Annotated in this window: 263 protein-coding genes, 9 tRNA genes and 25 pseudogenes (1 of these 297 only partly in view); 120 read left to right on the top strand and 177 right to left on the bottom strand. The window is 36.8% G+C overall.

The features are described 5' to 3' along the window. Window positions 1–20: 20 nt before the first annotated feature. Entirely contained in the window at window positions 21–200 is a 180-nt protein-coding gene (locus CVPH_RS10050) for a hypothetical protein (RefSeq protein ID WP_225879775.1), read from the bottom strand. A 9-nt stretch (window positions 201–209) separates the two neighbouring features. Further along, window positions 210–461, bottom strand: a complete 252-nt coding sequence (locus tag CVPH_RS02885; protein ID WP_201341993.1) for a chaperone NapD — start codon at window positions 459–461, stop codon at window positions 210–212. A 312-nt stretch (window positions 462–773) separates the two neighbouring features. Between CVPH_RS02885 and pnp the strand changes: the two genes are divergently transcribed. The 3 genes from pnp (at window position 774) to CVPH_RS02870 (ending at window position 4003) form a co-directional block, all read left to right on the top strand. Further along, window positions 774–2867, top strand: coding sequence for a polyribonucleotide nucleotidyltransferase (gene pnp, locus CVPH_RS02880; RefSeq protein ID WP_201341992.1), 2094 nt, complete (start codon window positions 774–776; stop codon window positions 2865–2867). 64 nt (window positions 2868–2931) lie between these two features. Next, a complete protein-coding gene (locus CVPH_RS02875; RefSeq protein WP_201341991.1) occupies window positions 2932–3810 on the top strand; it encodes a DMT family transporter in 879 nt (292 codons plus the stop codon). Between the two features lie 58 nt (window positions 3811–3868). Further along, window positions 3869–4003 carry a BRCT domain-containing protein gene (locus tag CVPH_RS02870; protein ID WP_201341990.1) on the top strand — a complete coding sequence of 45 codons (135 nt, stop codon included), beginning with the start codon at window positions 3869–3871 and terminating at the stop codon, window positions 4001–4003. 3 nt (window positions 4004–4006) lie between these two features. Here the strand turns inward: CVPH_RS02870 and CVPH_RS11165 are convergent, their stop codons facing one another. Both CVPH_RS11165 and CVPH_RS02860 read right to left on the bottom strand, forming a co-directional pair. After that, window positions 4007–4291: a TSUP family transporter gene (locus tag CVPH_RS11165; RefSeq protein WP_201341989.1), complete on the bottom strand. Its 285-nt coding sequence runs from the start codon at window positions 4289–4291 to the stop codon at window positions 4007–4009. A gap of 148 nt (window positions 4292–4439) precedes the next feature. Then, window positions 4440–4658: a sulfite exporter TauE/SafE family protein gene (locus CVPH_RS02860; RefSeq protein WP_201341988.1), complete on the bottom strand. Its 219-nt coding sequence runs from the start codon at window positions 4656–4658 to the stop codon at window positions 4440–4442. 47 nt (window positions 4659–4705) lie between these two features. On the opposite strand from CVPH_RS02860, the pseudogene CVPH_RS10690 reads away from it, so the two are divergent. Both CVPH_RS10690 and CVPH_RS02855 read left to right on the top strand, forming a co-directional pair. Further along, a pseudogene (locus CVPH_RS10690) lies at window positions 4706–4825 on the top strand (helix-turn-helix domain-containing protein); the annotation flags it as partial. Next, on the top strand, window positions 4805–5326 hold the full coding sequence (locus tag CVPH_RS02855) for a LysR substrate-binding domain-containing protein (protein ID WP_281064687.1): 522 nt from the start codon (window positions 4805–4807) through the stop codon (window positions 5324–5326). The pseudogene CVPH_RS10690 and the gene CVPH_RS02855, both read left to right, overlap by 21 nt. A 205-nt stretch (window positions 5327–5531) precedes the next feature. Here the strand turns inward: CVPH_RS02855 and CVPH_RS02850 are convergent, their stop codons facing one another. The 3 genes from CVPH_RS02850 to CVPH_RS02840 form a co-directional block, all read right to left on the bottom strand. Then, the gene (locus CVPH_RS02850) at window positions 5532–5915 is read right to left on the bottom strand and encodes a HopJ type III effector protein (protein WP_225879853.1); all 384 of its coding nucleotides are present in this window, start codon (window positions 5913–5915) and stop codon (window positions 5532–5534) included. Continuing rightward, on the bottom strand, window positions 5912–8563 hold the full coding sequence (aceE, locus tag CVPH_RS02845; RefSeq protein WP_201341985.1) for a pyruvate dehydrogenase (acetyl-transferring), homodimeric type: 2652 nt from the start codon (window positions 8561–8563) through the stop codon (window positions 5912–5914). Before aceE ends, CVPH_RS02850 begins: the two co-directional genes overlap by 4 nt. 93 nt (window positions 8564–8656) lie before the next feature. Then, on the bottom strand, window positions 8657–9034 hold the full coding sequence (locus tag CVPH_RS02840; RefSeq protein ID WP_201341984.1) for a SoxR reducing system RseC family protein: 378 nt from the start codon (window positions 9032–9034) through the stop codon (window positions 8657–8659). 58 nt (window positions 9035–9092) lie between these two features. Between CVPH_RS02840 and CVPH_RS02835 the strand changes: the two genes are divergently transcribed. The 3 genes and pseudogenes from CVPH_RS02835 to CVPH_RS10045 form a co-directional block, all read left to right on the top strand. Further along, window positions 9093–10469, top strand: coding sequence for a phosphomannomutase/phosphoglucomutase (locus tag CVPH_RS02835; protein ID WP_201341983.1), 1377 nt, complete (start codon window positions 9093–9095; stop codon window positions 10467–10469). A 44-nt stretch (window positions 10470–10513) separates the two neighbouring features. Beyond that, window positions 10514–10767, top strand: a pseudogene (locus tag CVPH_RS02830) (type II toxin-antitoxin system prevent-host-death family antitoxin). Window positions 10768–10876: 109 nt separating this feature from the next. Next, window positions 10877–11032: pseudogene (locus CVPH_RS10045) on the top strand (type II toxin-antitoxin system RelE/ParE family toxin); the annotation flags it as partial. 235 nt (window positions 11033–11267) lie between these two features. On the opposite strand, the gene mgtE reads toward CVPH_RS10045, so the two are convergent. Together mgtE and hpf are read right to left on the bottom strand one after the other, a co-directional pair. Beyond that, window positions 11268–12620, bottom strand: a complete 1353-nt coding sequence (gene mgtE, locus CVPH_RS02820) for a magnesium transporter (protein ID WP_201341982.1) — start codon at window positions 12618–12620, stop codon at window positions 11268–11270. 57 nt (window positions 12621–12677) lie between these two features. Beyond that, window positions 12678–12974: a ribosome hibernation-promoting factor, HPF/YfiA family gene (gene hpf / locus CVPH_RS02815; protein WP_201341981.1), complete on the bottom strand. Its 297-nt coding sequence runs from the start codon at window positions 12972–12974 to the stop codon at window positions 12678–12680. 159 nt (window positions 12975–13133) lie between these two features. Here hpf and CVPH_RS02810 point away from each other — a divergent pair, with 159 nt between their 5' ends. From CVPH_RS02810 to argF, 3 genes are all read left to right on the top strand, one after another. Then, a complete protein-coding gene (locus CVPH_RS02810) occupies window positions 13134–13337 on the top strand; it encodes a hypothetical protein (protein WP_201341980.1) in 204 nt (67 codons plus the stop codon). A 62-nt stretch (window positions 13338–13399) separates the two neighbouring features. Next, on the top strand, window positions 13400–14557 hold the full coding sequence (locus CVPH_RS02805) for an aspartate aminotransferase family protein (protein WP_201341979.1): 1158 nt from the start codon (window positions 13400–13402) through the stop codon (window positions 14555–14557). Between the two features lie 13 nt (window positions 14558–14570). Then, window positions 14571–15470 carry an ornithine carbamoyltransferase gene (argF, locus tag CVPH_RS02800; protein WP_201341978.1) on the top strand — a complete coding sequence of 300 codons (900 nt, stop codon included), beginning with the start codon at window positions 14571–14573 and terminating at the stop codon, window positions 15468–15470. On the opposite strand, the pseudogene CVPH_RS02795 reads toward argF, so the two are convergent. From CVPH_RS02795 to CVPH_RS02715, 17 genes and pseudogenes are all read right to left on the bottom strand, one after another. Beyond that, window positions 15467–16020, bottom strand: a pseudogene (locus CVPH_RS02795) (epoxyqueuosine reductase QueH). The gene argF and the pseudogene CVPH_RS02795 sit on opposite strands and share 4 nt — an antisense overlap. A gap of 12 nt (window positions 16021–16032) precedes the next feature. After that, window positions 16033–16452 carry a uracil-DNA glycosylase family protein gene (locus CVPH_RS02790; RefSeq protein ID WP_201341977.1) on the bottom strand — a complete coding sequence of 140 codons (420 nt, stop codon included), beginning with the start codon at window positions 16450–16452 and terminating at the stop codon, window positions 16033–16035. Then, window positions 16449–17981 (bottom strand): 2-isopropylmalate synthase, encoded by a 1533-nt coding sequence (locus CVPH_RS02785; protein ID WP_201341976.1) that lies wholly within the window; start codon window positions 17979–17981, stop codon window positions 16449–16451. Before CVPH_RS02785 ends, CVPH_RS02790 begins: the two co-directional genes overlap by 4 nt. Window positions 17982–18158: 177 nt before the next feature. Beyond that, window positions 18159–18905: a CDP-diacylglycerol--serine O-phosphatidyltransferase gene (gene pssA, locus CVPH_RS02780; RefSeq protein WP_201341975.1), complete on the bottom strand. Its 747-nt coding sequence runs from the start codon at window positions 18903–18905 to the stop codon at window positions 18159–18161. Between the two features lie 53 nt (window positions 18906–18958). Beyond that, a complete protein-coding gene (gene ilvC / locus CVPH_RS02775) occupies window positions 18959–19963 on the bottom strand; it encodes a ketol-acid reductoisomerase (protein ID WP_201341974.1) in 1005 nt (334 codons plus the stop codon). A 41-nt stretch (window positions 19964–20004) separates the two neighbouring features. Then, complete coding sequence (gene ilvN, locus CVPH_RS02770; RefSeq protein ID WP_201341973.1) at window positions 20005–20487, bottom strand: acetolactate synthase small subunit; 483 nt, start codon at window positions 20485–20487, stop codon at window positions 20005–20007. Continuing rightward, window positions 20484–22217 carry a biosynthetic-type acetolactate synthase large subunit gene (gene ilvB / locus CVPH_RS02765; RefSeq protein ID WP_201341972.1) on the bottom strand — a complete coding sequence of 578 codons (1734 nt, stop codon included), beginning with the start codon at window positions 22215–22217 and terminating at the stop codon, window positions 20484–20486. Before ilvB ends, ilvN begins: the two co-directional genes overlap by 4 nt. 65 nt (window positions 22218–22282) lie before the next feature. Next, window positions 22283–23194 (bottom strand): UDP-3-O-acyl-N-acetylglucosamine deacetylase, encoded by a 912-nt coding sequence (lpxC, locus tag CVPH_RS02760; protein WP_201341971.1) that lies wholly within the window; start codon window positions 23192–23194, stop codon window positions 22283–22285. A 5-nt stretch (window positions 23195–23199) separates the two neighbouring features. Next, complete coding sequence (gene ftsA, locus CVPH_RS02755) at window positions 23200–24420, bottom strand: cell division protein FtsA (protein WP_201341970.1); 1221 nt, start codon at window positions 24418–24420, stop codon at window positions 23200–23202. Beyond that, window positions 24410–25369 carry a tRNA dihydrouridine(20/20a) synthase DusA gene (gene dusA / locus CVPH_RS02750; protein WP_201342407.1) on the bottom strand — a complete coding sequence of 320 codons (960 nt, stop codon included), beginning with the start codon at window positions 25367–25369 and terminating at the stop codon, window positions 24410–24412. Before dusA ends, ftsA begins: the two co-directional genes overlap by 11 nt. Window positions 25370–25679: 310 nt before the next feature. Continuing rightward, a pseudogene (locus tag CVPH_RS10040) lies at window positions 25680–26456 on the bottom strand (McrC family protein). 145 nt (window positions 26457–26601) lie between these two features. Beyond that, entirely contained in the window at window positions 26602–26781 is a 180-nt protein-coding gene (locus CVPH_RS10950; protein WP_342590456.1) for a hypothetical protein, read from the bottom strand. A gap of 79 nt (window positions 26782–26860) precedes the next feature. After that, entirely contained in the window at window positions 26861–27319 is a 459-nt protein-coding gene (locus tag CVPH_RS02735) for a CinA family protein (RefSeq protein ID WP_201341968.1), read from the bottom strand. After that, window positions 27316–29853 (bottom strand): aminopeptidase N, encoded by a 2538-nt coding sequence (gene pepN, locus CVPH_RS02730; protein WP_201341967.1) that lies wholly within the window; start codon window positions 29851–29853, stop codon window positions 27316–27318. The genes CVPH_RS02735 and pepN overlap by 4 nt, the downstream gene beginning before the upstream one ends. Further along, on the bottom strand, window positions 29850–30575 hold the full coding sequence (locus CVPH_RS02725) for a phosphatase PAP2 family protein (protein WP_201341966.1): 726 nt from the start codon (window positions 30573–30575) through the stop codon (window positions 29850–29852). The genes pepN and CVPH_RS02725 overlap by 4 nt, the downstream gene beginning before the upstream one ends. Next, the gene (locus CVPH_RS02720) at window positions 30572–31372 is read right to left on the bottom strand and encodes an undecaprenyl-diphosphate phosphatase (RefSeq protein WP_201341965.1); all 801 of its coding nucleotides are present in this window, start codon (window positions 31370–31372) and stop codon (window positions 30572–30574) included. Before CVPH_RS02720 ends, CVPH_RS02725 begins: the two co-directional genes overlap by 4 nt. Window positions 31373–31556: 184 nt before the next feature. Continuing rightward, window positions 31557–32678, bottom strand: coding sequence for a class I SAM-dependent methyltransferase (locus CVPH_RS02715; protein ID WP_225879773.1), 1122 nt, complete (start codon window positions 32676–32678; stop codon window positions 31557–31559). Between CVPH_RS02715 and CVPH_RS02710 the strand changes: the two genes are divergently transcribed. The 3 genes from CVPH_RS02710 to aroE all read left to right on the top strand — a co-directional run bounded on the left by CVPH_RS02710 (window position 32666) and on the right by aroE (window position 36352). Beyond that, window positions 32666–33385 carry a pteridine reductase gene (locus tag CVPH_RS02710; protein WP_201341963.1) on the top strand — a complete coding sequence of 240 codons (720 nt, stop codon included), beginning with the start codon at window positions 32666–32668 and terminating at the stop codon, window positions 33383–33385. The genes CVPH_RS02715 and CVPH_RS02710 overlap by 13 nt on opposite strands. A 334-nt stretch (window positions 33386–33719) precedes the next feature. After that, window positions 33720–35546 carry an Rne/Rng family ribonuclease gene (locus tag CVPH_RS02705; protein ID WP_225879772.1) on the top strand — a complete coding sequence of 609 codons (1827 nt, stop codon included), beginning with the start codon at window positions 33720–33722 and terminating at the stop codon, window positions 35544–35546. Between the two features lie 2 nt (window positions 35547–35548). Continuing rightward, complete coding sequence (aroE, locus tag CVPH_RS02700) at window positions 35549–36352, top strand: shikimate dehydrogenase (RefSeq protein ID WP_201341962.1); 804 nt, start codon at window positions 35549–35551, stop codon at window positions 36350–36352. Here aroE and pdxH read toward each other — a convergent pair. Further along, window positions 36341–36979 carry a pyridoxamine 5'-phosphate oxidase gene (pdxH, locus tag CVPH_RS02695; protein ID WP_201341961.1) on the bottom strand — a complete coding sequence of 213 codons (639 nt, stop codon included), beginning with the start codon at window positions 36977–36979 and terminating at the stop codon, window positions 36341–36343. The genes aroE and pdxH overlap by 12 nt on opposite strands. Further along, entirely contained in the window at window positions 36979–38172 is a 1194-nt protein-coding gene (ubiM, locus tag CVPH_RS02690) for a 5-demethoxyubiquinol-8 5-hydroxylase UbiM (protein ID WP_201341960.1), read from the bottom strand. Before ubiM ends, pdxH begins: the two co-directional genes overlap by 1 nt. A gap of 51 nt (window positions 38173–38223) precedes the next feature. On the opposite strand from ubiM, the gene CVPH_RS02685 reads away from it, so the two are divergent. Further along, window positions 38224–38640: a methyltransferase family protein gene (locus CVPH_RS02685; protein ID WP_201341959.1), complete on the top strand. Its 417-nt coding sequence runs from the start codon at window positions 38224–38226 to the stop codon at window positions 38638–38640. Window positions 38641–38893: 253 nt separating this feature from the next. Here the strand turns inward: CVPH_RS02685 and CVPH_RS02680 are convergent, their stop codons facing one another. The 3 genes from CVPH_RS02680 to pyrF all read right to left on the bottom strand — a co-directional run bounded on the left by CVPH_RS02680 (window position 38894) and on the right by pyrF (window position 40535). Then, window positions 38894–39493, bottom strand: a complete 600-nt coding sequence (locus CVPH_RS02680; protein ID WP_201341958.1) for a tetratricopeptide repeat protein — start codon at window positions 39491–39493, stop codon at window positions 38894–38896. Window positions 39494–39743: 250 nt separating this feature from the next. After that, window positions 39744–39820: transfer RNA gene (locus CVPH_RS02675), tRNA-Val, on the bottom strand. 19 nt (window positions 39821–39839) lie between these two features. After that, window positions 39840–40535, bottom strand: a complete 696-nt coding sequence (pyrF, locus tag CVPH_RS02670) for an orotidine-5'-phosphate decarboxylase (protein WP_201341957.1) — start codon at window positions 40533–40535, stop codon at window positions 39840–39842. 171 nt (window positions 40536–40706) lie between these two features. On the opposite strand from pyrF, the gene CVPH_RS02665 reads away from it, so the two are divergent. From CVPH_RS02665 to CVPH_RS10030, 6 genes and pseudogenes are all read left to right on the top strand, one after another. Beyond that, window positions 40707–40780 (top strand) — tRNA-Arg (locus CVPH_RS02665). A 36-nt stretch (window positions 40781–40816) separates the two neighbouring features. Next, the gene (locus CVPH_RS02660) at window positions 40817–40975 is read left to right on the top strand and encodes a hypothetical protein (RefSeq protein ID WP_201341956.1); all 159 of its coding nucleotides are present in this window, start codon (window positions 40817–40819) and stop codon (window positions 40973–40975) included. A 48-nt stretch (window positions 40976–41023) separates the two neighbouring features. After that, entirely contained in the window at window positions 41024–41416 is a 393-nt protein-coding gene (locus CVPH_RS02655) for a GFA family protein (RefSeq protein WP_201341955.1), read from the top strand. After that, on the top strand, window positions 41417–42514 hold the full coding sequence (aroC, locus tag CVPH_RS02650) for a chorismate synthase (RefSeq protein WP_201341954.1): 1098 nt from the start codon (window positions 41417–41419) through the stop codon (window positions 42512–42514). A gap of 32 nt (window positions 42515–42546) precedes the next feature. Further along, a pseudogene (locus CVPH_RS02645) lies at window positions 42547–43927 on the top strand (SulP family inorganic anion transporter). Window positions 43928–44218: 291 nt separating this feature from the next. Then, on the top strand, window positions 44219–44473 hold the full coding sequence (locus CVPH_RS10030; RefSeq protein WP_225879771.1) for an Hsp20/alpha crystallin family protein: 255 nt from the start codon (window positions 44219–44221) through the stop codon (window positions 44471–44473). On the opposite strand, the gene queE is transcribed toward CVPH_RS10030, so the two are convergent. Together queE and uvrB are read right to left on the bottom strand one after the other, a co-directional pair. Next, complete coding sequence (gene queE / locus CVPH_RS02635; protein ID WP_201341953.1) at window positions 44474–45115, bottom strand: 7-carboxy-7-deazaguanine synthase QueE; 642 nt, start codon at window positions 45113–45115, stop codon at window positions 44474–44476. Next, on the bottom strand, window positions 45112–47106 hold the full coding sequence (gene uvrB, locus CVPH_RS02630; protein ID WP_201342406.1) for an excinuclease ABC subunit UvrB: 1995 nt from the start codon (window positions 47104–47106) through the stop codon (window positions 45112–45114). Before uvrB ends, queE begins: the two co-directional genes overlap by 4 nt. Before the next feature lie 72 nt (window positions 47107–47178). Here uvrB and CVPH_RS02625 point away from each other — a divergent pair, with 72 nt between their 5' ends. Beyond that, window positions 47179–48354 carry a pyridoxal phosphate-dependent aminotransferase gene (locus CVPH_RS02625; RefSeq protein WP_201341952.1) on the top strand — a complete coding sequence of 392 codons (1176 nt, stop codon included), beginning with the start codon at window positions 47179–47181 and terminating at the stop codon, window positions 48352–48354. A gap of 722 nt (window positions 48355–49076) precedes the next feature. Here CVPH_RS02625 and CVPH_RS02620 read toward each other — a convergent pair. The 16 genes and pseudogenes from CVPH_RS02620 to CVPH_RS02550 form a co-directional block, all read right to left on the bottom strand. Beyond that, the gene (locus tag CVPH_RS02620; RefSeq protein WP_201341951.1) at window positions 49077–49823 is read right to left on the bottom strand and encodes a tyrosine-type recombinase/integrase; all 747 of its coding nucleotides are present in this window, start codon (window positions 49821–49823) and stop codon (window positions 49077–49079) included. Next, entirely contained in the window at window positions 49783–50094 is a 312-nt protein-coding gene (locus CVPH_RS11160; protein ID WP_201341950.1) for a site-specific integrase, read from the bottom strand. Before CVPH_RS11160 ends, CVPH_RS02620 begins: the two co-directional genes overlap by 41 nt. A gap of 444 nt (window positions 50095–50538) precedes the next feature. Continuing rightward, a pseudogene (locus CVPH_RS10685) lies at window positions 50539–50670 on the bottom strand (DNA cytosine methyltransferase); the annotation flags it as partial. Between the two features lie 12 nt (window positions 50671–50682). Next, window positions 50683–50997, bottom strand: coding sequence for a hypothetical protein (locus CVPH_RS10680; protein WP_281064664.1), 315 nt, complete (start codon window positions 50995–50997; stop codon window positions 50683–50685). Continuing rightward, complete coding sequence (locus CVPH_RS11155) at window positions 50969–51274, bottom strand: hypothetical protein (RefSeq protein WP_201341949.1); 306 nt, start codon at window positions 51272–51274, stop codon at window positions 50969–50971. The genes CVPH_RS10680 and CVPH_RS11155 overlap by 29 nt, the downstream gene beginning before the upstream one ends. A 135-nt stretch (window positions 51275–51409) precedes the next feature. Beyond that, a pseudogene (locus tag CVPH_RS11150) lies at window positions 51410–51568 on the bottom strand (DNA cytosine methyltransferase); the annotation flags it as partial. Between the two features lie 215 nt (window positions 51569–51783). Beyond that, the gene (locus tag CVPH_RS02595) at window positions 51784–52176 is read right to left on the bottom strand and encodes a hypothetical protein (RefSeq protein WP_201341948.1); all 393 of its coding nucleotides are present in this window, start codon (window positions 52174–52176) and stop codon (window positions 51784–51786) included. 83 nt (window positions 52177–52259) lie between these two features. Then, entirely contained in the window at window positions 52260–52718 is a 459-nt protein-coding gene (locus CVPH_RS02590; RefSeq protein ID WP_225879770.1) for a hypothetical protein, read from the bottom strand. A gap of 65 nt (window positions 52719–52783) precedes the next feature. Further along, complete coding sequence (locus CVPH_RS02585) at window positions 52784–53206, bottom strand: hypothetical protein (RefSeq protein WP_201341946.1); 423 nt, start codon at window positions 53204–53206, stop codon at window positions 52784–52786. Continuing rightward, the gene (locus CVPH_RS02580; RefSeq protein ID WP_201341945.1) at window positions 53172–53312 is read right to left on the bottom strand and encodes a hypothetical protein; all 141 of its coding nucleotides are present in this window, start codon (window positions 53310–53312) and stop codon (window positions 53172–53174) included. The genes CVPH_RS02585 and CVPH_RS02580 overlap by 35 nt, the downstream gene beginning before the upstream one ends. 197 nt (window positions 53313–53509) lie before the next feature. Continuing rightward, window positions 53510–53692 (bottom strand): hypothetical protein, encoded by a 183-nt coding sequence (locus tag CVPH_RS02575; RefSeq protein WP_201341944.1) that lies wholly within the window; start codon window positions 53690–53692, stop codon window positions 53510–53512. Next, the gene (locus tag CVPH_RS02570; RefSeq protein WP_201341943.1) at window positions 53656–54165 is read right to left on the bottom strand and encodes a CHC2 zinc finger domain-containing protein; all 510 of its coding nucleotides are present in this window, start codon (window positions 54163–54165) and stop codon (window positions 53656–53658) included. Before CVPH_RS02570 ends, CVPH_RS02575 begins: the two co-directional genes overlap by 37 nt. A gap of 119 nt (window positions 54166–54284) precedes the next feature. Further along, window positions 54285–54449 (bottom strand): hypothetical protein, encoded by a 165-nt coding sequence (locus CVPH_RS02565; RefSeq protein WP_201341942.1) that lies wholly within the window; start codon window positions 54447–54449, stop codon window positions 54285–54287. 200 nt (window positions 54450–54649) lie between these two features. Then, window positions 54650–54790, bottom strand: coding sequence for a hypothetical protein (locus CVPH_RS02560; protein WP_201341941.1), 141 nt, complete (start codon window positions 54788–54790; stop codon window positions 54650–54652). After that, complete coding sequence (locus tag CVPH_RS02555; RefSeq protein WP_201341940.1) at window positions 54783–54938, bottom strand: hypothetical protein; 156 nt, start codon at window positions 54936–54938, stop codon at window positions 54783–54785. The genes CVPH_RS02560 and CVPH_RS02555 overlap by 8 nt, the downstream gene beginning before the upstream one ends. Window positions 54939–55094: 156 nt before the next feature. Next, complete coding sequence (locus CVPH_RS02550; protein WP_201341939.1) at window positions 55095–55361, bottom strand: hypothetical protein; 267 nt, start codon at window positions 55359–55361, stop codon at window positions 55095–55097. Between the two features lie 89 nt (window positions 55362–55450). Here CVPH_RS02550 and CVPH_RS02545 point away from each other — a divergent pair, with 89 nt between their 5' ends. The 4 genes from CVPH_RS02545 (at window position 55451) to CVPH_RS02525 (ending at window position 56675) form a co-directional block, all read left to right on the top strand. Next, window positions 55451–55591 (top strand): recombinase family protein, encoded by a 141-nt coding sequence (locus CVPH_RS02545; protein WP_201341938.1) that lies wholly within the window; start codon window positions 55451–55453, stop codon window positions 55589–55591. 72 nt (window positions 55592–55663) lie between these two features. After that, window positions 55664–55906, top strand: coding sequence for a hypothetical protein (locus tag CVPH_RS02535; RefSeq protein WP_225879769.1), 243 nt, complete (start codon window positions 55664–55666; stop codon window positions 55904–55906). A gap of 94 nt (window positions 55907–56000) precedes the next feature. Beyond that, entirely contained in the window at window positions 56001–56300 is a 300-nt protein-coding gene (locus tag CVPH_RS02530; RefSeq protein WP_245396178.1) for a recombinase family protein, read from the top strand. 36 nt (window positions 56301–56336) lie between these two features. After that, entirely contained in the window at window positions 56337–56675 is a 339-nt protein-coding gene (locus CVPH_RS02525; protein WP_201341935.1) for a hypothetical protein, read from the top strand. Between the two features lie 63 nt (window positions 56676–56738). Here the strand turns inward: CVPH_RS02525 and CVPH_RS02520 are convergent. From CVPH_RS02520 to CVPH_RS02485, 8 genes are all read right to left on the bottom strand, one after another. Further along, window positions 56739–56814, bottom strand: a tRNA-Asn gene (locus tag CVPH_RS02520). Window positions 56815–57440: 626 nt separating this feature from the next. After that, the gene (locus tag CVPH_RS10015) at window positions 57441–57605 is read right to left on the bottom strand and encodes a hypothetical protein (RefSeq protein ID WP_225879768.1); all 165 of its coding nucleotides are present in this window, start codon (window positions 57603–57605) and stop codon (window positions 57441–57443) included. 263 nt (window positions 57606–57868) lie between these two features. Further along, window positions 57869–58393, bottom strand: a complete 525-nt coding sequence (locus CVPH_RS02510) for a hypothetical protein (protein ID WP_201341515.1) — start codon at window positions 58391–58393, stop codon at window positions 57869–57871. Between the two features lie 339 nt (window positions 58394–58732). After that, window positions 58733–59260, bottom strand: coding sequence for a hypothetical protein (locus tag CVPH_RS02505; protein ID WP_201341934.1), 528 nt, complete (start codon window positions 59258–59260; stop codon window positions 58733–58735). A 110-nt stretch (window positions 59261–59370) separates the two neighbouring features. Then, window positions 59371–60621 (bottom strand): NADP-dependent isocitrate dehydrogenase, encoded by a 1251-nt coding sequence (gene icd / locus CVPH_RS02500; protein WP_201341933.1) that lies wholly within the window; start codon window positions 60619–60621, stop codon window positions 59371–59373. A gap of 134 nt (window positions 60622–60755) precedes the next feature. Then, the gene (locus CVPH_RS02495; RefSeq protein ID WP_201341932.1) at window positions 60756–61043 is read right to left on the bottom strand and encodes a hypothetical protein; all 288 of its coding nucleotides are present in this window, start codon (window positions 61041–61043) and stop codon (window positions 60756–60758) included. Between the two features lie 67 nt (window positions 61044–61110). Then, window positions 61111–61353, bottom strand: a complete 243-nt coding sequence (locus tag CVPH_RS02490) for a hypothetical protein (protein ID WP_201341931.1) — start codon at window positions 61351–61353, stop codon at window positions 61111–61113. Window positions 61354–62087: 734 nt separating this feature from the next. Next, window positions 62088–62477 (bottom strand): alpha/beta fold hydrolase, encoded by a 390-nt coding sequence (locus CVPH_RS02485; protein ID WP_201341930.1) that lies wholly within the window; start codon window positions 62475–62477, stop codon window positions 62088–62090. A 480-nt stretch (window positions 62478–62957) separates the two neighbouring features. Between CVPH_RS02485 and CVPH_RS02480 the strand changes: the two genes are divergently transcribed. Then, window positions 62958–63116, top strand: coding sequence for a hypothetical protein (locus CVPH_RS02480; RefSeq protein ID WP_201341929.1), 159 nt, complete (start codon window positions 62958–62960; stop codon window positions 63114–63116). On the opposite strand, the gene ilvA is transcribed toward CVPH_RS02480, so the two are convergent. Together ilvA and CVPH_RS02470 are read right to left on the bottom strand one after the other, a co-directional pair. Further along, entirely contained in the window at window positions 63111–64604 is a 1494-nt protein-coding gene (gene ilvA / locus CVPH_RS02475; RefSeq protein WP_201341928.1) for a threonine ammonia-lyase, biosynthetic, read from the bottom strand. The two genes, CVPH_RS02480 and ilvA, sit on opposite strands and share 6 nt — an antisense overlap. After that, window positions 64588–65349: an HAD-IA family hydrolase gene (locus CVPH_RS02470; protein WP_201341927.1), complete on the bottom strand. Its 762-nt coding sequence runs from the start codon at window positions 65347–65349 to the stop codon at window positions 64588–64590. The genes ilvA and CVPH_RS02470 overlap by 17 nt, the downstream gene beginning before the upstream one ends. 90 nt (window positions 65350–65439) lie before the next feature. Here CVPH_RS02470 and dksA point away from each other — a divergent pair, with 90 nt between their 5' ends. Next, on the top strand, window positions 65440–65850 hold the full coding sequence (gene dksA, locus CVPH_RS02465; protein WP_201341926.1) for an RNA polymerase-binding protein DksA: 411 nt from the start codon (window positions 65440–65442) through the stop codon (window positions 65848–65850). A gap of 37 nt (window positions 65851–65887) precedes the next feature. Here dksA and thiL read toward each other — a convergent pair whose 3' ends face one another. The 16 genes and pseudogenes from thiL to cgtA form a co-directional block, all read right to left on the bottom strand. Next, window positions 65888–66817, bottom strand: coding sequence for a thiamine-phosphate kinase (gene thiL / locus CVPH_RS02460; protein ID WP_201341925.1), 930 nt, complete (start codon window positions 66815–66817; stop codon window positions 65888–65890). Continuing rightward, window positions 66817–67326, bottom strand: a complete 510-nt coding sequence (locus CVPH_RS02455) for a hypothetical protein (RefSeq protein WP_201341924.1) — start codon at window positions 67324–67326, stop codon at window positions 66817–66819. The genes thiL and CVPH_RS02455 overlap by 1 nt, the downstream gene beginning before the upstream one ends. A 47-nt stretch (window positions 67327–67373) precedes the next feature. Beyond that, entirely contained in the window at window positions 67374–67952 is a 579-nt protein-coding gene (locus CVPH_RS02450) for an NfuA family Fe-S biogenesis protein (RefSeq protein WP_201341923.1), read from the bottom strand. Between the two features lie 2 nt (window positions 67953–67954). Then, window positions 67955–68791: a pantoate--beta-alanine ligase gene (gene panC, locus CVPH_RS02445; RefSeq protein WP_201341922.1), complete on the bottom strand. Its 837-nt coding sequence runs from the start codon at window positions 68789–68791 to the stop codon at window positions 67955–67957. After that, the gene (gene panB, locus CVPH_RS02440) at window positions 68791–69573 is read right to left on the bottom strand and encodes a 3-methyl-2-oxobutanoate hydroxymethyltransferase (RefSeq protein ID WP_201341921.1); all 783 of its coding nucleotides are present in this window, start codon (window positions 69571–69573) and stop codon (window positions 68791–68793) included. Before panB ends, panC begins: the two co-directional genes overlap by 1 nt. Then, window positions 69570–70043, bottom strand: coding sequence for a 2-amino-4-hydroxy-6-hydroxymethyldihydropteridine diphosphokinase (folK, locus tag CVPH_RS02435; RefSeq protein ID WP_201341920.1), 474 nt, complete (start codon window positions 70041–70043; stop codon window positions 69570–69572). The genes panB and folK overlap by 4 nt, the downstream gene beginning before the upstream one ends. Window positions 70044–70179: 136 nt before the next feature. Continuing rightward, window positions 70180–70455 (bottom strand): hypothetical protein, encoded by a 276-nt coding sequence (locus CVPH_RS02430; RefSeq protein WP_201341919.1) that lies wholly within the window; start codon window positions 70453–70455, stop codon window positions 70180–70182. Between the two features lie 61 nt (window positions 70456–70516). Further along, window positions 70517–70939, bottom strand: a pseudogene (locus CVPH_RS02425) (PDDEXK-like endonuclease domain-containing protein); the annotation flags it as partial. 247 nt (window positions 70940–71186) lie between these two features. Beyond that, window positions 71187–71540, bottom strand: a complete 354-nt coding sequence (locus CVPH_RS11145; RefSeq protein WP_201342404.1) for an AAA domain-containing protein — start codon at window positions 71538–71540, stop codon at window positions 71187–71189. A gap of 122 nt (window positions 71541–71662) precedes the next feature. Further along, complete coding sequence (locus tag CVPH_RS02415; protein ID WP_201341918.1) at window positions 71663–72289, bottom strand: hypothetical protein; 627 nt, start codon at window positions 72287–72289, stop codon at window positions 71663–71665. Beyond that, the gene (locus CVPH_RS02410; RefSeq protein WP_201341917.1) at window positions 72252–73178 is read right to left on the bottom strand and encodes a hypothetical protein; all 927 of its coding nucleotides are present in this window, start codon (window positions 73176–73178) and stop codon (window positions 72252–72254) included. Before CVPH_RS02410 ends, CVPH_RS02415 begins: the two co-directional genes overlap by 38 nt. Window positions 73179–73373: 195 nt before the next feature. Further along, entirely contained in the window at window positions 73374–73541 is a 168-nt protein-coding gene (locus tag CVPH_RS02405; RefSeq protein ID WP_245396177.1) for a DEAD/DEAH box helicase family protein, read from the bottom strand. A 281-nt stretch (window positions 73542–73822) separates the two neighbouring features. Beyond that, the gene (locus tag CVPH_RS02400; RefSeq protein ID WP_201341916.1) at window positions 73823–74164 is read right to left on the bottom strand and encodes a hypothetical protein; all 342 of its coding nucleotides are present in this window, start codon (window positions 74162–74164) and stop codon (window positions 73823–73825) included. A gap of 111 nt (window positions 74165–74275) precedes the next feature. Further along, window positions 74276–74650, bottom strand: coding sequence for a hypothetical protein (locus tag CVPH_RS02395; protein WP_201341915.1), 375 nt, complete (start codon window positions 74648–74650; stop codon window positions 74276–74278). Window positions 74651–75158: 508 nt separating this feature from the next. After that, a complete protein-coding gene (proB, locus tag CVPH_RS02390) occupies window positions 75159–75929 on the bottom strand; it encodes a glutamate 5-kinase (RefSeq protein ID WP_201341914.1) in 771 nt (256 codons plus the stop codon). Further along, complete coding sequence (cgtA, locus tag CVPH_RS02385) at window positions 75922–76929, bottom strand: Obg family GTPase CgtA (RefSeq protein ID WP_201341913.1); 1008 nt, start codon at window positions 76927–76929, stop codon at window positions 75922–75924. Before cgtA ends, proB begins: the two co-directional genes overlap by 8 nt. A gap of 53 nt (window positions 76930–76982) precedes the next feature. Here cgtA and waaA point away from each other — a divergent pair, with 53 nt between their 5' ends. Then, window positions 76983–78239: a lipid IV(A) 3-deoxy-D-manno-octulosonic acid transferase gene (gene waaA, locus CVPH_RS02380; RefSeq protein WP_201341912.1), complete on the top strand. Its 1257-nt coding sequence runs from the start codon at window positions 76983–76985 to the stop codon at window positions 78237–78239. Window positions 78240–78518: 279 nt separating this feature from the next. Here waaA and thiC read toward each other — a convergent pair whose 3' ends face one another. Continuing rightward, the gene (gene thiC / locus CVPH_RS02375; protein ID WP_281064663.1) at window positions 78519–80387 is read right to left on the bottom strand and encodes a phosphomethylpyrimidine synthase ThiC; all 1869 of its coding nucleotides are present in this window, start codon (window positions 80385–80387) and stop codon (window positions 78519–78521) included. Window positions 80388–80428: 41 nt separating this feature from the next. On the opposite strand from thiC, the gene hemB reads away from it, so the two are divergent. From hemB to CVPH_RS02360, 3 genes are all read left to right on the top strand, one after another. Beyond that, window positions 80429–81415: a porphobilinogen synthase gene (hemB, locus tag CVPH_RS02370; RefSeq protein WP_201341910.1), complete on the top strand. Its 987-nt coding sequence runs from the start codon at window positions 80429–80431 to the stop codon at window positions 81413–81415. A gap of 35 nt (window positions 81416–81450) precedes the next feature. Further along, window positions 81451–81738, top strand: a complete 288-nt coding sequence (locus tag CVPH_RS02365; RefSeq protein WP_201341909.1) for a hypothetical protein — start codon at window positions 81451–81453, stop codon at window positions 81736–81738. A 231-nt stretch (window positions 81739–81969) separates the two neighbouring features. Further along, window positions 81970–82107, top strand: coding sequence for a hypothetical protein (locus tag CVPH_RS02360; protein WP_201341908.1), 138 nt, complete (start codon window positions 81970–81972; stop codon window positions 82105–82107). A 120-nt stretch (window positions 82108–82227) separates the two neighbouring features. On the opposite strand, the gene acs is transcribed toward CVPH_RS02360, so the two are convergent. From acs to rpoZ, 12 genes and pseudogenes are all read right to left on the bottom strand, one after another. Further along, window positions 82228–84141: an acetate--CoA ligase gene (gene acs, locus CVPH_RS02355; protein WP_201341907.1), complete on the bottom strand. Its 1914-nt coding sequence runs from the start codon at window positions 84139–84141 to the stop codon at window positions 82228–82230. Window positions 84142–84206: 65 nt separating this feature from the next. After that, window positions 84207–84905 carry an exonuclease domain-containing protein gene (locus tag CVPH_RS02350; protein ID WP_201341906.1) on the bottom strand — a complete coding sequence of 233 codons (699 nt, stop codon included), beginning with the start codon at window positions 84903–84905 and terminating at the stop codon, window positions 84207–84209. Next, window positions 84902–85335 (bottom strand): annotated as a pseudogene (locus CVPH_RS02345) (putative nucleotidyltransferase substrate binding domain-containing protein). The gene CVPH_RS02350 and the pseudogene CVPH_RS02345 overlap by 4 nt, the downstream one beginning before the upstream one ends. A 147-nt stretch (window positions 85336–85482) precedes the next feature. Then, window positions 85483–85542 carry a hypothetical protein gene (locus tag CVPH_RS11140; protein ID WP_425353138.1) on the bottom strand — a complete coding sequence of 20 codons (60 nt, stop codon included), beginning with the start codon at window positions 85540–85542 and terminating at the stop codon, window positions 85483–85485. Further along, window positions 85542–85859, bottom strand: coding sequence for a DUF294 nucleotidyltransferase-like domain-containing protein (locus tag CVPH_RS02335; RefSeq protein ID WP_201341904.1), 318 nt, complete (start codon window positions 85857–85859; stop codon window positions 85542–85544). The genes CVPH_RS11140 and CVPH_RS02335 overlap by 1 nt, the downstream gene beginning before the upstream one ends. Window positions 85860–85871: 12 nt before the next feature. Further along, window positions 85872–86411, bottom strand: coding sequence for a CBS domain-containing protein (locus CVPH_RS02330; RefSeq protein ID WP_225879767.1), 540 nt, complete (start codon window positions 86409–86411; stop codon window positions 85872–85874). Window positions 86412–86441: 30 nt separating this feature from the next. Beyond that, a complete protein-coding gene (locus CVPH_RS02325) occupies window positions 86442–86732 on the bottom strand; it encodes a hypothetical protein (protein ID WP_201341902.1) in 291 nt (96 codons plus the stop codon). A gap of 2 nt (window positions 86733–86734) precedes the next feature. Continuing rightward, window positions 86735–86983 carry a hypothetical protein gene (locus CVPH_RS02320; protein WP_201341901.1) on the bottom strand — a complete coding sequence of 83 codons (249 nt, stop codon included), beginning with the start codon at window positions 86981–86983 and terminating at the stop codon, window positions 86735–86737. Next, complete coding sequence (locus CVPH_RS02315) at window positions 86983–87210, bottom strand: hypothetical protein (protein ID WP_201341900.1); 228 nt, start codon at window positions 87208–87210, stop codon at window positions 86983–86985. Before CVPH_RS02315 ends, CVPH_RS02320 begins: the two co-directional genes overlap by 1 nt. Before the next feature lie 90 nt (window positions 87211–87300). Next, a pseudogene (locus CVPH_RS02310) lies at window positions 87301–89014 on the bottom strand (sodium:solute symporter family protein). A 72-nt stretch (window positions 89015–89086) separates the two neighbouring features. Then, window positions 89087–89346, bottom strand: a pseudogene (locus CVPH_RS11135) (DUF4212 domain-containing protein). A gap of 161 nt (window positions 89347–89507) precedes the next feature. Then, window positions 89508–89840 (bottom strand): DNA-directed RNA polymerase subunit omega, encoded by a 333-nt coding sequence (gene rpoZ / locus CVPH_RS02300; protein WP_201341899.1) that lies wholly within the window; start codon window positions 89838–89840, stop codon window positions 89508–89510. Window positions 89841–89910: 70 nt separating this feature from the next. Here rpoZ and dnaQ point away from each other — a divergent pair, with 70 nt between their 5' ends. From dnaQ to CVPH_RS02275, 8 genes and pseudogenes are all read left to right on the top strand, one after another. Then, window positions 89911–90582, top strand: coding sequence for a DNA polymerase III subunit epsilon (gene dnaQ / locus CVPH_RS02295; protein ID WP_201341898.1), 672 nt, complete (start codon window positions 89911–89913; stop codon window positions 90580–90582). Window positions 90583–90602: 20 nt separating this feature from the next. Continuing rightward, a complete protein-coding gene (locus CVPH_RS11130) occupies window positions 90603–90830 on the top strand; it encodes a UbiD family decarboxylase domain-containing protein (protein ID WP_281064662.1) in 228 nt (75 codons plus the stop codon). A gap of 121 nt (window positions 90831–90951) precedes the next feature. Next, entirely contained in the window at window positions 90952–91077 is a 126-nt protein-coding gene (locus CVPH_RS11125; protein WP_281064661.1) for a UbiD family decarboxylase domain-containing protein, read from the top strand. Between the two features lie 49 nt (window positions 91078–91126). Beyond that, a pseudogene (locus CVPH_RS11120) lies at window positions 91127–91675 on the top strand (UbiD family decarboxylase domain-containing protein). Between the two features lie 51 nt (window positions 91676–91726). Then, window positions 91727–91876, top strand: a pseudogene (locus CVPH_RS11115) (UbiD family decarboxylase); the annotation flags it as partial. A 243-nt stretch (window positions 91877–92119) separates the two neighbouring features. Further along, window positions 92120–92196: transfer RNA gene (locus CVPH_RS02285), tRNA-Pro, on the top strand. A 52-nt stretch (window positions 92197–92248) separates the two neighbouring features. Continuing rightward, window positions 92249–92325, top strand: a tRNA-Arg gene (locus CVPH_RS02280). A 35-nt stretch (window positions 92326–92360) separates the two neighbouring features. After that, window positions 92361–92436: transfer RNA gene (locus CVPH_RS02275), tRNA-His, on the top strand. 108 nt (window positions 92437–92544) lie between these two features. Here the strand turns inward: CVPH_RS02275 and CVPH_RS10660 are convergent. Together CVPH_RS10660 and CVPH_RS11110 are read right to left on the bottom strand one after the other, a co-directional pair. Further along, on the bottom strand, window positions 92545–92892 hold the full coding sequence (locus CVPH_RS10660; protein WP_281064660.1) for an Hsp33 family molecular chaperone HslO: 348 nt from the start codon (window positions 92890–92892) through the stop codon (window positions 92545–92547). Continuing rightward, a pseudogene (locus CVPH_RS11110) lies at window positions 92846–93220 on the bottom strand (Hsp33 family molecular chaperone HslO). The gene CVPH_RS10660 and the pseudogene CVPH_RS11110 overlap by 47 nt, the downstream one beginning before the upstream one ends. A gap of 187 nt (window positions 93221–93407) precedes the next feature. Between CVPH_RS11110 and CVPH_RS02255 the strand changes: the two are divergent. The 11 genes from CVPH_RS02255 to purL all read left to right on the top strand — a co-directional run bounded on the left by CVPH_RS02255 (window position 93408) and on the right by purL (window position 104676). Next, window positions 93408–93638 carry a hypothetical protein gene (locus CVPH_RS02255; RefSeq protein ID WP_201341895.1) on the top strand — a complete coding sequence of 77 codons (231 nt, stop codon included), beginning with the start codon at window positions 93408–93410 and terminating at the stop codon, window positions 93636–93638. After that, entirely contained in the window at window positions 93586–93879 is a 294-nt protein-coding gene (locus tag CVPH_RS02250; RefSeq protein ID WP_201341894.1) for a pseudouridine synthase, read from the top strand. The genes CVPH_RS02255 and CVPH_RS02250 overlap by 53 nt, the downstream gene beginning before the upstream one ends. Beyond that, the gene (locus CVPH_RS11105; RefSeq protein WP_425353125.1) at window positions 93869–94093 is read left to right on the top strand and encodes an RluA family pseudouridine synthase; all 225 of its coding nucleotides are present in this window, start codon (window positions 93869–93871) and stop codon (window positions 94091–94093) included. The genes CVPH_RS02250 and CVPH_RS11105 overlap by 11 nt, the downstream gene beginning before the upstream one ends. A 53-nt stretch (window positions 94094–94146) precedes the next feature. After that, on the top strand, window positions 94147–94755 hold the full coding sequence (locus CVPH_RS02245; protein WP_201341893.1) for a LemA family protein: 609 nt from the start codon (window positions 94147–94149) through the stop codon (window positions 94753–94755). A 150-nt stretch (window positions 94756–94905) separates the two neighbouring features. Continuing rightward, on the top strand, window positions 94906–95922 hold the full coding sequence (locus CVPH_RS02240) for a M48 family metalloprotease (protein ID WP_201341892.1): 1017 nt from the start codon (window positions 94906–94908) through the stop codon (window positions 95920–95922). Beyond that, window positions 95922–96698, top strand: coding sequence for a type I methionyl aminopeptidase (gene map / locus CVPH_RS02235; protein WP_201341891.1), 777 nt, complete (start codon window positions 95922–95924; stop codon window positions 96696–96698). Before CVPH_RS02240 ends, map begins: the two co-directional genes overlap by 1 nt. A gap of 57 nt (window positions 96699–96755) precedes the next feature. Further along, window positions 96756–97367 carry a DUF502 domain-containing protein gene (locus CVPH_RS02230; RefSeq protein ID WP_201341890.1) on the top strand — a complete coding sequence of 204 codons (612 nt, stop codon included), beginning with the start codon at window positions 96756–96758 and terminating at the stop codon, window positions 97365–97367. Further along, window positions 97364–99115 (top strand): aspartate--tRNA ligase, encoded by a 1752-nt coding sequence (gene aspS / locus CVPH_RS02225; protein WP_201341889.1) that lies wholly within the window; start codon window positions 97364–97366, stop codon window positions 99113–99115. Before CVPH_RS02230 ends, aspS begins: the two co-directional genes overlap by 4 nt. 6 nt (window positions 99116–99121) lie before the next feature. Continuing rightward, window positions 99122–100072: a quinolinate synthase NadA gene (nadA, locus tag CVPH_RS02220; RefSeq protein ID WP_201341888.1), complete on the top strand. Its 951-nt coding sequence runs from the start codon at window positions 99122–99124 to the stop codon at window positions 100070–100072. A 36-nt stretch (window positions 100073–100108) separates the two neighbouring features. Beyond that, window positions 100109–100846 carry a YebC/PmpR family DNA-binding transcriptional regulator gene (locus CVPH_RS02215; RefSeq protein ID WP_201341887.1) on the top strand — a complete coding sequence of 246 codons (738 nt, stop codon included), beginning with the start codon at window positions 100109–100111 and terminating at the stop codon, window positions 100844–100846. Beyond that, window positions 100846–104676 carry a phosphoribosylformylglycinamidine synthase gene (gene purL / locus CVPH_RS02210; RefSeq protein WP_201342401.1) on the top strand — a complete coding sequence of 1277 codons (3831 nt, stop codon included), beginning with the start codon at window positions 100846–100848 and terminating at the stop codon, window positions 104674–104676. The genes CVPH_RS02215 and purL overlap by 1 nt, the downstream gene beginning before the upstream one ends. A 52-nt stretch (window positions 104677–104728) precedes the next feature. On the opposite strand, the gene CVPH_RS02205 is transcribed toward purL, so the two are convergent. Beyond that, window positions 104729–104965 carry a hypothetical protein gene (locus CVPH_RS02205; RefSeq protein WP_201341886.1) on the bottom strand — a complete coding sequence of 79 codons (237 nt, stop codon included), beginning with the start codon at window positions 104963–104965 and terminating at the stop codon, window positions 104729–104731. 173 nt (window positions 104966–105138) lie between these two features. Between CVPH_RS02205 and CVPH_RS02200 the strand changes: the two genes are divergently transcribed. Together CVPH_RS02200 and CVPH_RS02195 are read left to right on the top strand one after the other, a co-directional pair. Further along, a complete protein-coding gene (locus CVPH_RS02200) occupies window positions 105139–105441 on the top strand; it encodes a YgjP-like metallopeptidase domain-containing protein (protein WP_201341885.1) in 303 nt (100 codons plus the stop codon). Between the two features lie 132 nt (window positions 105442–105573). Beyond that, window positions 105574–105762, top strand: coding sequence for a M48 metallopeptidase family protein (locus CVPH_RS02195; RefSeq protein WP_201341884.1), 189 nt, complete (start codon window positions 105574–105576; stop codon window positions 105760–105762). Between the two features lie 301 nt (window positions 105763–106063). On the opposite strand, the gene CVPH_RS02190 is transcribed toward CVPH_RS02195, so the two are convergent. The 4 genes from CVPH_RS02190 to CVPH_RS02175 form a co-directional block, all read right to left on the bottom strand. After that, window positions 106064–106375, bottom strand: a complete 312-nt coding sequence (locus CVPH_RS02190; RefSeq protein WP_201341230.1) for a HEPN domain-containing protein — start codon at window positions 106373–106375, stop codon at window positions 106064–106066. Next, complete coding sequence (locus CVPH_RS02185) at window positions 106344–106589, bottom strand: nucleotidyltransferase domain-containing protein (protein ID WP_201341229.1); 246 nt, start codon at window positions 106587–106589, stop codon at window positions 106344–106346. Before CVPH_RS02185 ends, CVPH_RS02190 begins: the two co-directional genes overlap by 32 nt. A gap of 334 nt (window positions 106590–106923) precedes the next feature. After that, window positions 106924–107253, bottom strand: coding sequence for a Grx4 family monothiol glutaredoxin (grxD, locus tag CVPH_RS02180; RefSeq protein WP_201341883.1), 330 nt, complete (start codon window positions 107251–107253; stop codon window positions 106924–106926). 69 nt (window positions 107254–107322) lie between these two features. Beyond that, on the bottom strand, window positions 107323–107910 hold the full coding sequence (locus CVPH_RS02175; RefSeq protein WP_201341882.1) for a class I SAM-dependent methyltransferase: 588 nt from the start codon (window positions 107908–107910) through the stop codon (window positions 107323–107325). A gap of 59 nt (window positions 107911–107969) precedes the next feature. Between CVPH_RS02175 and trhP the strand changes: the two genes are divergently transcribed. The 3 genes from trhP (at window position 107970) to CVPH_RS02160 (ending at window position 111680) form a co-directional block, all read left to right on the top strand. Next, complete coding sequence (gene trhP, locus CVPH_RS02170; protein ID WP_201341881.1) at window positions 107970–109325, top strand: prephenate-dependent tRNA uridine(34) hydroxylase TrhP; 1356 nt, start codon at window positions 107970–107972, stop codon at window positions 109323–109325. Between the two features lie 61 nt (window positions 109326–109386). Then, window positions 109387–111189 (top strand): 1-deoxy-D-xylulose-5-phosphate synthase, encoded by a 1803-nt coding sequence (gene dxs, locus CVPH_RS02165; RefSeq protein ID WP_201341880.1) that lies wholly within the window; start codon window positions 109387–109389, stop codon window positions 111187–111189. Beyond that, entirely contained in the window at window positions 111186–111680 is a 495-nt protein-coding gene (locus CVPH_RS02160; protein ID WP_201341879.1) for a DUF2062 domain-containing protein, read from the top strand. Before dxs ends, CVPH_RS02160 begins: the two co-directional genes overlap by 4 nt. Here CVPH_RS02160 and ispG read toward each other — a convergent pair. From ispG to smpB, 6 genes are all read right to left on the bottom strand, one after another. Continuing rightward, window positions 111667–112743 carry a flavodoxin-dependent (E)-4-hydroxy-3-methylbut-2-enyl-diphosphate synthase gene (ispG, locus tag CVPH_RS02155; protein WP_201341878.1) on the bottom strand — a complete coding sequence of 359 codons (1077 nt, stop codon included), beginning with the start codon at window positions 112741–112743 and terminating at the stop codon, window positions 111667–111669. The genes CVPH_RS02160 and ispG overlap by 14 nt on opposite strands. Continuing rightward, entirely contained in the window at window positions 112740–113048 is a 309-nt protein-coding gene (locus CVPH_RS02150; protein ID WP_201341877.1) for a hypothetical protein, read from the bottom strand. Before CVPH_RS02150 ends, ispG begins: the two co-directional genes overlap by 4 nt. Next, a complete protein-coding gene (gene rlmN, locus CVPH_RS02145; RefSeq protein ID WP_201341876.1) occupies window positions 113032–114102 on the bottom strand; it encodes a dual-specificity RNA methyltransferase RlmN in 1071 nt (356 codons plus the stop codon). The genes CVPH_RS02150 and rlmN overlap by 17 nt, the downstream gene beginning before the upstream one ends. A 46-nt stretch (window positions 114103–114148) precedes the next feature. Then, window positions 114149–114586, bottom strand: coding sequence for a nucleoside-diphosphate kinase (ndk, locus tag CVPH_RS02140; protein WP_201342400.1), 438 nt, complete (start codon window positions 114584–114586; stop codon window positions 114149–114151). 90 nt (window positions 114587–114676) lie between these two features. Further along, window positions 114677–114970, bottom strand: coding sequence for an HU family DNA-binding protein (locus tag CVPH_RS02135; RefSeq protein ID WP_225879850.1), 294 nt, complete (start codon window positions 114968–114970; stop codon window positions 114677–114679). Between the two features lie 190 nt (window positions 114971–115160). Further along, a complete protein-coding gene (gene smpB, locus CVPH_RS02130) occupies window positions 115161–115640 on the bottom strand; it encodes an SsrA-binding protein SmpB (protein ID WP_201341874.1) in 480 nt (159 codons plus the stop codon). Window positions 115641–115656: 16 nt separating this feature from the next. Here smpB and CVPH_RS02125 point away from each other — a divergent pair, with 16 nt between their 5' ends. From CVPH_RS02125 to CVPH_RS02115, 3 genes and pseudogenes are all read left to right on the top strand, one after another. Then, window positions 115657–116088 carry a type II toxin-antitoxin system RatA family toxin gene (locus CVPH_RS02125; RefSeq protein ID WP_201341873.1) on the top strand — a complete coding sequence of 144 codons (432 nt, stop codon included), beginning with the start codon at window positions 115657–115659 and terminating at the stop codon, window positions 116086–116088. Window positions 116089–116135: 47 nt separating this feature from the next. After that, window positions 116136–116420: a pseudouridine synthase gene (locus CVPH_RS10935; protein ID WP_342590451.1), complete on the top strand. Its 285-nt coding sequence runs from the start codon at window positions 116136–116138 to the stop codon at window positions 116418–116420. 173 nt (window positions 116421–116593) lie between these two features. Then, window positions 116594–117013: pseudogene (locus CVPH_RS02115) on the top strand (DUF455 family protein). 204 nt (window positions 117014–117217) lie between these two features. On the opposite strand, the pseudogene CVPH_RS02110 reads toward CVPH_RS02115, so the two are convergent. From CVPH_RS02110 to CVPH_RS02080, 7 genes and pseudogenes are all read right to left on the bottom strand, one after another. Further along, a pseudogene (locus CVPH_RS02110) lies at window positions 117218–117799 on the bottom strand (DUF3530 family protein); the annotation flags it as partial. 21 nt (window positions 117800–117820) lie between these two features. After that, the gene (locus CVPH_RS02105; protein ID WP_201341871.1) at window positions 117821–118093 is read right to left on the bottom strand and encodes a hypothetical protein; all 273 of its coding nucleotides are present in this window, start codon (window positions 118091–118093) and stop codon (window positions 117821–117823) included. Between the two features lie 220 nt (window positions 118094–118313). Then, complete coding sequence (locus tag CVPH_RS11100) at window positions 118314–118460, bottom strand: SEL1-like repeat protein (protein WP_201341870.1); 147 nt, start codon at window positions 118458–118460, stop codon at window positions 118314–118316. A gap of 157 nt (window positions 118461–118617) precedes the next feature. Next, window positions 118618–118944, bottom strand: coding sequence for a rhodanese-like domain-containing protein (locus CVPH_RS02095; RefSeq protein WP_201341869.1), 327 nt, complete (start codon window positions 118942–118944; stop codon window positions 118618–118620). Beyond that, entirely contained in the window at window positions 118892–119149 is a 258-nt protein-coding gene (locus tag CVPH_RS02090; RefSeq protein WP_201341868.1) for a hypothetical protein, read from the bottom strand. The genes CVPH_RS02095 and CVPH_RS02090 overlap by 53 nt, the downstream gene beginning before the upstream one ends. A gap of 550 nt (window positions 119150–119699) precedes the next feature. Continuing rightward, window positions 119700–120140, bottom strand: a complete 441-nt coding sequence (gene rnhA, locus CVPH_RS02085) for a ribonuclease HI (RefSeq protein WP_201341867.1) — start codon at window positions 120138–120140, stop codon at window positions 119700–119702. Further along, window positions 120133–121905 (bottom strand): N-acetylglutaminylglutamine amidotransferase, encoded by a 1773-nt coding sequence (locus tag CVPH_RS02080; protein WP_201341866.1) that lies wholly within the window; start codon window positions 121903–121905, stop codon window positions 120133–120135. Before CVPH_RS02080 ends, rnhA begins: the two co-directional genes overlap by 8 nt. Before the next feature lie 54 nt (window positions 121906–121959). Between CVPH_RS02080 and leuC the strand changes: the two genes are divergently transcribed. From leuC to ruvA, 3 genes are read left to right on the top strand one after another with little or no spacing between them, the layout of a single operon-like run. Beyond that, complete coding sequence (leuC, locus tag CVPH_RS02075; RefSeq protein ID WP_201341865.1) at window positions 121960–123360, top strand: 3-isopropylmalate dehydratase large subunit; 1401 nt, start codon at window positions 121960–121962, stop codon at window positions 123358–123360. After that, the gene (gene leuD, locus CVPH_RS02070) at window positions 123360–123974 is read left to right on the top strand and encodes a 3-isopropylmalate dehydratase small subunit (protein ID WP_201341864.1); all 615 of its coding nucleotides are present in this window, start codon (window positions 123360–123362) and stop codon (window positions 123972–123974) included. Before leuC ends, leuD begins: the two co-directional genes overlap by 1 nt. Further along, on the top strand, window positions 123971–124561 hold the full coding sequence (gene ruvA, locus CVPH_RS02065) for a Holliday junction branch migration protein RuvA (protein ID WP_201341863.1): 591 nt from the start codon (window positions 123971–123973) through the stop codon (window positions 124559–124561). The genes leuD and ruvA overlap by 4 nt, the downstream gene beginning before the upstream one ends. A gap of 2 nt (window positions 124562–124563) precedes the next feature. Here the strand turns inward: ruvA and CVPH_RS02060 are convergent. The 8 genes and pseudogenes from CVPH_RS02060 to CVPH_RS02025 all read right to left on the bottom strand — a co-directional run. Next, window positions 124564–124848: pseudogene (locus CVPH_RS02060) on the bottom strand (M4 family metallopeptidase); the annotation flags it as partial. 203 nt (window positions 124849–125051) lie between these two features. Continuing rightward, on the bottom strand, window positions 125052–125312 hold the full coding sequence (locus CVPH_RS02055; protein WP_201341862.1) for a M4 family metallopeptidase: 261 nt from the start codon (window positions 125310–125312) through the stop codon (window positions 125052–125054). Beyond that, on the bottom strand, window positions 125305–125565 hold the full coding sequence (locus CVPH_RS02050; protein WP_245396175.1) for a hypothetical protein: 261 nt from the start codon (window positions 125563–125565) through the stop codon (window positions 125305–125307). Before CVPH_RS02050 ends, CVPH_RS02055 begins: the two co-directional genes overlap by 8 nt. 46 nt (window positions 125566–125611) lie before the next feature. Next, on the bottom strand, window positions 125612–125797 hold the full coding sequence (locus CVPH_RS02045) for a hypothetical protein (protein ID WP_201341861.1): 186 nt from the start codon (window positions 125795–125797) through the stop codon (window positions 125612–125614). Between the two features lie 57 nt (window positions 125798–125854). Then, a complete protein-coding gene (locus tag CVPH_RS02040) occupies window positions 125855–125998 on the bottom strand; it encodes a hypothetical protein (RefSeq protein WP_201341860.1) in 144 nt (47 codons plus the stop codon). A 151-nt stretch (window positions 125999–126149) separates the two neighbouring features. After that, complete coding sequence (locus CVPH_RS02035; RefSeq protein WP_201341859.1) at window positions 126150–126326, bottom strand: hypothetical protein; 177 nt, start codon at window positions 126324–126326, stop codon at window positions 126150–126152. Between the two features lie 129 nt (window positions 126327–126455). After that, complete coding sequence (locus CVPH_RS02030; RefSeq protein ID WP_201341858.1) at window positions 126456–126755, bottom strand: hypothetical protein; 300 nt, start codon at window positions 126753–126755, stop codon at window positions 126456–126458. 26 nt (window positions 126756–126781) lie between these two features. Continuing rightward, a complete protein-coding gene (locus tag CVPH_RS02025; protein ID WP_201341857.1) occupies window positions 126782–127003 on the bottom strand; it encodes a hypothetical protein in 222 nt (73 codons plus the stop codon). A 78-nt stretch (window positions 127004–127081) separates the two neighbouring features. Here CVPH_RS02025 and CVPH_RS02020 point away from each other — a divergent pair, with 78 nt between their 5' ends. Then, window positions 127082–129355 carry a DUF255 domain-containing protein gene (locus CVPH_RS02020; protein WP_225879766.1) on the top strand — a complete coding sequence of 758 codons (2274 nt, stop codon included), beginning with the start codon at window positions 127082–127084 and terminating at the stop codon, window positions 129353–129355. A 390-nt stretch (window positions 129356–129745) separates the two neighbouring features. Here the strand turns inward: CVPH_RS02020 and CVPH_RS10005 are convergent, their stop codons facing one another. Continuing rightward, window positions 129746–130012, bottom strand: coding sequence for a hypothetical protein (locus CVPH_RS10005; RefSeq protein WP_225879765.1), 267 nt, complete (start codon window positions 130010–130012; stop codon window positions 129746–129748). Window positions 130013–130086: 74 nt separating this feature from the next. On the opposite strand from CVPH_RS10005, the gene CVPH_RS02015 reads away from it, so the two are divergent. Further along, window positions 130087–130344, top strand: a complete 258-nt coding sequence (locus tag CVPH_RS02015) for a helix-turn-helix domain-containing protein (protein ID WP_201341855.1) — start codon at window positions 130087–130089, stop codon at window positions 130342–130344. A gap of 27 nt (window positions 130345–130371) precedes the next feature. Here CVPH_RS02015 and CVPH_RS02010 read toward each other — a convergent pair whose 3' ends face one another. Both CVPH_RS02010 and typA read right to left on the bottom strand, forming a co-directional pair. Next, window positions 130372–133443 carry an efflux RND transporter permease subunit gene (locus CVPH_RS02010; RefSeq protein WP_201341854.1) on the bottom strand — a complete coding sequence of 1024 codons (3072 nt, stop codon included), beginning with the start codon at window positions 133441–133443 and terminating at the stop codon, window positions 130372–130374. A gap of 214 nt (window positions 133444–133657) precedes the next feature. Next, entirely contained in the window at window positions 133658–135475 is a 1818-nt protein-coding gene (typA, locus tag CVPH_RS02005; protein WP_201341853.1) for a translational GTPase TypA, read from the bottom strand. Between the two features lie 70 nt (window positions 135476–135545). Between typA and rlmE the strand changes: the two genes are divergently transcribed. The 3 genes from rlmE to dinG are packed head-to-tail and all read left to right on the top strand — an operon-like array spanning window position 135546 to window position 139262. Continuing rightward, window positions 135546–136169, top strand: coding sequence for a 23S rRNA (uridine(2552)-2'-O)-methyltransferase RlmE (gene rlmE, locus CVPH_RS02000; protein ID WP_201341852.1), 624 nt, complete (start codon window positions 135546–135548; stop codon window positions 136167–136169). Between the two features lie 59 nt (window positions 136170–136228). Continuing rightward, window positions 136229–137200, top strand: coding sequence for a polyprenyl synthetase family protein (locus CVPH_RS01995; RefSeq protein WP_201341851.1), 972 nt, complete (start codon window positions 136229–136231; stop codon window positions 137198–137200). A gap of 4 nt (window positions 137201–137204) precedes the next feature. After that, the gene (gene dinG / locus CVPH_RS01990) at window positions 137205–139262 is read left to right on the top strand and encodes an ATP-dependent DNA helicase DinG (protein WP_201341850.1); all 2058 of its coding nucleotides are present in this window, start codon (window positions 137205–137207) and stop codon (window positions 139260–139262) included. 14 nt (window positions 139263–139276) lie between these two features. On the opposite strand, the gene CVPH_RS01985 is transcribed toward dinG, so the two are convergent. Genes CVPH_RS01985 through CVPH_RS01970 form a run of 4 tightly spaced genes read right to left on the bottom strand, consistent with a single transcriptional unit; the run spans window position 139277 to window position 144868 of the window. Then, window positions 139277–140725 carry a TrkH family potassium uptake protein gene (locus CVPH_RS01985; protein WP_201341849.1) on the bottom strand — a complete coding sequence of 483 codons (1449 nt, stop codon included), beginning with the start codon at window positions 140723–140725 and terminating at the stop codon, window positions 139277–139279. Between the two features lie 12 nt (window positions 140726–140737). Further along, window positions 140738–142111 carry a Trk system potassium transporter TrkA gene (gene trkA / locus CVPH_RS01980; RefSeq protein WP_201341848.1) on the bottom strand — a complete coding sequence of 458 codons (1374 nt, stop codon included), beginning with the start codon at window positions 142109–142111 and terminating at the stop codon, window positions 140738–140740. Window positions 142112–142117: 6 nt separating this feature from the next. Then, the gene (locus tag CVPH_RS01975; RefSeq protein WP_201341847.1) at window positions 142118–142693 is read right to left on the bottom strand and encodes a response regulator; all 576 of its coding nucleotides are present in this window, start codon (window positions 142691–142693) and stop codon (window positions 142118–142120) included. A 12-nt stretch (window positions 142694–142705) separates the two neighbouring features. Continuing rightward, complete coding sequence (locus tag CVPH_RS01970) at window positions 142706–144868, bottom strand: sensor histidine kinase (RefSeq protein ID WP_201341846.1); 2163 nt, start codon at window positions 144866–144868, stop codon at window positions 142706–142708. Window positions 144869–145929: 1061 nt separating this feature from the next. Here CVPH_RS01970 and CVPH_RS01965 point away from each other — a divergent pair. The 10 genes from CVPH_RS01965 (at window position 145930) to CVPH_RS01920 (ending at window position 155523) form a co-directional block, all read left to right on the top strand. Continuing rightward, window positions 145930–146151 carry a hypothetical protein gene (locus tag CVPH_RS01965; protein ID WP_201340797.1) on the top strand — a complete coding sequence of 74 codons (222 nt, stop codon included), beginning with the start codon at window positions 145930–145932 and terminating at the stop codon, window positions 146149–146151. Between the two features lie 107 nt (window positions 146152–146258). Next, window positions 146259–146396, top strand: a complete 138-nt coding sequence (locus CVPH_RS01960) for a hypothetical protein (protein WP_201340796.1) — start codon at window positions 146259–146261, stop codon at window positions 146394–146396. Window positions 146397–147074: 678 nt separating this feature from the next. Beyond that, entirely contained in the window at window positions 147075–147926 is an 852-nt protein-coding gene (locus CVPH_RS01955; protein ID WP_201342397.1) for a ribonuclease D, read from the top strand. A 265-nt stretch (window positions 147927–148191) separates the two neighbouring features. Further along, window positions 148192–148722, top strand: coding sequence for an inorganic diphosphatase (gene ppa / locus CVPH_RS01950; RefSeq protein ID WP_201341845.1), 531 nt, complete (start codon window positions 148192–148194; stop codon window positions 148720–148722). Then, complete coding sequence (rsmD, locus tag CVPH_RS01945; protein ID WP_225879764.1) at window positions 148673–149281, top strand: 16S rRNA (guanine(966)-N(2))-methyltransferase RsmD; 609 nt, start codon at window positions 148673–148675, stop codon at window positions 149279–149281. The genes ppa and rsmD overlap by 50 nt, the downstream gene beginning before the upstream one ends. Window positions 149282–149304: 23 nt before the next feature. Beyond that, on the top strand, window positions 149305–149781 hold the full coding sequence (gene coaD, locus CVPH_RS01940; RefSeq protein WP_201341843.1) for a pantetheine-phosphate adenylyltransferase: 477 nt from the start codon (window positions 149305–149307) through the stop codon (window positions 149779–149781). Between the two features lie 76 nt (window positions 149782–149857). Continuing rightward, window positions 149858–151765, top strand: coding sequence for a molecular chaperone DnaK (gene dnaK / locus CVPH_RS01935; protein ID WP_201341842.1), 1908 nt, complete (start codon window positions 149858–149860; stop codon window positions 151763–151765). A gap of 76 nt (window positions 151766–151841) precedes the next feature. Beyond that, window positions 151842–152942, top strand: coding sequence for a molecular chaperone DnaJ (gene dnaJ, locus CVPH_RS01930; RefSeq protein ID WP_201341841.1), 1101 nt, complete (start codon window positions 151842–151844; stop codon window positions 152940–152942). 17 nt (window positions 152943–152959) lie between these two features. Further along, window positions 152960–154240 carry a phosphopyruvate hydratase gene (eno, locus tag CVPH_RS01925; protein ID WP_201341840.1) on the top strand — a complete coding sequence of 427 codons (1281 nt, stop codon included), beginning with the start codon at window positions 152960–152962 and terminating at the stop codon, window positions 154238–154240. Between the two features lie 35 nt (window positions 154241–154275). Next, complete coding sequence (locus tag CVPH_RS01920) at window positions 154276–155523, top strand: HlyC/CorC family transporter (RefSeq protein ID WP_201341839.1); 1248 nt, start codon at window positions 154276–154278, stop codon at window positions 155521–155523. Here CVPH_RS01920 and asd read toward each other — a convergent pair. After that, the gene (gene asd, locus CVPH_RS01915) at window positions 155515–156330 is read right to left on the bottom strand and encodes an archaetidylserine decarboxylase (protein WP_201341838.1); all 816 of its coding nucleotides are present in this window, start codon (window positions 156328–156330) and stop codon (window positions 155515–155517) included. The two genes, CVPH_RS01920 and asd, sit on opposite strands and share 9 nt — an antisense overlap. Before the next feature lie 5 nt (window positions 156331–156335). Then, window positions 156336–158018, bottom strand: coding sequence for a proline--tRNA ligase (locus CVPH_RS01910; protein ID WP_201341837.1), 1683 nt, complete (start codon window positions 158016–158018; stop codon window positions 156336–156338). 34 nt (window positions 158019–158052) lie between these two features. Here CVPH_RS01910 and CVPH_RS01905 point away from each other — a divergent pair, with 34 nt between their 5' ends. Next, the gene (locus CVPH_RS01905) at window positions 158053–158682 is read left to right on the top strand and encodes a site-2 protease family protein (RefSeq protein ID WP_201341836.1); all 630 of its coding nucleotides are present in this window, start codon (window positions 158053–158055) and stop codon (window positions 158680–158682) included. On the opposite strand, the gene CVPH_RS01900 is transcribed toward CVPH_RS01905, so the two are convergent. The 16 genes from CVPH_RS01900 to CVPH_RS01825 all read right to left on the bottom strand — a co-directional run bounded on the left by CVPH_RS01900 (window position 158679) and on the right by CVPH_RS01825 (window position 175968). Beyond that, the gene (locus CVPH_RS01900; protein ID WP_201341835.1) at window positions 158679–160052 is read right to left on the bottom strand and encodes a protein adenylyltransferase SelO; all 1374 of its coding nucleotides are present in this window, start codon (window positions 160050–160052) and stop codon (window positions 158679–158681) included. The genes CVPH_RS01905 and CVPH_RS01900 overlap by 4 nt on opposite strands. A 4-nt stretch (window positions 160053–160056) precedes the next feature. After that, window positions 160057–161487: an Asp-tRNA(Asn)/Glu-tRNA(Gln) amidotransferase subunit GatB gene (gatB, locus tag CVPH_RS01895; RefSeq protein ID WP_201341834.1), complete on the bottom strand. Its 1431-nt coding sequence runs from the start codon at window positions 161485–161487 to the stop codon at window positions 160057–160059. A 1-nt stretch (window position 161488) separates the two neighbouring features. Continuing rightward, on the bottom strand, window positions 161489–162931 hold the full coding sequence (gatA, locus tag CVPH_RS01890) for an Asp-tRNA(Asn)/Glu-tRNA(Gln) amidotransferase subunit GatA (protein WP_201341833.1): 1443 nt from the start codon (window positions 162929–162931) through the stop codon (window positions 161489–161491). A gap of 1 nt (window position 162932) precedes the next feature. Further along, the gene (gatC, locus tag CVPH_RS01885; RefSeq protein WP_201341832.1) at window positions 162933–163220 is read right to left on the bottom strand and encodes an Asp-tRNA(Asn)/Glu-tRNA(Gln) amidotransferase subunit GatC; all 288 of its coding nucleotides are present in this window, start codon (window positions 163218–163220) and stop codon (window positions 162933–162935) included. A 2-nt stretch (window positions 163221–163222) separates the two neighbouring features. Then, a complete protein-coding gene (locus tag CVPH_RS01880) occupies window positions 163223–163819 on the bottom strand; it encodes a hypothetical protein (RefSeq protein WP_201341831.1) in 597 nt (198 codons plus the stop codon). 6 nt (window positions 163820–163825) lie between these two features. Next, window positions 163826–164911 carry a 3-dehydroquinate synthase gene (aroB, locus tag CVPH_RS01875; protein WP_201341830.1) on the bottom strand — a complete coding sequence of 362 codons (1086 nt, stop codon included), beginning with the start codon at window positions 164909–164911 and terminating at the stop codon, window positions 163826–163828. Continuing rightward, window positions 164912–167704 carry an isoleucine--tRNA ligase gene (gene ileS, locus CVPH_RS01870; RefSeq protein ID WP_201341829.1) on the bottom strand — a complete coding sequence of 931 codons (2793 nt, stop codon included), beginning with the start codon at window positions 167702–167704 and terminating at the stop codon, window positions 164912–164914. A 505-nt stretch (window positions 167705–168209) separates the two neighbouring features. Then, window positions 168210–168938 carry a pseudouridine synthase gene (locus CVPH_RS01865; protein WP_201341828.1) on the bottom strand — a complete coding sequence of 243 codons (729 nt, stop codon included), beginning with the start codon at window positions 168936–168938 and terminating at the stop codon, window positions 168210–168212. After that, the gene (locus CVPH_RS01860; protein WP_201341827.1) at window positions 168931–169347 is read right to left on the bottom strand and encodes a DUF4760 domain-containing protein; all 417 of its coding nucleotides are present in this window, start codon (window positions 169345–169347) and stop codon (window positions 168931–168933) included. The genes CVPH_RS01865 and CVPH_RS01860 overlap by 8 nt, the downstream gene beginning before the upstream one ends. A gap of 148 nt (window positions 169348–169495) precedes the next feature. After that, window positions 169496–170695: a tryptophan--tRNA ligase gene (locus CVPH_RS01855; RefSeq protein WP_201341826.1), complete on the bottom strand. Its 1200-nt coding sequence runs from the start codon at window positions 170693–170695 to the stop codon at window positions 169496–169498. A 30-nt stretch (window positions 170696–170725) separates the two neighbouring features. Continuing rightward, window positions 170726–171430 carry a type III pantothenate kinase gene (locus CVPH_RS01850; protein ID WP_201341825.1) on the bottom strand — a complete coding sequence of 235 codons (705 nt, stop codon included), beginning with the start codon at window positions 171428–171430 and terminating at the stop codon, window positions 170726–170728. After that, a complete protein-coding gene (nhaD, locus tag CVPH_RS01845; protein ID WP_201341824.1) occupies window positions 171417–172754 on the bottom strand; it encodes a sodium:proton antiporter NhaD in 1338 nt (445 codons plus the stop codon). Before nhaD ends, CVPH_RS01850 begins: the two co-directional genes overlap by 14 nt. Before the next feature lie 21 nt (window positions 172755–172775). Beyond that, window positions 172776–173438, bottom strand: a complete 663-nt coding sequence (gene ygfZ, locus CVPH_RS01840) for a CAF17-like 4Fe-4S cluster assembly/insertion protein YgfZ (RefSeq protein ID WP_225879762.1) — start codon at window positions 173436–173438, stop codon at window positions 172776–172778. Between the two features lie 177 nt (window positions 173439–173615). Then, the gene (locus CVPH_RS01835) at window positions 173616–174677 is read right to left on the bottom strand and encodes a hypothetical protein (RefSeq protein ID WP_201341823.1); all 1062 of its coding nucleotides are present in this window, start codon (window positions 174675–174677) and stop codon (window positions 173616–173618) included. Between the two features lie 392 nt (window positions 174678–175069). After that, window positions 175070–175300, bottom strand: a complete 231-nt coding sequence (locus tag CVPH_RS01830; protein WP_201341822.1) for a hypothetical protein — start codon at window positions 175298–175300, stop codon at window positions 175070–175072. Window positions 175301–175380: 80 nt separating this feature from the next. Continuing rightward, a complete protein-coding gene (locus CVPH_RS01825; protein ID WP_201341821.1) occupies window positions 175381–175968 on the bottom strand; it encodes a urate hydroxylase PuuD in 588 nt (195 codons plus the stop codon). Window positions 175969–176047: 79 nt separating this feature from the next. Here CVPH_RS01825 and mutM point away from each other — a divergent pair, with 79 nt between their 5' ends. The 3 genes from mutM to CVPH_RS11095 all read left to right on the top strand — a co-directional run bounded on the left by mutM (window position 176048) and on the right by CVPH_RS11095 (window position 177546). Next, complete coding sequence (mutM, locus tag CVPH_RS01820; RefSeq protein ID WP_201341820.1) at window positions 176048–176857, top strand: bifunctional DNA-formamidopyrimidine glycosylase/DNA-(apurinic or apyrimidinic site) lyase; 810 nt, start codon at window positions 176048–176050, stop codon at window positions 176855–176857. Next, on the top strand, window positions 176845–177255 hold the full coding sequence (locus tag CVPH_RS01815) for a S24 family peptidase (RefSeq protein ID WP_201341819.1): 411 nt from the start codon (window positions 176845–176847) through the stop codon (window positions 177253–177255). The genes mutM and CVPH_RS01815 overlap by 13 nt, the downstream gene beginning before the upstream one ends. Window positions 177256–177405: 150 nt before the next feature. After that, a complete protein-coding gene (locus CVPH_RS11095) occupies window positions 177406–177546 on the top strand; it encodes a hypothetical protein (protein WP_425353124.1) in 141 nt (46 codons plus the stop codon). Here CVPH_RS11095 and CVPH_RS09995 read toward each other — a convergent pair. The 6 genes and pseudogenes from CVPH_RS09995 to CVPH_RS01780 form a co-directional block, all read right to left on the bottom strand. Continuing rightward, window positions 177542–177864 (bottom strand): annotated as a pseudogene (locus CVPH_RS09995) (laccase domain-containing protein); the annotation flags it as partial. The gene CVPH_RS11095 and the pseudogene CVPH_RS09995 sit on opposite strands and share 5 nt — an antisense overlap. 157 nt (window positions 177865–178021) lie before the next feature. Further along, complete coding sequence (locus CVPH_RS01800) at window positions 178022–178165, bottom strand: hypothetical protein (protein WP_201341817.1); 144 nt, start codon at window positions 178163–178165, stop codon at window positions 178022–178024. Further along, complete coding sequence (gene rluD / locus CVPH_RS01795; RefSeq protein ID WP_201342394.1) at window positions 178155–179099, bottom strand: 23S rRNA pseudouridine(1911/1915/1917) synthase RluD; 945 nt, start codon at window positions 179097–179099, stop codon at window positions 178155–178157. The genes CVPH_RS01800 and rluD overlap by 11 nt, the downstream gene beginning before the upstream one ends. A gap of 31 nt (window positions 179100–179130) precedes the next feature. Then, window positions 179131–179208 (bottom strand) — tRNA-Glu (locus tag CVPH_RS01790). 63 nt (window positions 179209–179271) lie between these two features. Beyond that, window positions 179272–179346 (bottom strand) — tRNA-Glu (locus CVPH_RS01785). A gap of 20 nt (window positions 179347–179366) precedes the next feature. After that, window positions 179367–179442, bottom strand: a tRNA-Ala gene (locus CVPH_RS01780). Between the two features lie 92 nt (window positions 179443–179534). On the opposite strand from CVPH_RS01780, the gene CVPH_RS01775 reads away from it, so the two are divergent. The 7 genes from CVPH_RS01775 (at window position 179535) to CVPH_RS01745 (ending at window position 183338) form a co-directional block, all read left to right on the top strand. Beyond that, a complete protein-coding gene (locus CVPH_RS01775; protein WP_201341816.1) occupies window positions 179535–180257 on the top strand; it encodes an MBL fold metallo-hydrolase in 723 nt (240 codons plus the stop codon). Between the two features lie 36 nt (window positions 180258–180293). After that, on the top strand, window positions 180294–180893 hold the full coding sequence (gene nadD / locus CVPH_RS01770) for a nicotinate (nicotinamide) nucleotide adenylyltransferase (protein WP_225879761.1): 600 nt from the start codon (window positions 180294–180296) through the stop codon (window positions 180891–180893). After that, complete coding sequence (gene rsfS, locus CVPH_RS01765; protein ID WP_201341815.1) at window positions 180890–181222, top strand: ribosome silencing factor; 333 nt, start codon at window positions 180890–180892, stop codon at window positions 181220–181222. Before nadD ends, rsfS begins: the two co-directional genes overlap by 4 nt. A gap of 1 nt (window position 181223) precedes the next feature. Next, a complete protein-coding gene (locus tag CVPH_RS10650) occupies window positions 181224–181541 on the top strand; it encodes a 23S rRNA (pseudouridine(1915)-N(3))-methyltransferase RlmH (protein ID WP_281064659.1) in 318 nt (105 codons plus the stop codon). Next, window positions 181534–181692: a 23S rRNA (pseudouridine(1915)-N(3))-methyltransferase RlmH gene (locus tag CVPH_RS10645; protein ID WP_281064685.1), complete on the top strand. Its 159-nt coding sequence runs from the start codon at window positions 181534–181536 to the stop codon at window positions 181690–181692. Before CVPH_RS10650 ends, CVPH_RS10645 begins: the two co-directional genes overlap by 8 nt. Window positions 181693–181714: 22 nt before the next feature. Next, complete coding sequence (locus tag CVPH_RS01755) at window positions 181715–182374, top strand: glutathione S-transferase family protein (protein WP_201341814.1); 660 nt, start codon at window positions 181715–181717, stop codon at window positions 182372–182374. Window positions 182375–182762: 388 nt separating this feature from the next. Beyond that, the gene (locus CVPH_RS01745; protein ID WP_201341813.1) at window positions 182763–183338 is read left to right on the top strand and encodes a TlpA family protein disulfide reductase; all 576 of its coding nucleotides are present in this window, start codon (window positions 182763–182765) and stop codon (window positions 183336–183338) included. Here CVPH_RS01745 and CVPH_RS01740 read toward each other — a convergent pair. Then, a complete protein-coding gene (locus CVPH_RS01740; RefSeq protein ID WP_201341812.1) occupies window positions 183330–184277 on the bottom strand; it encodes a KamA family radical SAM protein in 948 nt (315 codons plus the stop codon). The two genes, CVPH_RS01745 and CVPH_RS01740, sit on opposite strands and share 9 nt — an antisense overlap. 214 nt (window positions 184278–184491) lie before the next feature. After that, window positions 184492–184677: an Alvin_2107 family globule sulfur oxidation protein gene (locus CVPH_RS01735; RefSeq protein WP_201341811.1), complete on the bottom strand. Its 186-nt coding sequence runs from the start codon at window positions 184675–184677 to the stop codon at window positions 184492–184494. A gap of 197 nt (window positions 184678–184874) precedes the next feature. On the opposite strand from CVPH_RS01735, the gene CVPH_RS09990 reads away from it, so the two are divergent. From CVPH_RS09990 to CVPH_RS10440, 3 genes are read left to right on the top strand one after another with little or no spacing between them, the layout of a single operon-like run. Next, window positions 184875–185036 carry a UvrD-helicase domain-containing protein gene (locus CVPH_RS09990; RefSeq protein ID WP_281064658.1) on the top strand — a complete coding sequence of 54 codons (162 nt, stop codon included), beginning with the start codon at window positions 184875–184877 and terminating at the stop codon, window positions 185034–185036. A gap of 5 nt (window positions 185037–185041) precedes the next feature. After that, entirely contained in the window at window positions 185042–186097 is a 1056-nt protein-coding gene (locus CVPH_RS01730; protein ID WP_245396174.1) for a 3'-5' exonuclease, read from the top strand. Then, window positions 186094–186630 (top strand): 3'-5' exonuclease, encoded by a 537-nt coding sequence (locus CVPH_RS10440; protein WP_245396173.1) that lies wholly within the window; start codon window positions 186094–186096, stop codon window positions 186628–186630. Before CVPH_RS01730 ends, CVPH_RS10440 begins: the two co-directional genes overlap by 4 nt. Window positions 186631–186701: 71 nt before the next feature. On the opposite strand, the gene CVPH_RS01725 is transcribed toward CVPH_RS10440, so the two are convergent. Both CVPH_RS01725 and CVPH_RS01720 read right to left on the bottom strand, forming a co-directional pair. Then, window positions 186702–187070, bottom strand: a complete 369-nt coding sequence (locus tag CVPH_RS01725) for a helix-turn-helix domain-containing protein (protein ID WP_201341810.1) — start codon at window positions 187068–187070, stop codon at window positions 186702–186704. 7 nt (window positions 187071–187077) lie between these two features. Continuing rightward, window positions 187078–187248, bottom strand: a complete 171-nt coding sequence (locus CVPH_RS01720) for a hypothetical protein (RefSeq protein WP_342590449.1) — start codon at window positions 187246–187248, stop codon at window positions 187078–187080. Window positions 187249–187844: 596 nt separating this feature from the next. Here CVPH_RS01720 and CVPH_RS01715 point away from each other — a divergent pair. Then, window positions 187845–189241 (top strand): annotated as a pseudogene (locus CVPH_RS01715) (aldehyde dehydrogenase family protein). A gap of 118 nt (window positions 189242–189359) precedes the next feature. On the opposite strand, the gene CVPH_RS01710 reads toward CVPH_RS01715, so the two are convergent. From CVPH_RS01710 to CVPH_RS01660, 13 genes and pseudogenes are all read right to left on the bottom strand, one after another. Further along, window positions 189360–189641 (bottom strand): hypothetical protein, encoded by a 282-nt coding sequence (locus CVPH_RS01710; RefSeq protein ID WP_201341809.1) that lies wholly within the window; start codon window positions 189639–189641, stop codon window positions 189360–189362. Next, window positions 189638–190621, bottom strand: coding sequence for a beta-N-acetylhexosaminidase (nagZ, locus tag CVPH_RS01705; protein ID WP_201341808.1), 984 nt, complete (start codon window positions 190619–190621; stop codon window positions 189638–189640). The genes CVPH_RS01710 and nagZ overlap by 4 nt, the downstream gene beginning before the upstream one ends. Beyond that, a complete protein-coding gene (locus CVPH_RS01700) occupies window positions 190618–191919 on the bottom strand; it encodes an AmpG family muropeptide MFS transporter (protein ID WP_201341807.1) in 1302 nt (433 codons plus the stop codon). Before CVPH_RS01700 ends, nagZ begins: the two co-directional genes overlap by 4 nt. Further along, the gene (locus CVPH_RS01695; RefSeq protein ID WP_201341806.1) at window positions 191920–192333 is read right to left on the bottom strand and encodes a rhodanese-like domain-containing protein; all 414 of its coding nucleotides are present in this window, start codon (window positions 192331–192333) and stop codon (window positions 191920–191922) included. Continuing rightward, on the bottom strand, window positions 192330–192437 hold the full coding sequence (locus CVPH_RS09985; protein ID WP_225879848.1) for a L,D-transpeptidase family protein: 108 nt from the start codon (window positions 192435–192437) through the stop codon (window positions 192330–192332). Before CVPH_RS09985 ends, CVPH_RS01695 begins: the two co-directional genes overlap by 4 nt. Continuing rightward, window positions 192437–192763, bottom strand: a complete 327-nt coding sequence (locus tag CVPH_RS01690) for a L,D-transpeptidase (protein ID WP_225879760.1) — start codon at window positions 192761–192763, stop codon at window positions 192437–192439. Before CVPH_RS01690 ends, CVPH_RS09985 begins: the two co-directional genes overlap by 1 nt. A gap of 26 nt (window positions 192764–192789) precedes the next feature. Beyond that, complete coding sequence (gene rlmD / locus CVPH_RS01685) at window positions 192790–194106, bottom strand: 23S rRNA (uracil(1939)-C(5))-methyltransferase RlmD (protein WP_201341805.1); 1317 nt, start codon at window positions 194104–194106, stop codon at window positions 192790–192792. Between the two features lie 70 nt (window positions 194107–194176). Next, a pseudogene (gene glcF, locus CVPH_RS11090) lies at window positions 194177–195259 on the bottom strand (glycolate oxidase subunit GlcF). A 45-nt stretch (window positions 195260–195304) separates the two neighbouring features. Beyond that, complete coding sequence (locus tag CVPH_RS09965; protein WP_225879756.1) at window positions 195305–195475, bottom strand: hypothetical protein; 171 nt, start codon at window positions 195473–195475, stop codon at window positions 195305–195307. Between the two features lie 14 nt (window positions 195476–195489). Beyond that, window positions 195490–195711 carry a hypothetical protein gene (locus CVPH_RS09960; protein WP_225879755.1) on the bottom strand — a complete coding sequence of 74 codons (222 nt, stop codon included), beginning with the start codon at window positions 195709–195711 and terminating at the stop codon, window positions 195490–195492. Further along, a pseudogene (locus CVPH_RS01670) lies at window positions 195711–196843 on the bottom strand (FAD-linked oxidase C-terminal domain-containing protein). The gene CVPH_RS09960 and the pseudogene CVPH_RS01670 overlap by 1 nt, the downstream one beginning before the upstream one ends. After that, window positions 196843–197136 carry a type II toxin-antitoxin system RelE/ParE family toxin gene (locus CVPH_RS01665; protein ID WP_201341804.1) on the bottom strand — a complete coding sequence of 98 codons (294 nt, stop codon included), beginning with the start codon at window positions 197134–197136 and terminating at the stop codon, window positions 196843–196845. The pseudogene CVPH_RS01670 and the gene CVPH_RS01665 overlap by 1 nt, the downstream one beginning before the upstream one ends. Beyond that, window positions 197133–197345: an addiction module protein gene (locus CVPH_RS01660; RefSeq protein ID WP_201341803.1), complete on the bottom strand. Its 213-nt coding sequence runs from the start codon at window positions 197343–197345 to the stop codon at window positions 197133–197135. The genes CVPH_RS01665 and CVPH_RS01660 overlap by 4 nt, the downstream gene beginning before the upstream one ends. 344 nt (window positions 197346–197689) lie before the next feature. Between CVPH_RS01660 and CVPH_RS01655 the strand changes: the two genes are divergently transcribed. The 3 genes and pseudogenes from CVPH_RS01655 to CVPH_RS01645 all read left to right on the top strand — a co-directional run. Continuing rightward, the gene (locus CVPH_RS01655; RefSeq protein WP_342590481.1) at window positions 197690–198736 is read left to right on the top strand and encodes a pyridoxal-phosphate-dependent aminotransferase family protein; all 1047 of its coding nucleotides are present in this window, start codon (window positions 197690–197692) and stop codon (window positions 198734–198736) included. Between the two features lie 220 nt (window positions 198737–198956). Further along, entirely contained in the window at window positions 198957–199196 is a 240-nt protein-coding gene (locus CVPH_RS01650; protein WP_201341802.1) for a nucleotidyltransferase domain-containing protein, read from the top strand. 14 nt (window positions 199197–199210) lie between these two features. Next, a pseudogene (locus CVPH_RS01645) lies at window positions 199211–199528 on the top strand (HEPN domain-containing protein); the annotation flags it as partial. Between the two features lie 50 nt (window positions 199529–199578). Here the strand turns inward: CVPH_RS01645 and CVPH_RS01640 are convergent. Then, window positions 199579–199812, bottom strand: coding sequence for a YfhL family 4Fe-4S dicluster ferredoxin (locus CVPH_RS01640; protein WP_201340194.1), 234 nt, complete (start codon window positions 199810–199812; stop codon window positions 199579–199581). A 117-nt stretch (window positions 199813–199929) separates the two neighbouring features. Here CVPH_RS01640 and CVPH_RS09955 point away from each other — a divergent pair, with 117 nt between their 5' ends. The 5 genes from CVPH_RS09955 to CVPH_RS01620 are packed head-to-tail and all read left to right on the top strand — an operon-like array spanning window position 199930 to window position 204037. Next, entirely contained in the window at window positions 199930–200244 is a 315-nt protein-coding gene (locus CVPH_RS09955; protein ID WP_281064657.1) for a peptidylprolyl isomerase, read from the top strand. Then, entirely contained in the window at window positions 200207–200929 is a 723-nt protein-coding gene (locus CVPH_RS10640) for a peptidylprolyl isomerase (RefSeq protein WP_281064656.1), read from the top strand. The genes CVPH_RS09955 and CVPH_RS10640 overlap by 38 nt, the downstream gene beginning before the upstream one ends. Before the next feature lie 5 nt (window positions 200930–200934). After that, complete coding sequence (gene mraY / locus CVPH_RS01630) at window positions 200935–202020, top strand: phospho-N-acetylmuramoyl-pentapeptide-transferase (RefSeq protein WP_201341801.1); 1086 nt, start codon at window positions 200935–200937, stop codon at window positions 202018–202020. Between the two features lie 2 nt (window positions 202021–202022). Beyond that, the gene (locus CVPH_RS01625) at window positions 202023–202469 is read left to right on the top strand and encodes a deoxycytidylate deaminase (protein ID WP_201341800.1); all 447 of its coding nucleotides are present in this window, start codon (window positions 202023–202025) and stop codon (window positions 202467–202469) included. Beyond that, entirely contained in the window at window positions 202469–204037 is a 1569-nt protein-coding gene (locus tag CVPH_RS01620) for a peptide chain release factor 3 (RefSeq protein ID WP_201341799.1), read from the top strand. Before CVPH_RS01625 ends, CVPH_RS01620 begins: the two co-directional genes overlap by 1 nt. 149 nt (window positions 204038–204186) lie before the next feature. On the opposite strand, the gene CVPH_RS09945 is transcribed toward CVPH_RS01620, so the two are convergent. From CVPH_RS09945 to parC, 7 genes are all read right to left on the bottom strand, one after another. Next, window positions 204187–204483 (bottom strand): hypothetical protein, encoded by a 297-nt coding sequence (locus CVPH_RS09945; RefSeq protein WP_225879754.1) that lies wholly within the window; start codon window positions 204481–204483, stop codon window positions 204187–204189. Further along, window positions 204464–204607 carry a hypothetical protein gene (locus CVPH_RS09940; RefSeq protein WP_225879753.1) on the bottom strand — a complete coding sequence of 48 codons (144 nt, stop codon included), beginning with the start codon at window positions 204605–204607 and terminating at the stop codon, window positions 204464–204466. The genes CVPH_RS09945 and CVPH_RS09940 overlap by 20 nt, the downstream gene beginning before the upstream one ends. A gap of 123 nt (window positions 204608–204730) precedes the next feature. Beyond that, on the bottom strand, window positions 204731–207313 hold the full coding sequence (gene gyrA / locus CVPH_RS01610; protein WP_201341798.1) for a DNA gyrase subunit A: 2583 nt from the start codon (window positions 207311–207313) through the stop codon (window positions 204731–204733). Between the two features lie 130 nt (window positions 207314–207443). Continuing rightward, window positions 207444–208511, bottom strand: a complete 1068-nt coding sequence (locus CVPH_RS01605; RefSeq protein ID WP_201341797.1) for a 3-deoxy-7-phosphoheptulonate synthase — start codon at window positions 208509–208511, stop codon at window positions 207444–207446. After that, the gene (gene folE2 / locus CVPH_RS01600; protein ID WP_201341796.1) at window positions 208505–209299 is read right to left on the bottom strand and encodes a GTP cyclohydrolase FolE2; all 795 of its coding nucleotides are present in this window, start codon (window positions 209297–209299) and stop codon (window positions 208505–208507) included. Before folE2 ends, CVPH_RS01605 begins: the two co-directional genes overlap by 7 nt. Then, window positions 209296–209673 (bottom strand): 6-carboxytetrahydropterin synthase QueD, encoded by a 378-nt coding sequence (gene queD / locus CVPH_RS01595; RefSeq protein WP_201341795.1) that lies wholly within the window; start codon window positions 209671–209673, stop codon window positions 209296–209298. Before queD ends, folE2 begins: the two co-directional genes overlap by 4 nt. 101 nt (window positions 209674–209774) lie before the next feature. After that, on the bottom strand, window positions 209775–212012 hold the full coding sequence (gene parC / locus CVPH_RS01590; protein ID WP_201341794.1) for a DNA topoisomerase IV subunit A: 2238 nt from the start codon (window positions 212010–212012) through the stop codon (window positions 209775–209777). Window positions 212013–212215: 203 nt separating this feature from the next. Here parC and CVPH_RS11085 point away from each other — a divergent pair, with 203 nt between their 5' ends. The 12 genes and pseudogenes from CVPH_RS11085 to CVPH_RS01550 all read left to right on the top strand — a co-directional run bounded on the left by CVPH_RS11085 (window position 212216) and on the right by CVPH_RS01550 (window position 219004). After that, window positions 212216–212500, top strand: coding sequence for a type 2 periplasmic-binding domain-containing protein (locus CVPH_RS11085; RefSeq protein ID WP_425353123.1), 285 nt, complete (start codon window positions 212216–212218; stop codon window positions 212498–212500). Then, window positions 212469–212714: a type 2 periplasmic-binding domain-containing protein gene (locus CVPH_RS11080; RefSeq protein WP_425353122.1), complete on the top strand. Its 246-nt coding sequence runs from the start codon at window positions 212469–212471 to the stop codon at window positions 212712–212714. The genes CVPH_RS11085 and CVPH_RS11080 overlap by 32 nt, the downstream gene beginning before the upstream one ends. Next, window positions 212704–213126, top strand: a pseudogene (gene dctP / locus CVPH_RS11075) (TRAP transporter substrate-binding protein DctP). Before CVPH_RS11080 ends, dctP begins: the two are co-directional and overlap by 11 nt. A gap of 111 nt (window positions 213127–213237) precedes the next feature. Beyond that, window positions 213238–213687, top strand: coding sequence for a TRAP transporter small permease (locus CVPH_RS01580; protein WP_201341793.1), 450 nt, complete (start codon window positions 213238–213240; stop codon window positions 213685–213687). Window positions 213688–213776: 89 nt separating this feature from the next. Next, complete coding sequence (locus CVPH_RS10635) at window positions 213777–214154, top strand: TRAP transporter large permease subunit (RefSeq protein ID WP_281064655.1); 378 nt, start codon at window positions 213777–213779, stop codon at window positions 214152–214154. A 56-nt stretch (window positions 214155–214210) separates the two neighbouring features. Next, window positions 214211–214735 (top strand): annotated as a pseudogene (locus tag CVPH_RS10630) (TRAP transporter large permease subunit). A gap of 28 nt (window positions 214736–214763) precedes the next feature. After that, the gene (locus CVPH_RS10625) at window positions 214764–214958 is read left to right on the top strand and encodes a TRAP transporter large permease subunit (RefSeq protein WP_281064654.1); all 195 of its coding nucleotides are present in this window, start codon (window positions 214764–214766) and stop codon (window positions 214956–214958) included. Between the two features lie 364 nt (window positions 214959–215322). Further along, entirely contained in the window at window positions 215323–215478 is a 156-nt protein-coding gene (locus tag CVPH_RS01570) for a hypothetical protein (protein ID WP_201341792.1), read from the top strand. Continuing rightward, on the top strand, window positions 215478–215930 hold the full coding sequence (mraZ, locus tag CVPH_RS01565) for a division/cell wall cluster transcriptional repressor MraZ (RefSeq protein ID WP_201341791.1): 453 nt from the start codon (window positions 215478–215480) through the stop codon (window positions 215928–215930). Before CVPH_RS01570 ends, mraZ begins: the two co-directional genes overlap by 1 nt. After that, window positions 215927–216850 (top strand): 16S rRNA (cytosine(1402)-N(4))-methyltransferase RsmH, encoded by a 924-nt coding sequence (gene rsmH, locus CVPH_RS01560; RefSeq protein ID WP_201341790.1) that lies wholly within the window; start codon window positions 215927–215929, stop codon window positions 216848–216850. The genes mraZ and rsmH overlap by 4 nt, the downstream gene beginning before the upstream one ends. A 1-nt stretch (window position 216851) precedes the next feature. Continuing rightward, a complete protein-coding gene (locus CVPH_RS01555; RefSeq protein WP_201341789.1) occupies window positions 216852–217124 on the top strand; it encodes a cell division protein FtsL in 273 nt (90 codons plus the stop codon). Next, complete coding sequence (locus tag CVPH_RS01550) at window positions 217121–219004, top strand: peptidoglycan D,D-transpeptidase FtsI family protein (RefSeq protein WP_201341788.1); 1884 nt, start codon at window positions 217121–217123, stop codon at window positions 219002–219004. The genes CVPH_RS01555 and CVPH_RS01550 overlap by 4 nt, the downstream gene beginning before the upstream one ends. Here the strand turns inward: CVPH_RS01550 and dnaG are convergent. Further along, window positions 219001–220785: a DNA primase gene (dnaG, locus tag CVPH_RS01545; protein ID WP_201341787.1), complete on the bottom strand. Its 1785-nt coding sequence runs from the start codon at window positions 220783–220785 to the stop codon at window positions 219001–219003. The genes CVPH_RS01550 and dnaG overlap by 4 nt on opposite strands. A 41-nt stretch (window positions 220786–220826) precedes the next feature. Here dnaG and CVPH_RS01540 point away from each other — a divergent pair, with 41 nt between their 5' ends. The 3 genes from CVPH_RS01540 (at window position 220827) to prfB (ending at window position 223211) form a co-directional block, all read left to right on the top strand. Then, a complete protein-coding gene (locus tag CVPH_RS01540) occupies window positions 220827–221723 on the top strand; it encodes an LpxL/LpxP family acyltransferase (RefSeq protein WP_201341786.1) in 897 nt (298 codons plus the stop codon). A gap of 73 nt (window positions 221724–221796) precedes the next feature. After that, the gene (gene rpsO, locus CVPH_RS01535; protein WP_201341785.1) at window positions 221797–222057 is read left to right on the top strand and encodes a 30S ribosomal protein S15; all 261 of its coding nucleotides are present in this window, start codon (window positions 221797–221799) and stop codon (window positions 222055–222057) included. 59 nt (window positions 222058–222116) lie between these two features. Continuing rightward, window positions 222117–223211, top strand: a complete 1095-nt coding sequence (prfB, locus tag CVPH_RS01530; RefSeq protein WP_201341784.1) for a peptide chain release factor 2 — start codon at window positions 222117–222119, stop codon at window positions 223209–223211. Between the two features lie 82 nt (window positions 223212–223293). On the opposite strand, the gene CVPH_RS10620 is transcribed toward prfB, so the two are convergent. After that, entirely contained in the window at window positions 223294–223395 is a 102-nt protein-coding gene (locus tag CVPH_RS10620) for a winged helix-turn-helix transcriptional regulator (protein ID WP_281064684.1), read from the bottom strand. A gap of 152 nt (window positions 223396–223547) precedes the next feature. On the opposite strand from CVPH_RS10620, the gene CVPH_RS01520 reads away from it, so the two are divergent. Continuing rightward, window positions 223548–223724 (top strand): hypothetical protein, encoded by a 177-nt coding sequence (locus CVPH_RS01520; protein WP_201341783.1) that lies wholly within the window; start codon window positions 223548–223550, stop codon window positions 223722–223724. Between the two features lie 171 nt (window positions 223725–223895). Further along, window positions 223896–224096, top strand: coding sequence for a hypothetical protein (locus tag CVPH_RS01515; RefSeq protein ID WP_225879752.1), 201 nt, complete (start codon window positions 223896–223898; stop codon window positions 224094–224096). 7 nt (window positions 224097–224103) lie between these two features. On the opposite strand, the gene CVPH_RS09935 is transcribed toward CVPH_RS01515, so the two are convergent. Genes CVPH_RS09935 through CVPH_RS09925 form a run of 3 tightly spaced genes read right to left on the bottom strand, consistent with a single transcriptional unit; the run spans window position 224104 to window position 224907 of the window. Then, the gene (locus CVPH_RS09935; RefSeq protein WP_225879751.1) at window positions 224104–224289 is read right to left on the bottom strand and encodes a type 2 periplasmic-binding domain-containing protein; all 186 of its coding nucleotides are present in this window, start codon (window positions 224287–224289) and stop codon (window positions 224104–224106) included. Window positions 224290–224321: 32 nt separating this feature from the next. Then, window positions 224322–224600: a type 2 periplasmic-binding domain-containing protein gene (locus tag CVPH_RS09930; RefSeq protein ID WP_225879750.1), complete on the bottom strand. Its 279-nt coding sequence runs from the start codon at window positions 224598–224600 to the stop codon at window positions 224322–224324. After that, window positions 224581–224907, bottom strand: coding sequence for a LysR family transcriptional regulator (locus CVPH_RS09925; RefSeq protein ID WP_225879749.1), 327 nt, complete (start codon window positions 224905–224907; stop codon window positions 224581–224583). Before CVPH_RS09925 ends, CVPH_RS09930 begins: the two co-directional genes overlap by 20 nt. 113 nt (window positions 224908–225020) lie before the next feature. On the opposite strand from CVPH_RS09925, the gene CVPH_RS01505 reads away from it, so the two are divergent. The 3 genes in view from CVPH_RS01505 to gorA are tightly spaced (at most 58 nt apart) and all read left to right on the top strand, a layout consistent with a single transcriptional unit that may run on beyond the window. Further along, entirely contained in the window at window positions 225021–225233 is a 213-nt protein-coding gene (locus CVPH_RS01505; RefSeq protein ID WP_201341781.1) for a catalase-related domain-containing protein, read from the top strand. A gap of 36 nt (window positions 225234–225269) precedes the next feature. Then, on the top strand, window positions 225270–225551 hold the full coding sequence (locus CVPH_RS01500) for a ferritin family protein (protein WP_201341780.1): 282 nt from the start codon (window positions 225270–225272) through the stop codon (window positions 225549–225551). 58 nt (window positions 225552–225609) lie between these two features. Continuing rightward, window positions 225610–225912: the 5' end (the start) of a glutathione-disulfide reductase gene (gene gorA, locus CVPH_RS01495; protein ID WP_201341779.1), read on the top strand. Its footprint extends 1029 nt past the window's final position; 303 of the gene's 1332 nt are visible here — the first part of the coding sequence; it begins with the start codon at window positions 225610–225612; its stop codon lies off the right edge, out of view.

Raw genomic sequence — 225912 nt, 5'->3', positions numbered from 1 at the left:
CGTGGGATAAGGGCAGTCATTCACGCATAAACCACAGCGAATACAAACTGTATTAATTCACCCTCAGCCAAAGCACCCGATAGACGTATGGCCGTTGCCGGCAGAGAATAAGAATAGCTAATCAAGCCTATCGCAATGAGTGCAATACTGGTTGCCGCACGAGCTGAATTTAATAAAAACTGCCTTCGTGAAAAGGTCATTACTAATGCCTAAAGTGGCTCTGAATGCTGATAAACCAACGCAGTCGAAACCACGCCAGAAAGAGTATTGAAACTTTCAATGATGCTGATAATTTTCGTTTTCGTGTCTTGTTCAATTGTTACCACAAAACGATTATCCTCAGACAAACCATGAACTTCAACACCAGTTATGGCATTAAGCGTATTTTCTACCTGCTTTGTTTGATTTTTAAGCACTTGCACCAACACCCCGCAAATATCAATATTGTCTTTTTCTTTCATTTACGCCATCTTTATGAGAGAATTCAGGATTTGATTATATAATAAATAATTCAATTCAAAAATAACATAAGTTGTTTTAAAAAACAATCAAAAACACTAGTAAATAAAATAGCACAATATTAAATTGTGCCGCATTTTGTCGTGGGTATAATAACCTCGTTTTATGGTTTAACCTGAGTTTAAGTTTTATCTAAGATGTGTTCACTATAGGCAAAAGCAAGGTTGCTTATTTCAGTACTTAGAATATATTTCAAATAAAGCTTATTGGGTTCAAGCCATAAACTTCTTTTTAACTTTTCTTTGGAGGTTTTCATGGATATGAATATCAAAATAAAAAGCTTTGTCATGGGCAAACACACAATCACATTAGAAACAGGTCGTATTGCCAGACAAGCACATGGTGCAGTATTGGCAAGCATGGATGACACACAAGTATTGGTAACCGTTGTTGGTTCTAAAGAAATGCGCCCTGGGCAAGATTTTTTTCCGCTGTCTGTTGATTATATTGAAAAAACTTACGCAACTGGAAAAATTCCTGGTGGCTTCTTAAAACGTGAAACCAGGCCTAGCGAGAAAGAAACGCTAACTTCTAGACTGATTGACCGCCCGATTCGTCCTCTGTTTCCAAATGGTTTCATGAATGAAATACAAGTGCTTATTACAGTTATTTCTGCAAACTCCGAGGTTGACCCAGATATTATTTCAATATTAGGCGTGTCTGCTGCATTAAGCATTTCAGGCGTGCCATTTAGTGGGCCAATTGGTGGTGCTCGTGTTGGTTATTCTAAGGGTGAATACATCCTTAATCCAACTTACACTGAACTGGCTGATTCAGATTTGGACATGGTGGTTGCAGGTACTGATGAGGCGGTACTAATGGTTGAATCAGAAGCCAACGAGCTTTCTGAAGAGATTATGCTAGGTGCAGTTATGTATGCACATGAACAATACCAAGTTGCTATTACCAATATTGCTGAGTTCGTTGCACAAGTTGGTGTGCAAAAATGGGACTGGGAAGCGCCTATAACTAACGAGGTTTTATTAAGTGACATCAAATCACAATTTGGCGAACAGATTAATGAAGCTTACCAAATTAAGGAAAAACTTGACCGTTATGCCAAAGTTGGTGAAATCAAAGCAGCTGCAATTGAAGCGTTGGCAAATGAAGATGAGAATGGAAATTCTATTAAGGAGGTTGGCCAATACTTTAAGAAAGTTGAGAAATCAACTGTACGTGAACGCATCTTAAATAACGATCCACGTATCGATGGTCGTGATAATGAAACCGTTCGCGAGTTAAAAATCGAAACAGGCGTTTTAGAAAATACACATGGTTCTGCTTTGTTTACTCGTGGTGAAACGCAAGCTTTAGTGGTAACTACACTAGGGTCTAAACGTGAAGCCCAGTTGATTGAAAAATTAGAATCTTCTGAACGTCAAAATGATTACTTCTTATTTCATTACAACTTTCCACCATACTGCGTGGGTGAAACTGGTCGTGTAGGCACCACCAAACGTCGTGAAATTGGCCATGGCCGTTTAGCACGCCGTGGTATTGCTGCTTGCTTACCTTCAATTGAAGAGTTTCCATACACAGTTCGTGTGGTATCAGAAATTACTGAATCTAATGGCTCTAGCTCTATGGCCAGTGTTTGTGGTTCGTCATTATCATTAATGGATGCAGGTGTGCCAATCAAAGCGCCAGTTGCTGGTATTGCTATGGGTTTGGTCAAAGAAGGTGATAGATTTACCGTATTGACTGATATTTTAGGCGACGAGGATCACTTAGGTGATATGGACTTTAAAGTAGCAGGCACATCACGTGGTGTCAATGCATTACAAATGGACATTAAAATCCAAGGCATCACTCGCGAAATTATGGAAATTGCTTTAAAGCAAGCCAAAGAAGCAAGATTGAACATTTTAGGACAAATGAATCAAGTTATTTGCAAACCTAACATGTCAAGCAAAAATGCACTTAAAATGGCCGTTATTAAAATTCAAACTGATAAGATTCGTGATTTAATCGGCAAAGGCGGGGAAACCATTAAAGGTATTATTTCAACTTCTGGCGCTAGTGTTGATGTAGATGACAATGGCAATGTTAATATTTTTGCCAATGACCAAAAAGCTTTTGATACAGCCATGCAAATGGTGAAAGATGTGACTGCTACACCTGAGATAGGTAAAGTTTACACAGGAAAAGTTGTTAAAATTGTTGAGTTTGGCGCTTTTATTAACATTATGCCTAATCAAGATGGCTTGCTACATATCTCTGAAATTGCCCATGAGCGTGTTGAGAAAGTAGAAAATCATCTTAAAGAAGGTGATGAAATTGACGTTAAAGTCTTAGATTTAGACAGAGGTCGTATTAAATTATCTCGTAAAGCGTTATTAGAAAAGTAACTTAAAAACCAATTGGTTGTATAAACCACCCATTGGGTGCTTTTTTTATGGTCAGCTTATTATCATGCAAATAATTTTAGTTTTTTTATCAGTGGTTATCATCTGGTCAACCACACCACTTGCGATTGTTTGGTCAACATTGGGATCAAGCTTTAATTTTAGTGTCGCCTTAAGAATGTTGATCGGATTGGCAATTTGCTTGTTATTACTACGCATCAAAAAACAAAAACTCACCCTAACTCGCTTAGCAATTCGCCACTATCTACACGCTGGAGCTGGTATATTTATTACCATGAGTTTGGTTTATTATGCGTCACAAAACATCTCATCTGGCATTATTTCAATAATATTTGGCTTAACGCCTGTTATCACAGGCGTATTTGCATTTGTTTTGCTTAAAGATCAATTTTTGAGCGTTAGTAAAATAATTGGCTTATTAATTGGCTTGTTTGGGCTTGTGTTTATTTTTAGTCATTCATTATTAAACGCCTCAAGCCTGCTCATTCCAGGGTTACTAGCAGTGACTTTAGCCATGGCTTTTCAAGCATTTATTTCAGTAAAACTTAAACATATCAATGCGCACATATCAGCACTTGAAACAACAACTGGCGCACTCATAATAAGCACGCCTTTATTCATACTCAGTTGGCTCTTAACTGGAGGCGATATCCCAGAAATAACATCCAAAGCTGGCTTTTCTATTGTTTATTTAGCACTGTTCGGCTCAGTTATCGGCTTTATGTCCTATTATTATCTAATCAGGCATACTACTATTCAAATAGTAGGTATTGTGCCACTTATTACGCCTGTGTTTGCGCTGTTACTTGGATCAACACTTAACCATGAAACCTTAACTAATGCGCAATTAAGCGGTATCATTTTCGTATTGGCTGGTCTTGGTATTTATGAATATGGCGGGAAGGTGTTTTGGATAAAAAAATAATTGAGTTAGAAGAAAAACTAGCCCACTTCGAACACGCCATTGAAAGGCGTTAAACAATGTGGTATTTCGCCGAACTCAAAAAATTGATGAATTGGAAGAAATGCTTAAACATTTATCCATAAAAATTAGACAATCTAACAACACTCATGAAAGTCATCATATAACAACCGATAGCCAGCCACCGCATTATTAACACCTACCAAATATATTTAACACCAAGTGAGATAAACAAAATAGCAATTGAGCTTAATATCAGTGGTTTGATGATTTTATCTCCGCTCTTAAGGGTCATATGGCTACCGATATAATTACCAATGATGCTTACCAAAACCATTGGCACACCTATCAAAAATGCCATTTTTACAGCCATAAAAAACACCACAAACGCACCTATATTAGATGCTAAATTAAAAATTTTCGAAGCAGCTGATGATGCCACTAGTGGCATGTGAATTAAAAAATGCAAAGCCAAAATTAGCATACTACCCGTTCCCGGGCCAAAAAACCATCGTAAAAACCAACAGTAAAGCAAACCAACGGCAACATTATCATAATGTCTTTTTGATTAGGTTGATACGTAATGTTGTTGTCTTTTTTAGGCATAAAAGAAAAAATTAGCCCAATGGGAATTAAGAAAAAAATGATTTTTCCAACCGCGCAGCCTCATCAATCGCTAAAATCACTCTACCGCCAATATAAGCCCCTAATAAAGCTGTAGGTATGCCATACCCAACTACTTCCCAAACAATTTTAGAATTTTTAAAATAATTATAAATAGCCGATAATGTACCCAATATAGATACCAACTTTTCTTTAGCATAAGATATACTTATTTTAAATAAAGTCAAAAAATACCTCTACTCAACACTTTTAATATTGCCGCCAAACATCTAAGTTTTCTAAGGCTGCACAGGAGCTTTCAATCGCCCAAGCAGCGGTGAGTCAGAAAATTAGGCTGTTAGAGCAGCACCTCGGGTTTGATTTATTTATAAGAGTGCATCAAGGGCTTCGCCTCACCCCACAAGGATTGGCTTTGCAAAATCCACTCAATACAGCTTTGGGTAAAATCCAAAATACGCTAATTAAATTAAGCCAAAATAATGAAAGAAGTGTCTTAACTATTAGCATATTGCCCTCATTGGTAGTCAAATGGCTCATTCCACGTTTAGGCGATTTTAATCAAAAGTATCCTGATATTAGTATTCACATTAATGCTCATTTGGATTTGAGTGATTTCACCCATGATGATTTAAGTATTCATTATGGACATCGGCCTAAAGATAATTTATTGGCAAAATTATTAATGCATGAAGATATCTTTCTAGTTGCTAGTCCTAAGCTATTGGGCGGGAAATATAGATTTAATAAAATTAATGACCTTAAACATCACACCTTATTGCATGATTCGGTTAATTGTCATTTTGAAGCAAATGACACCTCACTTGAAACACACTGGAAAGGTTTTTCCGAGCTACTTAATGTTGACATTAGTAACAACCAAATCACTCACTTTTAATCAAGCGCATTTGGTGCTACAAGTAGCAATCATGGGACAAAGCGTGGCAATTGCTAGAAGCATTTTGGTGGCTGATGATTTGGCATCTAGCCAATTGGTTAGGATTTACCCAAGCTATAGCATCCAATCACCCGGCTATCATTTGGTTTATCCCAAAGCACAAAAAAACAAAAAACTATTCAGTTGTTTAAACACTGGTTGTTGTCTATTTGCGATTCAGCACAGGAGAATCAAAAGTCAATCTTATATTCCAGCCATAAGTAATAAAGTTACGAATATTGCTATGTAAGTGACCATTCGGAGTGCTAAGTACTTCTTGATAGTGTTGACCAAAACAATGTAGCGTTTCTAGTGGTGTTAATTGATGAATGGCAGCAAAGCAGAACAGCTTAGCACTGCCTTGATTTTCATCAATCGTATTTTCTAATTCACCATTGGTAAACGCAGTTGGTGTGTAATCATAATGATCATTAATTAGCGTCATTAAGTCTTCAAATTTCATGATTGCACCTGATTTTAATTCTCTTAAGTACGCCTCTCTCCTCCCTCTTAAGTCATGCTTTTTCTCCTGTCCTAATTTAAAACTTATACCGTCATTGGATTAGGTTTGCTAATATTAAGCTTATATTTTTTAATTGCTTTTGTAACAATTGAAATTTCAATTTCACCTTCATCTGCAAGTGCTTTTAATGCCGCTATCGTTACATATCTAGCATCAACTTCAAAGAATTCTCTAAGTGCAGCTCTTGAATCAGAACGCCCAAAGCCATCTGTGCCTAATACTTCGTATCGATTAGGCACATACTTACGCACTTGCTCGGCAAAATTGCGCATGTAGTCAGTTGCCACAATGACTGGACCTTTGGCATTTTCTAAACATTTTGTAATGTAAGGCACTTGTGCAATACCAGTCGTATTAAAACGATTTACTCTATCAATGGCTTGTGCTTCACGTGTTAATTCGTTAAAACTTGTCACTGACCAAATACTGGATTTCACATCCCAATCATCAGCCAACATCTGCGCGGCTTTTTCCACTTCTCTTAAAATAGTTCCAGAGCCCATTAACTGCACTTGTGTTGTACTATTACCAATAACATTTAGTTTATACATGCCTTTAATAATACCCTCTTCAGAATTTTTTGGCATTTCTGGATGGGTGTATAACTCATTCATTGTGGTGATATAATAGAAAATATTCTCATGCTTTTCATACATTCTATAAAGTCCAGAGCGAATAATGACCGTCAATTCGTAGCCATAAGTTGGATCATAAGATACGCAATTTGGAATTGTATTTGCCACCAATTGAGAATCACCATCTTGATGCTGCAAACCTTCACCGTTAAGTGTGGTACGCCCTGCTGTACCGCCGATTAAAAAGCCTTTAGCTTGCATATCTCCTGCCGCCCAAGCCAAATCTCCTACACGCTGAAAGCCGAATTTTGAGTAATAGATATAAAACGGAATCATGGTGGTATTATGCGTTGCATAAGCCGTGGCAGCTGCAATCCAATCAGAAATTGCACCAGCTTCATTGATACCCTCTTGCAACACTTGGCCTTTTTTATCTTCCTTGTACCACATGACCTTGTCTGAATCTTCAGGCTGATAAAGTTGCCCAGAAGCAGAGTAAATACCCAATTGTCTAAACAGGCCTTCCATGCCAAAAGTGCGTGCTTCATCAGGGATAATGGGCACAATTTTAGGGCCTAATTGCTTATCTCGAACCAGTAACGTCATCACTCGATTAAGTACCATTGTGGTTGACATTTCACGATCACCACTGGATTTTAGTAGTGCTTCAAACACACTCAACTCAGGTATTTTTATTTGTTCTAAATTAAATGCGCGTACTGGTAACGAGCCGCCCAGTTTTTCACGTCTAGCACACATATAAACCATTTCTTCACTATCAGGTGCTGGCTTGTAAAAATTTAAAGCCTTAACATCTTCTTCAGTGACTGACACATCAAAACGTTTGGCAAAAATTTCAACTTGTTCAAGCCCTAACTTTTTTTGCGAGTGCGTAGTATTTTGACCTTCTCCTGCTTCACCCATACCATAACCTTTAACAGTTTTAGCTAAAATAACTGTTGGCTTATCACGGCACGCTTTAGCTGCATGATAAGCCTGAAAGACCTTGTAAGGATCATGACCACCACGATTAAGATGGTAAATTTCATCATCACTCATGTGTTCGACCATGGCTAATAATTCAGGATACTTGCCAAAAAAATGTTTACGCACATAAGCGCCATCTTTGGCTTTATAAGCCTGATATTCGCCATCCACAACTTCTTCCATGCGTTTTTTTAAGAGTCCTTGAGTATCTTTAGCAAATAATGCATCCCACTTGCCGCCCCAAATAACCTTAATCACATACCAACCTGCACCATGGAACATGCCTTCCAACTCTTGAATGATTTTGCCATTACCACGCACAGGCCCATCAAGACGCTGAAGATTGCAATTAATAACAAAAATAAGATTGTCTAACTTTTCACGCCCTGCCATTGAAATAGCGCCCAATGATTCTGGCTCATCAGTCTCGCCATCACCTAAGTACGCCCAAACAGTGCGTTTGTCAGTTTGTTTAATTTCACGATGATGAAGATATTTCATAAACCGTGCTTGGTAAATTGCCATAATTGGTCCTAGACCCATTGACACTGTTGGGAACTGCCAAAAATCTGGCATTAGCCATGGGTGTGGATAAGAAGACAAGCCCCCCCCTCCAACCTCTTGACGAAACTTCAACATTTGTGCTTCAGTTAAGCGACCCTCCAAATAGGCACGAGAATAAATACCTGGCGAAATGTGCCCTTGGAAGAAAATTAAATCTGCACCTTGGTCAGCGTCAGGACCGCGATAAAAATGATTAAAACCAACTTCATACAAAGTTGCACTTGATGCAAATGAAGCGATATGCCCACCTAAATCATATGGCAATTGATTGGCCTTCACAACCATTACCATTGCATTCCAACGAATAATAGCTGAAATTCTTTCTTCAATATCTGCGTTAATATCTGTCGCTACTTCCTTTTCCTTAGCAATACTGTTGAGATAAGAGGTATTAACACCCGTTGGCAAATCCATACCTTCATGGTGCGCCATATCCATGAGTTGATTTAATAAAAACTTAGCACGATCATCACCTTCAACGCGAGCAACAGATTTAAAAGCTTCTAACCATTCTTGGGTTTCTAAAGGATCGATGTCTTGACCTGGCATAATTTAAGAATTTATATTAAATAAATGGCCTAATTATCCATAAATTAACGAAACATAAGCATTTTTATAAAAAGAAAATAGCCGTAAAAATCTTTATTTAAAAAACCATCGACAACTAAATAACGCTGCAATAAAACCAATACCTGAAAACAAAATATGCCAAAACTCTTGTTGAGGAAAAAGCGCCACACCAATAGCACCGCCTAAAAATAAGGCCAATATTGGGGCAATATAAAGCGTAAATGCACGCAAAAATAATTCACTTGAGGAAATTTCTAACGTCACAAAATCACCCACCGATACACCACTTTGATATGGCTTGTTAAAAACAGAATAATGATTAAAATAATTAGCCAATATACCTGTACCACAGCCACTACTCGCTTCACAACTATGACAACCACCTGTTTGATTAGCTTTAAGTGTCATCATTTCATTATCAATTTCAATAACTTCAAACTGTTCTTTCACTTAATTAACCTTTGTATTTAAAATAAGTCTTTTTTACTTTACGTTATTTTATCAAATCATGAGTATTTCGCAATCAATATTTAAAGCTTATGACATTCGTGGCATTGTTAAGCAAGATTTAACCCCTGAAAATGTCAAACTTATCGGTTTGGCAATTGGTAGTGAATCCATTGCCAAAGGCGAGCGTAGTGTTGTTGTTGGTCGTGATGGTCGTCTAAGTGGCGTGGATTTGATGCAAGCTTTAAAAGCAGGTCTTCAAGAAAGCGGTTGTCATATTGTAGATATTGGTATGGTGCCAACCCCTTTGGTCTATTTTGCAACGCATACTAAAGCCAGCACTTCAGGTGTGATGATTACTGGCTCGCATAATCCGCCAGAATATAATGGCTTTAAAATCATGATTGCAGGTGAGACACTCTCGGGTGAGCGTATTCAGGCACTTTATCGGCGCATTCAGATTGGTGATTTCTCTTCAGGTCATGGCACTTCAACCAAGGTGGATATTGAACAAGATTATATTGAGTGCATCACTCGTGATGTTAAATTAGACAAGCCACTTCATATTGTTGTTGATGCAGGCAACGGTGTTGCAGGTAACATTGCACCAAAACTATTTGAGCAACTAGGCGCTAAAGTAACAAAATTATTTTGCTTAGTTGATGGCAATTTCCCCAATCATCACCCTGACCCTTCTAAACTTCACAACCTTGAAGATCTTATCAAAGAAGTTAAAAGTACAGGTGCAGACATGGGTTTTGCCTTTGATGGTGATGGCGACCGACTAGGTTTAATTGACAATAAAGGTAACGTAATTTGGGCTGATAGACAAATGATACTGTACTCAAGAGACATTCTCAAACGCAATCAAGGTGCTAAAATTGTTTTTGATGTTAAGTGCTCATCACTACTACCCAAAGATATTGTTCAGCATGGTGGCGAAGCCATTATGTCACGCACAGGTCATAGTTTTATTAAAGCCAAATTAAAAGAAACTGGCGCAGCACTTGGTGGCGAAATGAGTGGACATGTCTTTTTTAAAGAACGCTGGTATGGGTTTGATGATGCTTTATATACAGGCTCGCGCCTACTAGAAATCTTATCAAAAACTAATAAAACTTGTGCGCAAATATTCGATGACTTGCCAAACAGCATTAACACACCTGAAATTAACATTCACTTTGAAAAACAAGGTCAACAATTTGATGCTATGAATAAATTGGCTAAAAATATTGATTTCCCTAATGCAAAAATCACCACCATTGACGGCGTGCGCGTAGATTATGATAACGGCTGGGGGCTAGTCCGCCCTTCTAACACCACGCCATGCTTGGTATTGCGCTTTGAGGCAAATGATGAAAAAATCTTAAATGAAATTCAAGAAAAATTCAAAGTATGGCTAAAGAGTAATGATATTGCTACTGTTACTGACTTTTAAAAAATACTTGCAAAATTCGAAAAGTATCAGTATAGCGTCTCTTCATGAGAATGGAGTTAGTTAACACTCTAAAAAGACAAGCCACTAAGATATTGGCTGATTTACACGATTCAAAAGAACCAATACTAATCACTGAACATAGTCAACCATCAGCTTAATTAATATTAATGGTTACGAAAGTATGAAAAATCGCATGCAAATCCTTGAAGGCATTGCCAAAGGGGAAAAAGATACTTTGGAGGGTTCTATTTTTACTCAAGAACAAATTAAAGAAAAAATGCAGAAATGGCTCAAGTAATTTGGGCCATTAGAATTTAACGAAATCATTGAATGTATTGCTTTAGACAAACCCGATGTAGCAGCAAAATTAGTTAAAAAAAATATTCAACTAAGTTGCTCAACTTGGATTATTCCCTAACTTAGGCAAAAAACCAATAGAGATTGCAGACTTACAATATTTAGAAATTGTTATTAATCCTTGCCAAATTTTCTATCGACACAAAGAAGACCAAGTTTATGTTATGCGCATAATGCGTAGTAAAAGAGATTTAAGCAAACACTAAGCCATTTTGAACAACTTAATTGCTATTCCACACCCAAAGTTCAAACTCAGCATTACCGAAATTATCTTTATGTATTATGACAACGGTTGGGGCTTAGTCCGCCATACCGTATTTAATACTTAGTGCTTAGGCTGGAAGCAGACAGGCTAGAAGCATCAAATTCAAGAAAAATTTAAACTTTGGTTAAAAGACAACAATATTTCCATCCAAGACTTTTAGTTAATACATACCACTCTTAAATAACTAATGCCGCTAATCCTAAAAAAGCCACAAAGCCAATCACATCAGTAATTGTTGTCAAAATAACGCCACCAGCAAGTGCTGGGTCAATTTTGAATTTAATTAATAGTAAAGGTAAAAATGCGCCTGAAAAAGCAGCAAAAATTAGGTTAACAATAACTGCCAATGCAATCACTAAACTTAGCATCAAATCTACAAACCAAACATAAGTTGCCACACTGATAACCAAAGACCAGACAATACCATTTAAAAAGCCGATTGTTACCTCTTTGTTCATTAATACTTTAAGATTAGATGTGGTTACCCTGCCTGTTGCTATGCCACGCGTTACCAAAATAAGCGTTTGTGTACCAGCAATACCGCCCATTGAAGCCACGACTGGCATCAGAATTGCTAGAGAAATTTTTGCTTGCAAAGTTGCTTCAAAAAGACCAATAAAAAAGACAGCGATAAAGACTGTAATCAAATTAACACCAAGCCAAATACTACGACGTTTAGTACTTTGCATGACAGGCGCAAATACATCCTCTTCTTCATTCAGACCCGCCATTGACATTACCGAATGTTCAGCCTCATCACGAATAACATCAACCACATCATCAATGGTAATACGGCCAATTAGTTGATTATTTTCATCAACGACAGGGGCGGATATTAAGTTACGCTGCTCGAAAAGGCTAGCGACCTCATTATCAGTAGTGATAGCTAAAATGGGTTTTAAATCCTTGTTGATAAGCGGGTCAATATTTTGCTCAGCCTCATTGGTTAACAAAGTAGAAATGTAAATAGAGCCCAAATATTGATAGGTTCTATCAACCACAAACACCTGGTCAGTATCAATTGGCATTTCTTTTAATAGGCGTAAGTAACGAATAACTGTACGCACCGTTACATCATTACGCACAGTAATAATATCAATATTCATCAAACCGCCAGCAGAATCCTCAGGATAAGACAGAACTCGTTTTAAATGGTCTTTATGCTTATAATCCAATGTTAATAACAAATTGTGCAAAGCTGATTCAGGCAATACAGGTACGATATCAGCCAAATCATCCATATCTAAACCTTCTGTGGCTTTTACAACGCCATCAACATCCATTTTACTTAACAATTGAGATTGGACGTTTTCATTTAAATCTTTAAGAATATCGCCTTGGGTTTCAGAATCAATATTTAGCCAAAGTTGGGTTCTATCTTTAGGTGGTACACTTTCTAATAAACGAGCAATTTCAGCCGGATGTAAAGCGGCAAGTTGGGAGGTGGCTTCTTCATACTTCAAGTCCTTCAAAGATGTCATTAATCTTTGAAGGCAATCTTTAAAAGAAGTGTTTTCAACTTCTGACATGAACGTTATTCTTATCTGTTGAGCAATATGAATGTTTAAATATTGCTCAGATTGTTATTAGTTTTTTCTATGATCGTTTAATTTTTCTTTATGTTTTCTAATTTGAGCATCTAACTTATTAACCATTTGATCAATAGAGTTGTACATATCGCTACTTTCTGCTTTTGCAAATAAATCTGCACCACTAACATGGATTGTTGCCTCAGCTTTTTGTACATCTTTTTCAACTTCTAAAATCATGTTGATATTAATTACTTGATCAAAATGATGCTTTATTTTGGATAATTTTGCAAGCGAATGTTGTTTAATTGCCTTGGTAATATCAAGATGATGACCAGAAATATTTAACTGCATATACACTCCTTAAATGTTATTGAAAAATCACTTATATTAGAGCATAACTTTGGCTAAATTGTAAGGTATTTATGCATGTTTAAAGCAAATAAAATCCCTTTAAATCTTATTTAATGTATATAATGGCGGTTTTACAAACTTAAATATTTAGGAGATTAAATGAACGCAACAAATCAACATTCTAATGAATTAAGTGCAAAAAGAATTGCATTACAAAATACGTTCAAAGTTCATACACAAGCCAATGGCTTTTCTTATGAAGAATGGATTAATCCACCGGCAGGTTCTTTTTATGAAGGCTACAAAAAAGAATTAGATGAAATCAACGATGAAATGGCACCACCATTAACCTACCAGTCATAATAACTTCTGATTGGTAATAAAAGCCCCAAAATGGGGCTTTTTGCTTCTGAGAGATAAACACAATGTCCTATTTAATGTCAAACTATGCACCACTTGAAGTTACCTTTGTTAAAGGCAGGGGTTGCTACCTGATAGATGACAAAGGTAGGCAATACCTAGATGCGCTTTGCGGTGTTGGTGTTGTTGGTCTTGGTCATTGCCATCAAAATATTACGAAAGCAATTCAAACACAAGCTGCTAATTTACTACATACTAGTAATTGGTATCACATTCAACATCAAGAAGACTTAGCTGAAAAATTATGCCAATTGTCTAATATGGACACCGCTTTTTTTGCCAACTCTGGCGCTGAAGCCAATGAAGCAGCCATTAAAATTGCACGTTTACATGGTCATTCCCAAAACATTAGCAATCCAACCATACTTACATTTAATCAAAGCTTTCATGGACGTACCATGGCAACACTATCAGCCACTGGAAATCCTAAAGTGCAAGCAGGTTTTACACCACTAGTTAGCGAGTTTATTCATATTGACTTTAATGATATTAACGCCATTAAAGCCCATGAAAATAACAATAGAATTGTTGCAGTTATGCTTGAACCCATCCAAGGTGAGAGTGGCATTGTTATTCCAGACGAGTTTTATTTAAACCAGGTTCAAGAAATTTGTAATAATAACAATTGGCTGTTAATTCTTGACGAAGTACAAACAGGCATAGGTCGTACTGGCAAGCTATTTGCACATTTTTATAATAACATAACGCCAGATTTACTCACTTTAGCAAAAGGGCTTGGTAATGGCGTGCCAATCGGCGCTTGTCTTGCAAAAGGCAAGGCTTCAAAATTACTCACGCCTGGCACACATGGCTCTACTTTTGGCGGCAATCCATTGGTTTGCAAAACGGCATTAACCGTATTAGATGTTATTGAAAAAGACAACATTTTAGATAATGTTTTAATGATGGGCGAATATATTACATCAGGCTTTAAGAACAAACTTAAAGATTCAGACAAAGTACTTGAAATTCGATCGAAAGGTCTAATGATTGCCATTGAACTAAACCAAGACTGTTCTACACTTTTGCAAAAAGCATTAGACAATCAACTCTTGATTAACATCACTGGGCAATCAATACGCTTACTTCCACCCTTGATTATTGACAAATTTGACGCTGATATTCTTATTAATAAAGTTAGCGATTTGGTCAATGCTTTATAAGCAGGAGATACCTATGATAAAACACTTTATTAATCTGGATGACTTATCAAGTCATGATTTAACTCAAATCATTAAACAAGCAATTGTACTCAAAAAGCAATATAAATCTGGCGAAATCAACAAAACATTAGAGCACAAAACACTGGCTATGATTTTTGACAAGTCCTCCACACGCACACGCGTTTCCTTTGAAGCAGGCATGACCCAACTAGGTGGCCGCGCTCTATTTTTATCCGATAAAGACATTCAATTAGGTCGTGGCGAACCAATTATTGACAGTGCAATTGTGATTAGTTCAATGGTTGATGTCATTATGATGCGCGTCTCTTCTCATAAGGATATTCACACCTTTGCCAAATATTCTTCCGTACCAATTATCAACGCCCTGTCTGATGAGTCACACCCTTGTCAACTACTGGCCGACATAATGACTTACCAAGAGCACAATGGCTCAATTGCCAATAAAACCGTGGCTTGGGTTGGCGATGGCAACAACATGTGCCACACTTATATGCAAGCAGCAAAAAGTTTTAACTTTAAACTTAACATTGCCACGCCTCAAAACTACCAACCAAATCAAAGTTTTATTGAGAAATATGCCCGCCATGTTCATTTATTCGCCGATGCAAAAAAAGCCTGCCAAGCAGTTGATTTGGTAGTAACTGATGTCTGGGCAAGTATGGGACAAGAAGCTGAACAAACAAAGCGTGAAATTGCTTTTAAAGACTTTTCTGTCAATACAGCCTTAATGTCAAAAGCCAAACCTAGTGCTGTATTTATGCATTGCTTACCTGTACACCGCGGCGAAGAGGTATCTGCCAATGTGATTGATGGTAATCAAAGTTTGGTTTGGTTTGAAGCTGAAAATCGTTTGCACGTGCAAAAAGCATTGCTGTTATATTTATTAAATTAATCGCTTTTAAGGCTATCCATTGCTTGTTGATAGAACTAACACCCCGCTCCACTTTTTCTCGATTGCGTGACACGCGCCAACGATTGGTATCACGTAATGAATAGACACAACCACAATATTCTTTGTTGATAGAACGCTTCACGTTTAGACAATTCTAACATTCTACTTGGCCCGCCCTGCTTGCGCCAATTAAAATCCCAATAGGAAATACCCTTAAATAACTGTGTTGCACGCATATCAAATCAGGTGGTACAACGCTCGCCACGTTCTGACTCGTCTTCTTGACCTTTGGTGCGATTAAACCAATTATCACGGTCATAATCTGCATCATGTTGAGTTTTTGTGCAAAGCGGATGTTTTCTTCTTTGCGTAATTCGTATTCTTCTGTTGGATGAATATTTGGATTGTAAAAAAAGATGGTCGTGTCGATATTTGATGCTACTAAAAAGCCTCCATAATTTCCACAGCACAAGGGGCACACAGCAAGAATGCATGAGTAAGTTTAGTTTCAACCATTTGGCGTGGTTAATTTAGGGCGTTTATAGCCCAAATAGGCTGTAATCTACTTGAGACATTGCTTAACCTTTTTTAACACTTCCCAAATTTCACGCTTGAATCGCTCGTTTGTTAAAACTTCACTTGGATGATGGGTAGAAAAATGCTTATATGAAGATGGCTTTAAGTCTACACTCATTAATAATACTGTTTTTGCATTATATCGTTCAAGTGTTTGATTTAAATTATCAGTATTGATACTGACACATTTAATATCAGATTCTTCAAGCCCAATAGCGCCCAATATTTTGAACAAAAAATCTTGATTTTTACCCGTTTGGCAGAATGAATGAGAAGTTTTAGTTTCAATCACTAAACATTGTGTTTCAATTTTTGGCACGTTTAAATCCTGAATCCCTGCTTGAATGTACAAAAACTCAGGTATACCAAGTACCTCTAAATAATGAGACCTTAGTGACGCATTCATATTTGAGAGTGTGCTTTATTAGTGGCAGCCAAGACTTTATTTAAACCATGAATATAGGCCTTTGCGCTAGCGGTGATGATATCAGTATCAACCCCTTGTCCATTGACAATACGACCATCATACTCTAAGCGCACGTTCACCTCACCAAGTGCGTCTGTACCTTGGGTGACGTTTGAAACAGAATATAATTGCAGGTTTATTTTAATACCTGCCAATGAATCAATTGCACTAAAAGTAGCATCTACTGCACCTGAAGTATTGGCCGTTGCTGTTTGCTCTTTATCATTAATTGAGAGCACGACAGTTGCTGTATTTTCTTCACCCGTTTCCGTGCATACTTTCAAAGACACCAGTTTGATAGACTCATAAGCCTCTGTTTGCGTTTCAGATACTAGCGCTTGCAAATCTTCATCGAAAATTTCATGTTTTTTATCTGCCAATTCTTTAAAGCGCCTAAAAGCATCATTAAGACTTTCTTCATTATCAAATTCAGCACCAAGTTCAGCCAATCTTACTTTAAACGCATTGCGACCTGAATGTTTGCCCAATACCAATTGATTGGCATTCCAGCCAACATCTTCAGCACGCATAATTTCATAAGTCTCGCGGTGTTTAAGCACGCCATCTTGATGGATACCCGCCTCATGAGCAAAAGCATTTGCACCAACAATTGCCTTATTAGGTTGCACAATAAAACCTGTCACACTTGAAACCAAGCGTGAGGCTGACAAAATATGCGTGGTATTAATATCGGTATCACAGTCAAAAATATCTTGGCGAGTTCGCACTGCCATGACCAATTCTTCTAGTGATGTATTGCCTGCACGCTCACCCAAGCCATTAATGGTGCACTCAACTTGTCTTGCACCATTTAGTACAGCAGACAAGGAATTGGCCACTGCCAAACCCAAATCATTATGACAATGCGCTGAAAAAACAGCCTTATCAGAATTTGGCACACGCTCAATCAAAGATTTAATGGTTAAGCCAAATTGATGTGGAATGTTGTAACCCACTGTATCAGGAATATTAATGGTTGTTGCACCTGCTTTAATTGTCGCCTCGATAATACGACACAAAAAATCCTCATCTGATCGACCTGCATCTTCTGGCGAAAACTCAACATCGTCCGTGTATCGCTTGGCTCGCTTAACAGCGCGAACTGCTTGCTCCACTACTTGATCAGGCATCATTTGTAGTTTCATCTTCATATGAATATCAGATGTGGCAATAAAAGTATGAATACGCGATGCATTAGCACCTTTTAATGCTTCTCCTGCGCGGTCAATATCCTTATCAAGCGCTCTGGCCAATGAGCAAATAACCGAATCTTGCACCACATTAGCTACAGCTTGTACGGCTTCAAAATCTCCCACTGATGCAATGGCAAAGCCTGCCTCAATGATGTCTACTTGCATTTTTTCCAGCACTTTAGCAATGCGTACTTTTTCATCCTTAATCATGGATGCGCCAGGTGATTGTTCACCATCACGAAGGGTTGTATCAAAAATAATTAGTTTGTTAGACATTTAAGTCTCCTATTGGTTTGTTTAAGTTTACAAATTGTGAGAAGCAAGATTTTTCAATCATGCACAGAATAATGATTGCCCTAGGGTAATAATCGTAATGAAAACAAAGAAATGCCTTCTAGTAGGAGAATAAAATTTAAATTGATTAATCATCCTAAGAGGAATTATAGAGGAAATTCAACCCTTTTTAGGACGTTTTTTTAAATGACGCCTTTTTCTTACTTCAATCATTGTTGTTAATAGCCCTGACAATGCATAAACAAAAAAGAAAACAAACAAAATAGCACTAGGCTCTAAGGTGATGACAATAATAATTAAGGTGGCAAATAACAATAATTTAAACGAAGATCTGCCTTTTAGATTAATCTCCTTAAAGCTGTTATAACGAACATTACTAACCATTAACACGCCAGAACCAACCAAAATAATCCAACTGACTAAAATTAAATATTGATCATAATCAGTCATGCCAATCACATCGAAGGTCCAAACCAAGCCTGCAATTAATGCTGCAGCAGCAGGAGAAGGCAATCCTTGAAAATAACGCTTATCCTCAATACCAATTTGAGTATTAAAACGTGCCAAACGAAGTGCACCTGCCGCCACATAAACAAAAGCAGCCAGCCAGCCAATTTTTCCTAAATCAGACAACAGCCAAAAATACATCAATAGCGCAGGTGCTACGCCAAATGAAATCATGTCTGCCATAGAATCATACTGTGCACCAAATTCACTTTGGGTGTTGGTTAGGCGAGCTACGCGACCATCAAGCCCGTCCCATAACATAGCAACAAATATCGCAATAGCAGCATCAGTATACTGACCTTTAGTAGCAAGAATAATAGCAAAAAAACCAGAGAATAGCCCAAATGTTGTGAGAATATTGGGCAGTAGGTAAATACCTCTTTTTGCTTTTCTTTCCATTGTATGTTATTCGCTAAAATACCCAATCAAATTAGGCATTGATTAAAGAATGACTAGTTTTTGGATTGGTCAACAATCTTATTTTTGTTAATCCAAGGCATCATAGAACGGAGTGACTCGCCTACTTGTTCAATTTGATGCTTACGCTGGATATCACGACGTGCTGGAAGCTCGCCCACATTAGCCACAAATTCTTTAGCAAAAGTGCCGTCTTGAATTTCACTCAAAATCTTTCTCATTTCAGCTTTAGTATCAGCAGTCACAATGCGAGGACCACGAGTCACATCACCATATTCGGCCGTATTTGAAATTGAATAACGCATATTAGCAATACCACCTTCATACATTAAATCAACAATTAACTTTAACTCATGAAGACACTCAAAGTATGCCATTTCTGGCTCATAGCCAGCTTCTACTAAGGTTTCAAAACCTGCTTGAACCAAAGCAGTTGTGCCACCACATAACACTACTTGCTCGCCAAATAAGTCCGTTTCAGTTTCATCTTTAAATGAAGTTTCTAAAATACCAGTACGGCCACCACCAATGGCTGAGGCATAAGACAGTGCAATAGCTTTAGCATTGCCTGAAACGTCTTGGGATATCGCAATAAGGTCTGGAATACCGCCGTTTTTAACAAATTCTGAACGCACTGTGTGTCCTGGTGCTTTTGGGGCAATCATGATAACGTCTAAATCAGTACGTGGTGTAATTCTGTTGTAATGGATATTAAAACCATGGGCAAATGCCAAGGTTGCACCTTGTTTAAGATTTGGCTCGATACTATCTGTATAAATTTGAGCTTGAAATTCATCAGGTGCTAGAACCATAACCAAATCTGCCCAAGCGGTCGCCTCTTCAATTGATTTAACACTCAATCCAGCGGCAGATGCTTTTTCAGCAGATGCAGAGCCAGATCGAAGCGCAACAACCACTTCAACACCAGAATCTTTTAAGTTATTTGCATGTGCATGGCCTTGTGATCCATAACCAACAATGGCAACTTTCATGCCTTTAATAATGTTTAAATCTGCATCTTTATCGTAATATCTGTTCATTTTTTTTCCTCTGTTTTTTTAAACGCCTAATGCGCTTTTTGTTAACTTATTCTTTTCATGCAAACGCCAGTCACGCCCGTTCTAGAAATCTCTAAAATTTTTGAAACATCCAAACTTGCTAAAAAATCATTAATTTTTTGACTTTTTCCTGCCAACTCAATTGTATAAGTATCTTCTGATACATCAACTATTTTGCATGAAAAGACATCAATTTGTTTGTCAATATCAGCTTGTGTTTGTTGATTGACATCCACTTTAACCAGTAATAATTCACGCTCAATATACTCAGTCGCGGTCAAATCTGTTACCTTGACCACGTCAATCAATTTATTAAGCTGCTTAACAATTTGTTCAATAATACCAGCATCACCAATGCTGACAATGGTCATGCGTGATAGAGTTGAATCGTTAGTTGCTGCAACTGTGAGTGACTCAATGTTAAATCCGCGAGCAGAAAACAACCCTGCTACTCTAGAAAGTGCACCTGCTTCATTTTCTAATAATACTGAAATAATGTGTCTCATACTAAATTCAAGCCCTTGTCATTAGTTGACGCCATCTTATCACGACCTGCTAACAACATTTCGTGGTGTCCTGCACCTGATGGAATCATTGGAAATACATTTTCTGTAGGGTCGATCAAAATATCTAAAAATACCGTTCTGTCTTTTTGCTTGAATGCTTCAATCAATGCTGGTTTTAAATCTAGCTCTTTTTCGACCTTAATACCTATATGCCCATAGCTTTCTGCTAGCTTTACAAAGTTAGGCAACGCATCCATATATGACATTGAATAACGTTTGTCATAAAAAAACTCTTGCCATTGGCGCACCATGCCCAAATAACCATTATTCAGATTGATAATTTTTACTGGAGTGTTATATTGCAACATAGTGGAAAGTTCTTGTAACATCATTTGGATACTACCCTCACCTGTTACGCAAGCGACATCCATCTCAGGTGCTGCTAATTTGGCACCCATCGCCGCAGGTAGTCCAAAACCCATTGTGCCTAAGCCGCCAGAGTTAATCCAACGGCGTGGCTTATCAAATGGATAATATTGCGCTGCCCACATTTGGTGTTGTCCAACATCACTGGTAACAATCGCCTCGCCTTTGGTTACTTCATACAAAGCTTCAATCACGCTTTGTGGCTTAATCACACCTGCTTTGGTTTGATATGCCAATGAATCAACAGCACGCCACGTCTCAATTTGCGCCCACCATTGAGTAATATCAGCCAATTGCTTGTTTTTCAGTGCTTGTATTAATGCACTCAAAACATCATTAACTTGCCCGATAATCGACACATCAACACCCACAGTTTTGCCCACAGAAGACGGATCAATATCGATATGAATAATTTTTGCATAAGGGCAAAATTTGTCTAAGTTGCCAGTAATACGGTCATCAAAACGCGCACCTACAGCAATAATACAATCCGAATCGTGCATTGCCATATTAGCCTCGTAAGTGCCATGCATGCCCAACATGCCCAATGATTGCTTATCACTTGCAGGATAAGCGCCCAATCCCATTAAAGTTTGGGTGATTGGAAAGCCTGTATGACGAGTAAAAATACGCAGTGTTTTATCAGCATTGCCAATCACACTGCCACCACCTGAATAAATAATAGGTTTTTTTGCTTGAACGATTAACGCAACTGCCTTGGTGATTTGATCCGCTTCAATCTTTATCTCAGGTTGATACGAACGCATATCAATTGATTTAGGATAGCCGTCAAACTCAATCTCAGCAATCGTTGTGTCTTTGGTAATATCAATAAGAACAGGACCAGGACGACCTGTAGTCGCGATATAAAATGCTTTCTTAACAACATTTGCCAAATCATTAATGTCTGTTACTAAGAAATTATGCTTAACACACGAACGAGTAATACCAACTGCATCAACCTCTTGAAAAGCATCATTGCCGATAACTGCAGAAGAAATTTGACCCGAAACGACCACCATGGGAATAGAATCCATGTAGGCTGTAGCAATACCTGTTACTGCATTAGTAAGTCCCGGTCCTGAGGTAACAAGCGCCACACCACACTTGCCACTGGTGCGTGCATAGCCGTCTGCTGCATGTACAGCACCTTGCTCATGGCGAACAAGAATATGTTTAATCTCAATACACGCATTGAGTGCATCATAAATGTGTAAAACTGCACCACCAGGATAACCAAAGATGTGTTTAACCCCTTCACTTTTAAGACTGTTAACTAATATTTGAGCACCATTTAACTTCATTATTTTCAGTTGAGCGTAAAAAACCTATCAATTATACCTGACAATATATCAATATAAACCTACTATTACAAGGAATTTTGCCAATCTTCGGAATAAAATTGAATGGGTGACCCCTCTTCTTTAAAGGTTTCAATAGACCATGTGTCTGACTTTGCTAAAATGGCTGATAATAATTGATCGTTAAGCAGGTGCCCTGTCTTGTATCCTTCATAATGCCCAATTAGATTGCCACCTAATAAATACAAATCACCAACAATATCCAAAATTTTATGCTTAACAAATTCATTTTGATAACGCATGCCATCTTCATTTAAAACATCATCATCACTCAGGGCAATTGCATTGTCCATGCTGGCGCCTAGTGCCAAATTTTGCCTTTGCATCATTTCTACATCTTTCATATAGCCAAAAGTTCTGGCACGTGAGATTTCTTTCAAATAGGACTGTTTGGAAAAATTAATACTTAATTTCTGCCCACTTTCTTTAACTTTTTTGTGATCAAAATCAATTTCAAGTGACACCTTAAACCCCTCATATTTAGACACTTGTGCCCATGAATCGCCATTTTCTACCCGTATGGTATCTTTAATGACAAAAAACTTTTTATGGGCATCTTGCTCTTCAATGCCAGCAGATTGAACCAGAAAAATAAAAGGGGCAGATGAGCCATCCATAATTGGCACTTCAAACGAATCAAGCTCCACCAAAACATTATCAATCCCAAGGGCTGAAAATGCACTCATCAAATGCTCAACCGTTGACACTTTAACACCTTGATTTTCAAGCCCTGTAGAAAGCACCACTTCATTAACAAACGCACTGTGTGCACGCACCAATTTACCGCCCACATCCATACGCCTAAACACCACACCATGGTCTTCTTTAGCAGGAATTAAAGTCATATTTACAACACTGCCACTATGAATACCAATACCTCTAGCTTTTACTTCTTTTTTGATGGTTCTTTGCTTAATCATAATATTTACAATTCCAATAGTGATTTTATTTTACTTACAAAGTTAGTTTGCTGGTGCACTTGCACCACTTCTAAATGAACTTCATTGTCAGCATGCATCAATAAACCTAATGCGCACGTATAAATAGGGTTGGAAACAATCATATCTTTACCTGTAATTTTATTCGCATCGACTTTAGCCAGCTTAGTTCTTATTCTAAAAGTATGAACAAACAGCCCTTCACAACCCTCTATTAAGGACACGCCGCCTGTTAACACAAATCCTGATTTAAGCGACCTATCTAGCTTTTTAGATTTTAGATTTTGCTTAACCATACGGCAAATATCTAAATAAGATTTTTCTATAACCTCAACTAAATTGTGTAATGATAAATAGCGATTTTCAATAGAATCTAGCTGCTTAAACTGAATTAATTGATCCGCTGGTGCTATTTTTAATTGCGCATAACCATGTTCAATTTTAAGTCTTTCCGCTTCTTCAAATGAGGCGCTAAAAGCATTGGCAATATTTTGGGTAATTTGGTTGCCGCCCATTTTAAAAACATGACTATAAGTAATACCGCCACCCATAAACACAGAAATATTACTCACGCCCGCCCCCATATCAAGCAAACAAACACCATTGTCTTTCTCATCCTGAGTAATACAAGCCCTACTACTGGCTATAGAATCCAAAACAACCTCCCTAAGCCCTAGTCCACTTTTTTCAACCGCTTGATGAATACTACTCATGGCTTGGTTTGAAACAATACTCACATGTACTTGAGCACCTAAAATAGTCGCCTCAAGTCCAATTGGCTGGTCAACTACTGTTGTATCTTGGTCAATGGTAAAGCTATTAATACTCGCACTTAGTATTTGTTTATTAGCAGGCGTAGGTGTGGCTGATGCCGAATTAATTGCCGCAATAACATGCTCTTTGGTGATTTTTTTACCACTAACTGATATTTCCCTATCTTGATTAATCGTACTTAGGTGCAAATCGCAAATATTGGTAGATACATTATGGATTCTAGTATTACAACTAAGATAAGCAGTTTCCACCACCTTTGATATTGCTTTTGCCACTTTATCAATATCAACAATCAACGCATTTTTTACCCCATCTGATGGACCAACGCCATGGCCAAACACCTCTATTTTACCATCTTCCTCATCAGCAATTAACACCACAATTTTGCTTGTGCCTATATCAACACTTGCAAAGAAATTATCACTACTGGCCATTGTTTTTATCCATATACTCTAACCATTCATACAGGTGCTCAAACTCAACTGTTTTACCACTTAACAAACACTTAAATTTTTTAGCGTTTCTTTGTCCATGATACAAACCCAAAATATGCCGTGTCATGGATCTAATTGGTACAGAATTAGCATGTTGAACTTTCATATATTCAATGAATGCTAATAATACTTGTTCACGACTCAATATTGATGATTTTTGCTGATAAATCAAACCATCAACTTCGCTTAACAGGTAAGGTTGATGATACACTGCCCTACCCAACATAACGCCATCCACGTATTCTAAATGCTGTAATGAGCTTTCCATGTCCATAATACCACCATTTATGCCAATGGCAAGATGAAGAAAATCTCGTTTAATCTGATACACCCAGCCGTAATTAAGCCTTGGCACGCTACGATTTTCCTTAGGACTCAAACCTTTTAGCCAAGCCTTTCTTGCATGAATCAAAAAATTATCACAACCCGCACCTTCAACTGTTGCAACAAAATTAACCAATTCACCGTAGCTATCCATATCATCCACACCAATACGTGACTTAACCGTAATTGGCACATCTACCACTTGCCTCATTGCACCAACGCATTGCGCCACAACCTGCGGCGTTTGCATCAAACACGCCCCAAAACTGCCTGATTGCACTCTATCAGAAGGACAGCCCACATTAATATTAATCTCATCATAACCCCAATCTTGAGCCATTTTTGCTGCTTGTGCCATCTCTTTTGGCTCACTGCCACCCAATTGCAACACTAGTGGGTGTTCGCACGCATCAAAATCAAGCAATCGATTTTTATCCCCATAAATAATTGCCTTAGCTGTTACCATTTCAGTCCAAAGTTGAACATTTTTTGACATTAACCGATAAAAATATCGACAATGCCTATCCGTCCAATCCATCATTGGCGCTACTGAGAGTTTATGCATCAAAAAAACATCTCAATATCAAAAGAATCAACTTTTAGAGTCAGTCCATCATCTAACTGATAACTAAAAAAAGTGTTGAATTTACCCCACTTAGGGTAAATCAATACCACTTTCTTAACGCCATATTTTTTGCCATATACAAAAAGTTGGTAAACATCGCTTTAACTAATGCCTTTTTTTCTTATCTTTGTTGCCACTACTGTAAGCCATATTGTCGTCAATTAATTTCTATTATAGTATAAGAATACGAACCAAGCCTTTAGGGGGGCTGTAAATCGCTATATCGGGCTTTAATTGGAAAGCTTTTGGACTATTTAGACAAGTATTTACTAGATACTTGCTCTCTTAAATAAAATTCTTGTGGCAACTTTTTGCTTAACACTTTAGCAACATACTTTTCAAACAAAACCTCCATTGGCAGAAAAAACGAAATTCCCACATCTTTACCCTTTAAAGTAAACGGACTTTGTTGATTTAAGATGAGTTCAAGCCATGGTAATGCATCTTGATAATAATCTATCTCTCGACTTTTTGACCATCTTGAAAAATCATGTTTGTAATTGCTTGGTTCTGATGCCTCATCAAAAAGTACTAAAAAATGCTTGGTTTGTTTTTAATTGTAATTATCTTCACTCCACTTTAGAATACTCACAAGTGCTGAATAAATCAATCGATTTTCTGCACGGTTCGTCGTGAATACATCATACTCAATATGAAATAAATACTGTTGGTATGATGGCTCATTAAATTGCTTACTGATCTGTAACTGCCCTTTTAAAAACCTTTCTTGCGCTTCAATTCTTGAATAATCTTTACGAATGCCTTGTTTGGCAGTCTTATCTACACAACTTAAAAACCAGCCAATCAAAACTTCTGGCAGCGACCTATCTTCTAACTTTAAGTTGGCTTCCATGGTCTGAATAAACGGCAAATTATTAACCACCTTTAGCATTTTCTCTAAAGTTAGCCTCGATCTACCAATATCATCACCATTGTCAATCTTTGGTAAAATCTCAATTTGAATTCCACTTGGAGTGGTAATCATACCCACAAAATTTTTAACTTTAAGTGTGGTTAGATTGACAATTTCAATAAATCTATCATCTTTTAAATTAGAGTTAGCATGATTGGCTAAAAAATCCCAATTTACTGGACTTAAAATTATTTCATCAATGCTTATTTATGAATTCCCTCTGCCTTTGACGATTTTACCAAACTCACGAATATAAAATTCATTCTCCATAAATTTTGATAAATACTTCTGAATCTAATTCTTCTATGTTTTGCTTTTGGTAAATGTCTTTATTAAATTTTCCTAAAGTTTTCGTTGTTTGTATATAAAAATTATCGCTACCCAAAACGAGATTTATTCTTTCAAAATCATCGTAAAAATATTCTCCCAATAATGGCAATATTTTATTTTTAAACGTGTTTTTTAAATTTTTGCTCTAAATTTTCTAATTATTTTTGTTCTATATTCATTCGATTATTTTATAACTTTTTTAGTAAGAAATTAACCACAAACTCAACGCTTTTTTCCACCACATTTGACCTGCCAATATCGCCAAAGTGTTGTGTGGTGACTGTGCATTTTTTATGAAAACAAAAACCGAAACAAACCATGCCTACAGGCTTGTTTTTTGTGCCGCCAGTGGGGCCGGCAATGCCTGTGATGGCTATACTGATATGGGCGGATGAGTTTTTAATTGTACCATGTGCCATTTCTAATGCGACTTGTTCGCTAACTGCGCCAAATTTGTCTAGGGTTATGAGCTGAACATCTAGCATATCGATTTTGGCTTGGTTGGTGTAGGCGATAAATCCTCTGTCAAAATAGGCTGATGAGCCGCTTTGGCTGGTGAGTAATGCGGATAAACTACCACCTGTGCAAGATTCAGCCACGGCAATGGTGAGTGACTTTTGTTTTAACAGGGTGATTAATGTATTCACTTTAGTGCTGCTTGGATAATTTCAAAAATATCATTGGATAAATCATCAATGGCTAAGATTTCCTCTAATTGTTGTTTTTGTAAGGATTTTAATTCTGGGCTAAATCGTTGCCAATGATTATAAACTGAGGTGAATTTTGCGCCTATTTGTGGGTTTGAGTGGTTAAGCTTAATGATAATATCAGTTAAAAGTTCATAGCCTTGTTGATTGTGAAAATTAGCGTGGTTTTGTGAAAAACCACCTATGATACTGCGCAAACGGTTTGGCGTATTAAATGAAAATAGTTTGTGTTGCATGAGGGTTTTAATGCTGTCAACATTCGCTATTGGTGCAGACGATTGAATGGAGAAATATTTATCCATAACTTGTGTATCGTTTTTAAATTCATGATAAAACTCATCAAGTGCGATATTTTTATACGGATTACGCTCAACCATTAACGCCTTTAAACTCGCCATTTTATCGCTCATACAATTGGCTGATTTAAATTGCTCAAAGGCTAATTCAAACTCACCACTGATTGATAGATAATATAAGCACATATTTTTTAATGCTCTATTTCCCACAGCCTCAGGCGTTAACTCATAAGCTTGATAAGTGTTAAGGTTTGAATAAATTTTACTAAACAACGACTTGAACCGCTGAATAATCTTATTAATGACTTGTTCACGCTTGTCATGAATCTCAAATACATCAATAACCTTTTGTTGCTGATGCAAAAATCGTTCAGAGGGCAAGGTTAAAATTTCACATATTAAGGATTTATCTTGTACAAGCGATACACAGCCACCTTCTAGGAGAGTATTTTTTAGAACTTTTTCAATGGCATCGAAAAACAAATCTTGGCCAGTGCTTGAAGGCGTTAGGATTAAAGACAACCATAATTGTTGCGCATTGTCCCACTGATTAAAAGCATCAGAATCATTCCCAACTAAAAATATTTTTTGTTTGAAAGTTAAATCAGATGTCAATTTAATGGGCGCACTAAAACCTCGCAGCCATGAGGGTGTTGGCTCTGCATCTATATTGTTAAAGGTAAATACTTGTTCCTTGTCTTTAACTGTTAATACGCCACTTTCAAGTTCAATGCCAGTATCATCAAGTAGTGCAAATTTAAGCGGGAAAAAATAGTCACATTGTGAATGCTGGCTAATGGAAACTTTAAATGTTTTGTCATTTTGATTATACTCAGAGGTAATGCTAACTTTAGGCGTGCCAGGTTGCGAATACCAATGCATAAATTGACTAAAATCAAAATTATTAGCATCACTCATACTTTGAATAAAATCATCAATAGTAACGGCATCACCATCAAACCTTTGAAAATATAATTGCATGCCTCTTTGAAACCCTATCTCGCCTAGAAATGTATGCACCATGCGAATAATTTCTGCGCCTTTTTCATAAACAGTTAGGGTGTAAAAATTATTCATCTCGATATAATGTTCTGGCCTGACTGGATGCTGCATGGGACCCATGTCTTCTGCAAATTGCAAGGTGCGCAGAGCATTCACATTTTCAATGCGCTTGATAGAACGTGCGTGTAAATCTGAGGTAAATTCTTGGTCTCTAAAAACTGTTAAACCTTCTTTTAAGCTAAGTTGAAACCAATCTCTGCAAGTAACCCTATTGCCTGTCCAATTATGAAAATACTCATGGCCAATCACTGCTTCGATATCAATAAAATCCTTATCCGTTGCTGTATCTGGGCTGGCTAATACGTAAGTGGCATTAAAAATATTCAGCCCTTTATTTTCCATCGCACCCATGTTGAAATCATCAACGGCCACAATCATATAAATGTCTAAATCGTATTCAAGTCCAAAGCGTTTCTCTTCCCAAGCAAATGAACGCTTTAGTGCCGCCATGGCAAATTGGGTTTTATGGATATTGTGTGCTTGAACATAAATCTTTAATACTACTTCATTGCCTGATAATGTGGTGTAAGTATCCTCTTTGAGTGCAAAACTACCTGCCACTAAGGCAAATAAATAACAAGGCTTTGGCGTAGGATCATGCCAAGTTGTGCCTCCATTTGGCTGCTCAATTAAATTACCATTACTAAGCAATACTGGATATTTTTGTTTATCAGCTTTAATGTGCGTGGTAAACACACTTAACACATCAGGTCTGTCTAAATAATAAGTAATTTGCCTAAAGCCATGTGCCTCGCACTGCGTGCAAAAATTGCCACTAGATTGATATAGACCATTGAGACTGGTATTTTTTTCTGGGTGAATGCGGTTTTTAATCTCTAAAATACACTCATCAGCAAGGTTATTGATCTCAAGCCCTTGTTCAACCAACTTATAATCAGGCTTGGTCTTATCAACCAAAATAGAAATCAATTCAAGATCAATACCATCTAAAAACAAGACATTAGTTTTTTTACTGGACTTCGGGTTTTTATAAAAACTAATCTTAGAAGTAACGATGGTTTGTGTTTCAGTTAAATCAAACTCAAGCTCTGTGGTGTGAATTAAATACTCACTAGGTGTGTAATCTTTACGATAAATAGGTTGTGGTCTATTCATTTTGTTAAAAATTTAGAGACTATATTTTCAAGTGTTTTATTAATATAATTAAGTAGTGGCGTATACAGCCCAAATGCTAAAGTAGTCATGGCAATGCTAACACCACCAACCATAACATCACTAAACCAATGAGCGCCTGCCATCAACCTTGGCATGGAAAAAACCAAAACAATAATAAAAACGAGCCAACGCCATCGGTTGCGAGCAAAAAATAAGCAATACCCAAGCCAAGTAAACAAAACCGCAGCATGGTCTCCTGGAAAGCTGTGTGCAGACATGTCTTTTAAGCCTAAACCAGGATACATCGAAGACAAACGAAGTGCTGAATCTACAACCAGTGTAGGGCTTTTTCTACCTAAATTTGCATACTCCACATATAGATTCATCATCTCGCGCATCAGCAGCATCAAAATTAGTAAAGTAACAAAGCCAATCAACCCCATCATTTTGTGTTTATTTTTAAATAAAACATCATCAAAGTAAAAAAACAAGCCAATTAAAAATAGCGGAATAAGGTCAGCAATCCGAACACTGAGTATTGCCCAAAAGCCACGCCATATTGAGTGAAATTCTACAAGTGATTGATTAAGTACAATAAACGTCTGATGGTCTAAATAATCCCAATATTCTCGAGTGGTAGCATTGCTCCAGCTAAATAACAACAACAAGGAGACAAAGTTAAGGATAAAAAAAGGTTTAGATTGAAATTGATATGCTTTCATAAAATAAATAAAAATAAAAATACGCCTAAAGTTAATCTATAGATAACAAATGGCATCATGCCAACTACGTCTATTAACTTAATAAAAAAAACAATGGTTACATAGGCACTAATTGCTGAAACCACAAAGCCCATGGCTAATAAACTAACATTCACCAATTGCGCTTGATGGTACAAATCAATCAATATCAGTATTAATGACAGGCTAATCACAGGAATGGATAATAAAAATGAAAATTGTATTGATAATTTCCTAGACAACCCCACCAACATACAAGCTGTGATTGTTATTCCTGACCTAGAAGTTCCTGGAATTAATGCTAAGGTTTGCATCATGCCGACAAAACCAATATCTACCCAACTAATTGTACTTTTTAGATTTTTATCCCTATGATTAAACCAACTGGCAAAGCCTAAAAGTACGCCAAATACTAGTGTTGCATAAGCAATAATCTCCACTGAACGAAAATCAGTTGCAATAGAATCTTTAAATATCACACCAGCCAGTCCTACTGGAATGGTGCCTAATAACACGCCCCATGCTAACTTTGATTGTCCAATGGTTTGGCGTTTAATGATTGAATGATAAAGATCAAAAGATAAGCTTTTAATCATTGCTTGATAATAAAATATCACCGCACTTAAAGTGCCCATATGCACCACCACATCAAACGCCAAACCTTGGTCAGTCCAATTGGTTAATTTTGATATTAAAATTAAATGCGCTGAAGAAGAAATGGGTAAAAATTCACTTAAACCTTGAACTAATGCCAAAACGATTGTTTGAAAAATATCCATATTTATGGGTACCTCTAATAATCCAAAATGCTTGTCAAAAAGATGGATTTTTTCTTTAAAATAGATTTTAAAAAATTAGTCATATCAAGGGTTTTGGCTGGTTTTTTTAAATTCATTATAAAGTGAAAGGTTGGTTTTTGACGAGTGTTTTGGATTTTTAGAGGTGCCCTTATATAAAAGCCTCTTACAATTTACCGCTCAGGTCTTGTTCAACAAATCCTGTTAATTTTACCGATAGTTTTTTACTTAAAGCCAACACCTTAAAACTCTCGCCCATCGCACTGGGTAAAACCAATTGTTTAACTTGTTGTGCCAAATTGATGCGTTTATCTGCATCTGGCTGTTCAAGCAAATACTCATCAATACCCAATGAAATCAAAAACAACGCCTGTGTCGCATAACCACTAACCTTAAAACCACTAACACTTGCTTGATCAGCAATGTCAGAAAAATTAACCGATGTAGTGATGTCTTGCTCACCTATATTTACAAACGGATTTTCACTCGCCTTATGTTGGCAATAGCACCTTAAAGTACCGTCTAACCTTTGTGGATGAAAATACTCATCTCTACCCATGCCATAATCAATCAACAATACTAGTACCTCATTAGTAACCTTATATAAGGAATCAATCCACGCTGTAGCACGAAGATTGACTTCAGTTTTATAATCTTCAGCCACATTATTAGGCAACAGCGTCTTATCACTTTGATAAGGTAAATCAAATATTTTCCAGAAAAATTTATTTCTATGATAATCAACGCCCAATTCATAAAATTGCTTGTTTTTGTAAATAAGACGTTTTACAGGCATGGCATCCAAAACTTCATTGGCAATCACCACGCCAGAAAAATCTGTTGGCAGCTCATCAAGCCAAATCACCCTGTCCATTAATTCTGGTAGTGCCTTGTTAATGGTTTGTGCTTGCCTGTATTTAAGCTCGCCACTTAACTCTAAAATATAATATTTCTTGGGCAAGCTATTTAACCTTCCTAACTCGAAAAGTATCTGAGTGGCAAGAACGCCACTACCTGCACCAAACTCTAAAATATCATTAGTGCCATTTAGCACCTGTACACATTGACGGGCCAAGCAAAACCCAAACAAATCTGAAGTTTCTGGCGCAGTAATAAAATCGCCCTTTTCGCCAAATTTTTCCAAACCTGATCGATAATAACCCAATGTAGGGTGATAAAGCGCCAAATCCATAAATTCATCGAAACCTATAGGGTTAACATTTTGTATAATAGTGTTTTTAATAATTTGTTCAAGACTCACTTGGCATATTTTATATGAAAACAGCATTAGTCACAGGCGGGGCGCACAGAATTGGCGCGCAAATTTGCCATACCTTGCATAAGAATAATTATCATGTGATTATTCATTACAGAAATTCATCCCAAGCTGCTCAAAACTTGGCAAATAAGCTTAACAACATTCGCCAAAATTCTGCCAGTACTATGCAAGCTGCATTATCCAACAGCCAAGAAGTGAGTAAACTTTGCGATACCATCAAGTCGCTCAATCTTTTGGTTAACAATGCATCAGTTTTTTACCCAACACCCGTCAATAAATTAAATCAAAATGACTATCAATCCATTATGAATACCAATGTGATGGCGCCTTTATTTTTATCCAGCACTTTAAGTGATAAATTAGCTCAAAATCAAGGTTGCATTGTCAATATTGTGGACATTCACAGCGAGCGCCCTTTAAAAAATCATGCAATTTATAGCATTTCTAAAGCGGCCATTGCCATGATGACCAAAACATTGGCTAAAGAATTAGCGCCTAATGTTCGTGTTTGTGGGGTATCTCCTGGATCAATTTTGTGGCCAGAGAATACAGCCGGACTTGACCAAGCCAAAAAAAACAACATGCTTAAAAAAATTGCACTTAAAAAACAAGGCAGTGCGCAAGATATTGCTGATACTGTTTTATTTTTAGCCAATTCTGCCTACATTACTGGGCAAATTATCAATGTTGATGGTGGTCGCACACTTAATCAATAAGGGTCTTTGATAAATATCATACTATTTTTGTGATATAATTCGGAAAATTGATGTTTAAATTTCCATCATCTAAAAATATTTTTCAAATGTTTTTTGTGCCAAAAATAAATACCGCAAAAAATACTATTAATATTTTGGGCTTTTTGTTGCCATATAAAGTAAATTAATTGTTTAACCGCTTTTAAGTGGCTAAATAAAAAAGGGTTTAGAGCCCTTAAGGAATAAGTTTTTAATCATTTTATGATAAGAATAAATCACACTTTAACACCAAATCAGCACTCCAGTGTTGAGCTTTTATGTGCGCAACAAAGTCCATTCACACTAGGACTTAACCATGAATCATATTTTAATCAATGCAACTCATTCCGAAGAAATCAGAGTAGGTATTGTCAAAAACAAAAAACTAACTGGCCTTAATATAGAAACCAGCCTTAATAAAAAAACCAAAGGCAATATCTACCGTGGCAAAATCTCTCGAGTAGAACAATCACTAGAAGCAGCGTTTGTTGACTACGGCAAAGAAAAACAAGGTTTTTTACCTTTTAAAGAAGTTGCAGAAATGTTATATAATGATGCTAAAGGTGAAAAGCTAACCATTTCTGATGTTTTAAAAGAAGGGCAAGAAATTATTGTCCAAATTGAAAAAGAAGAACGTGGTAATAAAGGCGCAGCACTCAGCACTTATATCAACCTTGCTGGTGCTTATATGGTTTTAATGCCAAACAATCCGAAAAGTCATGGCATATCAAGGCAAATAGTCGCTTCAGACCAACAATCTTTAAAAGAAATTATTGGCAAAATTATTTTACCTGACCATTCAGGCTTAATTATTCGCACTGCAGGTGCTGGCAAAAGCTTTGAAGAGTTGCAATGGGAAGTGGATTATCTTTCTGACTTATGGAAATCAATTAATACAGTGGCTTTAGCACGCAGTGCACCTTTCTTAATTTACCAAGAAAGTGATATTATCATTCGCACATTACGCGACCATCTTCGCTCTGATACTGACAGTGTTATTATTGATGAATTAGAGGCTTTTCAAAATGCCAAAGAATTTGTCAGTTTTGTGTTGCCACACTACTTAGACCGTATCAAATTTTTTGATGTTTCTGAGCACTCTTTATTCAACCACATGGGCGTTGAAACTCAGGTTAAAAGCGTGTTTAACCGAGAAGTGTCGCTACGAACAGGTGCCACCATTGTCTTTGACCCAACTGAAGCACTTACTGCCATTGATATCAACTCTGCTCGCGCTACTAAAGGCGCTGACATTGAAGAAACCGCTTACAATACCAACTTGGAAGCAACTAAAGAAATTGCCCTACAACTGCAATTAAGAGATATTGGTGGGTTGGTCGTGATTGATTTTATCGATATGACTTCTGAAGAGCATAGAGTGTCAATCGAAAAAGCCATGGAAAAAGCCACCAATACAGATCGAGCGCGCATCCAAATCGGCACCATTTCTCAATTTGGCTTGCTCGAAATGTCAAGACAGCGCTTGATGAATTCAGTCTCTGAATCGGTTGAAAAACCTTGTTCTACTTGTCATGGTCGTGGTACTACGCCAACCATTCCAACATTAGCATTAACCATTTTAAGACAACTTGAAGACGGTTGTAATGCTGCTAAACAAACAGCACGCTTAACCATTCAATCAAGTGTAGAAGTCATTACTTATATTTTGAATGAAAAACGTCAAGAAGTAACAAAATTAGAAGACAAACATGGCATTAAAATTACCTTATTGCCTAATCCATATATGCAGTTTCCTAATTTCACCATTAATAAGCAAAAAGGGGATAAGAAGTCGCAGCATAAAAGTTACCAAGGTATTTCAAAGCCACAACATGTACTGGCTGAGAATGGTCTTTCAAACCAAGCTGAAATTCCCGCTATTAATGTGAATAGACCCAGCACGCGCGTTCCTGAAAAGAAAATTTCCTTGTTTGAGAAAATAAAAAATGCTTTGTTTGGCAAGAAGAAAAAACAACCCAATAAACGTAGAACAAAACCTAACAATAGAAACCGCAACAGGAATCGTAATAAAAATCGTAATAAAAACAGCAATCAAAATAAACAGCAAAACAAAGCTCAAAATAATACCGCTAAACAACAAAAACAAAATACACAAACTGAGACTAATAAAAAACAAGATTAGTGATGTATAAATTTGCTGTTTTTGGCAATCCGGTTAAACACAGTTTGTCGCCAAATATTCACACCCAGTTTGCGCAACAGACTGGACTTGAAATTAGTTATGATAAAATCTTAGCACCCATTGATGATTTTTCATCCTCAGCACAAGTATTCATCAATCAAGGTGCAAATGGTTTTAATATTACCGTGCCTTTTAAATTAGATGCGTTTAAATTTGCAAGCGAATTCACATTAAACGCCCAAACGGCAGGTGCAGTTAATACCATTAAAATAGAACAAGATAAAATCATTGGTGAAAATACCGACGGTATTGGACTGGTCAATGATTTAACTCACAATCTTGGCATTGAATTAAAAGATAAAATTATCCTAATTTTGGGTGCAGGTGGTGCAACACAAGGCATCTTATTGCCTCTTTTAGAACAGCGACCCAATCGCATTATGATTGCTAATCGAACCCCCTCTAAAGCAATTAAACTGGCTAAAGACTTTGCTAAATTTGGCAAGACTTGCGGTTTTGGTTTGGATAAAATTAAGCATAACTCTGTTGATATTATTATCAATGCCACCAGTGCATCACTTGATGGAAAAATGCCTGATATCGCCTCTGGCGTTGCCAATGATGCAATTTGTTATGATTTAATGTATGGTAAACAAACGCCATTTATGGGTTGGGCAACAACCAATCACAGCTCAATGATTAGCGACGGCTTAGGCATGTTGGTTGAACAGGCGGCAACGGCTTTTGAGTTTTGGACAGGTGCAAAGCCTAATGCCAAACAAGTTTTAAGTAATTTAAGGCGCTAGGCGTTCAATTTTCCACTTGCCTTCATTTAGCTGGTATATGAATCGATCATGCAATCGATTTTCTCTACCCTGCCAAAATTCAATCTTTAATGGTATGACACGATAGCCGCCCCAAAAATCAGGCGACGGTACCTCGCCTTTACTAAATTTAGCCTTCATTGATTCAAATTGAGATAACAACACCTGTCTTGAAGATAAATTTGATGACTGTTGTGATGCCCAGGCGCCTAATTGAGATGCTTTTGGTCTAGAGGAAAAATACTTTAAAGATTCAAGCGTACTTAGTTTTTCCACATGGCCAGAAATCTTAACTTGTCTTTCTAAGGCTAGCCATGGAAACAATAAAGCCGCATTTGGATTAGTTTGAAGTTGTTTGGATTTTTTAGAATTGTAGTTTGTGAAAAATACAAAACCATGTCTGTCAAAGTATTTGAGTAATACAGTTCTAATGCTTATTTCATTATCATTACTTGTTGCTAAACTCATTGCACTTGGCTCAACCACGTCTGCTTCTTGGGCTTGTTGAAACCACAATTTAAATTGCTCAAAAGGATTGTCGCTCAAATCAACTCGATTCAAGCCACTTTGAGTAAATTCATGCCTAAGACTGGTTAAATCAACTTTCATTAAAAGGGTAAAAATTTATGCTTTTTATCTTGTGTTAAGTGATGAGAAATTAGGTACTTAATGGGTGGAAAATGCTCGGCAAACTTAAGCACAAATCGCCTTACTTGTTTAATCACTGGCGCATCATTAGTAAATAATGCCACAATACCATTAGTGCCAAAAAACATCAATCTAGTTAAATTAATATGCTTTTTCTCGTACAACTTTAGTAAAGATTCAGAGCCAATATCTTGGCCATTATCCAGGGCCTCATTAACTAATTTTGCTAATATGTCTTGCCCTCTTAAACCTAAATTAAACCCATGCGCAGTCACAGGATGCATACCTACCGAGGCATCGCCAATCAGCGCAAAACGCTTAGCGATAAAAGTTTGTGCATGCGTTGTAACCAAGGGATAGGAATGCCGTTCTCCCACTTGCATCATCTGCCCCAACTCACCTTTAAATGATTGTGTCATCATTTGATTAAAATCAACTTCACTCATCTCAAGTATTGCCTGAAATTGGTTGGTTTTAACCGTTAACACAATAGACGAAACATTGCCTGCCATTGGCATTAATGCCAATGTTTGCCCATAATCAAAACGCTCTAAAGCAACATTGTTATGCGATATTTTATGACTCATTTGAGTAACAATCATAACTTTAGAAAAATCCTTCATTAAGGTTGGAATGCCAACTTTTCGACGAATATCTGAAAAACGACTATCAGCAGCAATGACTAATTTAGCCTCAATCTTGTCGCCATTAGATAAAATAGCTTGCGAACAATCATCCAATTGAACTACATTTTCAACGCTCATATCAGTGATAATATCAATATTTTTTGCCTGTTTAACCTTTGTGTAAAGTGCTTTTCTGATTTGATAATTAGACACTAAATAACCCAAAGCATCTATTGAGGTATTCTTGGTTGTAAAATTTAACAAAGAAGGCGAGTCGCCATCAAACACTTTCGCTTCTTTTAAAGGAGAAATTTCCGCCTGATTAATTAAATCCCAAACACCAAACTTCTTTAAAATTTTTAATGATAAATGCGTTAATGCAATTTCTCTGCCATCTGCTTGAGGATTGGCAATAGAATCAAGGCTTGATTTTTCAATCAACAGCACTTTAACATTAGAATCAAGCATGGCACTAGCAAAACTTAAACCTGCTGGACCACCACCAATAATTACAATATCAACTTTCATTAAACAAAAAAATTTGAGATAATGGGCTTATTATAACCACGAGCACTTACTATGATTTATGTTGTTATTCAATTTGGCTGTATTATCTATTTAATCATTAACTCACAAATTAGTGGCTTGAGCCTTATGCCTTTATTGCTATTGAGTTTGTCGCTTATTATTGGATTGCTTGCACTTATTAATATGCGTCTAGATAATCTCAATATCGCTCCTGCCCTTAAAAAACAACACAAACTAACAACCCATGGTATTTATCGATTCATTCGCCATCCCATGTATACCAGTGTGTTATTATTATCTTCAGGCTTCATGCTTAGTAATGCTCACCCAATTTCTCAATTAGTGATGCTAATTCTTATTATTGATTTAATACTTAAATCAAATTTAGAAGAAAAGTTACTTAATAAGCGTTTTAAGCAATACAAAAACTATAAAAAAAATACAGGTAGATTTTTACCTTTTTTGTAATCTCTTAAGCAATATTTCTGCTTTCTTATCGCCACTTTTAATTAGTCTATTAAGCCAGTGTTTAGCTTTTTGTAAAGATTTTTTAGTGCCAACGCCTTCTTTATACATAAGCGAGACTTTGTATTGAGAAGGTTTGTGACCTTTTCTAACCACGGTAATCACAAATTGATAAGCCTTGTTTAAATTTTTATCAACAGCTTGATCTTACTCATAATGTCTAGCAATGTCCAAATATACATCCAAATTCCCTTGTTTAATTGCACTTTGATAAAGCACCGTGCGACTTTTGATAATCAACCGCCACACCTAAACCCTTGTCATACATATTGGCTAACTTATAAATAGCAGCGTTATTACCGCCCGCTAAAGATTCCTTATACCACTTAAATACTTGGTTATAATCTTTCTTTACCCCTTTCCTAGACTCAAGCAAAAAACCCAATTGATACTGCGCATCAGTATTTCCTTGTTCAGCAGATTGCGCTAGCCAAATATAAACCTCATCATAATACCCCTCTTCTAGAAAAACTTTGCTAAGACTATATTGCCCTTCACTATTGCCTGCTTTAGCTGCTTTGGTACGCCATTTGTCAGCTAAAAGAAAGTTTTTCTTAACACTATCACCATTTGCATACATTAATGACAAATTGTACTGCGCATCCACATAACCATTATTAGCAGCCTTTTTAATCCAGTCATAAGCAGTTTTTAAATGACGCTCAACACCCACACTTAGATAATACATACCACCCAAATAATACTGCCCTTTAACATGATTATTCTTGGCTGATTTTTTTAGATAAGCAATCCCCTTAGTATCATTTTGACTAACACCATCACCTTTAATATGCATAATGCAGTTTCTGCATCCAAATCATCCAGCTTTAGCGCATGTTCAAACGCACTGAGCGCTTTAGTGTAATCTTATTCGACACCATCACCATAATAATACTGCATACCTCTATCATACAAATCACTACTAGTGAATACAGAGGGGGCTCAATAAGAACAATGCAAAAACTAATTTTAAAGCATAGAGAGCTTTTTCTTAAAACAACGCCCTTCATTTTAATAAATTTATGTTTAAAAAACAAGCGCTTTGGTGGTAGTCGCGAGTGAATTCGAATCACCGACCCCTACCATGTCAAGGTAGTACTCTAACCAACTGAGCTACGCGACTAAAGAAGTGGCTATTATACTTAAAAACAACCTTTGATAATTGTTTGAATATCTTGTGCTGCTTGGTATGGACTGATGGCATTTTTAATTGGGCGACCAACAACAATATAGTCTGACCCTGACTTAAATGCAGTTGCCACATCAACCACGCGTTTTTGATCGTCATCATTAGCCACGGGGCGAATGCCTGGGGTAACGGCGATTAATTTGTTATCAACGTATTCACATAAAAATGGCACTTCAAGTCCTGAAGATACTACACCATCACAACCTGCTTCAAAAGCGCGCTTGGCACGAGAAATAACCAATTCTTGCACATCACAATCAAAGCCTAAATCATCTAAATCGCCTCTATCAAGACTGGTGAGTGCGGTTACTGCTAAAATTTTAAGTTCGCCTTTATTTTCAACAGCTTTTTCCATAAGCGCTTGATTGCCGTGAATAGTAGCAAAAGTAGCGCCATATTGACTTAAACGCTTAATGGTTCTACCGACAGTCTCTGGTACATCAAAAAACTTCAAATCCACAAAGACTTTCTTGTCTTTTTCTAATAGCCAATCAAGCAAGTTAAAGTATTGACCTGTCATTAATAGCTCCATACCAATTTTATAAAAATTAACACTGTCATCTAGTTGGGTGACTAAGTCCTTAGCTTGTTCAACTTCTGGCACATCTAGGGCAAAAATAAGCCTATCTTTAACCTTAATATCTTTCATGTAATTTTGTAAAAATACGACGTAAAAAAATACCTAAATTATACTATGATTTAATTTACGAAAATTTGTAAAATATTAGTCCGTCTAAAGAAATATCCATGATTAACAAGCATGGATAAAAATGATGCAAAGATTTCAATAGATAGTCATATCGTGGATAATAATCACATTGCCTTCGTAGCTCAGCTGGATAGAGCAGCCGCCTCCTAAGCGGCAGGTCATGCGTTCAAATCGCGTCGAGGGCACTATAATGCTCTATTGGGTTGTTATTGGTTTCAATTGTGGCAAATTTAACTGATTATTATTTGCATAATGTTGCTGAATTTTTAATGAGCATTTATCTTGGTTATGGGCTGGACTTTATGGGCATTATCATTGGCATGGTTTGGGCATTTTTTGACGCAGCCATTGCTGGCTTTGTTGATTGCTTGGCTGTATAACAAACTGGCTAATAGCCAGGTATAATTAGAATTTTTTCTGAGATTATTATGTATCAAGGTCAATGCTTGTGTGGGTCGGTACAATTCAAACTACATCAAAAAATTACCGATATTGTCATGTGTCATTGTTCTGAATGTCGAAAAGTTCAAGGTACAGCGTTTGCAACGAATGGTAATGTAAGAAATGAAAACTTTGAGTTTATAAGTGGTGAAAACACCCTAACTGAATTTAAAGAAAATGCCAACAAAAGTCGATTCTTTTGTAAAACTTGTGGCTCGCCCGTTATGGCAAAGCTAAAAAATAATCCAGACCATACAAGAATTAGACTAGGCACAATTACAAATGACATCATAGAGCCTATTGAAAAACATATTTTCACAGGCTCAAAAGCAAACTGGGATAATATTTGCGATAATGTTACCCAACACAAGGAGTGGTAAATGAGTGGTAATACGATTGGAAAATTATTCACAATCACCACGGCAGGTGAATCTCATGGCGAAGCATTAATTGGCATTGTAGATGGTTGCCCGCCAGGATTGGCACTTACTGAAGCTGATTTACAAGGGGATTTAGACCTTAGAAAACCAGGTACTTCTCGCCATACCACCCAACGCCGTGAAGAAGATTTAGTAAAAATATTATCTGGTACGTTTGAAGGAAAAACCACAGGCACACCAATTGCACTCATCATTCAAAATACCGACCAACGCTCTAAAGACTATAGCAATATTAAAGACACATTTCGTCCTGGTCACGCTGATTACACCTATGATCAAAAATACGGCTTTAGAGATTATCGTGGCGGTGGCCGCTCTTCCGCTAGAGAAACTGCTATGCGCGTTGCTTGTGGCAGTATTGCTAAAAAATATTTAAAACAAGAATACGGTATTGAAATTAAAGGCTACTTATCTCAACTAGGCCCTATCAAGGCTGAAAATTTTGATTGGCTTGAAGTGCGCAACAACCCATTTTTTTGTCCTGATGCTAACAAAGTGGAGGCATTAGAAGAATATATGGGTGCTTTGCGAAAATCGGGCGATTCGGTGGGTGCTAGAATTAACATTACGGCAAATAACATGCCTGTCGGGCTAGGGGAGCCGATTTTTGACCGATTAGAGGCAGATATTGCCCATGGCATGATGAGTATTAATGCCGTAAAAGGTGTTGAAATTGGTGCTGGATTTGAATCAATCACCAAAAAAGGAACGGAGCACCGTGATGCCATTACCCCCGCAGGTTTTAAGTCAAATCATGCCGGTGGTGTTTTGGGTGGAATTAGTTCAGGTCAAGATATTTTAGTGTCTATTGCACTAAAGCCAACTTCAAGTTTGCGCCTGCCAATTGACAGTATTGACAAGGAAGGAAGTCCTGTTGAAGTAGTTACCAAAGGTCGTCATGACCCTTGCGTAGGTATTCGCGCAACACCTATTGCTGAAGCCATGTTAGCAATAACCATTATGGATCATGTTATGCGCCACCGAGCCCAAAACTCAAATGTTGTATCAATCACACCTATTATTCCAGCCTCAATATAGATTTATTCACCCAAACTCAAAATAAGGAACACATGTTTTCATTGATTAATAAATACGCCCCCAATAATGTTAAAAATGATTTTTTATCAGGCCTAACCATGGCACTTGCCTTGGTGCTAGAGAGAGGCAATGACTTTTGCACTGGTTACTCGCGTTCACCCTTTGGTGGATTTGTACACCGCCTTTATGGTTGGTGTAATTACTTCAATATTATAGGCAGTCTCGCCCAGGAATGATTTCAAGTGCAACAGGTGCTCTTGCTGTGGTGATGGTTACATTGGTTGTAGAACACGGTGTGCAATACTTGTTTGCAACTGTGATATTAATGGGATTTTTACAAATTGCATTTGGTTTGTTTAAACTGGGTAAATTCATTCGCTTAGTGCCATATTCTGTTTTTTTAGGCTTTGTCAATGGTTTGACAATGATGTTTTTTCTTGCACAAATTGGTCATTTTAAGATGACTGATGACGCTTATATTTCTAATGATGCGCTGGTTATTATGGGTGGATTAATTCTACTCATCATGGCAATTATTCATTATTTGCTAAAACTAACAACCGTCCTACCTTCAACTTTAGTGGCTATTGTTGCAGGTTCTGCAATAGCGATTATTTTTAATCTTGACACCAAAACAGTGGGTGACATGGCATCTATCTCTGGCAGTTTGTCCAGTTTTTCCATTCCTAACATACCGGTGGACATTAGAGACTTTGTATATTATTTTACCTTATAGTGTAATTTTGGCACTCATTCGTTTAATTGAAAGTTTGCTTACCTTAAATTTGGTTGATGAATTAACTGAAACAACAGGCAAGCCTAATAAAGAAAGTGTTGCTCAAGGTATTGCCAATACAGTCACGGGATTTTTCGGTGGCATGGGTGGTTGTGCAATGGTGGGTCAGAGCATTATTAATATCAAGTCAGGTGGTCGTGATCGTTTATCAGGCTTTGTAGCAGGTGCTTTTTTGCTGAGTTTTATCCTATTGTTCTCTCAATATATTGAGCAAATTCCTATTGCTGTACTGGTTGGTGTACTGATGTCAGCCATTGTTTTTGCTTGGCAGCATGCTAAACAAATTTATGTTACAAAACAGATGAATGAAATAAGTAGCATCAAAACTTATCAAGTTAATGGCGCCTTATTTTTTGCCAATACGCATAATTTCCAAACATTATTTAGCTAAAAAACAACCCTGAAAATGTCTTTATCGATTTTAAAAACTCACAAGCCATGGATCATTCAGCCATTAATAAGTTGGCAGATCGCTATAAAAAAGCAGGAAAAGTATTGCATTTAAAAACACCTAAGTGCTGAATGTAAATTATTACTTAAAAGCCGCTAAAGGTCTAGTTGAAGTTAACGTATTAGAAGATCTAAAATACCATGTTGCTGATGACAAATTGGCTTAATTTAAGTCTTGAAAATGTGGCTATTAATTAGTACAATGCATTTAATAGCAACTACTTAAAAAATAATGAATAAACTACTACTACCCATATTACTAATTTCCAGCGCAATTAATGCCAATAACGACCTCTTTGGTAATGATTTTAATCATAATGTTTGGCGCGATTTCGAACAACAGTTCCGGCAATTTGATTATAAAACGAACCAAATACAAAACTCTAGCAACTTCAGTGCGCAAAGCAGAAAGTATTTTTATAATCAAACAAACAGCTACATTATTCAAATAAAAGTTAGTGGACTTTAGCAAAGAAAACCTTGATATTTCTACCAACAATGGCAGTATTTTTATCAAAGGGCGTGTTAAAAAAATTCAAAACACCGCTCATAGTTCAAGCACTTCATCTGGCAGTTTTTCCCAAAAATTCACTCTACCACATGATGTTGATACTGATAATATTAATACAAGCTTTAGCAGCAATATCTTAAGTGTTTCTATTCCAAAGCTTGAAGAAACAAAACCTCAGATACGAAAAAACATTATTCAATAATTATTTGCCTTTTTCATCACCCCAAAGCAATTTATGCAATTGTAGTTGCATTCGTACATTCAGTTGTTGATCTAAAATCCAATCTGCCAATTGCGTTGGTGTAATATCGCCAAATACGGGTGAGAATAATACGCCTGCAGTGGTGGGGTACTGGCTTAAAATAGCTACACTCCAATCAAAATCAGCACGTGACCCGATGACAAATTTAAGTTGGTCTTTGGTGGTTAATTTTTTAATATTCGCGTATTTATTTTGTTCGGATTCGCCAGAACTTGGGGTTTTAATATCCATAACTATTGATACTAAAACATTAACATCTTGTATGTTAATACTACCGCTGGTCTCTAAAGACACTTGATAATTGTTTTTAACCAATTCATCCAGTAATAAATAGCAGTTTTTTTGTGCTAGAGGCTCACCACCCGTCACACAAACATAAGAGGTGTCGTATTGTTTTATTTTACTAAAAATTACATTAATTGCCATTAAATTATTACCCTTAAATGCATATTCAGTATCGCAATATGTACATCTAAGTGGGCAGCCTGTTAAACGAATAAACACACTAGGCAAGCCAACTTCACGTGCTTCTCCTTGAAGGGAATAGAATATTTCATTAATGTTTAATTGAGCGCTAATCATAATGCTTTTTTAAATTGAGTATCCTTGAGTTGTTTAATCTGATTACGCATATCTGCCGCATGTTCAAACGCTAAATCGCTAGCAAAACTATACATTTGCTTTTCTAGCACTTTAATTTCTTTTGCTAATTGTACTGGTGAAAGTTGAGTAAACACTTTCTGAACGCCATTCTCTTTTTTCTGGCTACTGGTTAAATCCGTATCAAGGATATTGATAATAGGTTTGGCAATACCTTTGGGTGTGATGTTGTTCTTTAGATTATAGTCCTGCTGCTTAACCCGACGTCTTTTGGTTTCATCCATCGCCTTTTGCATCGATTTGGTTATGCGGGCAGCGTATAAAATTACGTGCCCATTTATATTTCTAGCCGCTCGCCCCATGGTTTGAATCAGCGAGCGTTCAGAGCGTAAAAACCCTTCTTTATCTGCATCTAAAATAGCCACCAAAGACACTTCGGGAATATCCAAGCCTTCACGTAATAGGTTGATACCAACAAGCACATCAAATACGCCTAAGCGCAAATCACGAATAATTTCCACCCTTTCAACCGTATCAATATCAGAATGCAAGTAACGAACTTTAACATGATGGTCGTTTAGATAATCACTTAACCGCTCACTCATTTTTTTAGTCAAAGTTGTCACCAATACACGCTCATTCACTTTAACACGCATTCGTATCTCACTAAGTAGATCATCCACCTGCGTATCCACAGGACGAATGTCAATCTCAGGGTCTAATAATCCTGTTGGTCTTACTACTTGTTCAGCAATCACACTAGAAACTTCCAACTCATATTGTGCAGGCGTGGCAGATACCAAAATACACTGATGGACTCTGTCTTCAAATTCTGAAAATCTAAGCGGTCGATTATCCAAAGCACTTGGTAAGCGAAAACCAAACTCAACAAGCGTTTTTTTACGCGCCCTATCACCTTTATACATGCCACCAATTTGGCTAACAGTCACATGTGATTCATCTAAAATTACCAATGCATTATCTGGCAAATAATCCAACAATGTTGAGGGTGGCTCGCCAGGATTTTGACTGGATAAATAGCGTGAGTAATTCTCAATACCTGTGCAATACCCTAACTCGCGCATCATTTCAATATCCATGTGTACGCGTTGTGTTAAGCGTTGTTCTTCAACCAATTTATTAACAGATAGTAACTCACTTCTACGATCTTTTAGCTCCACTTTAATATCATCCAACATGTTCAAAATTTTAGATTTTGGGGTAACGTAGTGCGTTTGTGGATAAATGGTAATTTTTTGTAAAGATTTTAGTTTTTCCCCTGTTAAAGGGTCAAACCAATAAAGTTGTTCAATTTCTTCATCAAACATTTCAATGCGTATGGCTTGCTCTTCAGAATCAGCAGGGAAAATATCAATCACTTCACCCTTAACTCGAAAATGGCCACGCATCAAAGTAATATCATTGCGCGAGTATTGCATCTGTGACAAGCGTGAAAGTATCTCGCGCTGATTAATAATTTCCCCAATACTCAAATGTAGCAACATGGCCATATAACTTTCAGGATTTCCCAAGCCATAAATAGCAGACACACTGGCAATAATAATCACATCATCACGCTCTAATAGTGCCTTGGTAGCAGATAGACGCATTTGCTCGATTTGTTCATTAATAGAAGAATCTTTTTCAATATAAGTATCAGAAGCAGGTACATAAGCTTCTGGCTGATAATAGTCATAATAAGAAACAAAATATTCCACTGAATTGTGTGGAAAAAACTCTTTCATCTCACTATATAATTGTGCTGCTAATGTTTTATTGGGCGCCATAATCAAACTGGAGCGCTCGGTCTGTTGAATAACATTAGCCAGTGTAAAGGTTTTACCCGATCCAGTTACGCCAAGCAAGGTTTGAAACTTAGCACCAGCATTCACGCCATCAACTAAAGTTTTAATCGCTTCTGGCTGATCACCACTAGGGGAAAATTTCGATATCAGTTGAAATCTATTGTCCACACGCAAGATTTTTTCATTAACATAAACATAAACATAAACACTCAATTTTAATCTATTTTCTTATTAATAATCATGTCAGCATATCTTTCCGATAGAGTTCAAAAAGTTAAACCTTCAGCCACGCTTGCAGTCACTGCAAAAGCCAATGAATTAAAATCTCAAGGTGTTCAAATTGTATCCATGGGTTCAGGCGAGCCAGACTTTGATACACCTGAAAATATTCAAAAAGCAGCCATACAAGCAATTAAAAATGGTCAAACTCGCTACACAGCAGTAGATGGTACGCCTATATTAAAACAAGCGATTATTGATAAATTTAAACAAGAAAACAACTTAACTTACACCAGTGCTGAGGTGATGGTTTCATCAGGTGGCAAACAAGTGTTTTATAATCTGTGCCAAGCCGTACTCAATCAAGGCGATGAAGTGATTATTCCCGCACCTTTTTGGGTAAGTTATCCAGATATGGCTCTTTTAGCTGATGCAACACCAGTCATTATTGAAACAGGATTAGAACAAAGTTTTAAAATTACACCAGAGCAACTAAAGGAAAATATTACCATTAATACTAAATTATTTGTTATTAACAGTCCCTCTAACCCTACAGGTGCCGTTTATTCTCAAGCCGAGTTGCAAGCACTGGCAAATATATTAAAAAAACACCCAAAAATATTAATCATTACCGATGACATTTACGAGCATATTCGTTGGGGTAATGATGACTTTATTAATATTGTTATGGCTGATAAAACATTGAAAGACCGCACTATTATTCTTAACGGCGTCTCCAAAGCTTATGCGATGACTGGTTGGCGCATTGGCTATGGTGCAGGTCCAGAAAAAATTATTAAAGCCATGAAAAAAATCCAAGGTCAGTCCACCTCCAGCCCTTGCTCAATTTCTCAAGCTGCTGCTTTAGAAGCTTTAAATGGTGATCAAAGCATTATCAACACAATGGTTCGCGCTTTTGAGAAAAGACATGACTTTATTGTTGACGCATTAAATGCAATTGATGGCGTTGAATGTCCTAAATCACAAGGCGCCTTTTATGCCTTCCCAAGAGTTAAAGGATTAATTAGTCGCCTTGGTTTAAAAAACGATATTGAACTCTCTACTTACTGTCTAGAAGTGTTAAACATTGCATTAGTCCCAGGTTCAGCCTTTGGTGCACCAGACTATGTGCGTTTTTCGTTTGCCGCAAGTATGGACAACATAAAGCAAGCCATTGAAAAACTCAGCAAGGTCTAAAAATATTAGTATTCAAAAAAAATCCTACCATATAGATAGGATTTTTTTTATATTAATAGCTCCCTGAGCTGTTCTTACTACGAACCATTGTTTTTTATATCCCCCTAACACACTTAAAAACAAAAGACTCAGAAACGCCAATATTTTCACACTTCAAGATTTGGTAAATACCAACAGCGGACTTTCCGTCTTGTAGAAGGGCTTTTATTATTTTTTTTACTCTTAAATAATTAATTTTTTTTATTGGTGGCAGTCTAATCTGGGCATCTGTATATTTATTTAACACCTTAACTGTTTCAATAAAATTCTGAACCCCTATTTTTTAGCAACCTCAAGCCAAGGAAATGTTGTTCCATTTTTTTGCAAATCCAAAATTGTAATTTTTTTACAGATATCTGGGTACCCAGATACACACACAGGCACATACAAATCTTTATGCCAAACCCCGCCCTATTGTTAACCATAAACTTTTGAGTATTTGTTAAGTTTCATTTCGCATTTAAAAATAAATCAATAAAGATAAACCGCATTATAGCAACGTTCTTTTTATTTTCACTTCGTATTTTGAATAGAAAGCGAAACACCATTGTTTTGTTTTTGTTCGTCTATATTAGTAGTATCTAGTATATACTCACTCACCTGAAATTACCCTATATAACAACATATCAAAATTAAGTCTGGTTACCGTAATATAAGTTCCGTAAACTGATTGAGAGAAAAAATCAAACAAAGCCTGAAAGATTGCTGACTGGTGTGTGTATTTTAGCCAACAGATTCCCTTTATCAACACTTGCAGCCAACGATCGCATGGCTAATTTAACATAAATCTGAGTAGTTTTAGGGTCAGCAGGCCCCATTAATGACTGCAAAGATAGAACATCAACGCCACTTTCAATCATTTCCGTGCCGAACAAATACCTCATCGCATGAGGGTGTAACTGATCCTCTGGTAACCCCGCATCTTTACCGTGCTTTTTCAACATTAAAACTAGCGCCTGGCCTGTCATCCGTCTAACATCACCACGATAGTCGCATGCTAGCATTGATGAGTTTTTGATTGATGGAAACAGTACTCGAGCACCATTATCTAACACTCTGTCGATTGCTTGCAACTCACTATGACCTAAATATGCACGCAACATCATACTCGCGTTAATATGAACTGGAACCAAGCGCTCCTTGGCACCCTTCTCTTTTAATTTAACAACTAGCCTGTCATTGTTATTATCCTTAACCCAAATTAAATCTTCCTCGTTCAGCGCAACAATACCACTGACACGAGCACCAGTGCCAGTGCCAGTGCCAGTGCCAATCAATAGTGAAATAATAGCCGCATCTCTCAAGCCTTTGAATGTGCTTAAATCCGGTGTCATTAATAGCTTTTCTGCTGTTGATAAAGTAGCTACGACTGGCAAACGTAGCCCGGTGCTAGGGTATTCTAAATCGGTAGCTGAGTTTTTTAGTGCCATTTTGATAAAGAAAAGCAAAGAAGCCCCGGACAGCTGCAACCAAAGTCCTTCGTGATCGAGGTGACATTCCTTCGGAATGCGAGTATTGTCCGGTGAACTTTCTAAACACCACAATATCAACATCAAATATTGTTTTATTATTGGTCTTTAAAAAAGTAAAAAATCTATCTAAATACACTTTATATTTCACTATTGTAGCTACAGATCTTCCTTGGTTAAATTGCTTCCAATTTAAAAATTCCTCTGCAAATTGGCGTTCACGTATGCTCATAAAATAAAAAAACAGTGTATGGGCTGGGGGGGGTAGGTTACAAAGGTAACAATGCCCTACAGACGTTATTATAACAGCGTTTTAACATTACCCCACAAAGGTAATTAAAAGTAATGAAAAATCTAAGTTATTAATTTATCACATAATTTATTTTTAGTTGAACGTAATATTTATAAGTAATAATATTACTTGCTTATTACCTATTTATTACCTTTTTCTTATTTCTAATACTACTTTAAACAAAGGGGTATAGACGAATATTAATCAAAAGTTACCTTTATAACCTACCCCCCAGCCCATACACTGTTTTTTAAAACACCCAACAAACCAGGTGGACTAATACTTGATTTGTCTTTATAAAGTGTTAGTTTAGGAAGGGTGCCGCTAGATATTATGTCTAGTATTCAGATTTATATGTTTACAAACATATAAAGGTTAATCTGTTCAAATAGTGTATTTTTTGAACAGTTGTAAGAATATCGCAGCTACAACATTAACAGTAACAGCATTACCGCAACATTTATAACGTTGCGAGTCGCTAATGAGTTCACCCTCAGTACCAAACTTGGTCCAGTCATCAGGAAACCCCTACAGGCACTCACACTCGACAGGCATCAACTTACGAATACACTTATTGATTAACACGCCGTGCTTATCTTGCGCGGTGAGTGTAAAATTTGGCTCGCCATTTTCTTTAAAGCGTCTGCCATTTTGACGCTTATTTAATCTATCAGGTGTTAGTGCTAGCACAGCATAAAGACCAGTCTTAGCGCTGCCACTGCCACCCAGTGCTGATTGAGTTGTGGCCAAGCCTGTCGGGCAATAAACACGATTACCTTGAGAGCTACCAATCAGCTGCACCATGTGATTAGCACTACCTGCTGAGTATGCCAGAACCACCATTCTTTTTATCAAAATTCTTATCACGCAAGCCACGCTCCGCATTAAAACACACCACTTTTAGCTCAACAAATTTATTAAGGGCAGGCGCTAGCCCGAATGGCTCATATACACGATCCTGGTAATAAGGCTGTGTACCGTTGTTACTTTTTAAATTAGTTTGATTTAGCTGAATTACCTTTAACCCCTCACCCTTGTTTGTTGTTAGTATTGGACATAGTCCATTAGCACTGAATACGTTTCCATTTGCACCGTTACCACTTGGGTTGATATTTCCCAAACGATTTATTTTCGAGAATTGAGCTTCAACAACATACGCCCCTGGTCTTGCTCCATCAGCCGGTCTTGCGATGATTATGGATGATATATCTTCTTATCTTGATAGGCTAGCAGTTTTGTTGTCGCCGTCTCTGAAAGGAAATATTTGTCTGGCACCTTGTCCATCAGTTCTAAGATGTCCAACAATGAACACCCGTTCTCTGTTTTGTGGCACGCCGAAATCTTTGCTGTTAAGCGTTTGCTATTCGACAAAGTACCCCAGCTCATCAAGCGTTGTGTTAATGGTTTTGAATGTTGTTATCAGTTGAAAAACAAGGTATTTCAGACTCTAAAGACATGCCTTTAGAGTTTGGCTTAATTGTTAAAACTATTCTATATATCATTATTTCTCCCCTTCAAAAACCCAGCAATGTAAAACCTTGTTTGCAATTTTTGAATTTACCTTTTTATTGCAATGAACTTATGGCGCTTACTGTCACGCAGATTTCGTTACAGCACAACAATATCTATTTACTGTCCGTGCTTATTAGCAAAGTCTGTAAAGTAGTTGAGATTGATTGCAATCTTCTCTTTAGAGTCAAAATGATTAAGATTAGACCTGACAAATTCGACCATACTGTCAGAATTAATAACATCCTCGTTGTAGCTTTCGTAAAAATCCCAAAACTGCTGAGCAACCAAAGTGTCTGAGCTACAATCACGCTGACGCTTAACTGCGCGTTCAACAATAAAACTGCCCCAGTTTTTTAACACCTCGTCACTCAGTTGTGGCACGATTAATTGAAAAGCTTTTCCAAACGCCATAACTTGAGCATAGGTCTCAGCAATACGCACTTCATTAATTGTCTCTTTGCGTAGTAAATAATCACGGTAAGTAATGTACTTATCTTGATAAACTTGCATAATTTCACCCTCGTGAGCCAAAGCATCATGCAAAAAGTGCACACACTGTTCGGTGGTGTATGCTTTTAATCGATTAGCGGCGGCTAGGTCTCGTTATTAAAATGAACCTTACTTGCTGTGCATTTAACGATCCGGCTGATAATTTGTGGTGCACCTTCAACAGCAGCATTTTTAGAAATCACAATAGTGCCTAAAAATGGGTCGTTGTCAGTTTCAATACCATTATTCTTAATAACTCTGCCGTAGGGGCTTTGCCCTCTGAATAAGGTTTTGATTTGATCCATAGAGAACCGCTTGCGATGATTATTTTCATCACGATCGCCCTCAAGCATTACCGCCGGTATATTAGATGCTTGCATCATGGTACGTGCCAATGCCACAAAGCCCATTTTCTCTGGATCTTCACCTTCATAGTTATCACGGCCAGTTAATCGCCACAAAAACTCAATAATTGTAGATTTTCCCGCCCCTGCAACACCGGTATATTCCCAAAAAGGAATAGTGCCATGACAACTTCTAACTTGTTGTGCAAACAAACTCATAAGCCAAAAAGATAAGCCTGTTAGTGCATTATTACCACTCGCTAGATAGAGATCATCAAACCAATTTATTCGTTCACCTTTGGGGCTAGGGATGTGCCATCCGCTAAAAACTGTTTTAACAGCCTGATTGCCAATTTGCACATAGTCGTGCTTATTGGTTTTGAACATCTTGCCATTTTTTTTAATATTTGTTTCATTTCTTTACTTCCCTCATCGAATGTTGACTGTCCTGGATTTCTTAGCAAAGCATTGTGAAATGCATTAGCATAGCCAATCCTTTGAGCGCTAAATTCTATTTTGATTTTATTTTTAATGCCTTGCATACCAACATTGAAATAATAAGAGCGAGTTTTATCAACACTGTCAATTTGCGTATAAAGCAAGTCTGCAGTAACGCTAGAAATACGAGCACTCTTGATAAAAATAGTGATTAGATTAACCGCCTCAAAGTATTCACCATGGGTTAGCTTGATTAAGCGAATCATCATCACCAGCAATAGCCTTATCGTCAATAATGCACTTATAATAGCAATGCTTAAACGCCACAACCTCAAAAGTACTCAGCCATCTTTGCTTAACACGAGCCTCAACCACACCCCATGCATAACGCTCTTAAACCGTATTAGCAACAAGCTTTTGTCCGTGAAAATAAACATCACGCATCAGCTCGTCATTAAGCACTTCTTGTTTGTACAAATCATTCCAGTCAACCTCATTAAATGGATAATAAACCTCAAATCACTGACCCATTTCAGCTAGTAATTTAGCCCACTTAATCGAGGCGTATTTACCTACACTACCATAATCAAGTGCCAAATGATATCTTTATTTTGGTATTGATCAATGAACTTGGCGGAAAAATTACCCGTACTCATCGCATTAATCGCTTTTACTTTGAGTACAGCGATTAATGCAATTGCATCAAAAATACCCTCGGCTATATAAACCCTATCACCCTTAAGAATAGTTTGCATTGGCGGCTACCACGCCATGCCTTTGTAAGTAGCGCCTTTCTGAAAATGCGCCTTATGGCTAAATTTGTGTGCATCAATAATGCGCTCCCAATAAGTATTACCAAACTTAAAACGCACGTGACACTATGACCATTGCCACGTCCATAAGCCTCTTGCGTATACCAGTCATCCGGCACATCAAGTTTGCGCACTTCATTAAGATACATTTTTGCCGCCACTTTGGGCTCGTTCCCAGCAGTTCTAGTGATGTTTGACTCCGTTGATATACCAACCTTACCACCCAAAAACTTCATCGATTCAATAAAATTTAAACCTTGGCTTAAACCAACAAACTGCACCACATCACCACTTTCAGAATATTTAAAACAATTAAAGTAGTCGTCCTTGACGCTAAACGACATATCACCCTCACAAAAAGGGCACTTTCCACGTCGTGCTTTTAAGCACGACTCCAAAATCTTTAACCAGATCACTAAGACTGTTAGCAGTTTTGATTTGATCAATACGCTCGGCGTTCATATTTTTATCCTAAAGTTAAAATACGCCCTAAGCATGCCTGAAAGCAGATATACAATCACCATCCCAAACAGCTTTAACCCCAAGCAGTACTAACAAGCCAAGTTACTTGTATTAAAAAGGTCATAAATACCGATTTAATAACATGCTGAGCCATGATAATACGCACATTCAAATGCTTAAAAAATACCAAAGCGGATTGCGAGGTGGACATTAAAACCACAAGATCAATCTTGCTCATATTCACCTCTCATCCTTGTAATGATTTTATTAAGCTCGGTATAGTCACGCTCGAACAGTGCGACTAGTGCCGCGTGCTGCTAACCTATTAATTGATTAGCAATACAAAAATCATTAATAGCACTAACAGCATCTTCGTTTTTAGGCACAAAAGTCTGCTCTATAAGTATCTGAATGTAATGAATAGCCTTGTTTAAATCCTCAAACCCATTTTTTATCTTTATAACGTAGCAGATAACGCAGCATGCTAAATTCAGCAGCGTTAATATGATTATTAAGCGCCCAGATAATTGGTTGAATCTTGTACTTTTGATAATGCTGTCCACCCACTTGATTACCCATGCTCTATGCCTCCATTTAATAATTTACTTTGCCAAAGCATTGCCTCTTTAGCGCTACCAAAACCAATTGCCAGCACCTGCGAATTTTTGCCTTTTTCAGTAAAAGATACCGTCCACTCGCCAAAGCACAAGCTCACAACAAACTTCAATTTATTAGTGTTTTAACGCACTCCCTGCGATTTTTTAAAAAATCAAAACCCAAACTATTGGCAATATGAATACTCATTCTTGCGCCTGCTTAGTTGAGTTAATCAATTTATAAACAAAATACCCTTTGCGCACATATTGTTTGATAATCCCAAATGTTAATTGGTCACTAGTTTTGTACGTTTCACCTGATGGCAGCGCATTACCTTTAGTGCCAGAAACAACACTAGTTTTGCAATTGCATCTTCACTTGAAGCTTTGACCTCTTTGCTACCACCACCAACATCAGGTGTGATTGCACTCATATCAAGCTTGACAACTGTGTCGCCAATGTTCTCGCTGAGCACCTTAGCGGTAGATTCAAATGTGGTGTAGAAGTTGTCAAGTGCATCACCGCTGAATGTTTTTGCGGTTGTTTCAAACACAGTCTTGATTTTGGTTTGCACCGCTTCGAATAGCAATGCATAAAGTGCAATATTATTGATGCACTTCAACTAAGTAATTTAAAATTAAGATGATGAAATTATTAGCGGTGATCTATTGCAGAGTTTCTTCAGCTCGTCAGACTGAAGGTGAACTACCTATTCAAAGCCAGTTAGATGCTTGTCGCGCAAAGACAGACAAGCTAGGCATTGTGGTGCTTGATGAGTTTTAGATGAGGGTGTATCCGCAAAGAATGATAAACACCCCGCTTTTCAGCGTGCTATTACAATGTGCGAGGTAAGTGATGTTGATTTTTTTATCACATGGTCCACTTCAAGGTTTGCGCGCAATAAACTTGATGCGGCGCTTGTACAACAAAGCAAGGCTTAAAAAATGTGGCACTAGGATAGTTTACGTAACAGTTGATATCAACCCTGAGAGTGACGAGGGTTTTATTTTAGATTCTGTATCTGAGATGATGGATGAGCTTTATTCTCGACAGGTTAGTAAAGACACTAAAAGGTCGCTTTTATTAACAACGCCATGAAAGGTAATCGCAACGGTGGTCGTCCGCCATTTGGTTATGATTTGGTGCCCAATCCAAACGATGAGAAACGACGAATGTTATTGAGTCAATAGTGGTGCGAAATTTTTTTGATTATCAAACCAAAGACTTGATTAGGGTTAAGTCAATCGCATTATTGCTTAATGAAATTGGCTTAACCAATAGGGGTAAAAAATGGGCTAAAAGCACGGTATTATACCTGCTTGAAACTGAAACTGCAACTGGTATAGGAAAAAAACGCTACAAGTATTATATTTGTAGTTCTCAAAAATCTGGAAAAAGGAGTAAGCATTTTGATAGAATTCCAGCTGATAAGTTTGACGAATGGATGATGAAAAATATTTCTAAAAGCATTTTTAACAAAAAAAACAATTAGCGAGATTGCAAAAAAACTAAACTAAAAATTCAGAATTTGGATAAAGACATCGCATTTGAAAGTAAAAATTTTAATAATCAAATTTTAAAACTAAAACAAAAAGTGGAAAATCTTTGGCGTGCAATTGAGTCTGTAAATTTACTAGATAATAAAAAATATTTTTTAAGAATTCATCAAAAAGACGATCAAATTGATGTTTTAGAAATAGAGTTTGCAAAAATTAGAACACCTAAAGAGTTGCCGGATTTAAGCAAGGTATCGCCAGAGATGATCACTAAATTCATGACAAAAATGTTGCAAGAAGCTCATATTTCAAAAAAAGAGGGTTTTTATCAATATTTATTGACAAAATTAGAATATCTGGTGACACTGTAAAAAGTGTCATATTATCCAGACAAAATCACTTTGGCGTGCTCGGCGGTTCATAGTGAGTACAATTGGCTCCTCGAGCTGGGCTCGAACCAGCGACAAATGGATTAACAGTCCATTGCTCTACCAACTGAGCTATCGAGGAATGAAGGTAAAATTATAATGATATATGCATGTTAAAGCAATCTAAAAATCAGTTATTTTTATAGTTTTTTTAAATTAGTATGGTGGCACTAAAAAGTTATTGCTAGGGGTGTAAACCTAAGCACCCCTTTTGCCATAATTTTCAAATTGACCTTTGTAATAAGTATTTGTATTGTTCTTAGTGTAGCCATTTATGCGCCTCATAATGCGTTTTCTTAACTCGCCTGCATATTATGCATTCGCTCTAGCATAACCCTTATTATCACTTGAATTCTTATTCTTATAATAAAAACCCCAATCAGAGTCAGAATCAGAATCATTCACAAAGTCATTTACACGGTTAAGCGGCGTCCAAGAGTTGACTAAGCCGTTACTGCTACCGTTCCAATGCGTCTAAGAAGTGGCATTTACAACAGTTGAAACCAATAAAACTAAACTCAAAAATATTCTTATCATTGTTTTTTTATACTCATATCTTTAGATATGCCAAAAACTACACTATAACGCATTATACGCCTTTTTTGAATTAAACAAAAAAGGCACAATTGCCCCTTTAATTAATCATGATGAATAATTATTTTATCGCAGATATTGAAACTGGAGAAACATAATATTACTCTCTAAAACCTAGCATAGCATTAGATTTTTCATCCTCATAACCTTTGGCATAAACATTGGTCTTTCTGAAGCATTAGAAATATTTTTAGTAGAATTTTTATTGTTGTAATAAAAATCCCAATCAGAATCATTATTCATATCGTTACTATTTGAAAATGGGTTCATATTAGACATGCCATTAATTGTTACCGCCTGAAAAAGAACCTTAGTTAGCTGATACTGAAGTTGCTACGACTACTGTCGCAATTACCAATGTTTGTATTAATTATTTTCATAATTATGTAAAGATCTCATAAAAAAATAAAATCTAAAAAATATAGCTATATTTTAATTAGCACTACCAAAAATTTATTCAAGCGCAAAAAAACCACCCCAAAGGGTGGTCTTTATTTAACCTTAAACTACTAGATTAACCCAGCAGTCAATTGGCCAAGTCTTTACTTAGCAATCACTTGATCACGACTGTCAACTGATGCATTAGCTTTAGCATCTGCATAACCTTTAGCATAAGCGTCAGCTTGTGCTTTAGCGAATGCATCAGCCTGGCCTTTGGCATAAGCATCAGCGACACCTTTAGCATTAGCATCAGCAGTACCTGCATATTGACCATCAACAGTTGCATTAGAAATGTTCTTAGTTTTGTTCTTGTTGTTGTAATGGAAGCCCCAGTCAGAATCGTTGTTCATGTCGTTGTTGTTTGAAAAAGGACCCCAGTTGTTAGCGCCGTTGAAAGGACCCATATTTGAACCGCCGTTGAAAGGACCCATGTTGTTGCCACCATTAAAAGGACCCCAGTTAGAACCGCCATTCATTGGGCCAAAGTTAGAACCGCCGTCAAAAGGACCCCAATTATTAGCACCGTTACCATAGCCATAACCGTTGTTGTTTGAACCATTGTTAAAGAAACCAGCTGATGCTGATGTAGCCGCTACTAAAGTAGCAATCGCAATTATTTTTTTCATATTAATCTCCAAATTTAAAAGTATTAACGCTCTTATTGTTAAGCGGGTTTTAGGTATCAGACTTTGTGGTCTTGATGGGGGTATTATATGGTAAATATATTAGAAGTCAATGATATTATAATATAAATTAATAATGAAGCCATAAAAACTCCTCATAACTCCTTCTATTAAAAACATTTTACTAAAATAAAAATTAAATCAAGTGTGAAAAAAAGATAAACCTTAGACAAAAAATATTCAAAATTTAGCTAATATTTAATCATTAACCCATATGGTAAGTGTAGTAGAGACAAAAAAAGCCACCTTTAGGGTGGCTTTAATTTAACGCTGTCTAAAATGTTATTGACTTCTACTGTCAGCATTTCCTGCAGACTTTCCATCTGCATAACCTTTAGCATAAGCATCAGCTTGGCCTTTAGCAAAACCATCAGCCGCGCCTTTAACATAAGCATCAGCTTGCGCTTTAGCATTTGCAGAAACTACGCCAGTGGCATTGCCATCTACTGAAGCATTAGATGTGTTTTTAGTGGTGTTTTTATTATTATAATGAAAACCCCAATCTGAATCATTGTTCATATTGTTATTGTTTGACATTGGGCCCCAATTCTGAGCACCATTAAATGGACCCCAGTTAGAACCACCATTCATTGGACCCATGTTGTTACCACCTGAGAAAGGACCCCAGTTAGAACCACCATTCATTGGACCAAAGTTAGAGCCACTATCAAACGGACCCCAGTTAGAACCACCATTACCAGTACCCCAGCCATTGTTATTATTGCCATAACCGTTGTTGTTCCAAAATGCTGATGCAGATGATGTAGCTACGACTGTAGCAATTGCCACTAGTTTTATTACGTTTTTCATTTTATCTCCTAATTAAAATTATGTAGTATAAGTAAGAAAAATTAATATCTACCTGAACGAATAATACACAACTAGGAAATAGAGTGCAACACTATTAGTAGACAATAATTTTATAATATAGAATCAATGATTGCATCGCCAAACTCAGAACATGACAATAATGTCGCATCATCCATCAGTCTTTCTAAATCATAGGTGACAGTTTTATTTTGAATAACATTAGACATCGCCTCTAAAATCATATCAGCCGCCTCAAGCCAACCCATGTGCCTAAGCATCATTTCTGCTGAAAGGATGATTGAACCTGGATTAACTTTATTAAGTCCTGCATACTTTGGCGCTGTACCGTGTGTTGCTTCAAATACGGCTGTTGTATCTGAAAGATTCGCACCTGGCGCAATACCAATACCGCCCACTTGGGCAGCCAATGCGTCCGAAATATAATCACCATTTAAGTTAAGCGTAGCAATAACCGAATACTCTTCGGGACGCAAAAGAATTTGTTGCAAAAAAGCATCTGCAATGACATCTTTGACCGTAATTATTGTCCCTGTATTTGGATTTTTAAATAATTTCCACGGCCCATCATCAACGATAGTTGCACCAAATTCATCACTTGCCAACTGATAGCCCCAATCTCTAAACCCACCTTCGGTGAATTTCATAATATTACCTTTATGTACTAAGGTTACTGAATCTTTATCGTTATCAATGGCATATTGAATGGCTGCACGTACCAAACGATTTGTACCTTCTTTTGATACTGGCTTAATACCAATTCCTGAAGTGTCGGGAAAACGAATTTTTGTCGTGCCCATTTCATTTTGTAAAAAATCAATGATTTTTTTTACCTCAGCAGTACCCTCCTGATATTCTATGCCTGCATAAATATCTTCAGAATTTTCTCTAAAAATAACCATATCAATCTTTTCAGGCGCTTTGACTGGCGAAGGCGTGCCTTCAAAATACTTAACTGGACGCTGGCAAATAAACAAATCCAACGTTTGGCGAATAGCCACATTCAAAGAACGCATACCGCCGCCTACTGGCGTGGTTAATGGGCCTTTAATAGACACTGAAAACTCTTCTATGGCATCCAAGGTTTCTTGTGGTAAATATTCGCCATAAATATCATTTGCCCTCTCACCTGCATAAACATCCATCCATTGAATTGCTTTTGAACCATTGTAGGCTTTAGCAACAATAGCATCAATCACTTTTTTCATCACTGGCGACACATCTGCACCGATACCATCCCCTTCAATATAAGTAATAATTGGATAATTTGGTACTTTGATAACACCCTTTTCAAAGCTAATTTTTTCACCCTTTTTGGGTACTTGAATGTGTTGATAACTCATACTTTAGTTTGCAGTTGAAAACTGCATTATTTTAGCATCTTCCCCATTTGAATAGTATTTTTCTCGCTTGGAAATTTATTCAAATCCAAGTTCTTGATACAACTGAAAAGCCTTAAAATTACCCTCTAGAAGCTCTAAATAACTGATTTATTTAATTGTTTTAGAGCCTCAATTAACGCAGTTGCCACACTTTGGTTTTTAAAATCATGGTATGTTGTAATGCGAAATATTTCAACCATATTAGTCGTTTGATACACCACAAAGCCAACAATTTGATTAGCAATTATTGCAATTTTTATTAAATCTAGACGATTAAATAAAGATGACTTCCAATGATAATTTTTATCACTCAATTGATCCAGTTGATAAAGCACGCTAAAATCATCAGCATTAGCCTTTCTAAAAGAAATATTGGTAATCATTTACAACCCAAATGGGGTAAACTTCCACACCACTCTGTTCGGCATAAATTGCGTTAATATAAGGATATTAACGCAGATAATTAACCACCTTAATGTAACGTGTTGACGAGACTTGCTTTGCAAACAAAATCACCACTTCGCCATTTTTTCTAACATGATACGAAGTCAGTTCGCTTAAATCTCTATCAAACAAAGTATCTGATACTACATCTGAAGCATTATTTTGCAAAACAAACCCTTGTTCGGTTAAATCTTGGTTAGAACAACCAATCATTAATAATACCAATATTATCCACGCAACTTGTTTCATAATTTTTTACAATCTATTACTTAATTTAACTGGTACATTGTTTGATGGTTTGCCGAACGCTTTTATTCAGTTCTCTTTGCCAGACATTTCGCGAAAATAAACCTCGCCAACTTTGAATTTAGACAAGCTTAGAGAAGCCAAAAAACTTCTATAATCATCTAGTAGATTATAAGGCCCGTGTGTGCCATTTATAGCATTCCATTTATCGCCAGCACCATAATATAGAGTTTATTATTATAATCAAAAGCAGCAACCCAATGATTGGGTCTGCCTGATACATTTTCAATAAACACACATCTTGTGCTATATTTTAGATTTATTCTGTTTAGATTTCTAATGGCAAAATTAGCAGCATCAAAACAATAGCCATAACTATTGTCGTATAGTTTTTCTGGCGATCTAAATAAAAGCCCAGAAGGTCCTTCTACTCTAAGTCTATTGGCTATTGGCTATTTTTAGCAAAATAAAAGTCGTCATTGAGCCATTTTACCACATCTTTATATGATTTCCATTGGTGTGTTGCTTTCTTGTAATTAAGTGAATTACCGCATGCAGTTAAAAACTATACCACTATTAAGATGAATAATGTTTTAATTTTCATACACCTCCCTTCTAATTTTCTTTAATAAATTGAGCAATATAATCAATAACTTTACTTTCTATCCCTAAGAACCCATGATGGGTTTTTGCTCGACAAGGGTTAAATGATTTCTTTGCACTGCAACTAAACATTTTCACTTCAACCTTTTTACATGAGTTAATAATTTAGCAATTTCCTTGGCGCTTTCAGGCAAGGTGACATAACAACCATCGTTTCTATGAGCCACAATCAAAGCAGATATCATAATTTTTATAAGCTCCATTTCTGGAACGGACACTCCTTTATCATTCGGCTTTGACATGCTTAAGGTTAAAACCAAACCATTAAGTTGTTGAGTGGTATTAATTGCCAAATGTGCATCAGACTCTGTGCCACGACTCATGCCAATTAACCATATGGGAATATCGGCTTGCTTTTTAAGATATTGAATGACTTTGTCAATATCTTGTACATGTTCCGAACTACTTCTAAACCCATCATACATACCTTTTGACAATTGCTTGTCAGATGGCGTATCAACCACAGCAACTAAAAAACCTTGCTTGGTAAATAAACTTCTCGTTCTAACTAAAAAATTGCCATCTGTATCAATATTGTTGATTTTTCCATTACCGCCCCTAAAAAGAATAACGCTGGCTATTGGCTTTTCAGACTTGAAAATGGAAAATGGAAAATGCTTGTTCTACGTTGAAGTGAGTTTTTAAAGATATTTAACTATCCATAGTTGAATATCCTGTCAAAATAAATAGAACCACAAGAAAGATTCTTATTTTCATTTTGTTCACCTTGTTTAATTAAATAATTTTTTCACTATTTCTAGCATAAAAACAATAATTAAAAATTTATTAGAGATTTTTATAATCACTTAAATTTAAATGCTATCTTGAACTCTGTTGAATGCATGATTAAATCAAAAAAATCTTCTACTAGTAGATTTATAAAAAAATTAAATTAGAAAAATGTTAAGAACCACAGAAAAGATAAAGGCTTAACTCAATTAGCATTGTCAACCAAATTAGGTTATCAATCTGCCAGCCCAATTGCTATGGCTGAAACGAATTACAGAGATAAGCGCTTTAACATTGAGCATTTAGCTAACATTGCCAAGTGTTTGAATATTGGTGTGACTGATTTACTTACTGATGTTGACGAGTTATTATAAAAAATATTGATAGGCTTTATTATTGGTTTCATTTTGATAAAAATAGCCTAACTCATCAAATTTTTGCTCAAGTTTAGATGCATCACTGGCTTGTAAACCAATTAATACACGACTAAAATCAGCACCATGATTGCGATAGTGAAATAATGAAATATTCCAATGACTACCAATTTTTTTTAGGAAATTAAGCAAAGCGCCTGGTCGTTCAGGAAATTCAAAACGATAAATCACTTCATTTTCACAAGTTGCACGACCACCTACCATGTAACGAATGTGTGTTTTTGCAATTGAATTATCGCTCATGTCTAACACATCAAATGATTTTGATAGCTTGTCCAGTAAGGCTTTTTTTTCGATTAATCCTTCATTCAAAGCCACACCAACAAAAATGCGTGCTTGAGCGTCAGATCCAAAACGATAATTAAACTCAGTGATTGCGTGATTGTCTAACATTTGACAGAATGTTAAAAAACTTCCTGGTTTTTCATCAATAGTAACGGCAATAATGGCTTCATTATGCTCACCTAAATCAGCACGTTCTGAAATATAACGTAAACGGTCAAAATTGACATTTGCACCTGATACGATTGAGACAATGTTTTCATTTTTTATATTGTTATTTTCAATATATTTTTTCACGCCGGCAGTTGCTAATGCGCCTGCAGGTTCAGCAATTGAACGCACATCTTCATAAATATCTTTAATAGCAACGCAAATCTCATCGTTACTAACCAAAATTACCTCATCAACCACTTGCTTGGCAATGGGGTAAGTTTGCTTACCGATTTGTTTAACTGCCACGCCATCAGCAAAACACCCTACATCTTTTAATACCACGCGCTTGTTGTTTTTCAATGTTTGATAAAGTGTGGGCGAGTCTTCTGGCTCAACACCAATTACTTTAATATTGGGTGCATAATGCTTGATATAAGTCGCCATGCCAGCAATTAAACCACCACCACCAACAGGAATAAAAACCTTATCCATGCTTGGTAGTTGCTCTAATAATTCCTTAGCAATGGTTGCCTGCCCTGCCATGACTTCAACATCATCAAAGGCGTGAATAAAGACCAAATCTTGGCTTTTTTCTAACTGTTTGGCATATTGATAAGCATCATCATACACATCACCACATAAAACAACTTTTGCTCCTAATTGCTCAACAGCATTAACTTTAATTCTAGGCGTTGAAAGTGGCATAACAATAATTGCACTAATGCCTAATTTTTTAGCAGACAGGGCAACACCCTGTGCGTGATTACCTGCACTTGACGCTACGACACCTTTAGAGGCTTGCTTGGCAGACAGGTTTGAAATTTTCTGATACGCGCCTCGAAGTTTGAAGGTGTGAATAGCCAGTTTATCTTCTCTTTTAAGATAAATCCTGTTACAAGTGCGCTTAGACAATTGAGGCGCAAAAGACAATGGCGTAACACTTACCACCTCATAAACACGTGTATCGTTCGCTAAATCAACAATACGTTGCATGCAGTTCTCGTAAATATGCCACATCAACACAAGTTGCATTAGTTGTATTGCCTTTGATTAAGCTAAAAGGTTTGTCTTTATCACCCAAATGGTCAAGCACGACCAGCGCACCATCAAATTCATGCTTGTCTGTATATTCGTTAACTGTAATAATGGTTTTAAGTCCAGCTTGTGTTGCTGAAATAATACCATTATGCGAATCTTCAAAAGCTAAGCATTTTGTGGGGTCTAAGTTCATTTGTTTTAATACATAAGTATAAATATCACCGGCTGGCTTTAACTTTGGCGTAATATTACCAGCACCAACCACTTCAAACCAATCTAGTGCTTCAGCTCCTAATGTATTTGCAATCAAGGCATCAACATTAGCAAGGGTTGTTGTTGTGGCAATTGCCAATCTAAGATTGGCTTTTCTTGCCTCATTAAACAAACGCTTAACACCTATTCGCAAAGGCACTGCGCCTTCGTCCATCAAACTCACATAAATTTTAGTTTTTAACTGATGGATGGAGGCAACAAAATCATCCAAATATTGATGTTCAAATATTGGGTTGTATTTTTTTAAATAATATTTAATCCGCAGTTGCCCTCCTGTCACATTGAGTAGTTCGTGATAAGCCTCGTTTGACCAATGCCAATCTAAGCCCAATTCTTTAAATGCTAAATTAAAGGCCTTCAAATGCCCATCACGCTCAGTATTTGCCAAAGTTCCGTCAACGTCAAAAATTAATGCTTCTAATGCCATAAAAAATTTATAATGAGAAATGTAAAAAATAAATTGCTATTTTAAAGCAGTTTAGGTATAAGTATACTTTTTTTAATTAATCTAGTTATTATGTCACAACCAAACTACCAAGAAATTCCTAATTACCGGCCTAAAAAAAATGAGGAATTTATGAATGATACTCAGCTTGAGCATTTTAAAAATAAATTAAATTCATGGAGAGAACAATTGGTTGATGATGCTGAATCAACTATTAATCATATCCAGGAAGATTCAAATCAAGTTGCTGATATTAACGACAGAGCCACCCTTGAAGAAGAATTTGCTTTAGAGTTAAGAACACGCGACCGTGAAAGAAAACTGATTGGCAAAATTGACAAAACTTTGCACATTATTGAACTAGGTGATTATGGCTTTTGTAAAACCTGTGGTGCTGAAATTTCCTTAGTACGACTAGAGGCGCGTCCTACTGCTGACGAATGCATTGATTGCAAAACCATTGCAGAGAAAAAAGAAGTTTAAACATACATTGCACGATCAGAAAATATCTGCTCGTCAATTAGAAATGTTGATAAGAACAACACTGCTTATCAAAAGATCCAATCTTAGTTAACACCATAGAGTCGTTAATAATGCCAATTTGGGTAACTTTAATATCGTTTTTACTTTGTAATGCTTTTAATAAATCCATATTTTTAACTGGCGTAGTAAAACATAATTCATAATCATCACCACCTGCAAGCACCAAACACCAGTCATTGGTCTTTTTAATATAAGTTTTAACTTCATTAATCAATGGAATATCATCAAGATTGATACTTGCGCCTACGTTAGAACGAGTCAAAATATGTGTTAAATCTTGCTCCAAACCATCAGAAATATCAATACAGGCATTGGCAATGTCTGATAGTTGCTGCCCTAAAAATAGTTGTGGTTTTGGTCGATTAAATTGGTTAATAACGTACTCAGAAGGTGTTTGGTTGTTTTGTAATTGTTTCCAAGCATAAGCTGCATTGCCAATCGTATTAGACACAAAAATCAAATCCCCCATTTTGGCAGATGAGCGCAATAAAGCCTTGTTCTTTTCAACCACACCAGTAACATTGATGGTGATGCTAAGTGCGCCTTTTGTGGTATCACCGCCAACCAGTACAATACCAAATTCATTTGCTAAAGATTTAAGTGAGGTAGAGAACTGACTAAGCCATTTTTTATTGATATTTGGCAATGTTAACGCAAGTGTGAAATATTTTGCGCGTGCGCCCATTGCTGCCAAATCACTTAAATTAACTGCCAGGGATTTGTAAGCAATATCACTGGCACTGGTATTTGAAGGAAAATGCACACTTTCAATCAAAGTATCAACACTGGTTACTAATTGGTAATTAGTATCTATGTTAATAACGGCACAATCATCACCGATACCCAAATTGGCTAAATTTGAACTACCCCAATTAAAATAGGTTTCAATTAAAGAAAACTCATTCACTAACTTTGTGGGTATTTTTGCGCCAGTTTTTGATCAACTTCACCACGACCCGCATTAAACATTGAGCCAGAGCCCAACACAACAGATACTAAAATACAAAAAAATAATGGCACCACGCCTAACAAACTCAAAATTGAATCAATAATTCTTGTACCGTCCATGCTTGCAGGCGCATCGTTTGAAATAATCAACGTTAGCGAAGTCACTAAAAAATAAAAAATATAAGCACCAATCAGTAATTTGTAACGATTAAGCGAAAGCTGCCAGTGTAAATAAACTAGATACGGGTCGTTGCTTTGGGCTTTTTTAGTCCGAAAATAAGTATAGATGATGATTATGAAGGAAATTAAAATAGACAAACTAATCGCACTGCTCATATCAGTATTTAGCAATTTAATCAAACCTAGAGTAAGAAATAAATGGACAATGACTGTATTAATAGTGAACAATTCGTGCGCTACTTTAGCGTCTCTACGCTCTTTAACACTGGCATCAATAGTAATAATCATAACCACTAAGTTTACACCATATTATCTCAAACCCAGCAGAGTGTTACTTACATATAAGCGTTATCAGTATTGGAGTGGTCTGTTACATCACGTACTGATTTAATCTCTGGAAAGCGCGCTTTAAGCTGTGCTTCAACACCCTGTTCTAAAGTGGATTTAACCGATGAACAGCCCTGACAACCGCCACCAAAATTAAGAATAACGTCCATCTGCTTAGTAATCTCAACCAGTTCAACAAAACCACCATGAGAGGCAAGTCCGGGACTGATATCAGCAGCAATAACGTATTTGATTTTTTCTTCAAGAGAAGCGTCTTCTTTTGGCTCTTCACCTTTAGCATTAGGCGCAGTGATTGTTAATTTCTTACCAGTACCTGCATCTTTTAATGCCACTTCTGAGTTTTTCAAGTACTCAAAATTTAACTCATCAATATAAGCATAAAATCCTTCATATTCAAATTTTTGATACGTTTTACTTAACTCTTTAGGAAAGCAAAAATTAAAAGTGACGGCGGCGACAGGTGTGCCGGCTTTTTCAACATCCACCTTTAAGCCAAGGTCTTTTTCATCTTGTTGGGCAAATAAATCAGCCACATAAACTTTTGCTTCGTCGGTAATACTAAACATGGTTATCCTTTTTTAAAAATTAAATTGTCAATGAGTCGCACAGAGCCTAACAACACTGCAGATAATATAATAATTTGATGTGTATTATCAGTAATTTTTCTAAGGGTATTCGCATCCAACACCTCAAGATAGTCCAATTTAAAGTGTTTCTTTAAGTTAAATTCTGCTAATTGCTTTAACGCATCAATTTTTTTATTTTTTAAAATTTCACACTTAAGATAAAATAAATTTTTGTACAGATTAGTGGCAATTTTAACCTCATTTTCAGATAAATACTGGTTGCGAGTACTCATTGCTAAGCCGCTTTTTTCTCTAATGATTTCACCAGATTCTATGCATATATTCAGTGATAAATTCTTGACCATTTGTCTAATGACCAACAGTTGCTGATAGTCTTTTTGACCAAAAACTGCAACATCAGGACGCATAATTCCAAACAATATTTCAACAACCTGTGCCACCCCATTAAAAAAATGCGGGCGTGTTTTACCACATAAAATTTGCCCAATCTTACCAACATCAATATGTTTGCTGATGCCATTGGGATAAACTTGTTTAACATCTGGAATAAAAACACCGTCAACATTTGCCTCTAATGCTACTAAATCAGCATTAAGCGTGCGTGGATAACTATCTAAATCTTCATTTTTGCCAAATTGGGCTGGATTAACAAAAATACTAACAATGACTTTATCGGCTTTTTGTTTAGCAATGTCAATTAATGACAAATGTCCTTGGTGCAATCCACCCATTGTAGGCACAAACGCAACGGTTTTGCCTTGTGCGTGCCAGTCGTTAACCAGCTTGGTTATTTGAGTATTTTGATAACACAACTGCATTAATAACTATGCTCTTCACCTGGAAAAGACTTATCTTTTACCGCTTTGATAAAAGCATCGACAGCAGACTTGACATCACCATTATCAATTAAGAAATTTTTAACAAATTTTGGCACGTGTCCTACATGAATGCCCAGCATATCATAGCTTACCAATACTTGCCCATCACAATTCACGCCAGCACCAATACCAATAGTAGGAATACTTAAAGATTGTGACACTTGTTTAGCCAGATTAGCAGGGACGCATTCTAGCACGATTGCTTTAACACCCCAAGATACCAAAGCCAAAGCATCTTTAATAATTTTATCAGCGCTTTGCTTGTCTCTGCCTTGCACCTTATAATCGTCCATTTCTATTACCGATTGTGGCTGCAAGCCTAAGTGACCACAAACGGGAATGCCATTATCTTGCAAGATTTTAAAAGACGCCTCATGCTCACACCCGCCTTCAAATTTTACCATTTGCGCACCCGCCATTATTAAACGCTTGGCGTTTGTTAAAGTTTGTTCAGCATTGGTATAACTTTGATAAGGCATGTCTGCAATCCTTAATGCATTTTGCGCACCTTTGGTAACTGCTTGTGTGTGGTAAACCATATCATCCATACTTACATCTAATGTATTTTCACCACCTTGGATAACGTTACCAAGCGAATCTCCTATTAAAATAATGTCAATACCGCACGTGTCAAAAACTGATGCAAATGAAGCGTCATAAGCAGTTAAGCAAGCAATTTTATCGCCAGATTGTTTAAAACTCTTTAACGCTTCAATGTTCATAATTTAACCAATTTAGTGATGTCCAGTTTAGCAATCAAATCTTGAATAGGTCCTAAAACTGGCACCTTCAAATTAGGCTCTAGTTCTGCTAGTGGCGCCAATACAAACGCCCTATTCATTATTTGCGGGTGTGGAACAATCAGTTGCTTAGAAACAATCACTTGCACACCATAAATAATAATGTCTAAGTCAATGGTTCTTGCACCCCATTTTTTCTCGCGCACACGATGCTGTTTGGTCTCAATACCTTGACAAACATACAGCAATTCTAATGCAGTTAAATGCGTATCAACCTGACACATGGCATTGATATAATCAGGCTGCTTTGAGCCGTCAATGGGTGGCGATTGATACAAACTCGACAACGCTACCACTTTCACATCCTGTGTGTCATTCAGCACAATTAGCGCATCTTTAATTTGTTGTTTTGGGTTGTTAAGGTTTGAACCCAGTCCGATATATGCTAACACTAATTTTATTCCTAATTCTTTGTTAATTTTGAACTTGTAAAGAGTCTTTAAAAGTTATTTTTATCTAATTTTTCACCAGTAATCGATCTGTTTTTAGTTTGATAAATGGCAATGGCTTTACCCATTTTTTTAATTTTTACAAACTTTGCCATTCCTTTTCATAATACTTATTATCAAGTTTTTTACCATCAGCATTAAAACTTTTGGGAGTAACTCTTTTAATGTCATCATAGACTGAAATTGGCATCCAATTGTGTTGCACATTGGTAAAAATTTTATTGTAAATAACTTTATAACCTTGTATAGAAAGATTATCTTTTGTTGATAATCTTTCAGTTAAATATGCTTTAAACTTTTGTTCACCATTTTCAGTAAAAGTAACGCCAATAATTTTATCTTTTTTGATTAACAATAACCAGGTAGTTTGTTATTTGTCTTTACATTAAAACCATTTTGATATTCTTCATCAATAGCTAAACTAAAATCTGCATCTTCTTTTTCACTTTTAGAAACGATATAATTGCCTGATTGATAAAGATTAAAAAAAGTGTTTCTGTTGCTTCATTCTCACTTTGCTTGAAAATAGATAACTGCTCAGACTCTATATTTTTAATCTGTTCTTCTTGTGTAGATTTCTCTTGTAGTTGTATGTTGTCTTGTTTTTTTACTCTTGTTTCTACTTGGATAGAATGGTTGAACAATACATCCCAAAGTTGAGCGGTTGCTTGATGTTTATCATTAATATAGTATGAATAAAGAATACGAAAAAATTGCCAGCCCGCCCGTTCTAATATTTCTTGACGCTGCATATCTTTCTCATATTGCTCATCACCATGCCAATAATCACCATCACACTCAATAACAATTTTTATGCCATCTGCACAAAATACAACTAAATCAACTTCATAAAATTGCTACTTATATGTGCGGGTTCTACTTTGTGGCCTTTGTTGATAATATCATTAAAACCTCCACTTCAAACCAGCTTCTAAAAGGTTGAGGCAGTTTAGGTTCTTCACCATACATCGGTTTTGGATTAGGCACAGAAATTAACTGACGCTGTTCAAATTCTGTCGTATTGTAATTAACAATATAGTCTAAAAGTTTATAACGAAAATCATTATGATTGGTTAAATCTTCTAATCACACCGAATGGAAAAGCCATAATTGATCTTTAGCCCGACTTACGGAGACATTAAAGCGTCTTTTGTCTTTATCTGTTGTCGGCGCCCTCCTATCATGATTATTGGCTGTTATTAAACTCAGAAAGACAGTATCTCGCTCATCACCTTGAAATGAAGCAGGACCACCAACCATTATTTTTCTTTCTTGGTAGTCTCTGCTGTTAACTTTTTCTAGCAATAAATTATGAATAATATCTTGTTGAGCATTGCCTTGTAAAACAATAACTCCAATAGTTTTATTTTGATATTTATCATCTTTAATAATTTCAACGATTGTACTAATAATAGCTTCCGCTTCAGGCTTGTTGTCGATGCCACTGCCCTCCCTCTCCCCTCTACATACCCTGTATCACAAAATGTATTTTTTAGTGGAACAAGGCACTTTTCAGAATAAGTCCTGAGTGGGGAAAGTGAAGTATGAGGAGCGTAGCATAATTAATTGGAAAATTCAATAATTTCAGGTATACAACAAAAATGCTCACGCAAAGTGATTTTATCAAAATAAGCACCTGCATGATCAAAAAAACTACCAGTCGTGCCATAATATTCTTTATGAGGTATGTCTTGTAAATATCTATTAATAGCATTTTGAACCTCTTCTTCATTAACGCTAATATATTCAGGTGCAATCTGTTGATCATCACCGACAATAATAATTTTCTTAGTCAAATACAGTAATAACATGGCATCAATACCTAATTGACTAGCCTCATCCACAATGATATGATCATACATCTCTTGTTGCGGGGTAATGATATCTGCTAACTGTTGTAATGGCATAATCCAACAGGGAATAACATCTTTACACTTCTGCATTTGTTGTTTAGCAATTTTTCGCCACTTCTGTGTGCGTTTACTTTCTATTTTACCAATATTACTGACTACTTTTGCCCAAAGATTTAACTCAGTTTTTAATGTTCTATTTTTAACTTTTCTGACTGTATATTTCCATACTTTATTTGCACCAATATCGGTAATTGATTTTTGCGCTTGAATTTTATTGTATTTAATGCTTTTTTCTAAATCACTTATTGCGCTCTCTTTTAGGTAATCGTTGTACATAATTTTGAGCGTGCTTAAAGTAAAATGCATCTTGCAAGTCTGTGAAAGTAGTTACACTGCCAGAAAGAATTTTTTCGATTGTACTAGGGATTTTTTCACTTAATTGTTGTCGAATTTCCTTAAACTGGTTTTTCTGCTCTATCTTGTCACAGGTGTTCTGATAATTCTGATACCGCCCTTGTCTTGTAAAGTCAATTTTTGCATGTACATCCACTAAATACTTATCTGATTTTAATTTGTATAATAAGATTATTTCTTGATAGAGCAACAATTTTTTCTCATATTCATTCTCAAAATCAGCGTTATATATTCTTTTTAATTTATCAAAATTTTTTTTCAGTTTTACATCTTTGATAACTTGTTCAAATTCTTCTATGGTATCGCAGTCGCTATCATTAACTTTAACCCCCTCAACAAAATAGAGTTTTTCTTTTATTTCTTTAGGTAAAAAGAGCTTTCCAGCAGAAAAACCAATACCCTCTAATCGATTACCATCATTTAAATACCTCAACAATGTTTCCGCATGATTTTTTAGGATATTAAGGTTTGTATTAGGATGGGTGATTGTAATATTGTCCAATTCTTTTAACACCTCTAATACTGGCAACTCATTAATTAAACATTCTAGCTCTTGAATATCATGATCTTCCAAAGACAAATCGCCATACTTTTTTATTAATTGATAGTATTGTTTAACTTGGTCTGGTATTGGTAGTTTTTTTATATCTAAAACAGTGTCAAAATCCAACGATGTATAAATTTGATTAAATTCAATGAGCTTATTAAATTGATTTTCTAAATTTCTATCATCGTAATCGTTATATTTATCTTGATACCACTCAAATTGTTGCTCATCAGTTTTTAATTGCTCCAATACATCAACCAACATACCCTGATATTTAGGATTGTTAGTTTCCTGAGTACCCTGCCTAACAATCTCTTTATATTTGTTAGTATCTTTAGAAATTTTTCTTTTAACTTAGTCTATTTCGTTTGTTTTATCAATGTAATTAAAATTCTCTAATTTATTTTTAATCGCTTCAATACTACTACTTAAATCATCTTTGGAGGCTTGGTCACTACCCTAATAATTAACCACAAGACTTTGGTATTCATTAGGCAATTTATTCTTTAATACTTCTAAAGCGCGTTTAGTTTGAGCAGTTACCAATACTTTATTGCCTGTTGCTTGCAAATGACAAATTAAATTAGCAATGGTATGTGATTTTCCCGTTCCAAGCAGCTCTTGCACTACAAGAGCCTTATGGTATTTTATTTTGTCAAGTGCTTTTTCTTGTTCTTGATTGGCAGGATATGGAAAATAAATAGTTTCTGGTGTTGTTATTTTGCTTGAAGTTCAATTTTCATTATCTTGTATATTTTGACCAAGCAAGTAATCAATAAGTTTTATCTTTTTTGGCTGTTCTTGCTTTTCTAAAGTTTTTATAATTTGTTCATATGCTTTACTAAGTTTACTGGTATTTTTCTTTCTTAGAATTAGTGCTGGAGCATAAGAAATACTTTTATAGTTAGTTATTTTGGGCTTAAATATTTGATCATAATATTGCTCCATATCGACACCATCTGCAAAATTTTTAACAACCTTGTTTGCACTTTTATATCTAACAAAGCTATATCATCATTCTGTTCATCAACAACAGCTTGTTCAAAAAATTTCTCAGCCTCCTGAATGCTATTGTTGTCAAGCTCTATTAGAATGAATTCATCTTCAACTTCTAAATTTTCACCACTTGTCTTAACTGTGATAGTGGCTTTATTGTATTCAATATTAGCAATTTGAGTGACAAGATGACGACAATATTTTTGAGTATCGTTATTTTGTTGATAATTGAACAAACCAACAGCAATAATCAATTCATGGGTTTCACTATTATTTTTTAATTCTTCGTAAAATTTAAAAAAATGTTGATAAAGTTTAAATAGTTTTATGTATTCGGTTAATTACTTGTTATATTTTTCTTTTTGCTACTGATATTCTTGCTGTTTTTCTTGGTATTGCAGCAAGTCATCTAAAAATAGAGTTACTTCATTATGTTCTATTTCTGTTTTTACAACAATATCAATATCTTCATCATGTAAATTTTCAAGCCAGTTGATTAACTCCTTGGGTGTTTGTATTTGTGGTTTTATAGGCGCTTGTAGCTCTTTTGGTTTTTTAAGTTTCAGCCAAAAATCTTCTTTGCTATCTGCTTTAACGGTATTAAAAATAATGCTATTATTAGGAATAGTATCAAGCCAAACACAATCATATTGCTTAGGTGAATCAATATTCTTTATTACTTTATTACGTAATTTAGCAAATTCTTTTAAATACTCAAATAATTGTAAATATTGCCTCATAATAATTTTATTATCTTATCCAGTTTTTAAACTTCAAGCCTGCCATGTGTTTAATTTCTTTACTATTATTACTTACCCTTTGAATCGTTACTTACGTACTTATACGTAAATATAAATAACGATTCAAAGATTGCCTTGTGTTGTTTTCAATGGGCAGAATACAAGTATTTTGAGTGAATTTATCTAAATTGATTTTTTTGATCTGGCAAATACGGCTAAGTATATACTTCTTTTTCTCAAAAGAAGGTGCCGATAATAGAATTAATGCGACAGTCAACTGCTAAGATATTATACAAAGAATAATAAGTAACTGGCTTATCAGAATTTACAATATGTATTTTGTGCATATTGCCTTTTTTGATTCCCCATTGTCAAATAACATATCTTTAATATGTCTTGACATAACAGATTACTCCTTACCAAAAAAATATCCGCAATATCTTTTTAACGGTTTCACTATTTTCTGACTTAAAAAATCGCTAAATTTTTATTCATTTTAAATATACAATCAACAATGGATAAGCGTGCCAATGCGCTCACCTGCGCCCAGTTTAGACAAAACGTCAGTCTGTCTGCCTGAGGCGATGATAGTAATGGTGTTTGATTCAGCAGCTGTTTTGGCTGCTAATACTTTGGTGTACATGCCACCAGAACCTAGTAAGCCACCTGCTCTGCTAGCAACTTGTGTTAATCTTTCATCATTCACATGGATTTTATCAATCAATTTAGCATTAACATTTTGGCGTGGATCAGCATCATAAACACCGCCTTGATCTGTCAAAATAACCAATTGAGTCGCTTTCACTAAATTAGCCACTAATGCTGCCAAAGTGTCGTTATCTCCTAATTTAATTTCATCTGTGACAACTGTGTCGTTTTCATTAACAATTGGTACAATGCCTAATGCCATTAAATTATTTAAAGTTGCACGAACGTTTTCACTTTGTTTGTGCTTGGCAAAATCATCATGAATTAACAATACTTGTGCGGTGTGAATATCATGTTTAGCAAACAAAGATTCATAAGTTTGTACCAAGCCCATTTGCCCAACTGCAGCGGCAACTTGAAGTTTGTGTATATTCTCAGGTCGTTTGTTCCAGCCTAAACGTTTCATACCCTCAGCAATCGCACCGCTTGACACCAAAATAATGTCAATATTTTGTTGAGTTAATTTAACAATTTGCTTTACCCATGAGCCAATAGCGATTTTATCTAAGCCCTTACCATCATTGGTTAAAAGTGCAGATCCAATTTTAATGACCCATCTTTGCTTACCCATTCTCTTTTACTAGTTTAAACAAATTAGCCACTAAATCTTTACAGCCCAGGCCATTTAAAGCAGAAATACTATAAACCTTTCCTTTATAACGAGTGCTTTCTAATAAACCTTGAACCATAGTATCTCTATCTCTCTCTGGCAACAAATCCATTTTGTTAATCACTAATAATCTTGGCTTTCTGGCCAGTTCTTGATCGTATTTTTTTAGCTCTTTTTCAATGGTTAAAAAATTCTCAACTGGATCAGATCCATCAGCTGGCAAGATATCCACCACATGTAACAATGCTTTTGCACGCGACAAATGCTTTAAAAACTCAAACCCCAAACCCACGCCTTCGTTGGCATTTTCAATCAACCCCGGAATGTCTGCCATGACAATATGTTCATCATAATAAGACACCACACCTAACGAAGGGTGTAACGTGGTAAATGGATAGTCAGCCACCTTGGGTCTTGCGCTTGAAATTTGCCTAATCAGACTTGATTTACCCGCATTAGGCATGCCTAAAAGACCGATATCAGCCATAATGCTTAACTCTAAACCAATCTCACGCATCTCACCTGGAGAACCTGGCGTGGTTTTACGTGGTGCACGATTAATGCTAGATTTAAACCGTGTATTGCCCAAACCATGAAAGCCGCCTTTAGCAACTAGCATGATTTGCTCATGCTCAATCATTTCACCAATTAACTCATCGGTTTCAAGGTCATAAACTTTAGTGCCCAGTGGAATTTCAACTGTTAAATGTTGTGCTGACTTTCCACGCTTGTTTTGACCCGACCCAGGTTGTCCATTTTTCGCCCTAAACAAACGCTTAAAACGAAATTCACTAAGCGTGTTTAACCCTTCTTGTCCTTGAAAATACACATGGCCGCCATCACCGCCATCACCGCCGTCAGGACCACCATCAGGAATATATTTCTCTCTACGAAAGCCTAAACATCCTGCCCCACCTTTGCCAGCCTCAATACGAATACTGGCAGAATCAACAAATTTCATAAAGGACTTCAAAACCGCTAAAATACAATGAACCGTATTATACCACTGCCAAAATGAACCGAAGTCTCTACAGCACTATAGGATATTTTTTATTACCCTTTATTATTTTAAGGTTAATGATTAAAGGCATAAAAACACCCAAATTTAGGCAAAGAATTAACGAGCGACTCGGCTTAATTGCTAAAATCCAAGTGCCTGTTATTTGGGTACATTGTGTTTCTATGGGTGAATTTAAAGCAGCTATTGTTATTATCAACCAACTTATTAAACAATACCCTAGTCATAAATTATTAATTACCACAACCACACCTACAGGCTCTGATGCAGTGATTAGTCATTATCAAAATAAGGTATTGCATCTTTATTTTCCTTATGATTTGCCACTAATTGTTAGGCGTTATATTAAAAAAATTAACCCAAAAATATGCCTACTACTAGAAACAGAAATTTGGCCTAATCTAATCCACGAACTCAACAAAAATAACATTCCAACACTGCTTATCAATGCCAGATTATCACAACGATCAAAAGAAAAATATCAAAAATTTACCGCCAATTTAATTAAGCCCACCTTAAACAAACTCACTTTGATTGCTGCTCAAAATCAAAATTCTGCTAGTCGTTTTATTGAATTAGGTGCTAAGAATAATAATGTAATCATAACTGGTAATATTAAATTTGATCAAAATACAAAGCCTGACTCAACAACAAGTAATGAGTTACAGGTGATAATTGGCAGACGTAAAGCTGTTATTTTTTCCAGCACTCACGAAGGCGAAGAGGCACAAATTATTAATGAATATTTAAAATACAAACACACCATTGATGCCTTACTTGTTATTATCCCAAGACATCCAGAACGTTTCAATGCAGTTTATAAATCAGCTAAAAATGCCAATCTTAATGTTGTTTGTCGCTCAGAAAACCAACCTGCTCAAAATGCTCAAATTCTTTTAGGTGACTCTATGGATGAAATGATGTCTTACTTTGATATTGCTGATATTGTTTTCATGGGGGGCAGTTTAAACAACACTGGCGGACATAATATGCTTGAACCTGCCGCCCTTGCCAAACCCATTATATTTGGCCCTAATGTATTTAACTTTACCGAAATATCATCAGATTTATTAAAACAAAACGCTGCCATTCAAATTCAAAACGTAGAGAGTTTATTTAAAAAAATAATGGTGCTATTAAATGATAAAAAACAATGCAAAGTATTAGGCAGTAACGCTCAACAATACCTTTATAGTAAGCAAGGTGCAGTTAAAAACACATTGCAATTAATTAAGAAATTTCTTACCTTGTGATTTTAAATTTACAATATAAAAAATGAGTTGTTGTGACACTAAAAACAATGAAAAGCAGTTATGCTACTGTTTTAATATCACTGAAAGTGCTTATATAGAAGCTATAAAACAAGGTAAAGAGAATGTCTTAAAAGGGTTTGTTGTATTTCAAACTAAACACAACTACTGTCATTGCAAAAACTTGAATCCTTCAGGTCAATGCTATTTGAAAGACTTTAAGATTTAAGACAACAGTCGAACAAATTAAGGGTCATTTTTTTAATTAAATTGACAAAAAATTTAAGCACCTTCTTTCATGTAAATTTCGCTGTCATTCTTTAAAAATTCTGCCGATTTTTTATCCATTTCTACTTGAATGGCATTAATCTTAGCGATCTCTTCTGCATCCATGGTTTTAATCTCCTGAGTAATTTTCATAGAACAAAATTTAGGGCCGCACATGGAACAAAAATGCGAGGTTTTTGCAGCTTGTTTAGGCATAGTTTCATCGTGATATTTACGTGCTGTATCTGGATCTAGACCTAAATTAAATTGGTCTTCCCATCTGAATTCAAAACGCGCTTTGGAAAGGGCGTTATCACGAATTTGTGCGCCCGGATGTCCTTTGGCCAAGTCAGCCGCATGTGCTGCAATTTTATAAGCGATAATGCCTTGCTTAACATCGTCTTGATTGGGCAAGCCTAGATGCTCTTTTGGTGTCACATAACAAAGCATGGCACAACCATACCAACCAATTTGTGCCGCACCTATGGCACTAGTAATGTGATCATAACCTGGTGCAATATCAGTCGTTAATGGACCAAGTGTGTAAAATGGTGCTTCACCGCATTCTTCTAGTTGCTTATCCATATTCTCTTTAATCATCTGCATAGGAACATGGCCAGGGCCTTCAATAAAAGTTTGCACATCATGCTTCCAAGCAATTTTGGTAAGGTCTCCCAAGGTTTCTAATTCGCCAAATTGAGCCGCATCATTAGCATCAGCAATACAGCCAGGACGTAAGCCATCGCCTAGTGAAAAGGTAACATCATATTGCTTCATAATTTCACAAATATCTTCAAAGTGTGTATAAATAAAACTCTCTGTGTGGTGTGCTAAACACCACTTTGCCATAATTGAGCCGCCACGAGAGACAATGCCTGTAATACGATTAATAGTCAGTGGCACATGTTGTAAACGTACGCCTGCATGAATGGTAAAATAATCTACCCCCTGCTCAGCTTGCTCAATTAAGGTGTCACGAAACACTTCCCAAGTTAAATCCTCAGCGATGCCATTAACTTTTTCTAATGCTTGATAAATAGGTACAGTGCCAATAGGCACAGGTGAGTTACGGATAATCCATTCACGAGTTTCATGAATATTTTTACCTGTTGAAAGGTCCATAATGGTATCTGCGCCCCAGCGAATACCCCACACCATTTTATCAACCTCTTGTTCAATACTTGAACCTAGTGCAGAATTACCGATATTGCCATTAATTTTAACCATAAAATTACGACCAATAATCATCGGCTCTGTTTCTGGATGGTTAATATTAGCAGGAATTACCGCACGCCCTCTGGCAACTTCATCGCGCACAAACTCAGGTGTGATTACATCAGGAATATTAGCACCAAAACTTTCGCCTTTATGCTGGCCAATTTGGCCTTTATATTCTTGCCATTTACAATTTTCACGAATGGCGATGTATTCCATCTCAGGCGTAATAATGCCCTGTTTAGCATAATGCATCTGTGATACATTTTTGGCATTTTTAGCACGACGTGGCACTTGTAAATGCTCAAAGCGTAGCGTATCTAACTGCGCATCATTTCGGCGTTCATTAGAAAAATTAGAACTCAGTTTGGTTAATATTTTAGTGTCATTTCGCTGTTCAATCCAAGTGGCTCTAATATTGCCAAGACCTTTACGTAAATCAATCTCGACATTAGGATCGGTGTAAACACCTGAGGTGTCATAAACATGAATAGGGGTATTTTTTTCTGCTAACTCACCAATGGTATCTGTAAGTGTAATCTCACGCATAGGTACTTGAATATCTTTGCATGACCCTTGCACATAAATCTTATTAGAACTGGGAAATGGTTTGATAAACGCCTCATTAACGTTTGACATATTTTTTAAGGTTTTGCTTGACTGGCTCATTGACGGTATAATTAATGAAAATATTAAATTGAAATTCAAAAATGGTAATTTTAACCCATAGACCACGTCGTATGAGAAAACACGCACATACCCGTAAATTAATACGTGAAAACAACCTAACAGCCAGCGATTTAATCTTTCCAATTTTTATCATTGAGGGTCAGAATAAACGACAAAGTATTGACTCAATGCCGGATATTGAGCGTTTAAGTATTGATCAATTACTAATTGAAGTGGCTGAATTGATTGAACTAGGTATTCAAGCCATCGCACTTTTCCCTGTTGTTCCAACAGAAAAAAAATCATTAGATGCACAAGAAGCATTTAATCCAGATGGCTTGGTACAACGTGCTATACACGCCGTCAAACAAAAATATTCAAACTTAGCAGTGATTACCGATGTCGCACTTGATCCATTTACCACGCATGGCCAAGATGGCTTGGCTGATGATGATGGCTATGTACTCAACGATGAAACCATTGAAGTCTTAGTCAAACAAGCCTTATCTCATGCGCAAGCTGGTAGCGATATCGTGGCACCAAGTGATATGATGGATGGGCGTATAGGTGCCATTCGTAAAGCGCTTGAAGAGAATGGGTTTATTCATACGAATATTTTGGCTTATTCTGCAAAATACGCCTCCCATTATTATGGCCCTTTTAGGGATGCCGTTGGCTCTTCGGCTAATTTAGACTCATCTAGCAAAGAGACTTACCAAATGGACCCTGCTAATTCTAATGAAGCAATTCGTGAAGCGGGTTTAGATATTGATGAAGGTGCGGATATGGTCATGATTAAACCTGGGTTGCCCTACTTAGATATTGTTTATCGAGTCAAGCAAACCTTTGGTATCCCTACTTTTGCTTATCACGTCAGTGGTGAATATGCCATGTTAAAAGCGGCTGCACAAAATAATTGGCTCAAGGAAGAGCAAGTGGTGTTAGAAACTTTGTTGGCGTTCAAGCGTGCTGGTGCTGATGGTATTTTAACTTATTATGCCAAGCAAGCTGCTAAATGGCTAAAGTAAGAATATTATATATCTTAATTTTTTGAGGCGTTATTATGGAAAATAAATCATTATTTAGCTCAATTGTTTTAACCATCGCTTTGATTGTTGGTTATTTTATCCACAATAGCCAAGTCATTAAACTTAACAATGAAATCAGCAGTCTTACACAAGAATACAACACTAAGCTTATAGCACTTCAACCTAATAATGCTAGGCAAATTACCAAATCTTCTGCCACCACGAGCAGTACAAATGCATTGGAAAGTCTCAATAACCAGCTAATTAAAACGCGTTCAGCATTAAAAAAAGCACAAGATAAGCTTTCATTGGCAAACCAGTAAAGGTCATATTTTAAATGATGAAATTTTACAAATAAATGACGCAAGATCCAAGGTAAAAACTTTAAAAAGTTCACTAACTTCAGTTCAAGAAAAATTACAAATCTCTGATGAAAGACTTAAATATTTAAAAAGTATCTTTGAAGAGCAAAATAAAAATACAGTCACAAAAAGCATTGCCCGCATTAAAAATTAAAAGAAACCTCAACAGGCATTACTATAACAGGGCTTATTGTGCCTGCTATTGGTGTGACAACCTTAATCTCTTACACTGCTGAAGAAGTACAAAACTACTGTGATAATATTAAAAATACCATGGGCTTAGAATACAAAGTATTTGGCAAAGTTATTTCATTAGATAACGACATGTAAACGAGTTACCATCAACAATGCATGGCATGCTAAGTTTTAAAGATAAAATCAAACAAAGTTTTCAGAAAGTGCTAATTGTTGAATAACGCCATTTACAAACAATAGTAATCTATTTTAGTCTTAAACCACTCTATTTTTAATCAAATCTTCAACAACTTTTGACTCTGCCAAGGTTGAAGTATCGCCCAAATTATCATAATCATTTTGTGCAATTTTTCTTAAAATTCTACGCATAATTTTACCACTGCGTGTTTTTGGCAAACTTGGTGCAAATTGAATTTTATCTACCGTAGCAATAGGTCCAATTTCACGGCGTACTAATTTAACCAATTCAGCTTTAAGCTCATCTGTTGATTCAACGTCATTCATAATTGATACATAAGCATAAATACCCTGGCCTTTAATATCGTGAGGATAGCCCACCACTGCAGCCTCTGAAACACCATCATGCAAAACCAGTGCAGATTCAATCTCTGCTGTACCTAGGCGATGTCCGGAAATATTAAGTACATCATCTACGCGTCCAGTAATCCAATAATAACCATCAGCATCGCGCCTAACACCATCACCTGTAAAGTACTTACCTGGAAAAGTGGAAAAATAAGTCTCCATAAAACGCTGATGATTGTTATACAAAGTGCGCATTTGCCCTGGCCAAGACTTTGCTAGTACTAAAATACCCTCGGCTTCACCTGTTAATATTTCACCTTTTTCATTCACAACTTGTGGCTCAATACCAAAAAATGGCTTGCTGACTGACCCTGGCTTAAGTGCAGTTGCATAAGGCAAAGGTGTAATCATATGGCCGCCTGTTTCTGTTTGCCACCAAGTATCAACAATAGGGCACTTGCCTTTTCCAATAGTGTGATAATACCATTCCCACGCTTCAGGATTAATAGGCTCGCCAACCGTGCCCAAAATACGTAAACTTGAACGTAAGGTATTAATAACATGTTCATCGCCAGCACCCATTAGTGCGCGAATTACTGTCGGTGCAGTGTAAAAACTATTGACTTGATGTTTGTCAATAACTTGCCAAAAACGTGAGGCATCAGGATAAGTTGGAATGCCTTCAAACATTAATGTGGTTGCGCCATTTGCAAGTGGTCCGTAAACAATGTAGGAATGCCCTGTTACCCAACCAACATCTGCTGTACACCAATATATGTCGCCTTCTTGATAATCAAAAACATATTGATGCGTCATCGCAGCATAAAGCAAATAGCCGCCTGAGGTATGCAACACGCCTTTGGGCTTTCCAGTGGAACCAGAAGTGTAAAGGATAAATAGCGGTGTTTCAGCATCAAATGACTCACATGGACATTCAGCTGAAACATCAGCAACTAAATCATGGTACCAAACATCTCTATCATTCCAATTAACATCATCACCTGTGCGCTTTACCACAATCACTTTGTCAACGCAATCGCACTCACTAACTGCTTGATCAACATTTGCCTTTAACGCGGTAGCTTTACCGCCGCGCATGCCCTCATCAGCGGTAATAACAATCTTACACTCAGAGTCTAGAATTCTATCTTTTAATGCTTCTGGTGAAAAGCCGCCAAATACCACAGAGTGAATGGCACCAATACGAGCACAAGCCAACATAGCGTAACTTGCTTGTAAAATCATCGGCATATAAATACAAACTCGATCGCCTTTTTCAACCCCTAATGCTTTAAGACCGTTACTAAGTTTTGCCACCTCATCATGAAGTTGTTGATAAGTAATATGTTGACTCGCCTCAGGGTCATCACCTTCCCAAATAATGGCTGTTTGGCTTGCACGCTTTGGTAAGTGCCTATCAATGCAGTTGTAAGCAACATTTAACTCGCCACCCTTAAACCACTCAATTTGACCTTTTGTATAATCAACGTTGGAGACCTGCGTCCAATCCTTATCCCAATCTAGGAATACTTTGGCTTGTTGCGCCCAAAATGAATCACTATCATCAATTGAATTTTGATACATTAATTCATAAGTTGCCTCATCACATATGGGTGGCTTACTGGGTTTGATAATTGGATACATAGTGGTTGATTTAAGAAGTAAAAAAGTTAATCATACCTAGAAAACTACGTTCAGACACATCATTTTTAAATAATCAATTCGCCCAATTTGATGGTGTCAATACTACCCATATAAGCCACTTGGGCTAAAAACAACTCTGCTGTTGAAATGGCGTCTTGCATGGTATTATGAGCTTTATAATGAGTCAAGTTGTATTGACTTCTAAGTGAAAACAATCTTAAACTCTCGGCATTAATGTGGGTTTGATTAGCGGTGCGTTTTCTGGTTTCAATTTTTGAAGTATCTAGTATTCTCATTGGTAAGTTGTCAAAATGGTATAGTTGCCAACATGCTTCGTTAATAAAACTTTTTTCAATATTATCAAAGTGCACAATAACGACTCTATTTGTCATTGCTTGAAATAAATCAGTCATCATATGAGAAAACGTTAACCCTTGAGAAACCTCATCATCAGTGAGTTGATGAATGCCAACATTTTGCTCAGTTAATAAACGTTTAGGCTTGACCAAAACATGAGTACTGTCTTTTAAAGATAAATGCAAATCCTTAATCAAAGTGTACCCCATACTAACAATTCTATCTTGTTTAGCACTCAACCCCGTAGTTTCAAAATTAAACACTAAAAATTCAATGGTTTTAATCAGTGTTTGCTTGCTAATAATAGGGTGAGACAAATAATGTTTTAGTGCATTAGGCAATTCATCATTATTGAGCAAATATTGGCGGTATTTTTCTGGGAAAAGACGATAAATATTTTCAATCATAGCAAAGCAGTTTTATATTGAGAAACCATCGCACTTTGCATTTGTTCCACAATATGAAAAGCATCTTTAAAATGTTTTTTATCCAGTGAAGATATCTCTTCAGGCAGTACATAATTATCCACATCACGTCCCTCTTTAATTTGGCGCATCTGATGTTTAATACGCACAAAATTAATAAACTATACGCCTCAATTAAATCTCTACCGCCTGAACCACTCAAGCCTTTTTGGTCAATTAGTTCTCTAAGCCTATCCTGCGTATTAACTACAGATACCGCTGATGACAAAGCATAAACCCGAGCAAAATCAATAATCGGCACAACGCCTTTTGTTTTCAAATTGAGTGCTTTATGATTGAGTCCATTTTTATCTAAAATAAAATGACGAAAAAATCCTAGTGGTGGTTGGTAATGCTGTGCATTACTAGCCATATAAGATTGAAAAATGGCGTTTTTTCGAGTTTTATCTAACATGCCAGATAATAGCGCCTTTAATAAAGAAGAGTCGCCATAAATACACTTCATATAAAAGAAAATACTGGCATACATTAAAGCTTTAGGTTTAGGCGATTCAATCCACTAATTAAAATAAGATTGCCACACGGATAAAGGCTGGCGCCGTTTTTGATTAGTCGCCATCACTTCTCCTGGACAGTAAACATAGCCACATGCATTTTAATGCCATCGCACACATACTTAGCAAGTTTAACAAAATAATCACCCTGTATTTTGGGCTGGAAATCATCATTAATAATTAACAAATTATCCTGATCAGAATGTATAGTTTGTTCTGATCTTGCCAATGAACCAGCCACCACCCATGCATAAGCTACTGGCGCTTGACCAAGGTGTTCCTCAGCCTGTTTTAATAATTGTTGATTAATGGCGCGCCCTATTGAACTGATAGAATAAGCAATGTCATGTTCATCTGCATTAGCATCCAGCGTATTGACCAATAGCAAAGGCACTTATTTGGAAATTTTAACCAATTGTTCAAGCGTGGCTGCACAATGAATTTCATTAATTAAAAATACCACATTATGGCTTTGTTTTCTTAATAAATCTGCTATCGTTACTACGCCAACTACTTGTTTGTTTTTAATAATGAACAAGTGCCTAATTTGCGCATTTGCCATTAACAGCATAGCCTCCATACCGCTTTTATAATGCGCAATAGAAATAGGGTCAGGCTTCATGGTATTCTCAACAGGACTACTATAATCAATGTTCTGAGCCACAACTTTGGTGCAAAATGCCCTGTCAGTAACAATACCACACAATTTTTGCTGATGAGTAATCATCACCGAAGTTACATGATGTTGGGTCATTAATTCCGCCACTTGATTAACACTGGTTTGCTTGTCAAGCAAGTAAGCATTGTTAGCTTTAGACATTGATAACACCAAACTGTCTAATAAATTTTGCTGAGTTGTATTTTGATTTTTAAGACTCACCAAAAAGCCATTTTCTAAGTAAAAATTACCCACATCAGATTGCTCTGAAAACAAGTCAAAAAAGTATGCCTTTAGTATTCGATACTACAAAGTATCTTCTTTGCAAATATGTTGATACAGTACTAATTGAGCATTGTAGCCAAACCATTCTCTTTCCCCAAATATTTCAAATAATCGTTCATTATCATCTTCTATTTGGATAGCGCCTTTACGAACAAGATATAAAAATCGGGGTTTGATTGTTAGAATATAATCCCGTTTTCGATAACCTATCTCAATCTCTCTAGCCAAACTAGCAAGTTGCGTCTGGGTAGCATTATTTAGAGGTAAGGTAGATTTAAGAAAATCAATAACCTCCAGTGCTTCTATTTCCATGACTAATAAGGCTTATCTTTATCAATGATAACAGCGGGCACTTCAGTGTAAAAAGTAGCACCATTAACTGAAATAACAAGTTGTAAATAATCAAACTTATTAACTTCTACTGCTCTCGTTTTCCATAACATGCGATTTTCCTCAACCCAATTTGCAGGTATTGATAGTGAATCGTCACCACGCTGATTAACCAATGCAAAATTAATTCCTTCAGGGGCTTTTAGAGGCAATAAAAAATTGAGCCTTGCCATCAAGCTTGACGCTTTGGTGTAATTGAAATTTTAAAATCACCATTAACTAAATCACATTGCCCGCTTTCCCAGCGACAATTAGGTTTAACCAGCATTTTATACAATTCACCCTGTTGAGCTTTATGAGGCACTTCAGATACATAATAATCAACCGCAAAATAACTGATAATTACCGAAATCGGTGCAATAATCATAGCGGTAATAACGTGTTTATTTTTAATAAACATAATTTTGATTTTATGCCTTCTTTAAAGAAATAATGTGGATAAAAAAAAATGCCCAGCAGTACTGGGCATTTAGAACAAATTTAAACAGTATTAGTTATGAGAGGGGACACGAATGTTCTCAATCATTTCTTCAACCTCTTTAGGTACTGGTGCTGTACGACTCATTACAAGAAAGGCAACCACAAAGTTAACTGCTGCACCAATCGCACCAAAGGCATTAGGCTCAATCCCTAAGAACCAATTCGGATCCATGTCTCCTAAGAATGAAGTGGATTGCACAAACATAATGCCTTTATGTTGGAACACATAAAGTAAGGTCACGCCAATGCCTGATAACATACCGGCAATCGCACCTTCTTTATTCATCTTCTTAGAGAAAACACTCATCATCAATGCCGGGAAAATACTAGATGCTGCCAATCCCAAGGCAAGTGCCACCGTGCCTGCTGCAAAGTCTGACGGGTTAAAACCAAAATAACCTGCCACAGCAATTGCACCAGCCATTAATACTCGACTATACAAAAACTCTTTCTTATTCAGTAATTTCTGGATGCCACACGCCCTTGAGTAAATCGTGCGAAATCGATGAAGCAATTGCTAATAATAGATCAGCTGCTGTTGATAACTCCGCTGCCAAACCAACAGCTGCCACAATAGCAATCACCCAATTAGGCAGACCTGTAATTTCAGGATTAGCTAGTACCATGATATCTCTATCAACTTTAACCATTTCGTTAACCGCTTTGTCACCCGTATATTGAATCAAACCATCATTATTTTTATCCTCAAACTTTAACAAACCTGTTTTTTCCCAATTCTTAAACCAAGAAGGACGATCAGCATAAGCCAAATTATGTGCTTGATCTAGCTGGTCAATAGTGGTCATTAAGTTTAATCTTGCCATGGCAGCAACTGCTGGTGCAGTTGTGTAAAGAATAGCAATAAATAATAATGCCCAACCTGCAGACTCACGAACTGCTTTAACCGAAGGTACAGTAAAAAATCGCATAATAACATGAGGCAAGCCTGCTGTGCCAATCATAAGCGATAAGGTACAAACAAACATGTTTGTCAAGCTTAATCTTACTTGCATGGTATATTCAGCAAACCCTAACTCGGTCACTACTTGGTCAACTTTATCAAGCAAATAAACCCCATCTGCCATTTCACTACCCAAACCTAACTAAGGAATAGGATTGCCTGTTAACATAAATGAGATAAAAATTGCTGGAATGGTGTAAGCAATAATCATAATGACGTACTGAGCAATTTGCGTATAAGTAATGCCTTTCATGCCGCCCATAACTGCATAAACAAAAACAATTGCCATACCTGTTATTAATCCAGTTTCGTAATCAACCTCTAAGAATCTAGAAAACGCCGCGCCAATACCTTTCATTTGACCAATCACATGAGTAACCGAGGCAATAATCAAGCAAATCACCGCAACGACACATGCGGTTTTTGAATAATAACGATCAGAAATAAATTCGGGCACTGTAAATGAGCCATGTTTTCTTAAATAAGGGGCGAGTAACATCGCTAATAAGACATAGCCGCCCGTCCAACCCATTAAAAATACCGAACCGCTATAACCATAACCATAACCATAACCATAACCATAACCATAACCATAACCATAACCATAACCATAAAAGGCAATTAAGCCCGCCATGGATATGAATGATGCAGTATCCATCCAATCTGCCGCTGTTGCCATACCATTAACAATCGGATGAATGTCGCCACCAGCCATATAGAACTCAGCCGTAGTGCCTGCCTTTGCCCAGAAGGCAATACCAATGTAGAGGGCAAAAGTCGCTCCTACAAATAAAAAAGTTAGTGTTTACAAATCCATAATATTCTCCCCTTAATCCTATTTTTCATGCACGTTGAACCGCTCATCAATTTGATTCATTTTCTTAGCATAATAAAAAATAAAAATGACAAAAGTATAAATAGAGCCTTGTTGCGCAAACCAAAATCCTAATTTATACCCACCTAGTTTAACTAAATTTAGCACATCAACAAACGCAATGCCAAATAAGTATGAAACTACGAATCAAACACTTAAACACTTAAACACTTAACAATCAGTGCTATATTGGCCTTCCAATAATCACTATTTTTTGTCATGCCCTCTCCCCTTTTTTTATTAAAATCAAATAAATTAAAAATGCATAGTACAACAATAAAGAAACAATTGTTAACTGTCACATGTTACTAACTATAGATAACAAGTTTTTTAGACAAAAAAAATGACGCAAGCACGTCATTTTTAAGCAATTAAGCGCTAATTATTGCTCAATTTCTGTCATCTTATCAGTAACCTTATCAACCACTGCTGTTGATAGTTCATCTTCAATTTCAGACATCTTTGCGCTATCCGCCACTTTTTGCTGTGCTGATAATTGCTCTTCTATTTCATGAGTTTCGCTTAAAATTGAAGCATCAATAAGTCCTGCCTCAATCTCTCTTAATGCCACTACTGTTGGCTTGTCTTTGCCTGCATCTAATAGTGGTTTATAACCACCAGAACTTAATTGATGTGCACGCTTTGCTGCAACTAATACTAACTCAAAGCGATTTTCTACATGTTCTAAACATTCTTCAACTGTTACTCTTGCCATAATATTTACAATTTTACTTATGATAAAATCAAATAATTTTACACGAAAAAACAAGTTCAAGGAATATTCGATGGAAAGACTAATTGTACTAGATACTGAGACCACGGGCATTGAACCTTCTGAAGGTCATCGCATCATTGAAATTGGTTGTACAGAAATTGTAGACAGGCAAATCACTGAAAATAATGAATATCATGAGTACATACAACCCAGTCGTAATGTTGGCGATTCAGTACGAATTCATGGCATTACTGATAAATTCTTAACAGATAAGCCTAAATTTGAAGCCGTTGTTAAAACGTTTTTAACCTATATTGAAGGCGCAACACTTATCATTCACAATGCCCCATTTGACCTTGGTTTTCTAAACCATGAACTTAAACTTATGGGCATTGATGAGCGCATTGAGGATAAATGTAGCATTATTGATTCATTAGAACTCTCTAAACAACAACGACCTGGTACATTGCACAATCTCGATTCCTTGTGCCGACGATTTGAAATCGACTCAAGTGCGAGAACTGTACATGGCGCACTACTAGATGCGAAAATTCTAGCACAAGTTTATCTGGCAATGACTGGTGGGCAATCTACTTTATTTGGCAATGAACAAATTGCCAACAAGCAAGTCAATAATACTAATAATATTATTCGAGTAGAGCGTGCTATTGGCAAAATCAAAGTTGTTTATGCAAATGAACGAGAACTGGCAGCGCATACAAGTTACTTTGAAAAAATTTAATTAATTTAAGGCGATCATCAATGCAATATCAAGATTTACGAGAATTTATCACTGAATTAGAAAAACAAGGGCAGCTCAAACGCATTCAAACACAAGTTGATGCCCATTTAAAAATTACTGAGATTTGTCGCCGAACACTGGATAAACAAGGCCCTGCACTTTTGTTTGAAAATGTTAAAAATTCAAACATGCCAGTATTGGCAAATTTATTTGGTACGACAAAACGTGTTGCTACCGCTATGGGATAAAAAGACTTAATTGCATTAAGAGAATTGGAAAAACTATTGGCTGAATTAAAACAACCTAAACCACCCCAAGGGATTTAAAGATGCCATTGAAAAATTACCCGCGCTAAAAAAAGTACTCAATATGCCTGTTAAATTGGTTAAAAAAGGTCAGTGCCAAGCGATGGTTATTAAGGGAGATGAGGTTGATTTATCTAAATTACCCATTCAGACTTGTTGGCCTAAAGACGCCGTACCACTACTTACTTGAGGACTAACCATCACCCAAAGAACCATATAAAAAACGGCAAAATTTAGGCATTTATCGCCAACAAGTTCTTGGAAAAAACAAACTCATTATGCGTTGGCTGTCGCATCGTGATGGTACGCTTGATTTTAAAGACTGGTGTGAAGAAAATCCCAACGAGCCTTTTCCAGTTGCTGTGGCACTTGGGGCTGATCCCGCTACAATATTAGCAGCAGTTACCCCGATTCCTGATACATTAAGTGAATAATTATTGCGAGGCAAAAAACCAAAGTTTGCACGTATCTAGGCAATGATTTACAAGTCCCTGAAAATGCTGAAATTATCTTAGAAAGGTGTTATCCATCCAAATGAGATGGTAAATGAAGGTCCTTTGGGTGACCACACTGGTTATTATAACGAAGTAGAAAAATTTCCTGTTTTCACAGTGCAAAGAATAACTACCAGAACTAACCCGATTTATCACTCCACCTATACAGGCAAACCTATTGATGAATCTGCTGTATTAGGTGTGGCACTAAATGAAGTGTTTGTACCGCTTTTACAACAGCAGTTTCCAGAAATTATAGACTTTTACTTACCGCCTGAAGCTTCCTCATATTAGAATGGCAATTGTCAGCATCAAAAACAATATCCAGGGCATGCCAAACGTGTAATGATGGGTGGGTCGTTCTTACGTCAGTTTATGTATACCAAGTTTGTGATTGTCGTTGATGATGATATTGACGTTAAAAATTAGCAAGAAGTGATTTGGGTATTAAGCACACGTGTTGACCCAAGTCGTGATACTACTTTAGTTGACAATACGCCCATTGATTATCTTGATTTTGCCTCACCAGTTTCTGGTCTTGGTTCAAAATGGGCATTGATGCGACTAATAAACTTGTTGGTGAAACCAATCGAGAATGGGGGGAGCCTATTGAAATGGACAAAAGCGTAATACAAAAAATTGATGCCATTTAGCATGAATTAGGGATTGACTAGTTACAAACCATCGGCAATTTAACCATTTACATTTCAATTTAACAAAGTATAATTATCGTTTTTTCGGAGTGTAGCGCAGTTTGGTAGCGTATCTGGTTTGGGACCAGGTGGTCGGGGGTTCAAATCCCTCCACTCCGACCAAAAAAATACCTTGCATTTAGAGCGCTTTAATAACGACCTTTTTTTGGTATATGCGCCCATAGCTCAGTTGGATAGAGCAACGGCCTTCTAAGCCGTAGGTCACACGTTCGAATCGTGTTGGGCGTACCACTTCAAGGCAAAAAAGCCCGAAGTAATAGTTTATGGCGGGAATAGCTCAGTTGGTAGAGCCCCGGATTGTGATTCCGGTTGTCGCGGGTTCAAACCCCGTTTCTCGCCCCATCTTAGCTTTTGCAATATTTTTTACACGTTCAATTAGAAAATATTTTATCTAAATCACTCTCATCAAAAAATAAGTGCACATTGCATATTTCATTATGAATAGCAATTTCACCGTATTCTTTTAAGTAAGTCTCTAGCGTTTTTTTCGCCTAAATTGAAGATAATTTTTTCAAATTTTTCTCTATCTTGCTGGCACTCATATTCAATTTTATCTTCTTCAAACAATGTCACCATTTCTTCATGAAACAGCTTATGCAATAGAGATTTTACAGGTAGTTCGCATAATTCTGTATGAGTAATGGTATTTGCTAATAACAATATTCTCTCCCAGTCTTCGTTGACTATTTTACTTGCTATCTGGCATTTTTTGAACCAACATGGTTGATAAATTATCTTGATTTGATGATATCTAAATCTTGGATGCCAATTGATCTGACTGAGAAAAATAATCTTCAAATATTTGTATCAACCCTTTTGAATTAATGGGCACTAATGACCGAAAATTACGCTTAGTTTGTGCATTATATAAGGTGACAACGATTTTCCTTTTGCCTAAAATTTGACCAAAGTTATATCGTGCTCATCAATAACACCACTCACTTTAACCATGCCGCGTATCTTAAAATCATCGTTCACCTCAACCAGCAACAAACTAATTACACCCCCTTTGAAGCTGTATGGTGATTTTGCCTTTATGCTTCATGCCGTTTGCCAATATGATTGCCAGTGCACTCAATTCACCAAATAGCTGCTTAACCATTTTAGAATAGCCGCGGTTTTCAATTATCTACTGCCAAGGTCTATTGATTGATAAATACTGCCTACGGATGTCTAACTCTTTGAATAAAAATTATGCACGACACGATTGAGAAAAAAATTATCATTAAAAATGACAATCAATTATTACTTTATGCTTTAGTGACTGCTACTGCTTTATCAAAACAAGCCTTAAAATCAGCACTGTAAGAGTTGTGTGGCTTAAAACTGACAAAAAAATCAACCGAGTAAGACGTGTGAAAAAACCACTCAAAATTGGCAATGAGGTTTTTATTTACTTTAATGAAAAAAATTTATCTTCAGTAGCAACGCCACCAAAATTATTATTAGACAAACAAGATTACAGTATTTGGTTTAAACCAGCAGGCGTGTTTGCCCAAGGTTCAAAGTGGGAAGACCACTGCACACTCACAAGAACTGGTTGAAAAATCTTTAAATCCTCATAGTTTTTTAGTACATAGGCTTGACAGAGCAACCAGTGGGCTGATGATTATTGCTCATACAAAAATAACAGCACGAAATTTGTCTGGCATGCTTGCCAAGCGACAAATTAAAAAAACGTATGTTGCTATTGTTAAAGGGAAATTTTCAAATAGCGCCATCACATTGGATGAAAAAATTGACAAAAAAGACGCACTAAAATTTTACAACTTTAGTGGCGCATAATCATAATAAACCCTTATTAGAAATCAATATAAAAACAGGCAGGAAACACCAAATAAGAAAGCATTTAAGCGGCTATGGCTGCCCAATCATTGGTGACAGACTTTATAACAAAACTGAGAAAGTGCACGTGGAAGATTTACGACCCCAAGCAATTTCACTTAAATTTATTTGCCCTATTGAATTAAAAGGAAACGAAAGACTTGAATTTAAATAATGATACCCTTATATAATTATCATCGATATTGATTAATTTTTAGGGAGTTTAAGATGGAATATTTAACACAGAACTGGTTACTGATTATAATTATGGTTGTTTTACTTATTTGGGTTGTCAGTATTTATAACAGCTTGGTTTCTTACAAAACCCAGTATCAAAATGGCTTTGAGCAAATTTCAGTACAACTTAAACGACGCTTAGACTTGATTGGCAATTTAGTTGATGTTGCTAAAAAATACATGGAACATGAAAGGGAAACGTTAACTGCTGTTACTGAAGCTAGAGCAGGACTGATACAAGCCAACGAAGTGGCGCAAAAAAACCCAGGTGAGGCAAGTGCCATGGCAAATTTAGCCAGTTCTCAGATTGCATTGGACAATGCAATGGGTGGTTTTAATTTAAAAATGGAAGCCTATCCTGATTTAAAAGCAAGCGAAAATATGATGCAACTAAGTGAGGAAATGACCACCACAGAAAATCGCATTGCCAGTGCTCGACAGGGCTATAACGACTTGGTTCAAAAGTTTAATGAGTACAAAAAATCATTTCCCAATGTATTATTTACCGGTGTATTTGGCTTTGGTGTGGATGCGCTAAATTTAGAATTTAGCGAAAGTATGGCACAATTAAACCAAGCGCCTAAAGACTTGTTTGCTTAAGGGTGCATCAAGAAACCCCAACACAATTTATACCGATGGTAGGTCTCACACTGAAATACATAAAACAGCACTTTTTTCTATCCTTCAAAGGAGTACTAAAAAGAGTGCGCCTCCTAAATCGCACTAGAGTTTCTGGAGGCGTCCTTAACAATGGATTTTAGGGAGCATCAAGATAAAGCCAAAAAAAACACGTTAATCATTTGGATTTTATACCTTGTTTTATTGCTAATTTCATCTATATTGATTGGCTATACTTTGTTTGTTGGTCTCAATTTAGCACAGTTTTATCAGCCTGAATATCAACAATACAGCTTTGGTGAAAAGTTCATTGCTGCCAATCAAATCGTCTTTCAAAATCAAGAGCAATTGTTCGGTTTTTTAGGGTTTTCACTAGTGGCATTATTGGCAATGCTGAGTGCCACTGTATTTGGTTTTTTTCAAAAATCAAATGGGCATAAAGTCGCACTCGCCTTTGGTGGCAAACTAATTAGTGATGAAGACAAACTGTCAATTGAGGAAAAACAAGCGCTTAATATAATTGCTGAACAAGCTTTAGCAGCTAACATTTCTGCCCCTGCCTTATACATCATCCCGGATAATGCCATTAACGCCTTTGCTGCAGGAAAAACCACTCAAGAAGCAATTGTTGCCATTACTCAAGGCTCAATAGCAAGTTTTAATCGCACTCAATTATCTGGCGTCATTGCTCATGAAATTGGGCATATTGTCAACCATGACATCAAACTTAATATTCAAATCAGTGCCTTTGTGTTTGGCTTTACTGCACTATTTTTCCTCGCTAGGATGATATTTTACCAAGCCGCTTATAATCACCGTATAGATGGTCGAGCAAAATTAGTATTATTTACAATCGCTGCTATCATTGCATTAATTGGGATAATGACGGTTTGGTTCGGGCGTATTTTACAAGCAGCAATGTCACGCCAACGCGAATACTTGGCTGATGCTTCTGCTGTTCAATTTACTCGTTATCCTAATGGCCTGGTTGAGGCATTTGAGGTTATGCAAAATGGTGGCAAAACCAAACTTGAGAATCCCAATGCTAAAGAGTACGCCCATGCCATGTTGTTTGGTATGGGGGGTGAATTGTTTGCCACACATCCACCGCTAGATAAGCGTATTAAAAGAATTCAAAATAGAATCTGATGTCAATAGCCATTAAATCAAAAGATGATATTGAAAAAATGCGTGTGGCTGGGTGCTTAGCAGCTAATGTCATTAACATGATATCGCCTTATGTTAAGGCCGGCATTAGTACTGATGAGTTGGACAAAATTTGCCATGATTATATTGTTAATCAGCAAAGTGCTATTGCTGCACCACTTAACTATCACGGCTTTCCAAAATCTATTTGTACCAGTGTTAATCATGTGGTTTGCCACGGCATTCCTGGAGATAAGAGACTTAAAAAAGGGGACATAGCTAACATTGATATCACCATTATTAAAAATGGCTTTCATGGCGACACTTCAAAAATGTTCATCATTGGTAAATCTAGTGTCAAAGCGCAACGCATTTGTAGAATTGCACAAGAATGTTTATATATCGGCATTAAACAAGTAAAGCCTGGTGTTCATTTGGGTGAAATTGGCAAGGCAATTGATACTCATGCAAATAAAAATAATTGCGCCGTAGTGCGCGATTATTGTGGGCATGGCATTGGAACTGAGTTTCACGCTGAACCTCAAGTGGTTCATTATGATGATGGAAAATCAGATATTAGCCCAATCCTTGAAGCGGGTATGGCTTTTACAATTGAGCCTATGATTAATCTAGGTGGATTTGAAGTTATCACTTCTAAAGTCGATAACTGGACAGTAACCACAAAAGACCGCACGCTTTCTGCACAATGGGAGCACACTATCTTAGTCACGCAAAATGGATGCGAAATCTTAACACTCAGAGATGAAGAGTCGGTATAAAAATAGTGCGGTGCTTGTGCTAAAATAGCCTTTTTTTATCGCTATTATCTTGAACCGTTGAAACGCTTACGAAATTATTTTATCTCTGGTCTATTATTTTGGATACCCTTAGGGCTGAGTATTGTTGTTATTAAGTTCTTTTTAGAATTGGTTAACAACATTGTTCCCGCCCAATACCTACCAGAAGCTTTATTTGATTTAGACAAGACCATTCCTGGGTCTGGCGTTGTTTGGGTTATTTTAATCATGCTGATAACAGGCGCTTTGGTTAGTAACTTTATTGGTCGTAAACTCATCCAACTTTGGGAAAAACTACTCAATAAAATTCCAGGCTTTAGAAGCATTTATAGCGCACTTAAACAACTTTCAGATACTGTACTTAACCCGTCTGGCGAAAGTTTCAAAAAAGCATTATTGGTTGAATATCCGCGTAAAGGCATGTGGACCATTGCCTTTCAAACAGGCAACTATGGCGGCGAAGTGGCAAAAAAAATTGGGCAAGAAATGATTAATATTTACGTACCCACCACGCCCAACCCCACTTCTGGTTTTTTCATTATGCTCGCAAAAAAGGACGTGATTGAACTTGACATGAGTGTTGATGAAGCATTCAAACTGATTATTTCTACTGGCGTAGTAACGCCAGCACAAACAAAGGACAAACTATGAGAACACATTATTGTGGTGAACTAAACAAAGACAATATAGACCAAACAGTAGAAATTTGTGGCTGGGTTAATCGTAGGCGTGATCATGGAGGTGTTATCTTTTTAGACATGCGTGATAAACGCGGTATTGCTCAAGTGGTTATTAATCCTGATAATGCAGATTTCTCTTTGGCTGAAACCATTCGTAACGAATTTGTATTAAAAATTACAGGCACAGTGGTTGCCAGAGGCGAAGGCTTAACCAACCCAAAACTAAGTACTGGAGAAATTGAAATTAAAGCACAAAATATTGAAATTCTTAACACCTCCAAACCCACCCCATTCCAAATTGATGCAACTGATACCTCAGAAGAAGTGCGACTTAGATATAGATATCTAGACTTACGTAGTGATGCCATGCAAAATCGTTTGCGTTTACGCTCTCAAGTTACACGTTATATGCGTGAATTTATGGATGAGCATGATTTTTTAGATATTGAAACTCCGTTTTTAACCAAGGCCACTCCAGAAGGGGCTCGCGATTATTTAGTGCCTTCGCGCACTCATCCAGGCAAGTTCTTTGCCTTGCCACAATCGCCACAATTATTCAAACAACTTTTAATGATGTCAGGATTTGAGCGTTACTATCAAATTGTTAAGTGCTTTAGAGATGAAGACTTACGCGCTGATCGCCAACCTGAATTCACCCAACTTGATGTTGAAACTTCATTTATGAGTGAAAATGAAATCATGACAATGATGGAAAAAATGATTAGGGGTCTGTTTAAATCAGTCATTAACGTTGATTTAGGTGATAATTTTCCCACCATTACTTATGCAAATGCCATGGAAAAATACGGGCTAGACCACCCAGATATGCGTATTTCAATGCAAATAGTCAGCATGGACAAGCTAATGCAAAATGTTGATTTTAAAGTATTTTCAGGCCCTGCTAACGATGACAACTCTCGTATTGCTGCTTTAAAAGTACCGGGTGGTACTAGCATTAGTCGTAAAAATATTGATAAATACACAAAATATGTTAGCATTTATGGCGCGAAAGGCTTGGCTTATATCAAGCTTAATGAAGATGGTCCAACCTCCCCTATTTTAAAGTTTTTAGGTGATGAAGTGACCAAAAAAATTATCGAAATGACAGGTGCGCAAACAGGGGATATTATTTTCTTTGGCGCTGATAAAAGCAAAATTGTCAATGAAGCTTTGGGTAATTTACGCGAACAACTTGCTAAAGACTTAGACTTGTTTGATACGCAGTGGGCGCCTATTTGGGTGGTTGATTTTCCAATGTTTGAAGCGGGCGATGGTGGCTCATTAAATGCCATCCATCACCCATTTACTGCCCCTAGTGTTGACGCTAAAACCTTAGAAAAAACTGCTGAAACCGCCCTTTCTCGTGCCTATGATTTGGTTATTAATGGCTCTGAAGTAGGTGGTGGCTCTATTCGTATCCATCAAGTTGAGATGCAAAAAACGGTGCTAAAATTATTAGGCATTTTTGACCAAGAAGCACAAGATAAATTTGGCTTCTTGCTAGATGCTTTAGAATACGGCTGTCCACCTCATGGCGGTATGGCATTTGGGCTTGACCGCTTGGTAATGATTATGACAGGTGCAGATTCTATTCGTGATGTGATTGCCTTTCCTAAAACTCAAACTGCTGCTTGTTTATTAACCAATGCACCTGCCAGTGTGCCAAGAAAATTATTACGTGAATTAAGCATTAAGGTTAGCCTGCCAGAAAAAGACTAGTCATTCGTGTTGTTAATCCAAGAACAAATCAAAACAGCGCTAAAAGCACGTAATGCAGTCTTAGTTGCACACTACTACGTGGATGCTAAATTGCAAATTTTGGCAGAAGCAACTGGGGGTATCGTTTCTGATTCATTAGAAATGGCACGTTTTGGTCAAAATTCTCATGCAGATTTAATTATTGTTGCTGGGGTTAAATTCATGGGTGAGACCGCCAAAATCCTCTCCCCTGAAAAAACAGTACTTGTTTTAGATAACAACGCCACTTGCTCTTTAGATGAAGACTGCCCCATTGAGACATTTTCCAAATTTTGCGATCAACATCCTGATAGAACAGTTGTCGTTTATGCCAACACTTCAGCACAAGTTAAAGCAAGGGCGGATTGGGTGGTCACTTCTGGCAGTGCGCTTAACGTTGTCAACCACCTAAAAGCCAATGGCAAAAAAATCTTATGGGCGCCTGACAAACATTTGGGTAATTATGTTAAGAATGAAACAGGTGCTGATATGCTACTTTGGCAAGGTGCTTGTGTGGTGCATGAACGTTTCAAAGCCAAAGCACTCATTCAATTACAAAATAAATACCCAAAAGCTGCCACCTTGGTTCATCCAGAATCGCCACAAGAAGTGGTTGATTTGGCAGATGTAGTCGGCTCAACCACCGTATTGATTAATGCAGTCAAAAACAGAAAAGAACAAACTTTTATCATTGCAACTGATAATGGTATTTTCCATAAAATGCATGAAGTTGCGCCCAATAAAAAACTTATCGAAGCCCCAACAATGGGTATTGGCGCAGATTGTGAGTCGTGCGCACATTGCGAGTGGATGGCGATGAACACGCTAGAAAATTGTTTAAGCACCTTGCAAACAGGTAATAACGAAATATTTATTAAAACTAACATTCGTAAAAAAGCAAAAAATGCAATTCAAAAATTACTTGACTTTACCGCATAAAAGGTAAAATTTATCCCACACTAACGGAGCATCATTATGGCAGGACATAGTAAATGGCACAATATTCAACACCGCAAAGGCGCACAAGATGCCAAGCGTGGCAAAATATTCACCAAGCTGATTAAAGAAATCATCATCGCTGCTAAAACAGGTGGTGTGATTGAAAACAACCCCTCTCTTAGAATGGTAATTGACAAAGCCTTGGCGGCAAATATGAAACATGATACCATTGAAAATGCCGTCAAACGTGGCAGTGGTGATCTTGAAGGGGATAATTATGAAGAAATCCGTTATGAAGGCTATAGCTTAGGTGGTACTGCTATTATGGTTGATTGTTTGAGTGATAATCGTAATCGCACAGTATCTGATGTACGTCACGCTTTTTCAAAACACGGCGGTAATTTAGGCACAGATGGCTCGGTGTCTTATTTATTCACCAAACAAGGCTTTATTAGCTTCGAGACAGGTGATGAAGACCAAATTATGGAAGTGGCACTTGATGCAGGTGCGCAAGATATCATCACCAACGACGATAGCTCTATTGATGTGGTTACCACACCTGAGGATTTTTTCATAGTTAAAGATGCACTCACAAGCGCAGAACTTAAGCCAAGCCACGCTGAAGTAACAATGGAACCCGCCAACCGTGTTGAACTTAATCTGGGCGATGCAGAAAAATTCATGAAACTGATTGACCACTTAGAAGATTTGGATGATACTCAAGAGGTCTATCACAATGCTGATATTTCTGATGAGGTAATGGCACAATTATGATTCATATTTATCGAGGCATTAGCGCCCTTGAAGCCTTTAAAACTAAGGATTTACAATTAAAAATATCTAAAATACAACCAGCCCTTAAGCTTTTGGGCGCTGAATTCATTCACTTTGTAGATTTACACAATACACTTGATAATGAACAAGTTAATCATTTAAATAAATTACTATCTTATACGAATAACCTGGTTGTCAATAATGCAAAATCAACCATTATTGTTACACCAAGGCTAGGAACAATATCCCCCTGGTCTTCGAAAGCTACTGATATTGTATATTTGTGTGATATTGATAAAATCAAACGAATTGAGCGTGGCATTGTTTATCATTTTGATGGTGAAATTACTAACAAACCTCAGGTATTATCTTGCATCATGGACAAAATGACTGAGTCTGAACTTGGCTCAGTTGATGATACACATTTAATTTTTGATAACTTTGAGCCCCAACCACTAACAAATGTTGATATTTTAGCTGAGGGAAAACCTGCACTAGAGCGTACAAATGCAGAATTGGGTTTGGCGTTATCGAGTGGGGAAATTGACTATTTAATGGCTAGTTTTACCGAGTTAAAGCGCAATCCTACAGATATTGAATTGATGATGTTTGCACAAGCAAACTCAGAACATTGTCGACATAAAATCTTTAATGCAGATTGGACGATTGATGGTGAACACCAAGCAAAAAGCCTATTTTCCATGATTCGCAATACTTATCATCAGCATCCAGAAGGGTTATTGAGTGTTTATTCAGACAATTCAGCAGTAATGGCGGGCTATCAAGGTGAGCGTTTTTATGCAGACACTAAGGGTAAATACACCACTTCAAAAGAACACCGAGCGATTTTAATGAAAGTTGAAACCCACAACCACCCTACTGCCATTGCGCCTCATCCGGGGGCAGCGACAGGCTCTGGCGGAGAAATTCGTGATGAGGGTGCAACGGGTCAAGGCTCTAAGCCTAAAGTAGGTTTGTGTGGATTTAGTGTTTCTAATTTAAACATTAACAATGCCCAGCAACCTTGGGAGGTTGATTATGGCAAACCTAATCAAATTAAATCGGCACTTGATATTATGCTTGAAGGACCAATTGGGGTAGCTAGTTTCAATAATGAATTTGGCCGTCCAAACACCTTGGGCTACTTTAGAACGTTTGAGCAAAAAATGCCAAATGGTGACGTACGTGGCTATCACAAACCGATTATGTTGGCAGGTGGTTTGGGGCACATTCAAGAACAACACATTAAAAAAGGGGATATTCCAGTAGGTAGTAAGGTTATCGTTTTAGGTGGCTCGGCAATGTTAATCGGCTTGGGTGGTGGTGCGGCATCAAGCATTAAAAGTGGTGAGCAAAGTGAGGACTTAGATTTTGCCTCAGTGCAACGTGCCAATCCTGAAATGCAAAGACGTGCTCAAGAGGTGATTGATAGCTGTACTAATATGGGCAAAGACAATCCGATTGTTTCTATTCACGATATTGGTGCAGGTGGCTTATCTAATGGCTTGCCTGAATTGGTGAATGATTCTGGCAGAGGCGGACAATTTCAATTACGCGCCATCCCCAATGATGATTTGAAAATGTCGCCACTTGAAATTTGGTGCAATGAATCACAAGAACGCTATGTGTTGGCGGTTGAGGAAAAAAATCTTAAAATATTTACAGATATTTGTACTCGTGAGCGAGCGCCTTTTGCAGTGCTAGGTGAATCAACCAAGGAGCAAGTACTTATCCTGAACGATGAGTTATTTAACAACAACCCCATTAATATGCCCATGAGTATACTGCTTGGCAATCCACCAAAAACCAGTATTAATGCACACTCAACAAGTGATCATCTTAATGCGCTGGATACTAGTAATATTACTATTGATGGCGCTATTTCTAGATTATTACAACTCCCAACCATTGCCAGTAAAAATTTCTTAATTACCATTGGTGATAGAAGTGTCACTGGCCTGGTCGCACGCGACCAATTTGTAGGGCCATGGCAAGTGCCTGTTGCAGATTGTGCCGTATCATTAGCAGATTACACAGGTTATCAAGGCGAAATTATGTCTTTGGGTGAAAAAACACCTTTGGCATTGTGTAATGCTGAATCTGCAGCCAGAATGACAATTGGCGAGGCGTTGACCAATATGCTAGGTAGCTTTGTAGAAGACATTCACCACATTAGTTTAAGTGCCAACTGGATGAGTGCTAGTGGGCATAAAAACGAAGATGCAAAATTATTCTCAGCCGTTAAAGCTGTGGGCATGGATTTGTGCCCAGCGCTAGGCTTGACAGTACCTGTAGGTAAAGACTCAATGAGTATGAAGACCTCATGGCAAGAACAAGGTGAGAATAAATCAGTCACCGCCCCACTTTCCCTCATTATTACTGCTTTTTCTAAAACCCCTGACGTTCGCTTGCAACTTACACCACTACTTGAAACTGACCAAGATAGCGAGTTGTTGTTGATTGATCTTGGCTTTGGAAAAAATAGGATGGGCGGCTCTTGTTTGGCACAAGTTTATAGCCAAGTCGGTAAAAATGCACCCAATCTTGATGATGCCTCTGTGTTTAAAAACTTCTTTACAGCCATTAATCAGCTTAATAAAGATGGCTTAATCAGCGCTTATCATGACAGAAGTGATGGCGGTGTTATCACCACTTTAATAGAAATGGCATTTGCCTCACATTGCGGTTTGAACATTGCTTCTAGTGGTGACATTGAAGATTTATTTAATGAAGAGTTGGGTTGTGTTATTCAAGTTAAAGCACAAAATAAACAAGCCGTTATTGATGCTTTAAACCATTTTGGATTGTCAAGCTGCACACGAAAAATTGCCTCGATTAATCACACTGATACGATTGAAATCATTTCAAATAATAAAATTATTTACGCCAAATCAAGGGCTGAACTACAATCCTTATGGTCAACCACCTCATTTGAAATCGCCAAGTTAAGAGACAATCCAGATTGCGCTAAAGAAGAGTTTAATAACATTAGTGACAATACATCAGGCATCAAAATTGATTTAAGTTTCGATATAAATCAATCTATATCAGCACCTTATATCAAAACCTCAACCAAACCAAAAATTGCCATTCTAAGAGAACAGGGCATTAATGGGCAAATAGAAATGGGCGCTGCATTCACCAAAGCTAAATTTGATGCCATTGACGTACACATGAGTGATGTTTTATCTGGCAAAGTATCTTTGACTGACTTTAAAGGCTTGGTGGCTTGTGGTGGTTTTTCCTATGGTGATGTGCTTGGTGCTGGTAGAGGTTGGGCAAGTTCTATTCTTTATAACGCACGTGCTAAAGACGAATTTGAGGCTTTTTTCAATCGTAATGACAGCTTTGCACTTGGCGTATGTAATGGCTGCCAAATGATGTCCAATTTAACAGACATTATCCCTGGTAGTAAGCATTTCCCAACTTTTAAGCACAACACTTCTGAGCAGTTTGAAGCGCGTTTTTCCTCAGTTCAAATCAAACAATCAAACTCAATTTTCTTAAAAAACATGGCAGGCTCAATCATGCCAATTGCCATTGCTCATGGCGAAGGTCGTGCAAGCTTTGCACCTCAAATAGATAAAAACCACTTAATCATGCAATATGTTGACCATGACGGCAAACCAACACAAAACTATCCACACAATCCAAATGGCTCAGATTTTGCCACAGCAGGCGTTACCAGTGAATCTGGACAAGTCACCATCATGATGCCACATCCAGAAAGGGTATTCAGAGCAGTACAAAACTCACACCATCCAAAAAACTGGCATGAGCGTAGCCCGTGGATGAGAATGTTTGAAAATGCTAGAACTTGGGTTGATTAATACAAACTCTGGCAATTATTTAAGAAAATTGTGATTAATTAGTACTTGGTTTTTAGCTTGTATCGCTGTCTTTAATTGCTTTAAGTACTTTTTCAAGAATGCCATTTAACTCAAACAAACCAGCAACTGGCATTACAAAGCGTTGGGATACTTTGCGTATCTCTTTTTGCTCTTGCCCTTCATTGCCATCAATCATGCCAAGTGCTTGATAGAAATCAATCTTAGCTACACCAGAACGCAAACTAATACTCATTGCACCATCAACATATATTTCATGTTCTGGTTTCATTGGTTCAGAATTTTGTATATTGGTATTATCTATCTTTTTATTATTTGTTGCCCATGGTTTTACTCCACTATCTTTTAGTTAAAAAGATTTATGCGTTCTATTTTAAAGTCAAATCAAACCTCATTACCCATTTATATACAAATTAAAATAACACTCTATACTGGTATTAATAAATGGCTCAACTCATGAAGTATCAACTCATTCGTTCTAAGCGAAAAACGCTAAGCTTACAAATTTCTGACAATGCAGAACTGTTGGTACACGCACCAAACAGGCTAAGTGTCAAAAAAATTGAAAGTTTTATTCATGAAAAGCAATATTGGATTGAAAAAAAACAAGCACTGATTAAAAATACCAAACGAAAAATGCATGAGGATGAGAAGTTTTTGTATTTAGGCAACACTTATCCGTTCAAACTCATACACATGCAAAAACCACAAATACATTTTGTATGGTACGTATTTTTATCTAAGTGACGATGGTAAAACGCATTTTCACACGTGGTATAAAAATTCATTTAAAAACATTGTCCTGCCTAGACTTGATTATTACGCCAACTTGCGCCAGTTAAATTACAACAAAGCATATCTAAAAGCGCAAAAAACTCGATGAGACTCTCTTGTTGTAGTCATATTAATAACATTAACTTAAATTATCTACTCATCATGGCGCCAATGAGTGTGATTGATTATGTCATTGTGCATGAACTTGCCCATATCAAACACAAGCACCATCAAAGTGAATTTTGGCAATTGGTTGAATCTATTTTGTCTAACTATCATCAAGCCAAGAATTAGCTCAAAGAACAAGGCTATCAATTAAGAAGATTGTAAAAATACATTCAATCTTATTTTTTTAACCAAACGACTTAATCTTTTCCTCACAAAGCCGCTTGGTTAGAGTTTGCAAGTGAACGACTCTCTCACTTAAATAGTTTAACTCTTCTTCGGTGATTTTATAATGCCTAGAATAGCGTGCTTTAACATAGGCTTCTTTGAGTAGTTAAAAACAACGGTGTTTATAAACTTACTGTCTTGTGGGAAGACAGCCATTAATGCTTCATCTTGATGGACTGCCATTGAGCCAAGTTGTTGTAAATTATGATTTGTATTGAGTTAGCACCAAAGACAAGCAAGAGTAATAGTAATAGTATTCAGTAGCTTGGTGGAGTTCAAACGCAGATAGTTTGTAACTTCCTCTCTTAAAATTTGCCTTATAACTAATTAAGAGTTCATTAGCGCCACCAAACCACTCTTCATAGTCTATTATTGCCATTTTCTTGCATGCTTTTTGGGTTAAGTACCCCGGTACAGCCAATTCTTTCCTATTAAACTCATACAACACAACTCCCTGATCCCTTTGTATCAGTAAAGAAGTATTATCCTTCTTTAAGCGAATTATTAACCTCATCTAGCGTATGTACAGTCAAGTTACATTCTGGTTTAAAAGGTGGTGTCAAAAAGACTCTTACTCTATCCTCAATCGTATTCCACAAATCAAGCTTTGCCACTAAGTCATATTGATTAACAATCACCAAAATATCATAATCACTGATATAACCAATCTCTGGTTTATTCACCCACTTACCCGTAGCATGCGAACCAAACAGAATAACCTTAATCAACTTACCCGTTTTCCTTTTGCCCGAAGCCGTACCCACAACCGAGTCAAACTCCTCACGAATAACTTGGAGAATTCGCCTTAAGTGGATTTACTTTGTTATTAGGTAAGTGCTTTAGGGAGTCTTTCATTTAGTTTGGTTAAGGGTGTTTATTGGTTAGGTGTTAATGTTATTCTTGGCAAGAATTATACAGATACAATGGTAGATGTGAGGTGGAGGGTAGGGGGTTGATTGTTGTGATGATCAAAGTAGTGAAAATAAAGTTTCCACCACTTTAAGAACAAATGGATACTATTTGTATCAATTGTATAGTGATTGTATTAATACGCTAGAAACCTTATTTGGCGTCAAACTTTTCGCTAGCTTTCTCCATTTCGCCTTTTAAAGTACCCATTTCAGCCATTTCAACAATAATATCACCACCGCCCACTAATTCTGAGTTGAAATAAATTTGAGGGAATGTTGGCCAATCTGCAAATGCAGGTAAGTTTTGAAACACTTCTTGGTCTTCAAAAATATTAACATAGGCAAACTCAACACCTGTTGAGGCAAGCGTTTTCGCTGCTGTAGCAGAAAAACCACACTGTGGGAATTGCGGTGTACCTTTCATATAAAGTACAACTGCTGTACTATCTACTTGCTGTTGAATTCTATCCATTACGTCCATTGTATTACTCCTATTTAATGTTTAATTGCTGAGTATTTTACTCATATATTATTATTTTACAAATATTTTCTATTTAATCGCTTGAGAAATGGTGTATTTTTGCCCTTGTTTGAGTTTTTTATAATTACCAAATACGGATTTAAAATTGTCTTTAATAAAATGTCTCAAACCGTTAATGGTTACAAATATTACTTTACCACCTGGTTTTAATGCATCATAAGCATCATACAAAATAATACTGAGTTGCTCTCTGCCTACTTTTGCAGGTACATTCGATAATATTTGATCAAAATAATTTGTTTTGTTAACACTTAAAAACGCATCTGACAAATAAGCCTGAGCATTGTCAATATGGTTAAGTTTAGCATTGATGTTTGACAATTCTACGGCAACAAAATCTTTATCCACCATGTGTACTTCTGCTTGTGGGCAAGACTTAGCAACTGCCAAACCAATAGGGCCATAACCACAGCCTAAATCAAGGCACTTGTCATCATTGGCAATTTTTAAATGCTTCATGAATAACTCAGTACCATCATCAATAGAGCGAGGGCTAAATACACCCCAGCGCGTTTTTAGGGTTAAATTAACCCCAAGTAGATTTGTTTGAATGGTTAAATCTTGCTTTAATCTTAGAATGTCTTTTTTTGTAAACATATCGCGCCTTATTATACATAAGGGTATTTAATAAACTGCTGATGATAAAATACACAAACATGAATAGACCAGAACTACTTTCCCCTGCTGGTAGCCTTAAACATATGCGCTATGCTTATGCTTATGGTGCAGATGCCGTCTATGCAGGACAACCAAGATACAGCCTCAGAGTGCGTAATAACTCATTTGATGCCAAAACTTTAGAGCAAGGCATTCTTGAGGCACGTGCAAATAATAAAAAATTCTTTGTTGCCTCAAACATCATTCCCCACAATAGCAAGATTAAAACCTACATGAAGGATATTGAGCCTATTGTTAATCTTAATCCTGATGCTTTGATTATGGCAGACCCTGGTTTGATTATGATGGTGAAAGAAAAATTTCCCAACCAAGTGATTCACTTATCAGTTCAGGCAAATGCAATTAACTACGCAACGGTGAAATTTTGGAAAAATACGGGCATTAGTCGCATTATTCTTTCGCGTGAGTTGTCATTAGATGAAGTTAAAGAAATTCGCCAAGAATGCCCAGATATTGAACTAGAAGTATTTGTGCATGGTGCGCTGTGTATTGCCTATTCTGGTCGTTGCTTATTGTCAGGCTATTTTAATCACCGCGATCCAAACCAAGGCTCATGCACCAATTCTTGTCGTTGGAAGTATAACGTTAAAGAAGCTAAAGAAACCCTTGAGGGTGATATTAAAGCAGTTGAAATTAAAACCCCTAAAAATCAAGTTGTGTTACTTGAAGAGCAAGGTCGCCCTGGTGAATTAATGCCCGCTTTTGAGGATGAACATGGTACTTATATCATGAATTCCAAAGACTTGCGCGCCGTTGAACACGTACACACACTCGCAACCATGGGGATTGATTCTCTCAAAATCGAAGGCAGAACCAAATCACACTACTACGCTGCACGCACAGCGCAAGTATATCGACAAGCCATTGATGATGCTGTTGCGGGTCGTGAGTTTGATAAAGATGCCTTTGGCGTGCTAGAAAATCTTGCCAATCGAGGGTATACCGATAGCTTTTATCAAAGACACCAGCCAGAAGAATTGCAAACTTATTTTGATAATTATTCACGCTCACACAAACAACAAGTGGTAGGGGAAATTCTAGATTATAAAGATGGCAAGGCTTTTATCGAAGCTAAAAATAAATTTAGTGTGGGTGATTCTATTGAAGTTATCTTGCCTGATGGTTGTTTTAATACCACTGTTGAATCAATGATAACTGAACATAACGAAGTGTTGGACGTTGCTAAAGGTAGTGGCTATCGAGTGTGGATTCCGATGCGTGACATCAAGCCAGAACTTGGCTTTATCGCTAGAAATTTTGATGAAAAAATTAAAATTAAAAACAAAAACATTCAAAAAGACCCTTCGCTAAAAATTCGCCGCCCTTCTTGGTAGTTTTAAAATAGCCTTATTATTACCAGTATAATAATGTCTTTTTAAGTTAAGTCTTTATTTGATGTTAAATTCAATAACGTCCCCTGCAGATATTAAACAACTTGACATTGCACAATTGCAGTCTTTAGCTGAAGAAGTGCGTACATTTTTAATTGAGAACATTCAAAAAACAGGTGGTCACTTAGCCCCCAACCTTGGCACAATTGAGATGACCATTGCCATGCATTATGTGTTTGACACACCGTATGACAGTTTTGTCTTTGATGTTGGTCATCAAGCTTATACTCATAAAATCCTCACAGGTCGTCTTAACAAAATGCATACGTTGCGCCAAAAAGGCGGCTTATCTGGTTTTACAAAACGTAGTGAAAGCGAGCACGATAGCTTTGGTGCTGGACATTCATCAACCTCAATTAGTGCCGCTTTAGGCATTGCTATTGGTAACGGCATTAATAATAGTAATGGTAAATCTATTGCTGTAATTGGCGATGGCGCACTCACAGGTGGCATGTCATTTGAAGCACTTAACCATGCAGGTGATAGTGATGCAGACCTACTCATTATCCTAAATGACAATGATATGTCAATATCAAAAAATGTAGGTGCTATGAATAAATACCTTACCAAGCTTATCTCTGGTAAGGTTTATTCAACCATGAAATCAAAGTCATTAGGGTTTTTAGAAAAAATGCCTAAAATCCATGAGTTTGCCAAACGTTCAGAAGAGCACCTTAAAGGTATGGTTCTACCTAGTACTTTGTTTGAGGAATTAGGGCTTGATTATTTTGGACCTATTGATGGGCATGATTTACCGACCTTAATCCAAACACTACAAAACCTAAAACAGCAAACAAAACCAAGACTTTTACACATTATTACCAAAAAAGGTTACGGGCTTGAAACAGCAGAAAACGACCCGTGCAAGTTTCATGGTGTAGCACCTGCTTCATTAAATGCTTCCAATCTACCCAGTTACAGCACTGTATTTGGTACTTGGCTAAATAACACCGCATTTCATCATAAAAATTTAATTGCCATTACACCCGCCATGTGTACTGGGTCTGGCATGAGTGAATTTGAAAAAAATTATCCCAAGCAATATTTTGATGTGGGTATTGCAGAACAACACGCTATCACTTTTGCAGGTGGGCTTGCTACCCAAGGCTTAAAACCGATAGTGGCTATCTATTCTACTTTTTTACAGCGTGGTTATGACCAACTCATTCATGATATTGCACTACAAAATCTAGGTGTTATTTTTGCAATTGACCGCGCTGGGTTAGTGGGTAGCGATGGTGCAACTCATGCAGGTAGTTTTGATTTGAGTTTCTTAAGGTGTATCCCTAACTTAACCATTATGGCGCCAAGTAATGCAATGCAAATGTACCAAATGTTCAATACTGCATTTGAAACCAATAGCACTATTTGTATACGCTACCCTAGAGGCACATCAGACATTCAAAATTACATCACTGATGAAAAAATTTCACTGGGTAAGGCAAAAATTATACTTGAAGGCTTTAATGTCGCAATTTTTGCTTTTGGCGTCATGGTTAAAAGCGCACTTGCCGCAGGTAAAAAACTAGGTGCAACAGTGGTTGATATGCGCTTTGTTAAGCCACTTGATGAAGCATTAATTATTAAATTAGCCAGTTCACACGTCAAACTTATCTCCATTGAAGATAATGCCATCACAAGTGGTGCAGGCAGTGCAATCAGTGAACTTCTACATCAAAAAAATATCAACACACCTTTAAGCATCTTAGGCTTGCCAGATAAGTTCAGCGAGCAAGGCGAGCAACAAGAATTGTATGATTTATATGGGTTAAATGAAACGGGCATTATCAATGCTGCACGTTCATGAAAAAACTATTAAAACGCTACAGCCCTAACCCAGATGAATTAAAAAATCACAAGCACTTAGGCTGGCTTGGCAAACATTTAAACTACTCAAGCTTGTGGAACTTTAATAGAAAGTCCACCTCTAAAGCATTTGCAGTTGGACTGTTTTGTGCGTTTATTCCCATCCCCTTCCAAATGCTATTAGCCGCGCCAATTGCGGTTATATCTAGTGCAAACTTACCACTATCCATTGCCCTGGTTTGGATTACCAACCCTATTACCATGCCAGTTATTTTTTATGGTTGTTATAAACTTGGTGCTTGGATTTTGGATGTTGGCATCGAGAAGAACTTTGTGATGTCATTTGAGTATGTTTGGCAAGTATTTGATGTTATTTGGCAGCCTTTCCTACTTGGATGTTTGATTGTTTCTATCACCAGCTCAGTACTTGGCTACTTGTTGATACAATTTATTTATCGCTATAAGGTTTACAAAAGGATTAAAGGCTTTTAAGGCTGTTCCTAACTTGGGCTTCAAGTTCATCTACTAAATTTTCATTGGTTATTTTAGAATGAGTTTTGCCATTAAGATATAAAAGATTAGGCTCACCACCTGTTAAGCCGACTGACACTGCTTTTGCTTCACCAGGTCCATTAACCACACAACCAATCACTGCCACATCAATTGGCGCGGTAATGTCTTCAAAACGAGATTCCAACTCATTAACCACCTTAATCACATCAAATTTTTGTCTAGAACAGGATGGACAGGCAATTAAATTAACCCCTTTTTGGCGTAAGTTTAAAGATTTTAAGATATCAAAGCCAACACGCACTTCATCAACTGGGTCAGAGGCTAAAGACACTCTAATTGTATCACCAATACCTTTTGATAGTAACAAGCCCAAACCAATCGAAGACTTAACCGTGCCAGAACGCAGAGATCCTGCCTCAGTAATGCCTAAATGTAATGGGTTGTCAATTTGAGAGGCCAGCTGCTGATAAGCAAATACAGTCATAAAAATCTCACTGGCCTTGAGTGAAATCTTAAAATTATCAAAATTTAATTTATCTAAAATGTCAATATGTCTAAAGGCAGATTCAACCATTGCCTCAGGTGTAGACTCAATATATTTTTTTTGTAAATCTTTTTCCAAAGAGCCTGCATTAACACCAATACGAATTGGGATATTATTATCCAATGCTGATGCTACCACTTCTTTTACTCTATCTTCTCGTCCGATATTACCTGGGTTGATACGCAGACAATCAGCACCATATTCTGCAACTTTGAGTGCAATTTTATAATCAAAATGAATGTCGGTAATTAGCGGAATACTAACCTGCTTTTTTATTTCTTTAAAAGCCTCTGCCGCATCCATTGTTGGTACAGAGACACGCACTAAATCAGCGCCTGCATTTTGAATGACTTGTATTTGTGCAACTGTTGCCTTAACATCATGCGTATCAGTATTAGTCATACTCTGCACAGAAATTGGTGCATAACCGCCAATGGCAACATCACCAACAAAGATTTGCCTAGATTTTCTTCTTTGAATTGTATGTATTGGCTTCATTGATGCTTATTGGTGTAGTTATGGATTGCTTCATCTAGTGCTTTTGGGTTAACAATGTTTTTATTAGAATTAGAACCAAGCAATGAATGATTATCAATTATAACGGTGCTTACAGTCTCTTTTTGTTCTTTTTCACCCTTGCTAATAACAATTAAAACGGGTGCTTTTTTTACTTTTTTAGTGTTGTATTTTTGATTTAAATACCAAAAAATACCCGCCATAAGAGCCAAAAGAAGTGGCATCCGCCATTTTAATTTAAGCTTTTTCTTGCTTTTTTTGGGGTAGTAGTCAATGCCTTCTAGCATGAGCTCTTTTGGTTTTATCCAGCACCTTTCCAGCCAATTGCCCACAAGCGCCATCAATGTCTTCACCGCGAGTGCGGCGCGTCATAGTGCGGATACCTTGCTGATATAAAATATTTTGAAACTTTTCAATGGTTTGTGCGCTTGATGTTTGATATTGAGTTTTCTCAAATGGGTTAAAGGGAATTAGGTTTATTTTAGCCGAGATGCCTTTTAATAATTTTGCTAATTTATTAGCGTGTTCAATAGAATCATTCACACCCTTAAGCATCACATATTCAAACAAAATGTGGCGTTCCTGAGTGCCAGCATGCAAATATACTTTGCAAGCTTTTAGTAATTCTTCAATTGAATATTTTTGATTAATAGGCACCAATTCATCTCGTAAGTGATCATCAGGCGCATGCAAGGAAACAGCCAAACTCACAGGTGTTCGCTCACTCATGCGGAGCATAGCTGGTACCACGCCAGAGGTAGAAATGGTAACCTTGCGTCTAGATAAACCAAATGCTAAATCATCAAGTAGCAAATCACAAGCGTTATACACTGCATGTTCATTTAACAAAGGCTCGCCCATGCCCATAAACACAACATTAGAAATACGCTTAGCTTTAGGATTGAGATACTGATTAGCAATCAACACTTGGGCAATAATCTCAGCTGTTGTGAGATTTTTATTAAACCCCTGCATACCAGTTGAGCAAAAAGTACAAGCCAAAACGCAACCCACTTGGGAAGAAATACAAAGCGTGCCACGGTCTTTCTCAGGGATATAAACCATCTCAATATGGTTGTCTTCGCCCAATGCCAATACCCATTTAATTACCCCATCTAGAGCAAAATTTTGTTTAACAACTTTAGGAAACTCAATACAAGCCACCCTACTTAGTTTCTCTCTTAAGGGTTTGCTAAAATTAAGCATTTTATCAAAATAAAATTCATGCGTTTTATAAACCCACTGCATGATTTGCTTGGTGCGATAAGGTTTTTCACCCAAATCCACGAAAAAATCATTCAGTGCATTTTGATTAAGACTTAAAAGGTTTTGTTTATTCATGCATTTTTTGCATTAATCCTTGCTTAAACGCAAGGACGAAGGTATGCTAACTCTGACGAGTTCTTGGGCACACACCGTCTTTGCCAAAAAAATACTCGATTTCAATAGCGGCATTTTCTAAAGAATCAGAGCCGTGCACTGCATTTTCATCTAAAGAATTGGCAAAATCAGCACGAATAGTGCCAGCATCAGCATCTTTAGGATTGGTAGCGCCCATAATTTCACGATGCTTAGCAACAACGTTTTCACCTTCTAAAACCTGAACCGTTACTGGGCCAGATGTCATAAACTCAACCAGCCCGCTATAAAATGGACGGTCCTTATGCACTGCATAAAAACCACCTGCCAAATCATTATCAAGATGAATCATCTTACTGGCAACAATTTTAAAACCGGCCTCTTCAAAACGAGAATAGATTTGACCAATTACGTTTTTTGCAACCGCATCTGGCTTAATAATTGATAAAGTACGTTCCATAAAAATCTCCACTAATCGTAAATAAAATGAGAATTTTACCAAATTTCAGACATAAAAAAAGCACCTTTAGGTGCTTTTTAGACTAAGTTAATAAGTTTACTTATTAACCGCCTCCTTTAATGCTTTTCCTGCTTTAAAAGCAGCCACTTTTGATGCTTTGATTTGAATCGTTGCACCTGTTTGTGGATTGCGACCTGTACGCGCTGCACGGTCTCTAACAACAAAACTACCAAAGCCAGTAAGTTGTACACCATCACCACTAGCCATAGCGCCAGTAATAGCATCTGTTGTTGCGTTTAATGCACGAGAGGCATCTGCTTTAGATAAGTTTGCTGCTGATGAAATTGCATCGATTAATCCTGATTTGTTCATTTTTTCTCCTCGAAAAATTAATTTGTAAAAGTACTAAATGCTAAAGGTTGGCCATTAAAGGAGGTAGAGAATGAAAAGCAAATAAAAAAACTATCTATTGCCAACCTCCAACATCTAGCCCTTTCAATTATAAAGGTATTTTTTTTAGTAAATTACAAATTTATAAAAAAATAATCACCAATCAAAGTCAAAATCAAAATCAAAACTCTTATTTGTTTGTCTCCTTTAACACTCTTTGTTTGTCTCTTTGCCAATCTCTTAACTTAATGTCTTGACGTTTGTCATGAGATTTCTTACCTTTAGCTACACCAATTTCTAACTTCACCCTACCCCTAGCCCAATAAAGTTTGAGTGGTACAACAGTGGCACCTTTTTGGTTAACCTTATCCCTAATGCGATTAATTTCTAAACGATTGAGTAATAATTTTCGTGTACGAGTAGGGTCAGTATTGACATGTGTTGATGCACTTTTAAGTGGTGAAATATGCGCACCAAACAAAAATAGTTCGTTATTTTTTAAAATAACATAACTTTCTTTGATTTGGACTTTGGAGTCTCGCAAACTTTTTACTTCCCAACCCTCTAAACTTAAACCAGCTTCTAAGGTTTGTTCGATAAAATAGTCATGCCTTGCCTTTTTATTAAGCGCAATAGTGTTTGAACTTGTTTTTTTGTTTTTTTTAACCATTATTATTTTTTATAATATGCATCATATCTCTAAAAATGCCATTGTTGCCTATTCTTGTGAACAATTGTATCAATTGGTTAATCAAGTTAATCAATACCCTAAATTTCTTAATTGGTGTTCAGATTCTTCTATTTTAAAGCAATCTGATGATCAAATCATAGCCTCGGTTAAGATCAATAAAGGGGTTTTTAATCAAAATTTTACAACCATCAACACCTTAACCCCTCACCAAAGAATTGATATGCAACTTAAAGAGGGGGTATTTAAGCACCTAAGTGGCGCTTGGGTATTCACAAAACTAAGTAATAGCGCCTGCAAAATTGAACTCAACTTAGAATTTAGCTTTTCATCAAAACTGGTAGACATTGCCATATCGCCTATTTTTACCTCAATTGCTAACTCTCAACTGGATGCGTTTGTAGCAAGAGCCAAACAAGTCTATGGCTAAAACCTATCTATTTAACAAGCCATTTGGCGTCTTATGCCAATTTAGTGGTGAGGGTTATAATACCTTGTCTTAATTATATTACCATTAAAGATATCTACCCTGCTGGACGACTAGATAAGGACCCAGAAGGTTTGGTTATATTGACTGATGACGGCAAATTACAACATAAAATTTCTAATCCAAAATTTGACAAGGAAAAAACCTATATTGTACAAGTTGATAGTAATATTACTAATACTGCTATCAATAGATTGACACTTGGCATCGTATTAAAAGACGGTAAAACCAAACCTGCAAAAGCCAAAATTATCAATCAGCCAGATTGGCTGTGAAATCGCACGCCACCCATACGTATACGTAAGAACATCTCCACCTCTTGGATTGAGCTAACCATTATCGAAGGTAAAAATCGTCAAATTAAGCGTATGACAGCCCATGTTGGCTTTCCAACTTTGCGACTAATTAGATCTCAAATTGGTAATTGGACGATATAAACCGGGGACTTATGAACGTCTTTGAACTGGCTTATCAAGCATTAATAAGTACAGAAATTGATGCGGTTTATCGATTCAAAGATATTCCAGATAAATTCTATCAAGACTGGATACAAGTCGCTTTTGAAGAATCTCAGCACTTTAGTTTAATTAATCATTATTAAATTACAATTGGCCATTAGTATGGTGACTTTCAGGCGCATAATGGCTTGTGGAAAATGACAAAAGATACCGATTACGGCGTATTGGCAAGAATGGCATTGGTACCTAGAGTGCTTGAAGCTAGAGGATTGGATGTCACACCCAATATTCAAAAAAAATTCAAACACTCAAACTTTAAAGCTATGGTAGAAATTTTAGACACTATTTTTACTGATGAGATTAATCATGTAAAAATTGGCAATTATTGGTTTCACGCCCTCTGCCAATAACGCTTTTTAGACCCAATACAAACCTTTAGCCAATTGGTTAAAAAACACATTGGCAATCAACTTAAAGGTCCTTTTAATATTGAAGCCAGAAAGCTTGCTAATTTTTCTCAGCAAGAATTAAATTATTTGCAATCCTAGACAAACTTCACCTTATTTTAAAATGAGATGAAGTTTGTTTATTGGTAAAGCTTTAAGTATAAAAATTTACAGCGTATCAAGCCAAATACCTACTTGATTGGTTAGGTTTTTAACCGCGCCTTGTTCTTGATAATAGTGGCCTGCATTTTTAATAACTAATTGTGTACTATGCGTATTACCAGCAGCCTCCACTGAAGCCTTCCTGGACTTTGCAAGACGAATAACATCAGCAAAATCATTTTCAGCAAATACATCTAATACTGGGATGTGCATTTTATCCAATGGAAATGGCCTAACTATTTTTTGCTTATAATCAGTAGCACCCATGCCAATACCAACATAAGCTGAAAATTTATCATCACCAAACTTATCAATATAACTCATTGACATATGTGCGCCACAACTGTGCCCTATTAAAATAATATTATCAATGCCGAGCCGTTTGTAAAAGTTAATCGCTGCTTCCATACGCTCATGAGCATATGGAAAAATAGGAACGTAATCGTAATACTTTGCCTGTTTATCCAATACTGGCATTTGTACTGATAAAGTATCCCAGCCTTTTTCTGCGAGTCCAACTCTAAGTGGCTTAATCAAATCACCCCAATTCGCGTGTTGCCCACGATTGTGCAAAATAATCACCCCGCCTTTGGATTTATCTAACTCACTTTACATGTAAATACTAAAAAATTGACGTTTATTTTTTAAACTTAAGTATTCAACTTCCCCATCTAAAACAGCGTCTTCAATTTGAGAAACCATGCGTGTTTCACGCGCATAATCAGGCTCAGTACCTACAAATTTATTGAAGTTTCTTCTAAGTTGGTTCGGGTTAAAATCACCAAACATCGGTAATCCTGGTAATTGTGGCATGTTTGGAATGAACGCAATACTCACCTGAGAAAATAACACAATCAAAACCAATAAATATTTACTTAACATACACCTCTCCTAATTTTTTCAAGGCCTCTTGAGCACCAGGATAATTGTTCTTAACTGCTTGATTAAACCAATAATACGCTTGTTTGACCTTGTTTTTTTCTAACAACAATGAGGTGCATACTCATCTTCTTGTTTGGCTGCAATTAACTACCAATCATGCTCCTTTTGTATATTGTTCTTAACACCTCTGCCTTGATAATAAAGCATAGCAAGCTCACTTTTAAGCATAAGACAAACCTTGTTTAGCGGATCTCTTAAACCAAACAAATGCCCTAGTATTGTCTTTCTTAACACCAAGTCCATGTAGATAACTCAATCCAATATTGTTCTGGGCAGCGGCATGATTTGCCTGAGCGGCGCGCAACATCCAACTAAAAGCATCTTTATTGCGACCTTGAAGCGAATATAATCATAACCAATTTGATACCGGCGATTAGGTGCAGTTTGAGCCTCAGCAAAAGACAAGCCTAAGATAAAAAAAGGAGTGCTATTAACACTCTTTTTTTGAAACGAATGACAATCAATTATTTAGTCGTCAAACCTAACAATTTCCAATCATTCATGCCACCACGGTAGTATTTGATTTTACTTTGCGGATAGCCCATTGTTAGTAATGCTCTAATCGCTGAAGGTGACTGACCACACCACGAACCATTACAAAATAAATACAAAGTTTTAGCATTGTTATAGTTTAATACACCATCCATATCTTTAACACCAAAACGTTCGGTTAAAATTTCTGACACAGCAATAGGATCCTTAGCTAGTGCCTTAGAATTTAACTTGGTGAATGGTACATTAATCGCATGTGGAATTGTGCCTTTTTTTAACCCAACCTGGCGTACGCGCATCAATCACTAATATGCTATTGTCGCTATTAGCAATATCACGTACGGCATGAATAATATCTAACTCTGTTACTGTTTCAACGACAGCTGGCGCAAACGGATGCGTTGGCTGAATACAAAACGGCAGACAAGGACGAGACGTTTTTGCAAACGCAGGGTCAATGGTTGCCTTGTTGTCTTGATTACGTGAAATACCTGCAATTTCCATCACACCTTTTACAATAAACCAACTGGCTTGGCACTTACCACTGTTGATGCTAAAAATGCCACTGATGCAGCGTTAATTACTAATGTTTGAAGTTTCATACTTCTCTCCTCTTTATTATAAATAATAACTCTTTATCGAGTTTTTTATTGATACTCTTCCAAATGGCGAAAACTAAAAATTCTTATGATTAATCGCAACTAGGTTCTTCTTCCAAGTTGTGATTTGCAAAGTAATCCATGACACACTCTTCATGTTGGTCGTCTTCTTGACCATCATAAGAATCTTTTACAGCATCACGAATGACTTGTCTTTATGCTTCCGTAGGATTGGCATTTAGTGGTTTAACCCCGTCTTTTGCATCAGCAAAAGCGTTAAAACTTAAAAAAAATCCGAACAATATAACTAATTTCCTCACGCTCAATCTCCTATTTGAATAGTCAAGAATTACCGTTATACTATCACTATTTTTGATTGCAAGTTTCTTTGAAACTATTTAAATATTATAATTATTAATAGCTCAAATTAGTGATTATTAATCAAATATTCCAACTCAATTACTGATTTTATCCATGGCTAAATTTGCCAGTGCATCCGCCATGTCGTTGCCCTTATCACCACTATGGCCCTTGACCCAATGCCAGGCAATATTGTACTGATTATTAAGCGCATCTAAGCGCTGCCATAGGTCTATATTTTTAACTGGTTTTTTATTGACAGTTTTCCAGCCTTTGGCTTTCCAGTTTTTAATCCACTCACCAATACCTGTCATCACATATTTAGAATCGGTAAACAAATCAATGGTAATGTCGCTAGATTTAATTGCCTCCAGTGCTTTAATAGCTGCAGTCAACTCCATTCGATTGTTGGTGGTATTTTGTTGTGCGCCTTGAAGTTTTTTATCATGGCCGTCGTATCTAAGCCATACGCCCCAGCCACCAATACCAGGATTGCCACGGCAACCACCATCTGTATAAATGATTATTTTATTCATCAATATTTATTTGTAGCCAATATTCCAATAATGCCAAATGCCATAAACGCGAACCATTGAGTGCGGTCATATAGTTTCGCGGTTTGTTAATTACTTTAGCAATAAAAGCCTGATTAAACACACCACGATTGACACATTTACTTGAAGTTAGCATGTCTGACATAAAGTCTAAAAATTCACCACGCACGTATTTAAGTGCTGGCATTGGAAAATAACCTTTTTTACGATCAATCACACTATCGGGTAGTAAACCTCTGGCAATTTGTTTAAGGGGGTGTTTGCCTTTATTAAGCATTTTCAAACTCGGCGGCATGCTCAAAGCGTGCTCTACCAATTTATAATCCATAAATGGTACGCGCGCCTCCAAGCCCCAAGCCATAGTCATGTTATCCACTCTTTTTACAGGGTCATCAACCACTAAACGAGTAATATCAGTACGGAAAACTTTGTCCATAAACGTATCTGCGCCTGCTTTAGTAAATTCGTGATGAAGCCAAATTTCAGTGTGATTGCTGCTATGATATTGTCGATTAACTGTTTGCAAATATTCGTCATACGACCGATCCACATAATGCCTAGTAAAGCGCTCAAGCTCTGAGCCTGTCTGTACTTGCATGCGCTCATACCAAAAATAACCTGCAAAAGCTTCGTCTGCACCTTGACCAGAAAGCACCACTTTAATATGTTTAGATACTTGCTCAGATAATAAATAAAATGCCACCGCATCTTGAGCCACCATTGGCTCACTCATGTTGGCAACTGCCTCGCCAAGGCGTGGCAGTACTTGTGAATTACTAATGACATATTTTTCATGCTGGGTTTTAAACTGGGCAACAATTTGGTCAGAATATTCAAATTCAGACCCAACTTCATCATCAACATCTTCAAAACCAATTGAAAATGTACGTATATCTTTATGCTCTGCTTCTCTAAGTAATGCGACTAAAAGTGATGAATCTAACCCGCCAGAAAGTAGCACGCCAATTGGCACATCTGCAGCATTCATACGTTTTAAAACACTGTCTGTTAAAAGTTCATGCGTGCGCTGAATAAACTGCTCATCTGTCAATATCTCTTTTGGACGCATGGCCTTTGGCTGCCAATAAGTTTTTTCAACAACTTTGCCCTTAGCGCTAATGGTTAATGTAGTTGCTGGTTTAATTTTATTCACGCCATTAATAATCGTATTAGGTGCTGGCACAACGCCGTGCAATGAAAGCTGTTGTTGCAAGGCAATAGGGTTAATGCTCTTATCTACACCTTGCGTTGCCAACGCCTGCATGTTAGAAGCAAAACTAAATGCTTGATTTGTTAGATTAAAATAAAGCGGCTTAATCCCCATTCGATCACGAGCAACAAACAACTGGTTTTGAGCCTTATCCCAAATACAAAAAGCAAACATGCCATCTAAATGCGTGACACAATCTTCGCCCCAATGATGATAAGCTTTGATAATCACTTCAGTATCAGAATGCGAGAAAAATTGATAACCTTGCTTGGTTAAATCTTGACGTAAAGCTTGATAATTATAAATCGTGCCATTGAAAACCAAAACCAAACCAAGATTTTTATCAATCATTGGTTGATGAGCATGATTAGACAAATCAATAATAGCAAGCCTTTGATGCCCAAAGCCAATACTACCATCAACCCAGAGGCCACTAGAATCAGGACCACGACGCGCAATTTTTTGCATCATTGCCTTAAGTCCATCATCACTCACCACTTGAGTATCAAATCTTAACTGCCCACAAAGTCCGCACATAAAGTTTAATGAAAATGTAAAATAGGATATTTTATCAAGTATTGCGTATCAATAATGGCTCAAACACTCTATGACAAACTGATGGATGTACATGTTGTACGTGAAGATGGCTCAATGGTACTTATTTATATTGACAGGCAGCTTATTCACGAAGTAACCTCACCTCAAGCATTTGAAGGCTTGGCAATGGCAGGTAGAAAACCTTGGCGTACAAGTGCCAATTTGGCAGTACCTGATCATAACGTACCCACAACCAATCGTTCATCAGGTGTGAGTGGTATTAGTGATTCTATTTCAAGGTTGCAAATTGCAACCTTAGACAAAAACTGCAAAACTTTTGGTATTGATGAAATATCTATGAATGACATTCGACAAGGCATTGTGCATGTCATTGGTCCTGAACAAGGCGCCACCCTGCCAGGCATGAGTATTGTCTGCGGCGATTCACACACCTCAACCCACGGCGCACTAGGTGCATTAGCATTTGGCATTGGTACCAGTGAGGTTGAACATGTTTTAGCCACAGGTTGTTTGTGGCAATCTAAATCTAAAAACCTTAATATTGAAGTCAGTGGCAAGCTTAATAAGCACGTCAGTGCAAAAGACATTGCACTTTACATTATTGGTCAAATCGGCACTGCGGGTGGCACAGGCTACGCAATTGAATTTAGTGGCAGCACCATTCAAGATTTATCCATTGAAGGTCGTATGACCTTATGCAACATGGCAATTGAAGCAGGTGCACGTGTAGGTATGGTTGCCGTTGATGATAAAACCATTGACTATGTCAAAGGCCGCCCACTAGCGCCTTCAGGTGCTAAATGGAACAAAGCAGTAGAATATTGGCACACACTGCATTCTGACAAAGATGCACACTTTGACAAAATCGTAAATTTTAATACAAAAGACATTAAACCTCAAGTTACTTGGGGCACATCTCCAGAAATGGTAGTAGCAATTGATGAGTATGTACCCAACCCTACTAACGCCAAAAATCAGACTGAAAAAATTAGCTGGGAAAATGCACTTAATTACATTCACCTCACTGCTGATACAAAAATATCAGACATTAAAATTGACAAAGTCTTTATTGGCTCATGCACCAACTCACGAATTGAAGACTTGCGTATTGCGGCTAGTGTTTTAAAAGATAAAAAAATTGCCAATAATATCAAACTTGCCTTAGTTGTGCCTGGCTCAGGACTGATTAAAAAACAAGCCGAAGAAGAGGGACTAGATAAAATTTTTATAAACAGTGGCTTTGAATGGCGTGAAGCAGGCTGCTCAATGTGCTTAGCCATGAATGCTGATAAATTAGAAGTAGGTGAGAGATGCGCAAGCACTTCAAATCGTAACTTTGAAGGTCGTCAAGGTCAAGGCTCATTTACTCACCTAGTTAGCCCTGCTATTGCAGCTGCAAGTGCCATTGCTGGTCATTTTTCAGAGGTTAAATAATGCAAAAATTTAGCACATTTACTTCAATAGCCGTACCACTTGAGCGTGCTAATGTTGATACTGATGCGATTATTCCTAAGCAGTTTTTAAAATCTATTAAACGCTCTGGCTTTGGTGTTAATTTATTTGATGAGTGGCGTTACCTGGACCATGGTGAAACTGGCATGGATAACTCTAAACGTCCGCTTAATATGGATTTTGTGTTGAATCAGGAAAAATACCAAGGTGCAAAAATACTACTGGCACGAGAGAATTTTGGTTGTGGCTCAAGCCGTGAACATGCACCTTGGGCATTAGAAGATTATGGTTTTAAAGCAATTATCGCCCCTAGTTTTGCAGATATTTTTTATAACAATTGTTTTAAAAACGGCATTTTACCTATTGTGCAAGATAATAATGTTATGGATGAATTGTTTGCCTCAACTGATGAAATAACGATTGAGCTTGATGCTCAAAGCATCTATGTAAATAGTAAAACTTATCTTTTTGAAATAGACACAGAACGAAAAAGGCGCTTAATCAATGGTCTTGATGATATCAGCTTAACCTTACAGTACACGGATGATATTAAAGCTTTTGAGAAAGACTATTTTAATAGATATAACTGGTTATGATTGGCAAACTAACAGGTATTATTTTAGAAAAAAATCCACCTGAAATTTTACTTGAGGTGAACAGTATTGGCTATGAAGTTCTATGTCCAATGTCAAGTTTTTATGCAATGGGTGAGAAAAAACAACTCTCGCTATACACTCACTTATCAATTAAAGAAGGTGCCCATACCTTGTACGGCTTTATCTCCAAAGATGAAAAAACCTTATTTAGAGAACTGATTAGAGTCAATGGTGTTGGTCCTAAAGTAGCGCTGGCTATTTTGTCTCACCTTGATATTGTCTCACTAATGAATGCTGTTGCTAATGAAGATGATGTGTTATTGACCAAAACGCCAGGCATTGGTAAAAAAACGGCAAAAAAACTCATTGTAGAACTTAAAGACCGTTTAGAAAAACTAGAATTAAACAGTCAAAATCATCAAAATATCAAAACAAATCCTAATACAAACTCCAATATTAAGCAAGCATCAGCCGCTTTACAAGCACTTGGGTTTAAAGCCAAAGAGTCTGAAAGGATGTTGGCTATCATCAATAACAAAACACTTTCCACCGAAGATATTATCCGTCTAGCACTTAAAAATAAATAATTTTATTGATTGTCATCAGTCACACCAACTACCTCCCAAGTTAGTCTAACCTGTTCTTGCATATCAACCCCATCTTCAGTATCGCCATAACCAAAGGCAGCACTAATCATGCCCGCTTTGGCAGCGTAAAAAGTACTATTTCGTAGCCAGTGGTTTTTATTAGCATCTAAAGTAATTTTGATTGCATTGCTAATACCAGTAACATTAACTCCATTATGAACACCGCCCATAGACAACAAATAAAACATTCTATTTGCCACGCTACTATTGATATGAACGCCACAAAGGTCATTATAATCACTTGGTGTGGTGCAATTAGTCGCATCTGTTAAAAACCAATTATCGCTTTTTTAAGTATTCGGATAATAAGCCCTTCCCCTGCCACTGGCTGATAAGCAGCACCATCTTTGATTATTTTATAATCATCTTGATATATACGGTACTTACTTTCTAGGTTCTTTATTGATCGAAGAGGTAACCAATGAGTCAATTATCTGTTCCTGTAGAGCGGCCCTCCTATAGCAATGCCCAACCAATCTGAAAAAGCCTCATTTAATGCACCTGATTCACGTGGATATATTAAATTAGAGTTTCTGCTAGTAATGGCATGTCCCCACTCATGAGCAGCAACATTAACAATTGAAGATAGGCTTTTATCATATCCTTTAGTAGTAGGTATAGCGAGTGTATAATAAACTCTATTGTTAGAGTAAAAAGCATTAAACTGAGAGCCTGGGTTAGGGTCAGTCATCAAGATGAGGAAACAGGTAGTCAGTAACAGCCACCATAGAAGAGCCTTGATTGTCATAACTATTCAACCCTAAAATATTTTTAAGATAATCATAAACCACAATAGCATGTGCATCGACCCTTGATTGGTTCAAATCTTTGGCTAACCTAGCGCTATGTCTAGTAAATTTATCCACGCCTAGTCCAATAGATTTTAAGGTTTGTATGCTTGCGTTTTTGGCAAACCCATTGTTACGACGGCTAATATCGTGCAAATAAAAACGACTGTCTGTCTTGGTTACTGCTAAATGTTCATAGCTTTTACTTATCCCCTTTTGCTATTACATTTGTTTTAGAATCATCTAATACTCGTGAACTGATGACGTGAGGGTCAAGATAATAACACCGCTCTCCTAACGGTTTGACTGTCAATGTAATATCGCCACTATCATTACTTTGTGTAATTAATCTCACAAAGCTTTCACCATCTTCAATAACCTTTTGCATGCTACCCTCTCCACTCACGGACAGCTGACAACAAGACACCTCAAAACAGGTACCTGTTTACATTTTAATTTCAAAAAACCCTGTACCAACAGTAAATAAAGTATGAATTCCAGATTCGTTCGCAAGCAATTGATTAAAGCCAATGATATTATTTTTATCACTATCAATCATGTCTTGCATATGTTGTGTTGCTACGCTCACGTCAACAAGCGTTTTTCCCGTGCTGATTTCATCAATTGCTTCTTGTATTAAACCACCATCAGGAATTTTTTTTATTTTGTGTGTCTTTAAATTGCTCCTCTACATCAATACCATTATCTGGATTACCATCCACATCCAGTGTTTGCAGAATTTAGGAGATTTTAACGGCATAATCTGTACGTGTAACAATATCAATAGGATAAAGAACTAACTTGGCTTTTGTTTCTCCTAACAGCATATCGCCTAAATAAAATTTAATACACTCACCTTCTTGATATTTATAAGTACCGATTTTCATCGGTAGTTCCTTTATAGGTATTAGTAACATAGCTTATACCCTTAGTCGCACTATCTCTAAAATAACCTTTTTAGTGCCACTATCTTCATGACCGCCGCCACCGCCACAAGATGAAAGCAAGAAGACAACAAGTAATAATAATATTTGATGTCTAGTTGTTTAGATTAATTGAGGAGGGTGACTATCACTAATGATATAAATAGTTTCCATGCCATTAATAACAAGATTAACTCGCCAAATCACATAGGATGCTTGGGGAATAATGACAGCTTTATTTGATAATATTTTAAACTCAAGCAAATCTTGACTAATGAAATCAAGCACTTCAGCGGTGTTTAAATTAGTTTTTCCTTGAAAGAAACTTGCGTCAATCTCATATTTCAATTCGGCTGATAATTTTTGGTTATAGCCACTTAAGCTGCTCACTTGTTGATTGTTAAAATGAACAATAACCTGCATATTATCAATTTCAAGTCCTTGATAAGCTAAATTAAATCAGCTTTATTTTTTATACCCAGTTCTGTTTTGTACTGCAAAATACTTGAATAGGCCTTCTCTAGCAAACTATCACTAGCTATAGTATTAATAAACAAAGCTTGTTGTGCACTTTGTTTGGGCTTAGGCTCTACACTAAAAAATCTATCAATGTCTTGAGCATAAATACTATTTAATAATAGAAATGAAAGAACTAACACAATTGTAGACATTGCACTTTCCAATAAAAATACCTGTTACAATTAAAACGATTTTAATTTTACTCTAATTAATGCCAAAAATCTTAAAGCATGCCTAGATTATTAATCGCTTTGTTTTTTTTACCCATGTTAATATGGGCACATCCTATGAATGAATTAGAACAAGCTTATCATGACAAGGGCAAGAACTATACGCCTAGAACGCAACATCTTAATGAGCAAGGTCATGCTCAATTTGTCAACCATCTAATTTTAACATCTTCGCCTTATTTATTGCAACATGCCCATAACCCCGTTAACTGGTATGAGTTTTCAGATGAGGCCTTTGACAAAGCAAAGCATGAAAATAAACCTATTTTTATCTCTATTGGCTACGCCACTTGCCATTGGTGTCACGTCATGGAAGAAGAGAGTTTTGATGATATCGAAGTGGCTGCATTTCTTAATCAACATTTTATTGCCATTAAGGTGGATCGTGAAATTCGCCCTGATATTGACAGCGCTTATATGAATGTATCACAACTGTTAAATGGCTCTGGTGGTTGGCCACTTAATGCGATTTTACTGCCTAATGGCAAAGCATTTTTTGCAGGGACTTATTTTCCTAAACAGCAATTATTAAACATCTTGACACAAGTGCAGAATTTATGGGAAAACAAAGCAGACGAATTAAACAAACAAGCGAATAAAATTAGTCAAATGCTTGATCAACTAAAAGCAATGTCTCGCCACGTCGTTGATGATAATATTGTTATCAAATCTATTAAAGCCATACTGGAGGATTTTGATGAACTTGAAGGCGGTTTTGGGCAGGCACCAAAATTTCCACATGAATCTATGTTACTACTACTCATCGACGAACAAAGACGAAACCCTAGTGCAGATAAATTAAATGCCATCACAACGACGCTAGACACAATGGCAAGTGGTGGCTTGTATGATATTGTCGGTGGCGGCTTTCATCGTTATTCAACGGACAATGCTTGGCTTGTACCACACTTTGAAAAAATGTTATACAACCAAGCGCAACTCTCTCTGGTTTATACTCGCGCCTATGCACTAACAAAAAAACCTTTGTATAAGCACATCTCTAAGCAAACTTTAAATTACACATTAGCAGAGATGCAAGAGACTAGTGGTGGATTTTTTTCTGCCACTGATGCTGATTCTCAGGGCGAAGAGGGAATATTTTTTGTTTGGTCAATTGATGAGTTAAGCACTGTTTTTAATCAACAAGAGCTAACGCAATTCAAACAATGGTTTGATTTATCAAGCAATACCGACTTTGAAGGAAATCACATCATTCGTTTTAAAAATATCAATGATGTCAATCTAGAAGATGACAAAGCAATTGATGCCTTATTGAACAAGTTGTACCAAATTAGAAACAAAAGAGTGCTGCCCCTTACGGATAACAAGATATTACTATCATGGAATGCGCTAATGGCTCGTAGTTTGCTTGAGGCAGGTGCGGTTTTTAATGAAAAAAAATACACCCAATTAGGCATAAACTTAACTGACTACTTACACACTTATTTCAATAAAAATAACCAACTTTACAGGGTATTAATTGGCTCTAAACTTGGAACACCGGCTTTATTTGAAGACTACGCTTATTTATCTAGTGCTTATTTATCTGCATTTGACCAAACCAATGATAAGAAATGGCTTGATAGGGTTATTAGCCTTGTTAATGTAATGAATGAAAAATTTTGGGATAAACAACGCCATGGCTTCAATATAAGTAACAACACAAAATATTTAAGCACAAACCAAAAAGAGGGTTTTGATGGTGCAATTCCCTCCACCAACGCAACAGCTTATGAGGTATTGACAAAACTAAGCAATAGAATCAATACAGATGATTTTAAACAACAGGCAGCTCAATTATTAAGCGTTTTTGCTAAACAAATTAACCAAAATCCAAGTGGCCATACTTCATTTATTTTAGGTGTTAATAACCAATTAAATGGAGAATTAAACCCTATTCAAACGATTTATAATGGGCGTATTCGTGTGCATTCTCGCTTTCATAATAATCAGTTGTTAATCAACCTTGAACTACAATCACTTTGGCACATTAATTCTAATCAGCCTCTACAGGCTGCCTTAATTGCCACCAAAATTGTCAATATTGACACTGATCATTGGACGATAAACCACATCACTTACCCGCAAGATGAACTGGTTGATTTAGGCTTTTCAAAAGAAAAAATTTCTATTTACAAGGGCAAAATACAAATTAAAGTCACCCTTACAAATAATGCAAAACGATATCGCCCACCAACTTTACAATTAACCTTACAGGCTTGTAGCGACAAGGTGTGTCTAGCACCCAAAACTGTCACCATACAACCTAACTAGAATAGTTTTTAATACTTACCGTCTAATAATATTCCACCATTATTAACACAACCATTCAAACTAGTAAGCAAACTTAACTCTTTCATACTGATCTTCTGCATCATAAATATTGCTTTTATCTGTTTCTGCTCCGTACAAAGCATTAACTGAGTCCCCTGCTGCCTTTTAACCACATTTGTCGATTTTTCTCCTTTCAGCAATAATAGCTTCTTGAGCTTAACAAATCATCTTTCGCTCTTAGCAAGTCAGCTTTTAAATTATCACAATTTTTGCTTCTGTTATCATGACTACTTGCATTGGTAAACCCAAACAACACTGAAACGCCAGAGAACGTTACAAACAAATACTTTGATGTGATAAATTTTCGTTATTTTTTTTATATCATTGTTATTATGTTTTATTCTTGCTGATTAATAATAAATTGTTCTTTACTATTCTTAGCAACTCTTTGTTGTTGAAATCATGCTGCAAACATTTTAGATACTCACCTGCAGGTATTTTATTCAGTGCGGCGAAGTTTAACGTCTCATAGACATACGCATTAGCGGTTGGTGCCAAATTGTATTTTTTATTGTAATCGCAAAAATCTTTGCCATTTTTCAAAGTAGTTGACGAAACTACATCCATCACTACCAAACTTACTGCTATTATTTTCATACTTATAAAGGTTTAATTATACTAATTATATCCCAATATGGGATATAAATATCCTAATGTAGGATATTTATATTATGAGCAAACGAAATCCATATGATGAGCGTCGAGAAATATTAAGACATTTACTAATCAAATATAGAAAAAATGCTGACATCAAACAAACCCAATTAGCCCAAAAGCTAAACAAGCCACAATCTTTTGTTAGTAAATACGAAAATGGGGAGCGAATGCTAGACCCTATTGAGGTTTATGAAGTGTGTAACGCCCTTTCTATTTCTTTTTTGCTAGTCATGAAGCAATTTGAAAGGGCAATAGCGCAAAGCGCTGATTAAGTAAGTAAAGTACTACTCGAAAATAACCTATTGACTAAATCTTAACAGCCTGCGCCAAAGTTTTTTTACCCAACTGATAAGCTCATGGTTAATTAAATACAAACAAGGCAATAAAATAAGTGTCATTAATGTGCCAAATAACAAGCCATAGCCCAGCGAAAGCGCCATGGGTTGTAAAATAAAGTCAGTACCGCCAATGCCATAAGCAAGTGGTATTACACCTGCTAAAGTTGTTAATGTTGTTAACACAACAGCGCGCAATCGGTCTTTTGCGCCTTGAACAACCCACTCATAAACACTCATAGTAGATGCAAACTTTGCCTTTAAATAATTCAAATGGGCAACCATCACTAAAGAATCGTTCACAATAACCCCTACTAATGCCAGTGTACCTAATATTGCAAAAAAACTAAGCGTCTCTCCATGAAGAAAAAAAGCCCAAATAACGCCAATAATAGAAAAAGGCACAGCGATTAAGACTAGTATTGGCTGTGAATAAGAATTAAATAACAAAGTTAGTAATAAAAATATGGCAAAAATTGCCATAACAAACGCCTTTTTAAAGCTATCCATTGCTTTTTTTGTACCCTTATCGCCACCCTCACTAGTCACTCTAATTGTAGGATACTTGTTAACTAAATCTAGGCGCTTGAGTGCTTGACTGATAACCACACCAGAAGTCGTTATCTCGTCATCAACACTACCGCTAATTACGGCTGAACGCTGCCCATTAAAATGATTAAAATTTGGCTCGCCCTTAATTTTTTGTAATGAAACAAATTGTTTCAGCGGTATGGGGTGACTTTGACGGTTGTTAATTTTTAGTAATGCTAGAAAGTCTTCTGACTGTTTATCACTACCCAGATAAATTCTAAAATCAACATCACCATCACCATCACCATAACGCACGTTAGTGACATTAATACCTGTAAAAGCTGCCTTTAAATAATCATTAACTGCTGAAAAATCAACATCAAATCTAGCCATTTTCTCAAAATCAATCACCACCTCAATACGTGTTTTACCCGGTTCATCATCTCGCTCAATGTTGCCTATGCCATCAATACTTAACAATATTTTCTCTAAAGCATCAGTAGCGTTTTGACGTTGAATATTATCACTACCTACCAAATTAATCTCTACATCTTCGCCTTGTGGTGGACCTGGTCTACTTATTGAAAACTTTAATTTTTGTGCAGCTTTTATATCCTTAACACGTGCTTTTAACTGGGTAAGTAAAACTTTGGGTGTTTGCACTCTTGTGCTAGACGGCACCAGTTCAATAGTAAACTTAGCCACATGAGTAAAATAATGACCAACATTGTTGGTTAATGAGTCTAAATCCTCACCCACAACTTCTATTATCATTTGCTCTACTTGCTTGGAAATAGACTCTGTACGCTCTAACGAGGTACCAACAGGCATTTGCAATCTTGCACTAATACTATCTGCTCCCACTGCAGGAAATTGTACATATTTCATTTGGGTTTTGGCAAAATATAAAGAGCCGATAAGAACGATACTGAAAATAACAACAACACCGTAACGCCATTTCAGTACTTTTGTTAAAAAACCCTCAAACCAATTTTCAATATACGTAAACCATGTTTTACCTTTGGTTTTTTCATCACTACTGGCAAGGTGTGCTGGCAATGCTAAACTGACTTCTAAAAAAGAAAGTGTCAAAGCAAAAATAACCACCAAAGGAATAACGTAAATAAATTTACCCATCGTGCCGCCCATTAAAAACATTGAAGAAAAGGCTAAAATAGTGGTCAAAATTGTCGTTATCACCGGTGCAATGACGCGCTTAAACCCACATACAGCAGACTGATATTTGTCTTTTCCTAATTGTTTGTAATGATGTATGCTTTCTGCCACCACAATACTATCATCCACCACAATGCCAAGTACTAAAATCATCGCAGCCAGTGAAACAAGATTAATGGTTTCGCCCGTTGCGCCTAATAAAGCCACTGTACCTAAAAGAGATACTGGCAAGCTGATTGATACCCAAAAAGCTGTTTTAAGTGATAAAAATAAACCCAATATCACCAACACCAAAAACAAGCCAATTAAACCATTATTGGTCACGATATTAAGCCGATTACGAACATGCTTAGACTCATCTGATGAATAAAAAACTTGCAGACTGGTTGGATATTTAGCTTTTAAATCCAATACTTTATCTTTGACCAAATCAACCGTGGTAATTACATCGGCATGCTCTTGTTTGCGAATTCTCAGAATAAAACCTTTAGTGCCATTCACGCGAGTAATAGAAGTCTCTTCCTTGTTTCCATCAACAATACTTGCAACATCTTTTAAGCGAATAACAGGTCCGTCAAAGGTTGATTTAATAATCACATCACCCACATCTTGAATCTCATCAAACTTAGCCAAAACAACAATGGTTTTTTCATTAATATCATCATGATTACTACCAACAGTGTAGCGTTTGTTGCGCTTTTTAATCGCTTCAATCACTTGAGGTAAGGATAACTTATGTTGGTACAAACTATCAGGATTAACCCTAATTTGAATTTCACGATCAAGATAACCCTCTTTAACAACTTTTGACACGCCTTCAACCAGTGCTAAAGAATCAGCCATGTCATCAGTAATATCTCTCAATGCTTGGTAAGACAAGTCACTACTACTACTAATATTAATTTTTAAAATGCTTTTAAGTGAGTTTTTTTGATCAATAACCCAAGGCAAATCATCCACTTCTTCAGGTAATGACTTGATGCGACTAACTGCATTTCTAATCTCTTGCTTTAATAGCTCAATATCATCCACATCTTGAGAAAGTGTTATGACAATACTAGACTTGCCTTCTTTGGAAGTTGAACTGAATTTGTCAATCCCTGAAATTATTTTCAGTTCGTCTTCAATTGGGTTGGTAATATTCTGCTCAACATCTTCAGGTGAGGCACCAGGATATACAGTCACAACAGTCATTACTTCAAAATCTACCGCTGGGAATTTATCTCTTTGAATGCCACTTAATGTCAAAAGACCAAGGGCAATAATGGAAACCGTAAAGACCAGTGCTAGCTTTTTCTGCTTAACAAAAAAAATAAGAATGTTGTCCATAAACGTTTAATCAAAAAAAATATAACAGCAGTATACCATTAGCACTGGTACTGACAACAAGCAAGCAAGCAAGCAAGCAAGCAAGCAAGCAAGCAAGCAAGCAAGCAAGCAAGCAAGCAAGCAAGCAAGCAAGCAAGCAAGCAAGCAAGCAAGCAAGCAAGCAAGCAAGCAAGCAAGCAAGCAAGCAAGCAAGCAAGCAAGCAAAAGCTACCTTTTATTTAGGTTTTCCACGCGCCCTTTTGCGTTCATTCTCTGTTAATAAACGCTTGCGAATGCGGATATTGTGGGGCGTTACTTCTACCAATTCATCATCATCAATAAATTCTAGCGCTTGCTCTAAATCAAGCTTAATGGCAGGTGTTAGCGATACGGCTTCATCAGTGCCTGATGCACGTACATTGGTCAACTGCTTGCCCTTCATAACATTAACCACTAAATCTTTATCACGTGTATGAATGCCAACCACCATACCTTCGTAAATATCAGTGTTGTGTTCTACAAAAAATTTACCACTTTTTTGTAAATTAAAAATGGCATAAGCAACTGCTTGTCCTTGGTTCATTGAAATCAAAGAGCCATTAGAACGCTGACCAATTTCCCCTTGTTTTTGAGGTTTGTAAACATCAAAGGTTGAATTCATCAGCCCTGTGCCTGTCGTTGCTGTTAAAAATTCTGTTCTAAAGCCAATCAAACCACGTGCAGGAATATTAAAATCTAACTTTACTCTACCGTTGCCATCTAGCATCATATTGGTCGGTTCGGCTTTACGTTCACCTAACTTTTCCATCACAGTGCCTTGATGTTGAGTTTCTACATCAACACTTAAATCTTCAAAGGGCTCGCAAACCACGCCATCAATTTCTCTTAAAATGACTTGTGGACGACCTACTGCCAACTCAAAACCCTCTCTACGCATGGTTTCAATTAAAATTGACAGGTGTAATTCACCACGACCTGAAACAATAAATTCAAATGGATCGGTTGTGTTTTCAACCCGAAGTGCAACGTTGTAAATGAGCTCTTTATCTAAGCGGTCGCGAATATTTCGTGAGGTGATAAATTTACCATCTTGCCCAGCAAATGGAGAATCATTAACACGAAACGCCATAGAAACGGTTGGCTCATCTACACTCAAAGGTGGCAACGCCTCAATAGTCTCAGGATCACAAATCGTATCTGAGATTGAAATGCCTTCAATACCAGTAATGGCAATAATATTGCCTGCTTGTGCACTGTTTGTATCGACTTTTTCCAAGCCAAGAAAGCCTTGAAGATTTGCAATTTTAGCTTTACGTTCATTGCCTTGTGTGTCAACCACCACAACTTGCATATTTTTCTTGATTGTACCACGCATAATGCGGCCAATCGCAATTGCCCCAACAAACGAGGAATAATCAAGTGCGGTCACTTGCATTTGCAAAGGCGCATCAATATCAACCTCTGGGGCTTTAACGTGTTTTATAATGGTTTCAAACATGGATGTCATATCGCCTGAACGTACGTCATCTTCTAATGAGGCATAACCATTAATACTTGAAGCGTAAATAATTGGGAAATCTAATTGTTCGTCAGTTGCGCCCAGTTGATCAAATAAATCAAACACTTGGTCAATTACCCAATCAGGGCGTGCTGCATCTTTATCAATTTTATTAATAACGACAATTGGATTTAGACCCTGGTCAAAGGCTTTTTTCGTCACAAAGCGTGTTTGTGGCATTGGGCCTTCTTGCGCGTCTACAAGCAAAAGCACACTATCAACCATAGACAGTACACGCTCTACTTCACCACCAAAATCAGCATGGCCTGGCGTATCTACAATATTGATATGATAATCGTTCCATTTAATCGCAGTATTTTTACTAGAAATGGTAATACCGCGCTCCTTTTCAAGATCATTTGAATCCATCATTCGATCAGTTGATTCAAAGCGCTCATCAAACGTTTGCGATTGCTCAAGCAATTTATCAACCAAAGTTGTCTTACCGTGGTCAACGTGAGCAATAATAGCAATGTTTCTTAATTTAGTATTCATGCGGGGTAGGTCAATGCAAAAAAGACATTATTATCCCGTAAAATACTCTGCAATATTAGGAATTATTGATATGGCAAAAAAAGGCAGTTCAGGACGTTGGATGAGTGAACATCTAAGTGATGAGTTTGTTAAAAAGGCACAAAAGGCAGGCTATCGCTCTCGCGCCGTTTACAAACTTATAGAAATGATTGACAAAGATAAATTTATTAAATTAGGGGATAAAGTGCTTGATCTTGGCGCTGCCCCTGGTGGCTGGAGCCAAGTAGCAATAAAAACTGTGGGCAAATCTGGTCTGGTTATTGCTAGTGATATATTGGACATAAAGCCCATTGATGGGGTTGATTTTTTACGTGGTGACTTCACTGAAGGTAGTGTTTATAAAGCGCTTTTAGATATCACTATGAGTAAAAAAATTGATGTTGTTTTAAGCGATATGGCGCCAAATATGAGCGGTCAACTCTCAGTTGACATCCCTAAATCCATGTACTTGTGTGAACTGGCACTGGATATGGCAATTAAAACCTTAACGCCTTTAGGCTATTTTTTTGTCAAAGTCTTTCAAGGAGATGGGTTTGATGAGTTTGTTAAGTCGTGTCGATCTTCTTTTTCTTCTGTTACCATCCGCAAGCCAAAAGCCTCAAGAGCAAGGTCTAAAGAGGTGTACTTGCTTACAAATAAATTAAAGCCAACCTGAGGTGATACAAGTATTGGTTTTTTTAATAACCCATACCGCCCACGTGTAAAATAACCGCCATGAAAAGTTTAAGCGATATTCAATCCCTCTTAAAATTAGATTTACAAAAAACAGACGGTATACTCATTAATCGTTTAAGTTCAAACGTTGCTTTGATTAATCAAATGAGCCATTATATTATCCACGCTGGCGGCAAACGCTTACGTCCACTGCTGTTATTGCTTTGTGCACGTGCAACTGGATATCAAGGCACGCATCATCACCTTATGGCGGTGGTCATAGAATTAATTCACACTGCCACTTTACTGCATGATGATATTGTTGATGAGTCTATAACGCGCCGAGGAAAAGACACGGTCAACGAAGTTTGGGGTAATGCGCCCAGTGTTTTAGTGGGTGATTTTTTATATTCTCGTGCTTTTGAAATGATGGTTGAACCTAATTCAATGCCCATCATGCGTATTCTTTCTAAAACCACTAATAGTATTGCTGAAGGTGAAGTATTGCAATTATTAAATTGTCAAAATGCTGAACTAACCGAGGCCGAATATTACGCAGTGATTGAGCGAAAAACAGCGTGTTTATTCCAAGCAGCCACTCAAATTGGCGGGTTACTATCAGACGTTGATAAAGCCCAAGAGTCTGCATTAAAAGACTATGGCTTACACCTTGGCAACGCTTTTCAGATTATTGACGATGTGCTTGATTATGAATCAGATGCAAAAACCATGGGCAAAGAAGCGGGTGATGATTTAAATGAAGGCAAAACCACGCTACCCATGATTTATGCACTTGCTCATACTTCTGGTGATGATAGACAACTTCTAGAAGATGCTATTAACCAAGCAGATAATTCCAAAATAGCACAGGTGATTAAAATTCTGCAATCGGTTAAAGCCTTCGGCTATACTCGCAATCAAGCACACAAATCAGCCCAACTTGCCAAGCAATCACTCAAGCTAATACCTGACTCAGATTATAAAGACGCATTGATTTTATTATGCGACCTTTCCTTGCAACGCCAGTCATAAAATCATGCTTTCAAATGAGCTAAAAGCTCAAATCCGTCAGTCATTTATAAGCTTAAAAGAAGACATGGATGGCTTTAAAACACGCCAAGCACAAAACAAAATGATTGCTGAAATCTCTAAAACTTTATCGGGAGAGCATAAAGGCGAGCATAATATTTTATGTGTTGAGGCACCCACAGGTACAGGAAAAACGTTTGCTTATTTACTTGGCAGTATTCCTATCGCTAAAGCCAATAAAAAGAAACTAATTATCTCCAGTGCCAATGTCGCCCTGCAAGAACAATTGCTTTTTAAAGACATGCCACAAGCACAAAAATATTGCTCAGTTGATTTTAAGTATGCTCTAGTCAAAGGGCGTTCGCGTTACGTTTGTGTTCGCAATTTAATTAACGTATGTGAAAATAACACGAGCGATAATTCTTTATTTGAATCAATGCCGCTGTTTGACAATCCACCAGAAAAATATCAATTAGAACAACTCAGTGAGATGCTAAGCGATTACTCAACTAAGAAATGGAATGGAGAAATCGATGATTTAATGCGCGCGCCAGATCATTTTATTTGGCAAAAAATAGCTTGCAATCGTTTTACTTGCACAGCAAAAAGCTGTGATTCTTATCAAAACTGCGCTTTTTTTAAAGCCAGACGGAAAATTACCAAAGCAGATGTTATTGTCACTAATCATGATTTGGTTTTGGCTGACCTTAGCACAGGAAACACTGTGCTACCTGATGTTAGCGAATCAATCTTTATCTTTGATGAGGCACACCACTTAAATTCAAAAGCACTATCGCACTTTTCATTAACCACCAACACTGAGTTTATCAAAACCAGCGTTAGACAAACCAAAGTAGTTAGTGAGCAATTATGCAAAATCAGCAAACAAGATGTACCTGATATTAACATCAAACAAATTGATGGTTATCTGACTGATTTAATTCAATTGTTAAAACAACTAGAATTTAATGACGATATTTATTTATTCAGCCAAGGTATTGTTGATGAATCTATCAAACAAATAAGTGAAAATATTCTAACGCTTATTGGCGCTGTTCAAACCAAATTCACGCTTTTAAAAGAATCTTGGGGCGACTATTTAAAAATAACAGCCATAGACAAAAGCATCAGTGATCCTATTAGTAATGCAGCTGGTGAATGTGAACAGCATTTACTTAGTATTATTACTTTATTTTCATCTTTCTTGCAAAAAGATGATCCAAATAAAGCACCACATTCACGTTGGGTCGAAAAAAGCACGCTCGCAAATAAAAAAACAAACTACTTGCTTAATAGTGCGCAAACCGATGTTTCAAAAAATCTAGACCGACTTATTTGGTCAAAAGTTTCAGGCGCCATTCTCACTTCAGCCACGCTAACATCACTCGGTAGTTTTGAGCGCTTAAACAAACAATTAGGGCTACTAAGAAATGAAAACCAATACCTACGCCTGCCTTCACCTTTTGTGTTTGACCAAGTAGATTTTATCATTGCCAAACTTAAAGCCAGCCCAACCCAAGTGTATGAGCACACACAAGAAGTAACATCACAACTACTTAAACGACTTGATAGTAACGAAGGTTCATTGGTACTATTTGCCTCTAATAAACAAATGCAAATAGTAGCAGACTTGGTAGAAAAAAAGCTAGATTGTACTTTGTTTGTTCAAGGCGAATACCCCAAAAAGCACATTTTAGAAAAACACATTAACTTACGCAAACAAGGCAAGGGTAGTGTTATTTTTGGGCTAGATAGTTTTGCTGAAGGCGTAGATTTAAAAGGCGACAACCTTACCCATGTTGTCATTGCCAAATTGCGCTTTAGTGTACCCACTTCGCCCATTGATAAAACATTAGCCACTTATCTTGAATCACAAAATAGAAACCCTTTTATGGAAATATCTCTACCCGATGCATCACTTAAACTCATTCAAGCCTGTGGTCGCTTGATTCGCACAGAAACTGATACAGGAAAAATCACCATTTTTGACAATCGTCTAGTCACTAAATTTTATGGCAAACAACTACTAAACGCTTTGCCAAGCTACAATATTATAGTAGAGTAACTTTTACAGTGTATTTAAAAACGCCAAAAAGCCTTATGCAACAAAGCCATTAAGGTTAATATTTCTAGGCGTCCTAATAACATTGAAAAACTTAGAATCCATTTTGCTGTATCGCTAATATTGCCATAATTAGCAGCAACATCACCCAAACCTGGGCCTAGGTTATTAATAGACGCTGCAGTTGCTGAAAACGCACTCACCTGCTCAAGACCAGTAAACATCAACATAATCATAATCATAACAAAGGCAATTACGTATAAAGAGAAAAAACCCCAAACTGACACCAAGGTATTCTCAGGAACACTTTTCTGATTAAGCTTGATGTTGATTTGTGCATTAGGATGAATAAATTTTTTAATCTCTTTCATGGCTAATTTAAACATCAATAATATTCTAACAACTTTAATACCTCCGCCCGTAGAGCCAGCACAAGCACCAACAAAACTACCAAAAATTAAAAACACTGGTAGCACGAATGGCCATAATGAGAAATCTGTACTGACAAAGCCTGTGGTGGTCATAATGGAAATACTTTGAAATACGCCATGTCTAATCGCCTCTTCCATGGTTTGATAGTAGCCCTTATCAAATAAATAACTTGATACCAATAAAATTGATGTACTTAAAATTAACAAATAGGCTTTGAACTCAGAATCTTTCAAATAAATAAATATATTGCGCTTGCGCCAAACAAGAAAATGTAGTGAAAAATTAATACCTGCCAATAGCATAAAGACCATTGCCACTAACTCGATTGCATAAGAATTAAAATAGCCAATTGATGCACCATGAGTAGAAAAACCACCGATAGCAACCGTTGCATAGCTATGTCCAATTGCATCAAATCCATCCATACCTGCGAGGTAGTAACTCAATGCACAAACAACTGTCAAGCTAATATAAATTTTCCATAGTGCTTTGGCAGTTTGAGCTAACTTTGGCGTGAGTCTTTCTTTAGAAATACCGCTTGATTCTGCATGGTAAAGCTCCATACCACCAACCCTTAACATGGGTAAGATAGCAACCGCTAAAACAATAATACCCATGCCACCCAGCCATTGAAGTTGCTGACGATAATACAACAGTGCTTTAGGCAAATCATCTAGCCCAGAAAGTACTGTTGCACCTGTGGTGGTCAGCCCCGACATGGATTCAAAAAATGCATCACTAAAGGACATATCCAAAGAGGTTGATAATAAAAATGGCGTGGTCGCAAACAAGGATAAAACAAACCAAAAACTCACCACTACTAGTACACCTTCACGAATCCTAAAATTTTTGGTTGATTTTCTAAAAGGCAACCATAAAACAAAACCACTTAACAATGTTAAAGAAAAAGCGGCGAAAAAAGATGAGGCTTCGTTTTGAGCATAAATAAAGTCAACAACAATAGGTGGTAATTGCGTTAGACTAAATACCATTAGCAACAAGCCAATGGTTTTAAAAACAATACTAAATTGCATTTTTAATAATCGTTAATCAAAATATCCTTCAAACAACTCTTCCACTTCATGAATTTTACTCACATCAGTTAACACCAATAACACGTGGTCTCCTTCCTTGATAACTAAAGTACGCGACCCCATAATAACCTCATGATTTCTAACGACTGAACCTACGACCACACCATCTGGCAAATTGATTTGCTCAATGGTTTTACCCACAACATCTGAATGATGTTTATCACCATGTACAATAACCTCAATTGCCTCTGACTTACCTTGGCGCAATGAGTACACCATCATAGTATCACCCTTGCGAATATGTGCCAAAATACCGCTCACTGTAATTTGGTCGGGCGATATGACCATGTCCACATCTTCACTTTGCTTGGCTAAATCTTCATAGACATTGCGCTTAACCAAAGCAATCGTCTTATGTGCGCCTAAGCGTTTGGCTAAAATTGAAACGATAACATTAATTTCATCAGAATCTGTTAGGGCTAAAAATAAATCTGTACTTTCAATACCCTCTTCTAATAATAACTCCTCGTCAGAAGCGTTGCCTAAAAGTACTAATGTATTATCAAGCTCATCAGCAATCTTACTAACACGCTCTTTATTCATCTCAATAATACGAACATGGTGATCCTTTTCTAAGAACTTTGCCAAATTAAGACCAATACGCCCACCGCCCGCAATAATAATATTTCTATAAGCTTTATCTTCACGCCTGAATTGCTTTATCACTTTAGAAATACTGGCCTTTTTGGTCATGAAATAAACCCGATCACCATCACGAATGACCGTTTCTCCTGATACGGGAATGGCCTTACCGTTGCGATACAAACTAACAATGCGCACCCGTGTTTTTGGCAAATGTTCATGTAGATCTTTAATAGAATGACCTACAATTGGTGTGCCTGCATAAGCTCTAGTTTCTACCAATTGAACCAACCCGTTTTCAAACTCAAACACCTGCTCAGCACCTGGTTCTTCAACCACACGCTTAATATAGTTAGTCACTAATTCTTCAGGTGTAATAATAAAATCAATAGGAATAGCATTAGGTGAAAATAACTCCTTTCTGTGCAAATACTCAGCGGTGCGTATGCGCGCTACTTTTTTCTCCACTTGATACAAAGTGTGTGCCATCTGGCAAGCCAACATATTGCCTTCATCTGATCGTGTTACCGCAATGACCATGTCCATATTCTTAATATCTGCCTCCTCTAGAACATTAGGATATGAAGCATGACCACACACGGTTTTCACATCTAAATGACGTTGTAGGTTTGATAAATTAGACTCATCTTTATCAATAATGGTAATGTCATTATCATTATCTGAACCTAAATATTTAGCTAATGTTGCACCAACTTGCCCTGCACCTAAAATTAAGATTTTCATACTATTTTATTTTTTATCAATACCTAAATCTTTTAACTTACGATATAAAGTGGTTCTTTCTAATCCTGCAAGTGTTGCAACCTTGGCAATATTATGGTTGTTCTCTTGTAAGTGGTGATTGAAATATTGTACCTCAAAAATATTTCTCGCCTCTTTAAGTGGTGCATTAAATTCAATACCACTAATAGTGTGTCCAGATTTCTCTAGTACTTGCTCAGATAGAATTTTACGCACCAATGGCAAAATATCATGCAGCGGTTTTTTCAAAAAATCAACTGCACCTAGTTTAATTGCCCTGACCACATCTTGGTGTTCTGCATGACCAGACATCATAACAATCGGTGTAGAAAAACCAGCTTGAGCCCATTCTTCTAACAACGACATACCATCCTGTCCAGGCATCCAAACATCCATCATAACCAAGTCAAAAATTTGATCTTTTATAATGGTTTTAGCTTGGTTGGCATTAGCCGCAAGAACCACATGGTAATTAACATCTTCCAATGTGTCCATCATCGTTTCTGTATTAATATTCTCATCATCAATAATAAGAATTCTACCAATGGCTAGTGTGTCATTCATAACCCTTTCCTTTTATTTATTACAATTAAACTCAATGGTGATCATAGCGCCATGTGGCTTAACATTGCCGGCAAATATTTCACCCTCATGCTGCTTAATAATATTTTGCACAATTGCCATGCCTAAACCACTGCCCTTAATTTTAGTCGTTACATAAGGCTCAAACACTCTATCAAGTACATACTTATCAAAACCATCGCCATCATCTATGATACTTAAACGCACAATAGCTTGTTTTGGTAAATATTCTGTTGTGATTTTAACGTTTAAATCACGCCTGTCAATCATTGCTTCACTGGCATTTTTCACTAAATTAATCAACACTCTAGAAATACTATAGCTATCTAAAAGCAGTAGTGGAACGCCAGCAGACAAATCAAAACCAATACTCATATTGCTTATGTCGTCATAAAGTGCGATAGATTGTTTAATTAACGCATTCAAATCACAAGGTTTTCTTTCAATTTGAGGTGTGTTAGCATAATCAGTAAATGCACTCACCATAGTGTCCATGGATTGAACTTGGTGGATGATGGTATTTGTAGTTTTATCAATAACATCTAAATCTTTGCCCTCTAAAGAACCTATAAATCGATTTCTAAGACGCTGAGCAGATAATAAAATAGGCGTTAGTGGATTTTTAATTTCGTGTGCCATGCGCTTTGCTACCTCCCCCCAAGCAGCTTTTTTCTGAGCTCTGTTTAATTTCGAGATGTCCTTAATCACAATGACAAAACCCAAGGTTTCATTGTCATTTTTAAGTGCTGCGCCTTGACACGATAATAACAAATGTTGACTAGCCAAAGTAATTTCAATCTCTTCACTCCATTCACTTTCATCTCGTTTAAATTTATCTTGTGTCATTAAAAACAGGGGTTCTAAATTTGAGTAGTGATCAACAATAGTGTTGCATTTTTTACCAATGAATAATTTTTCATCTTTAATGCCCAACATTGTACCAATCACTGGATTGATGAGACGTATCTTCCTATTTTGATCAAGCGCAATCACGCCATAAGAATATTTAAGAATCGTTTCCAAAAACAAATTGTGCGTATCTAAACCCTCACGAGATGCCTTGATTTGTCTAGACATGGCATTAAATTGCTCAATCAAACTACGCACATCTTCACTTTCTTTTTGTTTGGCAATGCGCACATCATAATTACCTTTGGCAATTTCTTGCGTGGCGATGGATAAGTTATTCAGCGGCTTCATTAGCCGCTCAATCATACGAAAAACCACCATAAGTGCACTAAGTATTGCCAATAACACAGTGGATGAAAAATCAATCATAAAACGTTTTTGAGTGATTGAAGTGTTAATCTCAAATTTAATGTTTTGCGCTGCACTTGCAAATCCTCTAACTTGTGACAAAAACCCTAAAAGTCCTGGATCAGTTGCATACACTACATCAACCACAAACAAATCTTGATTTGATATGTTTGCAAAATAACGTGTTGACATTTTCACTTGAATAACGTTTGCAGTCTCATCTTCGTTAATCATACGTGGCTGTGTACCTGGCAATGGCCGCTCTTCAATCGCCATACAATTAGTCACATCTGCTGTTTTAGCAACCACCTCTTCTTGAGCATTTAACAATGTAATTTGACAAGCCCAGCCTTTATCAATTAAGCCATCAAGAAATATCTGCATACTTTGTGCATAATTTGTAGTGTCTTTTTGAAAGCTACCAAAGGAAGTAATTAAAGTTAATAATCTTTTTGTTTGTTCAGTATAGCGCTCATCTCTGATTTTTTGCACGCCACTATACAAACTATTGACTTGCTGAATAAAGTTTTGACTAAAAACATTAAACGCTTTTTCTGAATCTTTAACGTTGTTTTGAATCGTCTGGAATGAGAATATATAAAAGGACAATACAGGTACAATCACCAAAACCGGCACAATTTTAACAAACGACCAAGTAAATTTAGAGCCGACAATATCGCCTTTAACATCACGCTTAAGGCGTAATACATCCGCATAAATATAATAAATAGCAACCAGACTCATGATGATATTAAACCCAACTAAATATCCCCACCAGTGTGCAATAAAATCAGGGTTGAGCCCTAAATAAAATGTGCCAGAAATAGACAGTAAAAAAACAAACACCCAGACCCATGCAGGTGGTGTCTTTTTTAAACTTAAATATTGACTAAAAATCATGGAAAATAATGCAGATGGTCATAATTTTTTAAGCAATTATCGCATAAAAAAATAAATATCTGCACAAGTTATTCATTAAATACAGCTTGAATAATTCGGTCTATCGTTTAAGGTAGAGAAAAAATACTTTAGCAAATAAAACACCATTTTTTCAAATCTTAAGCTTATTCAATACACTTTTATGTTGTAGAAAGGATGTTATATTTTTATTAAGGACACTCCTTGCTGAACCCGACATAAATTAGTATAGCCCACCACTAGTTTTAAAAAAATACTTTCAAACAAAGAAGTACCCAATGTCACAAAATCTAGCAACAAGCACATTCAAAAATACTCCACCCCCAGTTCTTTAGTTTCTAAACCGCTTTTAAGTACCCCTCCCCCGAGTTCTCTCTAAGTTCTAAAACCTTCAAACCCAGTGCACTTACACTGACTATATTCACCTTCTTACTTGCTGTTGAAGCGTAAGCCGTTAATACCTTTGATAAATCTGCTTACTTAGACTTAAACACCGAATACACCCACAATCTTAACAATCCAGCCATTGTTAAAAAAGACAACCAAGCCACCACCTTGCTCAAAGAAGTGACAGGCGCTGTCCGTGTAACGCCATAGGTTCTACAGACTCAGACAATGTTAACCAATTAGGCGACAAAATTACCACAGGATTAAGCAATCAATTAAAAAAATAAAGCCATTAGTAAAACCGAAGGTTTAATTAATGACAAAGCCAACCAGTTTTTTAATCAGTTTGGCTCTGGCCGTACTGAAATCAGTATTCATGGAGTTAACTCAAAAGAGTTAGATTACAGCATCAAAACGATTCAACCACCATCTGAGTTAAACGACAACAGCAAAGAACTCACTTTCTTCCAAGATCAAATCACCTCTCTGGTGACAACCAAGGAACGCACTATTTTTGGGATGCTAAAATCGGTAACAACATCAAAGGCAACATTCTCGGTATAGAGGTTGAACTCACGCCTTTAATCAGTTTTGAATTTGGACAAGAAGACACCACCACCACAAGCAGTAAAAGCTATGGCAAATTAAGTTTTAAGTTGTCATTTGATGACAAACAGCAACTCTCCAATTTTACCATTGCTGACACACCTTTTAAAGCCAGTAGTAAGATGAACTTAGGCGAATTTACTTGGGTAGAACATAGCAACAAAATTCGTACTGAAAAGGTAGATAGTAGTGGCAATGTTGTTGAAGGCATGGTCGCAAGGTGGTATTACCTACAGTATTGTCACCATTGGCAGCCAAACCTGGACTGTTGAAAACATGAGACACGCAGTCACTACTGGCAACGCTTGGAGTTATGACGATGATGTTAATAACGATGCCAATAGCTATGGCAAATTGTACGATTGGGCAGGTGCTATGAATGGTTCAACTACACCGGGAAGGAGTGCAAGGCATTTGTGTCACTGGTTGGCATATTCCTTCGGATGGCGATTGGACGACTTTAGAAGGTGCAGTGGGTAACCAACCCAGGCACGAAACTTCAGTCAGGAGGTGGTAGTGGATTTGAGGTGCGCTTAGCGGACGACCGAGACAAACTGGTGGCGGCTCTTTCAATCGAGACTCGGGTGCGTACTTGTGGAGCTCTACTGAGGTTGGGGCTAATGCTTAGTACCGTTATCTGTTTAGTAGCTTTGCCCAAGTGCTTCGTAATTTGGATAGTAAGGGTTTCGGCTTTAGTGTTCGGTGCCTAAAGGATTAAAGGTATAACTAATGACGCTTAAATAGCAGAAACTAAGTGAGTTTATTCATGTGCTGTGAGCTACTTGCTTGGTCTTATACAATGATGAAAAAGTAAAGATATAAACTAGGTTGATAATGTCTGCGAAGCAGAGTGATTTTTTTGTATGAATTTAATTAGAGTAGGTTATTTAATAAAAGAATATTTCATTATTCACCAATCTTAATGGACATAAGATAGTTGCCCAGCGTTGTTTAATTTAAGGATTAAGCAAGAGAGGCTTTTAAAGCAAAGCCAAACATCCTCTAAATAACATTTGAGATAAGTGTTCACGCAATTGACCCCATGCTCAATTCCAAAGTCTTTGTAATACAAGAAAAATCCTTATGCTTTATAGCGTTTTGAATGTAGTTAAAAAATTTATAGCCTAAGACTAATCACATAAAACCAATTTATAATTTGGCAAATGAGCGGCTTTGTCGGTATAAAATATGACAAATAACACAAACACAAACACAAACACAAACACAAACACAAACACAAACACAAACACAAACACAAACACAAACACAAACACAAACACAAACACAAACACAAACACAAACACAACTAAGTCAGTTTCTAGATTTAATAAAATACGAAACCGAGCTGGCTATTGATACTGAATTTAAGCGTGTTAGTACTTACTATCCAGTGCTGTGCTTGGTGCAAATAGCCACTAAAAGCGCAACTGATTGTATCAACATTTTAGCAATTGAAGATTTAAACCCACTGTTTGAAAAACTTTACCAAAAAGATTGCTTATGGATTGTGCACTCAGCACGCCAAGACATTGAGGCCATGTACTATTTGTCCAAACAATTCCCTAAACGTTTGTTTGACACTCAAATTGCAGCTAATTTACTTAGCCATCCTATGCAAATTTCTTATCAAGCACTGACTCAAATCCTGAAAAATGTCTATTTAGAAAAAGCTTATGCCCGCCTAGACTGGACCACACGTCCGTTGCCAGATGAGGCACTTGAGTATGCGTTAGATGATGTACGATATTTACTTAAAAATTTCTACCAACTTAAAAGCCAGTTAAAAACTGAGCATAAATCACACTGGATTGAACAAGAGGGCCAATTATTATTAAACACCGAACTTTATAACCCTAACATCAAAAACGCATGGAAAAACGTCAAAGGCTTTTCACGTTTAGCCAAAAAAACACATCATCTTGCCGTGCAATTAGCCATGTTTAGAGAACATCAAGCGATTCATAAAAACAAACCTAGAAAATGGATAATGAGTGATGATAAATTAATCAACTATGCACTCAAAAAAAGCCCTTACCTTTTGGTATAAAAACTACATTTAATGAATTTTTAGTTAGCAATGAATAGCTGAATAAGGCTGAAATTATTGTTAATAAGCACACACTACCAACAAAAATTGAAAAAGCAAAGAAAAATGAATTACAAAAACTGATACAAAATATAGCAAATCAGTATAATCTAGACGATAAAATCGTTACCAACGGTAAATCATTATTGAATTTTATTCGTGGTGACCGCTCAGTTATTTTCTTAACAGGTTGGTGCTTTAATCTTTTAAAAGAGGAATTAGAAAAATGCAAAATAGTTTAAAACCGGTCTCAGCAGGCAATATACCTGTTGAAATCAACGTTATTATTGAAATTCCAGCAAATTCATCACCCATTAAGTATGAAATTGACAAGGAAACAGGTGCCATGTTTGTAGATCGCTTTATCTCAACACCTATGTTTTATCCTTGCAATTACGGTTTTGTACCAGAAACATTAGCAGATGACGGCGACCCAGCCGATGTCTTGGTGATTACGCCTTACCCACTAATCCATGATAGCGTTATTACAGTACGCCCAATTGGTGTTTTACGCATGACTGATGAAGCTGGAAAAGATTCAAAAATTTTAGCCGTACCTATTGATAAATTATGTAAATCTTATCATGATATCAAATGTATTGATGATGTTGGTGTTACTCTTAAAAATCAAATCGAGCACTTTTTTACTTACTATAAGGACCTTGAAGAAGGCAAGTGGGTGAAAATTGATGGCTGGGGCGACTCTATTGAAGCCCAAAAAGAGCTTCAAGACTCTTTTAACGCCTATCATCAATAATTCTTTCCAAGTTGTATCAGGTGAATATCGGGGTAGGAAATTTAACTTTCCTGATGTACCTAGTTTAAGACCCACATCAGGAAAAATTCGAGAAACCTTATTTAATTGGATTCAATTTGAATCACACAACAAAACTTATCTAGATTTGTTTACTGGCAGTGGAAGCTTAAGTTTTGAAGCACTGTCCCGTGGCGCTAAACAAGTCGTTAGTATTGAACAAGACTTCAACGCCTATCAAAGTTTAAAAAAAAATCAAGCCTTATTAAAAACAAACAAAATAAGTATTTTTAATCAAGATGCACTAAATTTCTTATCTGAAAAGAGCGCACAAACTTTTGATTTTGTTTTTTTAGATCCACCTTTTAATAAAAATTATCTGCCAAAAACTTTAAAAGCACTTTCAAAAGGTAATTTTGCCACTTCAAATACAAAAATCTATATAGAATCTGAATTTAAAATTTTAAAAAATGAAGCGGTTGAATGGTTATCAACAAATATTAAAATTAATAAACAAAAGCACACAAGGCAAGTGCATTATTGCCTAATAACTCTATTATAAAACCTTAACTAAATCATCTTGTTATGAAAAAAATCGCAATTTACCCAGGCTCGTTTGATCCAATTACCAATGGTCATATTGACTTAATTAAACGCGCCAGTAAATTATTCGATGAAATTATTATTGGCATTACTCAAAATAGTAAAAAAAAGGCTTTTTTAAGTATTGATGATAGAGTTCACGCAATCAATACTGCACTTAAAGATATTGGCAACATTAAAGTATTAAGCTTTAACACACTATTGGTTGACTTTGCAGCCAAGCAAAACGCACAAGTGATTTTACGTGGACTACGCGCTGTTAGTGACTTTGAATACGAATTTCAACTCTCAGGCATGAACAAACACCTTAATCCTAACATTGAAACTCTATTTATGACACCTGCCGAACAGTACGCTAATATCTCCTCTTCTTTGGTAAGAGAAATTCTAATATTAGGGGGTGATATTAGTGTTTTTGTACCTGCATCAGTAGAGACATTACTCAAACAGCGCTTATAAAATTTTTAGCCTTAATCCTTGAAAAAAAAATGCCCATCCCTATATAGGACGTATATTAAACACTAAGGAGTAAAAAATGTCAAAGATTATTGGTATTGACTTAGGCACAACCAATTCATGTGTAGCCATTATGGATGGCGGTAGCGTTAAAATCATTGAAAATTCTGAGGGTGATCGCACCACCCCATCTATTATCGCTTATCCAAAAGACTCTGAAGAGGTTTTGGTTGGTCAGCCAGCAAAACGCCAAGCAGTCACCAATCCTGAAAATACACTATACGCAATTAAGCGTTTAATTGGTCGTCGTTTTGATGAAGATGCTGTACAAAAAGACATCAGTCTTGTACCTTATAAAATTGTCAAAGCTGACAATGGTGATGCTTGGGTTGAGGTTAAAGGCAAAAAAATGGCCGCGCCTGAAATTTCAGCAAAAGTCATTGGTAAAATGAAAAAAACTGCTGAAGATTATTTAGGCGAAGAAGTCACTGAAGCGGTTATCACAGTGCCTGCTTATTTCAACGACTCACAACGTCAAGCAACTAAAGATGCTGGCAAAATTGCAGGCCTTAATGTTAAGCGCATTATCAACGAACCAACTGCAGCAGCATTGGCTTATGGTGTTGATAAAGTTAAAGGTGATAAAGTTGTCGCTGTCTATGACTTAGGTGGTGGTACATTTGACGTATCTATTATTGAAATGGAGGACATTGATGGTGAAAAACACTTTGAAGTACTCTCTACCAATGGCGATACTTTCCTAGGTGGCGAAGATTTTGATCAACGTATTATTAGCTATTTAGTGGATGAATTCAAAAAAGACCAAGGTGTTGATTTAACCAATGATCCTATGGCACTTCAGCGCTTAAAAGAAGCAGCTGAAAAAGCCAAAATTGAGTTGTCTTCTTCTGAGCAAACCGAAGTTAACTTACCTTACATTACTGCAGATGCTTCAGGCCCTAAACATCTTAATATTAAAATTACTCGTGCTAAGTTAGAATCATTGGTTGAAGACCTACTCAAACGCACTATTGAGCCATGCAAAACTGCACTTAGAGATGCAGATTTATCTGCAAGTGATATTGATGAAGTTATCTTAGTGGGTGGGCAAACACGTATGCCTAAAGTCACAAAAATGGTACAAGACTTCTTTGGTAAAGAGCCTAAAAAAGATGTTAACCCTGACGAGGCAGTGGCGATGGGTGCTGCAATTCAAGCGGGTGTTTTGGGTGGCGATGTTAAAGATGTATTATTACTAGACGTAACACCACTATCTTTAGGCATTGAAACCATGGGTGGTATTATGACCAAACTAATTGAGAAAAATACAACCATCCCTACCAATGCAAGCCAAATTTTTTCAACCGCAGCTGACAATCAATCTGCAGTAACTGTACATGTATTGCAAGGTGAGCGTGATATAGTTAGTGCTAACAAATCATTAGGTCAATTCAACCTTGAAGGCATCCCCAATGCACCTAAAGGACAGCCTCAAGTCGAAGTAACATTTGACATTGATTCTGATGGTATCTTAGATGTGTCTGCCAAAGACAAAAATACTGGTAAAGAGCAATCAATCACTATTAAAGCCTCATCTGGCTTGAGTGATGAGGAAGTTGAAAAAATGATTAAAGACGCTGAAGTACATGCCGATGAGGATAAGAAATTCCAAGAATTAGTCACCAGTAAAAACATGGCGGATTCCTTAATACACTCAACCAAGCAAACGCTAGAAGAGCTAAAAGATGAAGTTTCTGATGATGAAAAATCAGCGATTGAAATGGCCATTACCGAGCTTGAAAAAGCCATTAAAGACGATGACAAAGAAGCCATTGATGCTAAGGTTCAAACCTTAAGTGAAAAGGCACAACCATTAGCTGAAAAAGCACAAGCTAAAGCAGGCGCTGAAAACACTTCACAAGAAGAGTCAAGCGCTGATGACGATGTGGTTGATGCTGATTTTGAAGAGGTTAAAGACGATAAATAGAAAGTTAAAAATCTAACCACTAAAACCTTCCCTAAGAGACAGTACTTGAGGAGGGTTTTTTAATAATAAGGCAAACATGTCACAAAGAGATTATTACGAAGTACTAGGTGTTGCAAAAAATGTAGACGTTAAGCAAATTAAAAAAGCTTACAAGCGCTTAGCAATGAAACACCACCCTGATCGCGTTAAAGACGACAAGGCATCGGCTGAAAAAAAGTTTAAAGAAATTCAAAAAGCTTATGCCATTTTATCTGACGCCCAAAAACGTCAAGCCTATGACCAATTTGGTCATGCAGGTGTTAACGGCAATGCAGGTGCTACTGATGGTAATCCATTTGGTGGCGGCAGTGGCTTTGGTGATATTTTTGGTGATATTTTTGGTGGTGGACAGCAACAGCCAAATAATCGTGGCTCAGATTTGCGTTATGATTTAGAAATTGATTTAAAAGAAGCGGCACAAGGTACTACCGTTAAAGTTCGCATTCCAAAAAATGAAACTTGCGATACCTGCTCAGGTACAGGTGCAAAACCTGGCACCAGTGTTAAGACTTGTTCAACTTGTGGTGGCGCAGGACAAGTGCAAATACAACAAGGGTTTTTTGCCGTACAACGCCCTTGTAGTATTTGCTCTGGCACAGGTCAAAGAATTGAATCTCCTTGTGGCACTTGCCGTGGACAAGGCGTAGTACGCAGGCAAAAAACCCTATCAGTTAAAATCCCTGCAGGAGTAGACACAGGCAATCGTATTCGCTTAAGTGGCGAAGGAGAAGCGGGTGCTAGAGGCAGCCCTAGTGGCGATTTATACGTACAAGTTCACGTTAAAAAGCATGCTATTTTTGAACGTGAAGACAACGATTTATATTGCGAAGTGCCTATTGATTTTGCAACTGCAACACTAGGTGGCTCAATTGAAGTGCCCACACTTGAGAATAAATTAAAAATCAAAGTCCCAGCAGGTACACAAACTGGAAAACTATTTCGTTTACGTGGCAAAGGCATTACCCATCTTCAGCGTGGTGGATCTGGCGATTTAATCTGTCAAGTTAAAATTGAAACACCTGTTAATCTTAATAAAAAACAACAAGACTTACTGCAAGAATTTTCCAGCTCATGCGGCAAAAAACATCACCCTGAATCAGATTCATTTTTTGGTAAAATGAAATCATTTTTTGAATAAAAAACAGGACGTATTTAGTGAACATTAAACAAATTAAAGCAAGAGAGGTTCTTGATTCTAGAGGCAACCCAACTGTTGAAGCGGATGTCATTCTTGATGATGGCACAATCGGTAGTGCAATGGTGCCATCTGGTGCATCAACAGGTCAACGCGAGGCTTTAGAGTTACGTGATGGGGATAAATCACGCTATTTAGGCAAAGGGGTTTTAAAAGCCGTTGAGTTTGTCAACACAGAAATTTGTGATACTTTAATTGGCTTTGGTATTGAGGATTTAAGCAAAATTGATCAAGCAATGATTGATTTAGATGGCACTGAAACCAAATCAAGATTAGGTGCGAATGCAATTTTGGCAGTCTCGTTAGCTGCTGCCCATGCCAATGCCAATAGACAACACAAACCATTATACATGTCACTAAATCAAGGCGGGAACTACAAACTACCTGTGCCTATGATGAATATTATTAATGGCGGGAAGCACGCGAACAATAGTGTTGATATTCAAGAATTTATGATCATTCCTGCTGGCGCACCAAGTTTTAAAGAGGCGCTACGTTATGGCGCTGAAGTATTTCATCATTTAAAAGCAGTGTTAGAAGCCAAAGGCATGAATACTGCTGTGGGTGATGAAGGTGGTTTTGCCCCTGATTTGACTTCAAATGAAGATGCCATTAAAGTTATTTTAGAAGCGATTAACAATGCAGGCTATAAAGCAGGCAAAGATATTTTTATTGGCATTGATGCAGCAAGTTCAGAATTTTATAAAAACGGTACTTATAATTTAACCTCTGAAAACAAATCACTCAACTCTGAAGAATTCGTTGAATATTTAGCCAACTGGGTAGAAAACTACCCCATTATTTCAATTGAAGATGGCATGGATGAAAATGATTGGGATGGCTGGGACTTATTAACCAAGAAAATCGGCGATAAAGTACAATTGGTTGGTGATGACCTATATGTAACCAATAGTAAGATTTTAAAACAAGGTATTGAGAGAAATATTGCCAACTCTATTTTAATTAAAGTCAATCAAATTGGCACACTAACTGAAACCTTTCAAGCCATGAAGATGGCAACAGATGCTGGCTATACCTCAGTTATGTCACACAGATCGGGTGAAACTGAAGATACGACCATTGCTGATTTGGCAGTGGCTACTGGTTGCGGTCAAATCAAAACTGGTTCATTATCAAGATCAGATCGTTTGGCAAAATATAACCGTCTACTTCGTATTGAAGAAGAATTAGGAGTAAAGGCAATTTATCCAAGACTTGATACTTTCAATCATTTAAATTAAATTCATCACTTTATATAACAAGTTAACACAACTGATTGGAATCACTCTCAACTTTTTGGCTTAGTATCATCCTTTTTGGACTAATAATAAGTTCTGCATTTTTCTCTAGTGCTGAAACTTCAATGATAGCGATTAATCGCTATCGTCTGAAAGTCTTAAGCAAAAATAACAAAAATGCAAAACGTACCGAGCATTTACTTAATGATTTGGATCATCTGATTGGTACAATTCTATTGGGCAACAATTTTGTTAATATTTTTGCCTCTAGTATTGCAACCATACTAGCTATTAAACTCTGGGGAGAAGGCTCAATTGTGTTAGCTTCTTTAGCATTAACTTTTGTTATCTTGGTTTTTGCAGAAACAACCCCAAAAACATTTGCCGCAAAAAATCCTGAAAAAATTGCCCTACCAGCCTCAATTATCATTGCAGTGTTAATCAAGTTGTTTAAACCTTTTGTTTGGCTGATTGCCCAATTATCAAAGATGATATTGGCATTATTTGATATGAAAAACGAGCCATATAACAACCTTATTAGCTCAGAAGAGTTAAGAATGGTGGTGAGTGATGCCAAGCCCATTATTGCTTCTAATTATCAAAAAATGTTGCTTAATATTATTGACTTAGAAAAGGTTAAAGTTGAGGACATTATGATTCCTAGACACGAGTTAATCAGTATTGATATTAACAAGCCTGATGAAATCTTAAAACAATTTGAGCGCATACAGCACACCAGATTACTCACTTATGACACATCAAGTGATAACATTACTGGTGTATTACACATGCGTGATGTTGTAAACTTATACGCCAAGGGTGATTTTAGCATTGCCAATGCATTGGCATTAGTTCGCACGCCTTATTTTGTGCCAGAAGGTACCAGCCTTGCTCACCAATTAGCACATTTTCAACAACAAAAAAGACGCCTGGGTTTGATTGTGGATGAATATGGAGAAGTGCGTGGCATGATTGTATTAGAAGACATCTTAGAGGAAATTGTAGGACAATTCACCTCAAACCAAAATGAAAGCATTGATGAGATTACCAAGCAAAAAGATGGCAGTTACTTGGTTGATCCTAGAATCAGCATACGAGAATTAAACAATTTATTACAATTAAACTTATCCGTTACCAAGGCAAAAACGCTAAATGGCTTAATTTTAGAAACATTGCAAAGCATTCCTAAACGTGATGTTAGTTTAAAAATTGACAATATGTTGATTGAAATTATGCAAATTTCTGAGCAAACTATTAAGTTGGTTAAACTAACCAAATTAGACTAGAGCCTGCCCCATTCTAACCACTTCAGCTTCCTTTAAGGAAAATTTATTGGCTTGATCTGGCATCAGCATAATCACAGTTGAACCCATATTAAACCGACCCAGTTCTTGACCTTTTTTAAGGCTTATGCTTTCATTTGAATAATCAAAATGTTGGATTTTTTTTTGATAAGGGGGATTAATTTGACCATGCCATACAGTTTGCATTGAACCTACAAAAATAGCGCCCACTAAAACAAACGCACACAAACCAAACTCAGTCTCAAAATAGCACACAACACGTTCATTCCTAGCAAACAACCCATCCACATTTTCAGCAGTGGTTTGATTCACTGAAAACAAATCGCCTGGAATATAGCTCATTGAGATTAGTGTGCCATCATAAGGCATATGAATGCGATGATAATCTTTAGGTGATAAATAAATAGTGGCAAAAAAACCCGCCTTAAATTCAACACTTCTAGCATCATTACCCAGCAACTGCCCAACGCTATACCTATGGTTTTTAGCTTGAATGATTTGAGTGTTATTAATAATATTGCCAACTTTCGATACTTTGCCATCAACAGGGCAAACAATCAAGCTGTCAGCAATTTTTCTAGCATTTGGTTTCAATGCTCTGGTAAAAAAATCATTGAAATGTTGATAATCTTCAATATTTTCACACACTGCTTCGGATAGATTGACCTGATAAGACCTCACAAACCAAGCAATAAACCTATTTTTCAGCCAAATATTTTTAATGCGTGCAAAATGAAACATTAGCTTTGAGAGCAAATGCTGAGGGATAACATACTGCCACCAAATCATATTTTTTATATCAGTTTAGATTGAATAAATGACAAAGCATCATCAAATGTCACTTCTATTTTATCTGACTTGTCTCTAGCCTTGTATTCCACATTACCATTATCAGCATGAGTATCACTAATCACCATTCTGTGTGGAATGCCAAGTAGTTCAGAATCAGCAAACATAATGCCAGCACGCTCTTTTCTATCATCCAGTAGGACTTCAATACCTGCCTCAATAAACTGCTGATAAAGCTTATCAGCCAATGCTTTCACACGAGTGGATTTATTATAATTAATGGGCACAATAACAATTTGAAAAGGCGCAATCGCTTGAGGGAAAATGATCCCTTTGTCATCATAATTTTGCTCAATAGAAGCTGCAATAATACGCGTCACACCAATACCATAACAACCCATTGTGGTTGTAACTGCTTTACCAGACTCCCCAATAACATTGGCTTTCATGGCGCTAGAATACTTGGTACCCAGCTGAAAAATATGCCCTACCTCAATACCACGTTTAATCATTAATTTTCCCTTACCATCTGGAGAATCATCCCCTTTTACAGCATTGCGTAAATCGGCATCAACAAATTCAATATCCTGCCAATTAGCACTCATTAGATGATAATCCCACTCATTAGCGCCACAAACAAAATCACACAATACACTGGCTGAATAATCAACAATCAAATCAATGTCTAAATCTTTAATGCCTATAAAACCTTTCTTTAAATCTAAATTCTTAATTTCATCGTCTGTTGCAAACTCAAAATCACCGAACAAGTTATGGGTTTTGATTTCGTTTAATTCATGGTCGCCACGTAATGCTAAAGCTTTAAAACCATTTTTGGTTTTAATAATTAAAGTTTTAACGCAACTTGATTCTTTAACATTCAAAAACCCTGCAACATCCTTAATGCTAGTCTGTTTTTTAGTCAGCATCCTTTTTTCTGTAGTTATAGATTGACAAGTTTTTTCCTGTTTTGAAAAAGCGACTTTTTCAATATTAGCTGCATAATCTGACTCATCTGAAAAACAAATGACATCTTCTCCACTTTCTGCCAACACATGAAATTCATGCGAAGCATCTCCGCCAATTGAGCCAGAGTCTGCCAAAACTGCGCGACAATCAAGACCCAATCGGTCAAAAATATTTGAGTAAGTTTGATGCATTGCATCATAAGTTTGTTGTAAAGAAACTTGGTCAAGATGAAATGAATAGGCATCTTTCATGATAAATTCACGCGAACGCATCACCCCAAAACGAGGACGAATTTCATCCCTAAATTTGGTTTGAATTTGATAAAAATTCATAGGCAATTGTTTATAACTACGTAAATATTGAGCGGCTAAGTACGTAATCACTTCTTCATGTGTTGGCCCTAGACAAAATTCACGCTGGTGACGATCGGTAAAACGCAATAACTCAGCACCATATTTATCCCACCTGCCAGAAGCTTGCCAAAGTTCTGCAGGCTGAGCAACAGGCATAAGCACTTCTTGGGCGCCTGATTTGTCCATTTCTTGTCGAATAATGTTTTCAACTTTGCGCAACACCCTTACACCCATTGGCAAATATGAGTACAAACCCGATGCTAATTTAGAAATAAGCCCTGCTCGAATCATGAGCTGATGCGAGATAATTTTCGCATCATTCGGCGCTTCTTTTTGAGTCGGGATTAAAAGCTTCGTTGTTTTCATTTATAATAACAAGAAAAAATACCCAATTTTACCTATGCCCGATATTCAAACACTTTTAATTTGGACAATTCCCGTACTATTTGCAATCACTGTGCATGAAACAGCACATGGCTGGGTTGCTTCAAAACTGGGGGATCATAGTGCTAGAATGATGGGCAGACTTACCCTTAACCCTATCAAGCATATTGACCCAGTTGGTACTATTTTAGTGCCTGCATTTTTATATTTCACCTCAGGGTTTATTTTTGGCTGGGCCAAGCCCGTGCCTGTTAATTTTAATGCACTTAGATCGCCTAAAAAAGACATGCTTTGGGTGGCGATTGCTGGGCCTGTGTCAAATTTCATTATGGCAATTGCATGGCTGGTAATCATTTTACTGGCAGTTAATATCGGCTCCCAATTTCTAATTGATATGGGGCAAGTTGGTGTTCAAATTAACTTGATATTAGCAGTGCTTAATCTATTACCTTTGCCACCACTTGATGGTGGTCGTGTTGTCAGTTCATTACTACCAAGAAAACTATCTTATCAATATGACCAATTGGAGCCTTATGGCTTGTATATTTTGTTGGGTTTGTTGTTTTTAGGTGTGTTTCAATGGGTTGTCTTTCCCACTGTTAAAATCATCCAGCAATTTATGTTTAGCGTTACCGGTCTCATTTAAGAAGAACAACTTACTGCAAGCCCTTGCGCCCAATCAGGCGCTTCATAAGTGTAAGATTCCATGTCTTGATGAACTTCAAAGGGCTTGCTTAATAAATCAAACAGAATTTTTATCTCCGTATAGTCTTTATTGTCTTCTGCCTTTCGAATTGCCACCTCTGCTAAGTAATTACGTAAAATATAATTAGGATTTACGCTATTCATCATGCTAATTCTATTGCGGTTGTTTTCTTGAGATATGCGCTTATCATACAACTCAATCCAATCATTAAAATCAATATCAATGGTTAATTTATCCACATCAGACAACTGCCTTAATGAATTGGTATAATCCTTTTTATGTTGATACAGTATGTCAAAAAATTGTGTAATTAACACATTGTCTTGTTTGTCTTTTTCACACAAGCCAAATTTTTGCCTCATCAATGCAGAATATGACTCAACCAAGTAGTTTTGATATTTATCTAGCACTGATTTTGCTTGTTTGGCATTAATTAAGCCCGATAAACTATCAGCCAAACGAGACAAATTCCACAAGGCAACATTCGGCTGTTGATTAAAAGCATATCGCCCTTCATGGTCAGAATGATTACAAATAAATTGTGGGTTGTAAGCTTCTAAAAAACCAAATGGCCCATAATCAATCGTCAGCCCAAGAATTGACATATTATCCGTATTCATCACCCCATGTGCAAAGCCTTGTGCTTGCCAATGAGCGATCATAATTGCCATTTTTTGTACCACTTCATTGAAAAAATCAACATATTGATTTTCACCTTGGCAATGTTGATAATAATGTTCAATCACAAAATCAACCAATTGTTTCACTTGAGAAGTTTGACCACGCGAAGCAAACAGTTCGAAATGACCAAAACGAATATGGCTAAGCGCGGTACGCATAACAATCGCCCCTGTTTCAATGCTTTCTCGATAGACCTCACTATGACTGCCAACCAATGTTAACACTTCTGTAGTGGGAATATTTAAGCCTTTCATGGCGATTGAGCATAAATATTCACGAATGGATGAGCGCAATACTGCGCGACCATCTGCGCCACGTGAATAAGGCGTTTGTCCTGCACCCTTAAGTGACAGTTCAATGCCTTGAAATTGCCCTATTAAACAAGAACGCCCATCGCCTAATTGAGGCACAAAATGACCAAATTGATGCCCTGCATAGATACTAGCAATGGGCTGAGTGTGTTGGAATTTCTTTTCGCCTGAGGCAATATTTAATAATTCATTACCCTTAATAGATAATTTAAGTTTGTCTTGTAATGCTTGGTTTTTATGAATTAAAAAAGGTTGTTTTAATGGCTGGGTATCAATGTCTGAGAAAAAATCACGACTCAGTGTGGCAAAATCTAGCACGCTTTTAAGACAACTTGTTCCTAAGCAGTTCGTTAACTTGTTTAGGATTAGCCTTGCCAGCAGTAAGCTTCATGATTTGACCGATAAAAAAGCCCAAAATCTTATCATTGCCTGATTTAAACTGAGCCACTTGTGGCGCATTATTAGCAATCACCTGCTCTACAATTGCCTCAATTTCACCCGTGTCAGTCATTTGCTTTAAGCCTTTGGCTTGAATAATTTTATCTGCACTGTCTTTACTATCCCACATGGCTTTAAACACGTCTTTGGCAGTTTTTCCAGAAATGGTATCATCACTAATACGACTGATTAATAATGACAAAGCTTGCGCAGTAATAGGCGAGTTTTGAATGTCAATTTGATGCTTATTCAAAGAGGCTGATAATTCACCCATGATCCAGTTGGCACACAGCTTAGCATTGCTAGCATGATACTCAAGCATGGTCTCAAAATAGTCAGCCAAAGGTTTTTGCAAGGTAAGCACATCTGCATCATAGTCACTTAAACCTAATTTTACAACAAACCTTGCTTTTTTCTGGGCGGGTAATTCTGGTAAAGTTTGTCTTATTTTTTCTAATAATTCATCAGAGATCTCAACAGGCAGTAAATCTGGGTCTGGAAAATAGCGATAATCATTAGCCTCTTCTTTTGAGCGCATAGAGCGCGTTTCATGTTTCACCGAATCATACAAACGAGTTTCTTGTACAACACTACCGCCCTCTTCAAGAATGTCTTGCTGGCGTTCAACTTCCAAATTAATCGCACGTTCTAAAAATTTAAATGAGTTGATGTTTTTTAACTCTGCACGCGTGCCAAGCTCTTTTTGTCCTTTGGGACGAATAGAAACGTTCGCATCACAACGAAATGAACCTTCTTGCATATTGCCATCACAAATATCAATATATTGCACCAAGGTATGAATTTTTTTAGCATACATTACTGCTTCTTTGGCACTGCGCATATCAGGCTCGGAGACAATTTCAAGTAGTGGTGTGCCTGCACGGTTTAAGTCAATCGCAGTATCATCATCAAACATATCGTGTATAGACTTTCCTGCATCTTCTTCCAAATGCGCACGTGTAATACCGACTACTTTGGTTTGATCACCAAGGATAATTTCAATTTTGCCTTCGCCCACAATAGGCCAATCCATTTGTGAAATTTGATAGCCTTTTGGTAAATCTGGATAAAAATAATTCTTTCTGTCAAATATACTACGCTGATTAATATGTGCATTAATCGCCACACCAAATTTAATCGCCTTATTAACAGCCTCAACATTAAGCACAGGCAAAACACCTGGCAGCCCTAAATCAACGGCACAAGCCTGTGAATTGGGCTTTTGACCATACTGAGTTGAGGCGGCTGAAAAAATCTTAGATTTGGTGTTTAATTGTGCATGAATTTCTAAGCCAATGACTGTTCCCCATTCCATACTAGCACTCCTGTGGCGTTTTTAAGTGCCAGTCAGTTTGCAATTGGAATTGGTGCGCGATATTAAGAAGCCTAGACTCTGACCAGTAGTTTCCAATGAGTTGTAAGCCTACTGGTAAATTTTGTGCAAAACCTGCTGGAATACTCATGCCTGGTAAGCCTGCTAAGTTAGCACTGAGTGTATAAATATCTGCTAAATACATAGAAACTGGGTCTTTGACTGAGCCTAAATCAAATGCAGTTGTGGGGGAAACTGGCCCCATAATCACATCAACTTGCTCAAATACTTTTTTAAAATCATCGCTAATCAAATGGCGTACTTTTTGCGCCTTAAGATAATAAGCGTCATAATAACCTGCTGATAAAGCATAAGTACCAATCATAATACGACGTTTAACCTCTTCACCAAAACCTTCTGAGCGCGAACGTAAATATAAATCCTCTAAGTTTTCTACATCTTTAGCACGATATCCATATCTAACACCATCTAGGCGCGATAAATTTGAGGAACATTCACAAGGGGCAACAATATAATAAGCAGGAATAGCATAGGCTGAATTAGGTAGAGACACCTCTTTAACAATCGCGCCCATGGCTTCAAACTTTTTAATAGCAACCATAATATTACTAGCCACTTCATCACCCAAGCCAGATGAAAAAAATTCCTTTGGCAATCCAATGGTTAAGCCTTTAATTGAATTATTAAGATTACTCGTATAATCTGGCACTTTTTGTTCAGCACTGGTTGAATCTTTTTCGTCAAATCCAGCCATAACATTTAACACAATAGCTGCATCTTGCGCTGTTTTGGTCATCGGTCCTGCTTGATCAAGGCTTGATGCATAAGCAATCATGCCATATCTTGAGATTCGACCATAAGTAGGTTTAAGTCCTGTAATGCCACATAAACTTGAAGGTTGACGAATAGAGCCGCCTGTATCTGTACCTGTGGCAAAACAGCTTAATCCGCCCGCAACACTCGCCGCCGATCCGCCTGATGAGCCACCTGGTATTTTTAAACGGTTCCACGGATTTTTGACCGCGCCATAAAACGAGTTTTCATTGCTAGAACCCATGGCAAACTCATCCATATTAGTTTTACCCAACATCACTAAATCTGCTTGATTAAGCTTCTGACTTACCGTTGCATCATAAGGCGATACAAAAGTATCTAGCATTTTAGAACCTGCTGAGGTTTTAACACCCTTGGTACAAAAGATGTCTTTATGAGCATATGGAATGCCCGTCAATATGCTTGCATTACCTAAAGCAATTTTGTCATCTGCCACTTGAGCTTGCACTAATGCCAATTCATCAGTTACTGTAATAAAAGCATTCAGGTCTGATTGATTAATGCGATTTAAATAGTGTTGCGTTAATTCAACACAAGAAAAATCTTTATCTTTAAGGCCTTGTGACAGTTCAACAATGGTTTTTGTATGCATATTATTCAATAACGGTAGGCACTAAATAATAGCCATTACTGGTTTTTGGGGCAACCGATTGAAACGATGCTGATCGGTCCTTTTCAGTAACCACATCTTCTCTAAGACGTTGAGACATGCGTAGTGGGTGCGACATTGGTTCAATACCATCAGTCTCAATATTAGCCAACTGTTCGACCAAACTAAAAATAGCATTTAAATCTTGTGTGTTGTCCTTAAGTTGCACTTCATTTAGTGACAAACGCGCGAGATAAGCAATTTTACTTACTTGCTTTTCAGATAATGACATAACTACAGCATTGGAATATTATTAAAAATACTAAGTGGCTTAGAAAATGAAGAGCGTAAAATATTTAGGTCACGCTGCATCCATTGCATAGAACCTTGCATGGTTGCCATGTTTTTATTCATCCGCTCCATATTAATGAGCATTGGCTCTAAAGAATCCATTTTCAGGCTCACTTGCGTTAAATCTGCCGCAATAGAATCTAAATTATCAAGTTTGCTGGCAATAATATTCATATTTTTATTGACTCGCTGAAAGTCTTTTTGCATATAAGCCACAGAAGCAGTCATCTGCCCAACATTACTTGACAAGCTATTAATGCTTTTAACCATAGATGACATGTTGCCACCCATATCTGGGTCCATTGAGTTGGCTAAACGTGTCATATCTGAGGTTATTGAATAAATAACAACAAAAAATCCCATAATAATAGCGCCAAATACTGCAAGCGCTGGTAGGAAAAACTTTTCAAACTTAGTATCAGTACGTCGATCTGCGTGTTTTTCAACACTTTCAAGCATTTTTTCTAAATCAGAAATACTAGAAGTAATCATCACTTCATCATCTTCAACCTTGGGGTTCTTTTTATTTTTATCTGTCATATTATCCTACTGGCAAAATTCATTAATTACTTGGTTTAAAAATTGGTTTTTATAATCATCACAAACAAAAGCATGGCCTAATTCTTTTAATAAAACCAGACGTATATTGCCATTAATCACTTTCTTATCAACTGATATTGCTTTCATAAAAGCAGCGACATTAATTTTACCGACAATAGAGATAGGCAAATTGGCTTTTTCTAATAAATCTTGAACTTGGACAACTTGATTGCTAGACAAATATCCTTCAAGCTGAGATAGTCTTACTGCCATGAACATGCCCACTGAAATTGCCTCGCCATGTAAGAAAGTACCATAACCAAGCGTATTTTCAATCGCATGTCCGAAAGTGTGTCCAAAGTTCAACAAAGCGCGCTTGCCCACTTCCAGCTCATCTTGAGCAACGATATTGGCCTTATGTTGACAAGACTGATAAATTATTTCAGCCATTAAAGACTTATCTCTATCCATTAAATCTTTAATATTTTCTTGCAAAAAATTAAAGAAGTTTAAATGGCCTAGGCCTAATAAACCATATTTAATCACCTCAGCCATACCTGCTGAATATTGCTGATTATCCAAAGTATCAAGCGTATCTACATCAATCAGTACGCATTTTGGCTGATGAAAAGCCCCAATCATGTTCTTACCAAGTGCGTGATTAACACCCGTTTTCCCGCCCACACTAGAATCAACTTGGGACAATAACGTGGTGGGAATTTGAATAAAATTAACACCACGCTGATAGCTAGCCGCTGCAAACCCTGTCATGTCACCCACCACACCACCACCAAGAGCAATTAATGTGCAACTACGATCAAATTTATTCTCAAGTAGTGCACTGAAAATACAATTAAGTGTATCAAGTATCTTATATTTTTCACCATCTGGCAAAATTACTTGTGCAAATTTAAACGATGAAAGTAAGTCTTTCACCTTCTCAAGATACAAAGGCGCCACTGTTGTATTAGTAACAATCATAACTTGCTTGCCACTAATGTGTTTTGTTAATAACTCATCTTCTGACAATAAATCTTGACCAATATATATTGGATAAGATTTGTCTCCCAAGTCAAGGCTGAGTGTTTTCATTTAAGCGAACTTCCTTATCTCACCCTTGCCATCCACGTTCTCAACACAACGACCACAAAGTTCTGGGTGTTTGGCATTATTACCCACATCTTTTCTATGATGCCAACAACGCACGCATTTTTGATGCTCAGACTTAGTCACTGTAACAAAGACGCCCCTCTCTGCCCACTCCATAGCTCTAGTGGTTGTATCAGGAATGGTAATTGGTTCATCAGGTGAATGAATTTTAGCATCAGAAATAATAAATACAAAATGCAATTCATCGCCTAACCTTTTTAAGGATTGGTAAATATTGTTATCTTTACAATAAATATCCACTTCGACTTCTAGCGAAGAACCAATAATTTTCTCATTACGCATTCTTTCTATATGTTGACGAATGAGCGGACTAATATCACGCGCAGTATTAATCGCATCATTACTGTAATTCTCATTAAGCTCTTGATACCACTGTTCTAAAAAAATACTGGTATTTTTTTCATTTGGCATATTTTGCCAAATTTCTTCAGCTGTGAATGATAAAACTGGGGCTAACCAGCGCACCATTGCCTCAGCAATATGATACAATGCACTTTGTGCACTTCTTCTGGCCAAAGAGTTCGCTTGTGTGGTGTATTGTCTATCTTTAATAACATCAAGATAAAAACCACCAAGGTCATTGCTACAAAAATTTAAGATCAATTGAACCGCATGATGGAAATTATATTGTTCGTATGCTTTGATAATTTGAGCTTGTAAATTAGCAGTTTTAGCAACAATCCATTTGTCTAAATCTAGCATTTGTTTATTGTCAAGCAAATGTTCAATAGGATTAAAGTCTTGCATATTTGCCAACATAAAACGCACGGTGTTACGAATACGGCGATACGAATCAACGGAGCGTTTTAAAATCTCATCACTAACTGTCATTTCACCCGTGTAATCGGTGCTGGCAATCCACAAACGTAGAATATCAGCACCTAAATTATTCACCACTTTTTGGGGGCTCATTACATTACCAAGCGATTTAGACATTTTCTTACCGTCTTTATCAACAACAAAACCATGAGTTAACACGTTTTTATAAGGTGCTTTATCATTAATAGCAACCGAGGAAATAAGTGATGACTGAAACCAGCCTCGGTGTTGGTCTGAGCCTTCTAAGTATAAATCAGCCACATCAGACAGTTCTTTTCTTGCCTTTAACACGGCAAAATGACTCACGCCTGAGTCAAACCAGACATCAAGTGTATCCGTGGTTTTATCATAATCACTCGCATCATCGCCAATAAAATCTTGGGCATCAGACTCAAACCAAACTTCAATGCCACTTTTCTCAATCTTATTTGAAATTTCTTTGAACAGTTCTTGAGTTCTTGGATGTAATTCACCCGTTTGCTTATGCACAAACAGAGTAATTGGTACACCCCAAAACCGCTGACGAGAAATACACCAATCAGGGCGGTTGCCTACCATTAGTTCAATACGTTTTTTACCCCAATCTGGTATCCACTGTACTTTTGAAATTTCCCCATTGACTGCATCTCTAAGACCCTTTTGCTGCATAGAGATAAACCACTGAGGGGTCGCTCTAAAAATAACAGGGGTTTTATGTCGCCAACAGTGTGGGTAAGAATGCATTAGTGGCTCATGCTTAACCAATGTATTGGCTTGTTTAAGAATTTCAATCACACTGGCATTGGCTTTAAAAATAAACTGACCACCTAAAAGTTCAGTCTCTTTAAAAAACACACCTTTAGCATCTACTGGACACTCAACAGCTAGATTGTATTTTAGCCCTACAATAAAATCTTCTTGGCCATGTGCAGGTGCAGTATGTACTGCACCTGTGCCAGTATCAGTTGTTACATACTCGCCTAGAATAATTGGCACTTGCTTATCGTAAAACGGATGTTTTACTTTTAATCCTTCTAGTTCACTACCAGAAAAAGTCTGTTTACTAATAGTAGCCTTAAAATCATAACGACTAACTGAACCCTCTGCCAAAGCTTGAGCAAGCAACAAATATTCACTGCCAATATCAACCAACACATAATCTAGTTCTGGATGGAGTGCTACAGCTTCATTAGCAGGTAATGTCCAAGGCGTTGTTGTCCAAATAACAACTGAAACTGGCATATTTACATTAAAAATTGAATCATCAATAATTCTAAATTTAACGTCAATCGCCTCTGATTGTTTATCTTTATACTCAACTTCTGCCTCTGCTAAAGCAGAACCACACTCAGTACACCAATGCACAGGCTTATAGCCTTTAGACACATGGCCATTGTCAACAATCTGACCTAAGGCGCGAACAATGTTAGCTTCATACTGAAAATCTTTAGTTAAATATGGATTATCCCAATCACTTAGAATACCTAAGCGTTGAAAATCTTGTTTTTGCTTGGTTACTTGTTGGTCGGCATATTTTCTACATTCTGCCCTAAACGTATTAGCATCAATTTTAATGCCTACTTTGCCGTGTGTTTTTTCAACATTAAGCTCAATTGGCAAGCCATGACAATCCCAACCTGGGACATACGGTGCATCAAAACCTGACAAAGATTTTGATTTGACAATCATGTCTTTTAAAACTTTATTAACCGCATGACCAATATGAATATCACCATTTGCATAAGGAGGACCGTCGTGTAAAACAAATTTTGGTTTGCCTTTGTTTTGATTACGAATTTGTTTATAAAGCCCATCATCTTGCCATTTTTTTAAAAACCCGCCTTCACGATTGGCAAGATTTGCCTTCATGGCGAATTGGGTAGCTGGAAGATTTAAACTGGATTTATAATCAGACATTAATACTTAAAGAAATAAAGATTAAAAACGCAATTATACTTGATGGTGTTGGATTTTGAAAACAATAATCCGTCGCTAAAAGATAAAAAGGGCTATTTTTTAAACCGATAAAAAAACTTTAAATACACGAATAAAACAACACTAAACACGGTGAAAATCATAGCGCCCCCAAAACACCGTCTGTATTTAATTCATTGATTAGCATGTGAATTCTTTTTAATTGAATAATAAGGTCATTCTACACAACCTTAAAGCACAAAAATATTTGAATAGTTTGTTTAAAACTAGGGCTTGGTTTTAAAAATTTTCATAAAAAAGAACAATAAAAACGAGGCAATTGCCAAGCCAACTATTAATAAACTCATATAAAAAACTGGATCTGCGTTTAATTCATTCATTAACATTTTATGCCTACCTTAACCAAGTTGAAGTTAAGACATTCTATCAATAAAATTGATACCAGTAATTGACTTACATCAAGTTTTTTACAAAAAAAATAGGGTTGTTATCGTTCTACAGCATCAAGCAATGACTTTACTTGCCCGGGTTTTAAATAATCATATTGATTGGCCTTAAGATTATCAGGCAAACGAATCTCGCCAAAACGAATACGGATAAGACGTGATACTTTAAACCCTAATGCCTCCCATAAGCGCCTTACTTCACGTTTTCTCCCCTCTTTAAGTACAACCTTATACCAGCGATTAGCGCCCTGACCGCCGCCAAACGTTATCTGGTTAAACTTAGCAAAGCCATCATCAAGTTCAACACCTTGAATAAGTTGTTTTAAATCCTCATTCTCAACCTGACCCAACACCCTAACCGCATATTCTCTATCAATTTGTGAACTGGGATGCATGAGTTTATTAGCTAAATCGCCATTATTCGTAAAAAGCAACAAGCCAGAAGTATTCAAATCAAGACGCCCCACCATAACCCAGCGCGACTCTTTAGGCAATAAACTATAAACACTTTTTCGCCCTTTGTCATCTAAATTAGAACAAATAACACCTGCTTGCTTGTTCAAAATAATCACTTTTATTTCTTGTTCAAGATAGCGACTTAGATCAATTTTCCGCCCATCAATCTTAACATAATCCGTTATTTCAGCTTTATCACCAATTCTGGCAGTTTTATTATTAACCTCAATACGCCCTTGCTCAATTAAACGCTCTGCCCAACGACGAGAGCCATAACCAGCACTGGCAATAAGTTTTTGTAATCTTTCAGTCATTCAAGATATCGATAAATTTTTCAAACTCTATATACAAATTCGGGTTTTTATTTTGCTCTCTAAGACGCGTAATAAAAGGTTCAGATTGTTTATAAATAGCAATAATCATTGATTTTTGAGATTTTTTAACCATCTCAATATCATAAATATCAGCAGCAACACCAACACTGATATTTTCATAATAATTAAGCAAATTCCTAATTGCGATAGCCTCTTTATCTTGCAAATGAGTTGAATTTGCATAAATTGCAACATCATCATCTTCGCTATTATGGATGTGTCTTAAAATTCTCATGCCAGACTTTAAAAAATCATCTTCCAAGTCTTTCATTAATAAAGAAATAGTTTTATCTTTTTTGATGGTTTCTCTTTGTTTTTTAATTGAAACCCACGCAACGAAAACAGCCACTATTAAAGTGGCTGTTTGTATGATTTGAAAAATTATTTGATTACTCAAGTCCATTTGACCCTTCTTGTAAAAAAATCATTATTTTCTCCTTTCTAAGTGTGCTATCAATAGGTAGATAATTATATCATTAATCATTAATCATTAATGATTAATGATTAATGCCCATCGCTTCTCGAACCTCTATCATGGTTTCTTTGGCGACACTTCTGGCTTTTTCAGAACCTTCAAAAATAATTTGCTTAATAAGCTCTGGGTCTGCTTGATATTTAGCAATGCGCTCTTGCATAGGGGTTAACTCCTTTTCAATAGCGTTAATAATAGGCTGCTTGCATTCTACACAACCTATTTTCGCCTTAGTACAACCTTCCACCACCCAATCACAAGTTGATTTGTTTGAATACACTTCGTGCAGCTGCCATACTGGGCATTTTTGTGGATTACCTACATCAGTCAACTTGATTCTAGCAGGGTCAGTTGGCATTCGCTTAATCTTGGCTTGTATTTGTTCGGCAGTGTCTCGCAAAGAAATTGTATTACCATAAGATTTACTCATTTTTTGACCATCCAGCCCTGGCATTTTTGAAGCTTTGGTTAACAATGGTTCAGGTTCAGGCAAGATAATCTTGCCCACGCCTTCAATATAACCTGAAAGTCGTTCTCTGTCACCCAGAGTAATATTTTGTTGTTGTTGTAACAAGGCTTGCGCCTTTATTAAAGCCTCATCATCGCCTGTTTCTTGGTAGGATTTACGTAGCGAGCGATACGATTTAGCTTGTTTTTTACCCATTTTACTAATGGCAATTTCAGCCTTTTCTTCAAAATCAACTTCACGACCATAAAGATAATTAAAACGCCTAGCTACTTCACGTGTCAGTTCAATGTGTGCAACTTGGTCTTCACCGACTGGCACTAGTCCTGCTTTATAAATTAAAATGTCTGCACTTTGCAATAAAGGGTAACCCAAAAATCCATAAGTTGCTAAATCTTTAGTGTTTAGCTTAAGTTGTTGATCCTTATATGAAGGCACACGCTCCAGCCAACTTAAAGGCGTTGACATGGAAAGCAATAAGTACAGCTCTGCATGCTCAGGCACTTTGGATTGTACAAAAATCGTTGAAGTGTTTGGATTAATACCGACAGCTAACCAATCAACCACCATTTCCATGACGTTAGTATTTAAATCTATCTTATCTGAATAATGTGTGGTAAATGCGTGCCAATCAGCCACAAAAAAGTAAGAATCATACTCATTTTGTAACGCTAGCCAATTTTTCAAAACGCCATGATAATGACCCAAATGAAGCTGACCCGTAGGTCGCATGCCTGATAAAACTCGTCTGTCTTGCATTATATCTTGATTTAAAATTAAATGAGTGGATTATACCAAGGCTGAATGTAGCGCTTTATATGTTTGCGTATAGCTAGACAAGCCTTCTAAGACTAAATTTTGATGAAGTTTAACTTGATGATGAAGTTTTAATGCAACCATCTTAGCATCGCCACCTGTTAGTACAACAATTAAATCACTATAATGATTCAAATACTGTTCAATTTGTGTATTAATAGTATTCATCAGCATCTGGCTTGTACCAACTAGCCAACCTTCTTGGGTATTGTTTGCAGTTAAGCCTAAAGATAGCTGTTGAGCACTGCTAGAAAATTGAGCAAAGCTATGTCTTAATGCACTCAAACCAGGCATAATAAGCCCTCCTTGATGTTTACCATTAGCAAGTACCAAGTCAAAAGTCAGTGCACTACCTGCATCAATAATTAGCAAATTTTGTTTAGGGTAACACTCAACACTGGCTAGCATCGCCAACCAACGATCAGAGCCCAATGTAGACGGCATTTGATAGCCACATTCTAAAAATTTAAATGCACGTTCAGCCTTAATAAAATGCGTATTATTAAGCCCGTCCAATACATGGCAATCACCCACACAACTAACAAAAATTTCATCTGCTTTTGGTAAGTGAGTTTTATCAAACTCATTAATAAGTATTAAATTGGTTTTATCGTTCAAACGCCATTTAATAGCGGTATTGCCAATATCAACCAATAAATACGACTTAGACTGGCACATCAAACAAAGCGCCGTTCATTAATAAATGCGCACCAATGCTTGCAGCATAACCTAGTGCAATCACACCTGTCCACCTAAGGTGTGAAACAAACGTATAAAGCCCTTTTGATTGACCCATCAACGCTACACCTGCAGCAGAACCTACTGAAAGCAAACTACCGCCCACCCCTGTTGTAAGTGTTACTAATAACCACTGACCTAATGACATATCAGGGTTCATGCTTAATACCGCAAACATCACTGGGATATTATCGACAATGGCAGACAACATACCCACTAAAATATTAGCATAAGTTGCCCCTAAAGATAAATACATAGCCTCAGAAGTGAGTGCCAAATAACCCATAAAGCCTAATCCACCAACACTTAAAATCACCCCAAAGAAAAATAACAAAGTATCCCACTCTGCATTTGCTACTTTTTTAAACACGTCAAATCCATTTTGTTGCAATTTATGCTCAGATTTTCGAATAAAGTAAGCAGCAATCATAAGATAACTCAAACCCGTCATCATGCCCATTGCTGGTGGTAAATGTAAAAACTTATGAAAACTAACTGCAGTGATAATGGTAGTAATAAAGAGTATAACAATAGTAATACCCCCTAATTTAATGTCAACTTTACTTTGACTGCCCGTGGCTATCTCGTTCTTAATAGAAAAATTCATTATAGCAGCTGGTACGATAAAATTAATCAATGATGGCACTAGCAAACTAAAAAATTGCGAAAACTCAACAATACCCTTTTGCCATACCATAAGCGTGGTAATATCACCGAATGGGCTAAACGCACCACCTGCATTAGCAGCCACAACAATATTAATAAAAGCAATGGATACAAAACGTGGATTACCCGCACCTACCGCTAACACGACTGCACCCATAATAAGTGCTGTGGTTAAATTATCAGCAATTGGCGAGATAAAGAAAGCTAAAAACCCTGTCAGCCAAAAAAGTTGTCTAAAAGTTAAGCCTTTATTAACTAGCCAAACTTTAAGCACTTCAAATATTTGCCTTTCACGTATAGCTTCAATATAAGTCATCGCTACTAATAAGAATAAAAACAGCTCTGAGTATTCTAATATACTATGCCTAAGCGCTACTTCAGCAGAATGTGGCAAACCTTGACTAGTGTAAACCCAGCCAATTAACCCCCAAATAACACCTGCCACTAAGATAACAGGCTTAGATTTTCTAAAATGAGTAAATTCTTCCACCATTACCAAAATATAAGCCAACACAAATAACACAAGTGCCGTATAACCCACCCAATGACTAGTTAGGTCTAAGGTTGTAACTAGCTCGTTAGTTGCAAAAGCACTCATGGGTAAAAAGGTGTTAATAACTTAATCATTTTCAATCCTTGTTAATTTAGCATCGTTACATGTAATTTCATTATTTTGATACTTGACTTCAATCGTTGCTAAATACTTTAATTTATCAACTGATTTTACATCACGCACCACAATACCTGATGCTTTTGCTGATTTTGAACCCAGTGCAATCAATTTATCACCAACTTTAAGCACCTGCTCACATTCAAATAACCGCATACGACGCTTTGGTTTACCCAAGTAATGCAAACGTGCAACCACTTCTTGCCCAGGATAACAGCCCTTTGAAAAACTAACCCCAACCTCATCAATGTCTAAATTTAACTCTTGCGGCACAAACTTTTCACTGGTTATTAAATATATTTCGGGATGTTTCATCGCATCAATAGGTGGATTAACATTCAAAGCAGCTTGTTTTATTTCAACATTTGCCATTAATACGAATATATTAAGACGTTTTAGTACCTTGTCTTGTAAACTATCAGGAAAATTCAGGTAAAAATCATCCTTATATTTAGTCACCCAAAACAAAGCAATTACCTTACCTTGATGCTGACAATAAGCATTTAACTGCCACTCATTCTCTCCAATAACAACAATATCATTACTCAACTGCCCCTGTAAAAAACTCTGCGCATCTACACCACTTATTTTTAAAGTTATTCTATTTTTCATAATCCTTATATTTAGCCTTTATCAACTAGAAAGCCTTGCCTACTGATTGCTTGAATTTTATTATGGAGTTATCAAGAAACCGAGCTTCTCTTTTATAATTGAGACAAAAAAACCCCCAGCCTTGAAAATAAGACCAGGGGTTTTTAAAACTCAACTTAGACTTTTACAACTTTAAGTTTAAAATTTAACATCAAGTCTAATACCCATGTTAGTAACATTACCATAAGGTAGAGTGCTGTCCTCAACACCAGAAAGCTTAGCAACGTTAGCTGTTAAAGTAGCGCCACTTAAAGGACGACTAACAATCAACTCCGCACCTGTCACCTTATCATCAGCCCCCATAGTGTTTTTAGTATAGATAACTTTAACTGTGTTACCTGCTAACTTAGTACTAACTGCAATACCTAAGATCCTAGTAAAGTTACTAACATCAGCAGCAGCAGTTGCTGTACCGCCACGAGCAGCTGTACCAATTAACATAGAGCCTAATGGTGCAAGTTTACCAGTAGAAGCATTGTTACGCGCACCTAAAGCAGCAGCTACATCATTTTTAATCTGTGCTATATCCCACTTAAAGTTACCCGATTTACCGCCAACATGAATTAAAGTTGTGTCGCTATCAATAATGTCTGTTCTTTTATCATCCCATCTTTCAACAGCAACTGAAATACCACCAAATGTAGCTTTAGCAGTAAGGTCTGTAAAAGAATTAGGATTGTGTACTAAACCAACTGACACTGGACCAATTTTACCAGAAGCGCTTACATTGGTTGAATCAGACCCATCAGCAGCAGAAGCATTAGAAGTAAACATGCCTAACGTCCAACCACCTACTTTAGTTGATACAGAAAGTGCGTTTTTCTTACCTGCACCTTTAGAGCGTGCACCTAAACCAATTGTGTCCCAATAATCACCAACTTTAATACTAACAGGGCCTGCTTTAGTAGTTATATATAAGCTATCTGTATGTAAAGAACCATTACCAGAAGCTCTATCACCATCGTTATCAACACGGGTAGTGCTATCATTACGAATAACAGCAACCACTTTAGTATCGCCTGTAGAGCCAACTAATTTTAAACGAACACGTTGTGTATTCTTATTAGTGTTAATACTATAATTTGCCCCGGCTTTTTGTGTAGCAAAAGATATATAAGCATCACCTGTGATTGAAATGTCCGCTGTCGCAGCTACTGACATTGTTGCTGCAACAGCAGCAATTAATAATTGTTTTTTCATTTTTTGTCTCCAAAAATTTAAAAGTTATGCTAAAAGAAATTTCCAACCTTTTAACTTGCGTTACTTTGTATTACTACAAAGATGTAATGAATTATACGTATCTGTTTTAAATAGTCAAGTTTTTTTTGTAAAAAAGATACAAAAAATGTAAAAATACTACAAAAATATGAATTTTGTTTGTTTTAAAATGCTTTAAATCCCTTTGCAGATGGGTTTAAATTCGATTTGTTAAAAATACAACATCAAGTTAAAACCAAGGTTACAATTTACCAAGAATCATGTTTAACAAACTAAATGTATAAGCACCTGCACCTGATAATCTAGTTATTAATAGCTCAATACGAGTCAATCTTCTATCTTGATTAGAAATCATAATACCATCATTCTTTTATTTAAAGTTTACTAATGACGGTGTGAATTAAAGTTGCTAGATAACCGATGCCTGCACCTACCAAGGCAAAAGCTAAGTACATCATTTCCTTGATGCCTTTAAGTCCTTGGTCAAAATAATCTTTGGTAACTATTTCATTATTTTTCTCATCAATGGCTTGAGCAATGGCATCAGCTTGTTTAACGCTAAGTCCAGCCTCTTGTAGTGTGTGCGATAATGTTAGTGCATTCATTTGATTCCTTAGTCTTTTTGACTTAAGATTATAATAAAACTGAGGCTTGCCTCGGTTTTTTGTGGATATTACAGCTTACTTTAGTGCCATGCAAGCATGGTTAATAACATCGGAATGGATAAAATAACATTAACACTTGATGCCAATGCTGCATTTTTCTTTGCTGTTGCAATTTCTTCTGCAGTTGCCTCTTTCATGCCTAAAATCTTTTGCTGATTTGGCCAAATGATAAACCAAACATTAAATGCCATGATGGTGCCCATCCATGCGCCGATACCAATCACTTGATAGCCTTGTGCAAGGGTAAATGCGCCAATAATACCGTCCATACCACGAGATTGCAGTGCTAACAATACCAAGCCTAAAATCCAAGTGGTTACTGCTGCCATGCGAAACCACAATAATGCGCGAGGAGCAATATATTTACCAATGGCTGCTGGGCCAGGGCCATCAGTGTCGGCTAACGCTTGACCCATGCCTGGTACTTGAACAAAGTTAAAGTAATAAAGCAAACCAATCCAAACAATGCCTGCCAATACATGTAGCCACACACTAAAAGCATAATGCTGATTAATGATAACGTCCATGCCTACCAAATAAACCATAATTGCAGTAGTAACAAAACCAAGTGCTATTTTGCACTGAACCAAATTGATGCGATTAAACATATTTCCCTCCGTCGTTGTTAAAGTTGATTATTATAATAAGGTATTTTTCTTGATGTGTGTTAATTTTTAACCTTTTTATATGCCTGAACTTCCAGAAGTCGAAACTACTAAGCGTGGACTTATGCCTTTAATTGTTAATCAAAAAGTGAATCGAGTAATACTGCATCGAGAAAATTTGCGTTGGGCTATGCCTAAACATTTGATAACAACATTGGCTAATCAAAAAATTAATACAATTGAGCGTCGTAGTAAATACTTATTGATTAGGTTTAAGGTAGGTACGTTAATTATCCATTTAGGTATGAGTGGCTCAATTAAGGTGGTTAATATTGAAACGCCACTACTCAAGCATGAGCATTTTGAATTGCAATTTAATAATGGCACAAATATGCGCTTGAATGACCCAAGGCGTTTTGGTGCAGTATTATTTTCAAAAGATGGCTCACACAAATTACTGGATTCATTAGGAGTTGAACCTTTGGAGGCATCATTTAATGACGGGTATTTATATCAAAAATCACGAAACAAACAGCAAAACATCAAGGCCTTTATTATGGATAGCAAAATCGTGGTTGGTGTGGGTAATATCTATGCTTGCGAGAGTTTGTTTATGGCAGGTATTAATCCACAACGCAAGGCTGGAAGTATATCTAAGACTCGGTATAATATTTTAACTCGGTGTATTAAAGTCATCTTGACTCAAGCTATTAAGGCAGGTGGCACAACCTTGCAAGATTTTTCTCAAGTTGATGGCAATCCTGGATATTTCACCCAGATTTTGTCTGTGTACGGTTGTGAAAATAAGACATGCTGTCTTTGCAAGGGTAAAATAATTAGAATTATACAAAACCAACGATCCACATTCTATTGTAAAAAATGTCAGACTTAGATACACCACAAGAACTATTTCAAACAAATTGCTCAACCAACTCTGAGCCATTCGCACTGCAAAATTTAGGCAACTATATGACGCCAGAATTTAGTGAAAATTGCATTGTCATTATTGACCCTGGCATGCAAATTCATAATCGTGCTTACGCTGTTGTACGTTTTGATAGTGAGTTATATTTTCGCCAGTATATTGAGCGTGGTTCAAGTAAATTTTTGGTCTGCTTAAATACCCAACATGATGATATTGAACTCAAAGGCGAGTTTGAAGTTGTGGGCTGTGTGGTGCAACAAAAACAACGCAAACAAAAACCACGGCACTATTACCACCTTAATCCATTTACTAAAGAGATGGATTTTTACGCAAGTGGCAAGCTCAAAGATAGCAAGGAAAAATAACCATGGAAAAGAAAATACACTTAAGATTTAGCATTGTTATGTCACTGTTTATGGTCAGTATCATGTCTTTTTATGGTGATTTATCTTAATATTGGCTGGACTGAGTAAACCATTGACAAGTGGTTATCTAGTTTTGCTATTGCTTGGGTTGTGGCCTTTCCACTGTTGTATATTTTTTCGCCAATATTTAAAAAATTATTATTAAATCGCTATCCAAATAAGGTGCGCCATCTCGGCGATAAGAGAAATAATCTTTTTCCTGCTCAACGGTACATTGATTACCGCCACTGATTGTCTTAATACCTAAATCATTAAGGATAATGCGTGCAGCTTGATAGATGTCCAGATGATATTTTTTGCCTGTTTGGGTGAGTACTGCGCTCAATTTTTCATCCTTGGTAATAAATTGTTCAAATACTTCCTTACCTACTTCAAGGTTTTTTGATGAAATCGCTGCACCAAAATGTATTAATAGATCACGTTCATAAAATTGCGTATAAACGACTCAATTACGCCATTTAAAATCCCTTGCCAACCCGCATGAGCAATGCCAACTTGTGTGGCCCCGGATTGATTAGCGGCAAAAATTGGCAAGTAATCTGCTACCATCACCACGCAAACCACGCCTTTTTCACGAGTAATAACAGTGTCTGCCTCACAATCAATTAGACTGAGCATCTAAGCAAATATTAGAATACGTTTGGTTCAGCCGTTTTGGCGCACTGAGTAAGTCAAAATGCGTAATCAGTAATCCAATAGTTTACGATTATGGGATAACAGCACCAGGAGTGTCGCTTGTGTGCGTTACAAGATTAAAATTATCATAATTACCAACACTCACGCCGCCTTCTAAGTATCGTGGGGTTGAAAGTAATTTACCACTGCTTGGAAAGTTTGGCTTAGTTTGCATCAAATTTGGCCAATACTTGCAATAAATCTTGCATGTCTTGCGCTAATGGCGCTTTGAATGACATTAATTCACCAGATGTTGGGTGGATGAGGGTGAGTTTTTTGGCATGAAGGGTCTGACGATTGAAATTTTTAAGTGCATTTTTTAATTGCTCATCTGCTTTTTTGGGAAAACGAATTTTGCCGCCATACATCGGATCAGCAATCAGCGGATATCCAATAAATGATAGGTGTACTCGAATTTGATGAGTGCGCCCTGTTTCTAAAATTGCCTTAACGTGGGTGTGGTGCGCAAAGCGCTCAATAACGCGATAATGAGTCAGTGCCTCTTTGCCATCTTCAACCACGGCTTGTCTAATTCTATCTTTAGGGTCGCGCCCTATTGGCTCGTCAATCGTGCCACCAGAAATCATATGACCGTAGATAATGGCTGAATATTCTCTTGAAATGCTATGGGTTTGTAGTTGCTCGGTTAAATATTTTTGTGCATACTCACTGCGCGCAACGACCATTAATCCTGAGGTATTTTTATCCAAGCGATGAACAATGCCAGCTCGGCCAAGATTGGCTAAAGATGAATCATAATGTAATAATGCATTGGCAAGCGTTCCTGTCCAATTACCTGCACCAGGATGTGTGACTAAGCCTACTGGTTTATTAATAATAATAATTGCCTCATCCTCATACACCACGTCAATGGCAATATCTTCTGCCAACCACGCGTTGGTTTTTTCAGTTTTTATTGATAAGGCAACCACCTCACCACCTAAGACTTTTTCTTTAGGTTTGAAAGTTTTATGATGAATTAAGGCATCACCAGACCTTATCCAGTAGGTGATTTTAGCACGTGAATAGTTAGGCAACATTTGCGCCATTGCAGCATCAATACGCTGCCCAATGAGTCGATTTGGGATAATAACACTTAACAAACTCATAACAATAATTAGCACTCATATGAACATAAAATGGCGTCGCGTAAGAGATTTGAACTCCTGTTACTAGGATGAAATCCTAGGGTCCTGGGCCAGACTAGACGAACGCGACAAAGGTATTTTAATTGAGAACTTTAGACAAATAAACTAAATATTTTTCAAGTAGACAAAAAAATGGCATCGCCTAGGAGAATCGAACTCCTCTTACCAGGATGAAAACCTGGGGTCCTAACCGATAGACGAAGGCGACATAACGTTTTCTTTTACTTGTGGTGGAGCCAAGCGGGATCGAACCGCTGACCCCGACACTGCCAGTGTCGTGCTCTCCCAGCTGAGCTATAGCCCCAAAACACCACCAAATTACTGACTTATCAGCAAAAAATGTAAATTATAATCTCTAAGTTGAATTAGTCAAGAGATAATTGGTAAAATAATGACATGGACATGCGAACTTTTAAAGAAAAAACTTACACACTAGAAATACTCTACCACATCGGCGCTTTAGAAGACTCCATTCACTTTATCTTTGACCATAGCACAAAAACCTGCGCCATTGTTGACCCGGCATGGGACGCACCCTTGTTTCTTCAGCGGATACACGATAAAGGTTACACGCTCACTAATATTTGGCTAACTCATTGGCACTTTGACCACACCAATGCCGTTGATGAAATTGTAGAAGCGACAGGCGCTAAAATAACAGTGGGTGTTAATGAAGTGCCTTATTTGCAAATTAACAGCCCGCCTGGAACTGTTGAAGACAACGACACTGTTTTTATCGGCAATACACCAGCTAAAATTATCAACACACCAGGACACAGCGCTGGTGGTATTTGTTATTTGTTAGATGGGCATATTATTGCTGGTGATACTTTGTTTGTTTATGGGGCGGGACATTGTTCATTGCCTGGTGGTAATATTAACGAATTGTTTCATTCTATGCAAAAACTCAAACGTATTGATAATGACGTAATGCTACATTGTGGGCATGACTACGGCGCAAAAGTTAACACAACAATGGGTGAACAAAAACAAGGGAATGCTTTTTTATTGCTTGATAACAAGGCTGATTTTGTTAATTATGTTAACGGTATGCAACAAGGAAAAATCCCTTATCCTGCAGATGCTGTCACCCAAACAGAAATTAAGGCTATGTTATGAGTACTGCAAAAGAGTCTAGGTTTTAAATTGTTTAAAATGATTGGCTTTTTTGGTGGCTCGTTTGACCCCGTTCATTATGGGCATTTAAAAAATGCCGCCCAGCTCAAAACAAAGCTTGGATTATCAAAATTATTTTTAATGCCTTGCGCTGAATCTGTACATAAAAAACGGCTCAATTTTAGTGTTAATCAGCGTATGGATATGTTGCACTTGGTCGTTGAAGAATTTAACACACTCTCGATAGATGCTAGAGAAATTGAACAAAATAGAGACTCCTACACCATTGACTCGCTCAAACACATTCAATCAGACTATCAAAATGACTCTATTTGTTTAATCATGGGGATGGATAATTTTAATACGCTGAGCAGTTGGAAAGAATATCAAGATTTTTACCAATATTGCCACCTAGTGGTCATTGCTAGATCTGGTGCTTTAATACATCAAGAAAAATATGGTTTTAAATTAACCAATGTGGTTAATGATTTAGCAAAACAAAAGACTGGGTTTGTCTTTTTTGCAAATAATCAAATGCTTGATATTTCTTCAAGCGCTATTCACGGTAAGATGCGCAACCATAAAAACTTATCTGGGCTATTGCCAGAATCTATTATTAATTATATTAATACCTTATGAATTTAGAACAACAATTAAAGACCGTTACTAACACCATTGAAGAATTAAAAGGTGAGGACATCGTCACCTTAAAAATTTTAGAACAAAGTGCTGATATTGAAGCCATTGTTATTGCCACAGGTCGATCCGTTCAACATGTGCGCGGTATCGCTAATAATCTTAAAATTGAGGCCAAGCGCCTTAATATGAAAATGCTAGGCATTGAAGGCATTGAAACTGGGCATTGGATGTTGATAGACTTAGCAGAAGTTGTGGTGCATGTGATGACGGAAAAAACCAGAAAATTTTACAAATTAGAAAAACTTTGGTCAGGATTAGAAAACACCTAATATGAAAATAAACCTGATTGCCGTTGGTAAAAAAATGCCGGACTGGATACAAACAGGCATTCATCATTATCAAAAGCAATTACCTGCTTCACTTAACTTTAACTTGATTGCTCTTGAGGCGCAAAAACGCAAAGGAAAAAATAACGAGCAAATTAAAGAATTAGAAGGCGAGTTGCTTATTAAAGCCACAAAAGGTTCTAATTTAACCATTGCATTTGATGAACGTAGCAAGCAACATAGTACCAAATCTATGACTCATTTTTTATCAAATTGGCAAAAAAATGGCGATAACATTGCCTTGCTAATTGGCGGTGTTTGATGGATTAAGCAAGTCAGTCAAAAATACTACACATCAATTATGGGGTTTGTCAAATTTAACAGTGCCGCACGCATTTACAAGACTACTGGCAGTGGAGCCAATTTATCATGCTCATTCATTGCTTACCAATCACCCTTCTCATAGAGAATAATACAACAATCAATCGAGGAATTATGAAACTAGAACTGATCAGCTTTAAACTTTGTCCATTTGCACAGCGTGCTATTATTTCGCTTAATACGCAAAAACTTGATTTTAAAATGACTTATATCAATCCCATGAATCCACCAGATTGGTTTAAAGATATTTCCCCCACTGGACAAGTCCCTTTATTAAGAGTGGACGACCAAGTGGTGTTTGAGTCTTTGGTTATTACTGAATTTATTAATGAAATAAGCAATGATAGCTTTCACCCTAGTAACTCCATTCAAAGAGCCAATAATCGCTCTTGGATTGTATTTTCATCAGACATTCTTAGTGATTTATTTGGTATTATCACAGGCGATGAGGAAAAATTTAATCAATCAAAAATAGCATTATTTACTAAATTAGCAAAAATTGAAACAATTAAAAGTGCGGCTAAGTTTTTTAATGGCAACGATTTCAACATGATTGATGCCGCCTTTGCACCTATATTTATGCGTCTAAGTTGGATTAATGAATTTACCAACAATGCTTTATCACTTGATGAGTTTAAACATCTAAACACGTGGAGTAAAGAGCTGTTACAAGTGGATGTGGTTAAAAATTCAGTGGTTGAAGGGCTGGATGATGCTTATTATTCCAACATTAAAGCACGTGAAGGTCATTTATCAACCCTGCTTATTGACTAAAGCCTTCTAAATGAGCAAGATTTATTTTAGAGAATAGACAAAACATTTTCAGGTGAACGACCAATAACAACACCTTTGCTTGTCCTTACAATAGGGTGTTCAATTAATTAAGGTGTTTTGACTATGGCATTAATTAATTGCTCTTCAGTTAAAGCCTCATTGTCCAAGCCTTTTTTATATTTAGGCTCGCCTTTTCGCATAAGCAATCTAGCCTCACAAGGTTCAAATCAGTTAATAATTGCTTGAGTTCATTATTAGTGGGTGGGTTTTCTAAATATTTAATTATCTCAAAATCAACATTTTTTTTGTTCTAAAATGCCTAATGTTGATTCTTGATTTAGAATCATTTTGGATTGTGATAAATGATTGTACTCATGACTAAATAAATATGACAAAAAATCCCATTATACCCACAAGGCACGTATTTCAATTTGGCAATAAAATTGCCAAATTTGGCTTTATGTGTTCGCTATTTTTAGCTTTGAATGTTGCTCAGGCAATCAGCATTGATGACATTGTCAAATCTGCTAATGATATATGGCAAGAGGAGAGAAAAATCAAAGTGCCTGATTTTTCTCTAACCGACCTTAATGGCAATGTACATAACAATAAATCCACTCAGGGTAAATACTTAGTGGTTAATTTTTGGGCAACTTGGTGCCCACCTTGCTTAAAAGAAATTCCGGCTTTTGTTGAATTTTATGAAAAAAATAAGGGCAAAGTTCTTATTCTAGGACTTGATTATGAACAAGCTAATAAAGCAGCTATTATTGAATTTACTGATATATTTATGGTGAATTATCCCATCATCCTTTTTGATGATAAAAACGGTGCTCAATTCACAAAATTTGGCGAAGTGCTTGGCATGCCGACGACTTATATTTATGGACCAAATGGCAATTTGGTTGATTATCAGATGGGCGAGATGGACATGACGGCTTTAGAAAAAGCCACTTCAAAGTAACCAATCTTTAGAATGGTTGCCATTATCACGCACCAACTTAGGTACTAAATATCCACTTAAGTTATTTTTTAATTGTTGGTGCAGTTGAATGGCATAATCATCTTTAACTAAAAAATCTTGTGTACCCTGCACTTTATCTAACATGTGTAAATAATAGGGCAATATACCCAAATCAAACAACTTCAAACAAAGTTCTGTCAATACCTCTATTGAATCATTCACGCCTTTTAATAATACTGATTGATTGAGCAAAGTAACACCACTTAGTTTGGTGATTTTTTGTGTAAATTGGGCGGATAACTCTTGTACGTGGTTTGTGTGTAACACCAAAACAACATTTAATCTTGAATGGTTAAACATATCTACTAATTTATTGGTTATTCTACTAGGTGTCACAACAGCACTGCGCGTGTGAATGCGTAGTGTTCTTATGTGTGCAATATTTGCAATATTATCAATCAATACGCTAAGTTTATCGTCACTCAAACTTAGCGGGTCACCGCCACTTAATATCACTTCATTAATTTTTGTATTATTAACAATATAATTTTGCACTTCAACCCAATTGCTGATGGCATCATGCTCAGCATAGTTAAAGTTTTGCCTAAAACAATATTGACAATGAATGGCACAAACTTGTGAGGTAATGAGCAATACTCTATTTGGATATTTATGAATAAGTCCAACCACAGGGGAATGCTTTTCATCTTCTAGTGGCGACAAACTAAAACTTGCACTTTTTGATAAAACTTTAGCGCTGATAACTTGCTTTAACAAGGGGTCATTCTTGTTGCTTTTATCAATCAATTGCGCAAACTCTAAGGGAATTTTAATGGGAAAGGTTTGGTCTTTGAACGCCTTCGTTTTGAAAAAATCGTTACTTTGATTAGCGCCTTTAAGCGCATATCTTGCATGATATTGCCAATTATTTTCCATCATAGGGTGCCTCTAAAACCCATGGTGGCTTATAAAATATGGATTTTTGTTTAGTAATGAATCCAGTCCTAGCAAGGTTAAGACAGGTCTTATTAAAACCAACAAATGAATGAAAAGTCGTTTTGTAGAAATTATCATGGGTTTTTAGGGATGCCCCATAGTTAACGCATAAAAAACCCCGATAACGGGGTTTTTCTTATAAAATTCTTTTAAATGTCTAGCAGAAGTTTGTAAAGTTAGTATCTGTGTGCTCTTTGCCATCTTCATAGCCTGATTCCCACTCGTCAGTAATTCTTTGCTCTTCGATTTCAGGATTGTTTAAAAAGCCTGCAACCCAACCTTGAATATAGTTATCATTTACACCCATTTCTTCCATTTTTTTAACGCCTTCATAATAAGTCATTACTGATACTCCTAATAGTGTTTACTTATATCAACTCATCTTTCAATCGACATAAGAGAAAGGTAATATTATAACCATTTAATGCCATAAGACAAGAAAAATAATAATGAATTTATCTGAAATAACGAACGGCCTAAACGCCAAACAATGCCAATTAGTCACACTCAATAATGAAAAAAATGCTTTAATACTAGCAGGTGCAGGGTAGTGGCAAGACCAGAGTTTTAACCCATAGAATTGCTTATTTAGTCACACAAAAAGATATTCGCATTGATGCCATTCTGGCGCTTACTTTTACCAATAAAGCTGCTGCTGAAATGCGCGAAAGATTAAGCATTCTATTAAGGCGCCCTATTTAAAGTATGTGGGTGGGAACATTTCATGGCTTGGCACACCCCGATTATTACGCACTCATTATGAGAAAGCAGGGCTAACTTCTGGCTTTAAAATCCTAGATGCACAAGACCAGTTTCGCATTGATAAATCTAAGTTTCCCATTAGAAAGGTTCAGTGGTTTATTAACAATCAAAAAGATGAGGGTATTCGCGTACAGGATGTTGATCCTGGTTATAACTATTTTATTAAGAAAAGCCTTGAGGTATTTGAACTTTATGAGACTCACTACCAAGCAAATGACTTAATTGATTTTGCCCCTATTGAAATCATCCGCTTAGAACAAAATTATCGCTCAACTGCTAATATTCTAAACGCCTCTAACGCCTTGATTGCCCATAACGCCAATCGTATGGGTAAGTCTCTTTGGACTGATGCTGGCAATGGTGAATTGATTGATGTCTATGAAGCGCAAACTGAAACAGATGAGGTAGACTATGTCACCAGTAGTATTCAAAAATTAATCACTGATGGTGCATCACCTAGTGATTGCTCGATTTTGTACCGGTCTAATGCTCAATCTCGCATCTTTAAAGAGGCGCTAATAAAATACAACATTCCTTATATTATCTATGGCAGTTTAAGATTTTTCGAGCATTCTGAGATTAAAGACGCTTTAGGCTATTTGCGTTTGATAGAAAATTCAGCTGATAATGTTGCTTTTGAGCGTGTAGTTAATTTCCAGACTCGCAGTATTGGCAATGCAACGGTTGAAAAAATACGCACATTTACACAAGACAACCATACCAGTCTTTTTCAAGCAGCCATACAAATATCATCCACCCTACCAACTCTTGCTGCCAATGTATTAAATGGATTTACCAACCTAATTGAACAAATGACAGATGACACAAAGCACCTAGATTTATCTGAAAAAGTAGCTAACTTGCTTAACACATCAGGATTAATGATGCATTATTCTAATGATAAAACCGATAAGGCCGGCAGTAAAAAAGAAAATCTAGAAGAGTTAATCACCGCAGCACAACCATACAACCATACAACCATGAACAAGATAGCGAGATGAACGAGGTGGTGGGGTTTATCTCTTTAGCATCGCTGGATTCTAGTGGTGACACCAATGCACCTATTAACCAAAATATACAACTCATGACCATACATTCAGCCAAAGGGTTAGATTTTCCTTATGTGTTTTTGGTTGATACGGAAGAGGACTTATTCCCCTCTAGACAAAGCAAGGATGAGCCTCATTTAATGGATGAAGAAAGACGATTATGCTACGTGGGTATGACTCGTGCTATGAAAAAACTACCACTCTCTTATGCTATTAAACGCTTTTTACACGGACAGTCTTTATACGCTTATCCTTCACGTTTTTTAGACGAAATTCTAAGTGAATATTTAAATAAAATTAAGGCTAAATTTGGTGCAACAATACAAAATTACAATGATGATGACACTTTTAATCAAGGTATTACACCCAAATCCGATGGTCAATTATCCATTAGTGCTTTGGTTAAACACGCCAAATTTGGCGTGGGTATGGTGCTAAATTTTAAAGGGCAAGGCGATTCTGATAGGGGTACAAATAAAATTTAAACAAGCAGACACAAAATAGCTGATTAGTTCGTATGCAAGCTTATAAGTTATATAGCGGTAGGCTTACTTTATTACACTGTAACTCTTTTGATACTCTCTAAGGCCGTATAACCAAACAACTGACTAAAATACCCAAGATCTTTAAAGCCAACGCTGTAGCAAACATAAGTAACAGATTTACCGTTTTGTAGCATTTTTTCTGCCAAATACAAACGTAACTTCCAATAGAACTCACAAGGTGTACAACCTAATTTATTTTTAAATTCTGTATATAACGAGCTGCGACTCACGCAAGCTTTGCGGGTGAGTTTGTCTATATCAAAAGATTGATCAATATTGTTTTTAAGATAATCAATCATAGCACTAATACCACTTACATCTGGCTCTTTACGTGCATAATCAAGCAGTAAGTCTCTACCTTGTTTTCTTAGTAAACGCACGATAAGTTCAGAAATTCACAAATTTAACAACACTTTTTTTATCAGGATGGTTGTGCGTAAATAAGTCCACTAATTTACCTAGTAACATTTGTGTGCCAGCTGAATGATGGAAATGAATATTTTGGCCACAACACTCCCAATTTTGATCCATACTTTGTATGTGTCCTAAGTTTTCCATTTTAGTGAGTATTTCATTAACATGTTCTTTGGAAATTTCTATGGTTACACAAGTGGTTGGTTGGTTTTCTTTCGCTTCTGGAGAGTCAATTTCAACATAGCCCTTTGGTTTTATTATATAAGACTGTGATGTGGCAAAAATACTTTTGACCTTTTACCATCAAGTATCATGCATAACTTTTTTACCTGTTATCATGCCACAATACATCATTTGATCAGCAGCCAAACCAACCTTACTGGCTTTTTTGTAAATATCTTAAATACTCAGCTCACTTTCCGGACCCAAAAATGAGGTTTTGTTCTCAATGAGAAGTCGCCTATTTTTTCGTCTTGCTAAAATAGATATGTTGTAATTTTGCCTCATAACGAATCACAAAAAAATATTCAAGATAATTATTAGTTTTATAAACCATAAGTCAAATGTTTTGGATTGTAAGACAATAATATTTGGCATTGCCTGCTTAAAATCAACCATGAAAATCTCACAAATTAAACACATAAAATAATAACAAGGAGTAAATTATGATTTACGAAAGACCGACATTTAGCCCTCAATACGAAAACTATATTAACGGAAAATAGGTAGCGCCTACTAAAGTGAAATATTTTGACAATATATCACCAGTCAACGGTAAAGCTTTTTGTAAAATTCCAAGATCAACTGAAGAAGATATTAATTTAGCTATTGATGCTGCCCAAACGGCAACTGAAAGTGGGGGTAAAACTCAGTTGCTGAACGTTCAAATATCTTACTAAAAATTGCTGATATTGTTGAGCAAAATTTAGAAATGCTAGCTTTGGCTGAAACATGGGATAACGGTAAACCAATACGTGAAACTTTAGCTGCTGATTTACCACTGGTTGTTGATCACTATCGCTACTTTTCAGGTTGTATTCGCGCCCAAGAAAACACTCATAGCGAAATTGACAGTACTACTGTTGCTTATCATTTTAATGAACCTTCGGACGTGGTTGGACAAATTATTCCTTGGAACTTTCCACTGCTCATGTCGGCTTGGAAAATACCGCCCGCTTTAGTAACTGGTAACTGGTAACTGCGTTGTATTAAAACCTGCAGAACAGACGCCATTATCGATTTGTTTATTTTTAGAATTGGTAGGAGATTTGCCGCCTCCTCGTGTTTTAAACGTCGTCCATGGATATGGTGCTGAGACAGGTTCGGCTTTGACACATTGCTAAACTTGCATTTACAGGCTCCAGTGCAATGGGTGAAATTGTATTAAAAAATGTTGCTGTTAGTATGATTCCTGCAACGGTAGAACTAGGAGGAAAATCTCCTAATGTATTTTTTTCTGATATTTTTGATTATGAAGACGATTACTTAGACAAATGTCTTGAAGGTGCGGTTTTGAAATTTTTTAATCAAGGTGAAGTCTGCATGAATCCATTTATGACAAATTTGTTGAAAAATTCATTGCCCGTACAAAAAAATCATCCAAAGAAATCCTCTAGATACAGAATGTCAATTAGGTGCGCAAGTTAGTCTAGAACAATTTGATAAAAACACTATCTTATATCAAAATTAGTCGAAAAGAAAGTGCAGAGGTTCTAATTGGTGGCGAAAAAGAACAACTTAGTAGCGATTTAAATGATAGTTTTTACATCCAGCTAACGCTACTAAAAGGTGATAATGATACGGCTGTTTTCTAAGAAGAAATTTTTGGACCAGTGGTGGGAATAACTACTTTTAAAACAGAAGAAAAGGCAATTGAAATTGCTAATGACACTATTTATGGACTAGGTGCAGGTCTTTGGACTAGGGGGATATGAACCGCTCTTATAAAGTTGGACGTGCCATTAAAGCAGGTAGAGTGTGGACAAATTGTTACCATCTTTACCCAGCCCACGCTGCATTTGGTGGTTATAAAAAATCTGGCATAGGTAGAGAAAATCGTAAAATAATGTTAAATCACTATCAACAAACCAAAAGCTTACTGGTTAGTTATAGTACAAGTCTTCTTAGTTTTTTCTAGATAAAAACTTTAGCAAGGTTTATATGGTTTATATGGTTTATATGGTTTATATGGTTTATATGGTTTATATGGTTTAACAAAGCAAAGCTTATATTAATATCCCAATATAAGCTTTTTTTTAATTCAAAGTTTTCTTTAAATCATCAATTGAAAAACTTTGCACGGTTTGTTCATCAGTATAAACAGGCTTCATCCTAGTGTGTGCACCTGAGGATTTTTCAATGACGATTTGTCTGCTGGTTACGATATCTAAACAATCGGTGATCATTTTTTGTGTTGCTTGACTAAGTGGGTGCTTTAATCCTGGTTGGGTCATGGTGTCTCTAGCAACGGCAATAAGGGTCTTTCTGACTGCACCTAGAAGCCTAGTTTCAAAATTTTGTGTGTTATTATTATTCATAGTAAATCTCTAATAGTTGCTAAATGTTGTTGATGGTTGATTTTATCGGATTTAAACCCATAAAAACCTTGCATTGATTGTAATTTTTCACTCACACCCCAATCCTTGTCAATTATTTGTGTGACCAACTCAGGGTGATTGCATATAAGCACCGTATCACAGCCGCTATCTAATGATGCTTTCACTCTACTGGTTATGTCTTTAATAAAGTGTGCACCTTGCATAGACAAATCATCACTAAAAATAACACCTCTAAATTTGAGTTGGTTTTGCAAAATATCTTTAATCCACTTAGAGGAGAACCCTGCTGGTTTATCATCTACTTGAGTATAAACAATATGGGCAGGCATAAGCGCATCAAGTCCATGGTTTATTAATCCCTTAAAAGATTTCATATCTTGTAATAAATCACTCATTGGCCTGTCATCTATTGGCAAGTCAAGGTGTGAATCCGCTGTGACAAATCCATGCCCTGGAAAGTGCTTACCAACACACTTCATACCCGCTTTGTACATGCCATTAATTAAACTACCTGCTAATTTTACAATCACATCAGGATTAGAATGAAAGGCTCTGTCACCAATTACTTGAGAAGTGTCATAGTTAACATCCAATACAGGTGCAAAAGAAAAATCCACGCCAATATCCAACAACTCATATGCCAAGACAAAACCACAAGAAAAAGCTTTATCCACTGCCATATCTGGATTTTTATCATACAACGCACCTAATTTTTCCATGGCTGGTAGATGGGTAAATCCATATCGAAAACGCTGCACTCGCCCACCTTCGTGATCAACAGCAATCAGTAAGTTTTTATTAACTTGGCGGATGTTTTTAATTAATAACGCCACCTGTTCAATAGATTCAAAATTACGTCCAAACAGAATAATACCACCAATAGAAGACTTCTTCAATTGTTGTTTTTCTTGTGTAGTTAGTGTCAATCCTGACAAATCCATCATAATAGGACCCGTCATATAAATAAATGTTTAAATTTTTTACCAATCCAAAAAAGCATAGCAAGGCTAGGGATTACCATGAGTGCCGTAATGGCAAAAAATACTGCCCATTCGCCACCAAAAGCAATGACCCAATCTCTGCCTTCTAAGCTGTCTACCAACAATCCACTGCTACTGGCAAATAAAATTTTGCCTAAATTACCCATAGAAGACATTAAGGCATATTGTGTAGCGGTGTAAGTTTTATTAACCAAATAGGAAATGAACGCCACAAATGCCACGGTTGAAAAGGCGGAAGTGAAATTGTCTAAAAATATGGTTAATGCTAGAAACTCCTTATCTGCGCCAATTATTGCTAGATAACTATACATCAAATTAGTAAGTGCCATTGATACGCCACCAATAACCAAGCCCTTAAGAAGTCCAAAATGAATGCTAACAAAACTTGCAATGATTGAAAAAATAATGGTCAAAGTTGAGCCTAGAAGTTTTGAATAAATGGCTATATCAGTCTTAGAAAAGCCAATATCATCATAAAAAATCAACGACATTTTTCCAAGAAATGCCTCGCCGATTTTAAAAAACATAATAAATAATAAAATTAAAATGGCTGTTATACCAAAGCGGTTAAAGAAGTCTTTAAGCGGGCTAAAGAAAGTTTCACCTAACCATTGTTCTGGGGTGTCAGTGGTTGTTTGACTTAAATGCGCCTCCTTTGGCATGAGTAGCGTTGTTAGCATAAAGCCTAGCACAAAAAAACTCATGACAAAATACACCATTGACCAATTGTTAGAATAACCTGCCAAGTAAAGCGCAAATGCGCCTAAAAATCCAAAACCAAACCACCAGCCACTTGTTGCAGCGGCAGCGGCAGCGGCAATTTTGCCATCCTTGCTTTCACTAATTATTTCAATGCGATAAGCATCAATAATAATGTCTTGAGTAGCTGAGATGGTGGCAATTAATAATGCGAGTAACGACACCCAAACAATACTTATTTTAGGATCTGTCCATGATATGGCGATGATTAAAAAAAACAATAAGGCTTGTAAAAATAGCAACCAACTGCGTCTAAAACCAAGTGTTTTTAAAAATGGGATTTTAACTCTATCAAGTAATGGTGCCCACAGCCAATTGATAGAATAAACAAAAAAAATGGAACCAAAAAAACCAATTGCCGTGCGTGTTAGTCCGGCATCTTTAAGCCACAAGGTCATTGCTGAACCGATAATCACCCACGGAAAACCGCTGGCAACGCCATTCAAAAAGATAAACAACATGCGTTTATCCAAATAGATATTTAGTATTTTACTCACCTAACATTGCAACCAAGGCATGCCGTTATGGCGCCAACCATTTAAGTTACCTCGCTGGTCATTTTCATCAAGATCCCCTTCAAAGCCACTCACCACATGTGCCACACTGGTAAAGCCATGCTCAATTAAGCATTTCCCTGCATCATTTGAACGATAACCACTACGACAAATTAAAATAATCTCACGTTCTAAGAAGTTATTTTTCTCACCAATAAAACGTTTAATAACGGCAATAAATTCACCCTCATTAGGCTCCCAATCAGGGTCATCAAGCCAAGGTACAAAAATACATTCAATAGGCCTACCAACAAATTTATTTTCTGCTTCGCAACGCACGTCAATCAAAACGGCATTTTTATTGGCCTGTAGGCGTTCAAAGGCTTTTTTGGGCAGGTATTGTATTAACTGATTCATCGCTCAATTATAGCAATATCTTCCCCTATGTGAACCCTTTCAAATAATTCAACAATATCTTGATTTCGCATACGAATACAGCCTTTTGACTTAGGAATGCCCATCATAAGTTCATCGGGTGAACCGTGAATATAAATATAACGCTCATACGTGTTTTTATTATGCTTTTCAACCCCATCACAAGCCATAAAATTCGAGTTAATATCCAATCTTTATCAGCTTGTTCATCAAATAATTGTTTTGAATAAATCTCACCTGTTAGTATTCTAGCAATAAATACAGTGCCTAATTTTACATTATCGCCAATTTTTTCACTGATTTTAAATCGCCCAGTTGGCGTACAAAATGAATCCTTTACCTCGCCCACACCATTGATTGAACTTGAAATTGGATAAGATTTTTGCAAGACGTTATCTTGATAATAATCCAAAGTTTAGGTGCTGATATTGATGTTTATCATCGAGTAAATAAAGCAATGGATTCTACATGAGCAGTTTGAGGGAACATATCCATCACCCCTGCAGTTTCAAGCGTAAACCCAAGCTCAATTAACTTGATGGTATCGCGAGCCAATGTCGCAGGATTACATGACACATACACCAATCTTGTTACGCCTAATTTAGGCAGTAACTCTACAATTTCAATTGCACCAGATCTAGCTGGGTCAATAAGTGCTTTGTTGTAAGTCTTACCTCTAAACCACTCAAAGCCTGCCACTTCTTTAAATAAATCTGCCTTATAAAAATCAACATTGGTAATGCTGTTTTTTTCAGCATTGTACTTTGCCCTTTCAACCAATCCTAAATCACCTTCAATACCCGCCACATGCTTAGCATGTCTTGCAATTGGCAAGGTAAAGTTACCCAGACCGCAGAATAAATCAATCACCTCATCAAACTCATTAAGTTCAAGTAATTCTAATGCTAAATCAACCATTTTCTGATTAAGTTTAAAGTTCACTTGAACAAAATCAGTGGGTAAAAATTCCATGATAATATCATGATTAGGGTGTGAATATGTTAGCATAACAGGCTTTCCTAATGGCTTAACACTGTCTAAACCACCGCTTTGGGTATAAAAGGCAATGTTTAATTGTTGGGCACAATCTACTAATATTTGCTCATCTTTTACACTCAAAGGTTCAAGGTGTTTTAAAATAAGAACCGTATTATTTTCAGCAATTGCCACTTCAAACTGTGGAATACTGGACTTAATACTAAGCCTTTCAATACAATCAGCAAGTACTTCAAGATGCTCACCTATGGATGGATGCAAAATCTCGCAGCGACTCATATTGGTGATAAATGAAGATTTTTTTTCTCTAAACCCAACCAATACTTTGTCTTTTTTAGCCACATATCGAATACCCAATCTAGCCTTACGCCGATAGCCCCAACTTTGAACTTGAAGTGGCTTTAACCAAGTCTTAGGCTCAATTTTTACCTGATTAGCAAACACATCTTTTAGCCAATTACCCTTAGCCTGTATTTGATCTTCACTGGATAAATGTTGAAACGAACAACCGCCACAAATACCAAATACGTCACATTTAGGTGTGATTCGATTAGCCGCAGGCTTTAATACTTGCTTAACATCAGCCTCTTCAAATTTAGCACGTGAAAATGTGCGATCAACAATCACAAGTTCGCCTGATAACGCACCGCTCACAAAAATAACCTTATCTTCAAAACGTGCAATCCCCCGCCCTTCGTGAGAAAGTGACTCTATATTTAACTCGTAAGTTTTAGCTTTTAGCTTTCTTCTTCTACTCATAGATGTTTATATAAATTAACTAAGCCTGATTATCCAATAATTCAACCCAATGTTTGACAGGGATTTTTGCCTATTTTTGCAGATACATTAAACAACCTATATTCGTAGTTACAATCATTTGTGGATTACTTGCTTGTAAATGTTTGAGTTTATTGGCTCTTAATTGTTGTGATAATTTTGGCTGAAAAATGGAATACGTGCCTGCAGAGCCACAGCATAAATGTGAATCAACAACAGGCATTTGCTGATAACCTAGTGAATTCAAAATAGAATCAACCAATCCGCCTAATTGCTGACCATGTTGCAATGTACAAGGCTCATGATAAGACATATCAACTTTTTCTAAATTAAGCTGGCTTAAATCTTTGGTCAGCTAAAAACTCAGCAATGTCTTTGGTTTTATTAACAATGAGTTGCGCTTTTTGATAATAAGGGTCTGATGCTTCAAACATAGATGCATAGTCTTTAACCATTAATCCACAGCCACTGGCACTAGAAATAATTACCTCAGCCTCAATTTTAAGCCAAGTGTCAATATTTTGCTTAATTTTAGCCAAGGCCGTCGTGACTAGCACTTAAATATTGGTCAAACCGCGCCGCAGCATTGTTTTTGTGGCGTTTCTACAGTTTCATAGCCTAATTTTGCTAGAATGTTTTTAATACTATGGTTAATATTAGGCGCAAGTACAAGTTGCACACAGCCACCTAACAACAAAACTTTGCCAATTTTTACAATGGATTTAATAGGTCTTCCTTTGATTTTAAAATGCCTAAACATAAGCCCAATTGGGTTGAATAAGATAGGCGTGGTTAAAAATTGACGAACAAAGTATCGATACGCCTTTTGCCAAAGTGGGCGTTTTTGTTCTACAAATTCACGCCCAATATCTACTAATTGACCATATTCAACACCTGATGGACAAGTGGTTTCACATGACCTGCACGTTAAACAACGATCCAAATGAATAATACTTTGCTTGGAAAAATGATGATTTTCTAAAGCCGATTTAATCAAATAAATACGCCCGAGGGGTGAATCTAATTCATCACCTAATAATTGATAAGTCGGACAAGTAGCTAGGCAAAATCCGCAATGCACGCATTTACGAATTATGTCGTTGGCTTTGAGATTTTGAATGTCGATGGTTTGCACTAGTTAAAAACACCCCTAGGGTCAAACACTTGTTTTAATTTTTGCTCAATTTGTTTGGCGCAGCTGTGAGGTAGTTACTCGCTTAATGGGTGCTGATAATTGGGTCATATTAGAGATTGGCATGACCTTAAAACTAATTTGTGTAATGACAACCAACTTACCTTTTGAGCCAACTAATAAACGTGCTACATCATAGCCTGCTATATTTTTCATCATTTGACCACCAAAATTTAAATACTCATATCAGCCGTTTTTATAAAAAACGGCAACGTTTGGTTATGCTTAGCCAGTTCCGTCTGAATGTTACTAATTTTGGTGCCAGCTTTGATTGTAATAACCAACTCTTCTGGAAAATATTCAATCACACCTGTATGTGCTAGCCGCTCACTATTAATGTGTAAATTGTTAGCGTTTTTAATCAGTTGTTGCAATTGAATAATTCGATTTGACATTAAAAGCGCTCCAATTCAGGATGAGGCAATTTGCCATGATGTACATACATTGCACCTAATTCTGCACAGCGGTGTAATTCTGGTACGGCTTTTCCAGGATTGAGCAAAGATTTAGGGTCAAATATAGCTTTAATTTTGTGAAAAATTGCCAATTCTTTTGCATTGAATTGATGATACATAGCGTTTAATTTCTCAATACCCACACCATGCTCCCCTGTGATAGTACCGCCCATATCTACACTAAGTTTTAAAATCTCAGTACCGAATTCTTCCACTTTTTCTAATTCACCCTCTATATTTGCATCGTACAAAATAAGCGGATGTAGATTTCCATCACCTGCATGGAACACATTGGCGACTCTGAGTTGATATTTTTGGCTTAATTCGTTAATTTTTTCCAACATATCTGCCAAATGTCGCCTTGGAATTGTGCCATCCATACAATAATAATCAGGAGACAATCTACCTACTGCAGGAAAAGCAGACTTGCGTCCTTTCCAAAAATTGAGTCGCTCTTCTTCACTTTCAGATACTTTCAAAGTCGATGCGCCTGATAAGACTTTTAATACACTGTCAAGTTCTGCTTGCACTTGCATCTGCGTACCATCAAGTTCGCAAAGTAATAACGCCTTAGCATCTAGCGGATAACCAACTTTAGCAAACCCTCTGAACCATTCATCAACGCCAATAACCCCAATCCATCATCCTGACGAAACAGTATTAACTCATCACCATCAATGGTTAACATTTTAATTGCCTCAACATTATGCATGGTTAGCCCGTATTTCAAACAATGCACCCCGCCAGAATTCTCAACCACAGCCAGTCGATTTTTCACATCAATTGATTTCACTTGATTTAACTTAGACAAACCTAACACAACTGAATTTTCAAGCGGCATTGCCCCACCTGCTAAACCCGTCCCTGCACCCCTTGTTACCATTGGCGTGTTGTTAGCCTTACAAATTTTCAATATTTGTTTAATTTGCTCAACATTTTCTGGCAACACCACTGCCAAAGGCTTTTGCCTGTATACACTCAAACCATCGCACTCAAACGGACGAGTGTTTTCCTTGCCCGTGAGGACATTACCCTTAGGTAATTGTGTTAAAAGTCGCTGTATGACTTCCATTAATCAAATCTGCTTTCTATCCAAGCTGGCTCTTTTCGACAATCAAGTACTGCATAAATAATAATTTCCCCGTCTTTAACTGTATAGTAAATAGCAAAAGGAAAACGCTTTGAAAGTAAGCGATAATACTTCCCAAAAAGAATTAAATGCGTCCCATGATAAATAAGCAGTGAATCAACATCTGAAAACAAACTATCAAGGAAATAACTGCCTAAACCTTTTTTCTGCTGTTCATAAAATTGATAACCATTAAGCAAATCGTCATTAGCTATCGGCAATATTTTTATGTTCATTCAGTCTTATTGCGTATTTGTTGCTTAGCCTTCTCCCAGTCCATAGGAAGCTGAGCACCACCTGCATATTGTTGTTCGCGCGAATTTAGCACAGACTCATGCCAATTGGGCGATTCAAACGAACTATGTTGGCACAAGTCGTTCCAAAGTATCTCCATAGTAGATAACTTCTCTGCCATTGTCATATCTTTAGGCGATATTGTAATCATATTATTTTCTCCAATTAACTGTAAAAATCATTGTTAACTGTATTTTGACATATCATTGTCTATTATTTCTGATTATATAATCATCTCTTCAATAAATACTTTTAAATCTTGGTCTAAATATGGCTCATTATTTTTATTTTTTTGAAGGTGATTGATGATGTTCTCTCAATAATCACCCGCAATACCCTCATATAAAGAAAGTGATAATTCATAAATAATTGACATCTAAACTATTATAATGGTTTTTTTATTTATTTTAATCCTATAGTATTATGCAATCATTTAATCCGCCAGTAAGAACGTTAATGGGACCAGGTCCTTCTTGATGTACATCCAAGAATTTTATCCGCCATGGAAGGCCTACCATTGGTCATCTAGACCCTGCTTTTGTGGGCATGATGGATGAGACTAAAGAAGGTTTAAAAACTATTTTTAAAACTGAAAACGAGTTAACCATGCCTGTATCAGGACCTGGTTCTTCGGGCATGGAGACTTGTTTTGCCAATTTAGTTGAGCCTGGTGATAAAGTTATTGTGTGTATTGATGGCGTATTTAGCATGAGTATGAAAGAAAATATAACTCGTTTGGGAGGTGAAGCAATTATTGTTGAGGATAATTGGGGCGAGGCGGTCAGTGTTGACAAGCTAGAAGGAGCTTTAAAAATAACCCAGATGCCAATATTGTTGCTTTTGTGCATGCTGAGGACTTCAACAGGTGCGCAATCTGACGCTAAAGCCTCATGCAAACTTGCACGCCAGTATGATTGTATTACTATTATTGACACGGTTACTTCTTTAGGTGGTACTGAATTGCGTGTTGACGAATGGAAAATTGATGCGATTTATTCAGGCACACAAAAATGTTTATCTGCCATGCCAGGTATTTCGCCCATTAGCTTTGGCGAGCGTGCTATTAAAAAACTCAATACACGAAAAACACCTGTTAGCAGTTGGTTTTTAGACCTTAATTTAGTCATGGGATATTGGGGTGAAGGCGCTAAACGCACCTATCACCACACCGTACCTGTGAATACACTATACGGTTTACACGAATCATTGGTCATGATATTAGAAGAAGGTATTGAGAACTCTTGGGCGCGTCATCAAAAAAACCACGAGCTATTAAGAGATGGTTTAGAGGCAATGGGTATTAACTTCTTAGTGAATAAAAAAGACCGCTTACCACAATTAAATTCTGTGTTTATCCCTGAAGGTGTTGATGATGCACAAGTTCGTACCACTCTACTGAATGATTACAACCTTGAAATTGGTGCAGGTCTTGGTGCTTATGCTGGCAAAGTTTGGCGTATTGGTTTAATGGGTTATGCTTCAAGAAAAGAAAATATCGTTTTATGCCTATCAGCACTTGAGGAAATTTTAGCAAGCAAATAATAGTTGTATTTCTTCACACTAACTCTTAGTGCGGTGTGAAAAACATAAAAGTTAACAAATCATCCCAACTGAGCACTAAAGCATCGCTTGAACTCAAGCGCGTCATCGCCTAAAACTAAAACCAGTCCCACGCCATATGTCCTTAATTGTCCCTGTATAATCCATATCAACAACAAGCATTCTTTAAACTAAAAACTAAACGAAAGACTCCCTAGACCACTTGCCTAACAACAAGAAAACGCACCTAAGGCAAATTGTCCAAGTCATTCGTGAAGAGTTTAATGAGGTTATTAGTTTCGCCTCAGGCAAAAAAACAGGCAAACTCATTAAGGTCATTCTTTATGGTTCACATGCTACAGGCAAGTGGGTAAACAAACCACAGACTGGTTATATCAGTGATTATGATGTTTTAGTGATTTTTTTGAACAATACCAACACGCATTCAAACGCAAAAAGTTAAATGTAGCAGCCTTTGAACTCCATCAAACTACTGAACACTATTATTCTTACTTATCTTTAGTGCTGACCCAATACAAACCCTATACTCATAATTTACAACAACTTGGTTCAATGGCAATCCTTCAAAATGAAGTATTAATTGATATCTTTCTACAAGATAACAAATCTAAACGTCGTTGTTTCCAGTTACTTAAACAAGCTTATGTTAAAGCGCGCTACCCGGAGCATTATAAAATCACAGAAGAAGAATTAAACTATTTAAGTGACAGAGTGACTTACTTGCAAACTTTAACCAAACGGCTTTGTGAAGAAAAGATTAAGTCGTTTGATTAACTCGTGTATCGAGTTTTTATGATAGATAAATCAAGTGCAGGTTGTTTTGACTACTTTATCTTTGCCAATAACTCCTCTTCAGTTTCAACACGATCAGGATCAGACAAGCAACAATCAACTGGGCAGACTTCAACACATTGTGGCTCGTCAAAATGACCTTTGCATTCGGTACACTTATCGCCATCAATTTCATAAATTTCATCGCCCATATAAATGGCATCATTAGGGCATTCTGGCTCACAAACATCACAATTAATACACTCGTCTGTAATCAATAAAGACATGGTCTTCTCCTAGTCTGTTGTAACAATAAATTTAAGCTAAATTTTACCGTATTGTTGGTATCTTTTCTAATCAGTTTTTAGGTATCATAATTGGTTTTCATCAACCATATTATTGACATGATATATCGCTTATCCTTACTGTTAACATTGATTATTTCACTACCGTCACAAGCCAAATTAGAAGAGGGTTTATACGCCAATTTACATACCAATCAAGGGGATATTATTGTCAACCTTGAGTTTGAAAAAACACCACTAACCGTGATTAATTTTGTGGGTTTAGCGCAAGGCAAAAAGCATTCAAACACTCAAATCGGAAAACCTTTTTACAATGGCTTAAAATTTCATCGAGTGATTGATAATTTTATGGTTCAAGGGGGCGATCCAAAAGTCAATGGTACTGGCCAGTCCAGGTTATCAATTTATGGATGAAATTACCGATTTGAAGCATGATGATGGTGGTATTTTATCCATGGCAAATTCTGGCCCTAATACTAATGGCTCGCAATTTTTTATCACTCATAAAGCCACACCTTGGCTAGACGGCAAGCACACTGTCTTTGGTCGTGTTATTAAAGGTATGAATGTGGTTAATCGTATTAAACAAGATGACTTTATTCGCAAAGTTAATATTATTCGTATTGGCGACAAGGCAAAAAACTTTCAAACTGACGAAGCAGCATTTCAAGCGACTAATGCAAAATACACAAGCAAAGAAGAGCAACAACTGACTCAGGAAAGACAGAGCTTAGTCAAATTTGTCAACCAAAACTATCCAAATGCTAAACTGATGACAGTAGGACATTTTGTTGAAATTAACCAAACAGGTAAAGGTAATCAACCAAAAAAAAGGGATTTAGTTAAGGTGAATTTATCCATTGATTTAGGCGATGGAACAAGTATGCGAAAAGCCGAAACACCATTGCCATTCGCTGCAGGCTCTGGCACTATTATCAAACTTATTGATGATGAAGTACTGCAAATGACACCTGGTGAAAGGCGTATCACCATTACCCCTTTCAACCAAATTTATGGCAACAGCAAGCGTGGTAATCTCTCTCAAGACTCTATTTTAATCTTTAAGTTAGAGTTATTATCAATTAACGACATTCGCTAAACTCTATGTTTTTGGAATTAATCAACTTTCTTGCTCAGTTTGACGCTGGATTTAGCGTCTTAAACTACTTAACTGTCCGGGCTGTACTGGCCATGCTAAGCGCCTTGTTTATCAGCCTTATGCTAGGACGTGTTTTTATTAATCAACTGCAACAATACCAAATTGGCCAAGTCATCAGAACTGACGGCCCTGAATCACATCTAATCAAAGTAGGCACACCAACCATGGGTGGTATACTGATTTTATTTGCATTTATGGTTAGTGTTTTAATTTGGGGCGATTGGTCTAATACCTATCTATGGATTGTTATTGTCACTTCTATTATATTTGGCGCTATTGGTTTTACGGATGATTATCTCAAAATCAAACATAAATCATCAAATGGTTTAAGTTCTTCAATAAAACTTCTAACTCAATCATTGGGTGCTATTGTGATTAGCACTTGGATTGTGCTGATCTCTCAAGATTCTATTCAAACACAGTTACTTATCCCATTTTTTAAAGATGCAATGCTGCCATTAGGCATTGCCGGTTTTTTACTATTATCATATTTTGTCATTGTTGGGAGTTCTAATGCGGTTAATTTAACTGACGGTTTAGACGGCCTTGCCATTATGCCAGTCATACTTATATCGAGTGCGTTGGCTATTTTTGCTTATCTTAGTGGTCACTATAATTTTTCAAGTTACCTTAATATGCCCTTCATGCCAGGCACTGGCGAATTGTTTGTTATTTGTACGGCGCTTATTGGAGCCGGATTAGGGTTTTTATGGTTTAACACCTATCCTGCTGAAATTTTTATGGGCGATGTGGGTTCATTGTCTTTAGGTGCTATTTTGGCAGTCATTGCTATTTTAATTCGCCAAGAAATTTTATTATTTATTATGGGTGGTGTGTTTGTGGCTGAAACCTTATCTGTGATTATTCAAGTGGGCTATTATAAGCGATATAAAAAACGTATTTTCCTAATGGCGCCTCTTCACCACCACTTTGAAAAAAAAGGCATGTCTGAGCCAAAAATTATCGTGCGCTTTTGGATGGTGACTTTAATCTTAGTGCTGGCTAGTTTGGCATCTATTAAAATACGCTAATTATGAACATATTAGACAAATGGGATGAGCGCTACTTATCACTAGCAAAAGAGGTTTCTACTTGGTCAAAAGACCCTTCTACACAAGTGGGTGCCATTACCGTAGGTCGCAAAAAAGAGGTTTTATCCCAAGGATTTAATGGCTTCCCAAGAGGGATTCATGATACTGATGAGCGTTATAACCATCGGGAAACCAAATATCAATTTGTGGTCCATGCAGAAATGAACGCCATTTATAATGCCACTTATTCTGGCACCTCTCTTGATGGTGCAACTTTGTATGTTTACGGACTGCCTATTTGCTCAGAATGTGCCAAAGGTATTATTCAAGTTGGCATTAAAAGAGTGGTTATAGAAAAATCAAAAGAACTAGACAATTGGAACCAAAGCGTTGAACTCTCACAAGAAATGTTTATTGAGGCTGGCGTTGAATTGGTGATTAAAGACTAATGAACAAGATACCCAAACGCCGCACTTTTGCGATTATTTCTCACCCTGATGCCGGCAAAACCACAGTCACCGAAAAATTGCTATTGTATGCAGGTGCAATTAAAACAGCGGGTAGTGTTAAGGCACGAAAAGCCAACACACATGCGACATCTGATTGGATGGAAATGGAAAAAGAAAGAGGAATTTCTATCACTTCATCCATCATGCAGTTTGAATATGACAATCATGTGATTAATTTATTAGACACACCAGGGCATGAGGATTTTTCTGAAGATACCTATCGCACTCTCACGGCAGTGGATTCAGCACTTATGGTTATTGACGTTGCTAAAGGCGTAGAAATACGGACTGTTAAGCTTATGGAGGTGTGTCGTTTGCGTGACACGCCAATTTTAACTTTTATTAATAAACTGGACCGCGAAGGCAAAGAGCCAATTGATTTACTAGATGAAGTAGAAACCATGCTTAATATTGAATGCGCGCCCATTACTTGGCCAATTGGCATGGGTAAACGTTTCAAAGGCGTTGTCCATCTGCTTGAAGATAAAGTTTATTTATATGAAACTGGCAAGAATTCTGAAATTGGTGAACACATTATTATTGACGGCGTTAATAACTCTCAGCTTGATGAAATTTTAGGCAAAGATGTCACTCTTAAAATGCGTGAAGAAGTGGAGCTTATTCGCGAAACAACCACACCATTTAGTTTAGATGAGTTTCTAGCTGGCAAACAAACCCCAGTATTTTTTGGCTCGGCCATTTCAAACTTTGGTATTCAAAATCTGCTTGATGGCTTTATCCAGTACGCACCCACACCAAAAAACCGCGAATCAGACACACGAGAAGTCAAGCCTGATGAAGACAAACTGACTGGCTTTGTTTTCAAGATTCAAGCTAATATGGACCCAAAACACCATGACCGTCTTGCTTTTATGCGTATCGTTAGCGGGCAATATAAAAAAGGCATGAAAGTCCTACAAGTATCAACCAACAAACAAATTAAAATCAGTAACGCAGTGACTTTTATGTCGCGTGAACGTACCTCAACAGAGGTGGCTTATGCTGGCGATGTGATTGGCATTCATAACCATGGTGGCATTAGTATTGGCGATACCTTTACTCAAGGCGAAAAACTCACTTTTCAGGGCATTCCAAACTTTGCACCAGAGCTTTTCCGTCGCGCCCAACTTAAAGATCCACTCAAAGCTAAAGCCTTACAAAAAGGCTTAAACCAACTTTCAGAAGAAGGTGCAACCCAAGTATTTCGTCCAATTATCAACTCATCGCAAATTTTAGGTGCTGTCGGTGTTTTACAATTTGATGTGGTGGTGCACCGCTTAAAATATGAATACGGCGTTGATTGTCAATTTGAAACCATTAACATCGCAACAGCGCGCTGGGTGACAGGTAGTGACAAAGATATCGAACAACTTAAAATCAAAGCAGGTAATAATGTTGCAATTGATGCAAAGGGCATGCTTACTTATCTTGCACCATCTAGTGTTAACTTGCAATTAACCATAGAGCGCCACCCTAACTTGGTTTTTTCAACAACCCGAGAGCATTAATCAAAAAAAATTCATTTGAACGATATAAGGCTTTCACCACGCCATTTACCCTTAAATTCTCTTGCCCAGCATCCTTTTCAAAGTACTGTCTTTTATCCCATAAAGTGATGCTTAATAGCACCCTGATAAATGTAGAAAAATAGCGATAATCATAGCCCAAACAGCATTGGCGCATGAGTGCTACTCATAAAACCAGCAAGAGCGACATTATGCGCAATTGCTTTTTTAGCCACTGGATCAAAATTAGCGGCAACAAATTCCAAACCAAACATCGAAACTCCATAACCGCCTGCACCCGACATAATGAATCCTGAAATTGGCATAATAACCGTTGCAATAATTAACACCCAGTGTACAATTTTTGATAAATTATATTCAATCTTTGTATAATTAGCCGCAGGCTGCAACCAGTTTATTAACAAAACGTCAATAAACTCTAATGACAATTACGGCAAAAATCAAAACACCGATTGACTTATGAATAGGATAAAGTGCAAACACTTCATTCTCGCCCATATAAACACCTATTACTGCCAAAGCAATGATTACTAAACCAACTACCCAACGCAACAGTACTGTTAAAACCAGATAATTCTTGTTTCGTATCTTTATTCATTATATTTACCCCAATCATTCAAAAAAAACTTAAATTTGCCTTAAGTGGATTTCTTTTGTTAACAAAAGAAGCCTTATCTACTCTCCTGTATTATTTTCATTTTCAGACTCTTCATCTCTTGTTTCAGCAATTTTTGCAACAGAGACTAATTTTTCATTTTTAACGATATTAATCAAAGTTACGCCTTGAGTGTTACGGCCAATGATAGAAACATCAACTGCTCTAGCGCGAACCAAAGTGCCTTTGTTAGAAATTAACATCATCTCATCTTCATCAGTTACCTGAATAGCGCCAACAACTTTGCCATTTCTATCTGAAGTTTTAATGGAAATAACACCTGAGCCGCCTCGTGCTTGAGTGCGATACTCATCAAGCTGCGTACGCTTGCCAAAGCCTTTTTCAGTTGCTGTCAGAACTGGACTGTCTTGATTGGCAACAATAAGAGATACCACTTTATCAGCATCTGCTAATTTAATGCCACGTACACCAATGGCTGTACGCCCTACGACACGCACATCTGATTCTTTAAATCGAATGGATTTACCATTGGCTGAGAATAGCATAATATCATGCTCACCTGAGGTGATTTCTACACCAACAAGTTGGTCGTTATCTCTTAATTCGATGGCAATAATACCGCCTTTGCGTGGTTTTGAGAAGTTAGTGAGCGCTGTTTTTTTACACGTACCACTACTGGTTACCATAAAGACAAAATGATTTTCATCAAATTCTGATACTGGCAAAATAGCGTTAATGACTTCTTCTTTTTCTAGTGGTAATAAGTTAACAATCGGCTTACCACACGCTATGCGTGATGCCATTGGCAACTCATAAACCTGGAGCCAGTGCACTCTTCCTAAGGAAGAGAAGCACAAAACTGTATCGTGAGAATTAGCAATAAATAATTGATCAACAAAATCTTCATCTTTTACTTTAGTGGCTGCTTTGCCTTTACCGCCACGGCGCTGTGCTTGGTAATCACTTAAAGATTGTGCTTTCACATACCCGCCATGAGACAAGGTGACCACACGCTCTTCTTGAACAATTAAATCCTCAAGGGTTAAATCAATTTTGTGTTCTAAAATTTGCGTCATACGAGCATTAGCATAGTTACTTTGAATGTCTATTAACTCTTCACGGATAACCTGCATAAGCCTTTCAGGGGTTTGTAAAATATCTAGTAGATATTTAATGCGCTCTAATAGTTCATTAAATTCATCAAAAATCTTGTCTTTTTCAAGCCCTGTTAAGCGATGAAGTTTTAAATCTAAAATGGCTTGCGCTTGTTTTTGTGATAATTGATAATTGCCATTCATTTGTAAGCCTAACTCTTTTGACAAATCTTCTGGCTTGAACATCACCATGTCACGATCGCCAATCAGCTCTTTAATCACTGAGCCTTGCCAAGTTTTAGCCATTAATGCTTCTTTTGCATCTGCTGGGTTTGAAGCAGATTTAATCAGCTCAATAATGTCATCAATGTTATATAGTGCAACTGATAAACCTTCTAATAAGTGTGCACGATTTCTGGCTTTGTTTAAATCAAAAATAGAGCGGCGTGTTACCACATCACGTCTATGAGCGATGAACGCCTCTAGGATACCTTTTAGTGTCATTAACTTTGGCATGCCCTTGTCAATCGCCACCATATTAATACCGAATACGGTTTGCATTTCAGTCAGCTTATACAAATTATTAAGCATCACTTCTGGCACTTCGCCACGACGCAATTCAATTACCATGCGCATACCATCTTTATCAGACTCATCACGAAGTCCAGTGATGCCATCAATGCGCTTATCTTTAACAAGTTCTGCAATTTTACCAATTAGCTTGGCCTTATTAACTTGATAAGGCAGCTCGGTCACAACAATACTTTGTTTGTCTTCGCCTTCAGTATGGGATACTGAGCGCAAGTAAATTTTGCCTTTGCCAGTCTCATAGGCCTGGCGAATGCCACTTGCACCATTAATAATACCTGCCGTTGGAAAATCTGGGCCTGGCATGATTTCCAACAATTCATCAATAGTAATATCTTCATTGTCAATGGTTTTCAAACAAGCCTCAATCACTTCACCTAAATTGTGAGGTGGAATATTGGTTGCCATACCTACTGCAATTCCTGATGAGCCATTGGCCAAAAGATTAGGTACACGTGTTGGTAGTACTGAAGGTTCTGATTCTGAGCCGTCGTAATTTTCAATAAAATCAACAGTGTCTTTTTCTAAATCTCGCAACAACTCATGCGAAAGTTTGGCCATGCGAATTTCTGTATAACGCATAGCAGCAGCTGAATCACCATCAACCGAGCCAAAGTTACCCTGACCATCAATTAAAATATTACGCATTGAAAATGGTTGTGCCATGCGCACAATGGTGTCATACACGGCTGTATCGCCATGCGGATGGTATTTACCAATCACATCACCAACAATACGGGCTGATTTTTTATAAGATTTATTGTAATCATTACCCAAGACCTCCATGGCGTAAAGTACGCGACGATGCACGGGCTTAAGCCCGTCTCGAACATCAGGCAATGCACGTCCAACAATAACACTCATTGCGTATTCCAAGTAGGAATTACGCATCTCGTCTTCAATGGTAACTATCGGGATATTTGGCTCGAAATGGGTGGAATTTTCAGTATGCTCAGACATGATAAAAAGACTTGATTTGAATTGCCTTTTATTTTACCTAATTTGAGTGCAAGTATTGATTTTATTTCAAGCTAAAACCTTGCTTTTTTGATAAATCTTTTATTAGAAAGTAAGGTCTTTTAGTTTAAAACTATGTATTTCTTGCTTGCGCTGATAATGCTAGTGTTTTGAGCAGATTTTCAGTATCTTGCCAGCCAAGACAACCGTCGGTAATACTAATACCGTACTCTAATGATTTTAATTCATCTACTGCTTGAGCGCCTTCATTGATATTGGACTCAATCATCACCCCAAAAATTTTATCTGAGCCTAAACTCACTTGTTTGGCAATTTCATCACCCACTAGCAACTGGTTTTTAAAATTTTTCTCACTATTAGCGTGGGAAAAATCAACCATAACTCTACCTAATAAACCATCTTTTATTAATTGCTTAACCGCATTGTCAACGTTTTCTTTACTATAGTTGGGTCCATCAGCAGCGCCACGAAGGATAATATGGCAATTTGGATTGCCTGTTGTGGTGTAACGATTTGCCACGCCTTTTTTACTAATCGACCAAAACATATGTGAATTTGAAGCCGATACAATCGCATCAATGGCAATTTGGATGTTGCCGTTTGTGCCATTTTTAAAACCCACTGGACAAGACAAGCCAGACGCCAATTCTCGGTGAGTTTGACTTTCGGTTGTTCGTGCGCCAATTGCCCCCCATGAAATCAAATCAGAGATGTATTGTGGGGTGATTAAATCAAGATATTCTGTGGCACTTGGCATGCCCATTTTTGACAAATCTAGTAACAAACTACGAGCCAAATCAAAACCTTTTTCCATGTCAAAACTGTTGTCTAAATCAGGATCATAAATAAGCCCTTTCCAGCCAATTGTGGTGCGTGGTTTTTCAAAATAAACACGCATAACAATAAATAAATCTTGCTCTAATTCTTGCTTTATTTTTAACAATCGTTGCGCATAATCTCTAGCAGCTTTTGGATCATGAATGGAGCAAGGCCCAACCACAACCAATAAACGCTTATCCTTGCCAGAGATGATATCGGCAATGGCTTTTCTTGAGTGGATAATAAAATCAGACTGTGTCTTTTTGACTGGGTATTTTTTAATAAAGCCTATTGGCGGGGTAATGGATTCTGCCTTGGTGATGCGAATGTTACTAATTTTATTTAAGATTTTTTTTAGCATTTTTGATTTTCAATAAGTGCATAAGCTGAATGATTATGAATCGATTCAAAATTTTCAGACTCAAGACGGTAATAACTAATTTTATCATCCGCATTTAAATCGACTGCAATATCACGCACTAAGTCCTCAACAAATGCAGGGTTATCATACGCTCTTTCAGTCACCACTTTTTCATCATCGCGTTTAAGAATGGCATAAAGTTCACACGAAGCTTTGCGTTCGGCTAAATCAATCAAATCTTCAATGTGTAAAGTTTTTCCTTTAGCTACCTTGGCTTTAATAGTAATATGCGAGCGTTGATTATGCGCCCCATATTTAGAAATACTTTTTGAACAAGGACATAGACTGGTCACAGGAACCACGACTTTCATCATCACTTGTGCCTCACCTTTATTTAATGTGCCATATAAAGTCACTTGATAATCCATGATTGATTCAACACCTGAAGATGGGGCTTTTTTCTTTCTAAAGAAAGGAAAATTAAGCGTAATATGTGCAGTGTCTGATTTAAGTCTTTCTCTTACTTTGTTAATAATTCTATCAAAATTGTGTGCACTAAACTCACAAGGACCTTCGTTTAAAATCTCAATAAAGCGTGACATGTGCGTGCCTTTAACATGCTCTGGCAAGGATACTGTCATGGTAAAAATGCCTATTGTAGGCATTTTATTGCCATCACAATCAATATAAGTAATAGGATGGGTGATATCTTTAATGCCTACTTTATCAATGATAATTTGACGAGTATCTACACTATTTTGCGTGTCAGGTAAATGAGTTGCACTCATAGGTCTCCTTGGGAATAAGTTACAGATGCTCTAGGTGTTTCCCAAATAGTCACTTTCTTGACCTTAACATCATTAGTATTAATTAGCTGGCCCACTTCATCAAAAAAATACTTGGCAATATTTTCTGCGGTAGGATTAAGTTTATCAAAAGGTGCTATTTCATTCAAATATTGATGATCTAGACGCTTTACAACAACCTTGGTTTGTTTTTTAATTTCTCGAAAATCAATAGCAATACCATTGCTATTTAATTTTCTAGCAGCAACCATCATTTCCACTTGCCAGTTATGCCCATGCAGACGTGAACAATCACCTGGATATTCCCTGAGTGAATGAGCCGATGCGAAATCGGTAACAATTTTTAGGACGAACATTTTCGGAAAAATTGGTAAAATTATTAATTATACCTATGACCTGCTAAAAATTACACCCTGAATTAATGGGTAGATTATTGGCTTGTCTCAAATATTTTGATTTAATCAATTGCCTCAATGAAAGAAACATTTTGATAGCCTTTAGGCAAAAGGTTACCACGACGCGCTCTGGCACTTATGTAATTGCTTAAATCTTGGAACTTGATGGTTAAATGACGCTTGCCTGCAATGACTTTTAAATGTTGAGTTTCTAGCAAAATACAAACACTCATTACAAACTCTTGTCTAGTCTTAACATCTTTGGTGGGAATTTGAATAAGCTTGTTACCTTTACCTTTGGATAATATTGGCAATTCAGATATTGGAAATACCAATAAACGCCCACGATTTGTTGCCAATGCAATAAACTGATTATCCAAATCATCTACATTAATAATTTTCATCACTTGTGCACCTTTAGGCAACGAAAGAGATGCTTTTCCTGCTTGTCTTGAAGATAGCAAATCACCAATAGTGGCAATAAAACCATACCCTGCATCAGAAGCCAATAGGATATTTTGACTCGTCTTACCCATCACTACATCGACAAATCGTGCCTCTGAAGGCGGACTTAGTTTGCCTGTTAATGGCTCGCCCTGCCCTCGCGCACTGAGCAATGAATTAGCCAGTAGTGAATATGACCTACCTGTTGAATCAATAAAAATTACAGGTTTGTTGCTTTTGCCTTTGACGCTGATTAAATAACCATCGCCTGCTTTATAATTAAGTGTTGTTGGGTCAATATCATGACCTTTAGCACTGCGCACCCAGCCTTTATCGCTAAGCACGACGGTGACATTTTCAGCAGGTGCCAAATCATCCTCACTAAAGGCTTGAGCAGTATTTACATTGCTTTTAATGTTAGATCTACGCTCATCACCAAAATCTTTGATAATCGCTTTTAGCTCTTTTTTAATCAAGGTTTTAAGGCGCAAGTCACTTGAAAGTAACAACTCTAATTTTTCTTTCTCTAATGCTAATTCTTGTTGTTCGGCTTGAATTTTAACTTCTTCTAATTTTACAAGATGGCGCAATTTTAGCTCTAAAATTGCTTCTGCTTGAATATCACTCAATTTAAAATGATCAATCAATACTGGCTTAGGCTTATCGTGCTCACGAATAATGGCAATCACTTTATCAATGTTTAAAAAAGCAACGAGCAAGCCTTCTAAAATATACAAACGCGCAAGAATTTTATCAAGGCAATAGCTTAAACGATTAGTCACAACTTGCATTCTATAGCTTAACCATTCTTTAAGCATCGGAATGAGTGGCAAAACGCTTGGCTTACCGTTCAAACCAATCACATTCATATTAACACGGTAGCTTTTTTCAAGCTCAGTTGTGGCAAATAAGTGTAGCATTAATGCATCTACATCAACTCGATTAGAACGTGGAACAATAACAATACGCGTTGGGTTTTCATGGTCCGACTCATCTCGAATATCATCCACCAAAGGTAGTTTTTTTGCGCGCATTTGCGCTGCAATTTGGGTGATTACCTTGGCACCAGAAGTTTGGAAAGGCAGTGCCTCAATCACAATATTACCTTTTTCTTTCTGATAAATAGCACGCATCTTCACCGACCCATGACCTGTTTCATAAATTTGTCTAAGGTCTGCAGGTGAGGATACAATATCAGCATCAGTGGGATAGTCAGGTGCTCGAATAATTCGCATGATGCTGTCTAAATCCATAGATGGCTTGTCCAATAGCGCAATACAAACGCTCACCACTTCGGTCAAATTATGCGGTGGCACATCAGTTGCCATGCCCACAGCAATACCCGAGGTACCGTTTAGTAATAAGTTAGGTACTTGTGCAGGCAGATTTTTAGGCTCTTGAAGTGAGCTGTCAAAATTATCTACCCAATTAACCGTACCTTGATTAATTTCGCTAAGCAATAAATCTGCATAACGAGAAAGTTTACTTTCGGTATAACGCATCGCTGCAAATGATTTAGGATCATCTGGCGCACCCCAGTTTCCTTGCCCGTCAATAAATGGATAACGATAAGAAAATGGCTGTGCCATCAGCACCATCGCCTCATAGCAAGCACTATCACCATGTGGATGGAATTTACCAAGCACATCGCCCACCGTACGGGCTGATTTTTTAAACTTTGCTGTAGATTTCAAACCAAGTTCACTCATCGCATAAACAATACGCCTTTGTACTGGCTTTAGACCATCACCAACAAAAGGCAATGCGCGATCAAGAATAACATACATTGAATAATCAAGATAAGCACGCTCACTAAACTCGGCAACACTTTGTTGTTCAAGACTAATCTGATTCATTTAATAACGCTAAGGATGACTAAAATTAGACTGTATTTTAATTCAACTCTTAATAGTAAAAAGATAAAATTAAAGGTGGTTTTTACGGCATCTGGATAAGTGCTTATATAGTGCACTACTATCAGTAATATCAAAGACGATTGACACCTGGTTATTTTAAGACTGTTATGCTCATTAATCTATACACTTGAAGAGAGTAAAAGATGAATAAAAATATCAAATTAGTAACGCCAATCATACTTACAATTGGACTTACAATGTCATCCATAGTCTTGGTCAAAGAAATTGTGATTAAATTTTCTCACGTTACCACCGAAGCCGCTTCTAAAGGCAAAGGCGCGATGCTTTTTAAAAAAATGGTGCATGAACGTTTAAATGGCAAAATGCGCATTGAAGTCTATCCCAGTTCACAATTATATGACGATAAAGCTGTGCTTAAAGCACTACTACTAAACGATGTGCAGTTGGGCAGCGCCCCCACTGTCTAAATTTAGCAAAAATACCAAAAAATGGGCACTGTTTGATTTGCCCTTCCTGTTTAAAAATACACAAACATTAAATTGCTTTACAGATTCAAAAAAAGGGCAAGAATTATTAAATGCTATCGATAGAAAAGGACTTAAAGGCTTGGGTTATTGGCTTAACGGTATGAAACAAATTTCTGCCAACCATCCATTGATTACGCCTAAATATGAGCTCTGATGTACTCAAAGTACAGTTTGAAACCGTTGATGCAAACCCACAAAAAATATCTTTTTCTGAAGCTTACAATGCTTTGGTAACAGGCGTTATTGATGGTCAAGAAAACACCTAGTCAAATATTCGATCAAAAAAATTCTTTGAAGTGCAAAAAGATACAACTATATCCGACCATGGCGTTTTAGAATACGCCTTAATAACCAATAAACGTTTTTGGAGTTCTTTGCCTGACGATATCCGTCTTGAGCTAGAAAAAATCATCAAAGAAGTGGCGGCTAAAGTCACCCAATTTGCACTTGACGCTGCAATAAAAGACATGAAAACTATTGCAGATTCTGGCAAAACCAATATTCACATTCTAACCCCTGAACAAAAAACAACGATGGGTTGTGGCAATGAAACCAGTTTGGACTAAATTTGAAAACCAAGTTGGTAAAGATAACATCACTGCAGTTCAGCAATGTAATGTAATGTTAAAAACTAAAAAAATGATACAACAGTTTGTGCAAAATGAGTTGTGCCACTTATGATGAAATTGTCCAAAATTCTTAATCACGTTGAGCAGTGGCTGATTACATTATTATTAGTCACAATGACACTATTAACCTTTTCACAAGTTGTTGCCCGATATGTATTTAACTCAGGTACAATTTGGGCGTTAGAAGTCACTACTTATTTATTTAGCTTGGCTAATCTTACTAGGCCGCATCCTATGTTATTAAATGTGGCGCGCATATTGCTGTTGACAGCGCGGTCAATCTTTTTTCTGAGAAAAATCGAAAAAAATAACACTTTTTCCATATCTGCTTGCATGGTATTTGTCATTATTATGTTCATAGGTAGTTATGAATACATTTCATTGCTAAAAGCAATTGAAATTAAAATGGGAGATTTGCCAATACTTGGATGGCAAGCAAAAATCATCTTACCTCTTAGTTTTGCACTGATGTTTTATCGGCTTTTGTGGAAGTTATGATTAATGTTATTAAAGACAAAACCCTGCTCATGTACTTTGCTGATTTGCACACTATGCACACTAATGATTATCAAGAGTAGTCAAAAATAATGGTAATTTTTGTCTTGTTTTTCATGCTTTTTGGTCTAATAGCATTAGGCGTGCCTGTGGCTTTTTCCCTAGGCTTATCCAGCGTTAGTGTGATTTTATTATTTGGAGATGAATCTCTAGCCTCTCTTGCTGGGCATATATTTAGCTCAATGGAGCACTATACTTTAATAGCCATTCCATTTTTTATATTAACGTCCTCCTTTTTGTCAAAAGGTGGCGCGGCACAACGCTTGGTTGACTTTGCGATTGATAGTATTGGCTGGATTAAAGATGGCTTACCAATGGCATCAGTACTGGCTTGCATGATGTTTACTGCTGTATCAGGCTCATCACCTGCCACTGTTATTGCCATTGGCTCTATGTTATTGCTGGCATAGTTAAAGAAGGTTACCCACAATCTTATGCTGCAGGCGTGATTAGTTCTGCTGGCACTATGGGCATCTTAATTCCACCTTCAATTGTTATGATGGTTTATGCAACTGTTACTGAAGTATCGGTGGGTAGGATGTTTTTATCTGGTGTTATTCCAGGGTTGATTATCGGTTCAATGATGATGATTGCCATTTACTTCACCGCTAGAATCAAAGGCTATCCAAGTGTATCTTATTAAGGGTATGAAGAATTTAGCAAGGTCTTTCACCAAGGCCTCAGGTGGATTATTCTTAGTTGTTATTATCATGGGTGGCATCTACGGCGGTGTGTTTACACCCACTGAAGCAGCGGCAGTGGCTGCAGTATAGCCTTTATTTTAGGCGTTTTTGTTTATAAAGATATAAAAATAAAAGATATTTCTTGGGTCATTATAGACTCAGCAAAAACTTCAATTATACTGATGTGCATTATTACAAATGCAATGCTATTTGCTTTTGTATTAACTAACGAGCGCATTCCTCATGAGATTGTAGAAGCGATTATTTCTTTTGGTTTGCCTGTTTGGGGGGTTCCTACTCATTGTTAACTTAATATTACTCATTGCAGGTAATTTTATGGAACTATCAGCAGTACTGCTCATCATGGCACCCATCTTGTTTCCAATCGCAATAGAACTTGGTATTGATCCAATTCACCTTGGTATTATTATGGTTGTTAATATGGAAATTGGCATGCTAACGCCGCCTGTGGAGCTTAACTTATTTGTTACCTCAAGCATTTACAGGCATGCCTTTAATAAGCGTCATTAAATCAACACTGCCATGGTTGTTATTGATGCTACTATTTCTAATAATGATTACCTTTATTCCCCAAATATCTATCTATTTACCCACCTTGTTAATGGGTCCAGAAGTCATAGGTGGCTAGTTAGTATAATTTTGGAAGGTGTAAAATATTTGCTATTGTATCAATAGCAAAACAACACAATCACACTATATAAGAAAAGAATGAATTTCTAAACTTCTCACTTAGATAAAAAACCCAAGTCAAAACTATCGTTAACAACTTTTTTACTACAAAGACAAATTTTTAAATTGTTTTAAATAAAAGTGGAATAAAGTGTCTAAAAGTGTCTAAAATTTTCCATAAAGTTATATTAAAAGGAGTTCTTGTATGAAAAAAAAATTGAAGCTTGTACTCAGTGTTTTAGCTCTGATAGGTGCACAACAAAACCAAATAAATAATACCAAACCATTTTTAATTATCACCATTGTGGCTTTAATATTAGGTGTCATGGCTTATATGCAAAAATATCAGCAACATCGCTAATGTTCAGAGGGGTGCACAATTTAAGCGTTGACACCAAGGGAAGGGTAAAAATGCCAACACGCCACCAAACGCAAATTGATGAAATTTGTTCAGGTAAGATGGTACTGAGTATTCATCCAGAGGATGAATGTTTGTTGTTGTATCCTTTAAAAGATTGGCAAATATTGGAAGAAAAAATCAGTGCCTTGCCTTCGTTAAATATCCACACAAAACGACTAAAACGCAAACTCATTGGTCATGCTACTGATTGTGAATTGGACAAGGCGGCGCGCATTCTAATTCCTTCAACACTTAAACATTATGCCCATATAGATAAGAAAATTATCATGAGTGGTCAAGGGCATAATTTTGAATTATGGGATGAGAATACTTGGCATAAACAATTTGACAATCTTGACACACTCAGTAAACAAACCCAAATCCCAATAGAAATTGCCCAATTATCGCTATGATGTCTAATCACCACCAATCTGTGATGTTTAATGCATCAATTGATGCACTTAATATAAAAACTGATGGCATTTATATTGATGCAACTTTTGGTCGTGGTGGTCATGCTCAAGGCGTATTGAACAAGTTAGATAAGCAAGGAAAATTAATCGCCTTTGACCAAGATATTAGTGCGATTGAATACGCCCATAAAAATTTTACTGATAATCGCCTAACCCTTATTCACAGCGCATTTTCAAATATGCTAAGTATCATAACTCAGCAAGGATTAATAGGTAAGATTGATGGTGTTTTAATGGATCTTGGTGTCTCATCACCTCAGTTGGACAATGCACAACGTGGTTTTAGCTTTAAGGCTGATGGCCCACTAGATATGCGTATGAACCAAACCACAGGCGTCAGTGCCACACAATGGCTAAAGTCGGCCAATGAGGAAGAGATTGCCAATGTTATTTATCAATTTGGTGATGAAAAAAAATCACGACATATTGCTACTAGAATCAAAAAATACCAACAAAACCACACATTAGAAACCACTTTAGTGCTTGCCAATATTGTTAGTGAAGTAGTAAAAGGGCAAAAAAACAAACACCCTGCCACACGAACTTTTCAAGCCATACGTATCTTTATCAACCAAGAACTTAAACAGCTTGAAGCTGTATTGGAACAGTCCAAAGATGTTTTAAGCAAGCATGGTAGGCTGTCTATTATTAGTTTTCACTCGATTGAAGATCGTATTGTTAAGCGTTTTATTCAAAAAAATTCACGACAAAAAACCCTACCAAAAGGCTTGCCTATTATTGACTATAAAATTGAAAAAACTTGCCTGAAAGATTTAGGCAAGCACTTTGCTAGTAAGGCAGAAATTAGTAGCAATTCCCGTGCTCGAAGTGCAATTTTACGAGTAGCAAGCAAAAATTAAAATGTCCTTAAATATCAACAAAACCAAGCTTAATATTGCACTAATATTAGGTGTGGTTGTGTTGAGTATTTTAACCATCTCTTGGCATCATCAAATATATCTTTTATATACTCAATCAAAACGTATAGAGACACGAAACCACCAATTAATCGCTCTGCATAAGCAATTATTAATTGAACAATCACAAACAACCAGTGGTAGCGCCATTAAAGCCAAAGCTTTAAAAATATTAAAAATGCAAGCGCCTAAAAGACAAAGAGAATTGTCATTATGAGTGGAAAAATATCAACCATTTCAAAAACATTGATGCTAGGACGGGTGCAAAATTACTGGCGCAGACAAGGTGCAGTTAAATATTTTTTTGTATTTCTTTTTAGTGTTTTTGCTTATCAAACCGCCTCTATATCACAATCTAATATCACAAGTTTGTCAATACAAGACAGGGCTGATTATCAAGCCGTTAATTTAGAGACAAAAATTGCCCAACGAGGTGATATTCTAGATAGAAACGGACATATCCTTGCCAGTAATTTACTGTTAAAACGCCTTAATTTAGACCCAACACTGATTCAGGTCGAATTTATTCCCAAATTAGCGCACGTCCTAGATATAAAAGTTCAAACGCTCAGTAAGTTACTCGTATCAAAACGAAAAATTGGTTCAAGATATTTGATTATTAAGAATAATATCACACTCACCGACCCTATTATTAACAAATTAAAGCAATTAAAATTAATGAGAATTTCAGTCTGTACAAATAAAAAGATGGCTAATAAATTAAGTTTCATTGAACACGCCTTAAACACCTTAAACTTACAAAAGACAAAAACAACCTACGTCCTTGTTAAACGATGCAAAAAAGCAAGAATTGCTGGCGTAGCATTACAACAAGATACGAAAAGATACTATCCAAAATCTGCCTCGTTAGCACCACTATTAGGTCGAGTTAATGCCAACAAAAAAGGCACTTCTGGCATTGAGGGAGAATTTGAAAATAGCCTTGCTGGGCGTAATGGACAAACGCTGATTAATTTTAAAGTTGGCACCGATGAAGCGTATTTCAATTCTAAAACAATCACTCAAAAACAACAAGGGCAAAACATAATGCTGACTATTGATACTGACATTCAATACCATACTTATGAAGCCATTAAAAAATCGGTTCAAAAGCATGAGGCAGATTCAGGCTCAGCCATTATTCTTGCACCAAATGGTGAAGTGCTGGCGATGGTCAATTACCCTGCTGATAATCCAAATGATAATAGCACTTATAATGCTGAACATTATCGTAATAGAGTACTGTCTGATAAAGTAGAGCCAGGCTCAACCATGAAACCATTCACCATGCTTTTGGCATTGGATAAAAACCAAATAACAGCCACTGAAGATGAACTTATTGATGTTTCAAAACGCATTGGTCATATCAAGCCAGATGGCAAATACAAGCAAATGACAATTAAAAAAATATTGCAAAAATCTCACAATCTTGGTACTGTTAATGTCTCCGAAAGGCTTGAGCCAGAAGCCATGTACAACACTTGGAACAAGCTGGGATTTGGCCATCAACTAGGCCTTATACCAAGCATTGAAAATTCTGGCTCATTGAGACACTTTAGTTCATGGGCATTAAGTGACAAACGCACCTTATCATTTGGTCATGGGCCAATGGAGACTAATCTGGCGCAATTGGCTAGAGCTTATTTGGTATTTGCCAATGAAGGTGCTATGCCGCCATTAAAACTGGTTAAAAATACCAGTACCTATGAGGACACAACTCAAGTATTTAACAAACAATCTATTGCAAAAATTGCTCAATTATTAAGCGCAGTCACTTCAAATCAAGGGTCTGGATATCGAGCACAAATCAAAGGCTACAACGTGGCTGGAAAAACAGGAACAGCAGAGATGGTGGTTAATGGATCATATAATAAAAAAGGCGCTAAGCGCACTTTCTTTACCGGCTTTGTGCCTGTTAAAAAACCTAAATATATTATGGCAGTAAGGCTTGATTATCCTAAAAAATGCTATACCTCTTGGAACCCTAATCTTCGTAGTAAATGCGAAGGGTCAAACTCAGCAGCAATGGTATTTAAAGAGGCAATGGGACACATTTTAACCAATGACACTTCAATCAAATTAAGCATGAAAAACTAACTCTTGAGTTTGCCTTTTCTTGCCTGTAAACTTTTTGTATATTCTGCTTCATTTGTAATTAATAAAGCACTTTCTTGTTTTTGTTTTTCTTCAATCTTTAACAAAGCATCCAAAAATTCACCCTTATAGTCGTAATTTTTTAATACTTTTTTCTTATTGTATAGATTAAGCAATTGTTGTTTTTTCTGAGGGAATGGCTCTATCATACCCTCCAAAGCAATATCCTCTTGTAACAAAGCCGAATTAGCCAACTCTTGCAACACATCTGCATCATTAATTTCTCTCACCCTGAGTTCTATCGTTTCATCAACCATAGAAGGATGGTTTAGTAACAAGCCAATCATTTGATCAATTAATGAATTACTACTCTTGGTGGGTATTGGTGTTAATGCTTGATAATTTTCATCACTATCATAAAAATCAGCCATGGGCGGCTCTTCATAATTTGGCGGCATATCAAATGTATTAGTTTGAGCGGGTGCATCTTGCCGATCTAATATGGATTTAACCTGTTCAACACTTTGCTTGACTTCGTCTGCTAACCCTTCTAATAGCTGTTGCTGGTAAGTTTCATAATTTATTTTTCCCAGTAACGCCGATACTTTTTCTAAAAATAAAGTTTTACCTTCAATCGTGCCAAAATCTACCTCTGCCTTGATATGGCTAAATAAAAATTGACTCAAGAGTTGTGCATTTTCAACACGTTTTACAAATACTTTGCTCGGTTCTTTTTTAACCAAAGTATCTGGGTCTTCGCCATCTGGCAAAAATAAAAATTTAACAATCATGCCAGCTTTAATTACTGGCAAAGTAATATTTAACGCCTGCCAAGCGGCTTTTTTTCCTGCCTTATCGCCATCAAAACAAAAAATAATGGTGTTTGTTGTGCGCGATAAAATATTTAAATGCTCTATTGTAGTTGCTGTGCCTAACGCAGCAACCACTTGTGATATGCCTGCTTGATGAAGAGCAACCACATCCATATAACCTTCTACTACCAAAATATAATCAATCGAGCGTGAATATTTACGCGCATGATACAAGCCATAAAGCTCTTTTGATTTTGAAAAAATAGGCGTTTCAGGTGAATTTAAATATTTTGCCTTGGCATTATTATCAAACGCCCGACCGCCAAAGGCAATAATATTGCCTTTGGCATTGTGAATGGGAAACATAAGGCGGTCTTTAAAAAAATCGTAATATTGCCCTGAACGATATTGGTCATCACCCAACAATCCCATCGCTTTTAAATCGGCAATATTTTGATCATTTTTTTCAAATTCAGATAGTAAGTTGCTACTAGGTGGTGCAAAACCCAGTTCAAAACGTTTGGCAATTTCGCCGCTAATGTCTCTATTTTTAGCGTAATTAACCGCTTTGTCTTTTGCAGGAGATTGTTTTAATTGCTGAATATAAAACTGACCAACTCGTTGCATTAAATCTCGATAACGAGCTAATCTTGAATCTACAGGCTTGGTATTCTCATCATATACCACACTGATTCCTGATTCGCCGGCAATGGTCTCTATCGCCTCAACTAAGCCTAAGTTATCAAACTTCATAACAAAGTTAATTACACCACCGCCCTCTCCACAACCAAAACATATATACACTTGTTTTTCGGCTGAAACGCTAAATGATGGGGTTTTTTCATGATGAAATGGACAACATGCTTTGTACTCTTTGCCTGCCTTTTTAAGTGACACACGCCGATTAATTATGTCAACAATATCTACACGGTTAGGTAAATCATCTTTAAAATCTGTATTAACAAACGGCATTTTCTATAATCAATATTTAAGACATTTAAAATTATATTTTAATGGCAAAAACAAAGTTCTATCATCCTAGATTTATACCCACTTGGACTTTAATTGGCTTGATGAAACTAAGCGCTAAGTTACCGCTTAAAATCCAGTTAATGATGGGCAAAATAATAGGCAGAATACTATATCCACTATTAAGCAGATTCAGGAAAATTGCTTTTGTGAATATCTCTAAATGCTTTCCTAATAAAAACAAAGTTCAAGTAACTCATTTAGTTAAACAACATTTTGAAGCACTAGGCATTGGACTGTTTGAAATATCAAATTGCTTTTATTTGAGCGACAAAAGACTCAAGCAACGCTATCACATTGAAGGCGCTGAGATTTTACAAAATGCCTTAGATAAGCAACAAAATATCATTTTACTCGTTGGACATTTTACAACCATGATGCTTGCTGGCAGAATGCTATTACAAAACTTTGATTTTGCTGATGTTTACCGCCCACAAAATAACGCCTTATTTGACAATCAAATGCAAAAAATATTCACCCAACATGGTAGTTTGATGATTAAGGCGAAAGACACAAAAACTCTAATTCGAACTCTAAAATCAGGCCTGCCTATTTGGTACACGCACGACCAAGATTTAGGTGCTAAAATCAGCACATTTACACCTTTTTTTGACATACAAACTGCCACCATAAAAGCCACAGAGAAACTAGCCTGTATTGATAATACGGTCGTTATTCCCTTATCCTTTACTCGTCAACACACGACTTACATACTAGAATTTTCTCCTGCTTTGGCGGGTTACCCTAATAACAAATCCCAACAAAATACACAACTAACCAACCAAATATTACAACAACAAATTTTAAAAGCACCAGAACAATATTTATGGATTCACAGACGCTTTAAAACCAGGCCAAATAATGAGCCATCTTTTTATTAACTTCTTTTTAAGAACAATAAAGCAATTAGCGTATAATTCATCTTTTTTTATTATTTTTGATTACAGGTTTATTATGTCGATTGATACCCAAACAATTATTAAAGAATATCAAAGCAAAACTAGTGATACTGGTTCAACCAATGTACAAGTTGCCTTATTAACAGCTCGCATCAAACACCTAACTGAGCATTTTAAAACTCATAAAAAAGACCACCATTCAAGAAGAGGACTACTACGTTTAGTTTCTCAGCGCAAGAAATTACTAACCTATCTTAGAGGTACTAATGCAACTGCTTATTCAAACTTGATTACTCGTCTAGGACTTAGAAAATAAGTTAACCCATTTTTATAAAAGCCCCGTTTGGGGCTTTTTTTTACACCTAAAATAATGCCATGGAACTTTCACCCACTTATCAAAAAATCCAAGATTTAAAGCAACGCACAATTGCTCTATCAATACACATTAGTTTAGAAGAAAAACAAGCCTGCCTAGAAGAGGTTTTATTGGACATGGAGAACCCAAACATCTGGGCAAACCCTAACCAAGCACAAGCCCTAGGGCAAGAAAAATCAAGACTAACATCAATTTGCCAAACCTTTGAGCAGGTGAATGCTATTTTAGAAGATGCGAAAGAGTTGTTAAACATGGCTCAAGCAGAAAATGATGAAGACACAGCAAATGGCGTCATTGATGATTTAGATGTCGCCCAATTTGCCATTGAAAAACTTGAATTTGAACGCATGTTTAGTGGCGATTTAGATGCCAACTCTGCTTATTTAGACATTCAATCTGGCTCAGGCGGCACAGAAGCCCAAGATTGGGCAGAGATGTTGCTGCGTATGTACTTACGCTGGGGTGAAAAACACAATTTTAAAGTTAAACTCATAGAGGTCTCAGCAGGGGAAGTGGCTGGTATCAAATCTGCCACTATTCACTTTGAGGGCGAATACGCATTTGGCTGGCTACGCACAGAAATTGGCATTCATCGCCTAGTTAGAAAATCCCCCTTTAATGCCAATGGTAAACGCCATACTTCATTTTGCTCTGTATTTGTATCCCCTGAAGTAGATGCTGATATTGACATTGATATCAACCCATCGGATTTACGCATTGACACTTATCGTGCTAGTGGTGCAGGCGGCCAACACGTTAATAAGACTGAATCAGCCGTACGCATCACTCACTTGTCCACTAACACCGTTGTACAATGCCAAGATGGTCGCTCACAACACACCAACAAAGACCAAGCCATGAAGCAATTAAAATCTAAACTTTATGAATTAGAAATGCAAAAGCGTAATGCTGAAAAACAAAGTTTAGAAGAGACTAAATCTGACATTGGCTGGGGACATCAGATTCGCTCTTATGTACTAGATCAATCAAGAATTAAAGATTTACGTACTGGTGTTGAATCTTCTAATACACAAGATGTTTTAGACGGTAATTTAGATCAATTTATTGAAGCGAGTTTAAAGGCTGGGTTGTAGTTGTTTTTGTTTTTGTTTTTGTTTTTTGGTAATTTTTACCCCATTTTTCTAACGATAAAATCGTATTTTTAAGTGACTCTCCCTATTCCGTAAGGCTATACTCGACTTTAGGTGGTACAACTTTATATACTTTTCGATGAATCAAGTCATCACTTTCAAGTTCTCTTAATTGCTTGGTAAGCATTCTTTGTGTAATATTTGGCATAAATTTTCTTAACTCTCCAAAAACGCTTTTTATCATCTATTAAATGATACTATATACCAATTATGTTCCTACTTGACAATAATATACTTTAATTCTAACATGGTTTTATTATCTAATTCATGGGAGATAAAATGAAAATATTACTAGTAACAGCAGGCTATTCAATTTTTGATGCCAAAGGACAACTAAACGGTTATTTAAGTTATTTAACTAATAATCATCTTAGCAAAAAAGGCCATAAAGTTAAAGTTTCAGATGTGACTAAAGATACTTGGAATGTAGATAGAGAAGTTGATAAACTCTTATAGACAGATGTGATTATTTATATTACGCCAATTATGTGGTTTAATATGCCAACACCTATGATCAAATGACTGGGCGAAGTTCTTTCATATCAAAAAATATTTATTATCACAGATGAATATGGCGAAGGCGGTCAAGTTCCAGCTGATAAATTTATGATTGTAACCACTTCTAATATGAAAAGTAGTGATTTGGGTAAAGGCTTTGTACTAAAAAATGCTCCGCATATTGATGACTTGTTACAACTTCTAATAATGACCAACCATTATTTAAGCATTCGCAACCAAGTCCCGGCTTTTCATGCAGATAATGTGATTGCAGGTGACACCAATTGGATTGAAAAAGACTATATTAAACATCTTGATAAATATCTTTAGAGTTTGATTATAAAAATAAACTTAACGCTAAAATATTTTCTTGATTTGGGTTGTTTTTACGATAAATAATACCTATATGACAAGATAATTTTTTTTGTTTTTTGTCAATAACTAGTGCTGGATATTTATCTAAAATACCACTATCTATAGCAATTTTTGGTAAAAAACTCACGCCAATTTCCATATTAATCATGGTTACTAGGGTTTCTAGGCTGAAACAGCATATTACGATACTTTGGTTTTATCAATATGGCTATTATCTAAAATATGGCTTCGCAGACAATGCCCTTGTTCTAATAATAGCAATTCGTTGTTTTGCGTATTCTTGTGTTTAACCAAAACCAAATCATCTTTTAAAATAGGGGTTTGAATAATGTTGATTTCTTCTTCAAACGGAAAGGCAAAAATGGCAAAATCTAATTTTAATTGCTCAACTTTCAGTAAAAGATTTTGACTGGTATCTTCAATAATAATGAGTTTAAGCTTAGGGGATTCTAGCGACAAAGTTTGGCAATAAATAGGCTGAAATGGTGATGGTAGATTCAAAAAAACTTAAATTAGCAATAACAACCAAATCTTGCATTGAAAATATAACTTTTTCGCCATATTTGGCAACTTTTTCGCCCAACAGAGTGAATAAAACAGACTTATTGGTTCTCTCAACTAACTTAACATTTAAATCCTGTTCTAATTTATTAATGCCTGCACTTAAAGTTGATTGACTAACAAAACAGGTTTTTGCTGCTTTGGAAAAATACAGGTACTGTTTAAGCGCTAATAGGTATTTTAAGTTCTTAAGTAGAGGTGTCATAATATTTATAATCGTTTTTATCGATTATTATAATCAATATTATTCGTTTTACTTAATAATTAAATTAATAATAGCACCCCAGCACCAATATCAACAGTTGCAGAAAACTGCCTATGCTCATAGAAGAAAATGCCTGGATAGAGCGTTTTGATACAATAGATGCGCAAGATTATTATCAACAAGCAGGTGATCTATTTAAACTGATGAACGAATTACAAAAAACACAATTAACTACTACGATTGCTGAAGGTTTAGCACAAGCCAGCCAACACAGCAACAAATGCTTGTGCAATTTAAAAAAGCAGATGTTGATTATGCAAATATAATTAATAGTATCATGAAAAATTTACAAGGAGAAAATCATGGCAAATGAAGGCTACGAAGCAGAAGAAAATTTAACACAAGAAACCAAGGACATGCACAAAGCAATTGTGTCTTTGATGGAGGAATTAGAGGCAATTGATTGGTATAATCAGCGCATTGACGCGTGTCGAGACAGCGAATTATCAGCAATTTTGGCACATAATCGTGATGAAGAAAAAGAACATGCGGTAATGGTGCTAGAGTGGATTAGACGCAAGGATAAGGCTTTTGATAAAGAGCTCAAAGACTGTCTTTTTACTGACAAGCCGATTGCACACTAAACCCAACAGGTTAGAGATTAAGGGGCCGGAGCCCCTTTTTATTTATTGGAGAAAAAAAATGACAAAAAATTATGATATGATTGCAATTGGTGCAGGTTCCGGTGGTCTTTCAGCCGTTGAACGCGCCAGTGAATACGGCAAAAAATGCTTAGTCATTGAGGTAAAAACCATTGGTGGCACTTGTGTGAATGTCGGTTGTGTGCCTAAAAAAGTGATGTGGTTTGCCGCCAATACTGCAACACAGATTAACAGCGCCCAAGGCTTTGGTTTTGATATTGAGGTTAAAAATTTCTCATGGAAAAAACTCAAACAAGGGCGCGATAACTATATCAAAGGTATTACCAACTGGTATGACTGCTAT

The organism is Abyssogena phaseoliformis symbiont OG214, from assembly GCF_016592595.1.
Lineage (GTDB): Bacteria > Pseudomonadota > Gammaproteobacteria > PS1 > Pseudothioglobaceae > Ruthia.
The sequence above is the reverse complement of the archived record's forward strand: the minus strand, read 5'-3'. Positions and strand labels throughout refer to the sequence as shown.

What these genes read in the sequence shown, in the direction of transcription:
- CVPH_RS10050 (WP_225879775.1), bottom strand. Translation starts at nt 200, where the DNA reads ATGACCTTTTCACGAAGGCAGTTTTTATTAAATTCAGCTCGTGCGGCA.
- CVPH_RS02885 (WP_201341993.1), bottom strand. Translation starts at nt 461, where the DNA reads ATGAAAGAAAAAGACAATATTGATATTTGCGGGGTGTTGGTGCAAGTG.
- pnp (WP_201341992.1), top strand. Translation starts at nt 774, where the DNA reads ATGGATATGAATATCAAAATAAAAAGCTTTGTCATGGGCAAACACACA.
- CVPH_RS02875 (WP_201341991.1), top strand. Translation starts at nt 2,932, where the DNA reads ATGCAAATAATTTTAGTTTTTTTATCAGTGGTTATCATCTGGTCAACC.
- CVPH_RS11165 (WP_201341989.1), bottom strand. Translation starts at nt 4,291, where the DNA reads ATGCTAATTTTGGCTTTGCATTTTTTAATTCACATGCCACTAGTGGCA.
- aceE (WP_201341985.1), bottom strand. Translation starts at nt 8,563, where the DNA reads ATGCCAGGTCAAGACATCGATCCTTTAGAAACCCAAGAATGGTTAGAA.
- CVPH_RS02835 (WP_201341983.1), top strand. Translation starts at nt 9,093, where the DNA reads ATGAGTATTTCGCAATCAATATTTAAAGCTTATGACATTCGTGGCATT.
- mgtE (WP_201341982.1), bottom strand. Translation starts at nt 12,620, where the DNA reads ATGTCAGAAGTTGAAAACACTTCTTTTAAAGATTGCCTTCAAAGATTA.
- hpf (WP_201341981.1), bottom strand. Translation starts at nt 12,974, where the DNA reads ATGCAGTTAAATATTTCTGGTCATCATCTTGATATTACCAAGGCAATT.
- CVPH_RS02810 (WP_201341980.1), top strand. Translation starts at nt 13,134, where the DNA reads ATGAACGCAACAAATCAACATTCTAATGAATTAAGTGCAAAAAGAATT.
- CVPH_RS02805 (WP_201341979.1), top strand. Translation starts at nt 13,400, where the DNA reads ATGTCCTATTTAATGTCAAACTATGCACCACTTGAAGTTACCTTTGTT.
- argF (WP_201341978.1), top strand. Translation starts at nt 14,571, where the DNA reads ATGATAAAACACTTTATTAATCTGGATGACTTATCAAGTCATGATTTA.
- CVPH_RS02790 (WP_201341977.1), bottom strand. Translation starts at nt 16,452, where the DNA reads ATGAATGCGTCACTAAGGTCTCATTATTTAGAGGTACTTGGTATACCT.
- CVPH_RS02785 (WP_201341976.1), bottom strand. Translation starts at nt 17,981, where the DNA reads ATGTCTAACAAACTAATTATTTTTGATACAACCCTTCGTGATGGTGAA.
- pssA (WP_201341975.1), bottom strand. Translation starts at nt 18,905, where the DNA reads ATGGAAAGAAAAGCAAAAAGAGGTATTTACCTACTGCCCAATATTCTC.
- ilvC (WP_201341974.1), bottom strand. Translation starts at nt 19,963, where the DNA reads ATGAACAGATATTACGATAAAGATGCAGATTTAAACATTATTAAAGGC.
- ilvN (WP_201341973.1), bottom strand. Translation starts at nt 20,487, where the DNA reads ATGAGACACATTATTTCAGTATTATTAGAAAATGAAGCAGGTGCACTT.
- ilvB (WP_201341972.1), bottom strand. Translation starts at nt 22,217, where the DNA reads ATGAAGTTAAATGGTGCTCAAATATTAGTTAACAGTCTTAAAAGTGAA.
- lpxC (WP_201341971.1), bottom strand. Translation starts at nt 23,194, where the DNA reads ATGATTAAGCAAAGAACCATCAAAAAAGAAGTAAAAGCTAGAGGTATT.
- ftsA (WP_201341970.1), bottom strand. Translation starts at nt 24,420, where the DNA reads ATGGCCAGTAGTGATAATTTCTTTGCAAGTGTTGATATAGGCACAAGC.
- dusA (WP_201342407.1), bottom strand. Translation starts at nt 25,369, where the DNA reads ATGCATAAACTCTCAGTAGCGCCAATGATGGATTGGACGGATAGGCAT.
- pepN (WP_201341967.1), bottom strand. Translation starts at nt 29,853, where the DNA reads ATGAATAGACCACAACCTATTTATCGTAAAGATTACACACCTAGTGAG.
- CVPH_RS02725 (WP_201341966.1), bottom strand. Translation starts at nt 30,575, where the DNA reads ATGAAAGCATATCAATTTCAATCTAAACCTTTTTTTATCCTTAACTTT.
- CVPH_RS02720 (WP_201341965.1), bottom strand. Translation starts at nt 31,372, where the DNA reads ATGGATATTTTTCAAACAATCGTTTTGGCATTAGTTCAAGGTTTAAGT.
- CVPH_RS02710 (WP_201341963.1), top strand. Translation starts at nt 32,666, where the DNA reads ATGAAAACAGCATTAGTCACAGGCGGGGCGCACAGAATTGGCGCGCAA.
- CVPH_RS02715 (WP_225879773.1), bottom strand. Translation starts at nt 32,678, where the DNA reads ATGCTGTTTTCATATAAAATATGCCAAGTGAGTCTTGAACAAATTATT.
- CVPH_RS02705 (WP_225879772.1), top strand. Translation starts at nt 33,720, where the DNA reads ATGAATCATATTTTAATCAATGCAACTCATTCCGAAGAAATCAGAGTA.
- aroE (WP_201341962.1), top strand. Translation starts at nt 35,549, where the DNA reads ATGTATAAATTTGCTGTTTTTGGCAATCCGGTTAAACACAGTTTGTCG.
- pdxH (WP_201341961.1), bottom strand. Translation starts at nt 36,979, where the DNA reads ATGAAAGTTGATTTAACCAGTCTTAGGCATGAATTTACTCAAAGTGGC.
- ubiM (WP_201341960.1), bottom strand. Translation starts at nt 38,172, where the DNA reads ATGAAAGTTGATATTGTAATTATTGGTGGTGGTCCAGCAGGTTTAAGT.
- CVPH_RS02685 (WP_201341959.1), top strand. Translation starts at nt 38,224, where the DNA reads ATGATTTATGTTGTTATTCAATTTGGCTGTATTATCTATTTAATCATT.
- CVPH_RS02680 (WP_201341958.1), bottom strand. Translation starts at nt 39,493, where the DNA reads ATGCATATTAAAGGTGATGGTGTTAGTCAAAATGATACTAAGGGGATT.
- pyrF (WP_201341957.1), bottom strand. Translation starts at nt 40,535, where the DNA reads ATGAAAGATATTAAGGTTAAAGATAGGCTTATTTTTGCCCTAGATGTG.
- CVPH_RS02655 (WP_201341955.1), top strand. Translation starts at nt 41,024, where the DNA reads ATGTATCAAGGTCAATGCTTGTGTGGGTCGGTACAATTCAAACTACAT.
- aroC (WP_201341954.1), top strand. Translation starts at nt 41,417, where the DNA reads ATGAGTGGTAATACGATTGGAAAATTATTCACAATCACCACGGCAGGT.
- queE (WP_201341953.1), bottom strand. Translation starts at nt 45,115, where the DNA reads ATGATTAGCGCTCAATTAAACATTAATGAAATATTCTATTCCCTTCAA.
- CVPH_RS02625 (WP_201341952.1), top strand. Translation starts at nt 47,179, where the DNA reads ATGTCAGCATATCTTTCCGATAGAGTTCAAAAAGTTAAACCTTCAGCC.
- CVPH_RS02620 (WP_201341951.1), bottom strand. Translation starts at nt 49,823, where the DNA reads ATGGCACTAAAAAACTCAGCTACCGATTTAGAATACCCTAGCACCGGG.
- CVPH_RS11160 (WP_201341950.1), bottom strand. Translation starts at nt 50,094, where the DNA reads ATGAGCATACGTGAACGCCAATTTGCAGAGGAATTTTTAAATTGGAAG.
- CVPH_RS10680 (WP_281064664.1), bottom strand. Translation starts at nt 50,997, where the DNA reads ATGGTGGTTCTGGCATACTCAGCAGGTAGTGCTAATCACATGGTGCAG.
- CVPH_RS02595 (WP_201341948.1), bottom strand. Translation starts at nt 52,176, where the DNA reads ATGCAAGTTTATCAAGATAAGTACATTACTTACCGTGATTATTTACTA.
- CVPH_RS02590 (WP_225879770.1), bottom strand. Translation starts at nt 52,718, where the DNA reads ATGAGTTTGTTTGCACAACAAGTTAGAAGTTGTCATGGCACTATTCCT.
- CVPH_RS02585 (WP_201341946.1), bottom strand. Translation starts at nt 53,206, where the DNA reads ATGATGATTCGCTTAATCAAGCTAACCCATGGTGAATACTTTGAGGCG.
- CVPH_RS02575 (WP_201341944.1), bottom strand. Translation starts at nt 53,692, where the DNA reads ATGCAAACTATTCTTAAGGGTGATAGGGTTTATATAGCCGAGGGTATT.
- CVPH_RS02565 (WP_201341942.1), bottom strand. Translation starts at nt 54,449, where the DNA reads ATGAGCAAGATTGATCTTGTGGTTTTAATGTCCACCTCGCAATCCGCT.
- CVPH_RS02560 (WP_201341941.1), bottom strand. Translation starts at nt 54,790, where the DNA reads ATGGGTAATCAAGTGGGTGGACAGCATTATCAAAAGTACAAGATTCAA.
- CVPH_RS02545 (WP_201341938.1), top strand. Translation starts at nt 55,451, where the DNA reads ATGATGAAATTATTAGCGGTGATCTATTGCAGAGTTTCTTCAGCTCGT.
- CVPH_RS02535 (WP_225879769.1), top strand. Translation starts at nt 55,664, where the DNA reads ATGTTGATTTTTTTATCACATGGTCCACTTCAAGGTTTGCGCGCAATA.
- CVPH_RS10015 (WP_225879768.1), bottom strand. Translation starts at nt 57,605, where the DNA reads ATGTCTAATATGAACCCATTTTCAAATAGTAACGATATGAATAATGAT.
- CVPH_RS02510 (WP_201341515.1), bottom strand. Translation starts at nt 58,393, where the DNA reads ATGAAAAAAATAATTGCGATTGCTACTTTAGTAGCGGCTACATCAGCA.
- CVPH_RS02505 (WP_201341934.1), bottom strand. Translation starts at nt 59,260, where the DNA reads ATGAAAAACGTAATAAAACTAGTGGCAATTGCTACAGTCGTAGCTACA.
- icd (WP_201341933.1), bottom strand. Translation starts at nt 60,621, where the DNA reads ATGAGTTATCAACACATTCAAGTACCCAAAAAGGGTGAAAAAATTAGC.
- CVPH_RS02495 (WP_201341932.1), bottom strand. Translation starts at nt 61,043, where the DNA reads ATGATTACCAATATTTCTTTTAGAAAGGCTAATGCTGATGATTTTAGC.
- CVPH_RS02490 (WP_201341931.1), bottom strand. Translation starts at nt 61,353, where the DNA reads ATGAAACAAGTTGCGTGGATAATATTGGTATTATTAATGATTGGTTGT.
- ilvA (WP_201341928.1), bottom strand. Translation starts at nt 64,604, where the DNA reads ATGCAACGTATTGTTGATTTAGCGAACGATACACGTGTTTATGAGGTG.
- CVPH_RS02470 (WP_201341927.1), bottom strand. Translation starts at nt 65,349, where the DNA reads ATGGCATTAGAAGCATTAATTTTTGACGTTGACGGAACTTTGGCAAAT.
- dksA (WP_201341926.1), top strand. Translation starts at nt 65,440, where the DNA reads ATGTCACAACCAAACTACCAAGAAATTCCTAATTACCGGCCTAAAAAA.
- CVPH_RS02455 (WP_201341924.1), bottom strand. Translation starts at nt 67,326, where the DNA reads ATGATTATTACTATTGATGCCAGTGTTAAAGAGCGTAGAGACGCTAAA.
- CVPH_RS02450 (WP_201341923.1), bottom strand. Translation starts at nt 67,952, where the DNA reads ATGTTTAGTATTACCGACGAAGCAAAAGTTTATGTGGCTGATTTATTT.
- panC (WP_201341922.1), bottom strand. Translation starts at nt 68,791, where the DNA reads ATGCAGTTGTGTTATCAAAATACTCAAATAACCAAGCTGGTTAACGAC.
- panB (WP_201341921.1), bottom strand. Translation starts at nt 69,573, where the DNA reads ATGAACATTGAAGCGTTAAAGAGTTTTAAACAATCTGGCGATAAAATT.
- CVPH_RS02415 (WP_201341918.1), bottom strand. Translation starts at nt 72,289, where the DNA reads ATGTACAACGATTACCTAAAAGAGAGCGCAATAAGTGATTTAGAAAAA.
- CVPH_RS02410 (WP_201341917.1), bottom strand. Translation starts at nt 73,178, where the DNA reads ATGTTGGTTGATGTATTGGAGCAATTAAAAACTGATGAGCAACAATTT.
- CVPH_RS02395 (WP_201341915.1), bottom strand. Translation starts at nt 74,650, where the DNA reads ATGAGGCAATATTTACAATTATTTGAGTATTTAAAAGAATTTGCTAAA.
- proB (WP_201341914.1), bottom strand. Translation starts at nt 75,929, where the DNA reads ATGGGTAAGCAAAGATGGGTCATTAAAATTGGATCTGCACTTTTAACC.
- cgtA (WP_201341913.1), bottom strand. Translation starts at nt 76,929, where the DNA reads ATGAAATTTGTTGATTCTGCCAGTATTCGTATTGAGGCTGGCAAAGGT.
- waaA (WP_201341912.1), top strand. Translation starts at nt 76,983, where the DNA reads ATGAACCGAAGTCTCTACAGCACTATAGGATATTTTTTATTACCCTTT.
- thiC (WP_281064663.1), bottom strand. Translation starts at nt 80,387, where the DNA reads ATGAGCCAGTCAAGCAAAACCTTAAAAAATATGTCAAACGTTAATGAG.
- hemB (WP_201341910.1), top strand. Translation starts at nt 80,429, where the DNA reads ATGGTAATTTTAACCCATAGACCACGTCGTATGAGAAAACACGCACAT.
- CVPH_RS02365 (WP_201341909.1), top strand. Translation starts at nt 81,451, where the DNA reads ATGGAAAATAAATCATTATTTAGCTCAATTGTTTTAACCATCGCTTTG.
- acs (WP_201341907.1), bottom strand. Translation starts at nt 84,141, where the DNA reads ATGTATCCAATTATCAAACCCAGTAAGCCACCCATATGTGATGAGGCA.
- CVPH_RS02350 (WP_201341906.1), bottom strand. Translation starts at nt 84,905, where the DNA reads ATGATTGAAAATATTTATCGTCTTTTCCCAGAAAAATACCGCCAATAT.
- CVPH_RS02325 (WP_201341902.1), bottom strand. Translation starts at nt 86,732, where the DNA reads ATGGAAATAGAAGCACTGGAGGTTATTGATTTTCTTAAATCTACCTTA.
- CVPH_RS02320 (WP_201341901.1), bottom strand. Translation starts at nt 86,983, where the DNA reads ATGGCAAGGCTCAATTTTTTATTGCCTCTAAAAGCCCCTGAAGGAATT.
- CVPH_RS02315 (WP_201341900.1), bottom strand. Translation starts at nt 87,210, where the DNA reads ATGTTTATTAAAAATAAACACGTTATTACCGCTATGATTATTGCACCG.
- rpoZ (WP_201341899.1), bottom strand. Translation starts at nt 89,840, where the DNA reads ATGGCAAGAGTAACAGTTGAAGAATGTTTAGAACATGTAGAAAATCGC.
- dnaQ (WP_201341898.1), top strand. Translation starts at nt 89,911, where the DNA reads ATGGAAAGACTAATTGTACTAGATACTGAGACCACGGGCATTGAACCT.
- CVPH_RS11130 (WP_281064662.1), top strand. Translation starts at nt 90,603, where the DNA reads ATGCAATATCAAGATTTACGAGAATTTATCACTGAATTAGAAAAACAA.
- CVPH_RS11125 (WP_281064661.1), top strand. Translation starts at nt 90,952, where the DNA reads ATGCCTGTTAAATTGGTTAAAAAAGGTCAGTGCCAAGCGATGGTTATT.
- CVPH_RS02245 (WP_201341893.1), top strand. Translation starts at nt 94,147, where the DNA reads ATGGAATATTTAACACAGAACTGGTTACTGATTATAATTATGGTTGTT.
- CVPH_RS02240 (WP_201341892.1), top strand. Translation starts at nt 94,906, where the DNA reads ATGGATTTTAGGGAGCATCAAGATAAAGCCAAAAAAAACACGTTAATC.
- map (WP_201341891.1), top strand. Translation starts at nt 95,922, where the DNA reads ATGTCAATAGCCATTAAATCAAAAGATGATATTGAAAAAATGCGTGTG.
- aspS (WP_201341889.1), top strand. Translation starts at nt 97,364, where the DNA reads ATGAGAACACATTATTGTGGTGAACTAAACAAAGACAATATAGACCAA.
- CVPH_RS02215 (WP_201341887.1), top strand. Translation starts at nt 100,109, where the DNA reads ATGGCAGGACATAGTAAATGGCACAATATTCAACACCGCAAAGGCGCA.
- CVPH_RS02205 (WP_201341886.1), bottom strand. Translation starts at nt 104,965, where the DNA reads ATGAAACCAGAACATGAAATATATGTTGATGGTGCAATGAGTATTAGT.
- CVPH_RS02200 (WP_201341885.1), top strand. Translation starts at nt 105,139, where the DNA reads ATGGCTCAACTCATGAAGTATCAACTCATTCGTTCTAAGCGAAAAACG.
- CVPH_RS02195 (WP_201341884.1), top strand. Translation starts at nt 105,574, where the DNA reads ATGAGACTCTCTTGTTGTAGTCATATTAATAACATTAACTTAAATTAT.
- CVPH_RS02190 (WP_201341230.1), bottom strand. Translation starts at nt 106,375, where the DNA reads ATGAGGTTAATAATTCGCTTAAAGAAGGATAATACTTCTTTACTGATA.
- grxD (WP_201341883.1), bottom strand. Translation starts at nt 107,253, where the DNA reads ATGGACGTAATGGATAGAATTCAACAGCAAGTAGATAGTACAGCAGTT.
- CVPH_RS02175 (WP_201341882.1), bottom strand. Translation starts at nt 107,910, where the DNA reads ATGTTTACAAAAAAAGACATTCTAAGATTAAAGCAAGATTTAACCATT.
- trhP (WP_201341881.1), top strand. Translation starts at nt 107,970, where the DNA reads ATGAATAGACCAGAACTACTTTCCCCTGCTGGTAGCCTTAAACATATG.
- dxs (WP_201341880.1), top strand. Translation starts at nt 109,387, where the DNA reads ATGTTAAATTCAATAACGTCCCCTGCAGATATTAAACAACTTGACATT.
- CVPH_RS02160 (WP_201341879.1), top strand. Translation starts at nt 111,186, where the DNA reads ATGAAAAAACTATTAAAACGCTACAGCCCTAACCCAGATGAATTAAAA.
- ispG (WP_201341878.1), bottom strand. Translation starts at nt 112,743, where the DNA reads ATGAAGCCAATACATACAATTCAAAGAAGAAAATCTAGGCAAATCTTT.
- CVPH_RS02150 (WP_201341877.1), bottom strand. Translation starts at nt 113,048, where the DNA reads ATGCTAGAAGGCATTGACTACTACCCCAAAAAAAGCAAGAAAAAGCTT.
- rlmN (WP_201341876.1), bottom strand. Translation starts at nt 114,102, where the DNA reads ATGAATAAACAAAACCTTTTAAGTCTTAATCAAAATGCACTGAATGAT.
- smpB (WP_201341874.1), bottom strand. Translation starts at nt 115,640, where the DNA reads ATGGTTAAAAAAAACAAAAAAACAAGTTCAAACACTATTGCGCTTAAT.
- CVPH_RS02125 (WP_201341873.1), top strand. Translation starts at nt 115,657, where the DNA reads ATGCATCATATCTCTAAAAATGCCATTGTTGCCTATTCTTGTGAACAA.
- CVPH_RS02105 (WP_201341871.1), bottom strand. Translation starts at nt 118,093, where the DNA reads ATGTTAAGTAAATATTTATTGGTTTTGATTGTGTTATTTTCTCAGGTG.
- CVPH_RS11100 (WP_201341870.1), bottom strand. Translation starts at nt 118,460, where the DNA reads ATGTTGCGCGCCGCTCAGGCAAATCATGCCGCTGCCCAGAACAATATT.
- CVPH_RS02095 (WP_201341869.1), bottom strand. Translation starts at nt 118,944, where the DNA reads ATGCGCGTACGCCAGGTTGGGTTAAAAAAAGGCACAATTCCACATGCG.
- CVPH_RS02090 (WP_201341868.1), bottom strand. Translation starts at nt 119,149, where the DNA reads ATGGAAATTGCAGGTATTTCACGTAATCAAGACAACAAGGCAACCATT.
- rnhA (WP_201341867.1), bottom strand. Translation starts at nt 120,140, where the DNA reads ATGAATAAAATAATCATTTATACAGATGGTGGTTGCCGTGGCAATCCT.
- CVPH_RS02080 (WP_201341866.1), bottom strand. Translation starts at nt 121,905, where the DNA reads ATGTGCGGACTTTGTGGGCAGTTAAGATTTGATACTCAAGTGGTGAGT.
- leuC (WP_201341865.1), top strand. Translation starts at nt 121,960, where the DNA reads ATGGCTCAAACACTCTATGACAAACTGATGGATGTACATGTTGTACGT.
- leuD (WP_201341864.1), top strand. Translation starts at nt 123,360, where the DNA reads ATGCAAAAATTTAGCACATTTACTTCAATAGCCGTACCACTTGAGCGT.
- ruvA (WP_201341863.1), top strand. Translation starts at nt 123,971, where the DNA reads ATGATTGGCAAACTAACAGGTATTATTTTAGAAAAAAATCCACCTGAA.
- CVPH_RS02055 (WP_201341862.1), bottom strand. Translation starts at nt 125,312, where the DNA reads ATGACTGACCCTAACCCAGGCTCTCAGTTTAATGCTTTTTACTCTAAC.
- CVPH_RS02045 (WP_201341861.1), bottom strand. Translation starts at nt 125,797, where the DNA reads ATGCAAAAGGTTATTGAAGATGGTGAAAGCTTTGTGAGATTAATTACA.
- CVPH_RS02035 (WP_201341859.1), bottom strand. Translation starts at nt 126,326, where the DNA reads ATGTTACTAATACCTATAAAGGAACTACCGATGAAAATCGGTACTTAT.
- CVPH_RS02030 (WP_201341858.1), bottom strand. Translation starts at nt 126,755, where the DNA reads ATGCAGGTTATTGTTCATTTTAACAATCAACAAGTGAGCAGCTTAAGT.
- CVPH_RS02025 (WP_201341857.1), bottom strand. Translation starts at nt 127,003, where the DNA reads ATGTCTACAATTGTGTTAGTTCTTTCATTTCTATTATTAAATAGTATT.
- CVPH_RS02020 (WP_225879766.1), top strand. Translation starts at nt 127,082, where the DNA reads ATGCCTAGATTATTAATCGCTTTGTTTTTTTTACCCATGTTAATATGG.
- CVPH_RS10005 (WP_225879765.1), bottom strand. Translation starts at nt 130,012, where the DNA reads ATGAAAATAATAGCAGTAAGTTTGGTAGTGATGGATGTAGTTTCGTCA.
- CVPH_RS02015 (WP_201341855.1), top strand. Translation starts at nt 130,087, where the DNA reads ATGAGCAAACGAAATCCATATGATGAGCGTCGAGAAATATTAAGACAT.
- CVPH_RS02010 (WP_201341854.1), bottom strand. Translation starts at nt 133,443, where the DNA reads ATGGACAACATTCTTATTTTTTTTGTTAAGCAGAAAAAGCTAGCACTG.
- typA (WP_201341853.1), bottom strand. Translation starts at nt 135,475, where the DNA reads ATGAATACTAAATTAAGAAACATTGCTATTATTGCTCACGTTGACCAC.
- rlmE (WP_201341852.1), top strand. Translation starts at nt 135,546, where the DNA reads ATGGCAAAAAAAGGCAGTTCAGGACGTTGGATGAGTGAACATCTAAGT.
- CVPH_RS01995 (WP_201341851.1), top strand. Translation starts at nt 136,229, where the DNA reads ATGAAAAGTTTAAGCGATATTCAATCCCTCTTAAAATTAGATTTACAA.
- dinG (WP_201341850.1), top strand. Translation starts at nt 137,205, where the DNA reads ATGCTTTCAAATGAGCTAAAAGCTCAAATCCGTCAGTCATTTATAAGC.
- CVPH_RS01985 (WP_201341849.1), bottom strand. Translation starts at nt 140,725, where the DNA reads ATGCAATTTAGTATTGTTTTTAAAACCATTGGCTTGTTGCTAATGGTA.
- trkA (WP_201341848.1), bottom strand. Translation starts at nt 142,111, where the DNA reads ATGAAAATCTTAATTTTAGGTGCAGGGCAAGTTGGTGCAACATTAGCT.
- CVPH_RS01975 (WP_201341847.1), bottom strand. Translation starts at nt 142,693, where the DNA reads ATGAATGACACACTAGCCATTGGTAGAATTCTTATTATTGATGATGAG.
- CVPH_RS01970 (WP_201341846.1), bottom strand. Translation starts at nt 144,868, where the DNA reads ATGATTTTTAGTCAATATTTAAGTTTAAAAAAGACACCACCTGCATGG.
- CVPH_RS01960 (WP_201340796.1), top strand. Translation starts at nt 146,259, where the DNA reads ATGGTTCAACTACACCGGGAAGGAGTGCAAGGCATTTGTGTCACTGGT.
- ppa (WP_201341845.1), top strand. Translation starts at nt 148,192, where the DNA reads ATGCAAAATAGTTTAAAACCGGTCTCAGCAGGCAATATACCTGTTGAA.
- coaD (WP_201341843.1), top strand. Translation starts at nt 149,305, where the DNA reads ATGAAAAAAATCGCAATTTACCCAGGCTCGTTTGATCCAATTACCAAT.
- dnaK (WP_201341842.1), top strand. Translation starts at nt 149,858, where the DNA reads ATGTCAAAGATTATTGGTATTGACTTAGGCACAACCAATTCATGTGTA.
- dnaJ (WP_201341841.1), top strand. Translation starts at nt 151,842, where the DNA reads ATGTCACAAAGAGATTATTACGAAGTACTAGGTGTTGCAAAAAATGTA.
- asd (WP_201341838.1), bottom strand. Translation starts at nt 156,330, where the DNA reads ATGATTTGGTGGCAGTATGTTATCCCTCAGCATTTGCTCTCAAAGCTA.
- CVPH_RS01910 (WP_201341837.1), bottom strand. Translation starts at nt 158,018, where the DNA reads ATGAAAACAACGAAGCTTTTAATCCCGACTCAAAAAGAAGCGCCGAAT.
- CVPH_RS01905 (WP_201341836.1), top strand. Translation starts at nt 158,053, where the DNA reads ATGCCCGATATTCAAACACTTTTAATTTGGACAATTCCCGTACTATTT.
- gatB (WP_201341834.1), bottom strand. Translation starts at nt 161,487, where the DNA reads ATGGAATGGGGAACAGTCATTGGCTTAGAAATTCATGCACAATTAAAC.
- gatA (WP_201341833.1), bottom strand. Translation starts at nt 162,931, where the DNA reads ATGCATACAAAAACCATTGTTGAACTGTCACAAGGCCTTAAAGATAAA.
- gatC (WP_201341832.1), bottom strand. Translation starts at nt 163,220, where the DNA reads ATGTCATTATCTGAAAAGCAAGTAAGTAAAATTGCTTATCTCGCGCGT.
- CVPH_RS01880 (WP_201341831.1), bottom strand. Translation starts at nt 163,819, where the DNA reads ATGACAGATAAAAATAAAAAGAACCCCAAGGTTGAAGATGATGAAGTG.
- aroB (WP_201341830.1), bottom strand. Translation starts at nt 164,911, where the DNA reads ATGAAAACACTCAGCCTTGACTTGGGAGACAAATCTTATCCAATATAT.
- ileS (WP_201341829.1), bottom strand. Translation starts at nt 167,704, where the DNA reads ATGTCTGATTATAAATCCAGTTTAAATCTTCCAGCTACCCAATTCGCC.
- CVPH_RS01865 (WP_201341828.1), bottom strand. Translation starts at nt 168,938, where the DNA reads ATGACTGAAAGATTACAAAAACTTATTGCCAGTGCTGGTTATGGCTCT.
- CVPH_RS01855 (WP_201341826.1), bottom strand. Translation starts at nt 170,695, where the DNA reads ATGCAAGACAGACGAGTTTTATCAGGCATGCGACCTACGGGTCAGCTT.
- CVPH_RS01850 (WP_201341825.1), bottom strand. Translation starts at nt 171,430, where the DNA reads ATGTGCCAGTCTAAGTCGTATTTATTGGTTGATATTGGCAATACCGCT.
- nhaD (WP_201341824.1), bottom strand. Translation starts at nt 172,754, where the DNA reads ATGAGTGCTTTTGCAACTAACGAGCTAGTTACAACCTTAGACCTAACT.
- ygfZ (WP_225879762.1), bottom strand. Translation starts at nt 173,438, where the DNA reads ATGAAAAATAGAATAACTTTAAAAATAAGTGGTGTAGATGCGCAGAGT.
- CVPH_RS01835 (WP_201341823.1), bottom strand. Translation starts at nt 174,677, where the DNA reads ATGAAAAAACAATTATTAATTGCTGCTGTTGCAGCAACAATGTCAGTA.
- CVPH_RS01830 (WP_201341822.1), bottom strand. Translation starts at nt 175,300, where the DNA reads ATGAATGCACTAACATTATCGCACACACTACAAGAGGCTGGACTTAGC.
- CVPH_RS01825 (WP_201341821.1), bottom strand. Translation starts at nt 175,968, where the DNA reads ATGTTTAATCGCATCAATTTGGTTCAGTGCAAAATAGCACTTGGTTTT.
- mutM (WP_201341820.1), top strand. Translation starts at nt 176,048, where the DNA reads ATGCCTGAACTTCCAGAAGTCGAAACTACTAAGCGTGGACTTATGCCT.
- CVPH_RS01815 (WP_201341819.1), top strand. Translation starts at nt 176,845, where the DNA reads ATGTCAGACTTAGATACACCACAAGAACTATTTCAAACAAATTGCTCA.
- CVPH_RS01800 (WP_201341817.1), bottom strand. Translation starts at nt 178,165, where the DNA reads ATGCAAACTAAGCCAAACTTTCCAAGCAGTGGTAAATTACTTTCAACC.
- rluD (WP_201342394.1), bottom strand. Translation starts at nt 179,099, where the DNA reads ATGAGTTTGTTAAGTGTTATTATCCCAAATCGACTCATTGGGCAGCGT.
- CVPH_RS01775 (WP_201341816.1), top strand. Translation starts at nt 179,535, where the DNA reads ATGGACATGCGAACTTTTAAAGAAAAAACTTACACACTAGAAATACTC.
- nadD (WP_225879761.1), top strand. Translation starts at nt 180,294, where the DNA reads ATGATTGGCTTTTTTGGTGGCTCGTTTGACCCCGTTCATTATGGGCAT.
- rsfS (WP_201341815.1), top strand. Translation starts at nt 180,890, where the DNA reads ATGAATTTAGAACAACAATTAAAGACCGTTACTAACACCATTGAAGAA.
- CVPH_RS10650 (WP_281064659.1), top strand. Translation starts at nt 181,224, where the DNA reads ATGAAAATAAACCTGATTGCCGTTGGTAAAAAAATGCCGGACTGGATA.
- CVPH_RS01755 (WP_201341814.1), top strand. Translation starts at nt 181,715, where the DNA reads ATGAAACTAGAACTGATCAGCTTTAAACTTTGTCCATTTGCACAGCGT.
- CVPH_RS01745 (WP_201341813.1), top strand. Translation starts at nt 182,763, where the DNA reads ATGACAAAAAATCCCATTATACCCACAAGGCACGTATTTCAATTTGGC.
- CVPH_RS01740 (WP_201341812.1), bottom strand. Translation starts at nt 184,277, where the DNA reads ATGATGGAAAATAATTGGCAATATCATGCAAGATATGCGCTTAAAGGC.
- CVPH_RS01735 (WP_201341811.1), bottom strand. Translation starts at nt 184,677, where the DNA reads ATGACTTATTATGAAGGCGTTAAAAAAATGGAAGAAATGGGTGTAAAT.
- CVPH_RS10440 (WP_245396173.1), top strand. Translation starts at nt 186,094, where the DNA reads ATGAACGAGGTGGTGGGGTTTATCTCTTTAGCATCGCTGGATTCTAGT.
- CVPH_RS01720 (WP_342590449.1), bottom strand. Translation starts at nt 187,248, where the DNA reads ATGGAAAACTTAGGACACATACAAAGTATGGATCAAAATTGGGAGTGT.
- CVPH_RS01710 (WP_201341809.1), bottom strand. Translation starts at nt 189,641, where the DNA reads ATGAATAATAATAACACACAAAATTTTGAAACTAGGCTTCTAGGTGCA.
- nagZ (WP_201341808.1), bottom strand. Translation starts at nt 190,621, where the DNA reads ATGACGGGTCCTATTATGATGGATTTGTCAGGATTGACACTAACTACA.
- CVPH_RS01695 (WP_201341806.1), bottom strand. Translation starts at nt 192,333, where the DNA reads ATGAATCAGTTAATACAATACCTGCCCAAAAAAGCCTTTGAACGCCTA.
- CVPH_RS09985 (WP_225879848.1), bottom strand. Translation starts at nt 192,437, where the DNA reads ATGGGCATTCCTAAGTCAAAAGGCTGTATTCGTATGCGAAATCAAGAT.
- rlmD (WP_201341805.1), bottom strand. Translation starts at nt 194,106, where the DNA reads ATGAGTAGAAGAAGAAAGCTAAAAGCTAAAACTTACGAGTTAAATATA.
- CVPH_RS09965 (WP_225879756.1), bottom strand. Translation starts at nt 195,475, where the DNA reads ATGATGAAAAATATAGCAGGCTATGATGTAGCACGTTTATTAGTTGGC.
- CVPH_RS09960 (WP_225879755.1), bottom strand. Translation starts at nt 195,711, where the DNA reads ATGTCAAATCGAATTATTCAATTGCAACAACTGATTAAAAACGCTAAC.
- CVPH_RS01665 (WP_201341804.1), bottom strand. Translation starts at nt 197,136, where the DNA reads ATGAACATAAAAATATTGCCGATAGCTAATGACGATTTGCTTAATGGT.
- CVPH_RS01660 (WP_201341803.1), bottom strand. Translation starts at nt 197,345, where the DNA reads ATGATTACAATATCGCCTAAAGATATGACAATGGCAGAGAAGTTATCT.
- CVPH_RS01640 (WP_201340194.1), bottom strand. Translation starts at nt 199,812, where the DNA reads ATGTCTTTATTGATTACAGACGAGTGTATTAATTGTGATGTTTGTGAG.
- CVPH_RS09955 (WP_281064657.1), top strand. Translation starts at nt 199,930, where the DNA reads ATGATATATCGCTTATCCTTACTGTTAACATTGATTATTTCACTACCG.
- CVPH_RS10640 (WP_281064656.1), top strand. Translation starts at nt 200,207, where the DNA reads ATGGTACTGGCCAGTCCAGGTTATCAATTTATGGATGAAATTACCGAT.
- mraY (WP_201341801.1), top strand. Translation starts at nt 200,935, where the DNA reads ATGTTTTTGGAATTAATCAACTTTCTTGCTCAGTTTGACGCTGGATTT.
- CVPH_RS01625 (WP_201341800.1), top strand. Translation starts at nt 202,023, where the DNA reads ATGAACATATTAGACAAATGGGATGAGCGCTACTTATCACTAGCAAAA.
- CVPH_RS01620 (WP_201341799.1), top strand. Translation starts at nt 202,469, where the DNA reads ATGAACAAGATACCCAAACGCCGCACTTTTGCGATTATTTCTCACCCT.
- gyrA (WP_201341798.1), bottom strand. Translation starts at nt 207,313, where the DNA reads ATGTCTGAGCATACTGAAAATTCCACCCATTTCGAGCCAAATATCCCG.
- CVPH_RS01605 (WP_201341797.1), bottom strand. Translation starts at nt 208,511, where the DNA reads ATGCTAAAAAAAATCTTAAATAAAATTAGTAACATTCGCATCACCAAG.
- folE2 (WP_201341796.1), bottom strand. Translation starts at nt 209,299, where the DNA reads ATGAGTGCAACTCATTTACCTGACACGCAAAATAGTGTAGATACTCGT.
- queD (WP_201341795.1), bottom strand. Translation starts at nt 209,673, where the DNA reads ATGTTCGTCCTAAAAATTGTTACCGATTTCGCATCGGCTCATTCACTC.
- parC (WP_201341794.1), bottom strand. Translation starts at nt 212,012, where the DNA reads ATGAATCAGATTAGTCTTGAACAACAAAGTGTTGCCGAGTTTAGTGAG.
- CVPH_RS11085 (WP_425353123.1), top strand. Translation starts at nt 212,216, where the DNA reads ATGAATAAAAATATCAAATTAGTAACGCCAATCATACTTACAATTGGA.
- CVPH_RS11080 (WP_425353122.1), top strand. Translation starts at nt 212,469, where the DNA reads ATGTGCAGTTGGGCAGCGCCCCCACTGTCTAAATTTAGCAAAAATACC.
- CVPH_RS01580 (WP_201341793.1), top strand. Translation starts at nt 213,238, where the DNA reads ATGATGAAATTGTCCAAAATTCTTAATCACGTTGAGCAGTGGCTGATT.
- CVPH_RS10635 (WP_281064655.1), top strand. Translation starts at nt 213,777, where the DNA reads ATGGTAATTTTTGTCTTGTTTTTCATGCTTTTTGGTCTAATAGCATTA.
- CVPH_RS10625 (WP_281064654.1), top strand. Translation starts at nt 214,764, where the DNA reads ATGGAACTATCAGCAGTACTGCTCATCATGGCACCCATCTTGTTTCCA.
- CVPH_RS01570 (WP_201341792.1), top strand. Translation starts at nt 215,323, where the DNA reads ATGAAAAAAAAATTGAAGCTTGTACTCAGTGTTTTAGCTCTGATAGGT.
- mraZ (WP_201341791.1), top strand. Translation starts at nt 215,478, where the DNA reads ATGTTCAGAGGGGTGCACAATTTAAGCGTTGACACCAAGGGAAGGGTA.
- rsmH (WP_201341790.1), top strand. Translation starts at nt 215,927, where the DNA reads ATGATGTCTAATCACCACCAATCTGTGATGTTTAATGCATCAATTGAT.
- CVPH_RS01555 (WP_201341789.1), top strand. Translation starts at nt 216,852, where the DNA reads ATGTCCTTAAATATCAACAAAACCAAGCTTAATATTGCACTAATATTA.
- CVPH_RS01550 (WP_201341788.1), top strand. Translation starts at nt 217,121, where the DNA reads ATGAGTGGAAAAATATCAACCATTTCAAAAACATTGATGCTAGGACGG.
- dnaG (WP_201341787.1), bottom strand. Translation starts at nt 220,785, where the DNA reads ATGCCGTTTGTTAATACAGATTTTAAAGATGATTTACCTAACCGTGTA.
- CVPH_RS01540 (WP_201341786.1), top strand. Translation starts at nt 220,827, where the DNA reads ATGGCAAAAACAAAGTTCTATCATCCTAGATTTATACCCACTTGGACT.
- rpsO (WP_201341785.1), top strand. Translation starts at nt 221,797, where the DNA reads ATGTCGATTGATACCCAAACAATTATTAAAGAATATCAAAGCAAAACT.
- prfB (WP_201341784.1), top strand. Translation starts at nt 222,117, where the DNA reads ATGGAACTTTCACCCACTTATCAAAAAATCCAAGATTTAAAGCAACGC.
- CVPH_RS10620 (WP_281064684.1), bottom strand. Translation starts at nt 223,395, where the DNA reads ATGCTTACCAAGCAATTAAGAGAACTTGAAAGTGATGACTTGATTCAT.
- CVPH_RS01520 (WP_201341783.1), top strand. Translation starts at nt 223,548, where the DNA reads ATGAAAATATTACTAGTAACAGCAGGCTATTCAATTTTTGATGCCAAA.
- CVPH_RS01515 (WP_225879752.1), top strand. Translation starts at nt 223,896, where the DNA reads ATGAAAAGTAGTGATTTGGGTAAAGGCTTTGTACTAAAAAATGCTCCG.
- CVPH_RS09935 (WP_225879751.1), bottom strand. Translation starts at nt 224,289, where the DNA reads ATGATTAATATGGAAATTGGCGTGAGTTTTTTACCAAAAATTGCTATA.
- CVPH_RS09925 (WP_225879749.1), bottom strand. Translation starts at nt 224,907, where the DNA reads ATGACACCTCTACTTAAGAACTTAAAATACCTATTAGCGCTTAAACAG.
- CVPH_RS01505 (WP_201341781.1), top strand. Translation starts at nt 225,021, where the DNA reads ATGCTCATAGAAGAAAATGCCTGGATAGAGCGTTTTGATACAATAGAT.
- CVPH_RS01500 (WP_201341780.1), top strand. Translation starts at nt 225,270, where the DNA reads ATGGCAAATGAAGGCTACGAAGCAGAAGAAAATTTAACACAAGAAACC.